Here is a 230,093-nt window from a genome sequence, read left to right on the forward strand (position 1 = left end):
CGGCATCGAAGCCATTACGACGTTGCTCTCGCCGCGCGTGAATCGCGTGCGGCGCTGGTTCGTCGACCTCCTGACGTTCGCGTTCTGCACATTCTTCGCGTGGAAATCGTGGACGCTCTTCTGGGAAGCCTTTGTCGACGGCCAGACGAGCAGTTCGACGTGGGGCCCGCCGCTGTCGATTCCGTACGGGCTGATGGCGTTCGGCATGACCTTGCTGACGGTGCAGTTGTTGCTGCAAGTGGCGATCGGGGCTTGCGAGATGCGGGCGGGCGCGGGGGGCAACGCGGGACAGGGCACGTCACAGACATCGAATCGCACGGGAGGGCACGCATGAGCGAGCTCGGTATCGGATTGCTGTATGGCGGCGCAACGCTCGTCGTCATGTTCTCGGGCATGCCCATCGCGTTCGCCCTCGGGAGCGTGGCGGTGGTGTTTATGTTCGGCTTCATGCCGGCGTCGTCGCTCGACACGGTGACGCAGAACGTCTACGAGGAGATGGCCAGCATCACGCTGCTGTCGATCCCGCTATTCATTCTGAAGGGCGCGGCCATCGGCAAGTCGCGCGCGGGGCAGGATCTCTATCTGGCGCTGCACGCCTGGATGCGACGGATTCCGGGCGGGCTGGGCATCGCCAACGTCTTCGCCTGCGGCTTGTTCGCGGCCATGGCGGGGTCGAGCCCGGCCACCTGTTCCGCCATCGGCAGCGCGGGGATTCCGGAGATGCGTCAGCGCGGCTACTCGCCGGGGTTTGCCGCCGGGATCATTGCGGCAGGCGGCACACTGGGCATTCTGCTGCCGCCCTCGATCACGATGATTCTCTATGCTGTGGCGGCCGAGCAGTCGCTGGGACGTCTGTTCCTCGCAGGGATCGTGCCTGCACTGCTGCTCGTGGCGCTGTTCTCGTGCTACGCCGCGTGGCGCTACCGCAAGGAGTACGGACGCGCACAAGCGGCGCTCGCGCGCGACGGCACACCATCACCGTTCCCGAGCGAGCCGCCGGCAACGATGCGCGAGAAGCTGGCGCTGCTGCCGCGCGTGCTGCCATTCGTCACGCTGCTCATCGGGGTGATGGCGGCGCTCTATGGCGGGTACGCCACGCCCTCGGAGACGGCCGGGCTGGGCGGCCTGCTCGCGCTGGGTCTCATCGCGGTGATCTACCGGATGTGGCGTCCGCGCCAGTTGGCGCCGATTCTCACGGGCACGTTGCGCGAGTCGACGATGTTGATGTTCATCATCGGCATGTCGCTGCTCTATTCGTACGTGATGAGTTATCTGCATATCAGCCAGTCGGCCGCGCAATGGATCGTGGGGCTGGCGTTGTCGCGCTGGGTGCTGCTCACGGCCATTCTGTTGATGGTCGTCGTGCTGGGCTTCTTTCTGCCGCCCGTGAGCATCATTCTGATGACCGCGCCGATCATTCTGCCGCCGCTGCGCGCCGCGGGCTTCGATCTGGTGTGGTTCGGCGTGGTGATGACGATTGTCATGGAACTGGGGTTGATTCACCCGCCCGTGGGACTCAATATCTTCGTCATCAAGAACACCGCGCCCGATATCGCATTGCGCGACATCGTGTGGGGCGTGATGCCGTTTGTCGTGCTGATGGTGCTCGCTGTCGTGCTCATCTGTCTGTTGCCCGGTTTGTCGCTGTGGCTGCCGGATCAACTGATGGGGTGAGGGCGGCAGGGGCGAGTGCATTGAGAGGAAGCCATGAAGGATGAGCCGATCATGTCTGCAATGTCAGGACCGGTATCGCTGAGTTCGTCGGCCTCGTCGACCTCGTCGATAAGCGCAACGGCTGGATCGGGCGGGGCGGTTGCGTCATCGTCGCCATCGTTACCCCCGCCCGGACGCGGTGCGCCGGACAGCGTGATGGAGGTGAGCGCACCGGTGCCGTCGCCCAAGCCGTCGCTTGGGGTGCGTCTGGGGCAGTGGTTCGGGCGCGGCGCAGGCAAGCCGGGCGGGCACGGCGGTGGGCCGAAAGACGGCAAGGATGGGAAGGACACCAAGGGCGATGGCAAGGTCGTTGCCGCGAAGCTCTCGGCACGCGCGGAGAATGCATTGCGCCGGCAGCTGGAGCAGTGCTTGTCGGCGCGCCTGACGGACTCTGCGGCGAATGACGCGGCGCGCGAGTTCATGACGCGATACCGTGACGCGTCGGCTCAGGAGCAATTGGCGTTGCTCACGGTCGTTGCCGACATTTGTGCGAGCGACGGCGACCCGGCGACCGAGGCCAAGGACAGCAAGCGCGCCGCCAGCGGATTGGCAGGAGCGCTGGGCAGCGCGCGCGTGCGATTTCTCAAGCGCTTCAACGCGCTGCCCGACGGCCTGCCGTTCCTCGTGCGCTGGCGCTCGGACATGCTGCATCACCGCGCCGCACTCCCGGGCCTCGCCGCGCTCGAAGAAGACCTCGGCAGCCTCTTTTCGACGTGGTTCGACGTCGGCTTGCTCGAACTGCATCCGATCACGTGGGATTCGCCCGCGTCGCTGCTCGAAAAGCTCATGCGCTACGAAGCGGTGCACGAGATTTCGTCGTGGGCCGATTTGCGCAACCGGCTCGATTCCGACCGGCGTTGCTACGCCTTTTTCCATCCGCGTATGCCGCGCGAGCCGTTGATTTTCGTCGAAGTGGCGTTCGTCCCCGATATGGCGACGGACGTGCACTCGCTGCTCGACGAGAAGGCGCCGCTCGAAGATCTGCGCCGCGTGCGCTGGGCCATCTTCTATTCGATCTCGAACACGCAGCCGGGGCTGCGCGGCGTGAGCTTCGGCAACTTCCTGCTCAAGCGCGTGATCGACGAGCTACAGGCCGATTTCCCGAAGCTGCGTAACTTCGCGACGCTGTCTCCCATTCCGGGCTTTAACGACTGGCTCAGGCAACTGTCGCCGCCCGCGCTAGCCGAGGTGCTGGGGCCGAAGCGCGGGACGCTGCTGGCGCAGGAGGCGTCGCTCGCGACGCAGGCGTCCGGGGCGCAGATGATGGCGTGGTTGCAGACCGCGCCCGAGCGCAAAAGCGTGCAAGCGCTGCAGCGCGCGCTGGGCGAGGCGCTGGCCGCCCACTATCTCGCGCGCGAAAGCGCGCGCGGCCTGCCGCGCGATCCCGTCGCGCGTTTTCACCTCGGCAACGGGGCGCGCGTGGAGCGCATCAACTGGCATGCCGATCTTTCGAAGAAGGGCGCGAAGCAGTCGTGCGGCATGATGGTCAACTATCTTTACGAACCCGACGAACTCGACGCGAATCTGCAGCGCCTCATCGACGGCGAGCCCGCGCTGGGACGCGCGGTCGCGCGCTTGTTGTGACCGGGGGGGGGAACATCATGGAGACACGTGTGAGCGAAGTGCTGCGCGACGACAGTTTGCTTGACGAGGGTTTGGTGACGCTCACGCTCTCGAACCCCGGCAAGCTCAATGCCATCTCGGTCGAGATGTGGCGTGCGCTGCGCATCCATTTGCAAACGCTCGACGCCGAGACGCGCGTGCGGGCCATCGTCATTCGCGGGGCGCAAGGCAACTTCGCCGCCGGGGCCGATATCGAGGAGTTTCCGACGGAGCGCGGCAGCTACGACACGCTGCGTCGCTATCACGGCGAAGTCATCGGCCCGACGCTCGACGCGCTGGCGCGTTGCCGGCATCCGAGCGTGGCGCTGATCGAGGGCGTGTGTGTGGGCGGTGGGTTGGAGATCGCCGCGCATTGCGATTTGCGCATCGCCGGAGAGGGCGCGCGATTCGGCGTGCCCATCAACAAGCTGGGGTTCCCGATGGCGCCTGGCGAGTTGCGCGGCGTGCTGGCGCTGACCGGACGCGCCACAACGCTCGAAATCCTGCTCGAAGGCCGTGTATTCGGTGCGGCGGAGGCCAAAGAGAAAGGGCTGCTCACCCGCGTGGTCGACGACGAAGCGATCGAAGAAGCAGGCTACACTTGCGCCCGGCGCGTGGCTGCCGGTGCACCGCTCGCCGCCCAATTGAACAAGTGGTTGATCGCGCGGCTGGCCCCGAGCGTGCCGCCGTTGTCCGAGGCCGAGTGGCAGATGGCTTTCTCGTACTGGGACTCGCACGATCACCGCGAAGGCGTGGCCGCGTTTCTCGAGAAGCGCCCGCCCGATTTCCGGGGACGCTGAGTTTCGCGCGCCCCAATCGCGTTCGATCTTGCTTGCAAGGCGACGCATCCACTCGCATCCATCGTTTTGAATCCGGTTCCGTTTATGACGCAAGACGCCAACCTCTATCGACTCTTTGCCGAACGTTTTCCCGCCGATAAATCGGCGTGCGCCATCGAGACGCCCGAAGGGCTCTACTACAGTTGGGACGACATCGAGCACGCCAGTGCGCGGATCGCGAATCTGCTCGCGAGCCTCGATCTGACGCCCGGCGCGCGTGTCGCCGTACAGGTCGAGAAGTCGCCCGAAGCGCTGCTGCTGTATCTTGCGACGCTGCGCGCGGGGCTTGTCTATCTGCCGCTCAACACGGCGTATCGCGAGGCCGAGATCGCTTACTTCGTTGAGAACGCCGAGCCGGACGTCGTTGTGTGCAGTCCGTCGAATTTCGGCTGGATCTCGAAGATCGCCTTCACGAACGGCGCGAAGCACGTCTATACGCTGGGCGACGACCGTACCGGTTCGCTGCTGGAACGCGCGGCGCGGTTCGGCGACACGTTCGACACTGTGCCGCGTGCGCCGGACGATCTCGCCGCCATCCTCTATACCTCGGGCACCACGGGGCGCAGCAAGGGCGCGATGCTCTCGCACGGCAACCTCGCAAGCAACACACGCGTGCTGCACGCGTTCTGGGGCTGGGGCGAGCGTGGCGAACACGAGGGCCGCGACGTCCTGCTGCATGCGCTGCCGATCTTCCACGTGCATGGCTTGTTCGTCGCCAGTCACGCGGCGTTGTACTCGGGCAGCAAGATGATCTGGCTGTCGAAGTTCGACGCGCGCGAGGTGCTCCATCAGCTCCCGCGTGCCACGGTATTCATGGGCGTGCCGACGTATTACGTGCGCCTGCTCGCGCAAGCCGGCCTCAACCGCGAGGTGTGCCGCAATGTGCGCCTGTTCATCTCCGGCTCGGCGCCGCTGCTGCGCGAGACATTCGACGCCTTCCGCGAGCGCACGGGGCACACGATCCTGGAGCGCTATGGCATGTCGGAGACGGTGATGCTTGTCTCGAACCCGTATCACGGCGACGCAGCGAGTGTGCGCCGGGCGGGCACGGTCGGGGTGCCGCTGCCGGAAGTGACGGTGCGTGTGGTCGGCGACGACGGACAACCGACCTCGCAGGGCGAGATCGGCCATATTCAGGTCAAGGGGCCGAACGTCTTCGCGGGGTACTGGCGCATGCCGGAGAAGACCGCCGAGGAGTTCACCGGCGACGGCTTCTTCAAGACGGGCGACGTGGGCAAGTTCGATGAAGACGGTTATGTGCACATCGTCGGCCGCTCGAAGGATCTCATCATCTCTGGCGGTTACAACGTCTACCCGAAGGAAATCGAAGGCTTCATCGACGAGATGGACGGCGTGGCCGAGTCGGCGGTGATCGGCGTGCCGCACCCGGACTTCGGGGAAGCGGTGGTCGCGGTGGTTGTGCCGCGCCCCGGTGCTCAGGCGCCCGATGAGCGAACGGTCATCGACGCACTCAAGCACCGCATCGCCAACTTCAAGGTGCCCAAGCGTGTGCATATCGTCACCGAGTTGCCGCGCAATACGATGGGCAAGGTGCAGAAGAATCTGCTGCGTGAACAGTTCAAATGAGTGGGCCGGAGGCGTCGCTTGCGACACGTTGTCGCAGTGGTGTGAGGTTCGCTTGATGTCGACGTGATGTCGCGCCGGACGTAAAAAATGCCGCCCTGATGGGGCGGCATTTTCGTGACTTCGCGTACGCTGCACGGCGTGACTTACTTCATCTGCACGGTGCCCGAGACCGTCACGGTGACTTGCGTCTTGCCGCCTTCGAGTTGCATCGGCGGCGCGGCGTCGGCGCTCGGGCTCATGGCCATCGCCTTCATGGCGTAGGGACGCGGCATCATCGGGGCGTTCGCGCCGACCTGCACCTGACGAATCGAGTAGCCGCTGTAGCCGAAGGCCTTCGCGTTGTTCTGCGCCTGGTTGCGGAACGCCTGAATGGCCTGATTCGTCAGCTCGGCCTGCGTCTTCTCCTGCGCTTCACGCGAGAGCGAGAACGACACGCCGTCCATTTGCATCTGATCCGAAATCTGGCTCGCGAGACGCGACGCTGCGCCGAAATCCTTCGACGTCATTTGCAACTCGGTGCGACCGCGCCACGCGGTGATCTTGCCGTCGCGATTGGTCGTCGGATAGAGCGACACGTTACCGGTCTGCACCTCGACCGTGCTCTGGCCCTTGGCGACGGTCATCGCCTTGTTGGCCTTCTGCGTGAGGTTGCGCGACACGGTAGCGGCATCGGGGCCTTGTTCCTGCGCCGACATGGTGATGTGCACGGTGTCCTGCTCGACTTCCTTCGTCGCGCTTGCTTCGAGACCCAACACGCCCGAGACTTGACGAGTCGACTCGTCACCCGACTGCGCGTAGGCCGCGTTGGCAGCAGTGGCAATCAGAAGAGCAGCAGCGAGAGATTTGCGCATAGTTTTGTCCTTTTCGAATGTGAGTTCGCATCTTGACGGCGAACGTTTGACCGGTTGCCGGCACCGCCTTCGCGATGAAACGACCACGAGAACGCGTTGGCAAGTGGGTACACACTATGCATGTGTCGGCAACGTTATACAGACGCTATCGCGACAATTTTGGTTCCCTGGGAACCCTTGCCGTGGATCAGACGCTAAGTAAGTGCTTGCTGATGAACTTCCAGTGCTCGGGGGATACCGGGGTGATCGAGAGGCGGTTGCCGCGTGCGAGGACCAGCATGCCGTCGAGTTCCGGCGTCTGGCGCATCTCGGTGAGCGGTATGAGACGGGTCTTGCGATCGAGCTTAACGTCGACAAGCAGCCAACGCGGCGACTCGGGTTGCGACTTGGGATCAAAGTAGGGGCTTTTCGGGTCGAACTGCGTAGGATCCGGATAGGGTGTCGATGCGACCTTGGCGAGTCCGGCGATGCCGGGGACCGCGCAACTCGAATGATAGAAGAGCACACCGTCGCCCACGCTCATGTCGTCACGCATGAAGTTGCGCGCCTGGTAGTTTCGCACACCGGTCCAGGGAAGGGTCTGGTGCCTGGCGTTGGCGAGGTCGTCGATACTCGCTTCTTCGGGTTCGGACTTCATTAACCAGTAGCGTTGCGTCATGGCGTTTCAGTGGTCTCGTTGGCGCAACGTCGACAAACCTCTCGCAAAGGGGCCCGAAGGCAACACATTTGTAATCGATTGTTTGCCGCACTGCGATATTGGGCTAATTCCTATACTATGCTTTTGTGATCTTTGCGTGACGTTTCATGTGCATGTTCAACCGCCTATGCCAATAGGAGAGTGAGTCATGGCAGCAGAGCCGTCTGTTCGAACCAACGCTTTTATCTTCTATTCTCTTGCCACGGTGTCGTTTATCGAGACCAGTGTCCCCGAGTTCGTCTCCACGCTCAATCAGATGTACAGCGACGATGAGGAGATGAGGACGTGGCTGCAGGATACCTGGCTGCCCGAGGAGGTCGAGCACGGGCGTCTTGCCAAGGACTATATCGCGCGCGTCTGGCCGGAGTTCGCATGGGCCGAAGCGTACGACGCTTTTCTCGCGCGCTACAAGCCCCGCTGCGATGTGCAATACATGCGGCCGTCACTGGCGCTGGAGGCGTTGTCGCGGTGCGTCACCGAGACGCAAACCGCCATGGTCTACCGTTGTCTCGAGTCGTATATGCCGGTCGAGGAGCTCAAGCAGATGATGCACAAGCTGAGCAACGAGGAGGTTGGCCACTATCGCTATTTCCGCAAGACGTTCGACCGCTATAACGCGGTCGAAAAGCATGGCGTCATCAGCCGGTTGCGCACCATGGTGGCACGTAGCGAGCTGGTGCGCGACGAGGACATCGCGTTCGCGTTCGAGCCGCTCAATCGCTTCTGGCGCAAGCCGCCGCCATTCGAGACGATGCGCTGGGAGGCCTTCCTGGCGATGTCGGGCGATGTCATGAAGCAGTACATGCCGGTGGAGGCCGCCACGCGCATGATGTTCAAGCCGCTGGAGACCGGGTCGTGGTGGCGCGACCGTCCGGTCAAGGCGCTGATGTCCTTCATGGTGAAGCGCCAGTATCCGCAGTTGGGTAGCGAAGCCTGATATCGCAGGCCTGCCCGGGCGTCCTGCCGAACCCTGGCGGTGACGGGCGAAAAAAAACCCCGCCGAGGCGGGGTTTTTTCGTTGTCGGTGAACCGTATTACTTGTTCGTGCCGACGACTTCGACTTCCACGCGACGATCCGGAGCCAGGCACTTGATCAGCTGGCCGCGGTTCTTCTGGTTGCAACCAGTCGTAACCGGGTTACGCTTGCCCTTGCCTTCGGTGTACACGCGGTTGGCTTCGACGCCCTTGCTGACCAGGTAAGCCTTAACAGCTTGTGCGCGGCGCAGCGACAGACGGTCGTTGTACTTGTCCGAACCGATACGGTCGGTGTGGCCCGTGGCAACCACGACTTCCAGGTTCAGTGCTTGGACCTTGCTAGCCAGATCGTCCAGCTTGGCCTTGCCTTCCGGCTTCAGGATAGCCTTGTCGAAATCGAACAGGGCGTCAGCCTGGTACGTGACCTTCTGCGAAACCGGAGGAGCCGGAGTGACCGGGGCCGGTGCCGGCGGCGGCACTTCGGCGATGATCGAGCCATCGCACTTGGCATTGGCCGTGGCCGGGCTCCAGAAAGCATTGCGCCAGCAAAGTTCGTCCGAGCCGTTCTTCCAAACCCACTCGCCGCTGCCGTTCACCCAGTTGTCGTTGACGGCTTGCTTCGAGGCCGCGATCGGGCCCGGAGCGGTCTGGACGTAGTTTTGGGCCATAGCCGAAGCAGCCATCACTGCGGTAGCTGCAACGATCGCGAGCTTAGCGAATTTATTCATATTTCTCCTCTCGAAATGAGATTACCGCAGGTTTACTGCGAGCCTAGACGACGGAACCAAAGTCTTACATCGCTCGAAGTATAACATCGGCAATTGCGTGAAAGCATGACCCATGCACTTCGAATAATGTCTAACTTATGCCACGGCATTTTGCCATAGCGGTTCAGCCGCTCGCGAGAAAAACCCCAGCTTTGCCGCGCGTCGTGGCGCAGTTGTGGTTTGAGCGCAACACCTTTTGAGGCCCCTCGCCAACCGTTTCATTTCTCGCCATTACCTGACGTTTTGGCATGGCAGACATCTCTTGTGCATCGCATCACGCTCGTTTCGGACGCCTATGGCGGGCATGTTAGAATCGCACGATCACATCGCCGGCAGCCGCCTATCGCGATTAGGGCTTGATAGACACGAATAATGGATCAGTTCGCCAAAGAAACTCTCCCGATTTCGCTCGAAGAAGAAATGCGGCGGTCGTACCTCGATTACGCCATGAGCGTGATCGTCGGCCGCGCTTTGCCGGATGTACGCGACGGCCTGAAGCCAGTTCACCGCCGCGCGCTGTTCGCCATGCACGAGCTGAACAACGACTGGAACCGGGCGTACAAGAAATCGGCACGTATCGTCGGTGACGTCATCGGTAAGTACCACCCGCACGGCGACGCCTCTGTATACGACACGATCGTTCGTATGGCGCAGCCGTTCTCGCTGCGCTATATGCTGGTCGACGGCCAGGGTAACTTCGGTTCGGTCGACGGCGACAACGCCGCCGCCATGCGATACACCGAAGTTCGTATGGCCAAGATCGGCCACGAACTGCTCGCCGACATCGACAAGGAAACCGTCGACTTCGGTCCGAACTACGACGGCAGCGAAAAAGAGCCGCTGATCCTGCCCGCCCGCATCCCGAACCTGCTGCTAAATGGTTCATCCGGGATCGCGGTCGGCATGGCAACGAATATCCCGCCGCATAACCTCAACGAAGTCGTCGAGGGCTGTCTGCACGTGCTCAAGCACCCGGAAGCGACCGTCGACGAACTTATCGAGATCATTCCGGCGCCGGATTTCCCGACGGCCGGCATCATCTACGGCATCTCCGGCGTACGCGAAGGCTATCGCACGGGCCGCGGCCGCGTGGTGATGCGAGCGAAGACTCACTTCGAAGATATCGATCGTGGCCAGCGGGTGGCGATCATCGTCGACGAATTGCCGTATCAGGTTAACAAGCGCTCACTGCTCGAGCGGATCGCGGAACTCGTCAACGAGAAGCGTCTGGAGGGTATTTCCGACATCCGCGACGAATCCGACAAGAGCGGCATGCGCGTGGTGATCGAGCTCAAGCGCGGCGAAGTGCCCGAGGTTGTGCTGAACAATCTCTATAAGCACACGCAACTGCAAGACACGTTCGGCATGAACATGGTGGCGCTGGTCGACGGCCAGCCCAAGCTGCTGAACCTGCGCGAAATGCTGGTTCACTTCCTGGCGCATCGCCGCGAAGTGATCACTCGCCGCACGGTCTACGAACTGCGTCGCGCTCGCGAGCGTGGCCATGTGCTCGAAGGTCTGGCGGTAGCGCTCGCTAACATCGACGACTTCATCGCGATCATCAAGGCGGCCCCGACGCCGCCGATCGCGAAGGCCGCGTTGATGGAAAAGTCGTGGGATTCGTCCGTCGTTCGCGAGATGCTCGCGCGTGCCGAGACCGAAACGCAGGGTGGCCTCGCGGCTTACCGTCCGGAAGGGCTTGACGCCGCAGTCGGTGTGCAACCCGACGGTCTGTACCGTCTGTCGGAGACCCAGGCGCAGGAAATTCTGCAGATGCGTCTGCAACGCCTGACCGGTCTGGAGCAGGACAAGATCGTCTCCGAGTACAAGGAAGTGATGGCCCAGATCGCCGACCTGCTCGACATTCTGGCGCGTCCGGAGCGTGTCACGGCGATCATCAGCGAAGAACTGACGGCGGTGCGTGCCGAGTTCGGCGACGCGCGTCGCTCGACCATCGAACACAACGCCACCGAGCTCGACACGGAAGATCTGATCACCCCGCAGGACATGGTGGTCACGCTGTCGCACTCCGGCTACATCAAGTCGATGCCGTTGTCCGAGTATCGCGCGCAGAAGCGCGGCGGTCGTGGCAAGCAGGCAGCGGCGACGAAGGACGACGACTGGATCGACACGCTGTTTATCGCGAATACGCACGATACGATCCTGTGCTTCTCGAACCGCGGTCGCGTGTACTGGATCAAGGTTTATGAAGTGCCGCAGGGCTCGCGGAACTCGCGTGGCCGTCCGATCGTCAATATGTTCCCGTTGCAGGACGGCGAGAAGATCAACGTGGTGCTGCCGGTCAAGGAGTACACGGAAGATCGCTTCGTGTTCATGGCAACGAGCTTGGGCACGGTCAAGAAGACGCCGCTGGCGGCCTTCAGCCGTCCGCTCAAGAAGGGCATCATCGCCGTGAATCTCGACGACGGTGACGTGCTGATCGGGGCCGCCATCACCGACGGCGCCCACGACGTCATGCTGTTCTCCGATGCCGGCAAGGCGGTGCGCTTCGACGAGAATGACGTCCGTCCGATGGGGCGCGAGGCGCGCGGCGTTCGTGGTATGCAGCTCGAAGATGGTCAGACCGTCATCGCGCTGTTGGTGGCGGAAAACGAGCAGCAATCAGTGCTCACCGCGACCGAAAACGGCTATGGCAAGCGCACGTCGATCACGGAATATACCCGCCACGGCCGTGGCACTAAGGGTATGATTGCGATCCAGACGAGCGAGCGTAACGGCCGGGTGGTCGCGGCGACGCTGGTCGAGCCGGATGATGAGATCATGCTGATCACGACCGGCGGGGTGCTGATCCGTACACGCGTATCCGAAATTCGCGAAATGGGCAGGGCCACGCAGGGGGTGACGCTGATCAGCCTGGACGAAGGTACGACGCTCTCAGGCCTGCAACGCATCGTTGAGTCCGATGCGGAAGTTGCCGAAAATGGCGACGCGCAGGACGACGATGAGACGCCGCACGCGGATGTCACTGAGTAATACCGGCGTAACTCGATGTAATCTAGGGGTACATTCCCCCGAAAAGTCAGTAGAATCTGGCCCGATGCAGTGAAGTGCCCAGGCGAGGTGCATCTATTTATCGCCAGCGGAAGCTGGCGAACTTTGGAGTGACTATTACTATGCAACACAACGTCAAGAAGTGGATGTGGCTGCTGCTCGCAGCACCGGCAATGGCAATGGCTCAACAGAGCGCTCCGCTCGACGCGGACAAGAAGGCAGCGATCAAGGAGCTGCTGGATGCCATCGACTCGAACAAGCTCGTGTCCGCTATAGGTGAAGGTGCACAGCAACAAGCCAAGCTACTGGTCCCGCAAGTGCTGGAGCGCCAACTGGACGAAAACAAGACGTTGAGCGATGCACAGAAGCGGGCCCTTGTGCCGGTTCTGCAACCGCCGCGGGATTCGCCGGATGCGGAGAAGCCGAACGCTGTGAGCCGACTGGTTGAGCGTGCTGGTGCGGTCTTCGCGGGCGACGCGTTCAAGAACGACGCGGTGCAAGCGCAGTACAATGCTTACGGCAAGTTCTACACGACCGACGAAATCAAGGGTCTGACGGCGTTCTACAAGAGCGCAGTTGGCCAGAAGTACATCAAGGTGCAGGATCAGGTTGGCCAGGAAGTCGTTGGCGGCCTGATGCAGAAGTACATGCCGCAATCGATCGACGCGACCAGCAAGCAAGCTGACGCCGAAATCGCCGCGGCAGCCAAGTCGGCACTGAAGGCTCCGGCCAAGAAGTAAGTTCGGCCGGTCCCCTCGGGGATCGATCGATAATGGCCGTTTGCGAGCGATCGCAAACGGCCATTTTGCATTGATGGGGGCGAACGACGGATTGCCGGCAGGTTCTGCTCGGAATATTCCATAAATCAGTCATCCTGGGCCCGAATTGCGGCTCCCACCCGCACGTGACGGCCAACTGGCGGTATAGTTGGTGCCTGCCGCCGCCGCTTAACCGGGAGGGACATCGCGATCCCCGCAAGATGTGAAACGCAAGCCGCACGGGTCAACCTCCGACGGCTTGCGTTTCACTTTTACTGCTGCAAAACCAATATGACGCGCGCTTTCAATTTTTCCGCCGGTCCGGCGGCGTTGCCGGCCGAGGTGCTCAGCCAGGCAGCCGAGGAAATGCTCGACTGGCACGGTGCCGGCATGGGCGTGATGGAGATGAGCCATCGCGGCCGTGAGTTCATGAGCATTCTGGCGAAGGCGCAGGCCGATCTGCGCGAACTGCTCGCCGTGCCCGAGAACTACCGGATTCTGTTCATGCAGGGCGGGGCACTTGCCGAGAATGCGCTTATCCCGATGAACCTGCTCGGCGGTGCCCGTGCGGGCGAGCGTCGTACGGCGGACTACGTCGTGACCGGTTCCTGGTCGGTGAAATCGCAGAAAGAAGCGCGCAAGTATTGCGACGTCAACATCGCTGCAAGCACCGAGGACGAGAAGTTCACCCGTCTGCCGAAGATGGGCGAATGGAAGCTGTCGCAGGATCCGGCTTACGTGCACATTTGCACGAACGAAACCATTCATGGTGTCGAGTATTTCTGGACGCCCGATCTGGCTGCCGCAGGCCTGCCGGATGTGCCGGATGTGCCGCTGGTGGCCGATGTCTCCTCGCACATTCTTTCGCGTCCGATGGACGTGTCGAAGTTCGGCGTGATGTACGGCGGTGCACAAAAGAACATCGGCCCGTCGGGGCTCACGGTGGTCATCGTGCGTGACGATCTGCTGGGCCGCTCGCTGCCGTTTACGCCGAGCGCGTTCGACTGGAAGATCGTGGCGGAAAACGATTCGATGTACAACACGCCGCCGACCTATGCCATCTATATCGCCGGTCTGGTGTTCCAGTGGCTCAAGGACCAGGGTGGCCTGGCTATCATGGAAGCCAGGAACAAGGCCAAGGCCGAGTTGTTGTACGGCTGTCTGGATAGCCGCGATTTCTACCGCACATCGGTCGCGACGGATTGCCGTTCGCGCATGAATGTGCCGTTTTTCCTGCACGACGACGCATTGAACGAAACCTTCCTGGCCGGCGCTCGAGAGCGCGGCCTGCTGCAACTCAAGGGCCACAAGTCCGTGGGGGGCATGCGCGCCTCGATTTACAACGCGATGCCGCTTGCCGGCGTCGAGGCACTGGTCGACTATCTGCGCGAATTCGAGCGCAGCCACGGCTGACGAGGGCGAATGACCGGCGCGACAGGAATGTCCTGCGTCCCACGGGACAACGCGCCGGGAGACGCCTGACCATGTCACATCGCAAGAAGACAATAAGCTCCATGGAAGACGATCTGAACGCATCGCTGCGCCCATTGCGCGAGAAAATCGATGCCATCGACGCGCAGTTGCTCAAGCTGCTCAATCAACGTGCGGCCGTCGCCCTGGAAGTGGGCGAGGTCAAGAAGCGCTTCGGTGCGCCGGTGTTCCGGCCCGAGCGCGAGTTGCAGGTGATTTCACGTCTGCAACAAGCCAACGACGGACCGTTGTATGGCGACAATCTGGCGTCGATCTGGCGCGAAATCATGTCGGCCAGCCGCGCGTTGGAGAAGGTGATGACCGTCGCCTATCTCGGCCCGGCCGGTACCTATAGCGAACAGGCGGCGCTGGCTTACTTCGGCCAGAGCGTGAAGGGCCTGCCGTGCCCCTCGCTCGACGAGGTGTTCCGCGCCGTAGAGGCGGGGAGTGCGGATTTCGGCGTGGTGCCGGTTGAAAACTCGACCGAGGGTGTCGTGTCGCGCACGCTGGATTTGCTGCTGCAAAGCCCGCTGACCATCGGTGGGGAAGTGGCGCTGCCGATCCACCACAATCTGATGTCGCGCTCGGGCACGCTCGACGGCGTGACGCGCATCTGCTCGCACGCGCAGTCGCTCGCGCAATGCCAGCACTGGCTGACGGCGCACTTTCCGCAGCTCGAACGCCAGGCGGTGTCGAGTAATGCCGAAGCTGCGCGCATGGCGGCAGCAGATCCGACCATTGCCGCCATTGCCGGCGACGCCGCGGCGACCCAGTACGCACTGCAGATCGCGTTCTCCCACGTGCAGGACGATCCGCACAATCGCACGCGTTTCGTGGTGGTCGGCACGCAAGACCCGGCGCCGAGCGGTCGCGATCAGACATCGTTGATTCTCTCCGTGCCGAATCGTGCGGGGGCCGTGGTCGCGTTGCTCGAACCGCTCGCCAACAATGGCGTGTCGATGACCCGTTTCGAATCGCGCCCGGCCAAGAGCGGTGCGTGGGAGTATTACTTCTACGTCGACTTCGAAGGTCATCGCGACGATGAGAATGTCGCCAAGGCGCTTGAGGCGCTTCGTCAGAACGCCGCCTATTGCAAGGTGCTCGGGTCTTACCCGCGTTCCGCGTGACGGCGACAGGCGAGACATCATGAGTCTGAACAAACTCGTTATCTGCGGCGTCGGCCTGATCGGCGGTTCCCTGGCTCGTGCGCTCAAATCGGCGGGAGCGGTGACGGAAGTCGTCGGCGTGGGGCGAACCGAGGCATCGCTCGCGCGAGCTTGCGAGCTTGGCGTGATCGATCGCGCTGCCACATCGATGGCCGATGCGGTTGCCGGGGCCGACATTGTGTTGCTGGCCGCACCGGTGGCGCAGACGCCAGCGTTGTTCGCGGCCATTCGCCCGCATCTGGGTGGACAGACCATCGTGACCGATGCAGGAAGCACGAAAACGGACGCCGTGGCCGCTGCGAAGACCGAACTGGGCGACGAGGTCTGGCGCTTCGTGCCAGGCCACCCGATTGCCGGGGCCGAACTGTCTGGCGTCGATGCCGCGAAGGCGGATCTCTATCGCGACCGGCGCGTTGTGCTGTGCCCGCAGGCGGGCAATCGTCGCGACGACGTTGCACGGGTGCGGGCAATGTGGGAGGCGACGGGCGCGCGCGTCTCGGAGATGACCGAAACGCAGCACGACCGCGTTTTCGCGTCGGTGAGCCATTTGCCGCACGTGCTGTCCTATGCGCTTATTGCGCAGATTCTCGACGCCCCCGACGCCGCATTGAAGTTCGGATTCGCGGGCGGCGGTTTTCGCGATTTCACGCGTATCGCAGCGTCGAACCCCGAAATGTGGCGCGATATCTGCGTGGCAAATCGCGATGCGTTGCTCGCCGAGCTCGATGGCTATCTCGCCACGCTCGGCTCGCTGCGTCAATTGATCGATGCTGGCGATGGTGCCGGTCTCGAGGCCGTGTTCGCTCGCACCAGTCAGGCGCGAACGGACTGGGCCAAGCAACAGGAAAAGTAATGGAAACGCTGGATCTTGGCCCGTACGGCCACGCCGAAGGCACGCTGCGTCTGCCCGGCTCGAAAAGTATCTCGAACCGCGTGTTGCTGCTCGCTGCACTCTCGCGCGGGACCACCCGCGTGCGCGAATTGCTGGCATCGGACGACACGCAAGTCATGCTCGACGCCTTGGCGGTGCTTGGCGTCAAATGCACCCAGGTCGGCGATTCGCGCGATTTCATCGTCGAGGGTTGTGGTGGTGTGTTTCCCGTGAAAGCGGCCAAGCTGTTCATGGGCAACGCGGGCACGGCGATTCGTCCACTGACGGCTGCGCTGTCGCTGAGTCACGGCGACTACGAAGTTCGCGGCGTGGCGCGCATGCACGAGCGTCCGATCGGCGATCTGGTCGATGGCTTGCGACAGCTCGGGGCGCAGATCGACTACCTCGGCAACGCTGGTTATCCGCCGTTGCATATCAAGCCGGCCGTCGTGGCGGCGCCCGTCGCACCGATCCGCGTGCGCGGCGACGTGTCGAGTCAATTTCTTACGGCGCTGTTGCTTACACTGCCGCTGCTGCCGTCTGCGACGGGGGAGATCGTCGTCGAGGTCGAGGGCGAACTGATTTCGAAGCCGTACATCGATATTACGCTCAGGTTACTGCGTCGCTTTGGTATCGACGTGCGTCAGGATGGTTGGTCGCGATTCACGTTGCCGGCCGCTGGCGCCGATGGTGCGAAGTACCGCAGTCCGGGCGAGATCCGTGTCGAGGGGGATGCGTCGTCGGCGTCATATTTCCTCGCGGCAGGTGCGATCGGTGGTGGCCCGCTGCGCGTGGAAGGGGTGGGCCGCGACAGCATTCAGGGCGACGTGCGTTTTGTCGACGCGCTGGCGGCGATGGGCGCACGTGTGACGTTGTATGAAGACGCGATCGAAGTGCACGGCATCGACACGCCGACCGGCAAGTTGCGCGCGCTGGACATGGACTTCAACCACATTCCCGATGCGGCAATGACGATTGCCGTCGCCGCCCTCTTTGCCGACGGCACGACTACGTTACGCAACGTGGCGAGCTGGCGTGTCAAGGAGACGGATCGACTGGCTGCAATGGCGATCGAGTTGCGCAAGGTCGGCGCCACGGTGGAAGAGGGCGCGGACTATCTGCGCGTGACGCCGCCGGCAGCACTTACGCCGGATGCTGCCATCGACACCTACGACGATCACCGCATGGCGATGTGCTTCTCGCTTGTGAGTCTGGGCGGCGTGCCGGTGACAATCAATGATCCGAAGTGCGTCGCCAAGACGTTCCCGACGTATTTCGCCGAGTTTGCGCGGATGGCGTCGTAACGTTTCCCGACGTTCGTCGACGTGAATTCAGTGTTTGGCCTCCGCTATGGGGGGGCCGGGCACTGGGACTTTCCCACGGCATTGGGCAGGGTCGCCGGCATGCCATCGATGTCGGCTTCGCGCGGTGACGGATGCCGTCATCCTTGCCCGGTTACCGTCTGCCAAAGCAATACGCCGTTGAGCGTGACGATAGCGCCGGCAATGAGCCATGCCGAGGCAAGCAGCACGCCGCGCACCCGCCATTGGCCCATGAGCGTCGCGTCCCCCGCAAACCGTACGAGAGGAATGACGGCGAACGGTAATTGCAGGCTGAGTATCACCTGACTGAAGATCAGCAGGTTCGTTGTCTGGGCTTCGCCGCCATGGCCGACGATCAGCAAGGCTGGAATCAGCGCCAGCGAGCGTGTGATGAGCGCGCGTTGCCATGGTTTCATGCGCAGGTTCAGAAAGCCTTCCATTGTGACCTGCCCTGCGAGAGTGGCGGTCACCGTCGAGTTCAGGCCACAGGCGAGCAGCGCCACCGCGAACATCACGCCCGCCCATTGATTGCCGAGCAGCGGGGCCAGGAGCTTGTGCGCATCACCGAGCGATTCCACCGACGTATTGCCGCTGGCGTGAAACACGGCAGCGGCCAGAATCAGCAGTGCCGCGTTGATCAGGAACGCAAAACCGAGCGACAGCGTGGTATCCCATTGGGTCGTACGAAGCGCGCGATCCATGGCGGTCGGCGTACGCTCCGGCATGGCCTCGCCTCGCATGCGCAGAAGGGCCGAGTGCAGATAGAGGTTATGCGGCATGACCGTAGCGCCGAGAATGCCGGTCGCGAGCCAGAGCATGCCTGCCTGGGCGACGATTTCGCTGCGCGGGCGCAGACCCGCAGCGGCAGCACCCCAGTCGGGGTTGGCCAGCGCGAGTTGTGCGGCGAAGCAACCCGCCGTGAGCAGAATCAGCGCGGCAACGGCACCTTCGAGGCGGTGTTGCCCAAAGCCTTGCAGACCGAGCATGGCAAAGGCGAGGGCACCGGCGAGCACCACGCCTACCGGCAGCGACAAGCCGAACAGCAATTGCAGGGCTACTGCGCTGCCAATGATCTCGGCGAGATCGCAGGCAATGATGGCAATCTCGCAAAGCCCCCATAACGCCAACGAAGTGCGACGGCTATACTGGGTGCGTGAGAGTTGCGCGAGATCGCGTCCGGTCACCAGGCCGACGCGCGCAGCCAGCCATTGAAGCAACAGCGCCATCACGCTCGAGAGCAGTACTACGCTCAGCAGCGTGTAACCGTAACGTGCACCTCCGGCGATCGCCGTGGCCCAGTTGCCCGGATCCATATAGCCCACGGCGATGAGCGTGCCCGCTCCGGCAAACCCCATCCACCGCTGCGCACGGCGCGGCGTGTTGTTTTGTGGATCGGGTGGCGGCCCCCATTCGGGACCGGCTAAGGGATAATCGCGGCTTTGCATGGCTGTCACATCTTCCGGCGGCGCGCAGGGCGTCCATATCTAAATGATAATCATTATTATTTGTATGGGGCGTTTTATTTTTTAATGTGTTGGATAGACAGAGACGAAGGGATGCCTGATTTGACGATGGTGGACGACTCGATTCCGGTGATTACGGTGGATGGCCCGACGGCATCCGGCAAGGGCACGGTGGCGCACCGTGTGGCCGACGAGCTGGGCTTTCATTACCTCGACAGCGGGGCGCTTTACCGGCTGACTGCGCTGGCGAGTGCTCGTCACGGGATCGATCCGGACGACGTCAGTGCGTTGACAGTCCTTGCCGAGACGCTCGACGTGCGTTTTCGGGATCAGCGTATCTGGCTGGCCGGCGAAGACGTCACCGACGCGATCCGGGCCGAGGCCATCGGTAACCGGGCATCGAGCATTGCGGTGCACAAGGCGGTGCGTCAGGCGCTCACCGCGCTCCAGCGCGGCTTCAAGATCGCACCCGGGCTGGTCGCAGACGGTCGCGACATGGGCACGGTGATCTTCCCGGAGGCCGAACTGAAGGTGTTTTTGACCGCCACGCCGCAGGCTCGTGCCGAGAGGCGGTATAAGCAATTGATAGAAAAAGGATTTTCTGCTAACATAGACAGTCTCATGCTGGATCTTGAGGCGCGCGATGCGCGGGATCGTACCCGGGCCGAGGCGCCGCTAAGGGCAGCAGAGGGTGCGCGGGTACTCGACACATCGGGGCTCAACGTCGATCAGGCGGTGGCTCAGGTGCTCGAATGGTTCGCGCAAGTGCAGTACCCGCAAGGCGCCTGACCGGGTGTTTCATGCAGTCACCCAGTCTGGCTTTGTCTAACCTTTAACCCAACCGTTGTGCGTGATCGTCAGCCCCCCTTAGGCAGGCGCGCGTCAGCGGCGTAATCCACTTTTATGTCCGACCTGCAAACCTCGACCAACGAATCTTTCGCGGCGCTTTTCGAAGAGTCGCTCTCCCGTCAAGACATGCGTGCTGGTGAAGTCATCAGCGCAGAAGTCGTTCGGGTTGACCACAACTTCGTGGTCGTCAACGCCGGCCTCAAGTCCGAAGCGTACATCCCCATCGAAGAATTCCTGAATGATCAGGGCGAGGTCGAAGTTCAGGCCGGCGATTTTGTTTCCGTGGCGATCGACGCCCTGGAAAACGGCTACGGCGACACCGTGCTGTCGCGCGACAAGGCCAAGCGTCTGGCCTCGTGGCTGCAACTGGAAAAGGCCCTCGAGTCGGGCGACCTCGTGACCGGTACGATCACCGGCAAGGTCAAGGGCGGCCTGACCGTGATGGTCAACGGCATCCGTGCATTCCTGCCGGGTTCGCTGGTTGACACGCGTCCGGTCAAGGACACGACCCCGTACGAAGGCAAGACCCTCGAATTCAAGGTTATCAAGCTCGACCGCAAGCGCAACAACGTTGTGCTGTCGCGCCGTGCCGTGATCGAAGCTACCCAGGGTGAAGAGCGCGCCAAGCTGCTCGAAACGCTCAAGGAAGGCGCGATCGTCAAGGGCGTGGTCAAGAACATCACCGACTACGGCGCGTTCGTCGACCTGGGCGGCATCGATGGCCTGCTGCACATCACCGACATCGCATGGCGTCGCGTGCGTCACCCGAGCGAAGTTCTCTCGGTTGGCCAGGAAGTCACCGCCAAGATCCTCAAGTTCGATCAAGAGAAGGGCCGTGTCTCGCTGGGCGTCAAGCAACTCGGCGAAGATCCGTGGGAAGGCATTGCTCGCCGTTACCCGCAAGGCACCCGCCTGTTCGGTAAGGTCACCAACATCACCGACTACGGCGCGTTCGTCGAAGTCGAATCGGGCATCGAAGGCCTGGTTCACGTGTCGGAAATGGATTGGACCAACAAGAACGTTGCTCCGACCAAGGTTGTCCAGTTGGGCGACGAAGTCGAAGTCATGGTCCTCGAGATCGACGAAGACCGTCGTCGTATCAGTCTCGGCATGAAGCAGTGCAAGCCGAACCCGTGGGACGATTTCTCGCGCAACTTCAAGAAGGGCGACAAGATCAAGGGCGCAATCAAGTCGATCACCGACTTCGGCGTGTTCATTGGTCTGCCGGGCGGCATCGACGGCCTGGTCCACCTGTCGGACCTGTCGTGGAGCGAAACTGGCGAAGAAGCCGTGCGCAAGTACAAGAAGGGCGACGAAGTCGAAGCCGTGGTTCTGGGCATCGATGTCGAGAAGGAACGCATCTCGCTGGGTATCAAGCAGCTCGAAGGCGATCCGTTCAACACCTTCGTGGCGATTCACGACAAGGGCTCGATCGTTGACGGCGTCATCAAGGCCGTCGATCCGAAGGGTGCTGTTGTGTCGCTGGGCGATGACGTCGAAGGCTACCTGCGCGCTTCGGAAATCTCGCACGACCGTGTGGAAGATGCCCGCAACGTGCTGAAGGAAGGCGAAGCCGTCAACGCCATGATCGTCAACATCGATCGCAAGTCGCGCAACATCAACCTGTCGATCAAGGCCAAGGATTCGGCTGAGCAACAGGAAGCGATGAGCAAGATGTCGTCGGATAGCTCGGCAGCGAGCGGCACCACGAACCTCGGTGCCCTGCTCAAGGCCAAGCTGGACAGCCAGAATCAGTAAGGTCCAAGGCCTATGACCAAGTCTGAATTGGTCAACCAGTTGGCGGCGCGGTTTCCCCAGTTGGTGCTCAAAGATGCCGATTTCGCGGTGAAGACGATTCTCGACGCGATGGCCGATGCGCTTGCGCGCGGTCATCGAATCGAAATCCGCGGTTTCGGCAGCTTCGGGCTCAACCGTCGGCCTCCGCGCGTCGGCCGCAACCCCAAGTCGGGCGAGAAAGTGATGGTGCCGGAGAAATTCGTGCCGCACTTCAAGCCTGGCAAGGAGTTGCGAGAGCGGGTTGATCACAAGGCGTCGGACCAATAAGGCCCTTTGGGATCTACTACGCAAGAAAAGCGCCTTCGGGCGCTTTTTTTGCGTCTGGCGTCCGTCAACGAAAGGTAGGTGCGGACAAACGCCGGAAATGTGAAGCCCTTTGCAGGAACGACGCCTCGCAGAGCACATCCGGTACAATACGCCCACGCGCCAGCCCGGTGCGTCGGTGCTGCCGACGCCGTTTGCGGGCGGCCCAAGTCGCAAAACATACGGCAAGCCTGCCGCAGGAGCCTTTCGGCATGAAGCTGATTGTTTGGATCGTTCGTCTGATCGTATTCGTGGTGTTGCTGTGTCTCGCGCTCGCGAACACCGGCGAGGTCACGTTGAACCTGTTCCTAGGGCATACGTGGACCGCACCGCTCATCATGATCGGCCTGGCATTTTTCGTGGTCGGTGGCGTCATCGGCGTGCTCGCCACATTGCCGAGCCTGATGCGACAACGCCTCGACCTGCGCCGTACGCGGCGTGATCTGGCCCGTGCTCAGCGGGACCCCGAGGCGAGCGATCAGCCGCCGATGCTGCCGCCGGTATAAGGTGGCGCGGCACCCGATTCTCGCCATCCTCATCGACTGTTTCAACGACAACACGCATTCATGGAATTCGAGGTCTGGTGGCTACTTGCCATCCCCGTGATCTTCGGCTGCGGCTGGGTAGCTGCGCGACTGGATCTGCGCAGCCTGCTCTCGGAGAGCCGCGTTCTGCCGGCATCCTATTTCCGCGGCCTGAATTTCCTGCTGAACGAGCAGCCGGACAAGGCGATCGACGCCTTCATCGAGGTCGCCAAGCTCGATCCCGAGACGACCGAACTGCACTTCGCCCTGGGGAGTCTGTTCCGCCGTCGCGGCGAGACGGAACGTGCCATTCGCGTGCATCAGAACCTGCTCTCGCGCGACGATCTGCCGCAAGCCGATCAGGAGCACGCGCTCTACGAACTCGGTCACGACTTCCTCAAGGCAGGCCTGCTCGATCGCGCAGAGGAGGCTTTCAGCCGCTTGCATACGGGGGCGTACGCCAAGGCGGCGCAGCACGCCAAGCTCACGATCTATCAGATCGAGAAAGAGTGGCGCAAGGCGCTCGCGGAAGCCGAGACGTTGAGCGAGCTCGATCCGGCGGTGTCCTACCGCAAGGAGATCGCGCAGTTCCATTGCGAACTGGCGCAGGAAGCCTTGCAGCGCAAGGACACCGAGACGGCCGGCCTTGAGTTGGCGGCTGCGCTGGAGGTCAATCCGGCGAACGTGCGCGCACCGCTGCTGCGGGGCGACATGCTGCTGGGGGCCGGCGATGCCGAAGGGGCGTTGCGTGTGTTGAGCACCATCGAGCAACAGAATCCGATGTATCTTGGTCTGGCGGCCAAGCGCGTGATGAAAGCGTACGAGGCGTTGGGCCGGGCATCGGAAGGGCTGGCCATGTTGCGCGAGGCGTTGCGCAAGAATCCGTCGGATGATCTGCTGGAGATCGTCTACGAGAAGACGCAGGCGCTCGAAGGCCCCGAAGCGGCCCTCAAGCTCATGCGCGAACAAATGCACCGTGCGCCGAGCGCGCCGGGGATGGCGCGACTGCTGGAGGCTCATGCCGCCACGGCGCATGGCGATACGCAGTCCGATCTGCAACTCATGGGCAAGCTCATTACGCAGCGCACCAAGTCGTTGCCACGTTACGTTTGCGATCAATGCGGTTTCCGCGCGCGACTTTTCTATTGGCAATGCCCCGGCTGTAACGGCTGGGAGACCTACACGCCGCGCCGTGCCGACGTGCCGGCAGCATCTTAATTTTTATAGAATCGCAAAATCATGAAGATCACCATCATCGGTTCCGGTTACGTCGGCCTTGTTACGGGCGCTTGTCTGGCAGATGTCGGCAATGACGTGTTCTGCCTGGACGTGGATCCCCGCAAGATCGAAATCCTGAACAGCGGCGGCGTGCCGATTCACGAGCCGGGCCTGAAGGAAGTCATCGCCCGTAACCGCGAAGCCGGTCGTCTGCAATTCTCGACGGATGTCGAAGCGTCGGTAGCCCATGGCGATGTTCAGTTCATCGCCGTTGGCACGCCCCCCGATGAAGACGGTTCCGCCGATCTGCAATATGTGGTGGCCGCGGCTCGTAATATCGGCCGTTATGCCAAAGGCTTCAAGGTGATCGTCGACAAATCGACGGTGCCCGTCGGCACGGCAGACAAGGTGAGCGCCGCAGTGGCAGAAGAACTGGCCAAGCGTGGCGAGGACGTGTCGTTCTCGGTCGTCTCGAACCCGGAGTTCCTGAAGGAAGGTGCGGCGGTGGACGATTTCATGCGTCCGGATCGCATTGTGATCGGTGTGGACGACGATGCCGACGGCCAGCAGGCGCGCGCAATGATGAAGCGTCTGTATTCGCCGTTCAACCGTAACCACGAGCGTACGCTGTACATGGATGTGCGCTCGGCCGAATTCACCAAGTACGCCGCCAACGCCATGCTGGCCACACGTATCTCGTTCATGAACGAGCTGGCCAATCTCGCTGACCGTGTCGGCGTGGATATCGAAGACGTGCGTCAGGGCATCGGCTCGGACCCGCGCATCGGCTACCACTTCCTGTACGCCGGCTGCGGCTACGGCGGCTCTTGCTTCCCGAAGGACGTGCAGGCGCTCGTGCGCACCGCCGAGGACAACGGTCTGCCGCTGCGGATTCTGAACGCCGTGGAAGCCGTGAACGAGACGCAGAAGGCGGTGCTGATCGACAAGATCGTGGCGCGTCTGGGCGACGATCTGAAGGACAAGACGTTCGCGCTGTGGGGCCTGGCATTCAAGCCGAACACCGACGACATGCGCGAAGCGCCCAGCCGTCGTGTGATTGCGGAGTTGGTGCGTCGCGGCGCGCGTGTGCGCGCGTACGATCCGGTGGCGCTCGAAGAGGCGCGCCGCGTGATCGAGCTGGACTTCGCAGATGACGCCGAGGCGCATGCCCGTATCGAATTCTGCGCCACGCAGAACGACACGCTGACCGGCGCCGACGCGCTCGTCATCGTCACGGAATGGAAGGCGTTCCGCAGCCCGGACTTCGCAAAGGTCAAGACGGCCTTGTCGCTGCCGTTGATTTTCGACGGTCGTAACCTGTACGAGCCGGAAGCGATGAAGGAACTCGGCATCGAGTACCACGCCATTGGCCGCGGCCAGTTCGCGGCAGTCTGAATTTCGAGGAACGACGGATGACTTCGACGGCGATTTCGCTGACCCGTACGGTCCAGGCCCCCGGCGTGCCCAACGTGCCTCGCGAGGCATTCAGCCGCGCACGCGTGCTGATCGTCGGCGACGTGATGCTCGATCGCTATTGGTTCGGCGACGTCAATCGTATTTCGCCGGAAGCCCCGGTGCCGGTAGTGCACGTCAAGCGCAACGAAGAGCGCTTGGGCGGCGCGGCGAACGTGGCGCTCAACGCTACGTCGCTCGGCGCGCAGGCCGGTTTGCTGTGCGTACTTGGCGAGGACGAACCGGGCGAGCGCGTGGTCGACATGCTGGATGCGAGCGGCGTGACGGCGTTCGTCACGCGTGACGCCGATCTGGCCACGACCATCAAGCTGCGCATCGTGTCGCGCCAGCAGCAACTCTTGCGCATCGACTTCGAGAATCAGCCGGCACGCGAAGTGCTGCTGGCGGTGCTCGACCAGTATCGTCAACTGCTGGCAAGCTACGACGTCGTGCTGCTCTCGGACTACGCCAAAGGCGGTCTCACGCATGTGCAGCCGATGATCGAAGCGGCACGCGCGGCGGGCAAGGCGGTTCTCGTCGACCCGAAGGGCAGCGATTACGAGCGTTATCGCGGCGCGACCATCCTGACCCCGAATCGCTCGGAGTTGCAACAGGTGGTAGGCGAATGGCGCTCGGAAGACGACCTGACGGTTCGTGCGCAGAATCTGCGCGAGTCGCTCAGTCTCGAAGCGCTGCTGCTCACGCGTTCGGAAGAAGGCATGACGCTCTTTACCGACGGCGGCGCACTGCATGTGCCGGCGCAGGCGCGTGAAGTGTATGACGTCTCGGGCGCCGGCGACACCGTGATCGCCACACTCGCCGCATCGCTTTCCGCCGGGCTGCCGCTTGCGCAGGCAGTCGTGCTCGCGAATCGTGCGGGCAGCATCGTCGTGGGCAAGCTGGGCACGGCGACTGTGGACTACACCGAACTCTTTTCCGAGCTGACATGACCATCATCGTGACGGGCGCCGCGGGCTTCATCGGCGCCAACCTCGTCAAAGCCCTCAATGAGCGTGGAGAGACCGACATCGTCGCGGTCGATAACCTCACCCGCGCCGATAAATTCCGAAATCTGGTCGATTGCGAGATCAGCGACTACCTTGACAAGACCGACTTCGTCGCGCGTTTTCAGCGTCGCGAGTTCGGTCGCGTGCGCGCGATTTTCCACGAAGGGGCGTGCTCCGACACGATGGAGACGGATGGCCGCTACATGATGGAGAACAACTTCCGCTACACGCGTGCGTTGTTCGAAGCCTGTCAGGCGCAGACCGTGCCGTTCCTGTATGCGTCGTCTGCGGCGACGTATGGAGCCTCGGAAACGTTCGTGGAAACGCGCGAGTACGAAAAGCCGCTGAACGTCTACGGTTACTCGAAATTCCTGTTCGACCAGATCGTGCGCCGTGCGATGCGCGACGCTGGCGGCAAGCTGCCGAGTCAGGTCGCCGGTTTCCGCTACTTCAACGTGTACGGGCCGCGTGAAGCGCACAAGGGGCGTATGGCCTCGGTGGCGTTCCACAATTTCAACGAATTCCGCGCCAATGGCCGCGTGAAGCTCTTCGGTGAGTACAACGGCTACGCGGCCGGTACGCAAAGCCGTGACTTCGTGTCGGTCGAAGACGTGGTGAAGGTGAATCTGCACTTCTTCGATCATCCGGAGCGCAGCGGCATCTTCAACCTCGGCACGGGCCGTGCGCAGCCGTTCAACGACATCGCCATCGCCGTGATCAACACGTTGCGTGAGGAAGCGGGCGAAGCGCCGCTCTCGCTCGAGGAGATGGTCAAGCAGGGGGTTGTCGAGTACATTCCGTTCCCGGACGCCCTGCGCGGCAAGTATCAGTGCTTCACGCAGGCGAGCATCGAGCATCTGCGTCAGACCGGCGGCTATCAACAGCCGTTTTACACGGTTGGCGAGGGCGTTGCACGTTACGTGCGCTGGCTGCTCGCGCAGTAAGTTCCAAGCGAATGCCCGGGCTTGTCCGGGCGCGTTGCCGGACAGACGGGGAGCCAGACGGCTCCCCGTTTTGTCAGGGGCCCCGGGTGTATCGGGGGCATCGGGTTCCCCCGAGGTTCCCCGCCTGTCATCCGGGGAAGGTTTGGGGCGTTAAGGAAGTATCGGGGGTGTCCGATGGAGCGGCGTAGGGAGGATATCGACCCGAGTGACCTCACAAGGAACAGATCATGCTTCGCAAACTTTTGCTGGCGGTTGTTACCTTTTTCACCCTCTGCGGCATGGCGATGGCCGCTGTCGACATCAACACCGCCGATCAGACCCAGCTCGAAACGCTCAAGGGCATCGGGCCGGTCAAGTCCAAGGCCATCATCGATGAACGTAACGCCCACGGCCCGTACAAGGATGCGGCCGATGTCGCCAAGCGCGTCAAAGGGCTAGGCGCCAAATCCGTCACCTCGCTTCAGTCTGAAGGCATGACGATCAATGGACAGGGCGGTGCTGCGGCGCCTGCGGCCCAGAGCGCTCCGGCAAAGACGCCGCCGGCCGCTGCTGCGCCAGCCAAGCCGGCACCGTCTGCTGCCCAGACACCTGCGCCCGCACCCGCGCCCGCACCCGCCACGTCGGCGAAGCCTGCTACGGCGGCCAAGCCCTCCGCACCGGCGGCACCGTCTGCCACGGTGCCGGCAACGTCCACGCAGAAGACGCCCACGCCCGCCGCAGGCACGACCATGATGCCGGCATCGCCGGGGGGGAGCGCTATGGCGGCCAAGCCGGGCAATCCGGTGCCGGGGGCAGCGTCGGCCGCCGGTGCGCAGGATACGAAGGCTGCCAGGCCGAAGAAGTCGAAGGATGCCAAGAGCGACAAGGATGCCAAGGCCACCAAGGGCGCCAAGAGCGGTGCGACGGCGTCCGCCGCACCGTCGTCGGCATCTGCGCCGGCGGCGGCCGCTGACGGTGGCTCGACCAAGTCGTCCCGATCGAAGAAGGCCAAGGCCCCGGCGGCGGCCAGCGCACCGACGCTCTGATTTTCCGACCTTTTGCCCTTCTGACACCCCAACCGGCCGGGCTCGCCCCCACGCGACACCCGGCCGCGAGACCTTACCCTGAGCGCGGTCATGGCCGGTGGATTAGAATGTTTCGATTCCCGACCGAAAAAGCTTAGCGCAATGGCCTATAAGACTATCGAAGACACCATCGGCAATACGCCGCTGGTGCAACTGGTGCGTTTGCCCGACGACGAAATCCGCCGCCGCAACAACGTGATTCTCGGCAAGCTCGAGGGCAACAACCCGGCGGGCTCGGTGAAGGATCGTCCGGCGCTGTCGATGATCAAGCACGCCGAATTGCGCGGCCGCATCAAACCGGGCGATACGCTGATCGAAGCGACCTCCGGCAACACCGGTATCGCGCTGGCGATGGCCGCCGCCATTCGCGGCTACAAGATGGTCCTGATCATGCCGGAAGACCTCTCCATCGAGCGTCGCCAGAGCATGGGGGCCTATGGCGCCGAAATCATCCTGACGCCGGTCAAGGGCGGCATGGAGTACGCGCGCGACCTCGCAGAGCAGATGCAACGCGACGGACGCGGCATCATCCTCGATCAGTTCGCCAATCCGGACAACCCGCTCGCGCACTACGAAGGCACCGGTCCGGAGATCTGGCGCGACACCGAAGGACGCATTACGCACTTCGTCTCCGCGATGGGCACGACGGGCACCATCATGGGCGTCTCGCAATATCTGAAGGAACAGAGCGAGGCCGTGCAAATCATCGGTGCAGAACCGGCCGAGGGTTCGCGTATTCCGGGCATTCGCAAGTGGCCGGAAGCCTATCTGCCGAAGATTTTCGACCGCGCACGCGTGGACCGCACCATCTCGGTGACGCAGGCCGACTCGGAAATCATGGCGCGCCGTCTCGCAGCGGAAGAGGGCATTTTCTGCGGTATCTCGGCCGCCGGCGCGTGCCAGATCGCGCTGAATCTGGCGCATGAAGTCGAGAACGCGACGATCGTGTTCATCGTTTGCGACCGCGGCGATCGCTATCTGTCGACCGGCGTGTTCCCCGCATGACGTGTGCGGCATGACGCCACAAGCCGCTTGCGGTGCGACAAACGAAAACGGGACCCGAGGGTCCCGTTTTTCATGGTGACGCTGACCGGTGTCAGGCGTTCGAGGCGTTAGACGTCAGGGCTCAAGCATCACGGCGCCCGTGCCGCCTTGATCGCGTCGGCCAGGTCGTACACCGACATCGCGTAGAAGAAGCTGCGGTTGTAGCGCGTGAGCACATAGAAGTTGGTGAGGCCCATGCGGTACTGCGTTGCTTGACCCGGCGTCGGCAGATCGACGATGAGCACCGGCGTGTCGAGCGCGGAACCGACATCGAGTCGCGGCTCGTTCATCAGCATGCCTGCCTTGATGAAGTCGCTGAGCTTCCAGTGCGGCTCGGGCTGTCCGTCGGCGCCTGCTTCTGCGAGCCCCTGACTGCCGCGATCGGCCGCAATGTTCCACACCACCGGTTGTCCCGGCTGCCATCCGTGCTGCTTGAGGAAGTTGGCAACGCTGCCGATGGCATCAGCCACGTCGGTCGTCAGATTGATCTTGCCATCGCCACTGAAGTCGACCGCGTAGTTACGAATCGACGACGGCATGAACTGCGGAATGCCGATAGCGCCCGCATACGAGCCGTAGATGCTGAACGGATCGACGCCGCGCTCGCGTGCGTACAGCAACAGGTTCTCCAGCTCCTTGCGGAACAGCGCCATGCGCTCCGAACGGTTGCGTGCGGGCGGATAGTCGAACGCGAGCGTTGTGAGCGCGTCGATGGTGCGGAAGTTGCCCATGTTGCGCCCGTAGATCGTCTCGACACCGATGATGGCGACGATGATCTCCTCGGGCACGCCATACGCCTTCGCGGCGCGCGCAAGCGCTGCGGCGTTCTGATTCCAGAAGCGCACGCCACCGTTGATGCGGGTATTGTCGAGGAAGTTCTTCTCGTACTTCGTCCAGTTCTTCTGGCCCGGCGTGGCAGGCGGTGCGGCGAGACGCGCCGCCGTCTGCGAGAACACGACGCGCGAGAAGACCTTCTGCAACTCGCTGCGATCGAAGCCGTCGCGCGCGACGATGTCGTTGATGAACGCATCGACGTCGGGGTTCGCCGCGTAGCGCTGCGGCACGACTTCTTCCTCGAACTCCGTTTGCGAGCTCTGCTGGGCGGTCTGCCTGGCGCGAGTCTGCGCCTGCGTGCCGACGCTCGTCAGTGCCATGGCACCGATGCACAGCGCGACACCGAATGCACGGACGGTGCCGAGCGCGCGGGCGGAACGCGGGCGCTGCCAACGCTGTTGCGGGGTGGGGTTGCCGAGAGCGGCCACCGCGTGATGGCGGCCAGTGTCCGGTCGATGGGGGAGGCGCGTGCGCGCCAGCGAAAGAGAGTCGTACATCCGTACCGGTGATGTCATGCTGTCTGTCAGGCCTGTATGAAGTCCGAGTGCGACGCAACCCGTCGGGCCGCCATCGCGTGAGTCGTGTTGAGGCTCTCGTCGTTGCGCGTCGACGTCGTCGGTCGGCGTTGCCGATGCATACGTCGCGACGCGTGTTGCTGGCTGGAGCATCAACCATTCATGCCAGTTCCCGCCGTCCCGAATTTCGGGAGAACGGCGCTTGCCGGCTGACACGGGTCTGCTGTGAGACTGCTTGGCAGTATAACCGAGTGCACCTGTGATACCTTAAGGCCTGTGCACTGTCCGTGACAGTGTTCATGGGGGATGCCGGCCATCGGCACACGTGTGCCAGTGATGTGCGGCACCGTGCGCCAGGCTCTACGCCCGGCCGCTACCGGACGTGGAGACCACGGCGCGGCGGGCATCCCCCGCCCGTCCCAATATAACGATTCGAAGCGATAGGCGACACAACGAATGGCTACCGGGTTTTATACGCACCCCGATTGCATCCGTCACGAGATGGGAGAGTGGCATCCGGAATGCCCCGAGCGGCTGCGCGCGATCGAAGACCAACTGATCGCCGGACGCATCGACGGCCTGCTCGAACGCCGCGAAGCCCCGGCGGCAGACGAGGCCAGCCTGCGGCTCGTGCACACGCAGGAGCACATCGATTTTATTCGCGACAACATCCCCGAATCAGGCTATTTCCCAATCGATCCCGATACGCTGCTCAATCCGTACTCGTGGCGCGCGGCAACGCGTGCGGCGGGCGCGGCAATTGCAGCGACCGATGCCGTCATGGGCGGTGAACTCGACAACGCGTTTTGCAGCGTGCGCCCGCCGGGTCACCACGCCACGCCCACACGTGCGATGGGCTTCTGTCTGTTCAACAACGTGGCGATTGCGGCGGCTCACGCACTCGAAGTGCATGGGCTCTCGCGCGTGGCGATCGTCGATTTCGACGTGCACCACGGCAACGGCACGGAAGCGGCTTTCGGCAACGACGAGCGCGTGCTGATGTGCGGCATTTTCCAGCACCCGTTCTATCCGTTCTCCGGCGCCAACGATCCCGCGCCGAACATGCTCAATATTCCCCTGGAAGCCCGCACGTCCGGCATGGCCGCACGTGAGGCGATCGAGTACGGCTGGCTGGGGCGGCTCAACGCCTTCCGTCCCGAGATGATCTTCTTCTCGGCGGGCTTCGACGCGCACCGCGAAGACGACCTCGGCGGCCTGGGGCTGACCGAGGCGGATTTTGCGTGGATCACGAAGGAAGTGAAGGCCATTGCGGATCGTCACGCCAAGGGGCGCATCGTGAGCTGCCTCGAAGGCGGCTACAACCTCTCGGCGCTCGGACGCAGTGTCGTGGCGCACCTGAAGGTGCTCGCCGACGTCTGATGGACGGCGTTCGACGCGTGTGTGATGACGCGAAGCGCCACGCGTACTATGGGCGCGATACAGCACACATCGGCATATATCGCCTCGCGGCGTGACGCAGACGGCACAGCGCCATGCCGCTCAGGAGACAAACATGATGACGTCATCTGAAACGACCGCGGCCGCCGCACCGCTGCTTCTCGTCAGCCCTGGTGAAGGCGAGTTGGCCGGCGTGGTCACACTCACGCTGAATCGTCCACGTCATTTCAACGCCCTGTCCGAAGCGATGCTCGACGCGCTGCAACGCGCGCTCGACGACATCTCCCGCGATGAGCGCGCACGCGTCGTTGTGCTCGCCGCTGCGGGGCCTGCGTTTTGCGCGGGCCACGATCTCAAGGAGATGCGCGCCGAGCCGTCGCTCGACTACTACCGCACGCTGTTCAATCGATGTACGCGCGTCATGCTGACGATGCAGCGCATGCCGCAGCCGGTCATCGCGCGTGTGCACGGCATCGCGACGGCAGCGGGCTGTCAGTTGGTCGCGATGTGCGATCTGGCGGTCGCGACGTCGGTGGCGCGTTTCGCGGTCTCCGGCATCAACGTCGGTTTGTTCTGTGCAACGCCGGGCGTTGCGCTCTCGCGCAATCTCACGCGCAAGCAGGCCATGGAGATGCTGCTGACCGGCGACTTCATCGATGCGCAGACGGCCCGCGAGCGCGGTCTCGTCAACCGGGTGGTGCCGATGGAGCGACTCGACGCGGAAGTGGCGGCGCTGTGCCGCTCGATTCTTGCCAAACCTGCGGCGGCCGTGGCGGCGGGCAAAGGGTTGTTCTACCGGCAAGCCGAGACGGGTATCGAGGCGGCGTATCAGATGGCCGGGCAGACGATGGCCTGCAACATGATGGACGCGTGTGCGCTCGAAGGCGTGCAGGCGTTCATCGAGAAGCGCCCGCCCGACTGGGCGAAGCCGGCGGACTGACGCCGCACAGGCCGGGCGTGCGCCTCGGTCCGCATCAGTCCGCACCTCCTATCACTGCTTTTCGAGCACGAGCGGCCCGGGCGTTGCCGTGCGGCTCACCGCATAGCCATTGCCGGTGAACCAGGCGCGCAGTTCCTTGATCATGTCCGGATTGCCGCACACCATAATGCGCGACGTGGCCGGATCGAGCGTTGCGCCCATCGCCTTTTCCAGTTCTCCCGAAGCCAGTAGCGACGTGATGCGTCCGTACAGCGCGCCGGGCGTTTGCTCGCGCGTTACGCTTACCGCGAAGTGAAGTTTCCCCAGCAGTGACGGATCGACGTCCGGATGAGAGAAGTGTTTGAGCGCTTCGTAGTAAGCCAGATCGCGCTCCCATCGCACGCTGTGCACGACGAAGATGCGTTCGAAGCGCTGCCACACGGCCGGATCGCGCAGAATCGACACGAAGGGCGCGAGGCCGGTGCCTGTGGCGAGCAGCCAAAGGTCGTTGCCGCCGGTGAAGCGATCGAGCGTGAGGAAGCCGTAGGCGGTGTGGTCGACGAATAGTGCGTCGCCAACCTTGAGTTGCGACAGACGCGGTGTGAGTTGCCCTTCCGGAATCGTAATTACGTAGAACTCCAACGTATCTTCGGCGGGCGAATTCACGAAGGAAAAGGCTCGCCAGATCAATTCGCCGTCGTCACCCGGCAATCCGATTCGCACGAACTGCCCGGCCGTGAATTGCAGGCCGGGCGGGCGCGTGGTCTTGATGCTGAAGATCGTCGGCGTCCAGAAATGCATGCCGGTGACCGTTTGCGGTGAGTATTTCGTCTGCGCTTGCATGCCGGAGGCTCCTCGCGATTCCACACGGCTTCAGTGTAACGTGCAGGGCGGTATTGCGTGCCGAGACCCTGCTTGCGTGCGGGGTTCCGCGCGCTCGTCGCCTCTCGTGACACCGTGTCGACTGAGCCGAGGCTCAGGCGCTGTCGTGTGCACCCAATGCTGGCTGATGCGGCCGGGCCGACGATGCCGCAGGGGTATCGGGCAAGTGTCGCAGCAGCCACCGTGTCAGCTCGTTGATGACCTTCTCGCGGTCGAGGTCGTTGAGCGTTTCGTGAAAGTGGCCGTGATAGAGGCGCAGCGTCTTGTCCTGCGAGCCGGCGTTGCCGTGGAATTGTTCGCTCGCCCACGGCGCGGTGAGTCGGTCGGCCGTGCCGTGAAAGATGTAGAGCGGCAAATGCAGCGCGTTGGCATTGGCGTGAATCCGTGTCATCGCGTCGAGCAACTCGGCGGCGGTGCGTGCCGGCGTGCCGCGATAGGCGTTGAGCGGATCCTTTTTCGCTGCCGCCACCACCGCCTCGTCACGCGCAATCATGGCCGGATCGATCTTGAAGACGGGGATTTTCGGCAGCCAGCGCGACACCCAGCGTCCCACCGTCACCAGCCAGGGAGCAACGGGTTCGCCGGGCGCAAACGCCGGGCTGCTCAGCATCAGGCCGTGCACATTCGCGGGCGCTCGCGTGATGACGAACAGCGCCGCGATGGCGCCGCCCATGCTGTGACCGAGCAGGAATAGCGGTGTCGGGCCGAAGGTGGTGCGTACGTGCGTGAGGAAGATTTCCGTGTCGTCGAGATATTCGTCGAAATGCTTGACGAAGACGCGGGCACCGCCGGAGCGTCCGTGCCCGCGCAGATCGTAGGAGACGGTGGCAATGCCATGGGCCGCGAAGTGCTCAGCCAGCCGCGCGTAACGTCCGCCGTGTTCCCCCATGCCGTGAACGATGGCGACGACCGCCCGCAGCGGCTCGCCGCCGGTATCCGGCTGCCATCGATGGGCGTGCAGTGAGAGGCCGTCGCTGGCTTGCAGACGCGATTCCGAATAGGTGGTCATGTCTCCTCCTGGCGCGTTGGCCGGGTGGCCGTCATGCGTGCGACGGCATTGCGATTATCGGGTGCGCCATTCGATCATAGCCGTCCGTACGACGGGGCGATTTCTCTAGAGGAAACGCACCACAAGGAAACTGGCTGTGCGCCGCGATTTGCATAAAAATAGCACGATCGTTCGGGGCGGGGTGACGTTGGGCAAGCGCGTCCGGTCTGGCTCCGGCGCCACTTTTCGTAGGGATCGTGCATTCGTGGCCAATCGAAAGAACTGCAGGAATCTTCGCCACAAAATGCATCAAATATGCAATTAATGCGTCATTGGCCGTGTGGTTATAATGGCAGCGGATTGACGTAAACGTAACTTTGGAGCGAGTTCATGAAGATCCTGGTACCGGTCAAACGGGTAGTGGATTACAACGTAAAGGTTCGCGTGAAGAGCGACGGGAGTGGCGTCGACATAGCGAATGTGAAGATGTCGATGAATCCGTTCGACGAAATCGCGGTGGAAGAGGCGGTGCGCCTGAAAGAAGCGGGCGTGGCGACGGAAGTGATCGCGGTGTCGGCGGGGGTTGCGCAGTCGCAGGAGACGCTGCGCACGGCGCTGGCGATCGGTGCGGATCGCGCGATCCTGATCGAGTCGGACGAAGCGCTGCAGCCGCTGGCGGTGGCCAAGCTGCTCAAGGCGATCGTCGACAAGGAGCAGCCGCAACTGGTGATCCTGGGCAAGCAGGCGATCGACGACGATTCCAATCAAACTGGTCAGATGCTCGCGGCGCTGGCGAAGCTGCCGCAGGCAACGTTTGCCTCGAAGGTGACGGTGGCGGACAACCGCGCGCAGGTCACGCGCGAAGTTGACGGCGGTCTGGAGACCGTGTCGCTGTCGCTGCCGGCGGTGATCACGACGGACTTGCGCCTGAACGAGCCGCGTTACGTGACGCTGCCCAACATTATGAAGGCGAAGAAGAAGCCGCTGGAGAGCGTCAAGCCGGCGGATCTGGGCGTGGACGTGAGCCCGCGCCTGAAGACGCTGAAGGTGGCCGAGCCGCCCAAGCGCAGCGCGGGGGTGAAGGTGGCGGACGTGGCAACGCTCGTCGAGAAGCTGAAGACCGAAGCCAAGGTCATTTAAGGAGACGACGAGATGAGCATTCTGGTCATTGCAGAACATGACAACCAATCGATCAAGGCGGCTACGCTCAACACGGTGACGGCAGGGCTGCAATGCGGCGACGACGTGCACGTGCTGGTTGCGGGCAGCAACGCTCGCGCGGCCGCCGACGCTGCCGCGCAAATTGCCGGCGTGAAGAAGGTGCTGCTGGCGGATGCGCCGTACTTTGGCGACGGGCTGGCGGAGAACATCGCCGACGAGGTGGTGTCGATCGCGGGCAACTATTCGCACATCCTGGCCACGGCCACGGCGTACGGCAAGAACATCGCGCCGCGCGTGGCCGCGCTGCTCGATGTCGCGCAGATTTCGGATATCACGAAGGTCGACAGCGCCGATACGTTCGAGCGCCCGATCTACGCGGGTAACGCGATTGCGACGGTGCAAAGCGCAGACAAGGTGAAGGTCATTACGGTGCGCTCGACGGGCTTCGACCCGGCGGCGGCCACCGGTGGCAGTGCGGCGGTGGAAACCGTAGCTGCGACGCCGGACGCGGGTGTGTCGAAGTTCGTGGGCCGCGAGGTGACGAAGCTGGACCGTCCGGAGCTCACGAGCGCGAAGATCATTGTCTCGGGCGGCCGGGGTCTGGGCAGCGGCGAGAACTACACGAAGGTGTTGGAGCCGTTGGCGGACAAGCTGGGTGCGGCGCTGGGCGCCTCGCGCGCGGCGGTCGATGCCGGTTATGTGCCGAACGACTATCAGGTCGGCCAGACGGGCAAGATCGTGGCACCGCAGTTGTACGTGGCGGTGGGCATCTCGGGGGCGATTCAGCACCTGGCGGGGATGAAGGATTCGAAGGTGATCGTGGCGATCAACAAGGATCCGGAAGCACCGATCTTCTCGGTGGCGGATTACGGTCTGGTGGGCGATCTGTTCACGGTGGTGCCGGAGCTGACGGCTGCGCTGTAAGCGGCTGAGCTTGCCAGGCACGTAAGAGACGTGAGGCTGCGGGCGCCGATCCCGCAGCCGATTCGCATGAGGAGGCGAAGCCAGCCATGGCGGGGCGTCTTCATGCGAATCGGTCGAACAAAAAACAGAACAATAAGAATCCCGGCATTCGCCACCATCCGAAGGCAATCGGAATCCCTTGGAGGAACGACATGAGTTATCAGGCCCCGATCAAGGACATGCAGTTCGTGATGAACGAACTGGCGGACCTGCCGAGCATCTCTGCGCTGCCGGGCTATGAGGACGCCTCGCCCGATACGGCGCAAGCTGTGCTCGAAGAAGCGGCTCGCTTCAATCAGGAAGTGCTTGCACCGCTGAACGTCATCGGCGATCAACAGCCGAGCACGTGGAAGGATGGCGTCGTCACGACCACGCCGGGTTTCAAGGAAGCGTTCCGTCAGTTTTCCGAGGCCGGGTGGCAGGGGGTACTGCATCCGCAGGCGTTCGGCGGTCAGGGGCTGCCCAAGCTCGTCGCCACGCCCTGCACGGAAATGCTCAATGCAGCGAACCTGTCGTTCGCGCTGTGCCCGCTGCTCACCGACGGTGCGGTCGAGGCGCTGCTCACCGCCGGTACCGCCGAGCAACGCGCCCTCTACGTCCCGAAGCTGCTCTCGGGCGAGTGGACCGGCACGATGAACCTGACCGAGCCGCAAGCGGGCTCAGATCTCGCCATGGTGCGTACGCGCGCCGAGCGCGAGGCCGACGGCACCTACCGCATTTTCGGCACGAAGATTTTCATCACGTTTGGCGAACACGACATGGCCGAGAACATCGTCCACCTCGTGCTCGCCCGTACGCCGGATGCGCCGGCCGGTGTGAAGGGCATTTCGCTGTTCATCGTGCCGAAGTTCAACGTCGACGCGCAGGGCAAGCTCGGTGCGCGTAACGACGTGCATTGCGTGTCCATCGAGCACAAGCTCGGCATCAAGGCGAGTCCTACGGCCGTGCTGCAATTCGGCGACAACGGTGGCGCGACGGGATATCTCGTCGGCGAGGAAAATCGCGGCCTCGAATACATGTTCATCATGATGAACGCCGCGCGTTTCGCGGTCGGCATGCAAGGCGTGGCCGTCGCCGAGCGTGCGTATCAGCATGCGGTGGCGTATGCGCGCGATCGTCTGCAAAGCCGTCCGGTGGACGGCTCCTCGCGCGAGGCCGTGACGATCATTCATCACCCCGACGTCAAGCGCATGCTCATGACGATGCGCGCGCTGACCGAAGGCGCGCGCACACTCGCTTACGTTGCGGCCGCGCAGGCCGATATCGGTCACCACGCGGCTGACGACGAAACGCGCAAGCGTGCGCAGGCCGTCTACGAATTCCTCGTGCCGATCGTGAAGGGCTGGGGCACGGAGATGTCGCTGGAGGTGGCGAGCCTCGGCGTGCAGGTGCATGGCGGCATGGGCTTCATCGAGGAGACGGGGGCGGCGCAGTACTACCGCGACGCGCGCATTCTTCCCATCTACGAAGGGACGACGGCGATTCAGGCAAACGACCTGATCGGCCGCAAGACGCTGCGTGACGGTGGCAAGGTGGCGCGTGAACTGTGCGAGCAGATCGAGGCAACGGAGAACGAATTGCGTGCCGCGGGGGGCGTTGCGCAAGCCGTGGCGGAACGTCTGGCGAAGGGCCGCGCCGCGTTGACGATCGTCGTCGACTATGTGCTCTCGAACACGCAGGACAATGCCAATGCCGTGTTCGCCGGCAGCGTGCCGTATCTGAAGCTCGCGGGCATTGTGCTGGGGGGCTGGCAGATGGGACGTGCGCTGCTCGCGGCGCAGAAGCTGCGAGATCAGGATCCGTCGTTCTACGATGCCAAGATCGGCACCGCCCGATTCTTCGCGGATCACATCCTCACGCAGGCACCGGGCATCGCACAGGCAATCACCGAGGGCGCCGACTCGGCACTGTCGCTGAACGAAGCACAGTTCTGATGGCTGAGCGCGTCTCGCGAAACAGCAAAGGCGACCTGCGGGTCGCCTTTGCTTTTGTGTGACGCGGGAGGAATGGGGACGCTGCCGACCGACGAAAAAAAACGGCACTGCGCGAACGCAGTGCCGTGTATTGGGTCCCCGCCTCAGCCGCTAAGCCGGCATCCTGAACCGAAGGTTCAAGGTGGTCGCGGTTAGTAGCGCTTTGGGTTCATCAGACTAAGTGACGCTCACGCCAGCACTACAAACTTCCGCAACCTGCAACAGATCATTGGTTCAAGGAATCTATGACTTTCGCGAACCAGGCAGGGAAAACTAACTTTTTGAATCGGACGGCTGTCGGTGCCTTTCAGTTTTGATACTGATCGATCACAGCGCTCAGTCGTTCGTCCATGCCTTGAATTCTACGCTGAATTTCTTCGGCAGGGAATGCTTGTCCTGCAGCAATGCTTTTTTCCAACGCTAGCAATTCGGATGCCAGGCTCAACGCTGCCATGACGGCAATCCGATCGGTGCCACGCACGCTGCTCTGTGCACGAACCTTGCTCATCTCGGCATCGACGCGCGACACGGACGCGAGCAGGTCGGCTTCGTGTTCCGGCGGGCAGGCGAGCCGGTAGGACTGTTCGAGAATATGAACTTCGAGCTGCTTGATCGTCATGCGTTTTCTCCACCGGGGGTACCGAGCAGATCCATCTGACCCTCAGCGGGGTTTTGCGTCGGAAGCTTTTCCAGGATGGCGTTCAGGCGAACCTGTGCCTCGTCGATCTTGGCGGCCAGCTGGTCGCGTTGCAGACGCAAGGCGTCGCGCTCGGTGCGCAATTGCTCGATGGCAGCGCGGGTTTCGTCGCATTCGGCGCGCGCGCGGTCGAGTTCCGCGAGCAACGCTTGATTATGTTGGTGAAAACGTTGGCTGATGACAACCAACTGTTCCATTTTGTCTGTGAGATTGTCGAGATCGGTGAGCATCGGGCTGCGTCCTCTTGATTGCCCTACATTCTAACGGAATCGGCGGCCAATGCCCGACGAACGAGCATTGACGCTCGTCCGAATGGCCCCTACACTTGCGGCACTTTGGTGCTCGCGCACGCCCTCCCGGCATGCGCAGTTAAACGGGAAACAGGGAGCCGCGTCCCCACACGGGCTGGCCAACCTGTGCTGCCCCCGCAACGGTAAGTCATTCTTTCGGCCCGAAAGGTTTCCGAAAACGCACTTCGCCTCCATCGCCACTGTGTGCCATGCGCATGCGGGAAGGCCGGTCAGGTGCGACGATGACCAGCCCGGATACCGGCCAAGTGAGTGGGGATCAAAGCCACGCCGCCCGGCGCAAGCCGCAGGTGGTGTGTCGTCGTTTTCATGTGTCGATGCATCGCATCCGTGACGTGTCACCGGCGCTCCCCGTGCGCCAGCGGCCCGCGGGGGATCGGGTCCAGGCAATAAGAAAACTACGGAAGTCACACCAGATCATGCGCTCCCACGTTCGCGCGATGGCGCTGCACGCGCCTGCTTTTGCACGTCTCGCTTCGGCACCCGCCGCCTTTGTTCCCGCCCCACGCCATCTGGCCATGGCTGCCGCCATGTTTGCCGCAAGCGTTGGCGCACACGCGCAGTCGGCGCAAGCTGCCGATGCACCGGCGGCTGCGGCCGCTGCGGCGGTTGCCGCCACCCATGTCGCGAATGCCACCGGCAATCCCACGGCTGCTCAGCTCAAGACGACCGTCGTGACGGCGTCGCGCACGGAGCAGAAACTGGCCGACACGCTGCCCGCCACCTCGCTCATCACCCGTGAGGACATCGAACAAAGCCAGGCGCAGGATCTGCCGACGCTGCTGCGCGGTCAGGCCGGCGTGGAAATCGTACAGAACGGTGGTTTCGGCACGTCGGCCAGCATTTTCATGCGAGGGGCGAATTCCAATGCCTCGCTGGTGCTTATCGACGGTGTGCCGGTGAGCTCTGCGACGTCGGGTACGACCAACATCGCACAGATTCCGGTGTCGCAGATCGACCACATCGAAATCGTGCGCGGCAACGTGTCGGCGCTTTACGGCTCGCAGGCCGTGGGCGGTGTGATTCAGATCTTCACGCGCAAGGGCGACGGCGGCCCGCCGCGTGCCTATGCGGAAGTCGGCTACGGCACGAACAACACGACCCAGGCCAACGCCGGTATCGCCGGTTCGTTCGATGACGGCAAGACGCGTTTCTCGCTGGATGTCTCGCGCTTTCACACCAACGGCATCTCGGCCGTCGACCCACGTTTCTACCCGAAAGCGAACCCCAACCGCAACGGCGACGACAACACGAGTGTCACCGCGACGCTCTCGCGAAAACTCGGCGATACGTGGGAAGCCGGCGTGCGTCTGTTCCAGAGCGATGGCAGCTATAGCTACGACAACCCCAGTGGCAAGCGTCCAACCGATCTGAACGACAGCGATACGCGCGTGCGCCAGATTTCGGGGTACGTGAAAGGTAACGTCACTGACAAGTGGAGCACGCGCTTCACCGTCACGCAGGGCGACGACTACAGCTACAACTATCTGAACGGCAATGGTAACGGCAATTTCCACACGTCCAGCAATCAGATCGATTGGGCGAACGAATATGCGTTCATGCCCGATCAGAAACTCATTGCCGGATACACGCGTCTTGAACAGACCGTCGACACCAACAGTCCCCTCGGCCACAACAATCGCCACGTCGATTCGGGTTACCTGGGCTATGAAGGCACGTTCGGCAAGCATCAGTTCCAGGTGAACGTGCGTCGTGACGCGTATTCGGACTTTGGCGGTGCGAACAGCTACTGGCTGGGTTACGGCTACCACCTGACAACGCAGTGGAAGCTGCTGGCCAATGCGTCCGATGGTTTCCGCGCGCCGACGTTCAACGATCTGTTTTACCCGAACTACGGGAACCCGAACCTGCAGCCCGAGCGTTCGATTTCGAAGGAGCTCGGCGTGCAGTTCAATGGTGGCGAACGTCTGGGGCTGGTCCGACTTACCGGGTTCCAGACCAATTACACGAACCTGATTCAGTCCGCCACCATCGCCCCCGGTGTGTCGCAGGCGTCCAATGTGGCCAACGCTCGGGTGCAGGGCCTTGAGCTGACGTACACCGGCCGCCCGCTCTTCGGCGTCGACGTGCGTGCCTCGCTCACGCGCCAGAACCCGACCGACCTCGATGCCAACAAGACGCTCTCGCGCCGCGCCAGGCAGTACGGTTCGGTCGGCTTGTCGAAGGCGTTCGACAAGTTCACGGTCGGCGGCGATGTCTTCTACAGCGGCGAGCGTTACGATACGGCGGGTCAACACCTTGGGGCCTACACGCTTGTGAACCTGCAGGCACGCTACGATATCGACAAATCCTGGTACGTTTCGACGCACCTGGACAACGTCTTCAACAAGAACTATCAGACGGCCTATGGCTACAATACCCTCGGGCGCGCAATATACGTCTCGCTCGGCTGGAAGCAGTTCTGACGACGTCCCGGCGGGACGTGACGTGGCATGACGCTGCGCCGCGCTCTCGCCATCTGGACGGGATTGGCCGGCGTTGCGCTGGCCGTTCTCGTGGCGTCGCTTATGCTGGGGAGCGTGCCGGTCTCACTGCGTGAGATCGGTGCGCTCGCGCTCGGCCACGACGCCGGTCTCGCGGGCGATGTGGTCTGGCGCCTGCGCCTGCCGCGTGCGCTCGCGGCGTTCGCCTGCGGCGGCCTGCTCGCCGTGGCGGGCACCCTCATGCAGACCCTGCTGCGCAACCCGCTGGCCGACCCGTACGTGCTGGGCATCTCCGGCGGTGCGGGCGTGGCAGCGCTGGCCTCGCTGGCGCTCATGCTGCCCTTTTTCTGGGTGCAGACGAGTGCCTTCGCCGGCGCACTCGCCGCGATTGCCATTGTGATGGGGCTCTCGCACCGTAGCTTCCTGCGTCCCGGCGATCAGGACAGCAGTACCAAACTGCTGCTGACCGGCGTGATGATGGCCGCGGGCTTCGGCGCCCTTTCCACCCTGATTCTCACGCTTGCGCCCGACGCGAGCCTGCGCGGCATGCTGTTCTGGCTCACGGGCGATCTGAACGGTGTCGACCGTGCGTCGTTGCCGCTGATCGCGCTTGGCGTGACGCTGCTCATCGTGTGCCCCGTCGCGCACCGATTGAACGTGCTGCTGCGCGGCGAAGCCGTCGCACAGGCCGTGGGCGTTGCCGTCGGACCATTGCGCGCGCGCATCTATCTGGCGGCGTCGCTCGCCACTGCCATCGCCGTTACCACGGCGGGCAGCATCGGTTTCGTCGGCCTCGTCGTGCCTCACATCCTGCGTCTGCGTTTCGGTAACGATCAGCGCATGCTGCTGCCCGCCGCGGCGCTCGCGGGGGGGGCGCTGCTGATGCTGGCCGATCTGGTCGCGCGCACCGTCATCGCGCCGACCCAGTTGCCCGTCGGTGTCATCACAGCGTTGATCGGCGTGCCGGTCTTCCTGTGGCTTCTCTCACGCAGGGTGATCCGATGAGCGCGCCGCTGCTGCAAACGCATGCCCTGACGCTGCGTGCGGGCGAGCGTGTGCTCGTCGACTGGCTGGATCTCGCCATCGCGCCGGGCGAATACTGGTGTCTGGCCGGCCCCAACGGCGCGGGCAAGACGACGTTGCTCGGCACGCTCGCCGGACTGCGTCCCATCGACGAAAAATCGCAGCGCGACGCGACTATCACCGCCAGCGGCCGCGTGGAGATAGGCGGCAAGGCGCTCACGCAGTGGCGTCCCGCGCCACTGGCCCGGATACGCGCGCTGATGCCGCAGCAAACGCGCGACGCGTTCGGCGCCACCGCGCTCGAAGTCGTGCTGGCCGGACGCCATCCATACCTCGCGCAAGGCCGCTGGGGCGCGTGGGAGTCGGACGACGACATCGCCGCCGCGAGCGCGGCGCTCGCGCAGGTCGGTCTCGAAGCCTTCGCCTCGCGCGACGTCACCACGCTCTCGGGCGGCGAGCGTCAGCGCGTGTCGCTCGCGGCGGTGATCGCGCAAGCCGCGCCGTTACTGCTGCTCGACGAACCGGTGTCGCATCTCGATCTGCATCACCAGATCGACGCCCTCGAATTGCTCGCGCGTCACGCTGAACGCACGGGTTGCGCAGTCATCTTCTCGTGCCACGATCTGAATCTCGCGCGACGCTTCGCCACGCATGCCTTGTTGCTCGACGGCCGTGGCGGCTGGCGCGCGGGCCCGGTGCGGGACGTGCTCTCGGCCGAGCATTGCAGCGGCGCCTTCGGTTATCCGCTGCGTTTGATTCGCGATGGCGACGACGAGGCGCTCGTGCCCGTCCGGCGCGTCTGACGCAGGATGAAACGCCATGAAGTGAAACGAAGCGCAGGCGTACACTCCCATCCGCGTGCCGGTCGTTTCCGGCATGTTTGACTTGGCTTTATCGATTCAGGACGTTCCCGCATGACCGCTTTCAGCCCTTTGCTGGCAGAACTCTTCAACATCGCCGCCCCGTCGACGGCGATGGACGCATCGCTGCGACACGCCATCGACATCAAGACGAAGCCGCCCGGCAGCCTCGGGGCGCTGGAAGACGTGGCGCATCGGATCGGCCGGATTCAGCAGAGCGCGACACCGGAACTCGCGCGCGCCGCGATGCTCGTGTTCGCGGGCGATCACGGGGTCGTGGCGGCCGGCGTGAGCCCTTATCCGCAGGCCGTGACGGCGCAGATGGTGCTCAACTTCCTGCGCGGCGGCGCGGCCATCAACGTGTTCTGCCGCGCGAACGGCATCGAGATGGAAGTCATCAACGCCGGTGTTGCGGCCGACTTCCCGTCGCATGCATCGCTCGTCGACATTCCCGTGGCGCGGGGCACGCAGAACTTCCTCGACGCGCCTGCCATGACCCGCGAGCAGCTCGAGACGGCACTCACCGCAGGCGCCGCACGCGTGGTGACGCACGCGCAGCGCGGCACGCGCATGATCGGCTTCGGCGAGATGGGGATCGGTAACACGTCGGCTGCGGCGTGTCTGATGCAGCGTCTGACGGGGTTGCCGCTCGCGGCCTGTGTCGGACGCGGCACAGGGATCGATGACGCCGGGCTCGCCCGCAAGGCGGCCGTGCTGGAGCGGGCACTGGCCGCGCATCCGGTGACGGGCGACGCCGATCCGCTGGATACGCTGGCGACCTTCGGCGGCTTCGAGATCGCCATGATGACGGGCGCCTACCTCGCCGCCGCGAAGCTCGGCCTCGTCATCGTGGTCGACGGTTTCATCAGCACGTCGGCCCTGCTGGTGGCCGCACGCGTATCGCCGGCGGTGCTCGATTACTGCGTCTTCGCCCACGCGTCGGACGAAACGGGCCATCGCGCCATGCTCGACGCGCTCGGCGCAAAGCCCCTGCTGCAACTGGGCCTGCGGCTTGGCGAAGGCACGGGTGCCGCGCTGGCCATGCCGTTGATTCAGGCCGCCGCCGCGTTCCTGCGCGAGATGGCGACTTTCGAAGGGGCGGGCGTGAGCGATCGCGAGGCCGTGAGCGAATGACGACGCCGTCCCCCGATCCTTCGTACGACGGTGAGCCGCACGCTGCACCGGGCACGCACGATCTTGCTGCGCAGGATCAGGAGCGTCCGGCGCAAACGTTCGGAGGATTCCGGGGGCAGTGGCGGCTATTCCTGAGCGCGCTCGGATTTTTCACCCGCGTGCCGATTCCGCAGTGGGTCGGCTACTCCCCGGCGCAACTGAACGCTGCGACGCGCTACTTCCCGCTCGTCGGTGTGTTTGTCGGTGCGCTGGTGGCCGTGTTGACGGTGGCGATGGGCCATCTCTGGTCGCCGCCGCTCGCCATTGCGCTGGGGCTCGGCGTGAGCGTGCTGCTCACGGGCGCTTTTCACGAAGACGGGCTGGCCGATGCCGTCGACGCGTTCGGTGGCGCGTTCACGCGCGAGCGCGTGCTGGAAATCATGCACGACTCGCGCATCGGCACTTATGGGGCGGTGGCATTGTGGCTGGCGCTCGCCGTCAAATGGCAGGCGCTCATCGACATTCAGGCATCGATCGGGTGGGGCGGATTCGCCGTGGTGCTGGTCGGCGCGCACGCGGCCAGCCGCAGCATGGCAATCAGCTTGCTGCGCACGCTCGATTACGTCCGCCCGGAAGGCAAGGCCAAGCCGGTGGCGCAGCGGCTGAGCGTCGCCGGGCTGATGTTCGGCGTGGCGTGCAGCGTGCCGTGGTGGCTGTGGCCGGACTGGCGCGCGGGCGTAACGGGGGCGATGGTGCTGATCGTGCTTCGCGCGGGCCTCATCCGGTATCTGCGCCGGCGCCTTGGCGGCTACACCGGCGACACGCTCGGCTTCGCGCAGCAACTCGGTGAACTCGCGTTGTACCTCACGGTGTGCGCATGGATCTGATCCTGATGCGTCACCCGCCGCCGGAGGTGGCGACGAACGTCTGCTATGGCCGCACCGATATTGCGCCGCTGGCCGCTGGCTTCGACGTCGCCCTCGCTGCGATGCACGCGCGTCTGGGCCGCGTGCTGGGCGAGCGCAAACCCACGGTGATTCACAGCAGTCCCTTGCGCCGCGCGCGAGTCGCCGCGACCGTCATGGCAGACAGGTTCGGCGTGCCGCTACAGGTGGACGAGCGTCTTGCCGAGATGAATTTCGGCGATTGGGAACTGCGCGCTTGGGATGACATCGACCGAAGCGCGCTCGACGCGTGGGCGCAGGATGTCGCAGGATTTTCGCCGCCCGGTGGCGAGTCGGCGCGCGACGTCGCCTTGCGGATGGAGGCGTGGGCGCAAGCGTTGCGCGCTCAGGCGTCGCGAAGCGATGACGTGCATGTCGTTGTGGCCCACGCCGGTCCGATCCGTTTGCGTACGGCAACGGCATTGGGCCTGCCGACGACGGCATGCCTGTCGTGGGCACTCGACTTCGGTGGCCTCTGTCATCTCCATATCGCCGACGACGGCCAGACGCGTCTGATTCGCTGGAACGCCTAGACCGTCTCCCCGACGACTTGCGGTGCTTACTGTGCCGCTGCCGTACGCCGCGAGCGCGCGATGTCGAGGTCTTCGCACATTGCGCGCGCGCCATCGAGAATGCGCGGACCGGGACGGTTGATGAGATCGCCGTCGATACCGAACAGATTGTTGTGAGCCACCGCCGGAATTTGCGGCCACTTGCGCCAGCTATCGAGCGTGGCGAGCGGTTTGTCGGACTTCGTCGCGCCCGGCGTTGCCGTGAACATCGCCTCCGGACGCCTGGCCAGCACCGCTTCGACCGACACACGCGGCACGAGCGCCGGTTCGTCGGCGAAGACGTTCACACCGCCGCACAGCCGGATGACGTCGCTCACCAAATGCGTGCCGTTGAGCGTCATGAGCGGTTGCGTCCACACCTGATAGAACACCGAGACCGGCGTGCGCGACGCGTATTGCTTGCGAAGCGCTTCGTATCGCGCGCGGAACGCCTCGGCAGACGCCTGCGCCTTCGCAGGCGTTCCCATCAGCGTACCGAGCGTTTCGATGGCCGCCGGCAGATCGGTCAGATGCTTCGGCTCCGAATAGAACACCGGCAGCTTCAGTTGACGCAGCGCTTCGACCTGACGCTGCGAGTTGCCGTGCATCCACACGACGAGCAGGTCGGGCTTGAGCGCGAGGATACGTTCGAGATCGAGCGCGCTGTTATCGCCCACGCGCGGCAGACGTTGCGCGGCTTCGGGATAGTCGGCGTACTTCACCACGCCCACGACCTTGTCGCCTGCCCCCGCGGCGAACAGCAGTTCCGTCGCGTGCGGCGAGAGGCTCACCACGCGCTGCGCCGGGGCCGGCAGGGTGACGGTCGCGCCGCTGTCGTCGTTGACCGAGACGGCGGCGTGGGCGCTCAGGGCGCCGAGCGAGGTGAGACCCGCGACGCAGCAGAGGATGAGGGCAAGCGCGCGGCGCCGGGAACGGTGGCGCTGGGCCGGGAGATTGGGCAACATCGACATCGGGACGAGCGCGGCGGGGCGGTGAGGGGGGGAAGGATCGGCGGAGATCGGAAACATCGAAAAGTGGGATCATTCCCGCCACGGACTCGCCATTTTCGGCGGGATGCGACCGCGCGACAAGGGTTTGCGCCGCGAGGCGGCTGAATTGCTGGCTGAACCGATGTCACGCAATAGCAGTCGAACGATGCGTGACATGGTATCGGATCGTAGACTGGAAATACACCCGGCCAGCGAGCGCGGGATTTGAGGAGTGGAAGTCGTGAAGCGAAATTTCGGAATGATCTGCGCGCTGGCGCTGGTGGCAATGCTTGGCGCGTGTGCCGGACCGGGCGGTTTGGGGGCGTCGTCGAGTGCATCCGGCGTGTCCGGCTCGAGTAAAGTCGAGGCATATGGCGTCATCGACGGCGGCGTGACGCTGGTGAAGTAAGTCACACCCGCGGGCGAGCTGCCCGCAGCGCCGGGATTGCCGGGATCACCCTGTATACGACCGCGCCCCCTGACTCCGGAGAGTTCAGGGGGCGCGGTTTTTTTTCGTAGTGCCAGACGTTACTGGCGCGTGACTAAGGCACGTGGGTGGTCAGCGCATTGTTGAGCGGACCGGAATCCGCGACAGTGTCTGGCCCACCGATCTGCTGCGTTAGTTGGACGCCGGCGCCGGTGCTTCTGCACCTGCGTCCGATGCCGGAGCACTCATGGCAGCGCCTGCATCGCTGGCCGGCGTCGAATTATCTGCCGGGGCAACCGCCGGGGCCGATGCCGACGTGTCGGCGGCCGGGGCAGCCGATTGATCTTCCTTCTTCGTGCAACCCACTGTCACGATGGTGGCGGTCAGGAGGGTAGCGAGCAACAGAGGCAGTTTTTTCATTTGGTCGTCCTTTTAATTGGGGAAAGCCCTTGCGAAAGAACCTTCAGTCTAGCGGCGCCCTTCGGCGATGACTGTGTGCATTTGTTGCAGAAATGCTTCAATTTGTAACGAAAATGGCAACAACGCTGGGCTTTTTAATACGGCGTAAGCGTCAGACCTCGGCGCGTGCTGCCATTCGGAAGCATAACGGGGAAATTGGATGGCCTTCGCCCCTCGCAGTTCCCAAAAAGTTTGTTCGGATCTCTGTACGTCGTATGCGTATATTCGGCGATCGACCTATTCGACGTCCACGCCTGTGCGGGATGGCGCAATGGCTGCCGAAGCGGGCAAGGGGGGCAAGGTCGCCAGGGCGGCTTGCAAGCGCTGCCATTCTGCTTCGTTCGACGGCAGGCCCAGGCGCAGGCTGGGCAGCGTGGTCGTCAGTCCCGTCAGCGTGACGGGGCGAGCGTCGAACAAACGCGTCCAGACGCCCTGCGCGGCCAGTGCCTCGTGCCACTGCGCAGCACGGGCATGCGGTGTCCAGGCGAAGAGCGGCGTGCCAAGGGCGGGCCAGCCATGCGAGCGCAACAGCGCCAATAATCGTTCACCCTCGCGCAACAAACGTTCCCGAGCCGCGCTTTGCCACGCGGTATCGCATAACGCTGCTCGCACGGCGAACCTTGCCGGGCCGCTGACCGTCCACGACCCCAGCCGCGCGTCCAGACGCTCGGCAAGCCCCTGCGGGCACAGCGCGAACCCGGCACGGATGCCGGCCAGCCCGAAGAACTTGCCGACCGAGCGCAGTACGACGAGGCCGTCTTCGCCCACCTGAGGCGTCATCGATTCGTGGGGGGAGACGTCGGCAAAGGCTTCGTCGACGATCAGCATGCCGTCACGCCTGGCCAGCACACCTTGCCATCGTGAGAGCGTCTCGCGCGAGACACAGCGCGTCGTCGGATTATCGGGATTCACCCAGACGAGATAGTCGACGTCGGGCACGTCCGCCTCCGGGCCGGGCCACGGCACGAGCGTATGCCCGGCCTGCACGAAGGCCGGCGCGTACTCGCTATAGGTGAGCGACGCGACAGCAACGCGTCCCGGGCGCAGTAACGCAGGCAGCGCACGAATGACGGCCTGCGACCCGGCGCACGGCACCACGGACCCGACGGGCACGTCGTAGTAACGCGCGGCAACGTCGCGCAGACCGTCGAAGGCGTCGGGCAGGTCGCGCCATGCGCTCGCGGGCGGCATTGGCACCGGATAGCCGTTCGGATTGATGCCGGTGGAAAGATCGAGCCAGTCTTCGCGTGCTCGTCGATATCGGAGGATGGCTTCGCCGAGATTCCCGCCGTGACGGGGGACGATGGCTGACATTGACATGAGGGTTACAGCAGGGTGATGGGCATGGCGTCGGCTTGCGAGGCGGCGAACAGCGCCAGCGCGCCGCTGACGATCAGCCACATCCACATGGACCGGGAGATGAGGCGCCAGGCGGCGCGAATGTGCTTGGCGGACGGCTCCATGCCGCAGCCCAGCGGCGGGCGGGTTTCCCATTCGCCGTGATAGCGCGCCGGGCCGCCCAACTGGACGCCGAGACTCCCGGCGCCTGCGGCCATGACCGGCCCCGCATTGGGACTCGACCATGCGCTGGCCTGCTTGCGCCAGCACTCGATGGCGCGGGCGACGTCGCCGAAAATCGCGTAGCTCGCGGCGGTCAGACGCGCGGGAATCCAGTTGAGAACGTCGTCGATGCGCGCCGCCGGGCGGCCGAAATACAGAAACTTGTCGGTGCGATAGCCCCACATCGCGTCGAGCGTGTTGGCGAGCCGGAACAGCACGACGCCGGGGGCGCCCGCGACGGCGAACCAGAAGAGCGCGCCGAAGATGGCGTCGTTGCCGTTCTCCAGCGTCGATTCGACGGCCGCCCGCGCGAGGTCGGACGCACTCGCGTCCTCGGTGTCGCGCGAGACGATGCGGGCGGTCAGCGCGCGCGCCTGCGGCAGATCGCCGTCACGCAGCGCGCGGGCGATGGGCATCACGTGCTCGCGCAGGCTGCGGGCGCCCAGCGCGGCGTACAACGCGAGCGCTTGCCAGACGATGCCGCCCCAGCCGGGCAGGAACGTGAGCGCCCAGGCGATCAGCACGGGGATCACCAGCATGATTGACCAGGCCCAGGTGCCGCGCGTCATGGCGCTGAACGGCTTGTCGCGCACCGCGGGGTCGTTGAGCCATGCTTCGACTCCATTGGCAACGTATCCGAAGCCGACCAGCGGGTGCCAGCGGCGCGGCTCGCCGAGCCAGGCGTCGAGCAGCACGCCGATCAATGCGGCGAGCCAGAGCGATTCGGGGGCGAGTCCGGTGAGCATCGGCGATTATCCTTTGACGGCCATCGGCAGGCCTGCGACGACAAAACGCACTTGCGGCGCCAGCGCTGCGACCCGCTGGTTGAGGCGTCCGAGTTCGTCGACATAGCGGCGCGTGATCGAACCCATCGGGATCACGCCGAGCCCGATTTCATTGCTGACGACGACGAGCTTGCCGGGCAGCGAGACGAGCGTTGCCGCGAGCGTGTCGACGACGTTCTGCCACTGTTCGTCGTTCGCCGGGCCTTCCGGGTGATCGTCCGGCGGACACAGCCAGCCGGCGAGCCACAGCGGCAGGCAGTCCACCAGCACGCAACGGCCGTCGCGAGCGACATCGCGCAAGGCGCCCGCCAGATCGCGGCCGACTTCGAGCGTCTCCCAATGCGCGGGGCGGCTGTCGCGATGATGCGCGATACGCGCGCGCATTTCGGGCTCGTCGCTCACGGCGGCCGTCGCGACATAGGTGACAGGCAGGCGGCTCTGTGCGGCGAGACGTTCGGCAAATGCACTTTTGCCGGAGCGTGCGCCACCGAGCACGAAAGTCAGGTCGGGAATCGTTGGATCGAGGTCACTCATGGGCGATATTGTACGAGCGCCCGATGCGATAATCCGCGTCATGAGTGAAATCCCTGTCAATTTCGAAGCGCACGCTCGCCGCGGCACCCTGATGATTCAGGGCACGTCCTCCGACGCGGGCAAGAGCACGGTGGTCGCGGGCCTTTGCCGTCTGCTGTATCGCGACGGCGTGCGCGTCGCCCCCTTCAAGCCGCAGAACATGGCGCTCAACAGCGCCGTGACCGCCGACGGCGGCGAAATCGGACGCGCCCAGGCGCTCCAAGCGCAAGCGGCTGGCGTGACCGCGCATACCGACTTCAATCCCGTGTTGCTCAAACCGAGCAGCGACCGGGGCGCGCAGGTCATCATCGGCGGCAAGGTGGTGGCCGATCTCGATGCGCGCGCCTATCAGGCGTACAAGCCTCGCGCGATGGCTGCGGTGCTGGCGGCGTACGAGCGCTTGCGCGCGGGCTATGACGCGGTGCTCGTCGAGGGCGCGGGCAGCCCGGCCGAGGTGAATCTGCGTGCGCGCGACATCGCCAACATGGGCTTCGCCGAAGCCGTCGATGCCCCGGTGTTGCTCGTCGCGGATATCGACCGGGGTGGCGTGTTCGCGCAATTGCTCGGCACCCTCGCGTGCCTGTCGGATAGCGAACGCGCACGCATCAAGGGCTTCATCATCAACCGGTTTCGCGGCGATCCGTCGTTGCTCACGAGCGGTCTGGCGTGGGTGGAGACGAAGACGGGCATTCCGGTGCTGGGCGTGCTGCCGTACCTGCACGGCCTGCATCTGGATGGCGAGGACATGCTGCCCGGCGAGCGTCACAAGGCGGCCAGCGGCGAGACGCGTTTGCGTGTGGCCGTGCCGGCGCTGCCTCGCATCAGCAATCACACCGATTTCGACGCCTTGCGCGCGCATCCCCAGGTCGATTTCCGTTACGTGGGCGCGGGCGAAGCGTGGCCCGCTGCCGATCTGGTGATCCTGCCCGGCAGCAAGCACGTGCGCGCCGATCTGGCGTGGCTGCGCGCGCAAGGCTGGGCGCCGGCGATCGCACGGCATCTGCGCTACGGCGGCAAGGTGCTGGGGATCTGCGGCGGCTTGCAGATGCTGGGTACGGCGATTCACGACCCGCTCGGCCTGGAAGGCGACGCGGGCACGACGGCGGGCCTTGGATGGCTGGAGATCGAGACCACGATGGAAACGCAAAAGCAGTTGCGAGTCGTGGCGGGACGTCTCACGGCGGGCGATGCGCCAGTGAACGGCTACGAGATTCACATGGGGGTGACGCGCGGGGCGGCGCTTGCACGTCCCGCCGTATGGCTGGACGGCGACGTGGCCGATGGCGCCCGCTCGGCCGACGATCAGGTCATGGGCACGTATCTGCATGGCTTGTTCGATACGCCGCAAGCGTTGCAGGCGCTGCTGAGTTGGGCCGGGGCACGCGATCTGGAGATGCAGGACTACAACGCGCTGCGCGAGGCGTCTCTGGACCGGCTGGCCGATTCGTTCGCGGCGCATCTGGATTTGCCGCGCGTGTGGGCGTGCCTGCGCTAGTGCCGAATCCGTCCCGTCATCCAGCCGTTGTAAGATGAGCGGCAAATCGACCTCGGGGAGTCTGCAATGCCGGTGATTGTGGTGGCGAATCCAAAGGGTGGCGTGGGCAAGAGCACGCTGGCGACGAATCTGGCGGGCTATCTGGCCGCCAAAGGCCATGCTGTCATGCTGGGCGACACGGATCGTCAGCAGTCGTCACGGGCCTGGCTGGGGCTGCGCCCGCCGGCGGTGCGTCCGATTGCGACCTGGGAAGTCGATCACAACGAGGTGGCCCGTCCGCCCAAGGGCACGACGCACGCGGTACTCGACACGCCGGCAGGCCTGCACGGCAAGCGTCTCGACTCGATTCTCAAGCTGGCCGATCACGTGCTGGTACCGTTGCAGCCATCCATCTTCGACATTCTCGCGACGCGCGACTTCCTCCAGAAGCTGGGGGAAGAGAAGGCCGTGCGGCAGGCAGAGGTGCGCATCGGTGTCGTGGGCATGCGGGTCGACGCCCGCACGCGCGCGGCCGATCAGCTCTCGCGCTACTGCGAGGAGGCGGGGCTGCCGGTGCTCGGCATGCTGCGCAACACGCAGAACTATGTGCAACTCGCCGCACACGGGCTCACGCTGTGGGATGTGGCGCCAGGCCGCGTGGAGCGCGACTTGCCACAGTGGACGGGGATTACGGCGTTCGTGGCGAGATGAGTGCCTGAGCCGACCGCGCGGATGACGACGCCAACGTCACCCATGATGCACAAAAGAATAGGGGCCCGCCGGGGCCCCTATTGCTTTGACGTCGCCAGCGCGTTCAGCGCTGGAGGTCCTGCTTGACTTGGCTGTCTTACTTAGCTGCCTGAGCGGCCTCAAAGGCGCGGGTCTCTTCCCAGGCTTGCAGCGGCACGTGATCGCGCTCGCCCTTTTGCGCGTTCTTCTCGTCGACGAACACCAGCTTGGGCTTGAAGCCGGCCAGCACTTCCTTTTCCTCGACCTGTGCGTAGGACACGATGATGACGATGTCGCCCAGTTGCGCGCGACGTGCCGCCGCGCCGTTGAGCGAGATCATGCCGCTCCCGCGCTCGCCGCGAATCGCGTAGGTGGTGAACCGTTCGCCGTTGTTGACGTTGAAGATGTCGATCTGCTCATTTTCGACAAGGCCCGAGGCTTCGAGCAGGTTTTCGTCGATCGCGCACGAGCCTTCGTAATGCAGTTCGCAATGCGTTACGGTGGCGCGGTGGATCTTCGACTTGAGCATGGTGCGGTACATGGCGTGCCTCTTGTGTTGCGGTGTCGCGCACTTGGTGCGACAAAAGATGAGCGCGGCGTCGGCATGGGGCCGACACACGCGCGGCTTGCGCCTGGCGCACGTCGCACCGGTCGCCTGACCGTGCGCGGCGTGCCCGGCACTCAGATTTCGAGATTGTCGATCAGACGCGTTGCGCCCAGCCTGGCCGCCGCGAGCACCACCAGACTTTCCTTCGGTGCCGCGCCCGGCGCCGGTGCGCGCAGATTGGCGCGCTGGCGAATCGCCACGTAGTCCGGCTTCCAGCCGCGCTCGGTCAACGTCTTCATGGCCGCCGCTTCGAGCGCCGCGTAGTCCGTTTTGCCACCGTTGATCTCGTCACGAATTTCGCCGAGCAGACGATACAACTGCGGGGCCTCGGCACGCTCGGCGTCCGACAGATAGCGGTTACGCGAGGACAGCGCCAGACCGTCTTCGGCGCGCACCGTTTCGGCGGCAATGATCTCGATGGGCAGCGCGAACTGACGGCACATGCTGCGCACGATCATCAGTTGCTGGTAATCCTTCTTGCCGAACACGGCCACGCGCGGCTGCACACACGAGAACAGCTTGGTGACGACCGTGCACACACCCTTGAAGAAGCCCGGGCGGAATTCGCCCTCGAGAATGTCGCCCAGATCGTGCGGCGGCTCGACGCGGTATTCCTGCGGCTCCGGGTACATCTCCTTCTCGTCCGGGGCGAACAGCACGTAGACATTCTCGCGCGTGAGCTTCTCGATGTCGTCGAGCATCGTGCGCGGGTACTTGTCGAAGTCTTCGTTGGGCCCGAATTGCAGACGGTTCACGAAGATGCTGGCCACGACCGGGTCGCCGTGCTGGCGCGCGAGTCGCATGAGCGACAGGTGGCCTTCATGCAGGTTGCCCATCGTGGGCACGAAGGCGACGCGATTCTGTCCGCGCAGTTGGTCGCGCAGTTCGTGAATCGAGGGGATGACTTTCATTGGGCGCTCAGTTTGGGGTGTAAGTCAGACGGACGTAGATCGGCGCAAACGGCTCGGCCTGCGTGATCTCCAGCAGCGACTCGCGCGTGAGTTCGAGCATGGCGATGAAGTTGACCACGACGACCGGCACGCCGCGCGTGACGTCGAAGAGCTCGGTGAACTCCATGAAGCGCGCGCCTTGCAGGCGTCGCAGAATCTGGCTCATGTGCTCACGCACGGACAGCTCTTCGCGCGAGATCTTGTGATGCTGCACGAGTTTGGCGCGACGCAGCACTTCCGCCCACGCCGCACGCAGGTCTTCGGCGTCGACTTCGGGGAAGCGCGGCTGGAGGCTCTGCTCGATGTAGACCTGCGAGCGCAGGAAGTCGCGGCCGAGCACCGGCAGCGTGTCGAGCTTCTGCGCGGCGAGTTTCATCTGCTCGTACTCCAGCAGACGACGCACGAGTTCGGCGCGTGGATCTTCGGCTTCTTCGCCGGTATCCGCTTTCTTCACCGGCAGCAGCATGCGCGACTTGATCTCGATGAGCATCGCGGCCATGAGCAGATACTCGGAGGCCAGTTCGAGATTGGTCCGGCGGATCTGCTCCACGTACAGCAGATATTGCTTCGTGACCTGCGCCATCGGAATGTCGAGGACGTTGAAGTTCTGCTTGCGGATCAGGTACAGCAGCAAGTCGAGCGGGCCTTCGAAGGCTTCGAGGAAGATCTCCAGCGCATCCGGCGGGATGTAGAGGTCGGTCGGCAGTGCGAACAGCGGCTCACCGTAAAGGCGCGCACGCGCGACGCCGTCGACCGTGTCCGGCGTCGAATCCTGCCCGTTCTGCGGCGCGGGCAGCTCAGGTCCCGCCACGCCTGCACCCGCCGGGCGCGATGCGGCTGACAAGGTCGGTGAGGCCTGCGCCGACGCCGCATCCGCCGCCACCTCCGACGTCACGAGCGGCGCGACTGTCGGTGTCTCGCCCGATGCGTCGCTCGGACCTTCGCCCGGCGTTTCATCCGCCATTGCACCGACGTGCTCGGGCGCCGGCGCGATCTCGGGGATCGGGTCGGGCGTGAGCGACGGATCGTCGGGCGTACTCGGATTCAATGCAGGACTCGGCCGGAAACCGGCAAATTACTCGCTTTGGTAGACGTACGGCTGCTGAGCCACACGCGACTGCTGGGCGCGGCTACGCTCGTCCATATCGATGGGCGACTTGTCCCACAGCAGGGAACGGCCCTTGCGTTGCTCCGCTTCCAGCGTCGGCTTCTCGGACTTGAGTTGCTTGATGAATTGGGTAATGTCGGACTCGTACATGGTCAATTGCTTGAAAAATAGGCAAAAGCGGCACCGTCAGGACGGCGTCAATCGACGCAGATTCTACCGCAAACCCGTCCCTATTCGATGGTTTGGACGTTTTGGGCGATTTTCCCGTTTTTGGCGGGCGCGAGTGAACCGGTCCTGTGGATATGTTCAAATACGGCTGATATACGCATCTAACGTTGTTATGTTGTGCGATGCTTGCAGGCATCGTGTGTTTGAGCACCATCTACAGCACGCCGGACCACCGGCGGCGATATTTCCAAGGAAGGTTTTGACCGTCTCGCAGATCAATTCCGGACACGACGCTGGCCGTCGTTTTGGTGTGCGCCCTTTCCCTTTGCGCAACCTCCCAGCCAAGCTGGTCGCCATGACCGCACTGGCATGTAGCCTATGGCTGCCCGGTGTCGCGCGCGCGGACTACCGGGTCCGTGTCGAGGCCCCCAAAGACATCGCCAAGCTCCTGAAGGACAACCTCGACGTGGTGCGTTACGCCGAGCGCGACGATATCGGCGAGGCGCAGTTCGAGCACCTCATTGCAACAGTCGGCGAGCAGATACAGGAACTCACGTCCACCGAGGGCTACTTCTCGCCGGTCACGCACGTGGATGTCGCCACCATCAACGGCAAGCGCGACGTGACGATTCAGGTCGATGCCGGCCCGCGCACGCATATCAAAGACATCGATCTGAAGTTCACCGGTCCGGTGGTCGAGCAGAATCCGCAGCGCGTGCAGGCGTTGCGCAACGCCTGGGAACTGCCGGTGGACGCACCGTTTCGTCAGTCCGATTGGGATAAGGCGAAGAACGACACGCTGTTCGAGCTGGGACAGAAGCGTTATCACGCCGCAAAAATGACCTTCTCGCGCGCCGTAGTCGACGCCGATAACAACGCCGCCTCGCTCGCCGCGACCTACGAGAGCGGCCCGCCATTCACGCTCGGCCCCCTCGTGATCTCCGGCACGCGGCGCTATCCCGAACAGATCATCCGCAACGTCAACCCGCTGTCCGTCGGCGAGCCGTTCGACGCCGACCGTCTGCAGGAGCTGCAGCGCCAGATCCAGGCCACGCCGTACTTTTCGAACGTCATCATCTCCGTGACGGAAGACCCGTCGCAGGCCGAGAACGCGCCCATCGAGGTGAAAGTGCGCGAATTCCCCGAGCAGCGCGTGCAAAGCGGTGTCGGTTACACGACCGATACGGGCGCGAGCGTCAATGGCCGCTATTCGTACTACAACCTGTTCGGCAAAGCGTGGACGTTCGACACGCAGGCGCGTCTGGAGCAGTACCGGCAGGGCGGTTACGCCGAGATCGGCATGCCGCCCGATTCGACCGGTTACACCAACAGCATGCGTGGGTCGTTCGATCGCACGTATCTGAACGGTCTCGACCAGCGCTCGACGCAGGTCGGCATCAAGCGTGCGCGCTCGCGCGAGCGGTATGACTGGGCCTATACGCTGGACTTTTATCGCACGGACGAGCGACCGGACGGCGGCGAGCGCTTCATCAACAAGGCGCTCGTGCCCGCGTTCTCGTGGAACCGCCGCGACGTGGACGATCTGATTTTTCCGCGTCAGGGCAACCTCATCAATACGCAGATCGGTTTCGCGGCCAAACCGCTGCTCACCGATCAGAGCTTCGCACGGCTTTATGGCCGTATCCGTCAATATTTCCCTGTGGGGCAACGCGATATCGTGATTGCGCGTCTGGAGCTTGGCGCCGTGCTCACGAACGGCAATAGCAACCGGATTCCGTCGTCGCTGCTGTTCTTTGCGGGCGGCACGTCGTCGATTCGCGGTTATACGTATCAGAGCATCGGCCGTCAGCAGAACGGCACGACCTTCCCGACAAAATACCTCGGCACCGCGAGCCTCGAATATCAGCGCTGGTTCACGCACGACTGGGGCGGGGCGGTGTTCTGGGATGTGGGCACGGCTACCGACGATTACCGGCATCCCACCCCGCTGTATCACGGCGTGGGCTTCGGTGTGCGCTGGCGCAGCCCCGTCGGCCCGGTGAACCTCGACCTCGGCTACGGCGTGCACGACCGGCAGTTCCGTCCGGCAATTTCGCTGGGGGTGGCGTTCTGATGACGACGATGCCCCTCGATACCTTCATGCCGGGCGCCGCCATGGCGAGCGATGCCGGGAATCGCCGCGACGGCGCACACGAACCCACGATGACCCCGGCCGGCGCCCAGGGTTCGTCCGACGGCGGATCGAATCCTCCGCCGGGCGGCGCGACACCGCCGCCTCCCCCTGCGCCCCATTCGCCCGCGCGCGGCTGGCGATGGGGCCGCACGCTGGCGGGCGTTGGGCTGACGCTCGTGCTCATCGTCGTGCTGGTGCTCGGTGCGCTGGTCTGGGCGATGTCGAACGAGCGCGGTAGCCGATGGCTGTGGCAAACGGCGGTGTCGACGCTCGGCGGCAAGCTGTCCGGCGACTGGCGCAGCGGCAGCCTCCTGCATGGCTTCACGGTCAACGACGTGCGCTACGTCGACGGTGCAACGCGTATCACCGTCAGCCGTCTCGATAGCCGCTGGGAGCTGCGCTGGCGCCCGTTGCATTTCACCGTCGATAAATTGCATGCGGGCGAGGTGGAACTGGCGTTTGCGCCGTCGCCCCCGTCGACCAAGCCGACGACGATGCCGGCCAGCCTGCGTCTGCCGTTGGGGTTGACGCTGAACGACGTTCGTGTGGCGAAGCTCACGCTGCATTCGCCGGCGCTGGTGCTGGAGGACATTCGCGTGGCCGGGCGCAGCGACGGCACGCAGCACGCGATTCAAATCGAGCATCTCGGCACGCCCTACGGCGAAGCGCAGGCAAATCTGGAACTCAACGGCCAGCGTCCGTTTGCACTGAGCGGCAACGTCGGTTTGCAGGCGAAGGCCGGCGAGGTGCCGGTCGCGTTGCAGGCCGATCTGTCCGGCTCCCTCGACGCCCTGCTCGTCGAGCTGACGGCTAGCGGCGAGACGTTGAACGGGACGGCGCACATCGCCGCGTCGCCGTTCGGTGCCGTGCCGCTCTCACGGGCGCAGATTTCGCTCGAGCACCTCAACCCGCGCGATTTCGCCCCCGGCGCGCCGCAAGCCGATCTCGCGGTGCAGGCCGATTTGCGGCCCGAGCCCGGTGCGACGACGTTCCGTGTGCTGGGGCCCGTATCGGTGACGAATGCCAAACCGGGCGCTATCGACGCCGGTTGGTTGCCCGTGGAGAGCCTGCGTACGCAGGTGTTGCTCGACGCGACGCGTCAGGCCTTGACCGGCATCGAACTGAAACTTGCAGGACGCGCCGTGCTGACCGGCAGTGGTGAGCTGCGCCGGGAGTCGCTTGCCGCGATGTCGGGGGAGGCCGCGACGCCGTCCGCACCGGTGGCATCGGCCACGAGCGACGTGAGTGCTGCCAGCGCCACCAGCGCTGCAGGTGCAGCGCGCGCGCCGGAACAGACGACGGCCAATGCCGAGGCCACCGTCGGCGGTTTCGCGCTCACGATGCGCGACCTCGATCTGCACGCGTTGTACGGCAAGTTGCCCGCGACGAAGCTCGGCGGCCCGCTCGACATCAAGCTCGACGCCGCCGGGCAGCGCATTGTGCTCGACTGGCGCGACGCCGCCCGCCGCATTCTCGCCGATGTCGGTCTCGACGCGAAGGGCACCACGATTCACGCGCTCTCGCTGGAGGCCGGCAACGGCAAAGTGGCGGCAACGGGCGTGCTGGAGAACGGCGACACCGGCGCGTATCAGGCGCAGATCAAGCTCTCGCGCTTCGATCCGGCCGCATGGTACGACCTCTACGGCCCGCAAAAGCGCGGTGCCAGGACCCCGACGGCCAGCGTGACGGGACAATTCGACGCGCAGGGCACACTGCGTCCCGAGTTCGGTCTGGCGCTCAAGTTCGCGTTGCAGGACAGCGTCTACGCCGATCTGCCGATGAGCGGCGCGGGCACCGTGAAACTCGCGGGCACGCGTTTGCTGCCGAGCGAGGCGAACCTGCTCGTCGCGGGTAACAAGGTGGTGTTGCGCGGCAACTTCGGCGCACCGGGCGACAAGATGGCGGTCAATGTCGACGCGCCGTCGCTCGACAAGCTCGGCTTCGGTCTGGCGGGCCGCTTGCAGCTCGACGCACAGGTGTCGGGCACGATGGAACATCCGGCGGTCGCGGCCACACTGGGCGCCGAAAAACTCGTGTTCGGCGCGCAGAAGCTCGACCATCTGACGGGCAAGGTGGACGTGAGTGGTGCCTTCCCCGGGGCCGCAGGCGACCGTCTGAACGTGACGCTCGATGGCCAGGGGTTCACCAGCGACATTGCGCGACTCGACAAGCTCTCGCTGGCATTGGAAGGCACGCGCGGCGCGCACAGCTTGCATCTCAAGGCCGTAGGCAAGCTGCGCGAAGCCGCGCTCGACATGAATATCGACGCCGCCGGTGCGGTGACCAATACACGGGGCAAACCGGGTTGGAAGGGCACGATTCAGGCGCTCGAAAACCGCGGTGTCCCGAAGCTCAACCTTGCGTCGCCGTGGCAGGTCGAGGCGAGTGCGGAGCGCGTGCATCTCGGGGCGGCCAGGCTCGTCACGGGCGTGGGGGCGTTGTCGCTCGCGAACTTCGATTATGGCGACGGGCAACTCAAGACGGCCGGCACCATCGACACGCTCGATATCGCGCAGGTGTTGCGCGTGGTGCAGTCGTTGACCGGCGAGCCGTCGCCGATGGCAAGCGACCTCGTGCTCGACGGCAAATGGGATGTCCGCACGGGACAGCGCGCCGATGGCTTCGTCGAAATCGTGCGACGCAGTGGCGACGTGACGCTGCGTCGCGGCGGTGTGAACGAGAGCGTCAAGGTAACGGTCACGGGTATTCCGGGCCTGAGCGCAGAGAAGGGCGGTGTCGGCGCGCGCGTGCCGCTGGGCATCTCGGCGCTGCGCGCACGTGTCGACCTGGCGGGCCAGACGGCGCACGCGACGGTGAAGGGTGTCTCGTCGCTCGTGGGCACGGTCGACGCCGACGTGCAGGCCGGTCTGCGCGTGCAGGGCGGCATTCCCAATGTGCCCGACGACGCGCCGCTCACCGGCCGCATCGCCGTTGCCATTCCGGATCTCTCGAAGTTCGAATCGCTTGCTGGCGCGCAGTTCGCGTTCAAGGGCCGCGCGAATCTGCAAGTAACGCTTGCGGGCACGGTGGCGAAGCCGCGTCCGACCGGCGAACTGACGGCCGACGATCTTTCGATGCAAATGTTCGATACGGGCGTGAGCGTCAAGGACGGCAAGGTTCGTATCGCGCTGACGCCGACCGAGATCGTGCTGCGCGACGTGATCGTGACGGGCGGCGGCGGCGGTACGGCGCGCGCGACGGGCAACATCCGCCTCGATACGCCGGAACCGACGCTCGGCATCACGCTTGCCGCCGACAAGTTGCAGTTGTTCGCGGCCCCCGACCGGCAGCTTTCGCTCAGCGGCGAGGCCAAGGCGACGGGCAGTGGCGAGGCGATGGCGGTGAGCGGCAGTTTCACCGTCGACCGGGCGCGTTTCGCGCTGCCGCCGACGAGCGCGCCGAAGTTGGGCGACGACGTCGTGGTCGTGCGCGGCGGCGCTCAGGCACGCGCCAAACCGCTCGATCCCAAGGACGAGGCCGCGCGGGTGAGCGCGCAGCCGGCCAGCCGCTTCTCGCCGCACATCAACGTGGACGTGAATCTGGGCCGCGACTTCCGCTTTGTCGGCGCGGGCGCCGATCTGCTGCTGCGAGGCAGCATGCGCCTGCAAAGCGAACCGCTCACGCCCATGCGCGCGACCGGCACGATCACCGTGGCCGAGGGCACGTACGAAGCGTTCGACCGCAAGCTCGCCATCGAGCGCGGTCAGATCAACTTCGTCGGCCCGCTCGACAACCCGGACATCTACATTCAGGCGATGCGCCGCAATCAGGAAGTCGCCGCCGGGGTGCTGGTCACGGGCACGGTGCGTCAGCCACGCGTGTCGCTCGTCTCCGAGCCGAGCGTGTCTGACGAGGAAAAGCTTTCATGGCTGATGTTCGGGCACGGCCCGGACGGCGCGGGTCTCGGCCAGCGTCAGGCGATGGCGGGCGCGGCCACGGCGTTGCTCGGTGCGACGGGCGGCAAGCGCATCATCAAGGATCTGGGGATCGACGAGTTCAGCATCGGCACCAGCGATTCGGGCCTCTCGGACGACGAGCAGGTGGTGAAGGTGGGCAAGGCGATCTCGGACAACTTCGCTTTGGGATACGAGCAGAGTCTGACCAGCGCCGCGAGTATCGTGAAAGTCACGTGGCAGGTGTCGCGACGCTGGCAGCTCGTGCTGCGTACGGGCTCGTTGTCGGGCTTCGATGTGCTGTTCAACCGTCGCTTCGATTGATGCGCGGGCTGGCAAACATGAAGAGGAGAGGGGAACGATGAAAACGTCGCTCGATTTCGCTCATCGCGCGCAGGGCATGCGCCGGGGCCTTCGTTGGGGAGTCGCCATGGGATTGTTCGCGAGTCTGTTGGGACTGTTCGGCTGCGACCAGCAGCAGATGGACAAGGTGCGGGAGAAGGCGCGCGATACGTTCAACGCCGTCAAGCCGGACGACATGCTGTTGCGCGACCTCAAACCCGGCGTGACGACCGAGGCGCAGGTGCGCGACCAGATGGGCAAACCGGAAATCGTGTGGGAGAACGACGATGGCTCGCGCCGTCTGGAATATCCGCGCGCGCCGGGGGGCCTGCGCACCTACATGGTCGATATCGGGGCGGACGGGAAGTTGCGCGCGCTCACGCAGGCGCTGTCAGCCGAGAATTTCCAGCAGGTGCAGCCGGGCATGACGCAGGACGAGGTGCGTCGTCTGCTCGGCAAGCCGACGACGGTCGCGGAATATCGTCTGAAGAAAGAAACGGTATGGAGTTGGCGCTGGCTCGAAGACGGCGTGAATACGCCAGGCATGTTCAATGCCCACTTCGGTGCGGATGGCCGCGTGACGGTGACGTCCCGCTCGCCCGATCCGGCGTCGGAACGTCCCTGAACGTCTGCGAACGTCCCGGATCGGGGGCATTGATGTGGGTGGTTTGGTGACGCCTGGTGATGCCGATCCCGCCCGTTGCGTTGCGGCTTACTGAGGCTTACTGAGGCTTACCGCGGCGTTACCTGCGTCGCTTGCGTCTGTCGGGCGGCATGCCGGTGGCGGTTCGTCACCATGCGCTCATGCAGACGCACGATGATCCGGCTCCCCGTCTTCTCGAACATGAATGGCAGCACCGCGTGCACGAGACACGCCAGGAAAGCGCCCAGCAATGGCCACGCGAAGGAAAGCGCGGAGCCCATGTGCTGGAGATAGTTTTCACCGACAGAGGTCGGATGTTGAGTGAAAATTTTCATGATGACCTCCGTTTCAGGAATATTGCTGAAGTCTACCCGCCGATGTGGGGTAAAGGCTTTCAAAATATCCTCGAAATCGGGTAGGATTTGGAAAAATTTTCCTCCTGGTGGTCATCGTGGACAAAACCGATCTCGCGATTCTCGAAAATCTGCAAGCCGATGCCTCGCGCTCGTTGAGTGAACTGGCCGAAGCGGTGCACCTCTCCTCGACCCCCTGTTGGCGGCGCGTACAGAGTCTGCAAAAAAATGGGGTCATCACCGCACAGGTAACGCTGTGCGATCCGCAGAAGCTCGATCTGCGAGTCACGGCATTCGTGTTCGTCAAGGCCGCGACGCATAGCGAGGACTGGATGGTCCGCTTTGTAGCGGGCGCGCGGGAGCTGCCCGAAATCGTCGAAATTCACCGCATGGCAGGCGACATCGATTATCTGCTCAAGGTCTATTTGCCGGACATCGCTGCTTACGACCGTTTCTACAAAAAGCTCATTCGCGTGGCCGACTTGCAAGACATCAGCGCGAGCTTCTCGATGGAGACGGTGAAGTTCACCACGGCGTTACCGGTGGATCATCTGCGCTAATCGGGCGCGATGGCGTACGCATGGCGGCCGGACGATTTGCCGCCCGCCGCCCGCCGCCCTTGTGCCCGACGGCCCACACACACTCGGACGAGGCGCATGGCACAAAACATCTACGACCCTCCCGATTGCTTCGCGGGCTACCGCCAGTTGCCCCGGCAGGTTCACGGCCTGGCGGGCGCGCCGGAATGGCCCGCGATTCGCGCCATGCTGCCCGATCTGCGCGGCAAGCGCGTGGTCGATCTCGGCTGCGGTTTCGGCTGGGCGTCGCGCTGGATGCGCGAGCAGGGCGCGGCGTCTCGATAACGCGAAGCCACGAAACCCAGTCAAGCCAAAACAAAACACCCCGAGACCGGATGACCGGCGCTCGGGGTGTTGGGTTGGCGACTCGCGGGAATTACTTCACGCGCATGCCGGGCTTCGCGCCGCTGTGCGGCTCAAGGATGTAGAGGCCAGGTTCTGCCTTCTCGTCGGTGGCGGAGGCGGCAAGCACCATGCCTTCTGACAGACCGAACTTCATCTTGCGCGGCGCGAGGTTGGCGACCATCACCGTGAGCTTGCCCACCAGCGCCTCGGGGTTCGGATAAGCCGACTTGATGCCCGAGAAGACGTTGCGCGTTTGCGCTTCGCCCACGTCCAGCGTCAATTGCAGCAGCTTGTCCGAGCCGTCGACCGCCTTGCAATCGACGATGCGGGCAATGCGCAGATCGATCTTGGCGAAGTCGTCGATGGAGATGATGCCGTCGTCCGCCGGCGTCTGCGCTTTTTCCGTGGCCTTGGCGGCCTTGTCCTTGCTCTTGCCCTTGGCCGCCGCGGCCTCGGCCACCGGCGCCGTCGCTTGCAGCGAGTCGCGGTTGGCGGCGAGCAGGGCTTCGACCTGCTTGCCTTCGACACGCGTCATCAGGTGCTTGTAAGCGGTGATGGCCGTGTCGGCGGTGAGCGGACGGCTCACGTCCTGCCAGGTTTGCGGCGCGATGCTCAGGAACTGCTCTACGGCTTGTGCCGTCGTTGGCAGCACCGGCTTGAGGTACAGCGTGAGCAGACGGAAAGCCTCCAGACACACGGAGCACGCTTCATGCAGCGCGGCGGCCTGTGCCGGGTCCTTCGCCAGATCCCACGGCTTGACCGTGTCGACGTAACCGTTGATCGCGTCGGCCTGTTCCATCACCAGACGCAACGCCTTGCCGAACTCGCGCGCTTCGTAATGCGCTGCGATCTGCGGCGCTGCGGCGCGAACCTGCGTCAGCAGCGGGGCCTGCATCGCGTCTGCCGACACGCGGCCGTCGAAGCGCTTGATGAGAAAGCCTGCGGCGCGGCTGGCGATGTTCACGTACTTGCCCACCAGATCGCTGTTCACGCGCGCGATGAAGTCATCGAGGTTCAGGTCGAGATCTTCCATCGTGTTGCCGAGCTTGGCGCCGATGTAGTAGCGCAGCCATTCCGGATTGAGACCCGTGTCGATGAAGCTCTGCGCCGTGATGAACGTGCCGCGCGACTTCGACATCTTCTGGCCGTCCACGGTCAGGAAGCCGTGGGCGAACACGTTGGTCGGCGTGCGATGGCCCGAGAACTCGAGCATTGCCGGCCAGAACAGCGTGTGGAAGTACAGAATGTCCTTCCCGATGAAGTGATACTGCTCGGTCGTCGAGCCCGGCTTGACCCATTCGTCGAAGTTCAGACCGCGCTGGGTGCACAGGTTCTTGAAGCTGGCGTAGTAGCCGACCGGCGCGTCGAGCCACACGTAGAAATACTTGCCCGGTGCGCCCGGAATCTCGAAGCCGAAGTACGGGGCATCACGGGAGATATCCCAGTCCGCCAGCGTGGATTCGCCGTCTTCACCGAGCCATTCCTTCATTTTGTTGGCGGCTTCGGGCTGTGCGAGGCCGGCTACCCACTTGCGCAGGAACTGCTCGCAACGCTTGTCCGAGAGCTTGAAGAAGTAGTGCGTGGACGTCTTGCGCACGGGCGTGGCGCCCGAGACGACCGAGTACGGGTTGAGCAGGTCGGTCGGCGCGTAGGTCGAGCCGCAGACTTCGCACGAATCGCCGTACTGGTCCTTCGCGCCGCACTTCGGGCATTCGCCCTTGATGAAGCGGTCCGGCAGGAACATCTCCTTGACCGGGTCATACGCCTGTTCGATATCGCGGGCTTCGATCAGGCCCTGGTCCTTGAGGGCGAGATAGACGCTTTCGGACAATTCGCGATTCTCTTCGGAGTCCGTCGAATAGTAGTTGTCGAACGAGATGCCGAAGCTGTCGAAGTCGCGCTTGTGCTCGGTCCAGACGCGCTCGATCAATTGCCGGGGCGTCAGGCCCTCCTTCTCGGCGCGCAACATGACGGGCGTGCCGTGCGTATCGTCCGCCCCGACGTAATACACCTCATGGCCCTGCATTCGCATGAACCGTACCCAGATGTCGGTCTGGATGTATTCGACCAGGTGACCGATGTGAATCTGGCCATTGGCGTACGGCAGTGCGGATGTGACGAGAATGCGGCGGGACATGTGGATTGACTGTGAGGGTTGAGGAATGCGGGAAAGGACGATTCTAGCAGGCGGGCCGGGTTGACGCCCAAACGGGTGTCCCGGCCGACGAATCGGGGCGGGGGCGCGACGTCACGAAAGCGAGCGGCCAAAAAAAAGCCGGAACGAGGTTCCGGCATAACTAGGCACACGTAACGTCAATAACAAAGAGGAGATGGAAGCGCCCACGGTAGGCACTTCCGAAGGGTCTGAGCCAGAGCGCATGGGATTAGTTCAACCGATGTGCCGACTTTCGATGCTGCGATGCAGCATGTGCGAGGCGACAAAGCGGGAGGTGAGACGAAGAAAAACGAGAGGGAGTGCGAGGCGCGGCCTGTCGGCAGCATGCCCGGCGGACCGGGCATGCGTTCGAACGGTGGGTTCGACCCAGGACCGAGGATCGCGGGATCCCCGGAGTGTCCGTAGACGATCAGCCGCGCGGGGCTTGCTGCTGCGGCGCTTGCAACAGGATTTCGACGCGACGGTTCTGGGCGCGGCCCTCGGCGGTGGCGTCCGAAGCAATCGGCTGGCTCGAGCCGACGCCCATGCCTTGCAGGCGGTTGGCGGCCACACCGCGGCTGGTCAGATACTGAATGACGCTGTTCGCACGGTTCTGCGAGAGCGGGATGTTGATACGGTCGCCACCGGTGCTGTCGGTGTGGCCGATCACGCGCGCGGTGATGCCCGGATTCTGGTTGAGCGAGTTGGCGAGGTCGGTGAGCACGGCGGCAAAGCTGGGTTTGATCGCGTACTGGTTGGTATCGAACGTCACGTCGCTCGGCACGTTGACCTTGAGCGAGCCGTCCGGCTGCTCCGAGATCGTGGTGCCGGTGCCCGCGGTATGGCCGCCCAGCGTATTCTTGATGGATTGCCAGTTGTAGCCAGTGGCGCCGCCGGCGGCCGCGCCGACTGCTGCGCCGATCAGCGTCCCCGTGGTGTTGCCACCGATGAGGTTGCCCAGACCCGCCCCGACCGCCGCACCGACACCGGTGCCGACCGCCGTGTTGGTGCCCTGCGGCGTCTGGCACCCGGCCAGCATGGCGGTGGCAGCCATTACGAGCGCGCAAGCGCGCAGAGTGTTCTTATTCATTTGAGGCTCCTTATCGATTAGCTTGCAGTCATGAAACACGCGTAAGCACTTCGTCGAAGCACGCGCACGCTGCAGGGGTTTTGAACCCGCAGGCGCGACGTCTTTTACAATAGCGCTGAGCTTCAACCGCAGGCAAGGACATCTTGCCGCGGCGGCTGGTTCCCCATAACACGCGCGCCTCGAATGCTAGTCGAGAGCGTGCGCCACGGTTGTTACAAGTTGTTAGCGCTGCACCGGCCCGCCGGGCAAGCCTCGACACAGCGAGAGACCTACATGGAAGTCGCACAAATCAATGAAGTACTGCGTGGCATCGTCGACCCGGACACGGGCCTCGATCTGATCTCCGGAAAGTACGTGAAGCAGGTCGCGGCCGAGCACGGCCACGTCGGCATTCAGATCGAGTTCGGCTATCCCGCGAAAAGTCAGTTCGACGCCATGCGCGCCCGAATTACCGAAGCCGTCGGCAAACTGCCCGGTGTGGAACGTGTGGCTGTGGAAATCGGCCAAAAAATCGTAGCGCACGCCGTTCAACGCGGGGTGAAGCTTCTTCCCAATGTCAAGAATATCGTGGCCGTGGCCTCGGGCAAGGGCGGTGTGGGCAAGAGCACCACGGCCGTGAACCTGGCGCTCGCGCTCGCGGCTGAAGGCGCCAATGTCGGTATTCTGGATGCAGACATCTATGGCCCGTCCCTGCCCACGCTGCTGGGCATTCACGGCAAGCCGGAATCGAAGGACGGCAAGACGCTCGAGCCGATGATCGGCCACGGCCTGCAAGCGAGTTCCATCGGTTTTCTGATCGAGCCGGACAATCCCATGGTGTGGCGCGGCCCGATGGTCACGCAAGCGCTCGAACAACTGCTCAACCAGACGAACTGGCATGACCTCGACTATCTGATCGTCGACATGCCCCCGGGCACGGGCGACATTCAGCTCACGCTGGCGCAGAAGGTGCCGGTCACGGGCGCGGTCATCGTCACCACGCCGCAGGATCTGGCCCTGCTCGACGCCCGTAAGGGCCTGAAGATGTTCGAAAAGGTCGGCGTGCCGATTCTGGGTCTCATCGAGAACATGAGCCTGCATATCTGCTCCAACTGCGGTCACGAAGAGCCGATCTTCGGCGTTGGCGGCGGAGAGCGCATGAGCCACGATTTCGACGTCGACCTGCTGGGCAAGCTGCCGCTGGAGATGAGCATCCGCGTGCACGCGGACGCCGGCATGCCGAGCGTGGTGGGCGATCCGGACGGCCGTGTGGCCGAGCTGTACAAGGCGATTGCCCGCAAGGTCGCGGTGAAGATTGCGTCCAAGCAGAAGGATATGACGAGCAAGTTCCCGTCGATCGTCGTTCAGAACACGTAAGACGATGAATTGACGGCCCGGCTCCCACGGCCCGGATAGAGGCCGTGGATGCCCCGGAAAGGCCTCGGGAAGGCCCGCGCGGCGCGGCGCGAGTGAAAACCTCACCGCACCGCAACAATCGCGTAAAATACGCCCACTTTTTACGTACTACGCCAATTCAGGCCCACACATGAGCATCAAGTCCGACAAATGGATCCGGCGTATGGCCGAAGAGCACGGCATGATCGAGCCCTTCGAGCCGTCGCAGATCCGGTATTCCCAGGACGGGCAAAAGATCGTCAGCTACGGCACGTCGAGCTACGGCTACGACATCCGCTGTGCGCCTGAATTCAAGGTCTTCACGAACATCAACTCGACGATCGTCGATCCGAAGAACTTCGATGAGAAGTCCTTCGTTGACGTTCAGAGCGATGTCTGCATCATCCCGCCGAACTCATTTGCGCTCGCGCGCACCGTCGAGTACTTCCGCATTCCGCGCAGCGTGCTCACCGTGTGTCTGGGCAAGTCGACGTATGCCCGCTGCGGCATCATCGTGAACGTAACGCCGTTCGAACCCGAGTGGGAGGGCTACGTGACCCTGGAATTCTCGAACACCACGCCGCTGCCGGCCAAGATTTACGCCAACGAAGGCGTGGCCCAGGTGCTGTTCTTCGAATCCGACGAAGTCTGCGAGACGTCGTACAAGGATCGCGGCGGCAAGTATCAGGGGCAGCGTGGTGTCACGCTGCCGAAAACCTAGCCTGATACGCTAGAGACTCGCCGCCGGTGAGCACCCCACATATCGCAATGCCCAAGAGCCACGGTCATGTCGGACCGTGGCTCGTTCTTTTGTCGAAGGAACGCCAATGAAATTCCGTTTTCCGATCGTCATCATTGACGAGGACTTCCGCTCAGAAAACATTTCCGGATCCGGAATTCGGTCTTTGGCGGAGGCGATTGAAGCCGAGGGCATGGAAGTCAACGGGCTTACCAGCTACGGCGATCTGACCTCGTTTGCGCAGCAGGCGAGTCGCGCATCGAGCTTCATTCTGTCGATCGACGACGACGAGTTCGGCACGTTCTCGAGCGAATCGGGCGGCGAAGGCGAGGGCGAGCTGGCGCTGGCCATCATCAACCTGCGTGCCTTCGTGCAGGAAGTGCGCCGTCGCAATCCGGATATTCCGATCTTCCTGTACGGCGAGACGCGCACGTCGCGCCACATCCCGAACGATATCCTGCGCGAGCTGCACGGCTTCATTCACATGTTCGAAGACACGCCCGAGTTCGTGGCGCGTCACATCATTCGTGAAGCCAAGTCGTATCTCGACTCGCTCCCGCCGCCGTTCTTCCGCTCGCTCACGCACTACGCCGCCGACGGTTCGTACTCATGGCACTGCCCGGGACACTCGGGCGGCGTGGCGTTTCTGAAGAGCCCGGTCGGTCAGATGTTCCACCAGTTCTTCGGCGAGAACATGTTGCGCGCGGACGTTTGCAACGCCGTGGAAGAGCTCGGCCAGTTGCTCGATCACAACGGCCCGGTGGGCGCGTCGGAGCGCAATGCGGCGCGCATTTTCAATGCCGATCACCTCTTCTTCGTGACGAACGGCACCTCGACGTCGAACAAGATCGTCTGGCACGCCACGGTGGCGCCGGGCGACATCGTGGTCGTCGACCGTAACTGCCACAAGTCGATCCTGCACGCGATCACCATGACGGGCGCGGTGCCGGTGTTCCTGACGCCGACGCGTAACCATCTCGGCATCATCGGCCCGATTCCGAAGTCGGAATTCGAGCCCGATGTCATTCGCGCCAAGATCGAAGCGAATCCGTTTGCCAGCGAGGTGCTCAAGCGCGATCCGAATGCCAAGCCGCGCATTCTGACGATCACGCAGAGCACGTATGACGGTGTGATCTACAACGTCGAAATGATCAAGGACGTGCTGGGCAACAACATCGACACGCTGCACTTCGATGAAGCCTGGCTGCCGCACGCCGCGTTCCACGAGTTCTACCGCGACATGCACGCGATCGGCGAGGGCCGTCCGCGCTCGTCCGAGGCGACCATCTACGCCACGCACTCCACGCACAAACTGCTCGCAGGCATTTCGCAGGCGTCGCAGATCGTGGTGCAGGACTCGGATGCACGCACGTTCGACACGCATCGCTTCAACGAGGCGTATCTGATGCACACGTCGACGTCGCCGCAGTACGCCATCATCGCGTCGTGCGACGTGGCCGCCGCCATGATGGAGCCGCCGGGCGGCACGGCGCTGGTGGAAGAGTCGATCGTTGAGGCGCTCGATTTCCGCCGCGCCATGCGTAAGGTGGAAAAGGAATACGCCGATTCGTGGTGGTTCTCGGTCTGGGGGCCGGAGAATCTGGGCGACGAAGGCTCGATTCATCGCGAAGACTGGGTGCTGCGCGCGAACGATCGCTGGCACGGCTTTGGCGACCTGGCCGATGGTTTCAACATGCTCGACCCGATCAAGGCGACGATTATTACGCCGGGGCTGGATGTGGACGGCGAGTTCGGCGAGAGCGGCATTCCGGCGGCCATCGTTACCAAGTATCTGGCCGAGCACGGCATCATCGTCGAGAAGACGGGCCTGTACTCGTTCTTCATCATGTTCACCATCGGCATTACGAAGGGCCGCTGGAACTCGATGGTGACCGAGCTGCAACAGTTCAAGGACGACTACGATCACAATCGGCCGCTGTGGCGCGTGCTGCCGGAGTTCGTGGGGCAGTTCCCGCTTTATGAGCGCATCGGCCTGCGCGATCTGTGCGATCAGATCCATAGCGTGTATAAGGCGAAGGACGTGGCACGTGTGACGACCGAGATGTACCTCTCGGACATGCAGCCGGCCATGAAGCCGACCGACGCCTTCTCGAAGCTCGCGCACCGCCAGATCGACCGTGTGCCCATCGACAAACTGAAAGACCGTGTCACGAGCGTGCTGCTCACGCCGTATCCGCCGGGCATTCCGCTGCTGATCCCGGGCGAGCGCTTCAACGCTGCGATCATCGAGTACCTGCATTTCGCGCGCGAATTCAACAAGCTTTTCCCGGGCTTCCACACCGATATTCACGGTCTGGTGGTTGAGGAAGTGGACGGTCGTCCCGAGTACTTCGTGGACTGCGTGCGTCAGTAAGCCTCAGCCCTTGGGCGCGAGCGATTCGCGCCTGGCTTGCCTCAAATGCGGCCCCACGCGTCAAGCGTGGGGCTTTTTTTTGTCCGCGCGTCATGTCGGCTTCATGTCGCGTTTTGTGCTGCGTTATGGGAAACCGCTCATACGCCGATTTCCGATGACGCGAGTTGACGCATAAGATGTCGTCGTATGGAGTGCAAACGTTGCGCATCGATAACAGGACCAAAGTCTCGATCAAGTTCCCCCAATTGCCGGTATTTTCTCGTTTTGTGAGAAAAAACAAGCGATTTGTGGTTTCGCTTGAAGTTGAGTTTTTTGGGCCTTTTCCCATCAATTTGCGTATGCCTGATTGCTAAACTCCTCGCAATTTTTCGATTTTGAGCAGGAGAGTTCATGGACGTCACCCGCGAATTACTGGAGTTCAGCAACTACGGCACGTTGGTGTGCGCCACGCTTGTCTTGTTACTGGGGCGCAAGCTGGTTGGGTGGATCGGACCGCTGCGTACGTACAGCATTCCTGAGCCGGTGGCCGCAGGCTTGCTGGTGGCGCTGGGGACGCTCGCGCTGCGCCAGCTCGGCAATGTCGAACTCAAATTCGACACCTCGCTGCAAAGCCCGTTGATGCTTTCGTTTTTTGCGACGATCGGGCTCTCGGCCAATCTCGCCAGCCTGCGCGCGGGTGGCTCGCGACTGGTGCTCTTTCTGGGCGTCGTAGCGGGCATGCTGGTCGTGCAGAACACCATCGGTGTGGGACTGGCGATGGCCATGGGACTCTCGCCGGGCGTCGGTCTGCTGGGGGGATCGATCACGCTGGCCGGCGGGCACGGCACCGGTGCCGCCTGGGGCCAGACGTTGACGACGCGTTACGGCGTGCAGTCGGCGCTGGAGATCGCCATGGCCTGCGCCACGTTTGGGCTGGTGCTCGGCGGTCTGTTGGGGGGGCCGGTGGCGCGCTATCTGGTGGGGCGTCTGGGCGGCAATGTCCCCGGTGCCGACGCTTCGAAGCAAGCCACGCCGGAGGGCTTCGAGCAACCGCATACGGTGCGTCTGATCACCGCGCAGTCATTGATCGAGACGGTGGCGATGATCGCCATCTGCCTGTTGGGCGGCGAGGTGCTGGCGCATTGGCTGTCGGGAACGGCACTCGAATTGCCGACCTTCGTGTGTGTGCTCTTTACGGGCGTGGTCGTGCGCAATCTGCTGTCGCTGGTGGGTTACGAAGTGTTCGAGCGTTCGCTCTCCGTGTTGGGGAACGTGAGCCTGTCGCTGTTCCTCGCGATGGCGCTGATGGCGCTCAGACTGTGGGATCTCTCGACGCTGGCGCTGCCGATGATCGTGATTCTGGTGGTGCAGGCCGTGTCGATGGCCGCCTACGCGATCTTCGTGACTTTCCGCGTCATGGGACGTAACTACGATGCCGCTGTGCTGGCAGCCGGGCACTGCGGTTTCGGTCTGGGCGCGACGCCCACGGCGATTGCCAACATGCAGGCGGTGACGGAGCGCTTTGGGCCGTCGCACATCGCGTTCCTGATCGTGCCGATGGTGGGGGCGTTCTTCATCGACATCCTCAACGCACTCGTCATCAAGGGCTTCCTCTCGTTGCCGCTGTTCTGATGCCGCTGGCGTCTCGCCAATAAAGCTGAAGAAAACCAACAAAAAAATGCCACCCGAGGGTGGCATTTTCGTTTGCGCCGGCGAGACGAGCGGGCTTACTTCGTCAGCTTCGCGCGTGCGGCTGCAATGGCACGTTGCACCTGTGCCGGTGCGGTGCCGCCGATATGGTTACGGCTGGCGACCGAGCCTTCGAGCGTGAGGTATTCGAAGACGTCTTCGCCCACGAGCGGCGAGAACTTCTGCAACTCGGCCAGCGACAGATCGGCCAGATCGATATCCTGATCCGAGCAGATTTTCACGGCGTGCGCCACGATTTCGTGGGCGTCGCGGAACGGCAGCCCCTTCTTCACGAGGTAGTCGGCCAGATCGGTCGCCGTCGAGAAGCCTTGCAGGGCGGCGTTACGCATATTGGCTTCGCGCACCTTGATGCCCGGCACCATGTCGGCGAAGATCCGCAGCGTGTCGATGACGGTGTCGACCGTATCGAACAGCGGCTCCTTGTCTTCCTGATTGTCCTTGTTGTACGCGAGCGGCTGGCCTTTCATCAGCGTGAGCAGCGCGATCAGATGGCCGTTGACGCGGCCGGTCTTGCCGCGCGCCAGTTCGGGCACGTCCGGATTTTTCTTCTGCGGCATGATCGAGCTGCCGGTGCAGAAACGGTCGGCCAGATCGATGAAGCCGACACGCGGGCTCATCCACAGCACCAGTTCTTCCGAGAAGCGCGAGATGTGCGTCATCACGAGCGCGGCGGCGGCGGTGAATTCGATGGCGAAGTCACGATCCGACACGGCGTCCAGCGAGTTCGTGCAGACCTCTTCGAAGCCGAGGGTGGCGGCCACGCGCTCGCGATCGATCGGGTAGCTCGTGCCGGCCAGCGCGGCGGCGCCCAGCGGCAGACGGTTCACGCGGCGGCGCACGTCGAGCATGCGTTCGGCGTCGCGGCTGAACATCTCGAAGTAGGCCATCAGGTGATGACCGAACGTCACCGGCTGCGCGACTTGCAGGTGGGTAAAGCCGGGCAGGATCGTGGCGCTGTGCTGCTCGGCCAGATCCAGCAGCGCACGGCGCAGATCGCCGAGGTGCGTGCCGATGCGGTCGATTTCGCTGCGCAGCCACAGGCGGATATCGGTCGCAACCTGGTCGTTACGCGAGCGGCCAGTGTGCAGACGCTTGCCTGCATCGCCAATGAGGGCCGTCAGGCGTGCTTCGATATTGAGGTGGACGTCTTCGAGATCCAGTTGCCACTCGAACTGACCGCCCTCGATCTCGCCTCGAATCTGCGCCATGCCGCGCTGAATGTCGGCCAGATCCTGCGCGCTGATGATGCCTTGCGCGGCGAGCATGTCGGCGTGGGCGAGCGAGCCGTCGATATCGAACAGCGCGAGACGCTTGTCGAAGAAGACCGACGCGGTATAGCGCTTGACGAGTTCGGAGACGGGTTCGGAAAAGCGGGCCGACCAGGCTTCGCCTTTCTTGTGGAGTTGGGAGGTCATTGTCGTAGCGTGGCTAATCGTGGCGGATGTGGCCCACCCAGGTCATCGAGGCCGGTTCAGGCGCCTCGAGGGCTGTTGGAGCCTCATTGAAGCAGACCGTGGCAAAGCACGGCAAACCGCGATTATACAACCCCGGCGGCCAAGCTACGACTGCCTCGCGCCGGGGTTCGTCGCCGCTCGGTTCGCCGTCGACAACGTCCACACGCGCGGTGGTGCCGACAGGCACAGGCCGGAGGTCGCCTCATCGAACGCCGCACGTTGCAGCGCCTCGAGTTTCGCCGCCTTCGCGACGCGCTCCCGGGCCTGATGGATGCGCGCCATGCGCGTGGGATCGTCGGGGAGGGCGCAGAGGCGTCCGAGATCCTGCATCAGCGACGTGCCCAGCTTGTCGAGCGCCGGACGCAACCGGCTGCTCAGATCGACCGGCTCGCCCGGCGCACTGCCGTCGCGTGCCCAGCGTGCCAGCAAGGCCGTCTGCACGAGCTTGCCCGCCTCGATCTGCAAACGGAAGAAGGTGCGCGCCTGCGCAGGCGTCAGACCGAACTGGCTGGCGCGTTCGCCCATATTGTCGAGCAGCGCTTGTTCGCGCGCCGTGTCCTGCACCGGCTTGCCCGACGAGTACTTGTTGCGCGCCACCGCCTCGCTGATGGCCAGGCGCTTGAGAATGCCGTTCATCAGCGGATCGAGCACGGGATCGACGATCGGACGCGCTTTGGCAGGTTGGGCGGATGAAGCCGCCGAGTTCACGAGCGTTTGCGAAATCAGACGCACCGCGAAGCCGCGTACGCCGTGCGGTGCGGTGGCAAGCGCGGGTGAAGGCGTTGCCGTGGTCTCGGCGCCGCGATCGGAGAGCGGCATGTCTACCTGGGCTGCCGGCGCTGCATGAGCGCTTGCGCAGAATAGCGCAAGGAGCGAAGTGCAGACGAGCGAAGTTGCCCGTCGTGTGAAGGTTTCGTGCGTAGATCGTGCGTTCGGAACGGAATGCATGATGGATTGGCCCCCCGGCAGCCATCTGATCGAATTCGTCGAAATATACCGTCCTATCTGTCGACTGTCGCTGGGGGGATTCCCAAGGTTCAAGCCCCCCGAGTTGTGCAAGCCCTGCACCGGCCTCCGCTTTCTGCGGAAGCGGCGGTGCAGGTTTTCGTTGTCGTACGAATTGTCGGTCGGTATCAGCCAGTATTGCGCAGGCCCGCCGCAATCCCGTTGATCGACAGATGGATGCCGCGCCGCGCCCGCTCGTCCGATTCCCCGGCACGATGCCGGCGCAGCAGTTCGACCTGCAAGTGATTGAGCGGATCGAGATAGGGGAAGCGGTTCTTGATCGAGCGGGCGAGCAGCGGGTTGTCCGCGAGCCGCTCGTCGTGCCCGGTGATCAGCGCGAGCGCCTGCGACGTGCTTTGCCATTCGTCGACAATGCGATTGAACACACGCTTGCGCAGCTTCTCGTCGGGCACGAGTTCGGCGTAACGCGATGCCACGGCCAGATCCGTCTTGGCGAGCACCATGTCCATGTTCGACAACAGGTTCGCAAAGAACGGCCAGCGCTTGACCATCTGGCGCAGCGTGTCGAGTCGCTTGTCCTGAGGTGCCGTGTCGGCCGCCAGATAAGCGCTCACCGCACTGCCGAAGCCATACCAGCCCGTGATGAGCAGACGGCATTGCCCCCACGAGAAGCCCCACGGAATCGCGCGCAGGTCTTCGATGCGACGGTTTTTCGGATCGGAGAATTTGCGTGACGCCGGACGCGAGCCGATGTTGAGCTCGGCGATTTCCGCAATCGGCGTGGCCGAGAAGAAGTACTCCGTGAAGCCGGGCGTTTCGTAGACGAGATCGCGATACGCGGCGAACGCCGTGTCGGAGAGCGTCTGCATGACCTTCTCGTACGCGGCCAGACGCGGCGGCTGATTGCGGCTCGGCAGCAGCGTCGCTTCGAGCGTTGCGGCGACGATGGTCTCCAGATTGCGCCGCCCGATCTCCGGGTTGGCGAACTTGCTCGCGATGATTTCGCCTTGCTCCGTGAGACGGATCTGCCCTTTCACCGTGCCCGGCGGCTGCGACAGAATGGCCTGATAGGTCGGGCCGCCGCCACGGCCCACCGTGCCGCCACGGCCGTGGAACAGCCGCAGACGAATGCCTTTCTCCTCGAACAGATGCACCAGCGCGAGCTCGGCCTTGTAAAGTTCCCAGTTCGACGTGAGGAAGCCGCCGTCCTTGTTGCTGTCGGAGTAGCCGAGCATGACTTCCTGCTCGCCGCCCTGTTGCGTTACGACACCGGACATGCCGGGAATGTCGAAGAACTCGCGCATGATGACGGGCGCGTTGCGCAAGTCGGCGATCGTCTCGAACAGCGGGATGACCATCGCGCCGACCTTCGGCTCGACCGCCTTCGCGCCGCTGCCGAGCGCGCCCTGGAAGAGCCCCGTCTCCTTTTGCAGCAACATGACCTCCACCAGATCGCTCACGGTTTCCGTATGCGAAATGATGTAGTTGCGCACGGCGCGCGGCCCGAAGCGGGCGCGAATCTCGCGCGCAGCGGCAAACACGGCCAGTTCGTCGCGGGTGCGCGGCGAGTAGTCGAGGTAGGGCGAGAAGAGCGGGCGCGCTTCGCGCAACTCCCGCAGCAGCAGGGCGAGCTTGTCGTTCTCGTCGAGCTTCGCGTAATTCGCTTCGACGCCGGCCTTCGCGAACAACTCTGCAATGACGGCCTCGTGAATATCCGAGCTTTGACGCAGGTCGATGCTGGCCAGGTGGAAGCCGAACACTTCGGCGGCACGCACCAGCGGCCCCAGGCGCTGCGAGATCAGCGCGCTGCCGTGATGCGCCATGAGCGAGGCCACGACCGTATTCAGGTCCGAGATGAATTCGCTGGCGTCGAGGTACGGGCTGGCGGTGCCGACCGCACCGCGGTGCGGCACGTGGCCGACCCACTCGCGCGCCGTGGCGGCCAGTCGCGCGTACACGCCGATGAGCGCGCGGCGGTAGGGTTCGTCGGTGCGGTGCGGGGAGTCGTCAGGCGAGCGGCGCGCGAGCGTGAGCAGGGCGTCGCTCGCCCCGGCGAGCAGTTGCGAGACGGACAGTTCCGCGCCCAGCAAGTGCACTTGTTCGAGGTAATGCGCGAAGATTTCGGTGGCCTGACGCGTGATCGCCAGTTGCAGCGTCTGGGCGGTGACGTTGGGATTGCCGTCGCGATCGCCGCCGATCCAACTGCCCATTTGCAGGAAGCGTCCAAGGCCTTCCGCGCGCACGCCGGGCACCGCGTCGTGCAGCTCGGCGCTCACGTCGTCGTACAGCGCGGGAATTTCGGTGAGGAACGTGCTGCGGTAATACGACAGCGCATTCTCGATTTCATCGGCCACCGTCAGACGCGAGCTACGCAGCATGCGTGTCTGCCAAAGCGTGGTGACGTACGCCCGCATCGATTCCGTATTGCGTGACGACTCGCGCGTCGTGAGGGCATCGTCGCGATGTTCGAGCAGGCGCGCGATTTCGCGCTCGGCATCGAGAATGCTCTTGCGCTGGACCTCGGTCGGGTGCGCTGTGAGCACCGGCACGATAAGGGCGCTGGCGAAGAAGGCTTGCAGCGTGGCGGGGTCGTCGCGACCGGCGTCTTTCAGGCTTTGCAGCGCGGCGCTCAGGCTGCCCGGCTGGGCGCGGCTGCCTGCGAGCGCGTGAACGCGGCGGCGACGGTTGTGGTGACGATCCTCGGCGATATTGGCCAGATGCGAGAAGTAGCTGAACGCCCGCACCACCTCAATGGCCTGCTCGTTGGTCAGGCCGTTGAGCAGTGTGTCGAGCGCGCGGGCGGCGCTGCGGTCGCCTTCGCGGTGAAAGCGCACGGCGTTCTGGCGAATGGTTTCGACCAGATCGAAGGCGTCGCTGCCTTGCTGCTCGCGCAGGACGTCCCCGAGCAGGCGGCCGAGAAAGCGGATGTCCTCGCGCAGCGGCGCGTCTTTGTCCTCGCGCGAGCGGCGAGTCTTCTGCGCCGTGGCGGCGGTGGACTTACCCGGCCCATCCGACGCCGGGCGGGAAGTGGATGGGACCGCGGCGACTGCCTTCGCGGGGGATGTCTTGCCGACCGACGTGGCCAGGCCCTCTTGCGGGGCTTTTGCCTTTGCGCTGCTCTTCATGTCGCTCCTCTCGCGACCAGCCGTTCGGGCCGGTCAAGCGTGTTACCATTTTTTCTTTTGGTCTTCACGCGGTTGCTGAATGAACTTCGCTTCTCCTGAAACCCTGGTGATCGCTTCACGCGAGAGCCGTCTTGCCATGTGGCAAGCCGAGCACGTGCGTGACGCGCTGCACAAATTATATCCGCAGTGTCACGTGAGTATTCTCGGGATGACCACTCGTGGTGACCAGATTCTCGACCGATCGCTCGCGAAGGTCGGCGGCAAGGGGCTGTTCGTCAAGGAGCTCGAACTCGCGCTCGCCGACGGACGAGCCGACCTCGCCGTCCACTCCCTCAAGGACGTGCCGATGCAATTGCCGGACGGCTTCACGCTGGCCGCCGTGCTCGAGCGCGAAGACCCGTGCGACGCCTTCGTGAGCAACGATTACGACAGCCTGGACGCCTTGCCCGCCGGGGCCGTCGTCGGCACGTCGAGCCTGCGCCGCGAAGTGAGTCTGCGCACGCAATATCCCCATCTGAAGGTAGCGCCCTTGCGCGGCAATCTCGACACCCGTCTGGGCAAGCTGGACCGGGGCGACTTCGCGGCGATCATTCTCGCGGCGGCCGGCCTCAAGCGTCTGGGGCTGGGCGCGCGTATTCGCGCCATCATTCCCACCGACGCGAGCCTGCCGGCGGCCGGTCAGGGCGCCCTTGGTATCGAAGTGCGTGCCGGACGTCCCGAAATCGTGCAATGGCTGGCACCGTTGCACGATGCCAACACAACGCTGGCGGTGAGCGCCGAGCGCGCTGTCTCGCGAGCGCTGGGCGGGTCGTGCCAGGTGCCGTTGGGCGCCTATGCCGAATTCACGGCGCAAGGCGAACTGGCGTTGCGCGCGTTCGTTGCGTCGACGGATGGCGCGACGGTACTTCGCGCGCAGGGCGCGGCCAGTGTTGCGCAAGGCGATGTGGCCGGTGCCGAAGCGCTGGGACAGCGAGTGGCGCAGCAACTGATCGACGCGGGCGGGCTGGCGCTGGTGCCGCCGTCTGAGCCGAAGGACCCTGCCGCTTGACGCCGCGCGAGCCGGTCTCGCCCCGCGCCGCCGATGTCGGGCCGGACAGTGCGCCCGTGAGGGCAGTGGCCGCGCCTGTCGCGCCGTGCGCCATCCTCACGCGTCCGGACGGACAGGCCCACACGCTCGCCAGGGCGCTGAACGCTGCGGGCATCGACACGCTCGCGTTCCCGTTACTGCACATTGCGGCGCAAACCGACCCCGCTACGCTGGCGGCGCTGGACAACGCCTTGCGTTCGTTGCCGTCGTACGCGCTGAGTGTGTTCGTCTCCCCGAATGCCGTGACGCACGCGCTCGCCCGGCTGGTGCAACTGCATGCGCCCGACAATGAGGCGGATGCCAGCGACGCAGGCCGTCTATGGCCGGAAGCGCTGCCGGTGGCCGTCGTCGGCCCGGGAAGTGCGCAAGCGCTGGCCGACGCGGGCATTGCCCCGCCGAGGCGCCGGGTGATCGTGCCGCCGGGCGGCCCCGAGGCGCGCTTCGACTCGGAAGCGCTGTTGGAGCAACTCGACCTTTCGGCACTCGCCGGACGCCGCGTATTGCTGGTGCGGGGCGATGGCGGGCGCGAACTGCTCGCCGACACGCTGCGCGCGAACGGCGTGCACGTCGATATCGTGAGTGCGTACACGCGGCGTGCCCCTGCGCCGGACACGGCCGCATGGGCGGCGCTCGAAGCCCGGCTCGCCGTGCCCGAGCGCTGCGCCTGGGTGCTGACCAGCTCCGAGGCGGTGCGTCATCTGGCCACGCTGTTTGCTGCGCGCTACGGCACGCGCGACGGCGTCCACACGCCGGGCACCCCGCAAGTGCTCGCGCAAATCCTCGCCGCACCCTGCTTTACGTCCCACACACGTATCGCAGATGCCGCGCGCTCGGCGGGGTTTGATAGGATTACGCAGTGCGCGCCCGGCGACGACAACTTGCTGGCGGCACTCAAAACATGGGCGGATCCCATTCAAGTCAAGCATGACGACAGATAATCGCGTTCCAGAGTCTTCCCAGAACCCGTCGGCGTCGACCGGCCCGACGGCGTCGAATTCCACCGCTACCGCGGGGACCCCATACGGCACTGCGGGCAGCCCGCCCGCGTGGCAACCGCCTGAGCCGCCGCACAAGCGTCGCGGCTCGGGGGCTGCGCTGCCGTGGCTGCTCTTCGTGCTCGTGTCGGCGGGGGCCGGCATCGGCGGCTGGTCGCTCAACCAGAAGCTCGATCGCGTGCAGCAGGAAATGGCGCGCCGTCAGCAATCGGGCGACGCGCAGGTCATGCAGGCGCAGGTACGTACCGCGCAGGCACTCGACAATCAGCGCGATCTGCAAAACCGGCTCACGGCGCTCGAAGGCCGGGTGTCCGATTCGCGCAGCCAGCAGGCCGCGCTCGAACAGCTCTATCAGGAACTCGCGCACAACCGCGACGAGTGGGTGCTTGCCGAGACCGAGCAGATCGTCACGAGTGCAAACCAGCAATTGCAGCTCACCGGCAACGTGCGTGGCGCGCTGATTGCGCTCGAGGGGGCCGATGCTCGTTTGGCCCGCACGGGAGCGCCGCAGCTCGCCGGCGTGCGAGACGCGCTGAAGAAGGACATCGACCGCCTCAAGGCCGTGCCTGCCGCCGATTTGCCGCAACTCACGGGCAAGCTCGATCAGGCCATCGCCATGATCGATACGCTGCCGTTGCAGGCCGAAGAGCAGCGCGTCGCACCGAAGTCGGACGCCAGCGGCCCGAGCGGTGCCGGGGAGACGGGCTGGAGCGCGACGTGGCATCGTCTGTCGGCCGAGATGGTCGGCAGCCTCAAGCAACTGGTGCAAGTGCGCCGCCTGGACGATCCGGACGTGATGCTCGTGGCGCCGGAGCAGGGCGCTTTCCTGCGCGCGAACCTCAAACTGCGATTGCTCAATGCGCGTTTGGCGCTGCTCGCGCGCAACGCGTCGGCGGTGCATAGCGATGTGCAAGTGGCCGAAGCTGCGCTCGACAAGTATTTCGACGCCAAGTCGCGTCGCATCGCCGCCGTCAAAACGTTGCTCGATCAGGTTGACTCTGGCTCGCGCACCATCGAACTGCCGACCCTTGACGCCAGCCTGACCGCCATCGGTCAGGTCAAGGACGTCAAGGAAAAGCCGTAAGGAGCCGCGCATGCGAGGACTGATCTGGTTGACGCTCCTGTTCGCGGTGGCGGCCGGCTTTGCCGTGCTGGCCACGTTCAATCACGGGCAGGTGGTGATGCTGGTGCCGCCGTACCGGGTGGACGTGTCGCTGAACCTGTTTGTGCTGGCGCTGCTGGCCTTGTTCTTTGCGCTGTACGTGATCATTCGTATTCTGCGCAACGTCTACAAGATGCCGGAGCGCGTGGCCGCTTACCGAAATCGCCAACGCAGCCGCCGCGCGAACATTGCGTTGCGCGACGCCGTGGCGAACCTCTTCGCGGGACGCTATACGCGCGCCGAGAAGGCGGCACGCGAAGCGGCCGAGCAGGATGACAACCGCGGTGTGGCGGCGATCATCGGCGCGCGCGCGGCGCATCGCATGCGCGAGTTTGCGCGTCGCGACGCGTGGCTGGCCGAGGCACAGGGAGCGAATCTGGAAGAAGCCCGTCTGTTGCAGACGGCCGAATTGCGCGTCGACACCCGCGACGCGGAAGGCGCGCTCGAAGCGCTGACCGAAATGCGGGCGCAAGGCGCGCGCCGTATGCAAGCCCAGCTTGTCGCCTTGCGCGCGCATCAGCATCTGAAGCATTGGCCGGAAGTGCTGAACCTGCTCAAGGTGCTGGAAAAGCGCGAGGCGCTGCATCCGGCATTGGGTGCGAAGCTCAAGCAGACGGCCAGCGAAGGCATTCTGCGCGATCATCGCCACGATGCCGACGCGCTGCTCAAGTGCTGGCACGAGTTGCCGGCCGACGCGCGCACGTCGGCGCGTATTGCGGATGTCGCCGCCGAGTTGCTGATCTCGCTCGACCGTCCGCGTGAAGCGCGCGACATCGTCGAAGCAGCGTTGGCCGAGCATTGGGATGGACGTCTGTTGCGCCGCTACGCCGAGTGCGCCGGCGGTGACGCGCTGCCGCTCATCCAGAAGGCCGAAGCGTGGCAGCAGCGCCACCCGAACGATCCCGACCTGCTCTTCGCGCTGGGCAAGCTGTGCCAGCATCAGCGTCTGTGGGGCAAGGCGCAGACCTTCCTGGAAGGCGCGTTGCGTCACACCGACGACCGTCATTTGCAGCAGCGTTTGCATCTGGCGCTGGCGCAACTCTTCGAAGGACTCGGCCAGATGGATCAGGCCAACCGTCACTATCGCGCCTGCGCCACGGCGTAAGTCTCGACGCGTCGAAAGGCGCTACGGTTTCAACGACAACACCCGCATCAGGCGGGTGTTGTCGTTTCAGGAGACGGCGCGGAACACGCTGCGAATGCCGTGTCGTCATACCCCTGTCACGCCTCACTGCATCAGTGTCGCCTTGTATTCGTCGCAGACTTCTTCGAGCGTGCCGTGCACTTCCCCGGCGAGATCGTTCAAACCGGCGCGGCGGCACATCCAGCGCAAATCGTCGAGCATATGGGCACATTGATCGGGCGAGAAGCTCAGATGGTCAAAGGCACCGCGCATCACGACGATCTCTACAAGACGCCTGACCAACGGAACCGCGTCGCTCCGGGGAATCCGCGTGAGCCGATCGGAAATGACGTCGACCACCGCTTTCATGCTCTCGCTGCGCAAGCGTCGGCCGGGGTCGACGATCGCGCGTGCCACCGCGGCTATGCCGGAGGGCGGCACGGCGTCGAGCAGCTTTTGCGCGACTGGCTCCCAGCCGCCGGGCGGCTGCAAATCGCCGCAGGCCGTGACGAGCGCCAACGCGGCGGGGACCTGCTCCGCTTGCGGAAGTTGCCGGATGAACTGGGCGAGCGATGTCATGCGCTCCGCGTTGGCGCACGCATTCACGCGTTTGGCGCTGCCCAGCAAGTCGGACCACGCGGTGGCACGCGTCTCCTCGGGCATATCGGCAATGGCGTGGAGCCGATGCGCGACCAGGCGATCGATACTCGCATTCGTCGAGGCTTGAGCGAGTGCTTGAGCGCTCGCGCCGGAGGTCGCATCGTGGGTCAGGAGCAATGACCGCGCGACGTCTTCGATACGGGATTCGAACCGCTGAGTTCGTGCGACGACATGCTCGAAGACCGTGGTCCACTGCGTGAGCGCCTGCTCGGTCTCGAGTTGCCGGATCAATCCCTGGAGCAGATGCCGGGCATCGGCGTAGGGGCCGCTATCGAGGGCGGTTTCGATCGTACGCGACGCCAGCGAGCGAAGCGGGTCCGATGTCCGGGCGTCCGAATTCCCAAAATCGAGCAACACTTTGCGCAGCACGTGAGCGGGGATCGAGGTGCGTGCGGGGGGCATTGCGTCCGAGGTCGATGGCGTCGGTTCCAGTGCCGGAATCTCTCGCAAAGCCGCATGACGTTTCCACTGCGCGGCGCTTTCGGCAAGGACGGCGTTGCCGAATGCGCAACTGAAGTCTCGTTTGGCGGCGCAGGCGGGCCGGCTGCCGGACGTCCCGGCGGCCAGCATGGGAAGCGCAGGAAGCGCCTCGTGCGGCGTCATCGACATCTGCAGAACCCCGGTGAATTCAACCTGCCAGTCGTCGGCCCACGGGGGCGTGGTGGCGAGGGGGGTGGAGGGGACGCCGAGCGACGTGGTGATGCTCGCTGCGTCGATAGCCGGTGGGGCCAGTAGGCACGAGGGGCTCACCGGTGCTTGCAATGCCTGCCAGAAGTCGGTGGAAAACGCAGCCTGCGGGGTCGAGCCGGTTGAGGTGCTCGTTGATGTGGCCGTTGAGATGGCCGTTGAAGTGGTGGTTGAAGTGGCCGAAGCAACGGACGTGGCCGTTGACGCGACCGTTGAAGCGGTCGTGAACGTTACTGCCGACGTGGTAGCGGTAGGAAGCGAGGAAGGGAACACCGAGGACTCCTTGTGGCAGGAAAAGGAGTCCGCACTCTGACGCGATGTTCGTCACGGCACTTTGTGGCGCGTGCCGGGACTTTGCATAACGCGTCAGTCAGACGAGATATTCGATATGGCTGACTCGATGGCCGTCGCCTCGTTGCCGGAACTCTGACGCAGCGGCAGTTCCGGCAGACGGCCGAGTGCGACGATGGCCAGGGCGGCAATGAGCGCGCTGCCACCGAAGAATGCACCGAAGGCGAGCCGCAGATGATCTTCCATCCCGGCGGGGGCACCGCCCGGTCGCAGGAAGTCGGTAAGCTCGTGAGGCCCGCTCCCGCCATCGCCCGACACCAGCAAGCCCACGATCAGCGCCCCGAACATGGCCACACCGATCATGCCGCCGAGCGCGCGGAAGAACGCGTGTGCAGCGGTGGCAATGCCGATGTCACGCGGCTCGACCGCGTTTTGCGTCGCCACCGTCATGACTGGCATGGCCGAGCCGAAGCCGATTCCCACGAGTGCGAGGCACAGCCCGATGGCCAGGAGCGGCAACGATTGCACGCCGAGGGTGATGATCGCCAACCCCGCGAACGCCACCGGCAGACCGATCTGCGGCGGACGCTTGTAATGTCCTGTCTTGCGCATGTAATGCCCGGCGCTAAGCGCGCCGGCCACGATGCCCAGCAGCGGCAGGATCAGCATCAGCCCGGAGCGGCTGGCCGACTCGCCGCGCTGCAACTGCAAGTAAAGCGGCACATAGATGCCGATGCTGATGTTGACCATCATCACCAGCACGGCCATCACCGAAGTCATCCGGAACACCGGATTGGCGAGCAGCGTGACCGGCAGCAGCGGTTCGCGCACGGTGCGCTGATGCCGCAGGAACACCGCCCCGATGACGATCGCGGCCACCACCAGTGCGCCGATTTCCGCCGATAGCCACGCGTAGCGATGTCCGCCCCACGTGAGCGCCAGCAGCAGGCAGACGGTCGCCACGATCAGCAGCAGCGAGCCGAGATAATCGATGCTCGGCTTGCCCGCGCGACGCGGCAGACGTCGCAGCGCCCGGTCGCTCAGATAGATCGCGAGCAAGCCCAGCGGAATGTTGATCCAGAAGATGAGCGTCCAGTTCAGATATTGGGCGAACACGCCGCCCGTCACCGGCCCGGCTACGCCGGAGACCGCGAACATCCCCGAGATGTAGCCCTGATACCGGCCACGCTCGCGCGGCGAGACGATATCGGCAATTACCGTATTGGACAGCGCGATCAGCCCGCCGCCGCCCAGGCCCTGCACGCCGCGCGCGAGAATCAGCGCGAGCATGCTCGGGGCGAGTGCGCACAGCACCGAGCCCACGAGGAACACGGTGACGCTCACTGCGATGACGACACGCCGTCCGAACAGATCGGAGAGCTTGCCGACGATGGGCGTGATGGCGGTCGAGGAGAGCAGGTAGGCGGTGACGACCCACGAAACGGCGTCGAAGCTGCCGAGATCCCGCGCGATGGTCGGCAGTGCGGGCGCGACGATGGTCTGATCGAGCGAGCCCAGAAACATGATGAGCAGCAGACCGGTGAGGATCGACTTGACCTCGGCGGGCGTGAGCGAGACGCCGGACGGCGTCGTCGGTGAGTCGTTGGCGGGCATGCGGACGGATAGAAACGGACGCTGAGGGGCAAAAAACAAGCCGTCCCGGCGGGGACGGCCTGATTCGTGTGAAGCATGTTACTCCCGCGGGGGCCGCCAGGCCAACCGGCCAACGGCCCCGCGGATCAGTTATTCACGAGCCGCGCGGGCACCGCCAGCGTCAGCAAGCCACCGAGGATCATGAAGACCGTGAGCAGGAACATGCCGCTGTTGGTGCTCTGGGTGGCGTCCTTGAGAAAGCCGATCAGATACGGGCCGACGAAGCCCGCCAGATTGCCCAGCGAGTTGATCATCGCAATACCGGCGGCGGCCGCCGTGCCGCCCAGAAACGCCGTGGGCAAGCTCCAGAACAACGGCAGCACGATCATGATGCCCATCGTGGCAAGCGTGAGCGCGACCATGGCGAGCTGCGTGTTGTGGCTCCACACCGTCGAGAGGAACAGGCCGATGGCGCCGAGGAACGCGGGAATGGCGATGTGCCAGCGTCGCTCGCCGCGCAGATCGGAGCGGCGTCCGACCAGCACCATCGCGATCACCGCGAAGAAGTACGGAATCGCGGTGAGCAGGCCGATATGCAGCGGATCGGTCACGCCCGTGCTCTTGATGATCGTCGGCAGCCAGAAGCCCACGCCGTAAAGCCCGATGACGAACGAGAAGTAGATGAGGCTCATCATCCACACGCGCGGGCTGGAGAACACCCGACGCAGCGGCAGATCCTCCTTGCTGAGCACGTCGCTCGCGATGTTGCGCTCGAGCATCGACTTCTCGGCTTCGCTCAGCCACTTGGCGTCGCGAATGCGGTCGTCGAGCACGAACAGCACGGCAATGCCGATCACCACTGACGGAATCGCTTCGAGCAGGAACATCCACTGCCAGCCCGCGAGACCGTTCACGCCGCTCATGTCCTTGAGAATCCAGCCCGAGAGCGGTCCGCCGATCAGGCCTGAGAGCGCCACGGCCGTCATGAACCATGCCGTCATGCGCCCGCGCCGCGAGGCCGGATACCAGTACGTGATGTACAGGATGATGCCGGGGAAGAAACCGGCTTCGGCCACGCCGAGCAGGAATCGCATGACGTAGAACATCGACGGCGTGCTCACGAACATCGTCGCGCCCGAAATGATGCCCCACGAAATCATGATGCGAGCGATCCACACACGGGCGCCCACGCGGTGCAGGATCACATTGCTTGGCACTTCGAAGATGAAATAGCCGATGAAGAAGATGCCCGCACCGAGACCGAACACCGTCTCGGAGAATTGCAGGTCGCCGACCATCTGCAACTTGGCGAAGCCCACGTTCACGCGGTCGAGATACGCGACCACATAGCACAGCAGCAGGAACGGAATCAGTCGCCAGCCGACCTTGCGGTAGGTGGCCGTTTCGAAGTCCGCCGATGACGCGTCGGTCATGGGCGAGGGGGGCGTCGGAACGCTGTTCATACGGATCTCCTCCGGATTGACGTTGTGTGTTGTCTAGTTATGTTGTGAGTGCGACAACTACGGGTGCTACCGACTGCTAATCAATGATGACCGATGCCGTGAGTCCTCAGATACAGCGCCCTCCATCGACTTCAAGGCACACGCCGGTGATGAATGCGGCGTCGTCGCTGGCGAGATAAAGACAGGCGTTGGCAATGTCCTGCGGGGTGGAGAAGCGCCCGAGCGGAATGCCTGCGAGAAACTTGGCGCGGTTCTCGGGGGTGTTGGGCACGCCCATGAATTCGGCCGTGAGGCCCGTGTCGCCAATCACCGGATTCACGCAGTTCACGCGAATGTTCTGCGGGCCGAATTCGGCGGCCATCGCCTTGCTCGCGGTAATCACGGCGCCTTTGCTGCCGTTGTACCAGACGAGCCCCGGGCGCGGTCGCACACCCGCCGTCGACGCAATGTTGATCATCACGCCGCCGCCGCGCTGCTGGAAATAGGGGATGACGGCGCGCGCGCTCCAGAAGAGGCTCTTGACGTTGACCGCATAGACGCGATCGAACTCCGCCTCCGTGACTTCGAGCAGCGGCTTGTTGCGGTGTGTGGTGCCCGCGTTGTTGACCACGATGTCGAGTTGCCCGAAGCCTGTGACGGCTTCGCCGAGCAGCGTGACGTGATCGTCCTCGCGAGAGACGTCGCCGTACACGAACGTGGCGCGCCCACCGGCGTCGGTAATGTCTGCGGCCACGCGCTCACCGGCTTCGCGATTCAGATCGTTGACGATGACGGCCGCGCCTTCACGCGCGAACGTTTTGGCAATGCCTTCGCCAAAGCCCGAACCGGCGCCCGTGACGATGGCCACTTTTCCTTGCAAACGCATGCCTGGTCTCCCCGTGAGAATCAACCGTGCCGGATGGCAACCGTCTTGAGTGTTGTGAATCCGTAAAGCGCTTCGAAACCCTTTTCGCGGCCGTGGCCGGAATGCTTCACGCCACCGAACGGCAGCTCCACACCGCCGCCCGCGCCGTAGTTATTGATGAAGACCTGTCCCGCGCGAATGTGGCGCGCCATGCGCATCTGCCGTGAGCCATCGCGTGTCCACACGCCGGCGGCCAGACCGTACGGGGTGCTGTTGGCCAGCCGGACGGCGTCGGCTTCGTCGCGAAACGGCATGGCGGCGAGCACCGGACCGAACACCTCTTCGCGTGCGAGACGGTGGTTATCGGGCACGTCGCGCAGCAGCGTCGGCGCCTGATAGAACCCGGCCTGCGGCGCGCTGCCTACGACTTCGCCCTGCGACATCACGGCAATGCCGTCGTGCTGCGCTTCGGAGAGGAAGTCCCACACGCGCTGTTGCTGACGCGCATTGATGAGCGGGCCGAGATCGAGGTCGTCGAACGACGGCCCCACGCGCAACTGTGCGAAAGCCTCGGCCAGATGCGCGAGCACCATCTCGTACGCGTCGTGCTGCACGAGCAGACGGCTGCCTGCCGAACACGTTTGCCCCGCGTTCTGCACGATGGCATTGACGACGACGGGCAGCACCGCGTCCATATCCGCGTCGGCGAACACGATCTGCGGCGACTTGCCACCGAGCTCAAGCGTGACCGGCGTGTGGTTTTCGGCGGCCATCTGCGAAATCAGCGTGCCGGTTGCGGGCGAGCCGGTAAACGAGATGTGATCGATGCCCGGATGCCGCGCGAGCGCCGCACCGGCCTCTGCGCCGTAGCCCGTCACGATATTGAGCGCGCCCGGCGGCAGCCCCGCTTCCAGCGACAGCTCGGCCACGCGCAGCAGCGACAGGCAAGCGTCTTCCGCGGGTTTGACGACGCAGGCATTGCCGGTCGCCAGCGCCGCAGCCACGCTGCGCCCGAAAATCTGCAACGGGTAGTTCCAGGGAATGATGTGACCGGTCACGCCATGCGGCTCGCGCACGGTAAACACGGTGAAGCCCTGCTGATAGGGGATCGTCTCGCCATGCAGCTTGTCGGCGGCGCCCGCATAGAACTCGAAGTAGCGAGCGATGGCCGCAGCGTCGGCGCGGGCCTGCTTGAGCGGCTTGCCGGTGTCGCGCGCTTCGAGTTGCGCCAGTTCCTCGTGATGCTTCGCGAGGCGGTTGGCGAGCGCGTAGAGCCTCCGGCCGCGCTCGGCGGCAGCCATGTGTCCCCAGTCGCCTTCGAACGCTGCGCGCGCCGCGTTGACCGCACGGTCGATGTCTTCGGCGTCGCCTCGGGCGATTTCGGTAAAGGGCTGTCCGTCGGAGGGATCGATGACGGGAATGACGGCACTGGCGGACGTGGCGGAAACACCGGCGCGCTTGGCGGGGGCGACCCACTGATTGCCGATGAAGTGTGTAGCTTCGGGCATGTCGACTGCACCTCGCTTAACGAGTGAACTCGGGGCTGACCTTGGGTATCGCCTCATTATCACTTAACTCATGAGGGCGTTGACCGTCGTATGGGGCACATCCGCATAAACACCTAAAACGATCGCATTGCAATTAAAGATATTTTATTGCAATTTTTTCTCGCCTATCCTTGATCACAACGAATCGCCAGACGGACGTCTGGTATGGCACTACCGCTCGCCGCGTACGGTCTCAGATGACGACGGAAACGCGAGGCGAGCCAGTCGAACCGAAGCATTCAGGAGCAGGCAGGCAATGAACGACGCAGTGACGCACGAGACGCTGTTGACCCGGTTGCAGGATGTGCTTGGCATGGACGCCGTGCTCACCGGCGAGCCCGATACCGCCGGTTACACGGAAGACTGGCGCGGACGCTACCGCGGCGAGGCCTTGTGCGTCGTGCTGCCGTCGTCCACCGCGCAGGTGAGCGACATTGTGAAGCTGTGTGCGGCTGCCGGTGTGCCCATCCTCCCGCAGGGCGGGAACACCAGCCTGTGCGGCGGAGCGGTACCGCCGACGCTCGGCCCGGCCCCCGTCATTCTGAATCTGGCGCGCATGCGCCATATCCGCCAGGTCGATGCCGCCAACGGTTCGATGATCGTCGAGGCCGGGTGCATTCTGAAAACCGTGCAGGATACGGCGGCCGACGTCGCACGCCTGTATCCCGTGAGCCTCGGCGCCGAAGGCTCCTGCCAGATTGGCGGCACGCTCTCGACCAATGCGGGCGGCACCAGTGTGCTGCGCTACGGCAATACCCGAGAGAACGTGCTGGGTCTGGAGGTCGTGCTGGCCGACGGCACCGTCTGGGACGGCCTGCGCGCGCTGCGCAAGGACAACACGGGCATCGATCTCAAGCATCTGTTCATCGGCGCGGAAGGCACGCTGGGCATCATCACGGCGGCAGCGCTCAAGCTGCACCCGCTACCCACGCATCACGCCCTCGCCTGGTTCGCCCCGCGTGACCCGGCCGCCGCGCAGCAGATTCTCGGCATGTTCCAGAACGCCTGCGGCTCGCGTCTGTCGGCCTTCGAAATCATGAATCGTCACCAGCTCGACCTGGTGCTGGCCAACGTGCCGAACCGCCGCAATCCGCTCTCGGGCGCGCATGCGTGGCACGTGCTCGTGGAGTTGGGCGACACGCGCGACGCCGAAGGGCTCGAAGCGGTGCTCACCGAAACGCTGGGCGACGCCATCGAGCAGGGCCTGGTCGAAGACGCCGTCATTGCCGCGAACGAAACGCAGCGTGCCGATCTCTGGGAAGTGCGTCACAGCGTGAGCGAGGCGAACAAGAAGGCCGCCATCGGTCTGACGACGGACTGCGCCGTGCCGGTCTCGAGCGTGCCCGAATTCATCGAAGCCTCCACGCGCGCGGTGCATGCCATCGTGCCGGGGCTGGACATCGCCATCGTCGGCCATATGGGAGACGGCAATGTGCACTTTATCCCGATGTTCTCGTTCGCCGCGTGGGCGGCGCTCGCCGATAGCGCGGCGATGGGCGACGCCATGCGCGCCTGTGTCAACGACGTCGCGGCGCGCCTGTCGGGCACGTTCAGCGCAGAGCACGGTGTCGGCCAGACGGGCCTGCCGCTCATGCAGCGCTACAAGGCGCCTGCCGAACTTGCGCTGATGCGCACGGTGAAGGCCGCGCTCGATCCGCACCAGTTGCTCAATCCGGGACGTCTCGTTCCCTGAACCGTTTCACGCACTTCACCCGATTCACGTTTTGCTGTTTGTTTTGCCATAACTGCGCGCGCGGCGGCTGTGCCGAAGTTGCGGTCCGTCGCCGCGCCCACCCTCCCAGTCAAGACCGGAGACCATGATGAAACGCAAGACCTCTGCAAGCCCGCTCGATACCTCCGATAACAACGCAGCGACGCTCGCACAACCGGGCCGTCGCACGGCCATGAAGACGGCCATCGTCGGGGCGGCTGCCGTCGCGTTCCCGTTCGTGTGGACGCCCTCGCGCGCCGCGACCAAGCGCATTGTTGTGCGCGACGACGGCGGCATCTACACGAAAGCGTACGACGCCGTGTACTACAAGCCGTTCGCCAAGGCGACGGGCATCGAGGTCGTCGGCGTGCAGGCCAACGCAGAGCCGACCGCGCAGATCAAGAGCATGGTGGAAGCCGGCAGCTACACGTGGGATATGGCGAAGATCAGCCAACCCGCGATCCTGTTGCTGACCTCGGGGGGCAAGGAGTATCTGGAGCGTCACGGTCTGGAAGCCGACCCGACCATCGCCAAGATTCCGAAGCAGTACATGTCGCCGTTCGGCGTGGGCACCAACGTCTACTCGACCGTGCTCGCCTATCGCACCGAAGCCTTCAAGGGCCGCAAGGCGCCGTCGTCGTGGGCCGATCTGTGGAACGTGAAGGACTTCCCGGGCCGCCGCTCGATCCGCAAGTATCCGTTCGACACCATCGAAGAAGCGCTGCTGGCTGACGGCGTTGCCGCGGGCGCCGTCTATCCGTGCGACTTCGACCGCGCGTTCAAGAGCCTGGACAAGATCGCCAAGCAAGTCGCCGTGTGGTGGACCACCGGCGCGCAGGTCGAGCAGATGCTCGGCTCGGGCGAAGTGGATCTGGTCGCCACGTGGGCCTCGCGTGCGCAGTCGGCACAGGCCAACGGCGTGCCCGTCGAGATCGTGTGGAACCAGAACATCTGGGGTTGCGACAACTGGTCGATCCTCAAGGGCACGCCGAACGCTGCGGCTTGTCGCGAGTTCATCAAGTTCGCGAGCGATCCGAAGCGTCAGGCAGAACTGGTCAAGTACTTCCCGGCCGGCATGACGCAGCCCGAAGCGTTCAACTATGTGAAGCCGGAAATTGCGAAGAACTGCCCGACGTTCCCCGAGAACATGAAGAGCGGCGTGCACATCAACGCGCAGTTCTGGCAGCAGAACCAGAGCGTCGCGCTCGAACGTTTCAACCGCTGGATCCTGACCTGATCCTCACCTGCCGTTCCGTTTCACGTTTTTTGGGGTGCTGATCTCATGACCGTTGCTAATCTTCAAGTCTCGGGCCTGTCCAAGCGTTACGGCGATTTCGTCGCGCTGGCGCCGACCAATCTCGATGTCGCCCAGGGCGAATTCCTGACCTTGCTCGGCCCCAGCGGCTCGGGCAAGACCACGTTGCTCTCGCTCATCGCCGGTCTGTCGCAGCCCGATGCGGGCGCTATCCGCATCAATGGGGCCGATGTCACGTACGGTGCGCCGTACGAGCGCGACATCGGCATGGTGTTCCAGAACTACGCGCTGTTCCCCCACATGACCGTGGCGGAGAACATCGCGTTCCCGTTGCAGATGCGTCGCACCGACGCACAGGCCGCTCGCAAGATGGTCATGAACGCGCTGGAAATGGTGCATCTGCCGCATGTGGCGGAGCGCTATCCGCGCGAACTCTCGGGGGGGCAGCAGCAGCGCATCGCACTCGCGCGCTGCATGGTCTACCGTCCGTCGATCATTCTGATGGACGAGCCGCTGGGCGCGCTCGACAAAAAGCTGCGCGATCATATGCAGCTCGAAATCAAGCGCATTCACCGCGAGCTCGGCACCACCATTGTGTACGTGACGCACGATCAGGAAGAAGCGATGACGATGTCCGATCGCATTTGCCTGATGAACGCCGGGGAGATCGCGCAACTGGGCACGCCGGACGATCTGTACTTCCGTCCGAAGAGCGTGTTCGTGGCCGACTTCCTCGGTGAGTCCAACCTGCTCGACGCCACCGTGCTGGAGCGCGCCGGCGATCAGGTGCGCGTGGCGATGCCGGGTGTGCAGGCCCCCGACGGCGCAGGCGCCATGGTCTATGATCCGCAGGTCGAGCGCGGCCGTACGGTCAAGCTGATGCTGCGTCCGCAGAACCTGCATATCCATGACGCGCAGACCACGCCCGAGGGCGTGGCGACGATCTCGGCGAAGCTCACCGACATCATGGTCACCGGCGGCATGACGAAGCTGTATCTGCAATCGGCAGTGGCCGGCGGGGATACGGGCAAGTCGCTCGTGGCGGCGTTCCCGACGCATCGTCAGGGCAACCGCTTCGAAATCGGTCAGACGCTGGGCCTCGCCTGGCGCGCCGACGACGCCGTGGCGATCGCGGGGTAAGCCATGAGTGCATCTGCCATGGTTCGTCCTTCGTCCCCCCATCCCTCCCAGCCGTCTCAACCTGTCCCGCCGGCGCCGCGCCGCTCACGCTGGCGTGCGCGCGTGCGTCCGCTGCTCATGGCCGCGCCCATCGTCATTCTGCTGGCGGTGATGCTGATTTATCCGGTCGGCCAGTTGCTGCTGCTGAGCATTCGCGGCGAGAACGGTTTTACGCTTGCCGAATATCAGCGTTTGTTCGCCTCGTCGGTGTATGTCGAGGTGTTGCTCATCACGCTCAAGGTCTCGCTTTACACGACCCTCTTCGCGGTGCTCACGGGCTATCCGATTGCCTATCGGCTATCCACGCTCACCGGCGCGCGCAAGCAGCGTCTGCTCTTCTGGCTGCTGCTCTCGTTCTGGACGAGCTTTCTCGTGCGCACGTTCGCGTGGGTGGTGATACTCGGCCGTAACGGCGTGATCAACCGCACCCTGCTCGATCTCGGTCTGATCGACCAGCCGCTCTCGCTGCTCTACAGCTTCCCCGCCGTGGTGCTCGGGATGGTGCATGCGCTCATGCCGCTCGCCGTGCTCACGATGCTCTCCGTCATGGAGAACATCGACCGTCGTCTGCCGAGCGCGGCCTCGACGCTGGGGGCGCGGCCCGGCACCATGTTCTGGCGGGTGTATTTCCCGCTGTCGCTGCCGGGGGTGGCGGCCGGTGCGCTGATGGTGTTCGTCACGTCCATCGGCTTCTTCATCACGCCGACGCTGCTGGGCGGGCGTCATGACACCATGATCACGCAGCTCATCATCGATCAGGTGATGCAGGCGCTGAACTGGGGCTTTGCCGGGGCGATTTCGGTGCTGCTGCTCGCGGTGGTGCTGGTGGTGTTCTTCATCTACGACCGCATGGTCGGCCTGTCGACGATGGCCGGCGGCGCGGGCGACGTGAAGGCGGGCAAGCGCCGTGGCGGCTGGACCCGCTCGCTCGGCGAGAAGGTGCTCGCCGCGTTGGGCGGCGCCACCGATCTGCTGCTGCGTGCGATGCCGCGTCACAAGGGCGAGCAGGGCGACGGGCTCGTGCTGCGCGTGATTGTCTTCTTGCTGGTCGTGTTCCTCGCTGCACCTGCGTTGCTGATGATTCCGATGTCGTTCGACTCGGCCTCGGGGCTCGCATGGCCGCCGAAGGGCTTCTCGCTCCAGTGGTATCAGCAGATCTGGGATTCGCCGCTGTGGATGCAGGCCGTCACGCGCTCGATGCTCGTGGGGATCGGTGCCGGCCTGCTGTCGATGCTGATCGGCACGCCCGCGGCCTTCCTGCTGGTGCGCGGCGGCATGCGCGGCAAGTCGGCCATGCTCGCCTTCGTGCTCGCTCCCATCGTGGTGCCGCGCATGATCCTGGCCGTCGGCGTGTTCTATTTCTTCGCCAAGGTCGGTCTGGTCGGCTCCAGCGTGGGGCTGACGATTGCGCACACGGTCGTGGCCGTGCCGTACGTCGTCATCACGATGATGGCGGTGCTGCGCAACTACGACACGCGTCTCGATCTGGCGGCCTACAGCCTCGGCGCACGCCCCTGGGCGACGCTGCGTCGCGTGACGTTCCCGATTCTCGGCGCGGGGCTGCTGTCGTCGTTCCTGTTCGCGTTCGCCACCTCGTTCGACGAACTCACGATTGCGCTGTTCACGTCGGGCGGCTTGTCGACCACTTTGCCCAAGCAGTTCTGGGACGAAATCACGATGCAGATTTCGCCGGTGATCGCCGCCGTCTCCACGTGTCTGTTCCTTTTCATCGCCGCACTGATCTGGGTGGCCGAGCGTCTGCGCCGTCGCAGCCTCGCCACCTGATGCGGTATCCGATTCCAACGAACTCACGATTCACGGACGTTTAACTCATGCTTCGTTCCGCACAACTCAAGGGCATTCTCCCGGCGATTCCCACGCCGGTGAACGCCGACGACACGATTCATACCGACGCCGCACGTGCGCTGATGCGCTACTTGCTGGGGCAAGGCATTGACGGCGTGGTGCCGCTGGGCGGCACCGGCGAGTACGGTGCGCTCTCGCGCGCCGAGCGCGTGCACATGGCCGAACTCACGGCGCAGGAAGTGCGGGCGCACGGCCGCGACGTGCCGGTGATCGCCGGTGTGCTCGACCCGGGCTATCACGACGCCATCGAAGCCGGGCGCGACTTCGCCGCCGCCGGTGCCGACGGTCTGCTCGTGCTCACGCCGTACTACACGAACCCGACGCAAGCCGGTATTCGCGACTACTTCCTGCGCTACGCCGACGAGTCGCCGCTGCCGATCCTGATCTACGAGATTCCGTATCGCACGCGTATCGCGATCGCGCCGGAGGTGCTGCACGAGCTGTCGCGCCACGAGAACATCATCGGCATGAAGGCGTGCAACACGGATATGTGGCATTTCCTTCGCACCATCGCCGGTGTGGACGAGTCGTTTGCCGTGCTGAGCGGCGAAGACACGCTGTTCCCGCTGCATGTCGCCGCAGGCGCGCGCGGCGGCATTGTGGTGACGGCGTCGCTGCTGCCCACGGCCTGGCAACGCATCTTCGCGCTGGCCTCGCAAGGCAAGACCGCCGAAGCGCTGGAACTGCATCGCTCGCTGATTCCGCTGATGAATCTGGCGTTCGCCGAGACGAACCCCGGCCCGATGAAGTCGGTGATGGATCTGATCGGTGTGAAGGCCCCGGCCATGCTCGCGCCGCTCGTGCCGCCCGCAGCTGGCCTGTCGGCGGAGTTGCGCGAGGAACTGACCCGTCAACTGGCGATTTTTGAAGGACGCTGAGTCCGCCGAGAACGTGAGGCGCGCTGAAGTGACGGGCGGCGACGCTCGTCACTGCCCGCCACCGCCCGCCGCCGTGCGGCGGGTAACGCCGGAGGGCTTAGCGGCGGAACGTCGACAGTCGCGACTTCGAGATCGAGGTCGCAGCGACCTGAATGTGCGGGGCGAGTTCGGCTTCTGCGCGCTCACGTGTCCAGCGCGAGGTCGGTACCGAGATGTTGATGGCCGCCACGGCGTGACCGTCGTGGTCGGTAATCGGGGCGGCGACCGAAATGTCGCCCATCACGGTTTCGTTCTCGACGATGGCATAGCCGCGACGTGCCGTCGTCTGAATACGTTCGACGAGCTTCTTTTCGTCGATCAGCGTGTACGGCGTCATCGGTTCGAGCGCGGTGCTCGCGAGAATCTCGCGCACGCGGGGGTCCGGCAGACGGGACAGGATCGCGATGCCCGAGGCCGTGAACATCGCGGGCAGACGCGCGCCCACCACGATGTCGATATTCACCAGATGCTGTCCGGGAAAGCGCGCGACGAACACGATCTCGTGACCGTCCAGTTCCTGCAGATTGGTCGTCTCGCCGACGCGCCGGCTGATGTCGAGCAGATACGGCGAGGCTTTGTCGACCAGCTCGTTCGCGCGAATGTAGTTGTACGAGAACTGCAAGACCTTGGTCGTGAGCCCGTAAGTGCGGGTGTCGGGCACGCGATAGAGATAGCCGAGCGCTTCGAGCGTGTGCACCAGCCGTTGGGTGGCGCTGCGATCGAGACCCGCCGCCTTGGCGATGTCGCTCAGCGCCATGTACCGCGCGGGGCCATCGAAAGCGTGTAGTACCTGAAACGTCTTCTCCGTCGAGCCGACGAAGAGCGAGGAGCGCGGCGCAGCGGTGGCCGACGAGTCGGTGTCGCTGGCGGATTGGGCGGAGGCGTCTTGGACAGAGCGCGACGACCCGGCAGGTGAGCGCGGCATGGGGTGTGCGAGTGTGTTCGGATTGTAATGATTGTGATTGTAATGCAATTGTTTGTGCCCAAGTAGCGAACTTTGCCTGACGGCAGGGCCGGTGGCACCGATCGAGACCGCGTGGCGAACACGATCGCCGCGCGGAGACATGAGGACAGGGGGAGCAATGCACGCATTTTCCTGCGTGGAGGATTACCGCCGGGCTGCCCGGCGGCGTCTGACGAAGCTGGCGTTCGATTATCTGGAGGGCGGCGCGGAAGATGGCGACGCGCTGCGCCGCAACCGCGATGCGTTCGGTCAGTGGGGCTTTGCGCCGCGCGTGCTGAGCGATACGTCGCAAACGTCGAGCGCGACGACGTTCTGGGGACGCGAAGCCGCCGCGCCGATGGCCGTCGGACCGACCGGGCTCAACGGCTTGTTCTGGCCGCGCGCCGACGAGTTGCTCGCGCGTGCTGCGGCCGATGCCGGACTGCCGTTCGTGCTGTCGACGGCGTCGACGTCGCTGCTCGAAGACGTGCGCGCCGCCGTCCCGGACGGCGAATTGTGGCTGCAACTCTACGTGCAGCAGGATCGTCGCATTGCCGAGAGCATGATGCGGCGGGCGCGCGAGGCGGGCTTTCGCACCCTCATGCTGACCGTCGACACGCCGGTGCACGGCAAGCGCGATCACGACACGCGCAACGGCTTCAGGCTGCCGCTGCGGTTGACTCCGCGGCTCGTGGCGGACTGCATGCGGCATCCGCACTGGAGCTGGCAGATGTTGACGGGCGGCGCGCCGCAGTTGCGTAACATCGCGCAGAGCGTGGGCGAGCGGGCCGATCTGGCGAGGCACGCCGCGATGCTGAGCCGTCAGATGGACTTGTCGCTGAGTTGGGACGATCTGTCGTGGGTGCGGCGTCACTGGCCGGGGGAAGTACTCGTCAAGGGCATTCTGACGGTGGACGACGCCCGGCAGGCGCAAGCCCATGGCGCTGACGGCATCGTCGTCTCCAATCATGGCGGACGGCAATTGGGCAGCACGCTCGCGCCGGTCGAGGTGTTGCCGACGATCGTCGACGCGTTGAGCGCCAGCGCGCCGGCCATGTCTGTTTTCCTCGACGGCGGCGTGCGGCGGGGGGCTGACGTGGCCAAGGCCGTCGCGCTGGGGGCCAAGGGCGTGTTGCTCGGGCGTGCGCCGTTGTACGGTGTGGCCGCACGCGGCGGGCAGGGCGTGGCCGGGGTGCTGGCGCTATTGCTCGGCGAATTGCGCACGACCATGCAACTGCTCGGGTGCGCCAGTGTGGACGCGCTCACGCCGCAGCGGCTGGCCAGGCTGCCGTCTCTGCAGACGAACGAAGCGGGCCGGGCAAATCAGGCAAACCCGCTATAATGTTTCGCGCCCGATTGCCGTCGGGCGGCGTGGCATCCGGCAGGTTGGCGGGCGTGCACGCCGTGCGGCGGCATGCCCTTTTTCATACACAGGAATGCCATCATGAGCTTCAACCACGTGCCTGCCGGTAAGGACATCCCCACCGATTTCAACGTCATCATCGAGATCCCGGCGCAAAGCGACCCGGTGAAGTACGAAGCCGACAAGGATCTGGGCCTGCTGGTCGTTGACCGCTTCATCGGCACGGGCATGCGTTACCCGGCCAACTACGGCTTCATTCCGCAAACGCTGGCGGGCGACGGCGACCCCGTCGACGCGCTGGTTGTGACCCCGTTCCCGCTGCTGGCCGGCTCGGTGGTTCGCTGCCGCGCACTGGGCATGCTCAACATGACCGACGAGTCGGGCGTGGACGCCAAGCTGGTGGTCGTGCCGGTCGACAAGATCTGCCCGATGACGGCACACATGAAGTCGATCGACGACGTGCCGGGCTACCTGAAGGACCAGATCAAGCATTTCTTCGAGCAATACAAGGCGCTGGAGAAGGGCAAGTGGGTCAAGGTCGAAGGCTGGGAAGGCATTGAAGCCGCCCACAAGGAAATCGTCGAGGGCGTGGCTAACGCCAAGAAGTAAGCGACGTTCCGCCATCGTTGCGATGGTGGTTCGTGGCGCCGCGTGTCGACGCCAGCAAAACCCGGCCGTGTGCCGGGTTTTTTGTTGGCCGCCTGAAAGCCGCGCCAAGTTCGGCGACAATGGCTGCCAGTTCGGGAATTTCAGATCCATGGCCAGACGTCTTTGCGTCGCGGCCAGCAGGATCGCAGACGAGGTGAGCGGTGAGCAGCGACGTAGTCATCCGTGTAGTGCAATCGATTGAAGACGTGCCGGCCGACGCGTGGAACGCGCTCGCGGGCGACAACCCCTTCGTGCAGCACGCTTTCCTGCATGCCATGCATACGACGGGATGCGCGTCGAAGCGCACCGGCTGGCAGCCGGCCTATCTGCTCATGCATGCCGGCGACGTGCTGGCGGGCGCCATGCCGCTTTACGTCAAATCGCATTCGCGTGGCGAGTACGTCTTCGATCACGCCTGGGCCGACGCCTTCGCGCGCCACGGTCTCGAGTACTACCCGAAGCTGCTGTGCGCGGTGCCGTTCTCGCCGGTGACAGGCCCGCGTCTGCTCGCGCGCACGCACGCCGACCGTGTGGCGTTGGCGCGTGGCGCGATTGCCTTCGCGAAACAACTGGCGTTGTCGTCCATCCACGTGCTGTTCACGCACGACGACGATCTGGCGGCGCTCACCGAAGCGGGCTATCTGCTGCGCGAAGGCGTGCAGTTCCATTGGGAGAATCCGGGCTTCGCCACGTTCGACGACTTCCTCGCGCAAATGAACCAGGAAAAGCGCAAGAAGATGAAGCAGGACCGTCGGCGCGTGCGCGAGGCAGGCGTCACGTATCGGTGGCTGCGCGGCGCGCAGATCGACGCCGCAGCGCTCGACTTTTTCTATCGGTGCTACGACAACACCTACCGCGAGCACTGGAATGCGCCGTATCTGAGCCGCGAGTTCTTCGGGCAGGTGCACGCAACGATGCCCGACACGCTGCTGCTCGTGGTGGCCGAGCGCGACGGCGAGCCCCTGGCGTGCGCGCTCAATGTGGTGAGCGGCAACACGATGTACGGCCGCTATTGGGGCACAACGGATTTCGTCTCCGGCATGCACTTCGAGACGTGCTACGCGCAGGGCATCGAATACTGCATCGCCCACGGACTGCGCAGCTTCGAGGGCGGGGCGCAGGGCGTGCACAAGATGTCGCGCGGGCTGTTGCCGACGCCCACATGGTCCGCTCACTGGATCGCCGACGCGCGCTTTGCCGAAGCCATCGAAGATTTTCTCGACCGGGAGACGTCGGCGATGGACGAGCATATCGGCGAGCTCGAAGCGCATACGCCGTTCAAACGTCCGGCGCCCTGACGGGCTGCGCATGCGGTATCGCGTGGAGTGTCGTATGAGGCGAGCCCCGGCAAGGCGGGGCCTCGCGTAATATACTGGCGATTCCCACGCCCCGCCCTTGCGCCGGGCGGGCGCGCCAGCCCACGGTTGCCACGCCTGCCGACGTCGCGGCACACGGGCGATGCATGGTAGCCGCCGACATGACCAACCGATTTCTCAATCTCTACAATCACGATTTCGCGCGTGTGGCCGTCGGAGTGCCGCAATGCCGCGTCGCCGATCCCGCTTTCAACGCTGCGCAGACCATCGCCCTCGCGAAGCAGGCCGATGCCGAAGGCGCGGTGCTCGTCGCCTTCCCCGAGCTTGGCATTCCGGCCTATAGCTGCGAAGACCTGTTCCAGCAGCGCGCCCTGCTCGACGCCTGCAACGCTGCGCTCGCCGATATCGTGGCCGCGAGCCGCGAACTGGGCGCGGCGCTGATCGTCGGCATGCCGGTGCGCGTGCAGCAGCGGCTGTTCAACTGCGCAGTGGTCGTGGCGCGCGGGCGCATTCACGGCGTCGTTCCCAAAACCTACCTGCCGAACTACAGCGAGTTCTACGAAGCGCGTCAGTTCAACGCCGCGGACGACGCGGGCGTCGACACGGTGATGCTGCTGGGCGAGGACGTGCCGTTCGGCTCGCTCATTTTCGAAGCCGCCGATCAGCCGCTGCTGCGTTTTCATTGCGAAATTTGCGAGGACGTCTGGGTGCCGGTGCCCCCGTCGTCGTTCGCCGCGCTGGCCGGCGCCACGGTGCTCGTCAACCTGTCGGCCTCGAACGTCGTCGTCGGCAAGTCGGCCTATCGCCATCAACTCGTCGCGCAACAGTCGGCACGCTGCCTCGCGGCATATCTGTACACGTCGGCCGGGCAGGGCGAGTCGACGACCGATCTTGCCTGGGACGGCCAGGCGCTCATCTATGAAAACGGCGACCTGCTGGCAGAGTCCGAGCGCTTCGCCAGCGCGTCGCATCTGATTTTTGCGGACGTCGATCTCGAACGCCTCGCGCGCGAGCGCATGCATCAGACGACGTTCGGCGTGTCGGTGCGTCGCCATGCCGACGAAGTCGCGCGCTTTCGCACGATCAAGGTCGACGTCACGCTGCCGCGCGAGGCCGAACTGCCGCTCGCGCGCGCCATCGGACGCTTCCCCTATGTACCGGCTGATGCGCAACGTCGCGACGAGCGCTGCCACGAGGTCTACAACATTCAGGTGCAGGCGCTGATGCAGCGTCTCGCCTCGTCGAAGATTCAGAAGGTCGTGATCGGCGTGTCCGGCGGGCTGGACTCCACGCATGCGCTGCTCGTCTGCGCGAAGGTCATGGACCGGCTCGGCCTGCCGCGCGCGAATATTCTGGCGTACACGATGCCGGGCTTCGCCACGAGCGAGCGCACGCTGCGTCAGGCGCGCGAACTGATGGAAGCCGTCGGATGCACGGCGCGCGAGATCGATATCCGTCCGAGCTGCATGCAGATGCTTAAGGACCTCGATCACCCGTTCGCGAAGGGCGAGGAAGTCTATGACGTCACCTTCGAGAACGTGCAGGCGGGCGAGCGCACCAATCACCTGTTCCGTCTGGCCAATCATCTGGGCGCCATCGTCATCGGCACGGGCGATCTGAGCGAACTGGCGCTGGGCTGGTGCACGTACGGTGTCGGCGATCATATGTCGCACTACAACGTGAACGCCAGCGTACCCAAGACACTCATCATGCACCTCGTGCGCTGGGTGGCCGAGACCGGGCAACTGGGCGGTGCGGCGTCGGCGAAGTCCGCGAAAGGCGCCAGGGACAGCAAGGACGCCGGAGCGCGCCGCAACGTCCTCATCGATATTCTCGAGACGGAAATCAGTCCGGAACTCGTGCCGGGCAAGGCCAACGGCGCGCCTGAACAACGCACCGAGCACTTCATCGGTCCGTACGAGTTGCAGGACTTCAACCTCTACTACACGCTGCGCTTCGGCTACGCGCCGCGCAAGGTGGCGTTCCTGTCGTGGAGCGCGTGGCACGACGCCTCGACGGGGCGCTGGCCGGACGAAGGGCATCTGTCGCGCAACGCTTACGATCTGGTTGCGATCAAGCGCAACCTGCGCATTTTCCTGGACCGGTTCTTCCGCACCAGCCAATTCAAGCGCTCGTGCATTCCGAACGCACCGAAGGTCGGCACGGGCGGCTCGCTCTCGCCACGCGGCGACTGGCGCGCGCCGAGCGACTCGGAATCGGTGGTGTGGCTCGCGGATCTGGAGACGGTGCCCGACGATCCGCACGCCTGAGCCTGCTGAGGGCGCAGACGCTGTCATCGGCGTGCCGTGCCCGGCCCGGTACAATAGCCCGGCGAATTTTCAGAACATCCAACCAAGATATCGAGGCGACAATGAAACGCGTAACTGCCATCATCAAACCCTTCAAGCTCGACGAAGTCCGTGAAGCGCTGGCCGAAGTCGGCGTGACCGGTCTGACCGTCACGGAAGTGAAGGGCTTTGGCCGTCAGAAGGGCCATACCGAGCTGTACCGCGGTGCCGAGTATGTGGTCGACTTCCTGCCGAAAATCAAGATCGAAGTCGTGGTGGGCACCGCTCAGGCCGAGCAGGTTATCGACGCCGTGCTGGGCGCCGCGCGCACCGGCAAGATCGGCGACGGCAAGATTTTCGTGACCGATGTCGAGCGCGTGATCCGTATCCGCACGGGCGAAGAAGGCGAACAGGCGGTCTGATACCGGCGGTCCGGGTATCACAGAGTGCCGGGGTGCCGTGGCGGCGTGCTGGGCAAGACAACGAAGGGCGACGGCTGCGAGAGCGGTGTCGCCCTTTGGCGTTTGGAGGGGCGGGGCTTTCCGTTCGCGGGTAGCGTTACGACTTGAGCCGGACGTCGAACGCGACGGTAATGAGGCGCACGAAAATCACGGAAAACGCGCTGATCGATAGCGTGTAGACGGGATCGAGGTCGACATACGTCAGCGCGATATAGATCCATCCGCCGATGAACGCGCACACGGCATAGGGACGCGTGTCGCGCAGCACCAGCGGCACCTCGTTGCAGAGGATGTCTCGGATCACACCGCCGCCCACGCCGGTGATCACGCCCATCATCACCGACATGAAGGCCGACATATCGGTCTGCAGCGCCAGCGAGGTGCCCGAGGCGCTGAAGAACCCCAGGCCGATCGCATCCGTAATGAGCAACACGCGCTCGGTGGCCACGCGCGAGACGAGCTTGAGCACGGCGGACGTGAAAAGCGAGAGCACGAGGATGATGACCGAGTACCACTGATGCTGGACCCAGTAGAAGGGACGGTGGTCGAGCAGCACGTCGCGCAACGTGCCGCCGCCGAAGGCGGTTGCGAAGGCCAGCACGAAAGCGCCGACCGGATCCAGATGCTGCTTGCGCGCTTCGGCGAAGCCGGAGATGGCGCACGACAATACGGCGATGGCCTCCATGATGGCCAGAATCGTATGCAGTTGAGCGCTCATCTCATGAATCATCGGCGAATCCTGTTAGGGCCGGGAGCGGCCCCTCGTCAAACGTCGTGATCTGCGGCGGAATGCGATGGAATTTGCGGTCAGTCGCTCGCGCGTGGCGCTCTGGACTGCGAAGCCTGGAGCAATACTACCAGCGCTCCTCCCCCGCCGTCGCGTCCTTGCGCTTGCGCCCATGCCAGCACTTCGTTCTTCTGGGCGAGCCAACTGCGCACCTTGTCCTTGAGGACCGGTTCGCGGTTCACGGAGCCGAGGCCCTTGCCGTGAATCACGCGTACGCAGCGCAGGCCGCGCTTGACGGCGTCCTGAAGGAAGCCGGAGAGCGCTTCGCGGGCTTCGTCGCGACGCATGCCGTGCAGGTCGATCTGCGCCTGCACCACCCAATCGCCGCGTTGCAGCTTGAGCAGGGCGTCCTGGCTGATGCCGGGACGGCGGTAGGACAGCCGATCATCCGTATCGAGCAGGGCTTCGGGGTCGAATTCGTCCGATAACGACTCGTGCAGCACGGCCGCTTCGTCTTCGCGGGTCTGACGCGCGACCGGCTCAGGCGGAAAACGCGGATGCTCCACGCGATTGGCCGCGCCCTTGCCGGTGAGCGGGGCGATGTCGCCGATGCTGTCGCGAAACACATTGGCGTCGCGCTTGGCCTGGGCGGCGCGTTTGGCGGCGGCGATGCGCTCGGCTTCGCGTGCGGCCGTCTCCTTGGCGAGCGTTTCGCGCAGGTGGGCGAGGTCGCTGATACTGAGTTTCGGTGGCTTCTTGCTCATGGTCGTGCGAACAAGGACGGTAAAGAGACAAAGGGGGCAGAGCAAATGATAACGGCGCCCCGGCCGTATGAAAGATCACACAGCGGGGGCGCCGCAGCACGACGCTCGGGCGATTACTGGTCGAGGTTTTCGAGGTAACGCTGGGCGTCGAGCGCGGCCATGCAACCCGTGCCGGCGCTGGTAATGGCCTGACGGTAGACGTGATCCTGCACGTCGCCCGCTGCGAACACGCCCGGCACGCTGGTGGCCGTGGCGTTGCCGTTCAGGCCGCTGTGCGTGACGATGTAGCCGTTCTTCATCTCCAGTTGGCCGTCGAAGATATCGGTGTTCGGCTTGTGGCCGATGGCGATGAACACGCCAAGCAGCGCGATGTCTTCATGGGCGTCGGTCTTGACGTTCTTGATGCGAATGCCGGTCACGCCGGTGTCGTCGCCGGTCACTTCGTCGAGCACGCTGTCGTACTTGAGTTCGACCACGCCCTGCTTGGCCTTTTCCAGCAGACGGTCGATCAGGATCGGCTCGGCGCGGAACTTGTCGCGGCGGTGAATCACCGTCACCTTGCTGGCGATGTTCGAGAGGTAGAGCGCTTCTTCCACGGCCGTGTTACCGCCGCCGACCACGCAGACTTCCTTGCCGCGGTAGAAGAAGCCGTCGCACGTGGCGCAGGCCGAAACGCCACGGCCCGAGAAGGCTTCTTCGGACGGCAGGCCGAGGTACTGCGCCGAGGCGCCGGTCGCGATGATCAGGGCGTCGGCCGTGTACTCGCCGGAGTCGCCGATCAGACGCAGCGGACGCTCGTTCAAATGCACCGTATGAATGTGATCGAAAATCATCTCGGTGTTGAAGTGCTCGGCGTGCGCCTGCATACGGGCCATCAGCTCGGGGCCTTGCACGCCGGTCGGGTCGCCGGGCCAGTTCTCGACGTCCGTGGTGGTCATCAACTGACCGCCCTGGGCGATACCCGTGATCAGCACGGGGTTGAGGTTGGCGCGCGCGGCATACACGGCGGCGCTATAACCGGCGGGGCCGGAACCGAGAATCAGGACTTTGGCGTGCTTGGCAGCAGACATGGACGAACTCACCGCAAAAGGGAATGGGAGCTGGCGCCGGACCTCGTACCCCGCCCCGACGTGGCGGCAGGGGCGACAGAGGATATGGCGCAAAGCAGCATTATAAGGGGCCGCCGTCGTTTCGTTGATCGAGCCTCGCAATCGGCGTGATAGCCTGCGGGCGGCCGATACCGACCCGGCCCTCGCGTTACGGCTTGTCACCTTTTCATTCCTTAACGAATGTAATAGTTGTTTACAATGGAGCATTGCCGCGCGGCAGGCCGCCTGTCTGCCCGCCCAACCGCATGGCTTGATGACGACGAAATCTTCCTACTCTGCTGGTGCCGGATCGTCGTTACCCAATCGGGTGACGCACCTTTTCCATGAAATCCGCTGGATGGCGCAGGTCGCGCTGATGGTGTTCCTGTTGATGGCGCTGTTCTCCTACAGCCGTCTGGACCCCAGCTGGACGCATGCGGCACACGTGGAGCGTATCGCCAACTGGGCGGGACGCGTCGGCGCCTGGGTGGCCGATATGCTGCTGCTCATGCTCGGCCTGTCCGCCTACTGGCTGGTCGTGTTCATCGCCCGGCGCGTGGTCTCTGGCTACCGCCGGATTTCTGCCAGGCGCGAAGCGCCTCCGCTGCGCGAGCGCCTCGCGAGTGGCGGATGGGTGGAGATCGTCTCCTCCCTGATGGTGCTGCTCGCCAGCGCCGGCATCGAATCCCTGCGTCTGTATCGTCTCAAGGCCCAATTGCCGCGCGCCTCGGGCGGTGTGATCGGCGAGACCGTCGGCGGCTTCTTTCAGCACGCCCTCGGCTTTACCGGCGGCACGCTGGCGCTGCTGCTGATCTTTGCCTTCGGCCTGTCGCTGCTGTTCCATTTCTCCTGGCTGTCCGCGGCCGAAAAGCTCGGCGCGCTGATTCTCGATACCGGCACCGTGATCCGCCGCCGCCGTGAGGCGCGTCAGGACCGTCGTCTGGGCGAGGAAGCGGCCATCGCGCGTGAGGGCGCGATCGTGCAGAACCGTGTGCGGGCGGAAGTCCATGAACCGGTGCAGATCGTCCCGCCGGTCAAGGTCGTGCCCAAGAGCGAACGCGTAGAGAAGGAAAAGCAGGCGCCGCTGTTCGCCGATCTGCCCGATTCCATCCTGCCGCCGCTCGCGTTGCTTGACCCGGCACCGGCGGCGCAGGAAACCGTGTCGGGCGAGACGCTCGAATTCACGTCGCGCCTGATTGAGAAGAAGCTCAAGGATTTCGGCGTGGAAGTGAGTGTTGTGGCCGCGTATCCGGGCCCTGTCATCACGCGTTACGAAATCGAACCGGCGACGGGGGTGAAGGGCAGCCAGATCGTGAATCTGGCGAAGGATCTGGCGCGTTCGCTCTCGCTCGTGTCGATCCGCGTGGTCGAGACCATCCCCGGCAAGAATTTCATGGGTCTGGAGTTGCCGAATCCGCGGCGTCAGACGGTGCGTCTGACCGAGATTCTGGGCTCCGAGATCTACAACGACTCGTCGTCGCTGCTGACGCTCGCACTGGGCAAGGACATCGGCGGCAAGCCGGTCGTGGCCGATCTGGCGAAGATGCCTCACCTGCTCGTCGCCGGTACCACGGGTTCGGGCAAGTCGGTGGGGATCAACGCGATGATCCTGTCGCTGCTGTACAAGGCGACGGCCGAGCAGGTCCGGCTGATTCTGATCGATCCGAAGATGCTCGAAATGAGCATGTACGAAGGCATCCAGCATCTGCTGTGCCCGGTGGTGACGGACATGCGTCAGGCGGGCCATGCGCTGAACTGGGTGGTGGCCGAGATGGAGCGCCGCTATAAGTTGATGAGCAAGCTCGGCGTGCGCAATCTGGCCGGCTACAACAACAAGATCGACGACGCCGCGAAGCGCGAAGAGCACATTCCGAATCCGTTCTCGCTCACGCCCGACGAGCCCGAGCCGTTGCAACGTCTGCCGTACATCGTGGTCGTGATCGACGAGTTGGCCGACCTCATGATGGTCGTGGGCAAGAAGGTCGAAGAGTTGATCGCGCGTATTGCGCAGAAGGCGCGTGCGGCGGGCATCCACCTGATCCTCGCCACGCAGCGTCCGTCGGTCGACGTCATTACCGGTCTGATCAAGGCGAACGTGCCCACGCGCGTGGCGTTCCAGGTGTCGTCGAAGATCGACTCGCGCACGATTCTCGACCAGCAGGGCGCAGAGACGCTGCTGGGCATGGGCGACATGCTTTACATGCCGCCGGGCACCGGGCTGCCGTTGCGCGTGCACGGCGCGTTCGTGGCCGATGACGAAGTGCATCGCGTGGTCGAGCGGCTCAGGGAGCAGGGCGAGGCGAATTACGTCGAAGGCATTCTGGACGGCGCGGCCGAAGGTGAAGACGGCGGTGTCGATGGCGCAGTGGGCGGAACTGGCGAGGGCGGCGGCGAGTCCGACCCCTTGTACGATCAGGCCGTTGCCGTGGTGCTCAAGCAGCGTCGCGCGTCGATCTCGCTGGTGCAGCGCCATTTGCGCATCGGCTACAACCGGGCGGCGCGCCTGCTCGAACAGATGGAACAGTCCGGCGTGGTGTCGGCAATGGCGAGCAACGGCAACCGGGAAATTCTGGTGCCGAATCGCGAGGGAGAATAAGGAACATGCTGGGATTCAAGCGCGGCTTGCCGCTCATGGTAGGGGCTGTTGGCGTGACGCTGGCAGCGCTGGTCGCGCCCGCTTATGCAAGCGGCACGGCACAGCTCAAGGCTTTTGCGGCGCAGGTGAAAACGGCGCGAGGCGAGTTCGAGCAGAAGCAGGTCAAGGGCCAGCAGGATGGCGCGGTGAAGGTGACGAACAATGCGTCGGGCACGTTCGAGTTTGCGCGTCCGGGCCGCTTCGTCTGGCATTACACCAAGCCATACGATCAGTTGTTGCAGGCCGATGGCGAGACGCTTTACGTCTACGATAAAGACCTGAATCAGGTGACCGAGCGCAAGCTCGGGGCGTCGCTCGGCGCGAGTCCGGCTGCGATCCTGTTCGGCAGCAACGACATCGAGAAGAGCTTCACGCTCAAGGATGCCGGGGTGAAGAACGGCATCGACTGGGTGGAGCTCAAGCCGAAGGCGCAGGACACGCAGTTTCAGCGCGTGGGCATCGGTTTTCGCGACGGCAATCTGGCGGCGATGGAGTTGTACGACGCGTTCGGCAACGTCACCCTGCTCACGTTCAGCAATATGCAGAAGAATCCGCCGCTGCCGGCGGACAACTTCAAGTTCACGGTGCCCAAGGGGGCCGACGTGATCAAGGGCTGAGCCCCGAGTGCGCTGAGACCCCTGGCGGACGAGCCGGCCTTCGGGCTGGCATAATGGGGTCATCCGATTGACGAATGCGGCCGGGGATTCCCCGGCCGCGCTGCTTGAGAACATGCCAAACGACGCCCCTCTGTCGGCTTCGGTGCCTTTGGCCGAGCGCCTTCGCCCCCATACCATCGACGATGTGATTGGCCAGCGTCACCTGCTGGGCAAGGGGAAGCCTTTGCGCGTGGCGTTCGAAGCGGGCCGTCCGCACTCGATGATCCTGTGGGGCCCGCCCGGCGTGGGCAAGACCACGCTCGCGCGTCTGATGGCCGATGCCTTCAAGGCGTACTTCATCGCGCTTTCGGCCGTGCTCTCCGGCGTGAAGGACATTCGCGACGCCGTCGAGGCCGCACAAATCCAGCGCGCGCAGGGCAAACAGACGGTCGTGTTCGTCGACGAGGTGCATCGCTTCAACAAGGCGCAGCAGGACGCATTTCTGCCGCACGTCGAATCCGGCCTTTTCATTTTCGTGGGCGCGACGACCGAGAACCCATCGTTCGAAGTGAACGGCGCATTGCTCTCGCGTGCCGCGGTCTACGTGCTCAGGAGCCTGAACGACGAAGAACTCGGCGAGATGGTCACGCGCGCGGCGCATGAGCTTGGCGATATCGGGTTTACCGACGAGGCGCGTCAGGGCCTGATCGATTCGGCCGACGGCGACGGCCGCAAGTTGTTGAACAACGTCGAGATCGTGGCGCAGGCGGCGACGTCGCAGGACATGGAGACGATCGACGAAGCGCTGCTCGCCAGCGTGCTCGCCGAGAATCTGCGTCGCTTCGACAAGGGCGGCGATGCGTTTTACGACCAGATCAGCGCGTTGCACAAGTCGGTGCGCGGCAGCTCGCCCGACGGCGCGCTTTACTGGTTTTGCCGCATGCTCGACGGCGGTGCCGACCCGCGTTATCTCGCGCGCCGGATTGTCCGGATGGCATGGGAGGACATCGGTCTGGCCGACCCGCGCGCGGCGCGTATCGCGCTGGACGCCGCGGAGACGTACGAGCGTCTCGGCACGCCCGAAGGCGAACTGGCGCTCGCGCAGGCGATTCTGTATCTCGCATCGGCGCCGAAGTCGAATGCCGGATACAACGCCTATAACCAGGCGCGGGCGTTCGTCGGCAAGGACAAATCGCGGGCAGTGCCGATTCATCTGCGCAATGCGCCGACCAAGCTGATGAAAGAGCTCGGCTACGGACACGAATATCGCTACGCGCACGACGAGCCCGATGCCTATGCGGCGGGCGAGACATATTTCCCGGACGACTTGCGGGCTCAGAACTGGTATCGCCCGGTGCCGCGGGGGCTGGAAGGCAAGATCGGGGAAAAGCTCAACTGGCTGAAGTCGCTCGATGCCGAATGGCGTCGTGCGAATGCCAAGGGACGCAAATCCGACGCGCCGGTGAAGGCGTCGGGAGCCGGTGGGGCGTCTTCTGAAAAAACGCCGCCTGCTCATTCGGGTGACGACGAATCCGCGTGAGCCGTCCAGTGAGTCATCCATTTGGCCGAATCGTGCACGTCGCGCAGTCTCTGCGGTAGTCGTCCGCCAGCCGCGCAGACCGGACGGACATGAGGCTGGACGTGCCAAATCACGTCATCGCGCCGCGCGTTTGGTAAAATCCCGCAAATATTGTTGGATGCAACAAAAAATCGCGCTGGCGATGGCCAACACCCAATTCATGGCTCACTGACGTGGGCCGCTCACAAAAGATTTCCCACCATGCTCGACATTCAACTTCTTCGTAAGGATCTCGACGGCGTTGCAGCGCGACTCAAGACGCGTGGCTACGCGCTGGACGTGACGGCGCTTGCCGCGCTCGAGGCGGAGCGCAAGCAGATCCAGACGCAAACCGAGGAGCTTCAGGCGCGTCGCAATGCGCTCTCGAAGCAGGTCGGCATGAAGAAGGGCAAGGGCGAAGACGCCTCGGCCGAGATCGCCGAAGTCGCCGGCATTGCGGATACGCTCAAGGCGTCGACGGTGCGTCTGGAAGAGATTCAGGCGCGTCTGTCGGATCTGCTGCTGGGCGTGCCGAATCTGCCGCACGAGAGCGTGCCGGTGGGGTCGGACGAGACGCAGAACGTGGAAGTGCGCCGCTGGGGGACGCCGCGTGCGTTCGACTTCACGCCGCGCGATCACGTGGATCTCGGCGCAGCACTGGGTCTGGATTTCGAGGCGGCGGCGAAACTGACCGGCGCACGTTTCTCGGTGATGAAGGGTGGCATTGCGCGCTTGCATCGCGCGTTGGCGCAGTTCATGCTCGACACGCACACGGGTGAGCACGGTTACACGGAAACGTATGTGCCGTACATCGTGAATGCCGATTCTATGCGTGGCACGGGGCAATTGCCGAAATTCGAGGACGACCTGTTCAAGGTGCCGCGCAAAGTCGGTAGTGAGGATGGCGAGCGCATCGAGAACTTCTATCTGATTCCGACGGCCGAAGTGTCGCTGACGAATCTGGTGCGTGACGAGGTGTTGCCGGGCGATGCGTTGCCGATGCAGATGGTGGCGCATACGCCGTGCTTCCGCTCGGAGGCGGGCAGCCATGGCAAGGACACGCGGGGCATGATTCGTCAGCATCAGTTCGACAAGGTCGAGTTGGTGCATGTGGTGCGTCCGGAAGCGTCGTACGACGCGCTTGAGACGCTGGTAGACCATGCGGAAGCGATTTTGCAGAAGCTTGGGCTGCCGTACCGCACGTTGGTGCTGTGCACGGGCGACATGGGTTTCGGCAGCGCGAAGACATACGATCTGGAAGTCTGGATTCCGGCGCAGGAAACGTATCGCGAGATTTCGTCGTGCTCGAACATGGAGAACTTCCAGGCACGCCGGATGCAGGCACGTTTTCGCAACGCGCAGGGCAAGCCGGAGCTGGTGCACACGCTGAACGGCTCGGGTCTGGCCGTGGGACGCGCGTTGGTGGCAGTGCTGGAAAACTATCAGAACGCCGACGGTTCGGTGACGGTGCCCGATGTGCTGCGCCCGTACATGGGTGGTATCGAGCGTCTGGAACCGGCAGCGTAACGAGCAACGCAAAAACTTGGAAAAAAGGGTTGTCAGCAGAAGAAATTCGGCTATAATCTCTTTCTCGCTGCTTGAGGCCACTCAGGCAGCGAACCAAAGCAGAAAGAACGCTTGGAGAGGTGGCAGAGTGGTCGAATGCGCCGGACTCGAAATCCGGTATACGGTTATACCGTATCGTGGGTTCGAATCCCACCCTCTCCGCCAAGCATGCGATTAAGCCCTTGATTTTTCAAGGGCTTTTTTGTTTTTCGCGTCGCAACCCACGTTTCTACCCAGGTCGAAATTGCTCGATGGCGTTGGTTCATCAGCTGTAGTTTTCCCAACGTGAATTGTTCGGCGGCGGGGCATCCGTCGTGACGCGTCACGAGGCCGCGTTTCGCTTCATCGCCGCGGCCGAAGTACGTCCCCAATCGTCCACCTTAATCCGGTACTGAGCGCTCCACGGCATCCAATGCCAAAAATACATCGGAGTCCATGCGACCGGATAGAATTTATATTTTCCTGAAATATCACCTGATAAGGCCTGTGCACCAAGAATAGCCTTGAGGTCATTAAAAGCGAACACGCCAATCAAACTGCCTGCCGGCCCACGTCAGCGGAACGATGGCGAGGTCAATTTCTGCACGTTGCAACTTGGCGGTCAGTGCGGTGCTCAGATCGATCTCAGGCTCGATTGAGACGAGCGGGTGTCGCTCTCGCATTTCCTGCACGAATTTCGGCAGCCAGGTCAGCCCGATCAGCGCAGTCACCCCGATTCGATATCGGCGGACAACGTCGACGGGCTTGCCCATTCGTTCGAGCAGGCGATCCCGCAATTGCAGAATCTCTTCGCCTATCTCCAGGACTTCGCGTCCTTTCGATGTGAGTTGCATCGTTCTGCCCGTGCGATCAAACATCGCCGCGCCGAGAAACTCCTCGATCTCGGTAATACGTTTCGATACGGCAGACTGCGTCGTGTGAAGGCGCTCGGATGCTGCGGTGTGGGTGCCGAGTTTGTTCGCCCAGTACAGGGCTTCGATCTGCGTGAACGTGATCATGAGTCTTCGTCGTTGAAGGCATCTACGTCGGGCTCTGGGGGGAGCATCAACTCGAGGGCAGGGCGGTGCGGTCTCGAATCCATGGCGCGCGAGCGAACCGATTTCGGTGGGTAGCCCGTCACTCGTTTGAATGCATGGCTGAAGGCACTCTCACTCGAGTAGCCAAGCGATTCCGCCAGCTTCGCGATCGAGATGCCGCCCTTGCGCAGTTCCTGTTCGGCCAGCCGCATTCGCCATTGCGCAAGATAACCAACGGGACCGACGCCCGCAACCGTCCTGAAGTGAAGGGCGAACGTCGCACGCGACATACCGGACGCGTTCGCCAGCTCTGACAAGCGCCAGTCTTTTCCGGGTTGAGAATGCACGAGCGCGAGCATTGACGCGAAACGTCGATCACTGGCAAGACGCAGCCAACCCGGGGCGACGTCGCCATCCTGCTTCAGATGGGCGCGAAGAATGTAGATGAACATCAATTGCACCAGTTGCGCCGACGCGGCGCCCGCGCCGGGCAGTCGATCGGCGCGCTCCTGCATCAGTTGATCGAGAATCCAGCGCAGGGGTCCGGCCTGGTCGGCGTTGCCGTTCACGTGGATAAACGCGGGCAACGCATCGAACAGTAGTGAGCGAGCGCGTGCGTCCAGTGTCACCGTTCCGCCGATCAGTACGAAGTCATCACCTTCGCCGATCCGGCAAATGCCGTCCGCCGCCCGCGATAACAACTGATCAACGCTAACGGGAGTGGCGTTCCAATCGGTCGTCAAGGTCATGGAAGTGGGTTGCAGGATCAGCAACACGTCACCGGCTTGAAGGGGGAGTGTTGTGCCGTCGACCATGCTGACGTGGCAGTTACCCTCGACGATGCCCCAAAACTTGATTGTCGGCTGGGGCGCAAAGTCGACCGACCAGGCGCCACTCGCGCAAAGCATTCCTGTCAGGACGGACTGCGGTCCCAACAGCCTTAGCATTTCCGAAAGTGGTTCAGTCGTCATGGGCGAGACTATTGCGCATGTAATGGAGATTTACAAGCATTCATCGTCTGAGTGAGCTTCGCTATTCTTGATTCGTGCTCTCGCCACTCAAGCGCGACAGCAGGACGGATCATTAAATCGGAGTATCGAATGCGTGCGATGCGATTTCACGAGTTTGGCGGGCCGGAGCGACTTCGGGAGGACGTCATTGATCGTCCGAATCCTGGCGTAAACGAGGTCCTTATTGAATTGTCGGCCACGGCAGTGAATCCTGCCGATTGGTTGCGCGTCGTGAGCCCTGAAGTCGGTCTAGGGGTTCAGATGCCCTACACACCCGGCATGGACTTTGCCGGTGTTGTTCGAGAAGTGGGTTCTGACACAGTGGGCTTGCAGGTTGGCGATCACGTGTACGGCGCCGAGTTCATCGGTCGCTGCGGAACCTATGCGGAGTATGCCGCAGTACCCGCGGACATCGTGGCGAGCGCGCCGAAAAGCATCGCATTGCATGAAGCGGCGGCGGTCCCGCTCGCTGCGATGACAGCTTGGGAGGTCCTCGGGCGCAATCATGCCGACATCCGTGCCGGTCAACGTGTGCTCATTCAGGGTGGGGCCGGCGGCACCGGAAGTTTCGCCGTTCAGTTCGCAAAGCGTCACGGTGCCCATGTGATTGCCACAAGTTCGGCCCGAAATCACGACTTGCTGCGCTCGCTCGGGGCAGACGAGGTCGTCGACTATCAGTCCGCACGATGGAAGGACGCGGTCCGTGCCGTCGATGCTGTCGTTGATCTAGTGGGGGGCGAAGCACCGCTTTCTTCCATCTCGCTCATTCGTGAGGGAGGTGTATTGGCGTCCATCGTGCCAATGCCGCAGACCGTTGCTGCGTGCAAGGCGGCTGTCGCGAATCAAAACATCCGCCTTTCGTTCGTCGACATGAGCGTCAATCGCGATACGGCCGTGCTCGAAATGATTGCCCGGCTGATTGATCTCGGTGAGCTGAAAGCCGTTGTCAGTGGGACGTATCCGCTCGCGCAAGCTGCACAAGCACTCGAACGGAGTCGCGCCGGCCACGTCAGCGGAAAACTTGTGCTGACGATTGCAGCCTTAAAGTCATCCGGAAGTCGGACGTAAGTGCCCGACGTCTCACGAGCAATATCGCAGTCACTAAGGAAATTTTCATGACGAATGCATTCGAAGCAACGTCCACCACAGGTGACGTTTTGATGAACCGAGATCTTTCGGGAATTCGCGTACTTGTCACCGGTGTGTCCTCTGGCCTCGGTTGGGAAACGGCGCGTGCGTTGGTGTCTCGCGGCGCACACGTAGTCGGAGCGGTACGCGATCTTGTCAAAGCCCGGCGAGCGGGCGCAGAAATTCGGACGCACGCCGCGAACGGAGGTGAGTTATCGTTGGTGGCATTGGATCTGGCTTCTCTCGAGGGCGTACGTGCCTGTTCGGACGCATTGATGCGTGACGGAAGGTCGTTCGATGTGGTGATCGCAAACGCGGGCGTTATGCGCACGCCGTACGGACATACGGTCGATGGATTCGAAACTCAGTTTGGCACCAATCATCTGGGGCATTTTGCATTCGTAAATCGTATCGAGCCACTCATCGCGACCGGGGGACGCTTGGTTGTCCTTTCGTCTACCGGGCATCGCACGGCAGACGTCGATCTGATCGATCCCAATTTCGAGCATATGCCGTACGACGCCGGCGTCGCCTATGGTCGCTCCAAGACGGCGAACATCCTGTTCTCCGTCGCATTCGATCGCAGACATAGGACGCGGGGTATCCGCGCGACTGCCGTACATCCTGGTGTCATCAAGACGGCGCTTGATCGGAGCATGACGCCTGAGGAGGTGAATTTGATGCTCGCTCGAATCAACGCGGCACTGGCAACTGAGGGGCGCTCACCTTTCCAGTACAAGTCATTGGCGCAGGGCGCTGCCACATCAGTCTGGGCGGCAGTCGTAGCGAATGCCGAGGAGATCGGCGGTCGCTACTGCGAAGACTGCGGCGTGTCGCCCGTCGTCGATCAACCTGACGGCCCTTTGGGCAAGGGAGTAATGGCATACGCCGTAGATGCGGAGCGCGCCGAAGCGCTCTGGTCCTTGAGTGAAAGGATGATCGGTGAGCGGTTCTGATTGCGGCCTAACGAAAGAAACTGCTGCATTCGGGCGTCAATGCTCGCCCCGTCTCCCGACGACGGGGCGGCTTGCAAGGAACCTCATGCGCGCGCCAGAGACTGTTTGCTTCGCTCAATCATCTCGTGCATCGACGTCCATGTCACGTGCGACCATCTTGATTGCTTCGACGAACTGCTTGCCCGACGGAGTCAGTTCCTTTCCTCGATGATGAATCACGCATACCTGTAGAGTTGGCAGCGGCTTCACTAGATTGATTTGTCGAATGCCGTGGCGCCGAAATAGAAAATTATCCTTTCGGAAAACGAAGAGTCCGACCATATCTGTCTGGCTGACGAGTTCGGTGGCGATAACAGGCGAGTCGCACCACATCACACGTTGTGGAACGTGCAAACCTTGCGATCTGAACAGTCCCGAATCAAATCGCTCGCCCGCTTCGTCGCCGGGAAGAATCCATTCTGCATCGATCAGGGCCGCGAGGTTGCGGTGTCGCCTCAGGGGGTGCTGGTTTCTCAGCCCGACAACCAGTTGAACCGAGAACAGCGGGATGGCTTCAACGTCACCGGTGATTTCTTGCGGGTCAACGTGCGAGACGACGAAGTCGACTTGAGCTTTCTCAAGCATGGCTAACATGCGTGAGAGCGTAGCTTCCCGTAGGCGCAAATTGATCGAGGGCCGCTTTGCCCGAAAAGCGCAAAAGGCGGGCGCTGCCACTGTCTCAGCCAGATGCCTGCTGACGGCCACTCGTAGATTTCCCGTTTGTCCGTCACGCAATTGAGCTATCTCGTCTCTGGCACGTTGCATGTCGTCCAGCAATAGCCTGGCACGTGCGAGGAACGCCTGCCCGAACAACGTCAGTTCCACGCCAGCGACACTGCGATCAAGCAGAGGTGCATCCAATTCCCTTTCCAGCTCTCGCATCGTTTTCGTTATCGCTGGTGGCGATACGCCAAGCGCTCGCGCTGCGCCACGAATGCTCATGCAGTTTGCAACTGCGACAAACGCCTGCAATTGTTGAGGCTTCATTTTCGCGCCTTGTGGGTGTTTCCTAAAAGTTAACGTAACAAACAAAATTTTGTCTTTTTTGTTAATTTTGATTGTTCTAATTTCCCTCTGTCAAATCAACAAAGAGTGCTGACTTATGTCATCGAACAGAGGGAAATCACTGAGTAGAACCGGCGTTATTACAGCCATCACGATCGGCAACGCACTGGAGTTCTTCGACTTTACTGTCTACGGATTTTTGGCAATCACCATCGGACGGCTGTTTTTTCCGATGGAGGATTCATACAGCCAACTATTGCTTGCTGTCGGAAGTTTTGGCGTTGGGTTCATCATGCGCCCGATCGGCGCCGTGGTCATCGGCGTTTTCGCGGATCGCGCCGGTCGAAAGCGAGCCATGACGCTGACGGTCTTTCTCATGGCGTTGGGTTGTCTCGTGATTGCCATTGCACCTACTTATGCGCAGGTTGGCATCGGAGGGGCGCTCATGATCGTTGCCGGGCGATTGATTCAGGGTTTCTCCGCGGGCGGTGAATTCGGTGCATCGACGACTTTGCTTGCAGAACATTCAACACCGGCCAACCGCGGCTATATGGCGAGCTGGCAATTGGCGAGTCAGGGGCTTGGAATTCTGACGGGGGCGTTGATTGTTGGTCTGTTGACTTATTCGCTCGACTCGAAATCGATGTCCAGTTGGGGGTGGCGCATTCCCTTCATCGTGGGGCTCTTGATTGCTCCGATCGGCATGTATATCCGACGCCGGCTGAATGAGTCACTGCACGTGTCGCAACTCTCCCGTTCGGACGAAACACGCCAGAAGCGAAAAGGAAGTCTTCATCTGTTGCTTCGCGATCATTGGAGTACCGTCGTATTCGCCATCTTCAACGTTATCGGAACGACGACGGCCGCGTATGTCACGACCTTCTATTTGCCGACTTACGCCATCAAGGAGTTGCACATTGCGCCGACGGTGGCATTGACCGGCGCTGCGTTGACCGGACTGGTGACGTTTGTGCTGTCCCCAATCGTCGGTCGCTGGTCCGATAAGGTCGGACGAAAGCGCCTGATCCTGGTGTCGCGTCTTTTACTGATCGTTCTGGTGTTTCCCGCGTTCCTCTGGCTGACGGAGTGGCGTACGCCGATGGCACTACTGAGCGTGCTGGTGATTCTGAGCGCTCTTCTGGTGATTCAGGGCGTGCCCGGCATCGTCATGCTGCCGGAAATGTTCCCGATGCACGTGAGGGCGACGGGGATTTCCGTGACGTACAGCGTCGGGGTGGCCGTGTTCGGCGGATTCGCACCGCTTGCCAACGCATGGCTCGTCTCAGCGCTCAATACAACGCTGGCGCCGGCCTGGTACCTCGGCGTCATGACCCTCATTTCCCTATACGGCCTCCATTACCTGAAGGACCACACCGGGACTGATATCGACAAAGGGAACGAAGGCGCCTTCAATCGCACCACGGCTCAACAGGAAAGAGAATGGAACATCTCGCGGTAACCCCATACTTCTCCGGAAGTTACGCCGAGGCGCGCAACAAGTTTCTGAACGTAGCCAATGCTCAGGGCGCGCAGGTCGAGTCTTATCCGCTGGCAGGCTATATCGGCTTGCTCGGCGAGGAACTGGCCATCGACGTGGCTTATCTCGGACGGCGCGACGCGAAGCATCTCCTGATCGTCTCGTCGGGAACCCACGGTCCCGAGGGGTTTGCCGGCTCGGGTTGTCAGGTCGCGATGTTGCAGGATCAAGCTTTGATTCAGAAGCTCGAAACGTCGGACATCGGAGTCTTGCTGATCCACGCGTTGAATCCCTACGGATTCTCGTACTTGCAACGTCATAACCAGGACAACGTCGACCTGAATCGCAATCACATCGATTTCAACGATCCGTTGCCAGTGAACGCAGATTACTCCAAGGTTCACAAGCTCGTCATTCCGGATACCTGGCCGCCTAGCGATGCTGTGGAAGCGGAAGTGAGGTTGTACATCGAGAACCATGGCGAACTGGCGTTCCGACGCGCCGTGACCTCGGGGCAGTATTCCGTCCCCGGGGGGATGTTCTACGGAGGTACCGAACCAACTTGGAATAACGTGCAGTTGCGCGCCATTCTTCGCCAATACGCGGCACGGTCGCAGCGTGTCGGGTGGATCGATATTCACACCGGACTGGGCCCCTTCGGTCATGGCGAAAAGATCTATGCGGGACGTGAGAATCCGGTCGACGTAGAACGCGCACGCCGCTGGTGGGGGGCTGACGTGTTCGCACCGTTCGAGGGTGACTCTATATCGCCGCAAGTATCGGGTTCGGTGGTCTCGACCATTTACGACGAATGCTCGAACGCCGAGGCAGTGCTGATGGGGCTCGAATTCGGTACACGGCCCATGTCGGAAACAATGTATCAACTCAGGGCTTCGCAGTGGTTCCTCGAGCGGCCCGAGCTATCTCAAGCCGAAGCGTTGTTCGACGTCCGGCAGAAAATCCGGGACTCGTTCTACTGCGACAGCGATCTATGGAAGGGCATGGTCTGGGGGCAGACCAGGACCATCGTGCTTCAGACACTGACCTCGCTGGCAGACGCATAACGTCTGACCCATTAGCCGGGTGGTGCGCGGCGATTTATGGTTGCCGTATTTTTTAGAGAAAAATACAAATATTAATTAGAAATACTAATAAATTGGAGGCTTGAGAATGAAGAAAATGGCTTGTGCGGGATTGTTGCTGTCTGCGCTCAGCGCGGGCGCGCATGCCCAAAGTGGGGTCACGCTTTACGGTCTCATCTCGTCGGGCGTGTCGTACATCAGTAATACAAACGGTTCGAGTGCCGTCAAGCTCGACAGTGGCGTCAACCAGGTGAACCGCTTCGGGTTAAGGGGCACGGAAGATCTCGGTGGCGGTCTTCGCGCGGTATTCAATCTGGAAAGTGGCTTCGATCTGGGCAGCGGGAAGCTCAACAACGGCGGCGCGTTGTTCGGCCGTCGGGCCAACGTGGGGTTGTCGAGCGACACCTACGGTACGTTGACATTGGGTCGTGATTACGACTTCATCTACGACTACGTTTCGTTTTATACGAACGTGGCTCAGTTCGCGCCGTCCTACTCATTCCACCTGTCGTACGACATCGATCGATACGCAGGGGAGCCGATGAGCAATACGATCAAGTACCAATCGCCGAAGATCGGCGGCGTGTCGGTCGGCCTCATGTACGGCTTCAGTAACGTGCCTGGGCAGTTTGCTGGTGCGCCGGGCAATCCACGTTTTTATAGTGCCGGCTTCTCTTACGATCCGGGGCGCGGTGCCCCGTTCACCTTCGCCGGCGCGTTCACCAAGACGGATGGGCTCGGTGGAACGCTCGCGCAGATTGTCTTGAATGCGCCGACGATCGAAACGGCGGCCTTCGGTGCACGGGCGGTATTCGGCGCAGCTTCAGTCAATGCCAACTACTCATACACGAATGCTACGACCGTGACCGGGGCCGCAATTATTACGCGGATATACGAAGCCGGCTTCCTCTATCAGTTCACCCCGGCCTTCAGTACCGGTGTGGGCTACACCTTCATCGACCAGAACATCGGCAAGTACCACATGGTGAGCGCCGGCGCGGATTACCGCTTTACCAAGCGGACCGACGTCTATCTGATGGGGACTTGGCAACATGCGTTCGCAGGAGCGAAGCAGGCCGGCAACTTCGTTGTCGTGACGCCGGGCACGACCAACGGGTACTCGTCCACGCCGAACCAGTTGGCAGTGCAGCTCGGGATCCGTCACCTGTTTTGAGCGTCGACTGCAAGCTCACGCGCCGCCTGTTCGAGACAACGTATGAACAGCCCGTCGCCCTCGGCAGGCGGGCGCCCCCTGAGCCAGATATATCCCACTGGGCGCACCAGTCGTGGTAGCCGGACGGGTAGCACCGTGACGGTCTGCGTCGCAGCGTATATCGCGGCAAGCGAGGCCGGAAGGGTAGCGACGGCGAAACTGTTCTGGACGTAGTTCAGCGTAACGTTCAGCGACAGGCTCTCGATGAAATTCGTCGGCGGATCGACGCCGTACGCGGCGAACGCCACGAGCAGCGGCTGTCGTAGGAGTGAATCGTGAGGTGGCAGCACCCACGGGTATTGGGCCAATTCGGCCCAATCCGGCGGCTTCTTTTGCACCGCCAAAGGATGTTCCGAGCGAGTGACCAGCACAGTCGCGTCGTCAAAGAGCGGGGCCTCCGCGAGGTCGATCCCCATTTGCTTGGTGGGCAGTGTGCCGACGATCAGATCGAGATGGCCCAGACGTAACTCATTGAGCAGTACATCCATTGTCGACTCCCGTACCGAGATAGACGATTTGGGAGAGGTCGTCTTGAAGAGCGTCAGCGCCTTCGGGACAAGCCACGACGCGCTCGCGGGCAACGCCCCGACACGAAGCTTGCGTGAGGTGCCGGTCGCCAGTGCGTGCAATTCTTCACCAGCCTCGGAAAGGTCCTGAAGGATCTTGCGCGCATGTCGAATGAGTCCCTCGCCGTAAGCCGTGGGGCGCAAACCTCTTCCCGTGCGCTCGAAGATCTGATGCCCCAGTCCATTCTGCAATTCGGCCATGGCCTTGGAGAGTGCTGGCTGCGTGACGTTCATGTAGGCGGCCACCTTTCCCTGATTCCGCAAGTCATCAAGCGCCACGAGCATTTGCAGATGACGAAGTTTCAGTCCAGCTCTGATGTACCAATCAAGCTTTGCCACGGAGCCTCAGTGATATATGAATTTAGGAGTTTCAATGACGAAAAGTAGCCATGAATATCCAGATATTTAGGGGATTTTCCCTACCTGATTTAACTAAATAATCATATCAGACAAACGAATACTCAATGGTAATTCTGTGGGGGCGGCGTACGATTCCCCTTCAACAGGACGTGCGTTTTCGAATGGAGTCAGTACATGAAAGTCATCATCGTTGGGGGTGGGATCGGGGGGCTGTCTGCCGCGTTGAGTCTGCACGCCGCCGGCATTGAAGCCGAAGTTTTCGAGGCAGCGCCGAACATCACGGCGCTGGGGTTAGGCATCCATCTTCAACCTAACGCCGTGCGGGAACTGACCGAGCTAGGACTCGGCGAAGCGCTGGACCGTCAGGCTGTGCCGATCGAAGAGCTCGCCTTTTATAGCAAGCGCGGCCAGCGCATCTGGAGCGAGCCGCGCGGCCGTTTGGCCGGGTACCGCTGGCCGCAATACGCGATCAACCGCGGCACGCTCCAGATGATTCTGCTCGAAGCCACGCAGTCCCGGCTAGGGGGCGACGCCGTTCACCCCGGACACAAACTGGCCGCCTTCGAGCAGGATGAGGCCGGCGTCATCGCTCACTTCGTCGATAGCCAGACCGGTGTACCGCTAGCGTCGGTGCGCGGGGATGTCCTCATTGGCGCCGACGGCATTCACTCAGTCGTTCGCAAACACTTCTACCCCGACCAGACCCTGCGCTTCGGTGGCCAGTTGATGTGGCGCTGTGCTGTGCCGGCCAACCCATTCCTCACTGGCAGGACCATGATCATCGCCGGGCATCGCAACCAGAAGCTGGTGTGTTACCCGATGCTGCCGCTCCCGGATGGGCGCGTGATGCTCAACTGGATTACCGAGCTGGGCCAGAGCGGCGACGGTCCGCCGCGTGAGGAGTGGAACCGCAAGGTCGATCCGGCCAACTTTGCGCACGCGTTCGAATCGTGGCATTTCGATTGGCTCGACGTGCCGTCCTTGATTGCTGCGGGCGTCGAAGTCTTCGAATTCCCAAAGGTCGACCGGGACCCGGTCGATCGCTGGACGTTCGGGCGGATTTCGCTGCTGGGCGACGCCGCCCACCCGATGCACCCGGTCGGTTCGCAGGCTGGATCTCAGGCTGTGGTGGACGCTCGCTCGCTGGCGTTCCATCTCGCCGCTTGCCGCGACGATCCGCAAGAAGGCCTGTGCCGCTATGAAGCGGAGCGACTGCCCCCGATGCGTGAAATCGCCCTCCAGAACCGAACGCTCGGTCCGGAGATGGTCATGGAGATCGTCGAGGAACGGGCGCCACAGGGTTTTTCGAACATTCACGACGTGCTGAGCGCTGAGGAGTTGCAGGAGCGGGCCGACGCTTTTAAGCGCATGGCCGGTTTCGCCGTCGAGGCCCTGAACCGCCGTCAATCGTACACGGTGAACCCGGCCACCATTGGCTGACGCCGCCGCAATCACATACTAGAAAGGAGACATCATGTTTGGAAATTCGGCGTTCTCTCGCCAATGCTCCGGTCCCGTGCGCTGGGTCGTCGCTCTGACATTTACCATGACCGCGATGCACGGTGCATGGGCACAGGTCGTAACGAAGATCGGTTTCGAAGCCGGCCTGACCGGCCCGGCTGCGGCCGACGGAAATTCGGCACTGGCTGCTGCCAAGCTCGCCATCGAGCAGACGAACGCCGCAGGCGGCGTGAATGGAAAGAAGCTCGAACTGGTCGTGATGGACGACCAGGGCAAGCCGGAGCAGGCTGTCCCGGGCGCTAACCGACTTGTGGGCGATGGTGTTCGCGCTGTCGTCTCTGCTGGCTTCTCGGGGCCGTCCCGTGCTGCTGCGCCGGTCTTCCAGAAGGCACAGATTCCGTATCTCGCTTCCGTGGCATTCGCCCCGGAAATCACGCGAACGGGCGAATACATCTTCCGTGTCACGAGCGTAGGTGAGGTGCAGGGCCGGGCGGCCGCCAAAGTGATCGGCAGCGCCTTGCACAAGAAGCGCGTAGTGCTGCTCACGATCAAGACCGATTTCGGCAAGACGCTTGCTGCGGGCTTCAAGCAGGCTGCGCCGAAGTTCGGCATCGATCTCGTGAAGGAATACGAATACGCGCCGAGCGATCGTCAGTTCGGCCCGCTGATCGCTTCGATCAAGGCGGACAACCCGGAAGTCATCTACGTCACCGGTTTCTACTTCACGGCAGGCCCGTTTGTCGCGCAACTGCGCAGCGCCGGTGTGAAGGCCGATATCGTGGGCGCGGAGTCGCTCAGCTCGCAGCAGTACATCGACATTGCGGGCAAGGCCGCCGAGGGCACGGTCATCACTAACGTCATCGACTGGGGTTCGCACCAGCCTGAGATCGTCGATTTCCTGAAGGCCTACGAAGCGAAGACCAACAGTAAGGCCGAAGCCGTGTCAGCGTCCACGCATGCCGCCGTGATGATGCTGGTGGCCGCGATGCGAAAGGCCCAGTCGGACGACCCCGCGAAGATCCGCACCGCTCTGGAAAACACCGAGGCGATGACCGCGATCGGGAGCATCAGCTTCAACAAGCTGCATGAGGTGAAAAAGGGCTTTCCTCTGAGCATCGTTCGTGACGGCAAGTGGCAAAGTTTCGGCGGCGTGTACGACCCTGTGCTGTTGGCACCGCCTGAGCAATAACGCGAGAACGAATTGGGAGTCGATATGAGTTTGATACTCAATTTGACCGCGCAAGGCCTGATCAACGGTGCCATCTACGCCCTGATTGCCATCGGCCTAGCGATGGTGTTCGGATTGCTGCGGGTATTGCACATTGCACACGCCGGTCTCTTTGCGCTGGGCGGTTATCTTGGCCTGGTCATTACCAATTTCACCGGCAACTTTGCGCTCGGGCTTATCGGTTCGATGATCGTGGTGGCGGCTTGCGGCATGGTGATGTACCGGATGTGCTACGAGCCGATCCTCGACCGGCCGCCGTACGTGCCGCTGATCGCCTCGGTAGGCATGTTCCTCGCCATCGAGGAGGTCCTGCGCCTCGTGTTCGGCGACTATGGTCTGTCGTACCACGTGCCGCCGCTTAGTGGCGTCATCAATGTGGCGGGCATGCAGATCAAATATGCCGAACTGGCGGTGCTCGTCATGGCGGTCGTGCTGCTGGGCGCACTCGGGCTGTTCGCCACCCGGACCCGTATGGGCATGGCGTGGCGTGCAACGGTGAGCGAGCCGCATATGGCGGCATCGTGCGGTATCAGCCTGCGTCAGGTGCGTTATCTGAACTTCGCGATCGGTTCCGCATTTGCCGCAGCCGCCGGCGTCATGGTCGGTGTGCTCAACAATCTCGTGGAGCCGTCAATGGGCGCGGTGCCCAGCTACAAGGCACTGGCGATCATCGTTGTCGGCGGGCTGGGAAGCACGGGCGGCACGCTCGCCGCGTCGCTCCTGCTCGGATTGGTCGAAGCGTTCGGGGCGACCTATCTCTCCAATGTGCTCGACCGCGACAGCATCGCGTTTGCGGCCATGCTTTGCGTCCTCCTGGTCAAGCCGGACGGACTGTTTTCCAGCACCAACCGCCGGCGCTCGCTGTTGGCGCTACTGCAACTGAAGGGAGCTGCGCAATGGGCGCTTACGAAACGACCCTCGTAACGTTGATCGCGATCAACGTCATCCTCGCCCTGAGTTTGAATCTGATTTCGGGGCTGTGCGGGCAAGTCAGTCTGGGGCATGCAGCGTTCTTTGGCGTCGGTGCTTACACGACAGCACTCATGGCCAAGGCCGGTATCAGTCTGACGCTGACGCTGCCCAGCTCGGCAATCACGGCCGGCATCGTGGGATTGGTAGTAGGGCTGTGCAGTCTGCGAGTGCGCGATGACTTTCTCGCCATCGCCACGATGGCCGCGGGCTTCCTCTTTCTAGGCATCGTACGAACGAGCGATACGCTTGGCGGAGAAATCGGCATCTCGCAGATTCCGGACGCCGGACTGGGCACCGTTTTCCCGTACTTCGTCATCGGCTGTGCCGTGCTGATTGCCATCCTGTGCGGTGTGGTCAAACGAAGTTGGCTCGGTTATGCCTTCGAAGCGGTCAGCGCCGACGAAATCGCCGCCCGCAGCATCGGCATCGACACGCCGAAGTACAAACTTGCCGCCTTTATGCTCGGCACAGGGCTGGCCGGCATCGCAGGCAGTTTGTATGCCTACTATCTCGGGGCGATCGGCACCGAAGCATTCGGCTTCCCCGTATCGGTCATGATTCTCGCGATGGTGGTCATCGGCGGCATGGGCTCCCTCTGGGGCAGCATTCTGGCGGCGGCACTCCTGACATTGCTCCCGGAATGGTTCCGCGCCATCAACGACTACAAGCTGCTGGTGTTCGGTCTGCTGCTGTTCGTGATGATGCGTTTTGTCCCCGGCGGTCTGCTGCCCTGGTTCATCGCACGCGCCCAAGGGCTGCGTGGGGAGGTGAACGCATGAGCGCCACCGACTTGCTTCACATCCGGGAGATCGGGGTTCGCTTTGGCGGTCTGGTCGCGGTCGACGGTGTTTCCTTCGATGTGCGATCCGGTGAACTCGTCGGTCTGCTCGGCCCGAACGGTGCCGGCAAGACAACTCTGCTTCGGCTGATTTCCGGCGTCGTCGCTCCGACAACCGGCGAGATCCATTTCCGTCAAGAGCGTCTCAATCGCCTCAATTCCGCGGCGCGCGCTCGGCGCGGCATTGCGATGTCGCACCAGATCGTCAGGCCGTTCCGGAACATGACGATCCTCGAGAACGTGATTCTGGCCGCCGGTTCGGACATCACGCGCTCGCCGTGGCGCGCCATGGCAAGGCTCGACCGCAAGCGTCTGCGCGAGACGGCGACGAACTGCCTGCGCATGGTGGGCATCGCCGAGCTAGCAGACAAAATGCCGTCGACGCAGCCCTTGGGCGTGCTCAAGCGGCTTGAAGTCGCCCGCGCACTGGCCACGCGCCCGCAGATGCTGTTGCTCGACGAACCACTCGCGGGCCTCGGGCACGCGGAAGCTGTGCTGCTGGCGGATCTGATTCGCGATCTGAACCGATCGGGTGTCACGATCATGCTGATCGAGCACAACATTGCCGAGGTTATGCGTATCTGCGAGCGCATCGTCGTACTGGATAACGGACACAAGATTGCCGACGGGCCGTCGGCGCAGGTCATGAGCGATCCGGTCGTGGTGGACGCCTATCTCGGGGAGGGCGCGGCAGATGCTTGAAATCGATCGCCTTAGCTGCGGTTACGGCGCCGCTGTAGTAGTGCACGAACTGTCGATGACAGTCAATCCGGGCGAGGTCGTGGCACTGATCGGACCTAATGGCGCGGGCAAGACATCGACGTTGCAATGTATCGCAGGTCACGTCCGGGCGAAGACTGGACGCGTGAGCTTCGATGGCAAAGATGTCACCACGCTGACGCCACAGGCGCGCGTGCGAGAAGGCATCGCGCTGTCGCCCGAAGGCCGGAAGCTGTTCGGCGACATGACAGTTCGCGAGAACCTGATCGTGGGCGGGTACAGCCGACCACGCGAGGTGTCGCAGAGGAACATGCGGCGCGTGCTCGATCTCTTCCCTCGCCTGGAAGAGCGATTCGAATCGCTGGGGCGTACGTTGTCCGGCGGTGAGCAACAGATGGTCGCCATCGGTCGCGCCCTCATGGCGGAGCCGCGCTTGCTCATCATCGATGAATTGTCGTTGGGTTTGATGCCGAAGAATGTGGATATCTGTTACGCCGCGCTGCATCGACTGAAACAGGAGGGGATGGCGGTGCTACTCGTCGAACAGAACTTGTCCAAGGCGCTCGACGCCTCGGATCGGGTGTACGTACTGGACTCGGGAAATCTGGCCTGGTCAGGAACGTCGGTTCAGGCGCAGGCAAACCCGGGACTGGTGGCGGCGATTCTCGGTCACGCGCCCGCGGAGCCGGCCCATAGCACACCGGAGGTGGCGTGATGGTACGGGTAACTGACGTTCTCTATGTCCGCTATCAGGTCACCGACCTGATACGCATGGAAAGCTTCCTGCGCGACTTCGGCATGTACCCCGCGGTGCCTTGCGACGGTCAGCGGCTTCTGATGCGAGGCTCCGGCGACGCCCCCTATGTCTACGAAGCCGTGCTTGGCGAAACCTGCCGGTTCCTGGGCGCGGGCCTGCAGGTGGCGTCGCGCGACGATCTCGTGCGCCTCGCGGCGCTCGATGGGTCAGGTTCGATCGAGGCGATGTCGGAGATCTCGACCGGCGGCGAGCGTGTGCGCATGCGCATGCCCGACGGTTTCGAGATCGACGCCGTTCTCTGCGCCGGCGTGCCCGGTGCGGTGCGCACGCCTCTGGACCCCGATTTCAACAGCGCGCATTCCAAGCCGCGCAAGAACGAATCGGTACGCGTCTCCCGCACGCCTTGGCCGGTCAAGCGTCTGGGCCATTTCGTGCTGCACGTCAGCGATCACGATGCGTCAGTGAACTGGTTGCGCGAACGCCTGGGATTGTTGGCGTCGGACCATCTCGGCGTGCCGGGAGAACCCGTGCGGGTGATCGGCAGTTTCCTGCGGGTGGACGGCGGCAAACATTGGGTCGACCACCATTGCATGCTCATCGTGCAGAGTCCGGAGCCCGGCGTACATCACTGCTCGTTCGAAATGGACGGACTCGATGCCGTGATGGCGGCACACGACTTTCTGCTCGAGAAGGGCTACACGCTGGATTGCGGCGTGGGGCGTCACCTGCTGGGCAGTCAGATCTTCGACTACTGGCGGGACCCGTTCGGATTCCGCATCGAGCATTACACCGATGGCGATGTCGTCAATGACGAGCATCGCGCAACGGTCTTCACAGGTACGGCGGACGAGACCACCCAATGGGGGGCCAAACCGCCAAAAGATTTCTTCGAGTGAAATCCAATCCCGAATCATCCCCTTTTAGAGCGGAATGGCACGCATGACAATTCAACGCATTACCAGCGCAGAGGTCACGGAACCCGCCCCCGGCACCTGGTCGAACTGCCTCAAGACCGGCGACACGGTCTACGTGGCGGGCCTGACGGCGCGCGACAAGCAATTGAAACCGACCGGCGGTGAGGAGTACGAGCAGGCCAGACTGATCTTCGATCGCATCCGGCACCTGGTGACGGCCGCAGGCGGCACCATGCGCGATGTCGTGAAGATCAACATCTACATGACGCGTATCGAGCACCGCGAGGAAGTCTGGCGCGCGCGCCGCGAGTTCTTCGACGGCGCATTCCCGGTGGCGACGCTGGTGGAAGTTAGCTCGCTGGCGCAGCCGGAAATCCTGGTGGAGATCGAGGCCGTTGCAGCGCTCGGTCACGGAGGTCGTCCGGTATGAGTACGAACCAGCCATCGACGCCCGTGGCCGCTTCGGCGCAACCCGCGGCGCTCGACGATTCCACACGCCACAAGCTGACGAAGGTCGGCACGGCGAACGTGGCCAACGCACTGCTCAAGCGTGGGTTCCGGAACGTCTATCTGCTGGGGCTGAGCCCTGTGTCGGAAGGGCAGGAGCGTATGGTCGGCCCGGCCTATACGCTGCGGTTCATGCCGTCGCGCGAAGACATCGATACGATGGCCAACTACGGCCGCAGCGACAACCTGCATCGGCGCGCGGTCGAAGAGTGCCCGCCAGGACACGTGCTCGTGATCGACACGGGCGGCTGCGTGCGCTCCGCGGCGGCTGGCGACCTCATGGCGCTGCGCATGCGCCAGCGGCAGGTTGCGGGCGTAGTGACCGACGGCGGCTTTCGCGACACGCCGGCCGTGCGCGATACCGGACTGCCAGCCTATCAGCGCCAGTCCGCACCGCCGGCGACGCCGATCGCCATGCATCCCGTGGAACTTAATGGCCCGGTCGGTTGTGCCGGCGTCGCCATCTATCCGGGTGACGTGCTCGTCGGGGACGCCGAAGGTGTCGTCGTGATTCCCCGTAATCTCGTCGAAGAGATCGCCGACGAGGCCGTGGACGCAGTGGAGTACGAAGAATTCGCCGCGCAGAACATCGCCATGGGCCGATCGATCTTCGGGCTCTTTCCCGCAACGCCGGAGAGCCGGCAGGAATACGACCGCTGGGTGTTGGCCGGGCGTCCATCTTTGGAGGTGTCGCAATGAATACGTCAGGTGATATGTCGCTGAAGTCGCTCGAAGTTCTGCTGCATTCGCAGGACCTCGATCCGCAGAAGTGGATCGATTTCCCAGAGTACGGATTCCGTCAGTACTTTCTCTGGAAGAACGAACAGACGGGCGCGAGCATTGCGTTGCTGGAGTACCAGAAGGGCGGCCGCATTCCCGTGAAGCACTCCCACGCTTCGAATCAGTTCATGTATTGCCTCGAAGGGGAGTACGAATACACGGATTCGAAGCTGCGTCTGGTGCCGGGGTCTTTCTACATGAATCCGAAGGATCACCCGCACGGCCCGACGATCGCACATGAATTCAGCCGTCTCATTGAGATTTACGACGGCCCGCATTACTACGAGAAGCCGGTGTTTCACACCGACGAGACTATCGGCGACATGTTGGCCAAGAAGGCCTGAGGAGTTTCACGCAATGTTCGACATTCGCGAAGTACTAACCGGGCTGGGCCTGAGCGCCCGTCATCCGGGTTCCCATAGCAGCGCCACGGGCTGGCTCGGTGCCGACGCCACGGTGCATATCGATGCCATCAACCCAAGCACCGGCGAGACGACGGCGCAACTCGGCGGCGCTACGGAGCAGGACTACGAGCGCATCGCCGCTGCGGCGCTCGAGGCGCATCGTACCTGGCGTATGGTGCCGCCGCCGCGTCGCGGCGAGCTGATGACGCGCATCGGCGAGCTGTGTGCGCAGCACCACGACCTGCTCGGGCGCATTGTCGCCATCGACACCGGCAAGTCGGTGGCCGAGGGTAAGGGCGAGGTCAAGGAAGTGATCGACATGGCGCGTCTCGCCGCGGGCCAGTCGCGCATGCTTTACGGCTTCACGCAGCAGTCGCAGCGCGCCCGCCACCGGATGTACGACCAATGGCTGCCGCTGGGCGTCGTCGGCATTATCTCGGCCTACAACTTTCCTGCCGCGGTCTGGGCGCAGAACGGTTTCCTCGCGGCCATCGGCGGCAACACCGTCATCTGGAAGCCGAGCCCCAAGGTGCCGCTCACGGCACTGGCCCTGCAACGGATCGCCGAACAGGCGATGCAGGAGCTCGACATGCCCGGCGTGTTTTCGCTGTACCTGCCGGAAAGCGACAAGGCTGCGGGGCGTCTGGTCGAAGATCCGCGCATCTCGATGATCTCGTTCACGGGCTCGACGCGCGTGGGCAAGTGGGTGGCCGAGACCGTGGGTCAGACGCTGGGCCGTCGCTACATGCTGGAGTGCTCTGGGAATAACGGCTGCATCGTCGACGAGACGGCCGATCTGAACCTCGCTGCCCGATCGATCACGTTCGGCGTGGTGGGAACGACCGGCCAGCGTTGCACTAGCACGCGCCGCGTCATCGTGCATCGCAGCGTCGCCAAGGCGTTCACCGAGAAGCTGGCGCAGTGCTTTGCGCAGATCAAGGTGGGCGATCCGCGCGAAGAGGGCGCACTCGTCGGTCCGCTGATCGACAAGGCGGCCGTGGGCCATTTCGAGCAGGCCGTCGCGCAGGCGCAGCAACTCGGGGCGAAGGTCGTGTTCGGCGGCAAGCGCATCGATCGTCCGGGCTGGTATGTCGAGCCGACCATCATTGCAAACGCACGCAATGAATGGCCTTGCCTCCAGCACGAGACGTTCGCACCGATCGTGTACGTCGTCGAATACGACACGTTCGACGAGGCGCTGGACATGCATAACGGTGTGGCCCAAGGGCTGGCGTCCGGCATTCACAGCACGCACCTCCACAACATCGAGCGTTTCCTCTCTGCGGAAGGCAGTGACTGTGGCATCGCCAAGGTCAACATGGGGACGACCGGTGCCGACGTCGGTGCGTCCTTCGGCGGCGAGAAGGAAACCGGTGGCGGCCGCACGGCCGGCTCCGACGCCTGGAAGGGGTATATGCGCCGCCAGAGTGTCTGCATCAACTGGAGCGGGGAATCGCCCTGGGACAAGTTGCTGAAGCTGGAGGGTTGAGAGATGCGTCTGTCGACTGTCATTCAGGACGGCCGTTCCCATGTGGGCGTCGTCGAAGGCGATCGCTGGTTCAGCCTGGGCACGAGCCTGCGCAACGCGCTCGAGCGGGGTATGGATGTTCAGGTACTTGCGTCGGCGGCGCTGCAGGACGGTCAGGGTGTGCCGCTGAGTCGCCTCGTCATTGCGCCGGTGGTGCCGGACCCGGTCAGCATCGTCTGTCTGGGGCTGAACTATCGCGATCACGCGAAAGAGGGCGGCCGGGACGAGCCGGACTATCCCTGGTTGTTCTTGCGCAGCGCGCGTTCGCTGGTGGCGCACGGTCAACCGGTCCGGGTTCCGCGAGTCTCGACCCATCTCGACTTCGAGGCAGAACTGGCCGTCGTCATCGGTCGGACCGTGCCGCGTGACGTGCGCATGGAAGATGCGCTCTCGTACGTGTTCGGCTACAGCCTGTTCAACGATGTTTCTGTGCGCGATTACCAGCGTCGCACACCGCAATGGACTATCGGCAAGAACTTCGACGACACCGGTGCTTTCGGCCCGGTGCTGGTGACGGCGGATGAACTCCCGCCGGGGGCGACCGGTTTGCGCATTCAGGGACGTCTTAACGGCGAAGTGGTGCAGGACGCGAACACCGACGACATGATCTTCCCCGTCGATCGCACCATCGCCCTGCTGGCCGAGTGCATGACCCTCGGTCCGGGAGATGTCCTCGTCATGGGCACCCCAAGCGGGGTCGGCCAGTCGCGCAAGCCGCCCGTGTGGCTGAAGGCGGGGGATCGCTTTGAGGTCGAGGTGGAGCGCATCGGCACGTTGACCAACGACTTACTGGCGCAGCAGCAGTAGTCGCACGAAAGCCAATTCGGCGGGCGGGAGCGGTCAACGGACCGCTCCCGCATTCCCGGAATTTCGCACAGGACTGAACGGTCTGGAGGCCCTCTTGGGGCGGGCCTGGTCGGCGCACATCGGTGCGTTGCGGATTCGTTCGTCCCTCATGTACGTGAAAACGCGGTTTGGCACCGGGCGTCGACCGTGAAAACAGGCGTGAAGACTCTTTAGGCAGGCGTGGGCGTAGCAGTTCTTAACGAAGCAATGGAAGTGATTTACCCAAGGATGGAGGAGACATCTGACATGAGTAATAAGGGGAAGTGGGTTGCGGGGGCGGCGATGTTGGCCGCGATGGGGGCAGCGGTCTTGCCGGGGTCGGCTTACGCGCAGTCGTCGGTCACGCTGTACGGCATCATCGACACCGGTGTCGAGTTCGTCAATCACATCGGCACAGCGAATTCCACCGTGATGCGTGTGCCGAGCATCACGGGCAGCATGCCGTCGCGCTGGGGATTCCGTGGTACCGAAGACATGGGCGGCGGGCTGAAGACGGTCTTCGTGCTGGAGTCGGGTTTTGCCCCTAACTCGGGAACGGCCGGGCAGGGTGGCCGGATATTCGGCCGTCAGGCGTTCGTCGGGCTGGCCAATCAATGGGGGCAGCTTTCGATCGGCCGTCAGTGGAACATGTTGTTCTGGGGGACGTTGGACTCCGACATTCTGGGACCTAACGTCTACGGGGCAGGATCGCTTGACAACTACCTGCCGAACGCTCGCGACGACAACTCGATCGCTTACAAGGGAAGCTTCAACGGCCTGAGCGTCGGTATGACGTACAGCTTCGGTCGAGATGCCGTGAACGCCGGCCCGAGCCCTTCGGGCACGAACTGTCCGGGGCAAAATCCGGCGGATTCGCGTGCGTGCCGCGAATGGTCCGCCATGCTGCAATACTCCACCGGTCAATGGGGTGTGGCCGCCGTGTACGATTCGCAGCGCGGCGGTCCCGGCGCGTTTGCGGGGCTGACCAACAGCAGCCTCACCGACAATCGGTTGTCCCTGTCGGGCTACGCCGTGTTCGGCAATGCGAAGGTCGGTCTCGGCCTTATTCACCGTAACAACGACGGCAGCACCACGCCCCGCAGCAATCTCTGGTACGGCGGGTTGTCCTACAATCTGACGCCGGCGATCACGTTGGCCGGGCAGGTGTACTACATCAACTTCAGCAACAGCCCGAACAACGCCATCATGTATGCCGTGCGTGGCTCCTACGCGTTCTCCAAGCGCACGTCGACTTACATCACCGCCGGCTACATCCAGAACCGGGGCACACTCGCGTACTCCGTGAGTGGCGGCGATACCGGCAGTTCGCCGATCCCCGGTGGCAGCCAGCTCGGTACCATGATCGGTATGAAGCACACGTTCTGAGGGCGGAAGTTCTCGGTTGATGCAAAACCCTCGGGTGGGAAGCCGCCCGAGGGTTTTTTACAGCGTGCAACGATTCCGTAATGTCATGCAGATCCGTACTGATCTGCGGTGCCGATTTCGCGATCGTACCCCTTCCATCTATATAGCAACGCAGAGCAGATCCAGGCGATCGCGAAGATCCCGACGATGGCGTAGCCGAGCAGCCCGAAATTATTGTTGAGCAGATCGATGTACCGCCAGAACGCGCCGGAGAACTGCATCGTCTGTTCGATCAGGCCGATGACCTCGATTCCGCCGATCAGGAGCGCGACGACGGTCGAGAGCAGAGTGATCGTGAGGTTGTAGTAGAGCTTGCGCAAAGGTTTTACGAACGCCCACCCGTAGGCGCTGATCATGATGATGCCGTCGGTCGTATCGATGGTCAGCATGCCGAAACCCCAGAACGGCGCCAGCGACGCGACACGTCCTGCGCTTGGGGCTGGCAGTGCCCGCCACAGGCGGTTGTCCTGCATCATGCGTTGCGCCGCAGCAGGCAGCGGCTCGAAGTAGAGCAGCCCGGCGTCGGGGACCGTGCACAACGCGTCGAGACCGCCCACGCCGATGCCCCAGGAATCGGTCGCGCCTTGCCACGCATTCGGCACGCCCAGCGTTGTCATCACGTCGGCAAAAAGGCTGCGCGCGCCATACAGGCCGAGATGGCGTGCGTCGAAGAACTGCGTGACGTACATGGCGCGAGCGACGCGACGCGGCGATGCGTGTGCGCAAACGCTTGGAGTCGCGCTCTGCAATCGGCCAACGTTGTGCCTATACGCGCGATCAGCGCCTCGGCGGCTTGCGGTTGCCCGCACAAATCGCCGAGCGCACGTGTGACCTCCCCGGCGCGATGATCCGAGTGTCTCCTGTCCTTCGTCAGCTCGGAGAGTCACGTCCTGACCAGCGCTACTGGCTCGGACGCCCGCTCGCGAGGTGATCGCTGAGTGTTTCAATGGGGACCGGGCGCAAATAGTAGTAGCCCTGAGCCAGAGGAACGCCGATGCGTTGGAGGGTTGCTGCTTGCGACGCCGTTTCCACGCCTTCGGCGACCACGGTCACGCCCAGGTCTCGGGCAAGCGAGAGAATTGCCTGGACGAACGGCATGCCGTCGCGATCGACATGTTCGACGAACTGGCGGTCTATCTTCAGAAAATCGAACTTGAATCGGCTCAGTAAATCCATGTTGCTGCTTTCCGAGCCAAAGTCGTCTGCGGCCAGCAGCATCCCGGCGTTTCTGATGCATTCCAGTGCGCGGTGCACGGGAACGCTGCTCCTCAGCAATTGCCGCTCGGTGATCTCGATCACGACGTCGTAGGTTTGCGCGTGTGCCGCGACAATCGCGACGAGTTCATCGACGGCGCCTTTGGTTGCGAGGTGCGATGGCGCCACATTGATGGTCAGGCGCCAGCGCGGGGGAAGATCGCATTGCGCGAGCTCGGCGAGCGCCCGACGAAGGACGAAGAGCGTCAGTGGGCCGATCAGATCGCTCGATTCCACTTCGTTCATGTAGGCGCCCGGACTCACGGTGCCGTAGCGGGGATGACGCCAGCGAATGAGCGCCTCGACACCCACCCAGCGCCCTGTGCCAAGGTCGGTAATCGGTTGATACACCAGATGAAACTGGTTCTTGCGTAATCCCGCCCGCACATCTTTCAATAGCCGTTGTCGAGACGAAAACGTGGTTCGCAGCATGACGAGACCCATGGCCGCCAGCGTTGCACATGCGGCGGCCGAGACAGCCAGGTAGCGCAGATATGTCGCGAGGAAGACGGTCGGGTCCGGCGTAACGGAAATGTCGAGCGGCCACTGCGCCGATGCATGCGAGATGCGTGACAGGCGTGGAATGTGCGAGCTGCGCTCAGGCACGACATCCGGCGGCAATGGCGCGAAACGTCCCTGATCGGTCAGCGACCCCGAGCCCTGAATGATCAACCGTGCACCGGCAGCCCCCATTCGTGTGGCAGTTCGCAGCACATCGGAAAAATAGACGCCTTCGAGAATGTAAAGCACGCCGCCGCCCTGCTGCGGAACGAAGAGCGTCACGACGGGAGTGTCGGCCTTGTTTCGTGTCGCCACCAGCAGATCGATCGCGGGCGCTCCCGTCGAGAGGTGGGGCGGGGTGGCGATGAGAAAGCCTGCGTCCCCGAGGGCGGAGGAGCAGGGTTCTCCGTGCGTCGGCAAAAGCGCGACCTCGCGGACATACGGAACCAGAGAGGTCTGCGAGGTGAGCGCTCTCTGGACCGAAGCGCAGGGTTTTTCCAGCATGGGCGCGAAGATACTGCTGCTGGCAATGACCGTGTCCAGAATCGAGTTCACCGTGAGCGTAAGGTCTATGGCAACGGCGTGTTCTGCATGTTCGACGGTATAAGACGCGCCCAGAAACGCGCAACCGAGCCATACGATCAAGACGGTGACAACGGAGATAACGCGTGTGCTCATTGGGCGCTCATCGATTCGTCGTCCATGGCTACGTTTTTGCCAGGGACGTAACGGGCATCCCATGCCTTGCGTCGGGGTGCGCCTGCAGCTTGAACATCGACACGGCCGATTCGAGCCGTGCGGCGTAGCCCGTGAGCGATTGCGATGCGGCTGCCGCCTGTTCGACCAGCGCGGCATTTTGCTGCGTGACGGAATCCATCTGGGTCACGGCCACCGAGATCTGCCCGATGCCCTGGCTCTGCTCGTCCGAGGCGGCTGAAATCTCGTGCATGATGCCGCTCACGCGCGACACCGCGGCGACGATCTCTCGCATCGTCTGGCCTGCCTCGTTGACGAGCGCTGCGCCTGCCGAAATGCGTGCGGCGGAGGTATCGATGAGGCGGCGAATTTCCTTCGCGGCGTCCGACGAGCGCTGCGCCAGCGAGCGCACTTCGGCCGCGACGACCGCGAAGCCCCGCCCTTGCTCGCCGGCACGCGCCGCTTCGACTGCCGCATTCAGGGCCAGGATATTGGTTTGGAAGGCGATGCCGTTGATGAGACCGATGATCTCGACGATTTTGGCCGAACTTGCCGTGATTTCGTCCATCGTGTCGACGACACGCGCCACCGTTGCGTCGCCCCGTTGGGCGATGCAGGACGCCTCTGCCGCCAACGCGTTCGCCGCTCGCGCGTTCTGTGCGTTATGACCGACCGTACTCGAGAGCTCTTCCATGCTCGATGCGGTTTGCTGCAACGACGCCGCTTGCTGCTCGGTGCGTGACGAAAGATCCAGATTGCCCGCCGAGATTTCCCGGGTCGCCGAGACCACGGCTTCACTGCCGAAGCGCACCTCCTGCACGGTTCCGTGCAGGCTGTCGTTCATGCGCTGCAACCCGGCAAGCAGTTGGGCGACTTCATCGCGACCGCAGACGTCGATGCGCGCCGACAGGTCGCCCGAGGCGATCGTGTCGACGAAGCCGACCGCTTGCGCGAGGGGTTTCGTAATCGATCGGATCAGGGCCCCGCAGGCCAGGGCGACGACCGTCAACACCGACACGGTGCCCACGATCCCCAGCCATACGGTTTGCCCGTAGGTGGATTGCGCTTGCGCATAGGTCTGTGCCGCCAGATCGACCTGCACCTGGGTGAGGGCCACGATCATCGGCGCCAGAGGATCCAGCGCTGCGCCCATCTCATTGGCGACGAAGGCTCGCAACCCATTGGTATCGTTGGCATCGAGCAGGGCCAGCAACCGGGCAGTCGCCGCATCGGCACGACGCAGCACCGGTGTCATGCGCTGGATCAAATCGACTTCACGATCGGCATGGTCGGCATCGCGAAAGTCGTGCCATTCCTTTGCGATATCCGCCTGCGCCTCCCGGATGCGTCTGATCGCTTCGCCGGGATTGATCTGCCCGTCCTGCACTTTGTGCGCGGTACCGCCAATGCGTGCCCCGTAGGCGTCTTTCACGATTCGGAGTTGGCCCAGCCGAACGACCCGATTGCTGTACATGGACTCCATCAACGCGTTGGCTGCGCGCAGATGCCATATGCCGACACCGGACACGAACGCCAGGAGCATGAGCAATCCGGCGACCAGCAGGATCAGGCGGGTTTTGATTGAAAGTCGGTTCATTGCGCGCTCTGGCGAGGTGGCGAAACGTGGCGGATGCGACCGGCAATAACGGCGGTGCAGCGATAGCGGGCCTTGCCGTTGGGCCGCATCGGCGGCGAACGGCAGGTCTCGCTACACCAGACCAACGAGCGCGTCAGTTCGAGGGCGGTTTCGCGGGTGCCGATGCGCCGACGACGTGGCACGACATCAGCTCGATGGCCTTGACGAGAGCGGAGTGATCGAGCGATTCGTCACCTTGGGCGCTCAGCAGATTGAACAACTGCGCGCAGGACGCCGTGTTCGGCAGGGCGACCCCGAGTGCGCGCGCACTGCCCAGCGCCAGTCCCAGATCCTTCTGGTGAAGCTCGACCCGGAAGCCCGGTGCGAAGGTTCGGTCGATCATGCGCTGGCCATGGACTTCAAGCACCCGCGACGACGCGAAGCCGCCCATGAGCGCCTGCCGAACGCGCGCGGGATCCGCCCCGGCTTTGGCGGCGAAAACGAGCGCTTCGCCGACGGCCTCGATGGTGAGCGCCACGATGATCTGGTTGGCTACCTTGCAGGTTTGTCCTGCGCCCACATCGCCCACGTGCGTGACGTTCTTGCCCATGGCGTCGAAGAGCGGCTTCACCCGCGCAAACGCGGCCTCACTGCCACCGACCATGATCGTCAGGGTCGCGGCCTTGGCGCCGACCTCGCCTCCCGACACGGGCGCGTCGAGATAGTCACAGCCCTGCGCGGCGATGCGTGCAGCGAAGTCCTTGGTGCGCAAGGGATCGATGGAACTCATGTCGATCACCGTTTTCCCTGCCACGAGACCGTGCGCCACACCGTCATCCCCAAAGAGGACGGATTCGACGTCCGGGGTGTCCGGCAGCATGGTGATGATCACTTCCGAGCGTTCGGCGACTTCGCGCGGCGAAGCGCATGACTCGACGTTATCGCCCGCCAGTGCCTCGGGCAGCACGCCATTGCGCTTGTAGACGAACAGCATGTGGCCTTGCGCGCGCAGATGCGCTGCCATGGGCGCGCCCATGATGCCCACGCCGATGAATCCGATCTTGCTCATGAACCTGTCTCCTGGATTGTTCTGATGAATGGGCCGATCAGTAGCGCGGCTTGACGCGTTGCCAGTCCGGCCGGAACTTGCGCATTTGCGCGACGTCGTTGCGCTCGCGGATGCCGCAGCTCAGATAACGTTCGTGCAGCGTCGCGAGCGCGTCGCGATCGAGTTCGACGCCAAGTCCCGGGGCATCGCCCACGCTCACACAGCCATCGCGGATGGCGATCTTGCCGCCCTTGACGACCTCGTCGTCCTGCCACGGGTAGTGCGTGTCGCACGCGTAGGTCAGGTTGGGGACGACGGCGGCGAGATGCGACATCGCCATGAGGCTGATGCCCAGGTGCGAGTTTGAGTGCATGGACAGGCCGAGCCCGAATGTGTCGCACATTTGCGCGAGCACCTGCGTCGCGCGCAGCCCGCCCCAGTAATGGTGATCGGACAGGACGATCTGTACGCCGTTCAGGCCGATATTGCGGCGGAATTCCTCGAAATCCGTCACGACCATGTTGGTCGCGAGAGGCAAGCCGGTCGCCGCGTGAAGTCTTGCCATGTCCTCAAGGCCCGGCGTGGGGTCTTCGTAATACTCAAGATCGCCGGCAAGCAATTCGGCCATGCGGATGCTCGTCTCCAGCGACCAGTTGGCGTTCGGATCGATGCGCAGCGGGTGGTTGGGAAATGCGCGTTTGAGCGCCTTCAGGCAGGCAACTTCATGCTCCGGGTCGAGCGCGCCGGCTTTGAGCTTGATGCTGCCGAAGCCGTACTGCTCGATCATCGTGCGTGCTTCGCCGACGAGTTGTGCTTCGCTCAGCACCTCGCCCCACGGGTCGGGCGCGTAGGAGGGATCGACGTCGTGCGCGAACTTGAAGAAGAGATAGGCAGAGAACGGAATCTGCCGGCGCACCGCGCCACCCAGCAGTTCGTGCAGCGGAACCCCGATCAATCGCGCCTGCAGGTCGAGCATTGCCACTTCGAAAGCGGAGAAGACCTTGGCGTCCGGCTTGTCGGCGTAAGCGGGCGCGTGGGTCGACGGGCTTGCGGTGCCGCCGGCTGCGCAACGCCGCAAGCCGTTCAAATCGAACGGCGACAGTCCGACGAGCGCGTCCTTCACGCGCAGCAGCGCTTCGAGGACCGGGCGATCGCCGTACGTCTCGCCCAGGCCGACGGTGCCGTCGTCGGCTTCGATCTCGATAATGGCGCGCAGTGAATACGGCTCGTGTACGCCACTGGCATTGAGCAGCGGCGGATCCTGGATGGCAATCGGGGTAACGCGTACGGCGGCGATCTTCATCGTTTTGATTTTCCTGAGAGGGGCGCGCAAGCCGTCTTTTGCGTCGTCGCGCCCCGAAGGTGGGGTGCTATGTCCTGCGTATCGTGGAGTCGCGCAGCACCAATTGCGGCTCCAGCATCGAATAGCCGTTTTCGGCGGCGCCGCTCAGGGCGTCGAGCATCTTGAGCATGGCCAACTCGCCCATCTTCTCGCTCTGCATGTCGACCGTGGTGAGGGCCGGCGAGATGTACTCACCGAACGAGACGTTATCCATGCCGGTCACGGAAATGTCCTGAGGCAGCTTGAAGCCGAGCGCCTGGGCTTCCTTCATGAAGCCCATGGCGATCAGGTCGTTGTAGCAAATGAGGGCGTCGGGGCGCTGCGGCGCGAGCATGATCGACGAGCACGCGCGCTCACCCGAGGCCGCCGATGGCATGGCCGCGTCGAAGACCGTGAGCGGGAGTTGATGCACCTCCAGGCACTCGCGTGCGCCGCGAATGCGCTCCTCGTTCCAGCGCGAGCCGGCGAAGCCGAGGTAGCCAATGCGCTTGTGGCCGAACCTGACCAGGTGCTCCGCGAGCATATAGGCGGCGCGGTAGCCATCGGTGCCGACGCTGGGCATCTCGGTGTGCGACAAACGCCCGAAGAACACCACAGGTTTGTCCAGCTTCATCATCCACTGGATCGATTCTTCGGGCATGCGCGAACTGACGATCATGCCGTCCACGCGCCTCGCGAGCGCCTCGAGTAATTGACGCTCGCGCTCCTGACTTTCTTCGGTGTCGACGAACAGCAGCGTGTAGTCGTGCTGCAACGCGATCCGGTTCGCGCCTTTGACGATGCTCGTGAAATGCGGATTGCGAATGTCGAGAATCGCCACGCCGATGGTGCGCGTCTGGCCCGTGATCATGTAGCGGGCCAGCGGATTCGACTGATAGCCGAGCCGCTCGATCGCCTCGCGCAACTTCGCCTCAACCGGCGCAGAAAAACGCTGGGAGCCATTGATGTACTTCGACACCGTCGCCGTGGAAACTCCGGCGGCAGCGGCGACATCGCGAATCGTGATCGTGCTTTTTTTCATGGCGGAAAGGAAAACGTTTAACTATGGTAGAGGAGTTTCGAATTTGCGTAAAGTCGACGAAAGTAAAACGTAAAACCTGCACCGGGAAATCTGAAGTTGCGTGCCTGCAACTCTGGTGTTTACCACGACTGCATTGGCATTTTTGGTATGTATTGCGCTGAAATTTCAAGGGTTTTCACGTAGATTCAGTGCACCTTAGAGGGCGCGCGATGCTTGTGTCAATGCTCGGATTCTCCCAGTCTTGCGTCAGTTCAGGAAAACGTTTGACATGCTGTTTTGGTGGCGGCTATAGTTTGGAAAACGTTTTCCAAGATTTGCATCGAGATACGTGAACCAACACATGGCAGACATGAAGACAGGATTCGACTTCGGGGGGAGGGTGGTCATCGTGACCGGGGCCAGCGGGGCGATTGGTCAGGCCACGGCGCGGGCGTTCCACGAGGCGGGGGCCCACGTCGTCGCGACAGGCCGCAATGAAGCTGCACTCGGAAAGCTGGCGCATGAGCTGGGCGACGGGCGCTTCGAAGTCGTGATCGGCGATATGGCCGACGCAGCGCATCGCGAGCACGTCGTCAGGACGGCGGATGCCCTGGGCGGTGCCCACATCCTCGTGAATAACGCCGGGGTGACCAAGAGCCGCAAGCCGACCGCCGATACAACGCTCGATGATTTCGACGACATCGTCGGCGTCAATTTGCGCGCGGCGTACGACCTGAGCCTCGCTGTCGTGCGGGGCTGGCTCGATCGCGGACGTGACGGCGTCATCGTCAGCGTGTCTTCTCCGGGCGCGCAACGCGCGCACAGAAACAACGCGATCTATGACATCAGCAAGGGTGGGCTGGACGCGATGACGCGCTGCCTTGCGGTGGATTTCGGGCGGTTCGGCATTCGTGCGAACGCCATTGCCCCCGGTCAGATTCCTCACTCGCACACCGAGGTGGTCGATCCGGCAGCGGCGAGCGGGTTGCCGATGGCGCGCCACGCCGATCCGCGTGAAGCCGCCATGCCGATCTTGTTTCTGGCGTCGGACAGTGCGTCGTTCATCACCGGACAGATCCTGCATGTCGATGGCGGTCTGAGCGCGCAATTGCGCACCCCGATCGGTTGAAGCCGCGGGTGGCGTTGTGAACTGAAGGGATTGATGCCCGACGCGAGGCGTTGACAAAGCCGGCGGGGGCGGGTGAGGAGGAGACATGATGCAAACCAATCGTTTCAAGGCGCGTCTGGCCGCGGCGCAACAACAGATCGGCGTCTGGAGCATGTTGGCCGACAGCAATGCCGTCGAGGTACTGACGCAATCCGACTACGACTGGATCCTGCTCGACACGGAGCATGCCGCCAATGAGCTGCCGATGGTTCAGGCACAGCTTCGCACCGTCGCGCAGGGCGGGGTATCGGCCGTGGTGCGGCTCGCGGCGAATGATGCCGTGCTGTTCAAGCGGGTGCTCGACGTCGGCGCACAGACCTTGCTTGTGCCGATGGTCGACGATGTCGCCGCCGCCGAGCGCGCGGTAGCCGCTGTACGTTATCCGCCCGCCGGCATGCGTGGCGTTTCGGTGGCAACGCGCGCGAATCGCTACGGTCGCGATGCCGACTATCTTCAGCGCGCCAATGACGAGATCTGCCTGCTGCTGCAAATCGAATCGCTCGCCGGACTGCGCAATCTCGAGGCGATCGCGCAAGTGCCGGGGGTGGACGGGCTGTTCGTCGGCCCGTCCGACCTGGCGGCGGCGCTTGGCCACCTCGGTAATCCGAAACATGAAGAGGTACAACGCGCCATTTTCGAGGCGCTGGAGCGCTGTCATGAAGTGGGCAAGCCGATCGGCATTCTGATGACGGATCCCACGCTCGCTGCGCGCTACTTGCAAGCCGGCTTCGACTACGTCGCGATTGCCACCGACATCGGGATTCTGCGCAGCGGTGCGGAATTCCATCTGGCACAGGCCCGGTCGGCGACGGCCGGATCGCAGCACGGTTGAACTCAAGTGTGATTGTGATGGGAGGTGAATTTCAATGAAGTCGACGGAAGATCTCGATCGTCCTGGCCGCCGCCGCTTTCTCGGTACCTGCGCGGCGGGTGCACTGACGTGGCACTTCGGTACGGGGGTGGCCGCAGCGCAGACGGCCGACGCAAGTTTCGCGCTGATCTCGGAGACGCAAGCCGACGCCTTGCGCGCGCGTGTCCCCGAGAAGGTCGCCGCATCGGTGGTGCGAAAAGCGCGCGAATCCCTGGGGCGCGCCTCCCATGTCATGCCAGTCGTCCATACGCAGGGCATGCTGCCGCACCAGGGCAATCGCGACGACAGTGTGCTCGCGCAGGGGGATTGGCGCGATACGGTGATTCAGGCGTTGGCCTGGCGCCTGTCGGGCGACGAAGCGCACCTGGAGCGGGCTGTTGCCTACGTGCGCGACTGGCTTGCCGTCTACCACCCGTCGTTCGATCCCATCGACGAAACGGAAGTCGCCACCTGGATCTTCGGCTTCGATCTGGTACGAGCGCGGCTCGCTCCCGAGACCGTTGCCGCCATGCGCGAATTCGGCCGGGCGCTCGCCGACGGCTACAGCGCGGTGCCGCACCGCGTGGGCGACCATTCCACCGGGCTGAACAACTGGCAAAGCCACCGCATCAAGCTGGCCACCGCGGGCGCGTTCGTCAGCGGCGACGCCGCTCGCGTGGCGGCTGCGCGCGAGCGCTTCTTCGCTCATGTCGATAGCAACATTCGCGACGACGGCAGCACCTACGACTTCGTGCAACGCGATGCCCTGCACTACGTGGTCTACACGCTCGAGCCGATGCTGAGCGCAGCGACCCTGGCGGCCGCGCATGGCGAAGACTGGTACGGCGCTGAGCGCACCGGCAGAAAGCTCGCAAAGGCGCTGGCCTGGTTGCAACCGTACGCGCTTGGCGAGAAGCAGCACGAGGAGTTCGTCAACAGCTCGGTGCCGTTCGATCAGCGCCGCGCCGCGGCTGGCGTGAAGGGATTTTCCGGGCTCTGGCAGCCGCAGTCCTCTACCACGCTCTATCACATCGCCGCACAACTCGACGCCGCTTTCGTTCCGGTGAGTGCGGCATTACCCCCCGCGCCGCCGCCGGTACGGGCCTTGTATTCACGCCGTTTTGCCAGACCGGCCTGAGCGGCCGCACGCACACAGATAAGTAGACGGTGGGCCAACGATGCTCGCCGCATACACGCCGAAGCGCGTGTGACATCGAGGAGACAAAATGAAACGACGCATTTTTGCGACGGCGGGCCTTGTTTGCGCCTGTATCGCGAGCATGGCACCTGCGCGAGCGCAGGAGAGTGGGGCCGCCCCCACCTTTGCAGACTCCGAAGCCGCCGATTTCAATCCCCTGACCGGCATCGTCGGGGGCGACGGCTTCAACGTGCCGGGCAACGTGCTGCAGATCTATGGCCTGCTCAATCCCGGCATTTCCTACATTCGCGCCACCGGTGCGCGCAACGGGCAGAGCGGGGAGCCAGCCAACGCAGCCTTCGCGAGTAACGGCTCCTACTGGGGCATTCGCGGCGCCGAGGATCTGGGCGCGGGCTGGCAGGTTCTGTTCCAGTTGGAGAACACCATCAACGTCGGTACCGGCACCAACACCGACGGCAGTGGAAACTTTTCGGGCCGCGATACGTTCCTCGGCGTGCAGAACAACACGTTCGGCGTGATGAAGCTGGGCCTGCTGACCTCGCCACTTTATAACTCCGTCGGCATCTACAAGTTCATCGGCAACCAACTGCCGATCGCAAGCCCGACGACGCTGATGACCACCATCAACGGCACGTCGCTGCAATTCAACAATCGCGTCGCCAACTCGGTGCTGTACTCGACATCGAAGGATTCCTCGGGTCTCGTCGGGCACTTTCTGTACAGCAACAGCCAGAGCGGCAACGCCAATACGGGCAATCGCGACAGCGTCTACAGCTTGTCGGGAAGCTATGGCGAGGGCCCACTCTATCTCCAGTACATCTACGAATCGCGCAGCAATCAGGGCAAGCTGGCCAAGGGCGAAAGCAACGACTGGTCGCATCGCATCGTTGGACGCTACGCGCTGACCGACACCTTCAAGCTCGCATTCGGCCTCGACTACTCCGGCTCGGACGGCACCTACGGCAAGAACGCTACCGCCGGTCAGGGACGTATCTCGCGTCAGGCCGCGACGATCAGTCTGGGCAAGTCGTTCGGCCGTCACGAGATTCTCGGCACCTACGCCATCGCGCGTGGCGTGCGGTGCACGGGCGCGGCCATCGGCTCGAGCGCGAGCTGCATGCCGGGGGTTTCGAGCAGCACCGGGGCGCAACAGGCCTCGCTTGTCTACGAGTACGTGTTCAGCAAGCGCACGCTCGTATCCACTTTCGTGAGCCACATCTGGAACCGAAGTGCCGGTCTTTACGACTTCGATTCCGTGCCGGTCGTACAAAGCGTGAATGCGCGAACCGCGGGCGTGAATCCCACCGGCTTCGGCTTCGCGATCATGCACATCTTCTGAGAATGCAGCCGCAGTAATGCGCGAGGGGTCGCCGCGAGTCTGGGGCGACGAAGGCAGGAGACAGCTGCACGGCAACGTACCGCGCGGCATGACAACGGATCATCATGAAGACGAACTCCAGAAGCACGGCTACGGGCGGTGCACACAACGTCTTGAGATTGAATGCGCTCTCGACGTGCATGGCGCTGGTGCTGCCGGTGCTTGCCGCTCCGGCATGGGCGTTGTGTGACAACCAGGTTTTGCCGCCGAATGCGAACTGCGCCGCGAACGTGAGCACGGGTGTCACCGTCACCGGCACGACGATCAACGCGACAGGCGCGCAAACCGTGAGTGCCGGCGGCGCTACCGTCTCGACCATCATCAACTCGGGCGGCAAGCAAACGATTCAGGCGGGCGGCACGGACACCCAGGCCGTGGTCAATAGCGGCGGGACACAGACGGTATCGGGTTCCGCGTCGTGGGCGACGGTGAACGTGGGGGGCAAGCAGATCGTCTCGTCCGGCGGGGCAACGGCCAACACCACGATCAACTCGGGGGGCTCGCAGACGATCATGTCGGGAGCGTCGGACAACCTCGCCATGATCGTCGGAGGCGGCACGCAAATCGTGTCCGGCACGGCGTCGGCGACCACGATCGCGGGCAAGCAGACGGTGTCGTCCGGCGGCGCTGCGATCGGTGCGACGATCGCGTCGGCAGGCACCCAGTCGATCGCGGCCGGCGGGCGGGCCAGCGGCACGGTGGTCAATAACGGCGGCCTGCAAACCGTGGCTGGCGGCGTTGCGAGCGGCACCGTGATCAACTCCGGCGGCAGCGCCGCGGTCACCAGCGGTGGCACGGCGATCGGCACGGTCGTGAGCGCATTTGCGCGTCAGACGGTGACGAGCGGCACGGCGATCAACACGATACTTGTCGGCGCGGTGTCCTCGGGAGGGACGCAGTACGTTTCGGCCGGCGGTAACGCGATCAACACCAGCGTGGGCCAAAAGGCCCGGCAGACGGTCTACTCGGGGGGCTCGGCGAGTGGTACGCAGGTCTTGTCGGCAGGCACGCAATCCGTCTCCAGCGGCGGTCAGGCCACCGGCACGGTGGTCTTCGCTGGCGGCGTGCAGCAGGTCGCGGGCGGTGGTGTCGCCATGAGTAGTGTGATCAACAGCGGCGGCACGGCGAGCCTGTTCGTGGGGGGAACCTCGGCGGGCGGGACGGTGCCGTCACCGATATTCACTTCCGGCAGCGTCGCGGGGACCCTGCAAATCACAACGACCTCGTCGGTGGCGATTACCGGCAACGCGCTCGCCACGGCCAATTCCCTCACGCTTGCTGGCGGCTCGGTCGTTTTCACGCCGCCGGACGCCGCAGGCTACAAGACGCTCGCCATCAACGGCCTGTCGGGATCGGGCCTGTTCAGTCTGAACAGCAATGTCGCCGCCGGACTGTCGGATCAACTCATCGTCAACGGTGCCCAGGGCACTTATGTTCTCGCGTTGTCCGACACCAGCACGACAACCCCGGCGGCCGGCACACGTCTGCAACTGATCAGCGGCACGACCAACAACGCCACGTTCGCGCTGACCAATGGCGGCGTCGATGTGGGGTCGGAAAGATACGGATTGGCGTCGGGCGGTGGCGGGTATTACCTTTACGACACCGGACGTCTGGGCGACGCGGCGTCGATCGTTCAGGCGCTGCCGTCGGTTGCCAACATGATCTGGTACCAGCAGATGGAACAGACCTATGCGCGCCTTGAGCAGTTGCGCAGTGGTGTGAGCGATCAGGGGCTGTGGGTGCGCGTTTTTGCCGAGAAATTCACTGTCGAATCGTCCGGCGTTTCGTCGAGTGTCGACGCCGGCGGCATCCAGTTCGGCCGCGACCTGCGCTTCGGACTGCCCTACGGCAATGCCTTTGTCGGGATTGCGGGGGGCGTGGCGCAAGCGAAGTCGACGGTTGGTTCGAGCGGGACGGCGAACAGCTATCCATGGAACCTGGGCATTTACGGTGGCCTGGCCGGCATGAACGGCTGGTACAGCGAAGGTGCGCTGCGGTTCCTAAGCGGCTCGCACGACTTTGCGACGACCGGCAACGCGAACTCGGGGAACTACCACAGTGGCGGTTTCATGGGCTCGCTCGCGGCCGGCCGGCGATTGTCGCTGCCCGGGGACTGGACGCTCGAGCCACGCATGTCGCTCACGTATCTGCATGCGAACTCCGGCAGCTACACGCTTGATTCAGGCATGCCGGTGTCGCTCGGCGGCCAGAATTCGACGCTGGCGAGCGCTGGCGTCACCGTGAGCAAACCGTTCTCCGTGTTGGGCATGAGCGTCAGGCCGTTCGCGAGCCTTAATGGCGTGCATATGTTCTCCAACACGCAGACCGTAACGGTTGCCGGCACGGACATTACTGCGCAGACACCGGGCAACTGGTTCACGGCGACCGCGGGCCTGACGTTGCTGCTCGAGCGTGGCATGCGGTTCTCGGCGGACGTGAGTTATGCGAAGGGGCAGGGGTATTCGCGACCGCTCGCGGTCAACGTCGGTCTCACGTACCAGAAATAGTGGGCGTGCGGCCAACGACGGCCGCACGCGAATTTGGCAAGAGTGGGTTGGAACGAAAGGGAAATCATGACGATTCGTTTGGGATGGCTGGCCGGGGCGGGGCTCTGCCTGTTGCAATGGATGATCGTGCCGGCGGGGCATGCCGAGACGCTGCCGGCGCCCACCGTCTACACGCTGGACCCGCAGGCGCTCGCGCAGGCGAAGAATGCACTCGCGCATGACGCGCCGGTGCTGCTTCCCGCGTATCGCAAGCTGGTCAGCGACGCCGGACGTGCCATGACCGTGGCGCCGCTCTCGGTCACCGCCAAGGGCATCATGCCGCCGAGCGGCGACAAGCACGACTACCTGAGCATGGCGCCTTACTGGTGGCCCGACGCAACCAGGCCGAATGGCTTGCCGTACATGCGCCGCGACGGCCGTATCAATCCGTCGACGAAGAACAACGACACCGACTCGCGCCGTATCGAGACATTCTCGGATACCGTCGGCACACTGGGCATGGCCTACTATTTCACGGGCGAGCGGCGTTACGCCGAGCGCGCGGCGCTGCTGCTGCGCACGTGGTTCCTCGATCCGGCCACGCGCATGAACCCGAACCTGGAGTATGCGCAGGCGGTCATGGGGGTGAACAATGGTCGCGGCACCGGCATTATCGACACGCGTCACTTCTGGCAGGTCATCGACACCATCGGGATCATTACGCCCGCAGGTGTCCTGTCTGACGACGAGCAGGCCGGACTCAAGCGATGGTTCACCGACTATACGCACTGGATGATGAGCAGCAAAGGCGGCCGTGACGAAGCCGCGGCGACCAACAACCACGGTTCGTATTTCGATGAGCAGCTCGTGAATCAGGCTCGCTATATCGGTGACGATGCGCTGGCGCGCAGCGTACTGAGCGAGGCGCAGCGCAAGCGCTACGACGTGCAGATCCGCTCGGATGGCCGCCAGCCGCTCGAGCTCGTGCGCACGCGAGCCTTCCACTACAGCGTTTTCAATCTGCAGGCGCTGACGCGTATGGCCCATTACGGCCAGGCCACCGGCGTCGACCTGTGGGCCTATCCGCAAGCGTCGAAAGCCGCATTGCAAACTGCGGTCGATTATCTCGCGCCCTACGTCCTCAATCCGTCGACGTGGCCGTACACCGATATTCAGGGCGTCGCCTACGCCGATTTCCTGCCTGTCTATCTGCAAGCGCGACGCGCTTACGGTCCGCCGGCCGACGACGCGGCAATCGTCAAAACACTGTTCGAGCGCGTACCTGCCGCGCGCGAATGGCTCTACTGGCCGGTGACCGGCGCGTCGCACGCCGACGCACAGACCGCGCAAATCCATCCCGTTCAATAGTCTTGTCATGACCGACACCGCACTCGCCCCAACCAGCCCCAACCCTGCCGTCAGCACGCCGGACCTGCCCGGAGCGCCCTTCGTCGATGTCGGACCGCCGGCATGCGAGGGGCCGCACGGCATTCGCTACGACTTCAATTACGGATGCCGGGTCAAGGTCGAGGGCGAGGGCTGGCGTGTGCGGCTGCTGGACCGGGAGGCCGATGTCGTGCTGTTCGACGAGGCGGTGAGCAGTGCGACGGTGACGAGTACCCGCAAGTACTTCGTCGACTTTCGCATCGAGGTCTACCGTCACGGCGAGCTCGTGTTCGAGCACGATTACGACGCGCGCGGCAAACGTGTCTATGCGCGCCTGCCGGTCGGCACGCTCGGCGACATCATCGCGTGGTTCCCCTACGTCGAGGAATTCCGCAAGCGCCACGGCTGCGAGATGGTGCTGTCGATGGGCGAGGCCATCTGGAGCCTGTTCCGTGAGGCCTATCCGGCACTGCATTACATTCGCCCGGAAGACGAGGAGGCGCATCGCGAAACCTTCTACGCGAGTTACTACCTGGGCATTTATTTCCCCTGCGAGGACCGCACGCATCAGCCGACGGACTTTCGCGTCAGCGGTCTGCAGAAGACCATCGCTTATCTGCTCGGCCTGCCGGCGCACGAATGCCGCCCGCGCATCGTCGTTGCCGATACCACGCGCCAGATCGCGCAGCCGTATGTGTGCATTGCGGCGCAGTCTTCGTCGCAGTGCAAGTACTGGAACAACCCGATCGGCTGGATGGAGACGGTCAAGTTTCTCAAGCGTGCGGGCTATCGTGTGCTGTGCATCGATCGCGAAGCGGTGAACGGGCAAGGCCTGCATTGGAATCACATTCCATACGGCGCGGAGGATTTCACCGGCGATCTGCCGTTGCAGGCGAGAGCGAGCCTGCTGATGCACGCCGACTTTTTCGTCGGACTGTCGAGCGGGTTGTCGTGGCTGGCCTGGGCCGTCGGCACACCGGTCGTGATGATCAGTGGCTTCACCCATCCCCTCAACGAATTCGAGACGCCGTACCGCGTCATCAATTTCCATACCTGCAACAGTTGCTGGAACGACACCACAGTCGCGTTCGAGCACAACGATTTCCTCTGGTGCCCTCGTTATGCCGGCACCGATCGTCAGTTCGAGTGCTCCCGGCTGATCACGCCGGGCCATGTGCAAAGCGTGATTCGCCGCCTGATGCAGGATCGTAAGCTCGGCCACGACAGGCCGGTTGAACAATAAAAGAGTATTCCGAGAACGTTATGGCAATCCATGTCAAAGGTCTGCGCTGGTGGATGATCGGCTTGTTGACGATCGGCACGATTACGAATTACCTGGCGCGCAGTTCGCTCGGCATTGCCGCCCCTACCGTGCTCACGGAGTTGGGCATCAGCACGCATGAGTACGGCTGGATCACCGGCGCGTTCCTGGTGATGTACCCGATCGGTGCGCCGCTGACGGGATATCTGATGGACCGGGCCGGCCTGCGCGTCGGTTTCATGATCTGCGGGGTGGCATGGTCGCTGATCTGCATGATGCACGGCTTCGTGTCCGGCTGGGTCGGACTGTTCGTGCTGCGCGGCTTGCTGGGGCTTGCCGAGGCGGCCTTCATTCCTGCGGGCATGCGCGCCGTGGCGTATTGGTTTCCGTCGCACGAGCGAGGGCTGGCGGCTGGCGGGTTCAATCTCGGTACCTCGTTCGGCGCGATTCTGGCGCCGCCGCTCATCGGCTGGTCGATCCTGCACTACGACTGGCGTGTCGCTTTCGTGATCGCAGGCGCGTTGGGCCTCGTGTGGGCCGGCTTCTGGTTCGTTCTGTACCGGCATCCCAGCGAGCACAAGGCGCTGTCGCCGAAGGAGGCCGAGTACATTGGCGTGAGTCCCGAGCCGGAGACGGCGAAGCGCGACGCCAATGCGGCGAACAACCCGGGCAAACCGTCGTTCCGTACGATTCTGCGTACGCGCAACTTCTGGGGGATTGCGCTGCCACGCTTCTTTGCCGATCCCGTATGGGGAACGCTGGTCTACTGGGTGCCGCTGTACCTCTACCAGGCGCGCGGATTCGATCTCAAGACGATTGCACTCACGGCCTGGTTGCCGTTTGTCGCGGCCGATATCGGCAGCGTCACCGGCGGGGCGTTGTCGATGTTCCTGCACAAGCGTTTCAGTACGCCCGTCATTGACGGCAAACGCTGGGCGTTCACGCTCGGCGCGGTGCTGATGATCGGCATGGCGGGCGTCGGGCTCGTCGTGAATCCGATGACGGCGGTATTGCTGCTGTGCCTCGGCGGCTTTGCGCACCAGACATTGTCGGTGACCGTCATCTCGATGTCGGCCGATCTGTTCCCGAAACGGGAGGTTGCGACCGTCACGGGGCTGGTCAGTTTTGTCGCGGGGCTGGGCAACCTCGGTTTCACGCTGGTGATCGGCTTGCTCGTGAGCCGTGTGGGTTTCACGCCGTTCTTTATCGTGCTGGGCTTTCTCGACCTGATCGGGGCAACGGTCTTGTGGACCGTCGTCAAGCCTAAGCCCGTCAGCGATGAGGTCGCCTCGTTTGCGCGACACCATGAGGGAAGTGCGGTGCCTGTGGCCGCATCGTGCGCCGGGGGAGAGCGATGATCCGGTTGACCGAAAAGGCAGAGGGGATGAAGTCCGCCGTCGAATATCTCGACGCCGTCAAAGCGCGGCTCAACCTGCGGTCGGACGACGCTGCGTCGAGAGTGCTTGGCGTGACGCCTTCCGCCGTGAGCAAGTATCGCGTCGGCCGGGCGCACTTCGATGACGATATTTGTGTGAGGGTCGCGGACATTCTCGGCATTGACGCGTTGCAGGTCATCGCCGCCGCCAACTACGAACGCGCGCGCACCGACGTTGGCCGCGCTATTTGGGCCGGCCTGGCACAGCGGCTGGCGAGCCATGCCTTGGGAGCGACGCTTGCCGCGCAACCGGCGCGTGCTTCGTCATCGCCTCTCGATGCACCGTCGTCGAACGACATGCGTTGACGCGGTGAAAACGCGCACGCCTTCCGGGCGGGGGGCATCCATGCTGGCGCGTGCGCAACGCGAGGCAAAGCGCTTCGCGTATTGGTTGGGCCGGACGGTCGTCATGACATCGTTGGCAATCCTGCTATTTTTGGCGCCGCGTTCGGTCGTTTGGGCGCACGAGACGTTACTCGCCGTCGATTTCGACCGTCTCCCGATTGGCGCCTACTCGGCCGACGCTTTCCTGGCGGATTGGCATGTCGAGCCACACGCGTCGGCCGGTGTCGCCGACGATCGACTGGCTATCGTCGCGGACCCATTGGGCGCGACGCATCACGTGCTGCGCGTGACTTATCGGGCTGGCAGGATTGGCGGGGGCTCCGCCATGACGTTCAACGCGCCGCTGGGCGATCGTCAAAGCGACGTCTGGCTGGAATATCGGGTGATGTTTCCCAGCGACTTCACATGGGTGCGAGGCGGGAAGCTGCCGGGGCTGGGTGGCGGCGATACGCCGACCGGATGCGTGGCCGACGGGCGCTTCGACGGCTTCACGACGCGCCTGATGTGGCGAGAAGCCGGTCAGGCATTCGGTTATCTGTACTTCCCCGGAAAGGAGTCTCGTTGCGGCGATTACGTCTCGCTGCAAGTGCGTTTTCAAAAGGGGCGCTGGCATACGGTGACACAACATGTGCAGCTCAACGATCCGGGGCAGGCGAATGGTACATTCGAGCAGTTTGTCGACGGCAGGAAGGTGCTGGACCTCACGGGAAAGGTCTGGCGACAACGGGATCGGGTCTCGGTCGACGCGATCAAGATGGACACATTTTTCGGCGGATCGACATTGGACTGGTCGCCGAGGACAGACCAGTTTGTCTATTTCGACGCGTTTCGGGTCTGGTCCGGGCGAACGTACGCGATAGGGGCATCGGTGCGTTGACACACGGTTCGCCTCTCTCGTTCTTCTGACATACATACGCGAGCGTTATGCTCGCTTCCATCCAAAAAGGGGGAATATACGGTGCGTCTCTCGAACCTGAAAGTCGGCAGTCGCTTGGGGGGCGGTATCGCAGTCATTCTGGTAATCATGGCCCTCATGACGGGCGTAAGCCTCTGGAGCCTGGAAAAAAACAGCGATGCCACGAATGAACTGAAAAGCCGTCTGGATCGCGCTGCGCTGATACAGGAATGGGCGGCTACCGTCGATGCGAACGCGGAAATCTCGTCCGCTTATATGCTCACCAGTGACAAAGGCGAACAACAGCGCATCGAAGCCAAGTCGAGCGAGCAAACGAAGCGTGACAAGGATATTCACGACCAATTGAGCGCTACCGCTTCGGATACGGGCAAGCGTCTGCTGACCGAAATCGAAGGGGCGGCAGCCTCCTATCGCGATGCCCGGCTCGAAGCGATGCAACTCAAATCGCAAAATAGCGACGACCTCGCCACCAGGCTCGACGAGGTTGTCCGCACGAAGCTGCTCCCCAGCGCCAAAGCCTATTCCGATGCCATCCTGAAATACCGGGCGCGGATCGAGGTGCAGGCACGAGAGGCCCGGGAGCAGGCTCAGGAGACCCTTGAGCTTGCCCGCTGGATCCTGGTCGCCTGCGCCGTGGGTGCGCTGGTGCTGGGGGCGCTCATCGGCCTGACGATCACGCGCAGCATCGTGACGCCGGTGCGAAGCATGGTGGCGATTGCCAGACAATTGGCCGCAGGAGATCTCAGCGGCAAGGCGGTGTCCGGTATCGGCCGGGATGAGTTGGGCGATTTGACCCGCGAACTGCTGGCCATGAAGGAAAGCTGGGAAAAGATCGTACTGTCCATTCGATGCGGTGCGGACACGATTTCGACGGCGTCCGCGCAGATTGCCGCCGGCAACACCGATCTGTCGGCCCGCACCGAAGAGCAGGCCGCTTCCCTGGAGGAGACGGCGGCATCTACGGAGCAGTTGGCATCCACCGTGAAGCAGAACGCCGATAATGCGCGTCAGGCCAATCAGTTGGCCGTCGGCGCCTCGGAAGTTGCACGCAGAGGGGGCGAGGCCGTTGCGGACGTCGTCAACACCATGAACGAGATTTCCGAGAGCGCGAACCAGATTTCCGAGATCGTGTCGGTGATCGACGGTATCGCCTTCCAGACGAACATCCTGGCACTGAATGCAGCCGTGGAAGCCGCCCGCGCCGGCGAGCAGGGCAAGGGCTTCGCGGTCGTTGCGGGTGAAGTTCGCGCGCTCGCCCAGCGAAGCGCCACGGCTGCCCGGGAGATCAAGGTGTTGATCGAGGCGTCGGTGGCCAAGGTCGGCGCGGGGGCGGGGCAGGTCTCGCGTGCCGGGGTCACCATGCAGGAGATTGTCGGCTCGGTCAAACGGGTCACCGACATCATCGCAGAGATCAGCGCGGCATCGACCGAACAGTCCAACGGCATCGATCAGATCAGTCACGCGGTGTCGCAAATGGACGAGGTGACCCAACAGAACGCCGCGCTGGTCGAGGAGGCGGCGGCAGCGGCCAATTCCCTGCAGGATCAGGCGCGCGAACTCGTGCAGGCGGTGAGCGTGTTCAAGGTCGACGAGACGCCCGTCGTCGGAATGCCCCCATCTGCCAGATTTGACCGCAACGTTTCCCGATCCTTGCGCGTCGTCTAGAAGCCAAACCCGCGAGAACAGTCGCTGAGTCTGGTGCGCGCCGCCAGAAAAGACGACATCGCAGAAGTGCCCTGCAATCGCCCCGCTTAGCCGGGGCGATTGCATTTGTGCGCTCACGATGAATGCCGACGATCCGGATCAGATCGGCTACGCGTTGCAGATGCTGCTGAGCTATCGCATCGCGGGCGTGATCATGACCTCCGGCGCGCCGCCGCCGACACGGCCCCCGACGGCGTGTTCTGCGCCACCGACATGCTCGCACTCGGTTTCATGGACGAAGCCCGCCGCGCCTTCGGCCGCCGCATTCCGGACGACCTTCGCATCGTCGGTTTCGACGACATCCAGCACGCCGCGCTCGACAGCTATCGCCTCTCCACGATTGCCCAGAACACCGACACGCTCGCTCACAGTGTCGTCGACATGCTCTCGCAACGCATCGCCGATTTCTCGCGTCCCGCAGACGTGCGCATCGCCCCCGTCGCCTTCGTGCGCCGCGCCACTGCCGGCTGAGCCGGCGCTCCTTTCCCCGGAATTCGCATGTCCATGACACACGCCACTCCCGAACAAGCGCCCCTTTTTGCAAACGAGTGCAAAACCGATGCCAGCCGTGTCTTGCCTCGCTCGCCCGGCTCACCCCGCTCACGTCCGGCCGTATCGCTGCGTGCGCTGCTGACTCGGGCTCGACGCACGTTTGACCCGCGACCTCACCGTCACCTTCGACACGATCTGGCAGGATCGCCGCATCTCGGGCGGCGTCGATGTCATCACGAGCACGCTCGTTCTGCTCTCGAACAAGTCGGTCAACACGCCGAAGGTCGTGGTCGGATCGGGCAACCTCTACTCGCCGACGCTCAACTCGGCCGATAACATCAACTTCAGCGGCGGCACCTTCGGCGACGACAAGCTCACGCAGCGCGCCATCTTCGCGAGCGATCGCATTTCTTACGGTCCGTGGTCGCTGCTCGCCGGCGTCCGTTACCAATCGTACGAGGAAGTGGCGCACGCGTCGGCGACTGCTGCGGCGACAAACTATCACGCCTCGCCGGTCACGCCGACCGTGGCGCTGATGTTCTCGCCGCGCAGCGATCTGACGTTCTACACCAGCTACGTCGAGGCGCTGGAACAGGGCGGTACCGCCAACAGCTCCACGCTGAACGCCAATCAGCAGATGGCGCCGATCAAGAGCCGTCAGTATGAGGCGGGCGTGAAGACCGAGCTCAGTCAGGTGGCGATGGCTGTCGAGGCACGCAAGGGCGGGCAGGGCGGTCCGCCGCCTGCGCGCCTGACGGTGTTCGTCGCGCATGACACCAACATCTCTCAACTGCGCGCGATGCTCGGTTTCGACTGGAAGCTCGGCATCTATCGCGAGAACGATGCGGTGCCTGGCGGCACGTTGCTATTCGAGCGTTTCGTGAGCGATCGCGATGGCAAGCGCGTGGTGCGCGTGTCGTATCTGGCGCAGAGCCTTGACCAGACGCGTCATCTGACACCGCTCGAACATGGCGAGATCCCGTTGCGCGCGCTCTACCGCCCCACGCGAGGCGGTCCGGCCTGGATGACGATGGACCGGTTCCGCGCGCGAGTCGATGCCGCCATCGATCCCACCGCGACGGCACCGCAGTCGTACGTGACGGCGCAGTGAGACGCGGGTCAGGTGCTCAGGTATTTGTAGCGTGCCTCGGCTCGCGGGGCCCTCATGCGCTGGGCGAGAATGTACGTCTTCGTGCCGTAGGCAATGCGGACGTAGTAGCCCTTCTTCGCGCCCGATTTCATGGACATGTTGGCAGCACTCATGACGGTTTTCCCCCGGACATCCCCCATTACCATGCCTGCGCCCGCTGATGCGCTCCCACCGAAAACCACGTAATCGGATTTTCAGCTTTTATTGCTTTCATATCGATGCCCGGGAGGCCTGGACGCACGGCCGCAAACCCTGAGAGTCACCGACTCAGGCGGATTTGCCGTCGCATATGCACGCTTTTCCAGAAATGCGTGATCGTAAGGGATGCGACGCGTTGCGCGCTCGACCTGCTGCCGTCGATGGAGGGCATGGTTAGGTCGATCAAAGGGGGGCGCTGCCTGCCCTCGTTACATAGCGTTAACGCTTAATATCGCGGATGGCCGAGAGAGTGGTGGATAAAATTAATTCCAGAAAAAATAAAGAATTATGTAAATAATCAGGGTTTTCCCTTTGTCTTTCTGGAATTTATTTGTAGTGTGTACGCTTTTTTGTTTGTGCTATACATGCAACTTAACAGGCAACATGCGCTGCGCATCATGACGCGAGCGTTGCTTGTGCCATCGTTATCCAGTCGCTCATGCCACGGAAAGTTGCCATGTCCTACACCGCCATACCTGATTCGGTCGCGCAACGTGCCTCACAAAGCAACAATGCCGATGCGGTTTACCGAAAGGTCACCATTCGTCTGATCACTTTTCTTTGTCTGTGTTATTTCGCGGCTTACCTGGATCGAATCAATGTCGGTCTGGCCAAGCTGCAAATGCTCAATGCATTGCAATTCAGCGATACCGTTTATGGTCTTGGCGCTGGACTTTTCTTCGCGGGTTACATCCTGTTCGAGGTGCCTAGCAATCTGATTCTTCAGAAGGTCGGGGCCAAGTTCTGGATCGCACGGATCATGGTCACGTGGGGGCTCCTCTCCGGGGCGACCGCCTTCGTCACGACGCCCACACAGTTCTATGTGCTTCGATTCCTGCTGGGGGTTGCGGAAGCCGGCTTCCTGCCGGGCGTGCTGCTCTACCTCACGCAGTGGTATCCCGACGAACGCCGCGCCCGGATCATCGCGCTGTTCATGGTCGGCCTGCCGCTCTCCAGCATGGTGGGCAGCCCGATCTCGGGCTGGATCATGTCCATGTTCGACGGCGCGCACGGCTTCGGCGGCTGGCAGTGGCTTTTCGTCATCGAGGCGCTGCCGTCCATCGTTCTGGGCGTCGCGATCTTCATGTATCTGCCCAATAACATCGCGTCGGCGCGCTGGTTGAGCGCCGAGGAAAAGGCGCTGCTTAGCGCAAACCTCGACAAGGACGCCCACGCGCACAAGAGCCACAATCTGTCGGCGGCCTTTACCGATTTGAAGGTTTGGGCGCTTGGGCTGATCGATCTTTGCGTGTTGTTGGGGCTGTATGGCGTGAGCTTCTGGCTGCCGACGATCCTGAAAGACACCGGCGTGCGCGACCCGTACACGATCGGCTGGCTGATGGCGATTCCCAATGCGCTGGCCGTCGTCGGCGTGCTCGTGTGGGGCGCCAGTTCGGACAAGATGCGCGAGCGCCGCTGGCACATCGTGTTGCCGTTCATGCTCTCGGCGGCGGCGATGTTCATTTTCGCAACGGGGCAGCATGGCACCGTAATGACGGTCGTGCTGTTCTCGCTCATCAACCTGGGCGCGGCGGCGGCAATGCCGGTGGTGTGGGCGTTGCCTTCGACGTTCCTGAAAGGCTCCGCCGCGGCCGCAGGTATTGCGTTTGCCTGCTCGCTTGCCAATCTGGGCGGCTTCGGTAGCACCTACTTCATCGGTTGGCTGCGCGATACGTTTCACACACAGTCCGCGGGTATCTACGGCTTCGGTGTGTGTATGCTCATCGGCTGTCTGCTGGCGCTGTCGTATCCCAAGTCATTGGTGAATCGCTGAGGGAAGGCGCCGGGGAGAATCCGGCGCCTGGCTTCGCCGTGAATGAATGAAGAAGGCCGACGTTGCGTCGGCCTTTTTTTGCGGGTGGCGGGCATGCGGGAGATGCTGATGAAGTCCGCAGGCGAGTGCAGTGCTGCCTTTGTATCGGGTGCGATGTGGCGTGGGTTCAGCTCACGAGCGTCTTGCCGGCTTCGACATCGATGAGCGACATGACGGGCAGGCCATGCCTGCGAGCCGTCATCTCGGCCATGATCGACAGGGCGATTTCGGGTGGCGTGCGTCCGCCCAGATGAAGCCCCACGGGACCGCGCAAACGCTCGACCGCCGCATCGGAGACGCCAAGCAGCTTCAATCGCTCCCGGCGCTTTTCATTGTTTCGTCGGGAGCCGATGGCGCCTACGTAGAACGCACGAGAGCCGAGCGCTTCGAGCAGCGCGAGGTCGTCGAGCTTGGGGTCGTGCGTTAGTGCGACGACGGCCATGCGCTCGTCCGGCCGCATGCCGATGACGGTGTCGTCGGGCATCGTGCGCACGAGTGCGACGTTTTGCATGCGCCATGCGTCGCGATATTCGTCGCGTGGATCGCAAACGGTGACGGCATAGTCGAGCGTGAGCGCAATGCTTGCCACGTACTGCGTCAGTTGTCCCGCGCCGATGAGCAGCAAACGCCAGCCGGGTCCATGTGTCGTAACAAGCCGCGCACCGTCGAACGTGCAGACGTCCGCCTCGGCCGGTGTTGCCACCTGTGTCGTCGCGACATGCCCGGTGTGCAGGTCGACCGTGCGGCGCATGGTTTGCCCGTTGCACATGGCTTCGAGAAGATCGGCAATACCACTGGCTGCCGAGAGTGGCTCGCGAATCAGGACGATGGTGCCGCCGCATGGTAACCCGAAGCGGTGCGCCTCGTCAGCCGACACGCCGTAACGAACGACCTCGGGCAGCGCATCTGCCGGAGGCTCATGTTGCAGCCGATAGACCAGATCGTCCTCGATGCAGCCGCCGGAGACGGAGCCGACGAGTTGGCCGTCCTCGCGAATGGCGAGCATTGCGCCGGGCGGGCGAGGGGAGGATCCCCATGTCGTAGCCACTGTGTAGAGCTGCACGCGTCGACCCTCGGACATCCAGCGCAAAGCGGTTTCCAGGACTTCGCGATCGACGCTGTGCATACCTCACCTCAAGTTGGATTCAATGCGGATGCGCGTCGCGCGCCCCTGCTGCGGAGGCTTCCAGGCCCTGCCACGCGGGCTGGTCCGGGGCGTATCGTGCGCGGATGAAGGCGGCGAGCTCCGCCATCTGACGATCGTCGAACGAATCGCGGAAGCCGGGCATATAGCCCAACGCCTCGGTGGCGGGCCGATCGATGCCGTTCATCAGGACATGCATCAGATTGTCGGGTTTTGCCTGGCTGACGCTGGTGTTCAAGCCCATGAGCGGACGAACCCCGAAATGCCCGACGCCCCCGCTGTCCGTATGACAGACAGCGCAGGCCGCTTCGAAGGTGCGCCTGCCGTTTTCGAGGCCGAGCGTCGTGGCGATGTCCGCGCCTTTTGCGCGCTGACGAGCGAGATCGGCGACTTGTGCCGCGTCCGGTTTTGGCGAGAGCGAGACCAGATAGTGCGCAATGGCGCGCACGTCGGTCTCGGGCAACGCGGCGAGTCCGGCGACCACAGGCGCCATCGGTCCGGCTGCGACGCCATGTTCCGGAGAAAAGCCCGTGCGCAGGTAGTCGAACAGGGCCGACTCGGTCCATGGCACGGGGGAATCTTTGGAGGCCACGAGGGGCGGCGCGCGCCATCCTTCGGCTTCGCCGCCCTTCAGATATTGCTTCGTTTGCTCTGCGCCAAGCATGTTGCGCGGCGTGTGGCATGCGCCGCAGTGCCCCGCGCCATCGACGAGATACCGACCGCGATTCCAGAGGGTGGATTGCGACGGATCGGGACGATACTCGGTGACGTCGTGATACAGCCAATTCCAGCCCGCCACGAGCCGCCGCTGATTCAGCGGGAACGGCAGTGCCGTTTTCGGTGGCGCGTTCGCCACCGGTGGTTGCGACATCAGATAGCCGTAAAGCGCGAGCATGTCGGGCTCGCTCATTTTCGCGAACGCGGTGTAGGGGAAGGCGGGGTAGAGATGTGCGCCGTCCCGGGAGATTCCCTCGCGCATGGCGCGCGCAAAGGCGGCGTAAGACCAGCGTCCGATGCCGGTCTCCGGGTCGGGCGTGATGTTGGTGGAATAGACGGTGCCGAATGGCGTTTCCAGCGCCAGGCCGCCAGCGTTGACGGCGCCTTTCGGCGCGGTGTGGCATACGGCGCAGTCGCCGGCGAGGGCGATCTGACGTCCGCGTTCGAGCGTCGCCGTCGACCACAGCGTATTGTCTGCGGCGGAAATGGGGGCAATCTCGCCGGGGCCGAAGAGCATCACGCCCGCGAGTCCGATCAGTCCGCCAATGCCGCCGCTCGCCAGCCATCGGCGCCAGCGTGTTGTGCGGCGCGCGTCTCTTGACGGCGCGCTCGATGCCATTGCGCCGGTCGAATCGCGTAACGCATGGCGAAGGCTTTCCGGATCGAATGGCGGCCGGCGCAAGCGCACGCCGGTCGCATTGAAGACGGCGTTGGCGATCGCTGCGGCGGCCGGCGCTGCGGAGCCGATCAGGCGATCCGTGTCTTCCGACGTCGGCGATGTGGCAAGCGCACCGTTTGCTGGTGACGAGGCTGCATGCGCGACGACCGAGTGCGCTTGTATGGCGTCGATCTCGTCATGATCCGTATCCATGCGCCAGGTCGTGCCGAGGGCTTGCCGCAGGGCATCGGCAATTTGTCCGGCGGGCAGGCCGTCGACGCTTAACGCTTCGCCGGGGTGGCCCGATGCCTGTCCGGCCACAACGCGCCGGATGGCGATCTCGCCCGATTGCGGATTGACGTCGAGGTCGATGATCCAGGCCGACCACGTGTCAGCGTCGGCGTTGCCGTCGGTGCTGGCGCGAGCGGATTGGCCGTCGAAGGCGAAGCCTCGCCCGCGTTGCCAGCCTTGCGGTGCGATGTCTGCGCCCGGCGACGGTGGCGCACCCCACGCAGCGCGCTGCGCGACCATGCGAATCACTTCGCGTGCGCCGTCGTCGCTGCCGGGCGCCAGATGACGCAGGCGATACTCCACAGGATCCTGAGATTCCTGGGCCGCGACTTCGTCGATAAAAGACTCACGCGCGAATGCGTGTGCCTGTGCCGGAATGCGATGCCCCGGATCGATCACGTGAGCCGCGCTGGTTTCGTGGCGGTAGAGCGGGGGCGGGATGACGGCGCGCCCGGCGGTTTGCGACGTCGATGCGCCGTCCGCCAGCACGTTCACACCTTCGACATCCGCGTGGTAATGCCAGGTCCGCAGCGTGCCGTCGTCGCGCCTCTGCGCGCTTGCCTCCATCTGTGCGGTAGCCTCGCCGTGCCATATCGGCCATGCGTAGGCGGCGTGCGGGCCATCCTCGTCGTGCGCGGGGGCGTTGCCCGCTGCTGTGACGTGCGCGGCGCGAGTCGCGATGCCCGGTGAAGGCGTGCCGTCGCGCCTGCCGCCGGCGAGCTCATCATCGGGTCTTGTCATCTTGCAGGTATTGCGCCGCACGATGCACGGCTTTGACGATTTCGTAGTGCGTGCCGCATCGGCACAGGTTGAAGCGTAGCGCGTCGTGAATGGCGTCGCCGTCGGGCTGCGGGTTGCGATCGAGCAATGCCTTGGTGCTCATGATCATGCCGTTCAGGCAATAGCCGCATTGCGCCGCCTGCTCTTCGATGAACGCGCGCTGGATCGGATGCAGTGCTGCCGCACTGCCCAGCCCTTCCAGCGTCGTGACTTCCCGCTCGCGCGCCACGCTGACCGGGACCACGCACGAGCGCGTGGGTTGCCCGTCGACCAGTACGGTGCAGGCGCCGCATTGGCCCAGGCCGCACCCGTACTTCGGCCCGTTCAACTGGAGGTCGTTGCGCAGCACATAAAGCAGCGGCGTGTCCGGCGTCGCATCGGTAACCGTATGCGTTGCGCCGTTCACACGCAAAGTGGTGGGGCCCGCAACGGGGCTGGGTAGGGCCATCAACTGACTCGCAAAGGAGGAGCGAGGATGGCGAAGGTGTCATCCTCATTGAGCTTATGCCAGTCTCGTACCCGCGATTCAGGCGGCGGCCGTGAGCGGCGGCGCCACCGTGCGCGACGATGCGGGGACGAGCGGGGTCGTGAATACATCGTAGCCGAATACCCATGCCGGGTCTTCATTCGTGCGCAGCCACGTGTTGTTGTGCGAGACCCGCTGCACTTCCGAGGCGCGCGCGGCGCGATTGGCTTCATAAAGCCCGAACGCATCCGCATAGTCGCTCACGCCGACTTCGTCGAGGCAACGGGTGAGCATGGCCGCATCCTCGATGGCCATGGCCGCGCCTTGCGCCATGTGGGGCTTCATCGGGTGGCATGCGTCACCGAGCAGTACCAGACGGCCACGGCTCCAGACCGGCAGCGGATCGCGCTCGAGCAACGGCCACTTCGTGATCGTCGGCGAGACTTCGATCAGATGCTGCACATCCGCGTGATAGCCGTCGAACGCCTCGAGCATTTCCTCGCGGCTGCTCGGCAGCATGGATACGCCCTCGGGCCATTCGTTCTGGGGCACCCCGGTGACGTAGTAATACTCGTCTTTTTTCTCGGTGACGTAGTAGACCATCATGTGACGATCCTCCGACCACCACTTCACACACATGTCGTACGGCTTGTTGTCGAGCAGCGATGCCGGGAATACGGCGCGGTGGGCCACATAGCCGGTGTAGCGGGGCGGCTCCGCCCCCAGCAGGTGCTCGCGGATCTTCGAATTCACGCCGTCGGCGCCGATCAGGATGTCGGCCGTCTCGACGCTGCCGTCGGTAAACGTCATGCGGACTTCGCGGCCGGTGTCTTCCACCGATTGCAGGCACTTGCCGAATCGGATGGTGCCCGGCGTGACGGCGCGCGTCATCAGTTCATGGAAGTCGCCGCGGTGCACGGTCAGGTACGTGGCGCCGTAAGTCTTCAGCGCGTAATCACCCAACGGAATTTGTGAAATTGCCTCGGCCGTCTTCCAGTCGCGGCTGAACCAGTAATCCGGATGCGAACCCATGACATTGAGTGCGTCTTCAATCTCCAGGCGACGCATGATCTTCATCACGTTCGGCCCCAGGTGAATCCCGGCGCCCAGTCGCGAAAACGCGGGGGCCTGCTCGTAGAGCGCAACGTCGTATCCGCTGCGCTGCAAAAGGCCTGCTGCGGCCGTACCGCCCAGACCTGCGCCAATGATGGCGATGCGTGGTTTGCTCATGGAGGCTCCTGATCGTGTGGCCGGCCGACCTGAATCGAGGCCGCTGCCTTGGGTGGTTGCGATGAATGATTTGTAGCGTACACATCACAAAATATCGATGCAACAACAAATCTATTGGTTTAGGGTTTGCACCTATAAAACGATGCTTATGACGAATTAAAGTCGATAAATTAAGACGTTAATTCGCCGAAATTCATTTTTCTCGTATTGCTTGAATATGGTGTATGCACTAGACTTTGTGCAAGCCTCACCTGATCCACCCCTTCGGGAGAATGTCTTCATGAGCAAGCGTTACCGCATCGGCCAGATCGTGCCGAGTTCGAACACCACGATGGAAACCGAGATCCCCGCCATGCTTCGCTTGCGGGAGGCGATCCGCCCCGAGCGCTTCACCTTCCATTCGAGCCGCATGCGCATGAAGAAGGTCGTCAAGGAGGAACTGGCCGCGATGGATGCCGAGTCGGATCGTTGCGCCGTCGAGCTGAGCGACGCACGTGTGGATGTGCTCGGCTACGCCTGTCTCGTGGCGATCATGGCGATGGGGCATGGCTATCACCGCGTTTCGCAGAAGCGCCTGACCGAGCAGACGATTGCCAACGGTGGGCAGGCGCCGGTGCTCACGAGCGCGGGCGCGCTGGTCGATGCGCTGCGCGTGATCGGCGCCAAGCGCATTGTGGTCGTCGCGCCGTATATGAAGCCGTTGACCGAGCTGGTGGTGGACTACATTCGCAACGAAGGCTACGACGTCATCGCCTACCGGGCGCTCGAAATCCCCGACAACCTCGACGTGGGCCGTCATGATCCGATGCGGCTGCCGGACATCGTCAGGACGCTGCCCTATCAGGAGGCGGATGCGATTGTGTTGTCGGCATGCGTGCAGATGCCGTCGCTGCCGGCGGTGGCGCAGGTGGAGGCGATGACCAGCAAGCCCGTCATCACCGCGGCGATCGCAACGACTTACGCCATGCTGCGCACGCTGGATCTGGAGCCTGTCGTGCCGGGCGCGGGCGCGTTGCTCTCCGGCGCTTACTGAACTCGGGCGGACGGCCAATATGACTTCGACATTTCAGTACGGCGCGAATGTTCACGCCAACGGCATTCGCCAGCACTTTCTTCGGTATGGGGGCACGCACGGCGAACGGGCATCGCGTCCGGCCGTGATCGTCATTCCCGGCATTACCAGCCCCGCTGTGACGTGGGGCTTCGTGGGCGAAGTGTTCGGCCGCGAGTTCGATACCTATGTACTCGACGTGCGCGGTCGCGGATTGTCGAGCGCCTCTTGCGAGCTTGATTACAGTCTCGACGCGCAAGCGGACGACGTTGTCGCACTGGCGGCGGCGCTCGATCTGGCGCGATTCGTCCTCGTCGGACATTCGATGGGCGCCCGTATCGCGGCACGCGCCGCGACGCGCGAGCCGCGTGGACTGGTCTCGGTCGTGCTCGTCGATCCGCCGGTGTCCGGCCCCGGCCGCCGTGCCTATCCGGGCAAGTTGCCGTGGTACGTCGATTCGATGGCGCAAGCCCGCGCGGGTATCGATGCGCGAGGCATGCGGGCTTTCTGTCCGACGTGGACCGACGAACAGCTTGCCCTGCGCGCCGAATGGCTTCATACGTGCGATGAGCGCGCGATATTGGCCTCGTACGACGGATTCCACAACGACGATTTCCACGCCGACGCGGCCCAACTGCACGTACCGTCGCTGCTGATGACCGCGCAGAACGGCGATGTCGTGCGCGACGAAGACGTGGCAGAACTTCAGCGAGCCACGCCCGCGATGCAACACGTGCGTGTGCCGAACGCCGGTCACATGATTCCGTGGGACAACCCGGACGGTTTCTATGCCGCATTCGGCGACTTCCTTGGCGCCCCGCTTGGCCGCACGACGTCGGCCTGAATCCCACAGCACAGGAGACTGCAATGGCCATCAGTGATTACCAGTTGATCGAAGCCTGGCGAGAAGTTCTGACGCTGTCCAAGCTCGCGCGGGGACAGAACGTCACCATCCTCACGAGCGCCTCGACGCATCCGCAAACCCTGCGCTGCGCGCTGATTGCCACGCAGTCGATGGGCGCCATCGCGAATCAACTCGATTTGCAGCCCGTGAACGGCGAAAAAGCGTTCAGTCGCGACTCGCTGTCGTATCTGGGCACCACGCCGCTCACCGGCAACCGCGCCGCGATTGCCGCGCTCAAGGCGAGCGATCTGGTGCTCGATCTGATGACGCTGCTTTTCTCGCCCGAGCAACACGAAATTCTCAAGGGCGGGACGAAGATCCTGCTCGCGGTCGAGCCCCCCGAAGTGCTGGCGCGCATGGTGCCGACGCGCGGCGACAAGACCCGGGTGCTCGCGGCTGCTGCAAAACTCGGCGCGGCCCGGGAAATGCGCGTGACGTCGCCCGCCGGCACGTCGCTGGTTTGCCCGATGGGAGCGTTCGGGCCGACGGCCGAGTACGGATTCGTCGATGAACCGGGGCGCTGGGATCACTGGCCGAGCGGATTCGCGTTGTCCTACCCGAACGACCATACGGCGCACGGCACTATCGTGATCGACCGTGGCGACATTCTGCTGCCGCAAAAGCGCTACGTGTCGGAGCCCATCGTGCTGACAGTCGAGAAGGGCTACGCCACGCGCATCGAGGGAGGTGTCGATGCCGAGTTGCTGCGCGACTACATGGACACGTTCCAGGACCCCGAGGGTTACGCGATTTCGCATATCGGATGGGGGTTGCAGCCGCGCGCGCGCTGGTCGACGCTCGGGCTGTACGACCGGGAGGCGACGATCGGCATGGACGCCCGTGCGTTCGAGGGAAATTTCTTGTTCTCGCTCGGACCGAACAACGAAGGCGGCGGCAGCCGTACTACGACCTGCCATATCGACATTCCGCTGCGCAATTGCACCGTCATGCTCGACGACGAAGTCATGGTGCGCGACGGGCGCGTTGCCTACGCGTGAGTTGCCGGATTCGCTGGATTTGCCGCACCGACCTCCCATTCTTGCTTGCCAAAGACATACGCCATGAGTGATATCTCGCAACACGCCGAAGCCGGCGTCTATCAACGCCAGGGCTTCGGCACCTCGCTGACGCCGCAGGGCAATGTGGCCCTGCTCATCGTTGATCTGGTCGTCGGATTTGCCGACCCGCAGGTGTTCGGCGGTGGCAATATTCCGGGGGCCATAGCACGCACTGTCGATGCGCTTGCTGTGGCGCGTCTGAAGGGATGGCCGGTGGCGCATAGCCGCATCGTCTATGCCGACGACGGTAGCGACGACAACATCTTTTCCATCAAGGTGCCGGGAATGGCGACGCTCACGGAAGACAATCCGCAAAGCGCCATCGTCCCGGAGCTCGCGCCGCTGCCGGGGGAACTGGTGGTGCGCAAGGTCGTGCCCTCGGCGTTCTTCGGCACGCAACTCGCTCCGTGGCTCGCACAACGCGGCATTCAGACACTGCTCGTTGCGGGGGCCGTGACCAGTGGCTGCGTGCGCGCGAGTGTGGTGGACGCCATGTCGTACGGCTTCCGTCCGCTGGTGCTCTCGGATTGCGTGGGCGACCGGGCGGTGGGGCCGCATGACGCGAGCCTGTTCGATCTGCAGCAGAAGTATGCCGCCGTGATGCCGCTGGCCGACGCGCTCAAGGCCATCGAGCAACACTGCCGTTAGTCTTCGTCACTGACTGACAGGGCCGCCTCGCGCTTGCGGTGGTGGGGCGTGCATCGATTGACGCGTCAAAATTGTCCTCCTATCGTGACGTTGGGCCCGCTGCATGCGACACGGGCCGAACTATGGGAATCCTTGTCCTTGAATCGTTCCGAACTGCTCGCGCGCGAAGGGTGTCTGGTGGTGGTCCGACAGCCTGTCGCGCCCGTCAAACCTGCGCCCGGTCAACCGGGTAGTCATTCGACCTTCGTGCCCGAGGTCGCCGAGGTATTTGTGGCGATTCTGGACGATGGCCGTATTCTGGCTTTCAACGGCCATGTCGATCTGGGCACCGGGATTCGGACCTCGCTCGCGCAAATCGTCGCGGAAGAACTCGACGTTGCCGCCAGCGACGTCGCCATGCAACTCGGACACACCGCAGCGACGCCCAATCAGGGGCCGACCATCGCGAGCGCCACGATACAGATTTCCGCCATTGCGCTGCGGTGCGCCGCGGCGCAGGCAAGGCACGCGCTTGTGGCGCTGGCCGCCAAACGATTCGGCATCGACGCGAGCCAGTTGCGTTGCGACGCCGGGGAAGTCTCGGGCACCACGACGCAGGGCGAAACGCGCAAGTCGACTTTTGCCGAGTTGGTGGCTGGCGAGCGCATCACGCTCGTGCTGAACCTCGATACCCCTGTCAAGGACCCGTCGACCTACCGCGTGGTGGGCAAGTCGTCGCGTCGCGTCGATTTACCCGCGAAAGCCACGGGCGAACTGACGTTCGTGCACGACATGCGGGTGCCCGGCATGTTGCACGCGAGAGTGGTGCGTCCCCCATACAGCGGTGTGGATGCCGGCGAATTCGTCGGCAATTTGCTTGAATCCGTGGATACGGCGTCCGTCGCGCATATCCCGGGTGTTCGGGCGGTTGTCACGATTGGCGATTTCGTCGGTGTCGTGGCGCAACGCGAAGAGCAGGCCATACGCGCGGCGCACGCGTTGCGCGTGAAGTGGAAGCCACTCCCCCCCTTGCCACCGATGGACGACACCACACTGGCGATTGCGGCAGCACCCGCCACGCGACGCCCTCTGCTTGACGAGGGCGATGTCGATGCCGTGTTCGCGCGCGACGACGTTCTCACGCTCTCGCGGACTTACGCGTGGCCGTATCAGATGCATGGGTCGATCGGGCCGTCGTGTGCCGTGGCCGACTATCGCGCCCGGGGCGAGGGACGGATTACCGTCTGGTCGGGGACACAGAATCCCGTGTCGCTGCGTTACGACCTCGCCCAGTTGATCGCTCGAGACGAGGCCGACATCGACATCGTGCGTATGGAGGCGTCGGGGTGTTACGGGCGCAACTGTGCCGACGATGTCTGTGGCGACGCGTTGCTGCTCTCACGGGCTGTAGGTGCCCCCGTGCGGGTGCAGCTCTCGCGCTCGGACGAGCATCTCTGGGAGCCCAAGGGCACCGGGCAGGTCATGACGGTGCGAGGTGCTGCAACGCGTGGCGGCGAACTGCTCGCGTACGACTTCGCGACGCGCTATCCGTCCAACGACGCGCCGATACTTGCCTCGCTACTGATCGGCGTTGTCTCGCCGCAGCCGCGGATCTTCGAGATGGGAGATCGCACGGCGGTGTCCCCGTACAAGAGCGAGCATCGGCGATTCGTCTGTGACGACATGGCGCCTTTGGTGCGCGCCTCATGGTTCCGGGGTGTTTCGGCGCTGCCGAATTCGTTTGCTCACGACGCGTTTGCCGATGAAATCGCCTTTGCCACCGGCGTCGATCCGTTGCAGTTCAAGCTGCGACATCTCGACGACGCGCGTGCGGTGGCGCTGCTCGAAGCCGTGGCCGCTCGCGCCGCCTGGACGCCACGCTCTCGCGACGTCTCCCGTTGGGATACGGACGAGCGCTTTGTGCGCGGGCGAGGCGTTTCCTACGCGCGCTATGTCCATAGCCGCTTCCCCGGATTCGGGGCGGCGTGGTCCGCTTGGATTGTCGATCTGATGGTGGACCGGGTGACAGGCGAGGTGCGCGTAGAGCGCGTCACCGTGGGGCAGGACACCGGCACGATGGTCAATCCCGACGGCGTGCGTCATCAACTGCATGGCAACGTCGTTCAGGTGCTGAGCCGATCGCTCAAGGAGCGTGTGCGATTCGTGGACGGGCGGCCTGCAAGCCGCGAGTGGGGCGGCTATCCGATTCTGACGTTCGCCGAACTGCCGAAGCTGGATGTCGTGTTGATGCCGAGGCAGGGGGAGCCACCGATGGGGGCGGGCGAGTCGGCGTCCGTGCCGGGGCCGGCGGCGCTGGCCAATGCCATTTTCGATGCGACTGGTGTGCGGATCTACGCGCCGCCATTTACGCCGGAAACCGTACGTGCGGCATTGCGCCGTGAGGGACGCTTGCTCGTCCCGTCAACGCAACCCGCCTGACGAGCGCTAACGATCACCGCGGTGCGTCGGTGCATGCGCCACAACTAGCCGACAACTACCGGTTGTGGCGCTCCCGCTCATTCGACCGAATCGACGTCCATCATTTTTCGCATCAGGAACATGAGCGCGACGCGCTCTGCCGGATTGAGCGCACCGTACGTACGCTCGGTCACTTCCTCCGCAAACGGCACGGTCTGCTCGATCAGTGTCAGCCCTGCCTGCGTGGCGCGCACCAGCAGCTTTCTGCCGTCCGTCGGGTCGGGTTCGACCTCGATCAGGTTCCTCGCCTTTAGGCGTTCGACCACGCCGCGAATCGTGGCCTGATCGATAGCGGTCGTCTTGACGATGTCGTTGAGCGAGCAAGATCCCTTTTCCTTGACAGTGCAAAGTGCGACGAATTGCGCGGCGGTCAGGTCGGAATCGGGGATGGCGGCTTGAAAGATCGAGACATGACGCTGATAGGCGCGGCGGAGCAGGTGGCCGATCTGGTCGTGGAAGTCGTAGGCAATTTTGCTGGGCATGGGCTACGCGAAAGCGTTGGAGGGATATGCCCCGAGCATAGCATCGGAACCCGCTGAATTGCCTGACGTATCCTCGTCTTTCCCGCGTGAACTCAAGGTTCGTGCCGGATGGCCCGGCGCAGGATCATTCGGCCCTCGGTGCCGCCGTACTGCCGCGAACGATCAGACTCACGGGCACTTCGATCGAGCTGATGGTCGGACGTCCCGCGAGGCTGTCGATTTTGTTACCGCAGAAACGATATGTGACCGAGCCCATTGTGCTGACGCTCGAGAATGGATCCGTTACCCGCATCGAGGGCGGCGTCGACGCTGCGTTGCTGCGCGACTACGGGGAAACGTTTCGCGATCCGCAGGGGCATGCCGTCTCTCATGTCGTTTCTCGCGTCGGTTGGGGATTGTAACCTCGGGCGCGCTGGTCGACGCTCGGTTTATACAACCGGGAGTCCTCCATCGGCATGGACGCGCGCGCTTTCGAAGGCAACTTCCTGTTCTCGCTCGGCTCGCGCCATGAAGGTGGCGCAGGCGCGGCGACAGCCCGTCACATCGACATTCCTTTACGTCATTGCACCGTCTGGCTTGACGATGGCGTCATGGTGCGCGACGGCATATTCGTGAGCCGGTGAGCATCGCCATGGTCATTGCGCTGCACGGCAAGCGGCGCCCCGCATGAGCGGGGTGCCGAAGTCTACCGTCGGAGGAGGGCGAGGCCTGTCATGCGCCGCGGTTTGCCGAGAGCGGCGAGATCTGGCCCGGTGCTTCGTAGGCGGCCTCGAGTAGCTCAAGCGTGTACGCGTGGTTCGGCCTGTCGAAGATGTCCGCCACCGAGCCTTGCTCGACGATCCTTCCCTGATGCATCACGACGATTCGATCTGCGATCTCCGAGACCGCCGCAAGATTGTGCGACACGAAGAAGCATGCGAACCCGTGCTGCGATTGCAGGCGCTTGAAGAGCGCTAGCACTTGCTTCTGGATCGTCATGTCCAGTGCGGAAACGGGCTCGTCGGCGACCACCAGCGCGGGCCGGCGAATGAGTGCGCGGGCAATCGCCACTCGTTGACGCTGGCCGCCCGAGAGCGCATGCGGATACCGGTCGCCCAGGGCGTCGAGCCCCACTTCCGTGAGCATCTCGTGAACCAGACGATCTCGCTCTGCCTGCTTCATGGGCTTGCAATGATTGAGCGGTTCGCTAACGATGTCCCGGATTTTCTGGCGCGGGTCCAACGACGAATAGGGGTCCTGGAACACCATCTGGCAAGAGAGACGGAAATCGCGTCTGGCCTTGCGTCCTCCCGCCGAAATGGATTGCCCGCGAAACGACACGTCGCCGCCGGCCAATGGCAGAAGGCCGATCATGGCGCGGCCGAGCGTCGTTTTTCCTGAGCCGGACCCGCCGACCACGGCGACGACCTCGCCTGGCCGAATGGACAGGGATACGCCTTCGACAATGGGTTTGCCTTGCGATCGGGAAAACCAGCTCGCTTTGCCGCTATAGCTGATCGTGACATTGTTGGCCTGTATCAGCGGCGCGGCGTCGCGAACCGGGCTGCGGCTCTTGTCGTGCTTGGGCAGCGCATCGATCAGTGTCCGCGTGTAGGTGCTGGACGGGTTGCGCAAGACCTCCTTTGCCGGGCCGGATTCAATCTGGTATGAGACTCTTCGGCCCGGCAGACCTTGCCGGCGCTGGGCGCAGCAGCGCAAGGCTTTCCCTAGCGCTGCTGCGCTTGCAACATCCCCTCCAGCCCCGATACGACGAATTCGAGCGACGAGGCAGCGAATCCCTCCCGAATCTGACGATTGACTTCGCTGTCATCGCGCGTCAGTCGGGCGTAGATGCCGAGAAGATTGATGATCGAGATGCTGGCGATGTACCACTGCCGGACTACCGCGGCGGACGAGGCTTGCGGATAGCAGCGTTGTAGCGCCTGGTTGAACTTCAGCGTGATCGGGCCGAATAGTTCGGTCAGCACAGGATCGCCCGCGACCCCCAGGCGGCTGAGAATCTGTTCCCAATAGCCACCGCCGACCGGTTCATTCTCGACCAGTTGCGCGTGCGGGTCGAAGGCTGCACTGACGATATCGCGCACCGTCGGCGCCTCGCGTTGCGCGAGAAGTGCGTCGATCCGGGACTCGGCGGTGGCGAGCACCGCCGCACCGCGGCGCAATAACACCGAGCGCAGCAAGTGTGCCTTGGTGCCAAAGTGATAGTGAACGGATGCCGCGCCATATCCCGCTTCGTCGTTGATCGAGCGAATGGATGTGCTCGCAATGCCGTTAAGCGCGAACAGCTGTTCCGCTGTGTCCAGAAGCATCGTTCTGGTCGCTTCGCCTTCAGGGGTGCCTTCCTCTATGCCGGATTTGGGTCGTCTCGCCATGCGCTATGGACAATGTTGTCGTGGTGATTCTGGCGATTCTAAGTGATTTCCCGTAATTTTCCGAATCAATTGATTGAATCAGTTGATCCAATTAAATTGCCTTCCATCGCGGCACCGTTCGCCAGCCTTTCGGCTCGGGCTGGGTAGCAGCGAGCGCCAGAGGGATTTCCCACGGGCCGAAATGGGAGGGGACAGATGGGACGCGACGTAGCAACGAATGAGGCGGCTTTACCGCCCGAGCTGTTGGTGACGATGTATGCACGAATGGCCATGGCGCGTTATTTCGACACGATCATGGGGCGGCACGCCAAGGAAAATCGGATCGACGGCTGGTGGCATCCGGGCGAGGGGCAGGAGGCGGCGGCCATTGGCGCCACAGCAGCGCTGCATGCGCACGATTACGTTTTCTATCAGGGCCGGGGCACGGCCTGGGCGATTGGCAAGGGCATGGCGCCCGCCGCCATCTTTGGCGATCTGCTTGGCCGGGTGAATGGCTCGACCGGCGGCAAGGGCGGTGGCGTGCCTCACTGGTGCGACCCGGAGATCGGGGTCATGGGCGAAGGCGCCACGCTCGGAAGCGTTTATCCGTTAGCAGCCGGGGCAGCGCTTGCCGCGCAGTTGCGTGGCACAGGCCAAACCGCAGTGGCGAACTTTGGCGATGGCACGGCGGCTCGGGGCACCTTTCACGAAACCATGGTTCAGGCGGCCACCTGGAAGTTGCCCCTGATCTACTTTTGCGAGAACAACGGCCTGATCGTCTCGATGCGTCTATCGGACGTGAGTCCCACCGAGAACATTGCCGATTACGCGGCAGGCTACGGCATCCCCGGAGTGATCGTCGATGGGCAGGACGCCGTTGCCGTCCACTTCGCGATGTCCGAAGCCGTTGCGCGGGCGCGTGATGGCGAGGGGCCGACGCTCATCGAAGCCAAGGTCGTGCGCCGACGCGGCCACTGGGAGGGCGATCCCCAGCAGTACCGAAAAGAGACGGATCCGGATGCGTTGAACTACCGCGATCCACTGGACGTTCTTGGCGCCCGCCTGGATGCGGACACCGCACAGGCGCTGCGCGAGAGCGCCGAGCAAGCGGTTCAACGCGCCTACGAAGACGCCAGGGCGGCGCCTGCGGCGCACGCCTCGATCATCTGGAAGGACGTCTACGCATGAGCTCCACCGGTGAAATGCTCACCCTGACCTATCGCGCGGCCATCGACCACGCCATTGCCGAAGAAATGCGAAGAGACCCCGAGGTCTTCCTGATGGGGCAAATGGCGACGGGCGGCGGGCACTTTGCGGCTGAACGCGGGTTGTCCGACGAATTCGGTACGCAACGCGTTCGCAACACGACGATCAACGAAGCCTTCATGGCGGGCTGCGCTGTCGGTGCCGCAGTTGCCGGCATGAAGCCCATCGTGAACATGGGGTTCGGCGATTTCGGCCTGATCGCCGGCGACGAGATTTACCAGAAACTGGCGAAGTGGCGCTACATGCATGGTGGCAAGTTCATCGTGTCCGCCGTGGTCATCCTGCCTTGCGGCTCGCTCGGCGGTGCCGGCCCGGAACACTCCAGCAGCCTCGAAGTATTTGGCATGCACAGCCCGGGTCTGAAGGTCGTCATGCCGTCGACGCCGGCCGATGCGAAGGGTCTGATGAAGATGGCAATTCGCGACCCGAATCCCGTGCTGTTCCATAGCGTCAACATGCTTTCGTCCGTGCTTGGGCCCGTCTCTGACGATCCTGAGTTGCTCGTACCGTTCGGCAAGGCGGCGCGCCGTCGCACCGGCAATTCCATATCGGTGATTACCTACGGCTCGATGGTACCGCTATGCCTTGACGCCGCCACGCGCCTGGCGCTTGACGGCATCGAGCTGGAGGTCATCGATCTGCGCACGCTGGTGCCCCTCGACTGGGAAACGATTTTCGAGTCGGTTTCCCGCACGCACCGTGCCATGGTGGTTCACGAGGCTGTGCGCACTGCAGGTGTGGGGGCGGAAATTGCCGCGCGTATCCAGGAGGAAGCTTTCTTCGACCTGGCGTGTCCGGTTGCACGTGTTGCCGGCAAGGACACCATTCGCCCGCAGACGGCACGCCTGGAGGCTTACTGCATTCCGTGCGTGGACGAGATCGAACAGGCGGCACGCCGATTGATGTCGATCCAGCGAGAACGAGCGCGGACTGCGCTGTTGGGAGACAGCGGTGGAGGAGCGCATGCCTGACAGTCCGAAAGCCCGTCGCCTTATTGACGCCCCGACGCCGTGCTTGCGCGCGCCCTTGGCCGGATTATCGATGTGCGCCGTTGTTGCTGTTGCGGCAACGATTGCGTTTTTACACCGGCCCGCCCCCGTTTTCCCGGCAACGGCGATGAGCGTCGAGCGCATGCTCGTCAACGGTGTGGCGGCGCCGGCGGGCCGGATTGTTGCTGCGGGCGAGCTGGGTCACATTGCGACGAGCGAGGACGGCGGCGCTACCTGGCGCGCGGCGCGCGTGATGCCGCAACGCGGAGTAACGCTAACGCAAATGAGTTTCGTCGACGACAAGAACGGTTTTGCCGTGGGGCACGATCGCTGGGTGTTGAAGACGGCGGACGGCGGCGAGCGCTGGAGGGAAGTTCACTACGACCCGAAGCGCTCCGAGCCGTTCCTTGGCGTGTGGGCAAGGAGTGCCGCCTCGGTATATGCGGTCGGCGCTTTCGGTACGCTGCGCATCTCCGATGACGGCGGCCGGACATGGACAGTGCCCGAGACGACGCTCGGCGACAACCACATCTACGCCATCGCCGGGGGGCAGGATTCGCGCATGCTGTGTGTGGGTGAGCAGGGGCTGGTGGCACGCTCGGAGGACGCCGGCAAGACCTGGACCCTTCTCCCGAAGTTCTACAAGGGGTCGCTGTTCGGCTTGCTACGCATTTCCACCGACGAGTGGATCGCATACGGCATGCGCGGCAGCATTTACGTGACCCGGGACGGTGGCTGGACCTGGACAGCGCGGCGCAGCGATACGGTGTCATCTCTGTTCGGCGGCAGTCGACTTGCCGACGGTCGCATCGTCCTTGTGGGTCAAGGTGGAACGGTATTGATCTCGAAAGATCGCGGTGAGCGCTTTACGCTCACCGAGCCGGCTGGCGGGCGCAGCCTGGCCGCTGTCGTTGCCGGTCGCGACGGCGCACTCATCTTCGGCGGCGAGGGCGGTGTGACGATCCCGAAGCCGGCGGTACCCGGGCAGCTTCGCTAATTTCGCGGGAATGTTCGCCATGCCATCCCCCAAAGACCGCTGGGTCGACTGGTACGCCAACACGCTGATCGCAAAGCGTCGCTGGCTGATCCTGTTCTTTGCCGCCTTGACGTTGGCCCTTGCCGGCGCGGCGAGCCGCACCCGGCTGGATGCGGGCTTCTTCAAGATGATCCCCTTGAAGCACGAGCACATGCAGGCGTTCTCGGAATATCTGACGGTCTTCCCGGGAGCCAATCGTATTCTCGTCAACCTGCGCTGGCAGGGCGATGGCGATATCTACAACAAGGCCTTCCTGGACACACTGCGCAAAGCGACCGATGACGTGGCGTTCATCCCCGGGGTCGATCGCACCCGGGTGTCTTCGCTGTTTACGCCCGACGTCCGATTTATCGAGGTGACTGAGCGCGGTTTCTATGGCGACGTGATTGTGCCGCCGAGATTCAGCGGCGAGCCGGACGAGCTCGCAACCGTTCGCCGCAATGTCGCGAAATCGGGCGTGATCGGCCTGCTGGTGCAGAGCAACCTGAAAGGCGCAATGGTGCGTGCCGACTTGCAGGAGATCCATCCGCAGACCGGGGACAAGGTCGATGACGTCGACGTGGCGCACCGGCTTGATGAAATCCGCAAGGCGTACGCCAGCGAGAACATCGACGTCAACATCATCGGATTCCCGGTGTTGATGGGGGAGCTCGTCAAGGGGCTTACCGGCGTCTGCCTGTTCTTCGGCATCGCGTTCGTGATTACGGCCGCGCTGCTGTACGCCCACACGAGGTCGCTCAAGCTGACGATGGTGGCGCTGGTGGTGGCGTTGCTGCCGACGGTGTGGCTGCTGGGCATTCTTGCGCTCGCCGGCTACGGCATCGACCCGTTTTCGATCCTGGTGCTTTTCCTGACTTTCTCGATCGGGGTATCGCACGCCGTGCAGATGACAAACGCCTGGGCGCAGGAGGTCATCGCGGGGGCGGACGCGCCGAGCGCCGCGCATAGCGCGGTACGCAAGTTATTTGTCCCAGGGGCAGTGGCGCTGCTCACGAATGCGCTGGGTTTTGCCGTCATCATGCGCATCGAGATCGAGAGCGTTCGGGAACTGGGCATGACGGCCTGCATCGGGGTACTGCTGATGATCCCGACCAACAAAGTGCTGCTGCCGGCGTTGCTGTCGCATATACGGCTCGAACGCGGCGCAATGACAAAAGCCAGGGGCGCCGCGGCCAAGCGCGGAGGACTCTGGTGGACGCTTTCCGGTAGTGCCGCGCGCCGGCCGGCGGCATTCGTCCTGCTTGTCTGCTGTGTCCTGTTGGCCGTGGGAACCGCCGGGGCGCGGTATCTGACGATCGGTGATATCGGCGATGGCGCTCCCGAGTTGCGGGCGAGCTCGCAGTACAACCGCGACTACGCGAGCATCGTCGGCAACTACGTTGTCGGGGTCGACGTGCTCGCCGTCGTTGTCGAGGCGAAGGGTTACGAAGACGACGCCTGCCTGCACTATCCCGTGATGCATGCCGTGGATCGGTTTGAAATCTTCATGCGCGGTGTGCATGGCGTTCAGTCGGTGGTGGGTGTGCCGGACATGGCCAAGGTGGGGATTGCCGCCAACAACGAGGGCAATCCGCGTTGGCAAGCCTTGCCGCGAAGTCGCCGGGCGCTGCAACAGGGGGCAGGCGCTTACAACCCGGACCTGGGCATGAACACCGATGGATGCACGGCAATGCAGGTCCTCATTTATACGAAGGACCATCAGGGCGCAACGCTCGCACATATTGTCGAGGAAGTGAAGCGCTTCAAACGCGAGAACGCAATCCCCGGCGAGTCGCCCCGGATCGACCTGTCTTTTCGGCTGGCGGGCGGCAATGCCGGAATCATGGCGGCGACCAACGAAGAAGTGGCACGCGCTGAAGTCACGATGCTGCTGTCGATTTTTGGCGCGATCGCACTGATTTGCCTGATCACGTTCCGGACGTGGCGGGCGGTGCTCTGCATCGTCGTGCCGTTGGCGATCGCGTCGATCCTCTGCAACGCGCTGATGGCCGCGTTAGGCATCGGCCTGAAGGTTGCCACGCTACCCGTGATCGCGCTCGGCGTGGGGGTCGGGGTGGACTACGGCATCTACCTCTACGAGCGCATCGAGCACGAAATGGCAGGCGGTGCGATGGATTTTCGAACTGCCTTCTACGAAGCCATTCGACAGCGAGGCACGCCCGCGGTATTTACCGCACTGACGATGGCGATTGGCGTCGGCGCCTGGGCATTCTCGCCGCTCAAGTTCCAGGCCGATATGGGGATTCTGCTGGCTTTCATGTTTCTGGTGAACGTGCTCGGCGCGATTTTCCTGCTACCCGCGCTCGCGGCGTGGCTGCTGCCGCGTTGCCAGCGGCGTTGTTCCGGCGCTCAAACGCAGGCCGACCTGAGGAGGGTAACGCCTTGAGAGGCAAACGATGCGACGCCTCGGCACGCATCGGGGGAGGCATTCACGAAAAACACAAAAGTGGACGACGGGGTATGGCACGTAGGGCACACATGGCAGGTATGGCACGCATGGAAAGAACAGGGACGTCGTGTAAGACCGGCAATACGGGAGCGCAGTGGGTGAGGGGACTCGCGGCATGTTCGTTTGCGACGGCATCGGCGTCCACCGGGGCGGGCACCGTCACGATGGGGGAAGACGTCCGCGTGGACTATCTTCTGACGACCAACTATTCGTTGGGCGTTCGCGTAGGCAGACCGTCTCAAGCGCTCATGAACGACGCCAATGCGGACGATTCCGAGCGCAGCTTCAAGCGGGGCAGCCTGGTGAACAATCGGATGAGCGTGACCGGCCAGGCCGACATCAAATGGCGTAACTACGGCATTTTTGTCGGGGGAAGCGCGTTCTACGACGATGTCTACAACCGGGGAAACGACAACGACTCGCAAGCCACGCTGAACCGTTCCGGCAACAGCAATTCGTTCAGTTCGGCCACGCGCGACTACGACGGGCGGCGTGCTCGTCTCCTGGACGCGTTTGCCTACGGAAGCTGGGATCTTGGTGACGGCAGGAAACTCAGCGTCAACGCGGGTCATCACGTCGTCGCCTGGGGAGAGAGCCTATTCTTCCCGGGCATCTCCGGCGGACAAGGCCGCGCGGACGCCACCAAATCCAATATCGCCGGCGTCGAAACCAAGGATGTTCTGCTGCCGACCGGCCAAATCTCCGGGCAGTACCCGGTGACGAGGGACATCAGCTTGCTGGCCTACTACCAATACCGGTTCCGACCGACAGAGCTCCAGCCAACGGGCGATTACCTCTTCATGACCGACGTGCTCGGCCCCGGTGCGCAGAAGATGTTTCTGGCCCCCGGTTTCGCCATCGACCGCACGCCGGACGCGATGCCGAAGCCCAGTGGGCAATGGGGTATCGGTACCCGGTTCCGGCTGTCGCCTGCGTTCGAGATGGGGGCTTACCACATCAACTATTCCACCAAGACGCCCATGGTGGAGTTCGATACCCGCGGTGCAATGCCGACCTATCGCGTTCGTTATTTCGAGAATGTCAGGGCGACGGCGTTGAGCTTCACCACACGCCTGGGGAATGCCAGCGTTGCAGGGGAGATGGCTTATCACGATGGGCTTCCGGTTCAAATCGATACGCCGGGTTTCCCGGCCATTGTTCGAGGCAAGGCCATACAGGCGCAGCTCAACGTGTTCGACGCTTTCGGCCCGAACGCAATCTCGGATCGATCGCTGGTGCTTGGCGAAGTGGTTGGGCAGTACTTGCTGGGTGTCGACGGCAATCCCTTTGACGCGGGAGCACGGAACAGCGATCTGGTGAGCGCCACCCGAAGTGCATTGGGATATCAGATTTCCTACATCCCGAGCTGGAACAACGTATTCCCCGGCTGGGATCTGTCGGTCCCCATCTCCTGGAATCACACGCTGTACGGCATTGGTGTCGTGTCTCAAACCGGGATGTTGCACGGCGGCGACATGCGCGCAAGTCTCGGCGCGACTTTCACCTATCTGGGCAATCTCGAAATTGCCCTGAAGTACAACGCGTTTCTCGGCAAGCCTGCATTGGATGGGTATGGGCGGCAGCGTCGGCCCCTCGCAGACCGGGACTTCATCACGCTTAACGTGAAGTACAGCTTCTGACTTAGAGAACGGAGGAGCAAAACATGAGTGCGACTCGACGTCGTGGATCGTCCATCTCGCTGATGGCCGGATGCGTCCTGGCTATCGGCGCGCAGGGGGCGCTAGCGAAAGTGAGTGCGGACGAGGCCAGAAGGCTCGGACAGGATCTGACCTGCTTTGGCGCGGAGAAGGCTGGCAACAAAGATGGGTCCATCCCCGCGTACACGGGCAAACAGCGTGGGGCGCCGCCTAACGTCAAGTACGGTGGGCCGGGCCATTTCTGGCCGGACCCGTATGCCGACGAGAAGCCGCTCTTTGTCATCACCGCGCAGAACGTGGCGCAGTATGCCGATCGCATGACCGATGGGCAGAAGGCGCTGTTCAAGAAATATCCGGATACGTTTCAGATGTCTGTCTACCCGAGCCATCGGGACTGGGGTTTCCCGCAGTGGGCTTGTGATCTTTCGAAGAAGAATGCGGTAGAGGCGGAAGTCGTCGATGGGGGCGCCGGTGTGCGTGCAACCAGTGGCGTATCGCCGTTTCCGATCCCCAAGACGGGATACGAGCTCCAGTGGAACGTCGTCTTGCCGCTGGCGCCGGCCCGTGAAGTCGGCACCTTCGATTCGGCGGTGGTGTATCCCAACGGGACCATTGCATGGGCACGTGAGTTTCACAAGGTCGTGGTGTCCAAAGCCGACACCAGGAAGCATGTCAGCACAGAGGTCGGCGCAAACTCCTACAGCTTTTCCGAAAAGCTGATCCCTGAGCGTGACAAGGGGACGCTGACCTACGCACGCGTACCCTTCAATTACAAGAAAGACTTTCTGGATGTCTGGCAATACAGTCCGGGCACCCGTCGCGTGCGCCAGTTGCCGAATTTCGGTTTCGATCAGCCGAATGGCCCGGGCGGTTTCCTGACGGTTGACGACGAGCTCATCTTCAACGGCTCGAACGAACGCTACGACTGGAGGATCGTCGGCAAGCAAGAGATTTACATCCCCTACAACACCTACCGATTGCACAGCCCGACGCTCAGGTATGGCGAGATGCTGAAGACCAAGGGGCATATCAACCCGGACTTCATCCGCTATGAGTTGCACCGCGTATGGGTGCTGGAGGCGACCCTGAAAGCAGGCTACCGCCATCTCTATGGCAAACGCCGGATCTACATCGACGAGGATAGCTGGGTTGCCGTTCTGGGTGACAACTACGATGGCCGCCACCAGCTCTGGCGTACGGCGATGTGCAACACGCTCTACCTGTACGAAGCGCAATCGATCAGCCCTCTTACCTGTGTGTACCACGATCTGAATTCGAGTGCGTATGCGGCGCTTCGTCTGATCAACGAGCAAAAGGCACCGATGACTGTGGATGACGGATCGCTCAAAGAAAGCCAGTTCACGCCAGACATGTTGCGTGCGGCCGGCAGGTGATTTGGCATGAACACGCAATTTCGAGAAGGGAGGTGCCCATGAAAGCGGCCGTGTTCCACGGACCTGGCGACATCGAGGCATTGAGCGATGTCGCTTGTCCCGGCGTTGGCGAGGGCGAGGTTCTGATTCAGGTTGAAGCATGCGGGATCTGCGGCAGCGATCTTCACATGTATCGCACAAACGCTCACCGTGCCGATCTCGTCAGGGTGAGCGTTTGTGGCCGGGAGATTCCGGGTCATGAGTTTGCCGGAACGGTTGTCGCGGTTGGGGAGGGCGTCGAGGATTTCACCTCTGGAGACCGCGTAGTCGGGGTCGGCATGGGGGGCATGGCCGAGTTCGTTCCGATACCGGTGAATCCCTTTCAGATCACGCATATGCCGCAGACGGTGTCCTTTGAGGACGCCGCAACGACCGAACCGTTGGCTGACGGGCTACAGATGGTGCGGCTCGCAGAGATCGGGCCGGGTGAGAACGTCGTCATCTTCGGCGTTGGCATGATTGGCCTGGGAGTGATCCAGGTGCTGCGCGCACTCGACATCGATGTTGGTCATATCGTGGCCATCGATGTCTCGGCGCAGCGGTTGCACACGGCGAAGGCGCTTGGCGCAACACACGCGATCAACGCGCTCACCCAGAAGCCGGTGGAGCAGGTGGGGCATATCTGCGGCGTCCTGCCGATGTATTCGGCGCCGTTCGTCGCGCCGAACGTAAGCGTCGTGTTCGATTGCGCCGGCTACCTGAAACACGTGAAGGGTCCGCCGCCGTTGCAGTCCGCCATGGAGATGGTGGGCCCGCGTGGCGGCCGAATCATCTGCTTTGGCGCCTTCGAGGGTGAGGTGACGCTCGATCCGATGCCCATTATCCACAAGCAGATTGTGATTCGCGGATCGAACGGTTATGCCGCAGATGAGCTCAAGCAGGCGCTGGATTTGATGGCGTCCGGAAAGATCGATCGCCGCATGCTGATCTCACATCAATTTCCCATTGCTGAAATCAAGCGGGCGTTTGCCGTGCAGGCGAGCGGCCAGGCGATCAAGGTGCTGATCAAGCCGGGCCTCTGAATTCAAGTCGGGGAGCGCCTGTCAGGGCCCGGCACGGCGCCGCATCGCAAAAAGAAAGACATAGGCAGATAGAGTCGATCATGAAGTCAGTTGAGGTAAGTAAGGTAAGCGAGATGAGCAAGGTGAGCGCCGCGATGGCGTTGAACGGCAAGGCGAGGACGCGCTTCCTCCTTCTGCTGGTTCTGGCGTCAAGCAGTCCGTGTATGGCCTTGATGTTTACTGCGGTAGGGCCGGTGTTGCCGGGGCTCGCTCAACATTTCGCCAGGGGCGGGGACGGGGCATTTGCCGCGCAACTGATCATGACCATGCCGGGCATCGGTATCGCGCTTGGCGGCCTGGTGACGGGTTGGGCAGTCGAGCGGCTGGGGGCGCGTGCGCTCCTGCTTGGGTCGCTGCTGACATATGCACTGGCCGGGTTCGCCGGGTTTTATGTCGATGCGCTGTCCGTGCTTCTGTTCACTCGTCTGCTGACGGGGCTGGCCGCCGCGGGGTGCGCCACATCGACGCTGGCGATCATTGCGCAGCGATTCGAGCCGGAGCAACGCGCATGCATACTCGGTTACCAAAGCGCTGCGGGCTCTGCGGTGGGGCTCGTCTCGCTGCTGGTCGCGGGCGGCGTTGGCGAGGCATACGGATGGCGCGCGCCATTTTTTCTGTATCTCCTGGCGCTTCCTGTTTTGCTCGTCGCAACCGCGGTCGTGCCGGCCGTACGGTCACAAGCCAATGCGCAGCGCCCACCGAGGCAAACCGGACACAACGACCGTCATCCGTTGCTCGCACTGTTGCCGGTATACCTCCTGATCGTGCTGGTATTCGCGGCGGTGTTCATGAACGCCGTGCAACTGTCGTTCCTGCTGGCGCAGAGCGGGATCACGAGCCCTGGTGTGCAGTCGTGGGTGATGGCGACAAGCGCGCTGGCCTGCATGGTCGGTGCGGCGTCTTATGGCCGGGTGCGATCATGGGTCGGAGATCGCTGGATCTTCTGCATCTGCCTTGCCCTGATGGGGGGCGGATACGTTCTCATGGGGTCAAGTCACCTGATGATGCCGATGATCGTGGGCTGCGGTATTGCGGCGATCGGAGGGGGATGCGTTGGCCCGTATCTTGCTGTAGTACTGCTGGATCGCGCGGCGCCCTCCGTGCGTGGCCGAGCCTCCGGGTTCATGTTTACGGCGCTCTATCTGGGGGATTTCGTCAATCCTCTGGTAGTGAACCCTCTGCGCGCGAGTTTCGGTATTCATCAAGCCTTTGTGCTTGTCGGCGCGATCCTGTCGTTTTTCGCTCTGGTCGTCTTGTTTCGAAGCGCGATGCTGCACAGGACTTCGGTTTGACGAATTCCCCTCCCTCGTTCTTCCGGACACGCAGGCCAGGATAACGACACGTTTGGCCGGTGAACTATTGGCGAGATCGTCCTGACGAGGGGCGGATCGAATCATCCGTTTCAACACGCACAACACCCCTCCAAACCCCTGAAACCCCGCTATTTCAGGCCCTCGCGAGCACCTCAGCAAAACCGACATCGATCAGCTAGAGTGTATTTAAGCGTGACGTTCATGCGCTTCGATCGAATGAGAAAAAAGAGGAGACGTGCTGACATGCGGTTACTGCTATTGCTGCCGTTTATCGGTTTGTTGTGGATTCCTTTCTACAACCGTGAGTTGCCATCACTCTGGGGTTTTCCCTTCTTTTACTGGTACCAGTTCGCCTGGGTGCCGCTGACCTCGCTGCTCATCTGGATTGTGTTTCGCGACGGTCTGAAGAAAGGGGAAGAGTAAATGGACACCGCGGGTATCAACTGGACCGCATTAGCGGTCTTCGTATTCTTCTTTATCCTCGTGACGGTCATGGGTTTCTGGGCGTCGCGCTGGATGCGGGGTCCCTCGAACAAAGGCGCCCATCTGGACGAGTGGGGCCTTGGCGGCCGTAATTTCGGCGCCTGGATCACCTGGTTCCTCGTCGGCGGTGACTTCTACACCGCTTACACCGTGATCGCTGTCCCGGCCCTGGTCTACGCCGTCGGCGCCTATGGCTTCTTCGCGCTGCCCTATACGATTCTCGTGTACCCGATCGTCTTCCTGATCATGCCGAAGCTGTGGCATGCGGCGCACAAGGCCGGGCACGTGACGGCGGCCGACGTCGTTTTCGGCCGTTACCAGTCGCGTCCGCTGGAGTTCGCGATTGCGCTCACGGGCGTGGTCGCGACGATGCCGTACATCGCGCTGCAACTGATCGGGATGGAAGTCGTCATCAAGGCGCTGGGGCTCACGGGCGAACTGCCCCTGCTGGCCGCGTTCGTCATTCTTGCGCTGTACACCTATGCGGCGGGCCTGCGGGCGCCGGCGCTGATCGCGTTCGTCAAGGATCTGATGATTTACATCGTCGTCCTGGTGGCCGTGGTGGTGGTACCTGCCAAGCTGGGCGGCTACGGTGCGGTGTTCGACACGGCGCGCGATGTCTTCGCCAAGAAGGGCGGTGCGACGGGCCTCACGCTCCAACCCGCGCAGTTCCTGCCGTTTGCCACGCTGGCGCTGGGCTCGGCCATGGCGGCGTTCATGTATCCGCACACGTTGACGGGCATTTTCGCAGCCAGGGACGCCAACACGATTCGCAAGAATGCCGTGTTCCTGCCGGCGTACACGGTGCTGCTCGGCCTGATCGCATTGCTTGGCTTCATGGCCTACGCCGCCGGCGTGAAGGTGCAGACGAACAACGATGTCGTGCCGGCCTTGTTCAACGGCCTGTTCCCGAGCTGGTTCGCGGGCTTTGCGTTCGCCGCGATTGCCATCGGTGCGCTGGTGCCCGCGGCGGTGATGTCCATCGGGGCGTCCAATCTGTTCACGCGCAACTTCTGGAAGCCCTACGTCAATCCGAACATCTCGAATGAGGGCGAGGCGAAGGTGGCCAAGATCGTGTCGCTGGTCGTGAAGTTGGGCGCGCTGGTGTTCATCCTGTTCCTGCCGACGCAGTTCGCACTCGATCTCCAGTTGCTCGGCGGTGTCTGGATCCTGCAGACGTTCCCGGCATTGGTGTTCGGCCTGTTCGTGAGCTGGTTCGGTGCGCGCGCGCTGCTGTGCGGATGGGCCTTCGGTATCGTGTACGGAAGCTGGCTGGCGTTCGCCGACGGTATCAAGCCGGTGCACACGTTCACGCTCGGCGGCGACAAGATTTCGCTCTACACCGGGTTGATCGCGTTGGCGGTGAACGTTGTTGTTGCCGTGATTGCCAATCTGGTGCTCGGCAAAGGGTCGCGTCCTGCGCTGCGCAGTGCCTGAAGGACTTGCGTTCGCTAGAAGCGGTGCAGCTCGCCGAACCCGGCGGGCTGCGCCGCGTACATGAACGCCATCTTCTGGAATAAACCCGAATCCTCGAGTGTTTTGTAGGCAGTCGCCGCGAGTGCGATCTCGCTTGGCTGTGCCGAAATACTGATCGGGGGTAAGAAAAATGACTATCGTACGGCGTCTTGTCGTCACGCTTGGGGTGGCGTTGTTCGCATTGGCGTTCGTTGGCGGGTACGGCCTGCGGCAACTGGGGCGGTCGTTCAACCGCATTGAAGGGCTGGAGACGCAGACGGTTCCCGGGCTGCAATCGATCTCCATGGCGCTCGACGACGTGGCCGACATGCGGCTGAACGTCTACCGCTATGCCGTCGACGGTGTGGACGACGACAGCCGCAAAGCGATGGAGCAGATCATCGCGGACGCCGACCGTCGTTACGATCAACGTATTGATGAATATCGCTCTCACGGGGTCATCGACGACACCGATCAACGGATGCTGGCCGCCGACGTCGCGAACATTGCCGCCTATCGGAAGGCACGTCAGACATTCTTCGCCCGCATGCGCGCGGGGGATCGCGACGCCGCCCTCGGCATGCTGCACGACGGCGGCGAAGTGCACACCGCCGCCGATAATCTGAATCAGGGCTTGCATCGCCACCTCGCCTACAACGTGGACCACGGCCAGACCGTTCGCGCCGAGAACGCGCAGGCGTATCGTACGGCGACCGGCGTCATGGCAGCGATCATTGTGGCCGCGATGTTGCTCACCGGCGCCCTTGGCGCTCGCCTGTACCGGCTGATCCGGGGTGGGTTGCAGCATCTTCAGCACACCTTGCAGCACATGAGCGAATCCCTCGATCTTTCGCAACCGGCGGCGGTGCAGGGCTCGGACGAAATCGGTCTCACGGCGGTCGCCCTCAACCGTTTGCTAGCGCGCATTTCGGTGGTCATTACGGAGGTTCGGACGTCGAGCGACGCGGTCAGCGTCGCGTCGCAACAGATCGCGGCCGGCAACATCGATCTGTCATCGCGTACGGAGCAGCAGGCGGCGTCGCTGCAACACACGGCGGCCAGTCTGGGCGAGATCACCGAGACCGCGCGGCGCAATGCGGATAACGCCAATCAGGCCAACGCGCTCGCCATCGACACCACCCGGATTTCCGATGAGGGACATACCGTCGTCGGGCGCATGGTCGAGACGATGGCCGACATCTCGTCGAGCGCAGCGCGGATCGCGGAGATCACGAATCTGATCGAAGGCATTGCCTTCCAGACCAACATTCTGGCGCTCAACGCCGCGGTCGAAGCCGCCCGGGCCGGCGAGCAGGGGCGTGGCTTCGCGGTGGTGGCGTCGGAAGTGCGCAACCTCGCGCAGCGCTCGTCGAGTGCTGCCAAGGAGATCAAGGGACTGATCGAGCAGTCGGTGCTCACGGTGCAGGCCGGCTCGGCGCAGGCGGAAGAAGTGGGACGGGTGACAGCGTCGGTAGAAGAGGCCGTGAAGCGGGTGGTGGGGATCGTTGGGGAAATTGCTTCGGCGTCGGACGACCAGGGGCAGCGCATCCAGCAGATCCATCAGGCGATCGGCCAGATCGACGAAGTCACTCAGCAGAACGCCGCGCTGGTGGAGGAGGCCGCCGCCGCGTCGCAGTCGCTCGACGAGCAGGCGACACGGATGCGAGGCACGGTTTCGATGTTCACCGTGGCCGCCGCCGCATGAGCTATCGGACGCGTAGCCCCCACAAGGCGTCGAGCACATGCTGCGTGGAGCGCTCAAGCGCCCCCGTGTGATGCGCGATGCCCAACTCACGCCACAGCGCCGGGCGTAGCCCCCGCATGGCGATTCGCTCGTCGGTGTGGGGTGTCGTCGCCTCATGCGGCAGAAGGGCCGCACCGTAGCCCGCCGCCACGAGACTCTTGATTGCGTCGTTGTAATTGAGCTCGATTCGGGGCGTCGGGTGATGGCCGGCGGCGGCGAACCACTCCGCTGTCTGCCGCGACAGACGCGTGGTGCTGTCGTTCAGGATTAGGGGCTGCGCGCTGAGCCAGTCCGGCGTCACGTGTTTGGGGCAGGACCAATGGGCGGGCAGGAACGCCATCACCGGGTCGCGCCGCCATTGCCGGATGCTCAGGCCCTTGACCTGTGACTGCGGTAACGCCACCAGTCCCAGATCGAGCGCGCCACGATGCAAGCGGCTCAGCGTTTCTTGCGATGTCAGGATGGCCACCTGGACGTCGATATCCGGATGATCCAGACGCAGCGCTTCGAGCGCCTGCGGCAGGATGTGCGCGATAGCGCCCGTCGACGCGCCGATCCGGACGCGTCCTGCCAACCCCTGCGCATGACGTTCGATGTCCTCCAGCGTGCGCTCGGCGTCGGCGAGCAAGCGCCGTGCGCGCTCGACCAGCGCCTCGCCGACCGACGTCGGCCGCACATGCCCGCGTTTGCGCGACAACAGCAAAGCGCCGACCCGCGCTTCCAGATCCGCGATATGCAAGCTGACGGTCGGCGGCGAGAGGTGCAACGCCTGTGCGGCGTCGGCAAACGAGCCGCTGTCTGCCACGGCAACAAGCGTCTTCAAGCGGTCGAGGCTGATCTCTCTCATGTCGTCACCGTAATTCAGAAGAATGGAATTTCAGATTCATGAAATTCAACTTTTTTAATTTTAACCGTAGCGCGAAGATATCACCTCGACGAAGGTTCACAACCGATTGATGGGGTATTCGCCAATGTCTTCTCCGCTTATTTTTATCGACGGTGACCAGGGCACCACGGGATTGCAGATCCACGAGCAACTGCGTGGGCGCACCGATATTGCGCTGATCACCTTGCCCGACGCGCAGCGCAAGGACCCGCAGCGCCGCGCCGAAGCCATCAACAGTTGCGATATCGCGATCCTCTGCCTGCCCGACGCCGCGGCGCGCGAGGCGGCCGAGTCCGTCGTCAATCCCCGCGTCAGGGTGATCGATGCGAGTTCCGCGCATCGCACACGGGCGGACTGGGTGTACGGCTTTCCCGAGATGGTGAGAGGTCAGGCACAACGCGTGGCGAGCGCCAGCCGTGTCTCCAATCCCGGGTGCTATCCGACCGGCGCTATCGGTCTGCTGCGGCCGTTGCTCGATGCGGGACTCATCCCGCGCGACTATCCGGTCAGCATCAATGCCGTGTCGGGTTACACCGGCCGAGGGCGCGCCGGTGTCGACGAACATGAGGGGCCGAACGCGTCGCACCGGTCGTTGCATCGGGTGTACGGGCTGGAGCTGTCGCACAAGCACACGCCCGAGATCGAGCGTTATTCGGGCCTCGCGAGCCGCCCCCTGTTCGTGCCGTCGTACGGCGCGTACCGTCAGGGGATCGTGCTGACGATTCCTGTCGAGGCACGGCTGCTGAAGCCGGGTGTCGATGGCGCGACGCTGCACAACTGCCTCACGACTCACTATGCCGATGAAAAATATGTCCGGGTCATGCCGATGGAGGCGCCAGGCGTTGGGAAACAACTCAATCCGGAGGCGCTCAACGGCACGAACGTCATGGCGCTGAGCGTCTTCGCCAATCGGGAACACGGGCAAATCCTGCTCGCTGCGGTGCTCGACAATCTGGGGAAGGGCGCGTCGGGTGCCGCGATCCAGAATCTCGAACTGATGCTCGCGCAGTGACAGGCGATTGAGACCTATCCGAAACCCCTCGAATGCGTGAGATGGACTGAGCGGACACTGTTGTTTCGCCGCTCGCTCCCCCTCCGCAATTTGATGGGGTGTTGTATCGTCGGTGCTCCCGTAATTTCGCTTATAGAAGCACGCCGATGATTCCGCTTTATTCCGATCCCGCGTTTTATCAACTTCTGTCGCATAGCCACGCTCGGCTGCTCGGTCGTCCGCTCGTGCCGAACGACATCCCCGTCGCAAACGCCGCCGAATGGCTCTATGAAAGCGCCCCGTTCGCCGTGCTTGCACACAACACGGCGCCCGATCCGGTGTTCATTTACGGCAACAAGGCGGCGCAGCGCCGATTCGGCTACGACTGGGACGAAATCACCCGGTTGCCGTCGAGGCTCTCTGCCGAAGCCCCGAATCGCGAGGAGCGCCGGCGTTTCCTCGAACGAGTGCAGCGGCTCGGCTACGAATCCGGTTACCGAGGGGTGCGCATCACCAAGTCGGGCGAGCGATTCATGATCGAGGAAGCGACACTGTGGCAATTGCTCGACGAGGACGGCAAGCTGCATGGACAGGCTGTCGTCATCCCTCGCACGAGCGACATCATCGGCGCGTGACGCAGTCCGGTGGCGGCGTGAGTAATGCCAGACACGCCGCCATCATCCGCTCGCGCAACACGGCACCGCCTGCGGCGTTCGGATGCAATCGGGACGCATCGAGCAACGGCCGTGTGCCGTGATGGCCATAGTCCGCCACATCGCCGAAAACGGGCTGCAAATCCACCATCGCCAAACCGTGGCGGGCTGCGACTGCGGCCGCCGCTTCCTGATAGGCAAGCATGGGGCGCGTGCGCCGCTGCGGCGCGTCGTCGCTGTTCTCGGGCGAGCAGGCGAGCGTCAGGCGCAGCGAGGGCAACTGAACCCGCATCCGGTCGACGATCTCGCCGAGATTGGCGCGATATTGCGCCGCGTCGAGATCGCGTTGGTCGTTCGTTCCCAGTAACAGCACCGCAGAATCGATAGCCAGCGCATGCAGCCCGGCGAACCACGCGCCCGAGCGCGCCGCCGCCAGCCAGTCCGCCGTCGAACTGCCGCCCGCCCCAAGGTTGTGGATGCGAATGCCCGGCGCGTCGGCGCGATGCTCGATGCCCGCGAGCGTCACGGTCCCTTGTGCGACGGCAATATCCAGTTCCCAGGCGCCTTCCACCGGGAAGTCCAGCAGCGCATAACGCGATTGACCGGGCATGCCGCCCAGCGTCAGGCCGTGCCAGGGGCCGCCATTCCACCGGTAGTTGATCGCGCCGCCCGCGAACGCGTGCAATACGACGCACGACGTGGCGTCGCCGCGCCACGTCACGCGAATCAGATCGCCGGGGGTGTCGCTGGTGCTGGTGCAGAGGTCGGGCGTTGGCTGATGGCGAACGTGGGTGCGCCAACTGCCTGTCCCCGTCTGGCTGAACCGGTCGGGCTCCGCGGCGCCGCCGCGCCGCTCGGATGATGTTGTGTACGACAAGCCGCACCATCCCCCACCCGCATCGCCAAAGCGCTCACGCAGTGCACGGGCCAGTTCGGGGACGAAATACGTTGGCGCGCGGCCGGTCGCCGCGAAAGGCAAACCGGAGCCGCGCACCCAGCTATCGCCCAGCAGTGCGAGGGTCTGCGAAGCAGGGGGCAAGCGTTGCCCACCTGTGGGCAAAGGGTCGATAGCGGAAAGCGTCATCAGCTTCAGAACACGTGACGAATGCCCACGGTCGCGCCGACCTGCGAACTGGTGGAGGACGCCGACAGGTTGGCCACGGCTGCGACCGCCGCCTTGCCCGTCGAATCCACCCCCGACGCACGCTGGTAGACCATCACGGCGTATAGATCGGTGCGCTTGGACAGCGAATAGTCTGCGCCGAGGTTCCACTGACCGTAGTTGGCGCCCGACACGCTGCCGACCGAGCTGCCCTGCGTGAGCGCGTACGACAGGGCGAGTTGCACCACCGGAATCGGACGCCACGCCACGTTCAGCTCATACGTATTGAACACGGCAGTGCCTGCCAGCTTCAGCGGGTTCAGGCCATTGCCCGGCGTGCCGCCCAGATGCTGGAACTCGACGTTGGTGTAGATGCCGCCAATGCGCACGGTGCCGATCTGATACGCCGCACCGGCCGCGACCACCTGCATCGTCTTGGCGGACGCAAAGCCGCTGTAGATCGGGCTGTTCATGTTGAGCGAACTGGTCGACGTGGCCGTGTTGGCGCTGGGATTCACGCCCCAGTTGGCATAGTTCGGGTTGCGCACGTTCTGATACGCGACGCCGGCGTCGAGCGGACCGTTGCGATACGCGCCCGCAAAGCTGAAGCTCTGGCTGCTGGTGATGTCGCCGGCCTTGTTGCCGAGGCTGTAGGCGACTTCGCCGGACAGGCCGTTGAAGCTGGCACTCGAGAACTTGATGACGTTGTTGGTGCGGTTCGAGCCGCCGAGGTTATCGAGGTCGCCCGGGTGCGCGCCATAGACGCCCGCCCACGATTTCACGACGTCCCCGCGTGCCGAGCCTGTGGCCGAGTAGCCCGCCATGTAGTCGGTGAGCGCATCGTACTGACGCCCCAGCGAGAACGTGCCGTAGCGGTTTGCCAGCCCGATCGTCGCGCGCCGTCCGAACAGCGACCCGCCCTGGCCCAGTGCACCGCTGTCGATGCTGTAGCCGCCTTCCAGACGGAACACGGCAGACAATCCGCCGCCGAGATCTTCCGTACCCGCAATACCCCAGCGGCTACCCTGCAAATTGCCCGACGCCAACTGGTATTGCGACGCGCCTTTCGCGTTGTTGTTGTACACGAATCCGTTGTCGATCAAGCCGTACAAACGGACGTTGCTGCTCTGTGCAAAAGCGCTGCCGCAAACCAGACAACTGGCAACGGCAATGGCCGGCATTCCATACTTCATTCTGAGATCTCCATGGGACTTGAACCCCGTGAAATCACAGCGTTGCGAGGCGGCTGTGCTTCCCGGCGTTGTTATAAGAGTGATTCGCAAGTCGAGCGTGCGCCGCTGGGTCGGCAGGCAGCGCGTCACACCGCAGCGGGTCGCCGGGTGTTGACGAGGGCAGAGTTTTCAAGAAAAAGAAATGTCGCGGAAGCCAAGTTCTACGGTTCACGATCGATTTTTCCGATAGGGGCTGGACCTTCGGGAAAACCCTTATCGATGCCCTTTTGGAGGGGCGATTCATCTGCGACGCAGGTGGGTCGCCGCACGGCGGGGCGCAGTGTGGATGAACGGTTTTTGGCGGCATGTGCGGTACCGTGATCGGCAAAAGCGATACCGATCGCCGAGTCCGTTCTTCCCGGACGAGATTTGGCCTCTTACGATGAATGCGTGATGACTAGATGGGACAGAACTACGATGAATGCCAATGAAGCCTTTGTGCTGGTAGATGTGAGCGGCAGCCCCTTCGAGCGCGGCCTGGCGCATGGCCGCCAGGTGCCCGAGCGCGTTGCGCGCAGCCTGGCCTTGTACCGCTCGCAGCTCGACAAGCGCGGCGTGTCGCATGAGCGCCAGCGCGCCCTGTCGGCCCGCATGATCCCCATCATCGAGGCGTTCGATGCGACCTATCTCGAGGAAATGCGCGGCATTGCACAGGGCGCGGGGCTGACGATCGAGGACATCGTACTGATCAACTGCCGCACCGAAATGATGTACGGCCATGACGAGATCGGCGAAGCCCGCAAAGCGCTCGACGACGGTTGTACCGGCCTGATCGTGATGCCGCAGGCGAGCGCTACCGGCCGTCTGATGCACGCCCACAACTGGGATTGGCGCGCAGAATGCGCCGACACCGGCATCGTGCTGCGCATGCGGCGCGAGGACGGCCCGGATCTGCTCGTGTTCACCGAGGCGGGCACGCTCGGGCGTCATGGCATCAACAGCGCGGGACTCTCGCTCTCGGGCAACTTCCTCACCTCCGATCGCGATTACCGCAACGCCAGCCAGGCCGACACGCCGCTCGCCCTGATTCGCCGTCGCATGCTCGACTCGACCAGCATGGCCGATGCCATGAAGGCTCTGTGGAGCACGCGCCGCTATGCGTCGAACAACCTGATGCTGGCCGACGCAAAGGGCGAAGCCGTCGACCTCGAATGCGCGCCGGACGAGATCTTCTGGCTCACGCCGGAAGACGACGTGCTGGTGCACGCCAACCACTGGATGTGCCCGGTCGCGCGTACCAAGTTGCGCGACCTCGGTCTGGCCAAGAGCCCCGACTCGATCTACCGCCAGCGTCGTGTGACGCAGGCGCTGCAAGATGCGCGCCGCACCCAGGGCAAGATCGACTGGACGGTCATCAAGGCGGCGCTGGCCGACGACTTCGGCGCACCGGTCGGTGTCCTGCGCGTGCCGCGCAAGGTCAGCTTCGACAGCATTGCCGCGACGGTGTCGACCACGTTGATGGACGCGGCCGAAGGCGTCCTGTGGATCGCGCGCAAGCCGTACGAGTCCCGCGAATTTGTGGAATACCGGCTGCGCTGAAGTTTCGCTCCGCCAGCTTCGGCGGTTCGGGCTCGCCGGGTAACGTCAACAGGAGACGACGTCCCGGCGAAGGCTCCCCTTATTCAGACGATTCTTGATGTTCCCCAAAACAATGACGACAATGGCGCGGCGCAGCGCACGGGCGTGTCTGGCCGGCGCGGTGCTCGCGTCGGCCGCTGCGCTTGCGGGCACGGCGGCAGCGCAGACGCCGCAGACGCCAGACAAGCCAGCCCAGACGCCCGTGCCGCATCACGAGATCCGTTTCGCGATCAGCACGGATACGCCCACTTCGATGCCGGGCAGCATCCTGCGCAACACCGCGACCGATACGGTCCTCGCGCACGTGGTCGAATCGCTGGTCGCGCTGCGTGACGACATGAGCATCGGCCCGATGCTCGCCGACTCGTGGGATATCTCGCCGGACGGCAAGACCTATACGTTCCACTTGCGTCACGGCGTGCACTTTCACAACGGCAAGCTCATGACGGCGGCCGACGTGAAGTGGAGCTACGAGTACTTCATGAATCCGCACACCGGGTTCTATTGCCGCCGCGCCTACGATGGACACGCGGGTGCGAAGGTGCTGAACGTGAGTGCGCCGGACCGCAGCACCGTGGTGTTCTCGCTCGACAAGCCCTCGGCGCTGTTCCTCAATCACCTGACCGATCCGCGCTGCCCGATGGCGGTGCTCAGTCCCGATAGCGTCGACGCGCAGGGCAAGTGGGTCCAGCCCATCGGCACCGGGCCGTATCTGTTCAGCGACTGGCAGCCGGGGCAGTACGTGCTGCTCAAGCCGTTCGACGGCTACCGTCCGCGCAAGGAACCCGAGAGCGGTCTCGCAGGCAGCAAGATCGCGCATGCCGACGTGCGCTTCGTCGTGATTCCCGACGAAACTTCGCAGCTCTCTGCGCTGATGGCCGGGCAGATCGATGCGATGAACATGTCCGAGCAGATCGTGCCGCCGAAGGACCCGCGCTGGCATATTCTGGCCGGCCCCGGTGCCGACCCGGCGGTGATGCTCATCCAGAACCGCGATCCGTTGCTCTCCGACGTGCGCATTCGACGCGCCATTGCATTGGCGGCCGACTTGCCGGGCATTGCCGGTGCCGTGACGGAAGGCCGCACCGGCTACAACCCGTCGCTCGTGCCAAACGCCAGCGCGCTCGCCAGCGACATCACGAAGCGCGGCTACGTGCAGTCGCTACCCGAGGTCAAACGTCTGCTCAAGGAAGCGGGCTATCACGGTCAGCCGATCACGCTGGAGACCAATCGCCGCTACTCGCACATGTTCACGATGGCGGTGTATCTGCAATCGCTGCTCTCGCGTGCGGGGATCAACATCAAGCTGCAAGTGGTGGAGTGGGGCAAGCAACTCGCCGATTACCGCGCAGGACGTTTCCAGTTGATGGCCTTCGGTTACACGGCACGCACCGATCCGGCGCTGATCTTTGCCGACGTGCTGGGCGACAAGGACCGCAACCCGCTGGTGCAGTGGGAAAACCCCGAAGCGCTGGCCCTGCTGCGCAGCATCGCCGGGGAAACCAACGACGCCGTGCGCGCCAAGGTGCTTGCAGAACTGCACCAGCGCATGCTGGCCGACGCGCCGATGCTCGTACTCTACGACTCGCCCGACCTGATACTGGTCAGCTCGCGCCTGCATGGCGTGATGACCTGGCCGCTGCGTCTGAAGCGCTTCTATAACGTCACGAAGGACTGAGGCCATGCCGACGTATCTGTTCAAACGCCTCGCCATGGCGTTCCCCACGGTCGTGATCGTGGCGGTGCTCGTCTTCGCCATGATCCGCGCCATTCCGGGCGATCCGGCCACGCTGATGCTGGGAGACATTCACGATCCCGCATTGCTCGCGCACCTGCGTCATTCGTTCGGTCTCGACGAGTCGCTGCCCATGCAGTTCCTGCACTGGGTCGAGCATCTGCTGCGCGGCGATCTCGGCATGTCGATTGCCCGTCACCGTCCGGTCTCCACGCTTATCGCCGAAGCCTTTCCGGTGACGGCGCAGATCGTGCTGAGCGCCACGGTCATCGCCTGTCTCGTGGCGATTCCGGCGGGGCTGTTCGCTGCGTGGCGTCAGAATCGCCGCAGCGATCTGGCCGTGGTCATGACGACGATTCTGCTCGTCTCGATCCCGAGTTTCTGGTCCGGCATTCTGCTGATCTGGGTCTTCGGCGTGAAGCTGCACTGGCTGCCGACTTTCGGTTATCAGACGTTCGCCGAGGCCGGCTGGGGTTCGGTTCGTTACCTCGTGTTGCCGGTCATCGCGGTGAGCCTTGGGGAAATCGCCGTCGTCACGCGCATGATCCGGGCGAGCAGCATCGATGTGCTGCGACTCGAATACATCGCCCACGCGCGCGCCAAGGGCCTTGGCGAAGCACGCGTGCTCGCACGTCACACGCTGCCGAACGCGTTCGGCCCGGCGCTGACCGTCATCGGTCTGGTCGTGGGGCACTTGCTCGCGGGCGGCGCTGTGATCGAAACCGTCTTCACGCTGCCGGGGATGGGGCGCTTGCTGGTCGAGAGCATCTATGCACGCGATTACCCCGTCGTGCAAGGGTGCCTGCTGGTGATCGCGCTGATCTACGTCGTCATCAATCTGGTGGTGGATCTGCTCTATCCGCTGTTTGACCCCCGACTCAAACACTGAACGCCATGAAATCTTTACATCGCGCCAACCTCTGGATTGGCGGCTTTCTGGTCGGGCTGCTGGTGTTGATCGCCGCCGTCGACCTCGTGTACACGCCCTACAACCCGACCGACGTGGATCTCTATGCGCGTTACGCCGCGCCGAGCATGCAGCACTGGTTCGGCACCGACGCATTCGGTCGCGACGTGCTCTCGCGTCTCATGGCCGGAGCCGGGGTGAGCATCACGGTGAGTCTGGCTTCGGTGCTGCTGGCACTCGCCGGCGGCACGCTGATCGGCGCCATTTGCGGCTACGTCGGCGGTTGGCTCGACCGTATCGCCGGCATGTTCGTCGACGCGCTGATGGCGTTCCCGGGCCTGCTGCTGGCGCTGGGCATCATGACCGTGCTCGGCCCCTCGAAGTGGGGCGTGGTGCTCGCGCTCGGGCTTGCTTACACGCCGTCCGTGAGCCGCATTGCACGCGGCGCCGTGCTTTCGCTGCGCACGCGTGATTACGTGGTCGCCTCGCGCACGATGGGCAATTCCGAAGTCTGGACCTTCATTCGTCACGTGCTGCCGCATTGCGTGCAACCGCTGCTGATCTTCTCGACGTCGCTGTTCGGCTCGGCCCTCCTCGCAGAGAGTGCGCTGAGCTTCCTGGGCCTGGGCGTTCCCGCACCGGAGCCCACGTGGGGCGGCATGCTGGCGGACGGACGCGCCTCCATCGAGCAGGCGTTCTGGCTCGTGCTGTTCCCCGGCACGGCGATCTCGCTGGCGCTGTTCGGCATCAACTTGCTGGGAGACGCCGTGCGCGATCTGCTGGACCCTCGCATGAAGGAGGCGAAATGACCTCGACGTCTGAAAGATTGCAAAGTCCCCCGGCCACGCAGGCGGCCGCGTTGCTCACCATCGAAGGCTTGCGCATCGCTTTCCCGGACGGGCAGGGCGGTCAGCGCGATGTTGTGCGCGACATCGATCTGCACCTGCATCCCGGCGAGTCGCTCGCGATTGTCGGCGAGTCCGGCAGCGGCAAGACGCTGATCGGCAAGGCGCTGCTGGGGCTGTTGCCGGAGTCGGCTACCGTGCGCGCCAAGTCGATGCAGTTCGACGGCCGCTCGCTGCTCGATCTGTCGCCGCAGGCATGGCGAGAATTGCGCGGCACCGATATCGGGATGGTGTTCCAGGAGCCGATGGTGTCGCTCAACCCGGCGATTCGCATCGGCGAGCAGATGGTCGAAGCGCTGGTGCGCCGTCGTGGCGTGCCCGAAGCGCAGGCGCGCGAGCGAGCCATCGCCATGCTGGGGCGCGTGCGGGTGCGTGACCCGAAGGGCTGCATGAGCCGATACCCGCACGAGTTCTCGGGCGGTATGCGTCAGCGGATTCTGCTGGCGGCTGTCATGTTGCTCAAGCCGCGCCTGCTGATTGCCGACGAGCCGACGACCGCGCTTGACTGCGTCGTGCAGAAGGAAGTGCTCGACGTGATGATCGGCCTCACGCGCGAAGAGGGTACGGCGCTGATTTTCGTCAGCCACGATCTCTCGCTGGTCGCAGCTTATACGGAGCGCGTGATGGTCGTGCGTCGTGGCGATCTGGTCGAAACCGGGCCGGTCAAGCGCGTGCTGGCGCATCCGTCGAACGAGTACACGCAGCGCCTGCTCGAATCGTTGCCGCGTCGCGATGCCCGCGACACCTCGCAGCAAGCGGCGACGCCTGCGGGGGAGCGTGTGCTGGAAGTGGATAACGTCGCCATCGACTATCTGGTGCCGACACGTCTGTGGGGGCAAAAGCGCGTGCCGACGGTGTTCCCTTGCTCGTTCTCGCTGCGCGCCGGGCAGACGCTGGCGATTGTCGGCGAGTCGGGCAGCGGCAAGACCACGATGGCCAAGGCGATCATGGGCTTGCTGCCGCTCGCGGGCGGGCAGGTGAAGGTGCTGGGCAAACCGTTCCCAGGCGTTGGCTCGCGCAGCGAGTTGCGCGAGGCGCGTCGCTCGATCCAGATGGTGTTTCAGGATCCGTACTCCTCGCTGGACCCGCGCATGCGTGTCGAGGCGCTGGTGCACGAGGCGCTTCGTCTGGACACGTCGCTCACGGCCGCGCAGCGGCGCGAGCGCGTGACCGAGGTGCTGGAGGACGTGGGCCTGGGCGGCTTCGGGCCGCGCTTCGTCCATCAACTCTCGGGCGGACAGCGTCAGCGTGTGGCGATTGCGCGGGCGCTGGCGAGTCATCCCGCGATCATCGTGGCGGACGAGCCGGTGTCGGCGCTGGACGTCACCGTCCAGAAGCAGGTGCTGGAGATGCTCGTTTCCTTGCAGGCGCGCTACCGCTTCGCCTGTTTGCTGATTTCGCACGATCTGGGCGTGGTTGAGCAGTTGTCCGATCACGTCATCGTGATGTTCCGTGGGCATGTGGTGGAAGCGGGCACGCGCGACGCGATCTTCGATATGCCCGCACACCCGTACACACGGCGTCTGCTTCAGGCGGTGCCCGAACTGCGCGGCAATCGTGACGAGGGCTTTGCGGTGCATACCCGCTCGCTCGGGCCGCACGACACCTCGCTGGCGTACTTCGATCCCGAACGTTCGCCGCAGGCCACACCGCAACTGGCCGCGGTGGCGGGCAGCGTCGATGGGGCGCACCGTGTGGCGGTGCTTGGCACGGTGTGATTCGGTTGAATTCCAGCTTGGTTTCGGCGGGATTTCAGGCCGAAGCCGTTGGGTGTTTTACCCCGGCGATCCGTTTGCCGATCGTCCGGGTGATTGGCAAACGTGATCCTGATCGGTGCGACCGCATTCCTGCGCGACGAATGACTGCCTACACTGGCTCATAAGACATTGCGACGCTTGCGCGCCCCCTTAGTACGACCTTGAGTACGACCCCTGGTACCTGGTAAGACCTGATTCGATTTCATTCATGCAAAGCGTAATTCACACCCTCCCGTTCGTTTGCACCGGTACGGCGCAATCCGTTGTGGCGCAGCACTTCGGTGAGGCGAACTGCGGACGCAAGGTCTACATACAGGCCGCGCTGCACGCCGACGAAATCCCGGCGATGCTCGTCGCCACGCGTCTTCGCGAGAAGTTGCTCGTGCTCGAAGCGCAGGGGCGTCTGCGCGCGGAAGTCGTGCTGCTGAGCGTGGCCAACCCGCTCGGTCTGAATCAATGGCTGATGGGCGCGCCGCAGGGCCGCTTCGAACTGGCCAGCGGACGCAATTACAACCGCGGCTTCCCGATGCTGTTCGACGCCATCGTCGAAAAGCTCGAAGGCAAGCTCACGGACGACGTCGCCCGCAATCGCGACCGTGTGCGCACCGCATGGCGCGAAGCCTTGCTCGCTCGCCCCGTTACCGATGCCTTCGGCGGCCTGCAATCCCTGCTGATGCTTCAGGCGCACGACGCCGACATCGTGCTCGATCTGCACTGCTCGCGCGAGGCGACGATGCACCTCTACACCGGCGACGAATGCTGGCCGGCCGCCGAGCCGCTGGCGCGCTATCTGGGATCGAAGGCGACCCTGCTGGCGCTGGACTCGGGCGCGAACTCCTTCGACGAGGCGCAGAGCTTCACGTGGTACCGGGTGCGCCAGCATTTCGGCACCACGTATCCGATGCCTTCCGGCCCGGTGTCCGTGACGGTGGAGCATCGCGGTCAGCGCGACGTGTCATACGAGCAGGCCGAAGCCGACGCCAGCGCCATCATGCAATACCTGACCTACACCGGCGACGTGGACGGACAAGTCTCGCCGCTGCCGGACCTGCCGCATCCGGCGACGCCCCTGGCGGGCAGCGAGCAATTCCGCGCGCCGTGCCCGGGAGTGCTGGTGCACCGCGCGACGCTCGGCACCCTCATTGAAGTGGGCCAACCGGTATTCGACATCGTGGATCCGCTCACCGGCAACGTCACCACGCTCGTGAGCCGCACTGAAGGTGTGATGTACATGCGACGCGATGTGCGCTTCGTCAATGCGGGCGATCCGCTTGGCCGCGTCACGGGGCATCGCGCTCAACGTACCGGCATGTTGCTCGGTGCCTGATTCATCGTTTCGCGAGACCTCCTTACGCCAATGTAGGCCGAACCCAATTCTGACAACGAGACCCTTTATGACTCGCTATATCGATATTCACGACGTTCAACGATTGTTACGAAAAACCGGTGTCGCACCGTTCATCGAGACACTGGCCACCTATATTCGCGACGACTACCTGCGCTGGTCCGAGTTCGACAAATCGGCGCGCGTGGCGAATCACTCCAGGGACGGCGTCATCGAGTTGATGCCCGTCTCCGACAGCGACCTGTACGGCTTTAAATACGTCAACGGTCACCCGATCAATACGCGTCGCAATCTGCTCACGGTGATGGCGTTCTCGGTGCTGGCCGACGTGCATACCGGCGCGCCGCTGCTGCTCTCCGAGTTCACGCTGATGACCGCGCTGCGCACGGCGGCCACGTCGGCACTGGCCGCGAAGATGCAGGCGCGCGCCGACAGCCGCGTGATGGCGCTGATCGGCAACGGTGCGCAAAGCGAATTCCAGGCGCTCGCGTTTCACGCCATGCTGGGCATTCAGGAGATCCGTCTGTTCGACGTCGATCCCGCTGCCACGGCCAAGCTCGTGCGCAACCTCGCGAATGTGCCCGACCTGCGCGTCGTCTGCGCCAGCTCGGCGCGCGAAGCCGTGCGCGGCGCCGATATCGTGACGACCGTCACCGCGGACAAGGCGAACGCCACGATTCTCACGCCGGACATGATCGAGCCGGGCATGCACCTGAACGCGGTGGGCGGCGACTGCCCGGGCAAGACCGAGTTGCATACGGACATCGTGACCAACGCCCGTGTGATGGTCGAGTTCGAACCGCAAACGCGCATCGAAGGCGAGATTCAACATCTGCCGGCCAATTCGCCGGTGATTCATTTCTGGCAGGTACTGGCGGGCCAGGTGGCTGGCCGCGAGACGGCAGATCAGGTGACCGTGTTCGATTCGGTCGGCTTCGCGCTCGAAGACTTCTCCACGCTGCGCTATCTGCATGATCTGGCGCGCAACTCGGGTGTTGGCCGCGTGATCGACCTGATCCCGGAGCTCGAGAACTGCAAGGATCTGTATCAACTCGTTGCGCCGCTCGCGTCGGCTGCCCCCGTGGCGGTGCACGCCGCATAAGCGCTGAGGTACGATGACGCGTTACCGGCGCAAGCCATGCGGCGAGCGTGTCATTGTGATGCCCGACGCGCCGGCCGATCAACACGATGAGAGGTCCAATGACATTAGTCCAGCTTCGCGTGTTCTGCGCCGTGGTCGAGCAGGGTAGCTTTCGCGCTGCAGCCCGCACGCTCGACATTGCGCAAAGCACGCTCACGCAGGCGATTCAGGGGTTGGAAGGCGAGTTGGGCGTGACGTTGCTCAACCGCTCGCATCAGGGCATCAGTCTCACGGCTGTCGGCGAGCGCTTTCTGGTGCGGGCGAACGCGATCCTGCGCGACTGTGAGCTCGCGTCGCAGGACGTCATGCAATCGCGTGGCGAGGATGAGGGCAATATCACGCTCGGCGTGACCTCCGAGCCGCTGGCGGAATTGCTGCTGCCGGTCGTCAAGCGCTTCGTCGAGCGTTTCCCGCGCGTGCAGGTGCATGTCACGAGCGGCTACACGAAGATGCTGATCGAGCGGATTCGCGACGGACGGCTCGACTTTGCGCTGGCGCCGCTCGCCCCGCAGGTGAGCGACGTCGACTTGTCCATCGAGCGCTTGTACCGGTCGATGCCCAGCGTGATTGCGCGCAAGGGGCACCCCAAGGCGCATGTCACATCGATTCGCGATCTGGTGGACTGCGAGTGGGTGAGTATTCGTCCGGCGGGGATTGTCGGCGGTGCCGAGAACCGGCTGGTCAGTCTGTTCAATACCGAGAATCTCGGCGCGCCCAAGGTCGTGCTGACAGCGGAGTCGCTGCTTGAGACACTACACATCGTCTGCGAATCCGACTATCTGACCATCGAGCCTCGCGTGCTCTCGGAACTGACGTTGTTTTCCGGAGCGCTCACGAGTATTCCGATTCGCGAGGCGTTCGATCCGCGCGATGTCTGTCTCGTGGCGCGTCGCTCTGCGCCGTTCACGCTGGCCACGCAGGAGCTGGTGTCGATGCTCGTGTCTTATTCGCGCCTCGTTCACGGGCCTGCTGTGAGAAGCACGGCGGGCTGAGGCGCGAGCGAGACGCATTCCGTCTCGCCCGGGCCGGAGTCAGCGCTGAGGGGGCCCTCGGACGCTCAGGCGATCATCTGACGATTACGCAACCACGCTTCGTAAAAGGCCGGCCATTCGGCCGTCGGCGTGCCCGGTTTGCCCATCCCGAAACCGTGCCCCCCGCTCGCGAGCGGATGAAACTCGACCGGCACGCCGGCCTGCTCGCACGCGCGCTTCATGATGCGTGTGTTCTCGGGGTTCGAGATGGGATCGTCGTCGGCCTGCGTGAGGAACACCGGCGGGCAGCCGCCGTTCACGTGCGTTTCGACAGACCATGCCTCGCTTTCCCGCTTATCCGGATGATCGCCGACGAGAACGCGTCGCGCGTTCGTCGTTGCTACGCGGTGCGGCGCGCAGCGAACCCGCCATCAACGTCATGGTGGCTGCCAGGAGCAGGGTGCGTCGGTTCAGGGTCATCGGGGTCTCGCTTCGTCTTCGTCAAAACGCGCGCGCAGCGCAATAGGAGGCATTCTGCGCGGGAAAAAAAGGGGGCGTCGAAGGAACGTGGGCGCGCCGCGAATTGACGTCGCGTTGAGTCCCCTGCATGTCTCCGATGATTACATCGCAGTGGCGCTCGCCCTCAGCGCACCGACTCGATGGCAATTTCCGAACGCTTGCGGAATTCTGCGAGGACGTCGTCGTCGGGGAGCGCATCGGTCACGAGTGTCCAGGCGCGCTCCAGGGGTGTCCAGTGCTGCTGGCTCGCGCGGTCGAGCTTGTTGGCCGTGACCAGCACATACACGCTCGCAGACTGTCGGATGATGCACTCCTTGAGCCACGCCTGTTCGGCAGACGCTTCGCAAAGTCCGCGTCCGGCCACGACGCCATCGGCGCCCAAAAAGGCCTTGTCTACGGACACGCGCGAGAGCGCCAGTTGCGCCAACGGCCCGAGCACGCTCATGCTCGACGGGCGTACGTCGCCACCGATCAACGTCACCGGCACTTTGTTAGCGGCCAGCGCGCCGACCGCGAGCAGGTTGTTCGTCACGACCTGCACGTTCTCGCGTCCCGCGAGAAAGCGGGCCATGGCTTCGGTCGTCGTGCCGCCATCGAGAAAGATCGTGTCGCCGTCGTCGACATGGGCGACCGCGGCGCGGGCGATGGCGTCCTTCTGCTCGCGAAAGCTCTCGCGACGCAACTCCAGCGATTCCTCGGGTTCGTGCATGCGCACCGGCGCGGCAGCACCGCCGTAAGTGCGCACGATGCGACGCTCGTCGGCCAGCGCGCGCAGGTCGCGTCGCACGGTGGCCTCCGACATGCCGAAATGCGCACACAGCGCAGCAACGTCGGTCATACCCGAGAGAACGGCTTTGAAAATCGCCTCGCGGCGGTTAGCAACTTTCATGGATGGATCAGTCAGCGGTACGAATCGTGGATTCGCGCGGACGAACAGTGCGGCATGCCAATGGCATGCACGGCCCGCGGGACTGACGCTCGCCGTCAGCAGGACATTTGGATTTCGCCCCGGCCAACGTGCCGGGCCCCCCCCAACGAAACGGATATGAACGCAAACGCCATGAATCAATACCTCCCTGTCATTGGCATCACCATGGGTGACGCGGCTGGCGTCGGCCCGGAAATCATCGTCAAGAGCCTGGCGCACGAGAGCGTCTATCAGCAATGCCGCCCGGTGGTGATCGGCGACGCGCGACGTCTCGAGCAAGCCATCGCCATCGTGCAGAAGCCGCTGAGCGTGCGCCGCATCAAGACGGTTGCCGAAGCGACCTTCGCGCGCGGCGTGATCGAGTGCATCGATCTGGACCTGATTCCGGAAGATCTGCCGTTCGGCCAACTGTCGGCCATCGCTGGCGACGCGGCATACCAATACATCGCGCACGCCGCGAAGCTCGCCGAAGCCGGTGAGATCGACGCCATCTGCACGGCCCCGCTGAACAAGGAAGCGCTGCATGCCGGCGGTCACAAGTTCCCGGGCCATACTGAGATGCTCGCGCATCTGACCGGTGTGGAGGAAGTGTCGATGATGCTGGTGGCGCCGCAACTGCGCGTGATTCACGTGACGACGCATATCGGCATCATCGACGCGATTCGCAAGATCGAGCCGGGACTGGTGCAGCGCACGATCGAGCGCGGTCACGCCACGCTGGTCAAGGCCGGCATCGCAAATCCGCGTATCGCCGTGTGCGGCATCAACCCGCATGCTGGCGAGAACGGTCTGTTCGGCTACGGCGAAGAGGAAGAGAAGATCGTGCCGGCGGTGCAGTTGCTGCGTGAGCGCGGATGGGATATCGAAGGCCCGCTGCCGGCTGACACGCTGTTCTTCCGCGCCGGACGCGGCGACTTCGATCTGGTCGTCGCCATGTATCACGACCAGGGGCACGGCCCGGTCAAGGTGCTGGGTCTCGAAGCCGGTGTGAACGTGACCGTCGGTCTGCAAGTGGTGCGCACGTCGGTCGATCACGGCACGGCGTTCGACATCGCAGGCAAGGGCATTGCGGACGAAGGCAGTCTGCTCGAAGCCTTGCGTCAAGGCGCCGAACTGGCCACGCGCCGCGCGTAAGCGTTGCAGACGGCGACTTATCGCAAGTCGCCGTCAGTCCCACCGTCTTCTCTCCTTCTTCTCCCCGTCTCCTCGGGCCTTTTCCCAATTTCGCGCCGCGCTTCCCGCATGCCAACGCCTTGCGTTGAATTCGGACTCCAACATTAAATTTGAAAAACGCTAGACTCTGCCGACGTTCGGCCGGGATGCGTCGATTTCATGTTTTCACGCGAGGCCGGCCGGTATTTCATCGGGGTAATCGCATGCTCTCAATAAGAAGAGGTTGGCGGAGTGGCGTTCGGAGAAGTAGGTCTGGGAATGGCAAGACACGGTTTGACGGCCATGGTGCTGGCGGCATTGGCGGTCTGGGGGAGTCCTGGACGGGCTTACGAAGCGCAACGCATAGTCGATTCGAATGGCACGCCAATTTTCGAGGTGCGGTTCTTTGCGCCGGCTGACGGTATTTACGACTATCTCGAGGACGTTTCGCCGTGGGCGCTGAGCGAGGGGCACAAGCGACAGATTCTGGCTGGCGTCCAATATTGGGCGGATGTCATCAAGGTCGTGCCGGGGCAATCGCATGCCAAATTGAATGTCGGCACGATTTCGCTGACCGATAACGCCTTCGCGCTGAGCCCGATCACCGGAGACACGCCTGTCTCGCCGACACAAGCCGCTGCAGTCCTTCAGAATCGGCCGCCCGGTGAATTGTTTCATGACACTCACGGCGTCCTGGGGGTAGGTGTCGTGGATCAATCGACGCTACCGTTCATTCCCTCGCAGATTCCGCTCGATCCGCGCTGGGATTTGCCGGGCACCGTCATACACGAAGTCGCCCATGTGCTGGGGGTCCTGGGGATCGCGGAGGACCTCGGCGCGGACACCGGCAAGGCGGTCATCCCCGTATTCCGCGAGATCATCAGCGAGTACGAGTCGCATTTGCGCGACGACAACGGCAATCCCGCGCACCCGAATCAGTACATCGCGTGCGCCGGATGTGCGCCGCCGCCGACTTCCGACGTGTTCGATGTGAGACAGGATAGGGGGTACTTCGCCGGCGATCACGTAAGCGCAGTGCTTGCCGGTGCGATGCCCGGCGTGCCCGTGCGCATACTCGACGGCAAGGGGAAAATCGACCATAACTTCCTGTCGCACCTCGAGCTGAAAAGCAGCATGATGAGCCACCAGCAATACGGGAACTTTGCGTCCTTCATGGAGGCGGAGCTGGCGGTGCTTCAGGATCTGGGCTACCGCATCGACCGTCGCAACTTCTTCGGCCATTCGGTGTACGGCAGCGGTCTTACGCTCGCCAACGACAATCCCTACTTCGGTCGCAATGCGCTCGGTACGGCGTACCTGCCCGGCACCTACAACACGGCGATGGTGGGGCTCGGTCTGCACGTCTATGGCAGTGACAACACGATTTCGCAGCGCGCCGACCTGCTCACGCTCGGCGCGGGCGGTGCCGGCATTCGTGTCGACGGCACGAACAATGCCATCACGATCGCGCCGGGCACACGCGTGCATGCCGGCGGCAGTTACGGCCGGGCGGTGATGTTCACCTACGGCAAGGATCACACGTTCGTGCAACGCGGGGACGTGGAGGCGCTGGGGCTGCGGGGCATTGCGGCCAGCTTCGACTTCGGCCACAACCCCATGGGCGACGCAATGGAGTATCGGGGCTCGTATATCCGCACAATCGCGAATCAGCGCGTGCCGTTGCTGGCCGAGCTCGCGGGCCCGCTCGTGGGCACCTTCGATCTGACGGGGCGGCTGGCGGGTCATCATGCGGCCATCTACCTGTCTGAGTCCGGCTATGTCGATCGGGTCAATGTGATGCGCGGAGCATCGCTTCACGGCGATATTCTGTCCGCATACTCGGAGGTCGATGATAGCGGCGCACCGCGTCTCACGACGCTCACTTTCGGTCTGCTGCCCGACGCCGATGGCCGTAGCACCGGGCGGCCGGATGCCGCCTTCGCGATGCAGTACGACGGCAACATCGCCGGTATCGACAATCTATCGCTGCAACTGGCGGGCGGCACATTACGCGCGCCCGGCCAGCACGCGTTGTACAACGTCAACATCGCGCAGGGCGCCACGCTCGCGGGCATCGGGCGTTACACGCTCAACGCGGCAGGCAGCTTCGTCAACCATGGGACCGTGGCACCGACGCTCGCGAGCGCGGATGGCCCGGCGAGCGAAATCACGGTAGAAGGCAATTTCACGCAGTCGCCCACGGGCCGTCTGCTGACGATGGCGAATGGCGCGAAGGCGTTCAGTCGGCTTGTCGTGAACGGCACCGCCGCGCTTGACGGCATGCTCGCCATCGCACCGCAACGCGATTGGTATCCGGACGGATTCCGTCTGACGTCGGACGCCTGGGTGAGTGCGCCGAGCGTGACGGGTGGGTTTGCCCGTGTGACAGCACCGCTCGAATCGCCGACGCTCGCTGCCAGCGCGTTTGCACTGGGCAGTGGGCACTACACGCTGGCGGTCTCGCGAGTGGCAAAGGCCTATTCCCGCTACGGTGCCGACAGTAACGGCCGTCGTGTGGGCACCGTGCTCGAAAGGATTGCGAGTGTGGCAAGCCCCGACGTACGGCCGCTGTTCGCGGCACTCGACTTTTCATCGCCGGACGGCATCGACGTGACGAGCGCACTGCGTCAACTCTCCCCGGCCGGGTACAGCGCGATGTTCGCGGGCGCGCTCATGCGAGAGCGTCAGATCACCGATATCGTCGCGGGTGCCGTTGCGGGTGACGTCATCGGGCCAACCGGTGCGGGCGCTGTCGACGCGAGCGGTCATGCCTTAAAGCGTTCGAGCAGCAACTGGCGCGCGTTCGCGGTGCCGTTCGGCAGCGGCTACCGGCGCGGCGCCCGCGGCAGCATGGCTGGCGCGAGCGGTAAGGTCTATGGCGTTGTTCTCGGCGCAGAGAAGTTCGCGGGCGATACGCGGGACTGGACGTTCGGGGCGCATGGCGTCATCAGCGGCCAGTCGACGCGTCTGAACGCCGAGACGCCGGGCAGCGGCCCCACGACCGCGTTCGATATAGGCGTGCATGCCCGCTACGCTCCCGCTCCGGCGGCCGGGCCTCACGCGTTTGCGCTCGCGCGAGTCGGCATAGAGGACGCCCGCATGGTTCGGAAAGTTTCGGTGAACGGCTATACGTCGCGCTCGCGAGGCACGTGGACCGGCGCTGTGGCGACGGCGAGCGTGGGGGCGGGCTGGCGGTGGGCGCTTGGCAGCGCGTCGAGTGTGGGGCCGGTCGTCGCGCTCGACTACTCGACGCTATACCGCCCGAGTGTGACGGAAAGCGGCGGCGGGGCGAGCTTGCATCTGAGGGGCCAGGCCTTCACGTCGTTACGCACGCGCCTAGGCGGCGAGATTCGCTTCGATCTGCCTGCGTCGGCTAGCAACGCGTTGAGCGCCAACCTGCAAGCGACGTGGAATCGCGAACTGAAAGACGGCGCGCTCACCCAGCGCGCGGCGCTCGCCGCTCATCCGTCAGCCGGATTCAGCACACGCAGCGATGTCGTGGGACGCGACAGTGTCGGCCTGCAAGCCGGCCTGTCGTATCGACTCGGTGAACGCATGGTGCTCGGAGCCTCGGCGTCGAGCAATCTCTATTGGACTGGCGACACCGACTTCGCAGGCTCGTTGAAGGCGACGTGGCGATTGTGAGCTCGCTCGCAAGCGGATGAAAAACGCCTCCCGGGCATCTCGGGAGGCGTTTTTCTTGGGGACGACGCGCTGCCGATGTTGGCGTGCCCCCCGCGCACTGGCGTGCGCGGGCGCGTCAGGCCGATCCGTCGCCGCGCAGGGCCGCCACCTGACGCTTCCAGAGGGTCCAGGGACGCTCCATCACGCCGAGATTGGTGAGCGTCGAGCGCTTGCCTTCTTCTTCGTCGAGATACGTCACGTCGCCGCCGAGTGCGATGGCCTTGGACTGCATGCCCGCGTTCAGTTCGGTGTAGATGGCGCGGTAAACCGCAGCAGGCAGCGACGGCGCCGTCGCCACGAACCCGTGCCCGCGCATGAGCGCGACATCCGACGCGCCAAGCGACTCGGCGAGCGCTTTGCCTTGCTCGCCGTTGCGCACCAGCATGTCGGTGCACCCGAAGCAGTGCCGGATATCGAACACGGGCGCACCGCTGCCGAGAAAGCCCGCCATGTGATACACCGGGCGCAGCCGCACCGACGACGCCGCAAACGGAATCACCGACGGCGAGTGACTGTGCACAATGGCCTTGACGTCCGGGCGCGCACGGTAGATTTCGCTGTGAATCCACGTCTCCAGATAGCGCTTGCGCGTGTCGCCGTCTACGGGCTGGCAGTCGAGATCGAGCGTCAGGATGTCGCCCGGCGTGACCAGTTCGGGGGCCATCGATTGCGCGATGAGAAAGTGCACCGGATTGCGCGGGTCGCGCACGCTCACGTGGCCGAAGCCGTCGAGCACTTCGTGATGCGCGAGGATGTGGTTGGCGGCGGCGAGGTCTTCCAGCAATTGCGCCATTGCGCTGGGATCGTGTTCGGTGGCCGCCGGGAGGTAGGGGGAAGTGGCTTGCGTCATGGTCGTGGCAAATGAGGATCGAAACAAAGATCGATGTGAAGACGGCCGCCGGAGGTCACACCCGGATTGCGGCGGCGACTTCGGGCGGAAACAGGTCGTCGGCCTGCATCTTGCGATGACAGACCCCCTGCTCGAAGGCGAAGCGCAGAAAGGCGTCGAGCGTGACGCGATTGGGGGCGACCCCGTACGGCCACGGATCGCCACCGAACATCTCGCGGGCTTGCGCGGCGCGCTGGCTCATCCAGGGCAGTGGAAAGTGCGAGCAGGTGATGTCGTCGAGACGCGCAATGCTGGCGTTCTTCGCCTGCGTGAAGGCGTTCAGCAAGTTGCTCGCGATCCAGCGATTCGCGGCGAACACCTCACGCCGCATGACGATGAGATGCATGATCGGAAAGACGCGGGTGCGCTCGAAATATGCGCGCTCGGCCGTCTCGAAGTCGGGCAGCAGACGCACGACTGCCAGTTCCCGCCCCACCGGCGGCGCGGGCGGACGCGCACTGAGAATGGCGTCGATTTCGCCGTCGAGCAGCATGGCGGTGAGTGACTTCTCGGGCGACGGGCGATAGCGCACGCCATCGGGCAGCCGCACCGCCACTTTCTCGCGCCGTCCGGCCTGATTCACGCCGCCTTGCACCCACTCGACATCGGCGAGCGCCACGCCCTGATCGTGGACGAGCCAGCCGCGCGAGTACACCGATGCGGTCTGCGCCCACTCGGGTACGCCGATCCGTTTGCCGCGCAAGTCCGCCGGTGACGACACGCTGCCGTCGCCGCGCACATAGAGCGACGACAAGCGAAACACGCGCGACGGGAAGACGGGCAGGCCGATCAGACGGTCGTCGCCCTGTGAGCGCAGCGACGCATACTTGGCGAGCGACATCTCCGAGAGATCCCACTCCTGAAAGTGCGTCGTGCGATAGAAAATTTCCTCGACCGGCAGCACGGAAGGCACGAGGTCGATGCCTTCGGCGCCGATACGGCCAGTGAGCAGGTCGCGCACGTGATCGTAGTCGTTCACGGCGAGGGAAAGGGAGAGTCTGGGCATGGCGTGGGAGGGCCCTCAGTGACCGAAGGCCGGCGCCTTGGGCAGGTTTTCGGGACGTGCCACGAGAAACACCAGCACGGCGGCCGTCACGAGCGCCGCGCCGAGCACGAAGAACATCGCGCCTGCGCTGCCCGTCGCCTGTTGCAGCACGCCCGCAATCGCCGGTCCGCACATCGCACCGACGCGGGCGATGCCCAGGTAGAGGCCGACGCCTGTGCTGCGAATCTCGGTCGGGTAGCTCACGGCCACGAGGTTGTTTAGCACGGTTTGCGTACCGATCACGAACATGCCCGCGACCACGATGCCCACGAACGTCACCGAGCCGCTGGTCACGCAGGCGAGCACGGCGATGGCCGCCGCCCCGCACAGCCACGCCAGCGACATCGCCAGACGGCGATTGCCGATGCGGTCGGCCACCACGCCGGTCAGCAGGCTGCCAAAGGCCGAAGCGAAGACGAGCAGCGATCCATAGGCAAAACTCGTCGACAGGTTCTCGCCGCGTTTGAGCATGATCGTCGGCAGCCAGCCCGATAGTCCATAAGACGAGAAGAGCGACAACGCGCCCATCGCCCACAGGCAGATCGTCTGACGGCGGAATTGACCTGAGAGCAAGGCTGCGACCGACCCCGCCTTCACGCCTGCGTCGGGAGAGGTGAACGTCGCGTTCGCAAACTCGCCCGCGCGTGCCGGCCAAAGCCGCGTGAGTTGCGCCCGGACTTCCTCCTGACGGCCCCGGCTGGCGAGGAACGACACCGACTCGGGCAGCACGAATTGCAACGCCAGCGCGAGCACGACCGACAACGCGCCGACGTAGTACATGCTCTGCCAGCCATATTGCGGAATCAGCCACGCCGCGATGAAACCGGACACCGTTGCGCCGCCAATCCAGCCACACGAGAAGAACACGATGGTGAAGACGTTCGCGCTGCGCTTCGGCGCAATCTCGTTGATGTATGTGACGGCCACCGGCATGAGCAGGCCCAGCGAGATGCCCATCACGAAACGCAGTGCGATGAATGTGCGCAGATCGTGGGCGAACAGTGCGATGGCGAGGCTCATCACCCCCGAGAGCCAGATGCCCGCGAGCAGCACGCGACGCCGCCCGATGCGATCGCTGAACGGTCCCGAGACGGCGGAGCCAGCGGCGAATCCCGCCAGCCCGCAAGACAGCAGCACGCCGATCTGGCTCGGGGACAGATGCCAGAGCGCGGTGACGTCGTGAACGATGTAGGCGGCGTTGTAGAGATCGAAGCCGTCGAAAAGCAGGATCAGCGCCAGCAATGTTGCCAGCCGGTAATGGAACGCCCCGAGCGGGGCGGATTGCAGCGCGTCGCGAACGTCGATGCGTTCCGATTGCCGCGACGGGAGGTCTTGGGCCATGCGTTGTCTCCGAATGGGGCGACCTGTCGAAGCCCGGGCGAGACCCGGTCGGCAGTGTCTTTGTTGTGCTTACGGAGACGACTTTACTGATCGATTTTTTGTTTATCAATATTGATTTTTAAAGTCAATATGAATGTGGCATCATGGGCCGCAACGCCGTCGCGAAGGGGGCGGCGACCGATTCCACCGATCCCACCGAGGGAGACAATGACGCAGCAGACCGATCTGATGACGCGCGAGGAAGTGCTGGCGATGCTCGACATCAAACCCGCCACGCTTTACGCCTACGTGAGCCGGGGGTTGATCCGTGCGCGTCCGCACGAGGACGGTCGCAAGAGCCTCTATCTGCGTCGCGACGTCGAACGTCTCGCCACGCGCAAGCGCGGACGCGCGCCGACCGGTGCGGTGGCAGAATCGACAATGCGCCTCGGCGATCCGGTACTGCACTCTTCGATCACGCAGATCACGCCGCACGGCCCGCGCTACCGCAACCGTCTGGCCATCGATCTGGCCAGCGGCGGCGCGTCGTTCGAGTCGGTGGTGCATCTGTTGATGACGGGCATCTGGCAGGACAGCATCGCCGAATGGCCGATGCAGGCGCCGCCGCCCGACGTGCTGCGATTCCTGTCGACCTACGAGGGCGAAGTGGCGAGCGCGGACATCGGCAATCTGTTGGGCATGGTGCCGTTCGCCCTGGCGATGCATGGACGTGGCGCGCGCGAGCTTGCCGACGGGACTGCCGTGCAGGCGGCGCGGGCGATGCTGCATTGCATGGCCGGTTGCGTGGGCTTTCTCGGCCCGCAGCGGTGCTTCATCGCACGTGCGCCGGGGGAGAACGTCGCCGGGCATATCCTGCGCGCGGCGGGCAGCGCGGTGACGCCTGCGAGACTGCGGGCGATGAATGCGGCGCTAGTCGTGCTGGCCGACAACGAACTGGCCCCGGCCACTTTTTCGGCGCGGGTGGCGGCGTCCACCAATGCGGATCTGTTCGGATGTGTGGCGGCGGCGATTGGCTCGCACATCGGTTTCACCACGGGCACCAGCACCGAAAAGATCGAGACGCTGTTGTTGTGCGAACCGTTCGACGCCCTCGACACGCGTGTGGGGCGGGTGCGCGAATATGGCGCGAGCCTGCTCGGGTTCAATCACCCGCTGTATCCGGGCGGCGACGCGCGTGCCGATCTGATGATGCAGATCGCGGGCGAACTCATGGCCGAGACGGACGACGTCACGATCGACGACACGCTGCGGGAGAACACCCGTTTGACGCTCGCTTTTCTGGAGCGCATGCGCAGCGAACTCAATGCGCACGCGGGGCTGGCGACGGGCCTGGTCGCGCTCTCGCGAGCGCTGGGGCTGCCCGACGGCACCTCGACCGCGATGTGGATCGTTGGCCGTTCGGCCGGCTGGGTGGCGCACGTCATGGAGCAACGCACGCAGGCCTTCATGCTGCGTCCTCGTGCGAAGTACGAGTTGAGCGCGTAATCCACAGGCCGCATGCCCTGACGCGGTGGCCTGTGCCGTCAGTGCATCGGCTCGGAGGGTGTTTCGTTCTCGAACGTACGGAAGCGCCAGCCGAACCAGACGGCGAGCATTCGGATTACGAAGCCCGCAACGAAGCCGACGCTCGTCGCCACACCGTTCGGCACCTTGAAATACACCATGGCGACGTACATCGCGCCCGCAATACACGCCACGCTGGCGTACATCTCGCGACGCAGCACCAGCGGCACTTGCCCGCAAAGCAGGTCGCGCAGCATGCCGCCGCCAATCCCCGTGAGCACGCCTGCGAGCACCACGATGACCGGACTCGTGCTCACGGTCATGCCGATATCGCATCCCAGAATCGTGAAGGCGGCGAGGCCGATGGCGTCGACCGTAATGAATGTCATGCGCAGCCGGTGAATGTGGCGCGCGACGATGGACGCGAGTGTGGCCGCCCCCAGCGTGAGCAGCAGGTACTCCGGATGGGCGATCCAGACCAGCGGATGACGGCCGAACAGCACGTCGCGAATCGTGCCGCCACCGAGCGCCGTCACCATGCCGACGAAGGCGAGCCCGAAGCGGTCCATGCCGCGCTGCATCCCCATGATGGCCCCCGACATCGCTTCCGTGACGATCGCGATCAGGTAAAGGGCGTAGAAGATTTCTGTTTTCATGTTGTCCCTCGCAATGCCGGAGGAATATATCACTTCGGGTGCTATCCCCTTTTTTCCCCTTGTTTAACGGTGCCGATGAAGCCGTCCACTGTGATTTGTACAAGTTTTCAAGGGGCCGGGCCGATGCGACACTGCCTTCAACGAAACGACAGACACGGACATGCGTTCCCGGATGTCGCACAAACCCCTTAAACTCTCAACCTTTTGTGCTCCGAATCTTGCGCAACGGTGCCCCGTGGGGGTGATGGTCCGGCCGGTGTGCCCGGCTGGCAGGCCAGGCAATCGGCTATCCGGTGACGACGGGCTTGACGCAGATTCGGCCAGCCCTTTTCGACGTGTCTTTTTGATCGCCTACTTCGTTCCATGATCCAGTTCATTCGCCGCCGGCCCTATCTGGTCACCAGCCTTGCCGTGGTCGTTGTTCTCGTGGTGCTCGGTTGGCTCGGGCTCGCAGCGCCCAAGCCGCCGCAGTACCTCAGCGCCAGGGTCGAGCGCAGTGATCTCGAAAATACCGTGCTCGCCACAGGTACGCTTCAAGCGTTCCAGCAGGTCGACGTCGGTGCGCAGGTCAGCGGGCAGTTGAAGTCGCTCAAGGTCAAGCTCGGCGACAAGGTGACGAAGGGGCAGTGGCTCGCGCAGATCGATCCGGTGCTGGCGCAGAACAGCCTGCGTCAGGCCGAGGCCGACGAACAGAATCTCCAGGCGCAAAAACGCTCCACGGCGGCACAGTTGAAGCAGGCCGAACTGGCGTTCGCGCGTCAGCGTCAGATGCTGCCCGACGATGCGACTTCGCGTCAGGACTTCGAGTCTGCGCAGGCCGCGCTCGACACACAGCGCGCCACGCTCGCGGGCCTCGACGCCCAGATTCGCAAGGCCGGCGTCGCCATCGAGTCCGCGAGAGCCAACGTCGGTTACACGCGTATCGTCGCGCCGATCGACGGCGAAGTGGTGGCCATCGTCACGCAGGAAGGCCAGACCGTGATCGCGCAGCAGCAGGCGCCGGTGATTCTGAAGCTGGCGGATCTGGACACCATCACCGTGAAGGCGCAGGTCTCGGAGGCAGATGTGATTCGCATCTCCGCCGGTCAGACGGCCTACTTCACGATCCTGGGCGATCCCGACAAGCGCTACTACGGCAAACTGCGCGCCATCGAGCCCGCGCCGCAGAACTTCCTGGATACGCAGAGCTCGCTTGGCGGCGCGTCCACACGCAATAACACCGCCGTGTTCTACAACGCGCTGTTCGACGTGCCGAACGCCGACCATCGTCTGCGCATCTCGATGACCGCTCAGGTAAACGTGCTGCTTGGCACTGCCAGGCAGGCGCTGAGCGTGCCGGTCGCGGCGCTTGGCAAGAAGATCGCGGCCGATCGCTACGAAGTGCGCGTGCTGGGCAATGACGGCAAGGCGGTGACGCGTCAGATCGTCACCGGCCTGAACAACAACGTGCGGGTCGAGGTGCGTGAGGGGCTTGCGGCCGACGAACGGGTCGTGATCGGTGAGTCGGGCGATGCCGCCCCGGCGTCCGATGCGTCGGCCAACGCAGGACAATAGAGGGAGTCGAGGATGTCGAGCGTCATGACTCAATCCACCGAGACGTCTCAGGTCACGTCCGGCACGCCGGGGGTGAGCCCCCACCCGATGCTGGAGCTCACGGGCATTACCCGGCGCTTTCCTGCGGGGGATCGCGATGTTGTCGTGCTGCGCGACGTGCATCTCACCATCGAAGAAGGCGAGATCGTGGCGATCATGGGTGCGTCGGGGTCGGGCAAGTCGACGCTGATGAACATTCTCGGCTGTCTCGATCACCCGAGCGAGGGCAGCTACCGTGTGGCCGGACGCGAGACCCGCGATCTCGACGCCGATGCGCTGGCCCAACTGCGCCGTGAGCACTTCGGCTTCATCTTCCAGCGCTACCACTTATTGCCGCACCTCGACGCCGCGTCGAACGTCGAAATGCCGTCCGTCTACACCGGTGCACCGCAGGCGGCGCGTCGTGCGCGCTCGGTCATGCTGCTCGAACGCCTCGGGCTGGCGGATCGCACCGAGCACCGGCCGAGCCAGCTGTCGGGTGGTCAGCAGCAGCGCGTGAGTATCGCGCGTGCGCTGATGAACGGCGGCGAAGTGATTCTGGCCGACGAGCCGACCGGGGCGCTCGACACGCGCAGCGGCAAGGAAGTCATTCGGATTCTGAAGGAGCTCAACGCGCTCGGTCACACGGTCATCATCGTGACCCACGACGAGAAAGTGGCCGCGCACGCCCGCCGCATCATCGAGATTCGCGATGGGGAGATCGTGGCCGATCGCGAGAACGCGTCGGTGGACGTGGCGCCGGATGCTGCGCCGCCCGACGAGACCCCCGAGGAAGTGGCGGAAGCCGCCGCCGCGTCGGCCGTCGATCCTGCGTCGGTGAACGCCAGCCATGGCGGCGCGTTGCCGCCGCGCCGCTGGGCGGGGAGCTTCGGCCGCTTCGCCGAGGCGTTTCGCATGGCGTGGGTTGCGCTGATTTCGCACCGTCTGCGCACGTTCCTGACGATGCTCGGGATCATCATCGGTATTACGTCCGTCGTCTCCATCGTGGCCATCGGTGAAGGGGCGAAGCGTTACATGCTGGCCGAGATCGGCAGCATCGGCACCAACACGATCAACATCTACCCGGGCAAAGACTGGGGCGACAATCGCGCAACGGCCATCCAGACGCTCGTGCCTGAGGACGTGCAGGCGCTCTCCGAGCAGATCTATGTCGACAGCGCGACGCCGGAGACGGCGCGCAGCCTGCTGCTGCGCTATCGCAATGTCGATGCGAGCGCGATGGTCACGGGCGTGGGCGAGCACTTCTTCCAGGTGCGTGGGTTGAAGATCGCGCAGGGCATCGCCTTCGGGGCGGACGAGGTGCGGCGTCAGGCGCAGGTCGCCGTCATCGACCAGAACACACGTCGCAAGCTGTTCAATACGAATCCGAACCCGCTGGGCGAAGTGATCTTCGTGGGCAATCTGCCGTGCGTGGTAATCGGTGTGACGGCCGAAAAGAAGAGCGCTTTCGGCGACACCAAGAGCCTGAACATCTGGGTGCCCTACACCACGGCGGCGGGCCGTTTGTTCGGTCAGCGCAACGTCGACAGCATTACCGTGCGGGTGCGTGACGGCCAGCCGAGCAAGGCCGCCGAAAAGAGCCTCGAGACACTCATGACCCAGCGTCACGGCCGCAAGGACTTCTTCACCTACAACATGGACAGCGTGGTGAAGACGGTCGAGAAGACGAGCCAGTCGCTGACGCTGCTGCTCTCGCTGATTGCCGTGATTTCGCTCGTCGTTGGGGGCATCGGCGTGATGAACATCATGATCGTGTCGGTCACCGAGCGCACGCGGGAAATCGGCATTCGCATGGCGGTCGGGGCGCGGCAGAGCGACATCATGCAGCAGTTCCTGGTGGAAGCGGTAATGGTGTGTCTGATGGGCGGGGCGATCGGGATTGCGCTGTCCTTCGGGGCGAGTTTCCTGTTCTCGCTGTTCGTCGAGAAATGGAAGATGGTGTTTTCGATGGGTTCCGTCGTCACGGCATTCCTGTGTTCGACACTCATCGGCGTGGTGTTCGGTTTCATGCCTGCGCGCAATGCGGCGCGGCTGGACCCGGTCGAAGCGCTTGCACGCGATTGAGGTATTGCCAGATGACCAGAATGAATCCTCCGACTCGCAGTTTTCGCGTTTTCTCCTTGCGCCGCACGGCGCTCGCCCTCGCGAGCGCGGCCGCTTTGCTGACGGGCTGCGCCGGCGTGCGCAACCATCCGCTGCCGACAGTGCCGGTGCCAGCCCAATGGACTGGCGCGCCGGAGGCGACCGCAGCACCCGCAGCCACCGCGGCGGCGATTGCCCCCGATTTTTGGCGCGCCTTTGGCGATCCGGTGCTCGACCGGTTGATCGCCGATGCGCTGGCTGTCAACAACGATCTGGCGGCGGCGGGCATTCGTGTTTATCGCGCGCAGTTGCAAGCCGGATTGGCCGATACGAACCTCACGCCGAAGGTCGAGGTCAAGGGCAACGGGGGTGTGCAGCGCACGCTCGACACGCATGTGGTGTCGCGCTCCAGCACCTTGTCGGCGACGGCGTCTTACGAACTGGATTTGTGGGGCAGGCTCGCGGCGCAACGCGATGCCGCGCGCTGGGAGTACGAGGCGACCGATGCCGACCGCGAGGCGGCGCGTCTGTCGCTGATCGGCACGACCGCACAGCTTTACTGGACCATCGGCTTCCTGAATCAGCAGATCGCCAACACCGAAAGCAACATCGCGTATGGCGAGCGCATTCTGGCGCTAGTGCGTTCGCGTTACGCGGCGGGCGCCGTTTCCGGGCTGGACGTCGCACAGGCGGAGCAGAACCTGTCCGATCAGCGTGCGGCGCTGACCCAACGGGTGCAGCAGCGCACCGAAAACCGCAACGCCCTGGCGATCCTGTTCGACCGTCCGCCGGAGCAGACAGCTGCCGAGCCGTCGATGCTGCCCACGCAGGCGCTGCCTGTCGTGCCGGCCGGATTGCCCGCGGAACTGCTGGGCCGCCGACCGGATTTACGCGCGTCCGAATTGCGACTGCGCAAGGCGCTGGCCAACGTCGACGCGACGCGCACCAGCTTCTACCCGACGTTCACCCTGACCGGTCAACTCGGCACGAGCAGCTCGACGCTGGAGCGCGTATTGCAGAACCCCATCGGCTCGTTGGGACTGGGGCTGGCGTTGCCATTCATCCAATGGAACACCATGCAGTTGCAGATCGGGGTCTCGCAATCCGAGTACGAAGAAGCTGTCGTGAAATTCCGTCAGAGCCTCTTCACCGCGCTGAGCGAAGTCGAGAACGCCTTGTCTGCGCGGGAGCAACTGACCAAAGAGGGCGAACAGCGGGCGCTGTCGCTCGCGCAGGCGCAGCGTGCGGAAACGCTGTTGCGTTCGCGCTATCAGGCGGGCGCCATCGGCGTGCAACCGTGGCTGGAGCAGTTGCGCTTGCTGCGGGACGCCCAGACGGCCGACGCGCAGGTGCGGCTGAACCGTCTGAACAACCGCATGGCGCTTTACAAAGCGCTTGGCGGGGCGGGCAACGCGTCGGACGTCAATCCGCCGGCGTAGCCGCTTCCACGACGGGCGCTTTCGGCAGCGTGATCGTAAACGTCGTGCCCACACCGACCTGGCTTGCGACGTCGATCGTTCCCTTGTGGAATTCGATGGCGGCGTACACCACGGCGAGGCCTACGCCGGAGCCGTCTTCCAGCACGGCGTTGCTGCGTGAGCGGAACGACATCTGGAAGATCTCCTTGAGCTCCTCCTCCGGGATGCCCGTGCCGTTGTCGCGCAAGACCACCTGAAACGCCTCGCCTGCGTCCGACACGCTCATCTCGATGACCGGCTGCGCCATCGTGTACTTCGTGGCGTTGCTCACCAGATTGATGAACGCGTGGAACAGCACATTCGTGTCGCCGATCATGCGGCTGTCCAGATCCTGCGCCGCTTGCACCGTAATCGTCGCATTCGGGAACATGTCCGAGCCGACGCCGCGCACATCGTCGAGCAGCGCGACGAGCGACAACTCCGCGCGCTTGCCGAACTTCGGATCGTCGAGCGAGGCGCTTTGTGCGGCGTCCAGCCAGTTCTGGATCAGATGGTTCAGCTTGGCGACGGCTTCGCGAATCTTCGTATAACGCGGGCTCGAATCGGCTTCCTCGTTGCGTGGACTGAGCAGACGTTGTGCGTGGCCGTCGATCACATTGAGCAGCGTACGGAACTCGTGCGTGGCCATCGAGCGGAACGTCTTCTGGAAATGATTGAGGCGTTCCTCATTCGCCAGCGCGCGTTGCAGAATCGTGTTCTTCGCCGTCGCGAGCTTCTGATTGCGGACCAGTGACGCCGTACTCTCCTGAATCTTCGAGAGTGTGCGGGAGAGCGTGCCGATTTCGTCGCCGCGGGACAGCCACGGCAGGCGCAGCTTGTCCTTGCCCGACGCCGCGTTGCCGGCGATGCGGATCAGGCGCGTGAGCGGCTTCAGAATCGCCGTATCCACGTAAATCAGGCATAGGAGCGTGACCACGATCATCGCGGCGATCAGGGCGTCGATCTGCAGCAGATGCTTGCGGGCGGCCGTGTTCTTCGCCTCCACCTCCTTGATCAGCGACTCCGTGCTGCGAAACACCAGCGCGCCGAACGTGCTGTTCGCTTGCGTGTACTTATTGTTCGACTCGCCTCGGTAGAGCTTCGCGGCGTCATTCAGCTTGCCGTTCTGGGCGAGTTGAAATACCTGATTCGACGCGCGGCGGTACTGAGCCCACTGCGACTGAAACTTCGAAAACGCCAGCCGGAACTCGTCGTGCACCAGCACCTTTTGATAGCGCTCCGACGCGGCTTTCATCTTGTCGTCGAATTCCGAGGCGGCGGCGCGAATATCCGCGAGCGCCTTCGGTGACATTGGCGTGAGGGCTTCCGATTCCACCGTCCGGAAATCCGAAATGTAATCGTTCAGTTCCTCGAGGACGCTCAGATTCTCGATCTGCGTGCGCTCCGCGGCGATCGCCCGTTGCTGAGACGTATCGACCTCGTAATGCACCGCGATGCCCACCGCGACCATCGCGACGAGACACAGGGCGAGCAGGAGATACATGCGCCCGCGGATCGGGAGCTGCCTGGCGGGGAGAGAAGATGCTTTCGACATGCGGGAGGGGCCTGGCGCGAGGGCGCGCTCAGAGCTGAATAATATTGAGCAGGGCGGCGCGAACCACGGCTTCCGTGCGCGTGGCGACGTTCAGCTTCTCGCGGGCGTTATCGATATGAAAATCGACCGTGCGTTTGCCCAGATCCAGAATGATCGCAATCTCGGCCGACGTCTTGCCCTTCGCCGACCATTGCAACACTTCCACCTCACGCTTCGAGAGACCGAATGGCAGCGGCGTGTTGTCCGGGGCTTCCTCGTGTTCCGTGTACTTGCGGATCACCGTATCGAGCACATCGAAATCCACCGGCTTGAGCATGTACTCGTCGGCACCGGTACTGTGCCCGCGCATGATCGATTCCTTGTCGGCGTTGCCCGTGAGGAAAATAAAAGGAATCTTGCGCTCGCCCTGAATAATGCTGCGGGCGCTTTCCAGAAACTCGAAACCCGTCATGCCTGGCACATTCACGTCGCAGACAATGATGTCCGGCATGAAAGCGGCCAGGGTCGCCAGCGCGGCCGAAAAATCATGCGCCACCTTCACGACATAACCCCGATCTGTCAGATCCTCGCGAAGCAGATCCGCAGAATCGAGATCGTCCTCAATACAGAAAACTTTAGTGGGAGATGACATCCCGCTGGCCCCGGTTTTTTATGGAATGTCGAAATCCTACTAAAAAAACCCCCAGCGACGAAATTTCCCTCCGTGGCTGGCCGCCGATCAGGCGACGCGGGCACGACGACTTCGCCGCACCACATAAAGAAAAAGGACCGCGCACGGCGATCCTCTTGATGACGCAGGCGGCGATTCAGAGTTGGAACGGCAGCAGGTGGCCGAGCTTGTCATACATTTCCGAGGCGAGCATAAGAAGGGCGCGGACCATGATGGACTCCTGTCAGTTATCGGTAGTTTGGTAGCTCAGTAGCCGAAGACGTGGCCGACTGTGATGGCGCATTGCAAGCCGGTTTCGACGCAGGTGTCGTTGTAGAGCAGGTTGTCGACGAGGTTGAGGAGGAGGTTCATGGTCGTGTTCTCCGTTCGGAACGGGGGGGGATTAGCCGAAGATCGGGGCGATGGTGCCGATTAGGCCGAGGATCGAGGCGAAGCCGTAGGTGATGAGTGCGGGCATGGTGTTTCTCCTTGAGTTGGTGGGTGGTTCGTTTGGCGGCGGTCGCTGGGTTGCTGTGTTGCGTTAGCCGTTGAGTGAAGTATCGTCATCGCCCCGGAGCGGCGAAACTGAGATAAATACAAGTAGAGAAAAAAGCGAGGGTAAGAACGGGAGCGAATCCCCCGCAAATCCCTTGCGGGACAAGGTGTTAAGAGAGGGGTGGTATGAGTCCCCGCATAAATCACAGTGAGCAAAGCGGGGGGGGGAATCGGACATAACAGGCCGGTCCCGGGGGCCCCTTCTGCAGCGAGTTGGGTTTATGTCTGAGAGGCGGAAGGGGCTCCCGGGGCCGGTGCCACTGAGGGGGGGAAGGACTGAGGGGCGAGAGGGAGGAGCGGTTTGGGGCGAGGGAAAGGCCAAAGCCTATGTAAGTACTGAATGGGTGCAAACTCGTGGTTTTCCTGTATGGAACATAGAACCGGAGAAAACCGCAGAAAAAACGACAAAGGCTGACAAGACACAGTTCACCCCTGCGTCATTATGTCGCGATGTATGGAATATGCGTATGCGTAGCATTCGTCACGCAAATTGTGTATCCATACATAGAGGATAAAGATGTCCATGCATAACGTCTCGCCCACCCGCAGTGGCAGGGAAGACACCACACCCCGCGCGCATTGGCGCACGGGGTGCGCACGCGTTGCTGCGGCTATGGCGATGGTGCCCATGAGCGGTTGCACGCTCGAGCTGCTAGACCCCAAAGGCAGCGTCGGGGAACAGGAAAAGCACCTCATCCTGATCGCTCTGGGCGTCATGCTGCTCGTCGTCGTCCCCGTCATCGTGCTCACGCTCGTGTTCTTCTGGCGCTACCGCGAGACCAACACCGCCGCCACCTACTCCCCCAAGTGGTCACACTCCACCAAAATCGAAGTCGTTGTGTGGACCATTCCCGTCATCATCGTCGTCGCGCTCGCCGTCATGATCTGGGAGACCACACACAAACTCGATCCCTATCGTCCCATCGAGCCCATTGCCACCGACAAGCCGCCCGTGCGCGTCGAAGTCGTCGCGCTTAACTGGAAATGGCTCTTCATCTACCCCGACTACCACGTCGCCACCGTCAACAAACTCGTGGTGCCCGTCGATACGCCCGTTGAATTCAAGATCACGGCCGAATCGTTGATGAACGCCTTCTTCATTCCGCAGCTCGGCAGCATGGTCTACGCCATGGCAGGCATGGAGACCAAGCTCCACCTGATCGCGAACCACACCGGCACCTACGCCGGTATGTCCTCCGCCTACAGCGGCGCGGGCTTCTCCGACATGCACTTCAAGGCCCACGTCACCTCGCAAGGCGACTTCGACAAATGGGTCAAAGAAGCGCAGGCCGTGCCCGACACCCTCGACGCGCCTACCTACGTCAAGCTCGAACAGCCGGGAACCGGTGCGCCTGTGGGCATCTACGCCAACGTCATGCCTGGCCTGTTCGACGCCATCGTCGGCAAATACATGGGGCCCATGGACGGCAGCGCCCAAGGCATGCGCGTCTCCGGCAACAGCGCCATCGACGACATCATTGCCGCCGCCAATTGCCGCGTGGACGGCCAACTGGACAGCCGCGCGTTGCTCGCGCAGCGTCCCGAGCGCGAAGCCGGTGCACAACCCGTTGCCCAGCGCGCGCTTACGGAGTAAGTCATGTTCGGAAAACTCGATCTCGACGCCATTCCATGGCACGAACCCATCATCATGGGCACGCTCGCCGTCGTGCTCATGGGGGGCGCGGCGCTGCTCGGCGCCATCACCTACTACCGGAAGTGGGGCTACCTCTGGAAAGAGTGGATCACCTCCGTGGACCACAAGCGCATCGGTGTCATGTACATCGTGCTCGCCCTCATCATGATGCTGCGCGGCTTTGCCGACGCCATCATGATGCGCACCCAGCAAGCCATCGCCGCCGGCGGTGAAGCCGGCTACCTGCCTCCGCACCACTACGACCAGATCTTCACGGCGCACGGCGTCATCATGATCTTCTTCGTGGCCACGCCGCTCGTGCTGGGGCTCATGAACGTCATCGTGCCGCTGCAGATCGGCGCGCGCGACGTCGCCTTCCCGTTCGTCAACTCGCTCTCGTTCTGGCTCTCCGCCATGGGCGCCGTGCTGGTCATGATGTCCATGTTCGTCGGCGACTTCGCCGCCACCGGCTGGGTCGCCTATCCGCCGCTCTCCGAGCTTGGATACAGCCCAACCGTGGGGGTCGACTACTACATCTGGTCATTGCAGATATCCGGGCTGGGCACCACGCTCACCGGCATCAACTTCATCGTCACCATCCTGCGCATGCGTGCGCCGGGGATGAACCTTATGAAGATGCCCGTGTTCACGTGGACCGCGCTGATCACCAACATCCTGATCGTTGCCGTGTTCCCGGTGCTCACCGCCACGCTCGCGCTGCTCACCGCCGACCGCTACCTCGGCATGCACTTCTTCACGAACGAGCTCGGCGGCAACGCCATGATGTACGTGAACCTGATCTGGATCTGGGGCCACCCCGAGGTGTACATCCTGATCCTGCCGGCGTTCGGTGCGTTCTCGGAAATCATCGCCGCCTTCTCGCGCAAGCCGCTGTTCGGCTACAAGTCGATGGTCTACGCGACCTCGTCGATCGGTATCCTGTCGTTCTTCGTGTGGCTGCACCACTTCTTCACCATGGGTTCCGGGGCCAACGTCAACGCCTTCTTCGGCATCATGACGACGATCATCTCGATTCCGACCGGCGTGAAGCTGTTCAACTGGCTGTTCACGATGTATCAGGGCCGTATCCGTTATCACTCGGCTACGCTCTGGACCATCGGTTTCATGGTCACGTTCGCCATCGGCGGCATGACCGGCGTGCTGCTCGCCGTGCCGGGCGCCGACTTCGTGCTGCACAACTCGCTGTTCCTCGTGGCGCACTTCCACAACGTCATCATCGGCGGCGTGGTGTTCGGCTGTCTCGCAGGCATCACCTTCTGGTTCCCGAAAGTGTTCGGCTTCACGCTCAACGAGCGCTGGGGCAAGATTTCCTTCGCCTGCTGGCTGATCGGCTTCTACCTCGCCTTCATGCCGCTGTATGTGCTCGGCTTCAAGGGCATGACGCGCCGTATGAACCACTACGTGCAGCCCGACTGGCAGCCGTATCTGGTCGTGGCGATGGTCGGTGCCGCGCTGATCGGTCTGGGCATTCTGGCCTTCGGCGTGCAGCTCTTCGTGAGTATTCGCGACCGTAACGCCAATCGCGACCTGACGGGCGATCCGTGGGATGCGCGCAGCCTGGAATGGGCGACGTCCTCGCCCGCGCCGTTCTACAACTTCGCGCACGTGCCGCACATCGACTCGCTCGAACAGCACTGGGACGATAAGGAGCGGGGTCTCGCCTACGTCGAGCCGAAGCAGTACGAAGACATCCACATGCCGCGCAACACCGGCACCGGCTTCATCGTCTCGGCGTTCAGCTTCGTCATGTGTTTCGCACTCATCTGGCACATCTGGTGGCTGGCCGGTGCGAGCCTGATCGCGACTATTGCCACGTTCCTGTGGCGCACCTACGACCGCGACGTCGATTACTACGTGCCGGCGGCGGAAGTGGAGCGTATCGAAAACGCCCGCTTTGCCGACCTGCGTGCAGCGCTTCCTGCGCGTCAATCCCTGCAAAAGGCCGCCTGATGTCCTCGGCATCCCTTCATCCCAATCACGGCCACGGTGCTGCGGCACCGGCCGACGCCCACGCTCACGGGCATCACGACGCCGGCGCCACCACGACGCTCGGCTTCTGGATCTACCTGATGAGCGACTGTCTCATCTTCTGTGTGCTGTTCGCCACGTTCGGCGTGCTCGCGGCGAACACGGCCGGCGGGCCGACCGGCCGCGAGCTGTTCGAGCTGCCGTTCGTGCTCGGCGAGACCATGCTGCTGCTGCTCTCGAGCTTCACGTTCGGGCTGGCGTCGCTGTCCATGCGTCCGGGCAACGAGGCCATCGTCCAGCGCTGGCTGTGGGTGACGTTTGCGCTCGGCGCGGCGTTCGTCTCCATGGAAATCTATGAGTTCTCGGCACTGCTGCACGAGGGCGCAGGCCCGGGCCGCAGCGCGTTCCTGTCGGCGTTCTTCACGCTGGTGGGCACGCACGGTCTGCACGTCACGTGCGGCTTGCTGTGGCTCGTGGTGATGATTCACCAGATCGGCCGCTTCGGCTTCGACCCGGTGGTGCGTCGCCGTCTGCAATGTCTGAGCCTGTTCTGGCACTTTCTGGATCTCGTCTGGATCTGTGTCTTCACCTTCGTCTATCTGCGGGAGTTCGTATGACGAGCGCTCAAGTCCACGACCACGGCGCCTACGCCTCGCAGAGTCATCTGCGCGATTACGTCATCGGGTTCTTCCTGTCGCTGGTGCTCACGTTCGCGTCGTTCGGCGCGGTCATGCTCAAGCTGGTGCCCGCCGCATGGGGCCTGGCGACCATCGTCGTGCTGTGCGTGGCGCAACTGGTCGTGCAACTCGTGTACTTCCTGCACATCGGTGCGAAGCGCAGCCAGCGCCAGAACTCGGCCATCTTCCTGTGTACGGCCGGG

At 63.5% G+C, this 230,093-nt stretch carries 193 protein-coding genes, 1 tRNA gene, 1 other RNA gene, 2 pseudogenes and 1 riboswitch (2 of these 198 cut by a window edge); of the genes and pseudogenes, 134 read left to right on the forward strand and 63 right to left on the reverse strand.

Going from position 1 to position 230,093, the window contains the following annotated elements; translation table 11 throughout:
• The 5 genes from ACIPHM_RS08770 to ACIPHM_RS08790 form a co-directional block, all read left to right on the forward strand.
• On the forward strand, nt 1–334 hold the 3' portion of the coding sequence (locus ACIPHM_RS08770) for a TRAP transporter small permease (protein WP_400326981.1). The gene continues 269 nt to the left of window position 1, outside the view; the window shows 334 of its 603 coding nt (coding positions 270–603); its start codon lies beyond the left edge, outside the window; its stop codon occupies nt 332–334.
• Nucleotides 331–1,674 carry a TRAP transporter large permease gene (locus tag ACIPHM_RS08775; RefSeq protein ID WP_400326983.1) on the forward strand — a complete coding sequence of 448 codons (1,344 nt, stop codon included), beginning with the start codon at nt 331–333 and terminating at the stop codon, nt 1,672–1,674. Before ACIPHM_RS08770 ends, ACIPHM_RS08775 begins: the two co-directional genes overlap by 4 nt.
• 195 nt (nt 1,675–1,869) lie before the next feature.
• A complete protein-coding gene (locus ACIPHM_RS08780) occupies nt 1,870–3,297 on the forward strand; it encodes a malonyl-CoA decarboxylase domain-containing protein (RefSeq protein ID WP_400327483.1) in 1,428 nt (475 codons plus the stop codon).
• 17 nt (nt 3,298–3,314) lie between these two features.
• The gene (locus tag ACIPHM_RS08785) at nt 3,315–4,115 is read left to right on the forward strand and encodes an enoyl-CoA hydratase/isomerase family protein (protein WP_400326986.1); all 801 of its coding nucleotides are present in this window, start codon (nt 3,315–3,317) and stop codon (nt 4,113–4,115) included.
• A gap of 84 nt (nt 4,116–4,199) precedes the next feature.
• Nucleotides 4,200–5,741, forward strand: a complete 1,542-nt coding sequence (locus tag ACIPHM_RS08790; RefSeq protein ID WP_400326989.1) for a malonyl-CoA synthase — start codon at nt 4,200–4,202, stop codon at nt 5,739–5,741.
• 143 nt (nt 5,742–5,884) lie between these two features.
• Here ACIPHM_RS08790 and ACIPHM_RS08795 read toward each other — a convergent pair whose 3' ends face one another.
• Together ACIPHM_RS08795 and ACIPHM_RS08800 are read right to left on the reverse strand one after the other, a co-directional pair.
• Nucleotides 5,885–6,592, reverse strand: a complete 708-nt coding sequence (locus ACIPHM_RS08795; RefSeq protein WP_400326992.1) for an SIMPL domain-containing protein — start codon at nt 6,590–6,592, stop codon at nt 5,885–5,887.
• 187 nt (nt 6,593–6,779) lie between these two features.
• Nucleotides 6,780–7,250: an EVE domain-containing protein gene (locus tag ACIPHM_RS08800; protein WP_400326995.1), complete on the reverse strand. Its 471-nt coding sequence runs from the start codon at nt 7,248–7,250 to the stop codon at nt 6,780–6,782.
• A 187-nt stretch (nt 7,251–7,437) separates the two neighbouring features.
• Here ACIPHM_RS08800 and ACIPHM_RS08805 point away from each other — a divergent pair, with 187 nt between their 5' ends.
• A complete protein-coding gene (locus ACIPHM_RS08805) occupies nt 7,438–8,226 on the forward strand; it encodes a hypothetical protein (RefSeq protein WP_400326998.1) in 789 nt (262 codons plus the stop codon).
• Between the two features lie 97 nt (nt 8,227–8,323).
• Here ACIPHM_RS08805 and ompA read toward each other — a convergent pair whose 3' ends face one another.
• Complete coding sequence (ompA, locus tag ACIPHM_RS08810) at nt 8,324–8,992, reverse strand: outer membrane protein OmpA (protein ID WP_400327001.1); 669 nt, start codon at nt 8,990–8,992, stop codon at nt 8,324–8,326.
• A gap of 411 nt (nt 8,993–9,403) precedes the next feature.
• Between ompA and gyrA the strand changes: the two genes are divergently transcribed.
• From gyrA to aroA, 6 genes are all read left to right on the forward strand, one after another.
• Nucleotides 9,404–12,025, forward strand: coding sequence for a DNA gyrase subunit A (gyrA, locus tag ACIPHM_RS08815; protein ID WP_400327004.1), 2,622 nt, complete (start codon nt 9,404–9,406; stop codon nt 12,023–12,025).
• 140 nt (nt 12,026–12,165) lie between these two features.
• Nucleotides 12,166–12,783, forward strand: coding sequence for a DUF2059 domain-containing protein (locus ACIPHM_RS08820; protein ID WP_400327007.1), 618 nt, complete (start codon nt 12,166–12,168; stop codon nt 12,781–12,783).
• 309 nt (nt 12,784–13,092) lie between these two features.
• Nucleotides 13,093–14,214: a 3-phosphoserine/phosphohydroxythreonine transaminase gene (gene serC, locus ACIPHM_RS08825; protein WP_400327009.1), complete on the forward strand. Its 1,122-nt coding sequence runs from the start codon at nt 13,093–13,095 to the stop codon at nt 14,212–14,214.
• 101 nt (nt 14,215–14,315) lie between these two features.
• Complete coding sequence (gene pheA, locus ACIPHM_RS08830; protein ID WP_400327012.1) at nt 14,316–15,398, forward strand: prephenate dehydratase; 1,083 nt, start codon at nt 14,316–14,318, stop codon at nt 15,396–15,398.
• A gap of 19 nt (nt 15,399–15,417) precedes the next feature.
• Nucleotides 15,418–16,290, forward strand: a complete 873-nt coding sequence (locus ACIPHM_RS08835; protein ID WP_400327015.1) for a prephenate dehydrogenase — start codon at nt 15,418–15,420, stop codon at nt 16,288–16,290.
• Nucleotides 16,290–17,612: a 3-phosphoshikimate 1-carboxyvinyltransferase gene (aroA, locus tag ACIPHM_RS08840; RefSeq protein ID WP_400327018.1), complete on the forward strand. Its 1,323-nt coding sequence runs from the start codon at nt 16,290–16,292 to the stop codon at nt 17,610–17,612. The genes ACIPHM_RS08835 and aroA overlap by 1 nt, the downstream gene beginning before the upstream one ends.
• A gap of 137 nt (nt 17,613–17,749) precedes the next feature.
• On the opposite strand, the gene ACIPHM_RS08845 is transcribed toward aroA, so the two are convergent.
• Complete coding sequence (locus tag ACIPHM_RS08845; RefSeq protein ID WP_400327021.1) at nt 17,750–19,075, reverse strand: Nramp family divalent metal transporter; 1,326 nt, start codon at nt 19,073–19,075, stop codon at nt 17,750–17,752.
• A gap of 111 nt (nt 19,076–19,186) precedes the next feature.
• On the opposite strand from ACIPHM_RS08845, the gene cmk reads away from it, so the two are divergent.
• From cmk to cysM, 10 genes are all read left to right on the forward strand, one after another.
• Nucleotides 19,187–19,882: a (d)CMP kinase gene (gene cmk, locus ACIPHM_RS08850; protein ID WP_400327024.1), complete on the forward strand. Its 696-nt coding sequence runs from the start codon at nt 19,187–19,189 to the stop codon at nt 19,880–19,882.
• Between the two features lie 114 nt (nt 19,883–19,996).
• On the forward strand, nt 19,997–21,700 hold the full coding sequence (gene rpsA, locus ACIPHM_RS08855; RefSeq protein ID WP_400327027.1) for a 30S ribosomal protein S1: 1,704 nt from the start codon (nt 19,997–19,999) through the stop codon (nt 21,698–21,700).
• Nucleotides 21,701–21,712: 12 nt separating this feature from the next.
• Nucleotides 21,713–22,006, forward strand: coding sequence for an integration host factor subunit beta (locus ACIPHM_RS08860; RefSeq protein WP_017232087.1), 294 nt, complete (start codon nt 21,713–21,715; stop codon nt 22,004–22,006).
• A 248-nt stretch (nt 22,007–22,254) separates the two neighbouring features.
• Nucleotides 22,255–22,548 (forward strand): lipopolysaccharide assembly LapA domain-containing protein, encoded by a 294-nt coding sequence (locus ACIPHM_RS08865; RefSeq protein ID WP_400327030.1) that lies wholly within the window; start codon nt 22,255–22,257, stop codon nt 22,546–22,548.
• A gap of 60 nt (nt 22,549–22,608) precedes the next feature.
• Nucleotides 22,609–23,784, forward strand: coding sequence for a lipopolysaccharide assembly protein LapB (gene lapB, locus ACIPHM_RS08870; RefSeq protein WP_400327033.1), 1,176 nt, complete (start codon nt 22,609–22,611; stop codon nt 23,782–23,784).
• A gap of 21 nt (nt 23,785–23,805) precedes the next feature.
• On the forward strand, nt 23,806–25,179 hold the full coding sequence (locus ACIPHM_RS08875) for a UDP-glucose dehydrogenase family protein (protein WP_400327036.1): 1,374 nt from the start codon (nt 23,806–23,808) through the stop codon (nt 25,177–25,179).
• A gap of 17 nt (nt 25,180–25,196) precedes the next feature.
• Nucleotides 25,197–26,186 (forward strand): D-glycero-beta-D-manno-heptose-7-phosphate kinase, encoded by a 990-nt coding sequence (gene rfaE1 / locus ACIPHM_RS08880; protein WP_400327039.1) that lies wholly within the window; start codon nt 25,197–25,199, stop codon nt 26,184–26,186.
• Nucleotides 26,183–27,187: an ADP-glyceromanno-heptose 6-epimerase gene (rfaD, locus tag ACIPHM_RS08885; RefSeq protein WP_400327041.1), complete on the forward strand. Its 1,005-nt coding sequence runs from the start codon at nt 26,183–26,185 to the stop codon at nt 27,185–27,187. Before rfaE1 ends, rfaD begins: the two co-directional genes overlap by 4 nt.
• A 227-nt stretch (nt 27,188–27,414) precedes the next feature.
• Nucleotides 27,415–28,212: a ComEA family DNA-binding protein gene (locus tag ACIPHM_RS08890; RefSeq protein ID WP_400327044.1), complete on the forward strand. Its 798-nt coding sequence runs from the start codon at nt 27,415–27,417 to the stop codon at nt 28,210–28,212.
• Between the two features lie 141 nt (nt 28,213–28,353).
• Nucleotides 28,354–29,256, forward strand: a complete 903-nt coding sequence (gene cysM / locus ACIPHM_RS08895; RefSeq protein WP_400327046.1) for a cysteine synthase CysM — start codon at nt 28,354–28,356, stop codon at nt 29,254–29,256.
• Nucleotides 29,257–29,384: 128 nt separating this feature from the next.
• On the opposite strand, the gene mltB is transcribed toward cysM, so the two are convergent.
• Complete coding sequence (gene mltB / locus ACIPHM_RS08900; RefSeq protein ID WP_400327047.1) at nt 29,385–30,644, reverse strand: lytic murein transglycosylase B; 1,260 nt, start codon at nt 30,642–30,644, stop codon at nt 29,385–29,387.
• A gap of 456 nt (nt 30,645–31,100) precedes the next feature.
• Between mltB and ACIPHM_RS08905 the strand changes: the two genes are divergently transcribed.
• Both ACIPHM_RS08905 and ACIPHM_RS08910 read left to right on the forward strand, forming a co-directional pair.
• A complete protein-coding gene (locus tag ACIPHM_RS08905) occupies nt 31,101–32,024 on the forward strand; it encodes a histone deacetylase family protein (protein WP_400327049.1) in 924 nt (307 codons plus the stop codon).
• Nucleotides 32,025–32,160: 136 nt separating this feature from the next.
• Nucleotides 32,161–32,982, forward strand: a complete 822-nt coding sequence (locus ACIPHM_RS08910) for an enoyl-CoA hydratase (RefSeq protein WP_400327485.1) — start codon at nt 32,161–32,163, stop codon at nt 32,980–32,982.
• A 51-nt stretch (nt 32,983–33,033) separates the two neighbouring features.
• Here the strand turns inward: ACIPHM_RS08910 and ACIPHM_RS08915 are convergent, their stop codons facing one another.
• A complete protein-coding gene (locus ACIPHM_RS08915) occupies nt 33,034–33,804 on the reverse strand; it encodes a ferredoxin--NADP reductase (protein WP_400327051.1) in 771 nt (256 codons plus the stop codon).
• 133 nt (nt 33,805–33,937) lie between these two features.
• Nucleotides 33,938–34,852 carry a lysophospholipase gene (locus tag ACIPHM_RS08920; RefSeq protein ID WP_400327052.1) on the reverse strand — a complete coding sequence of 305 codons (915 nt, stop codon included), beginning with the start codon at nt 34,850–34,852 and terminating at the stop codon, nt 33,938–33,940.
• Nucleotides 34,853–35,221: 369 nt separating this feature from the next.
• Between ACIPHM_RS08920 and ACIPHM_RS08925 the strand changes: the two genes are divergently transcribed.
• The 3 genes from ACIPHM_RS08925 (at nt 35,222) to ACIPHM_RS08935 (ending at nt 38,889) form a co-directional block, all read left to right on the forward strand.
• A complete protein-coding gene (locus ACIPHM_RS08925) occupies nt 35,222–35,971 on the forward strand; it encodes an electron transfer flavoprotein subunit beta/FixA family protein (protein ID WP_400327054.1) in 750 nt (249 codons plus the stop codon).
• 12 nt (nt 35,972–35,983) lie between these two features.
• Nucleotides 35,984–36,916 (forward strand): electron transfer flavoprotein subunit alpha/FixB family protein, encoded by a 933-nt coding sequence (locus tag ACIPHM_RS08930; protein WP_400327056.1) that lies wholly within the window; start codon nt 35,984–35,986, stop codon nt 36,914–36,916.
• A 191-nt stretch (nt 36,917–37,107) separates the two neighbouring features.
• Nucleotides 37,108–38,889 carry an acyl-CoA dehydrogenase gene (locus ACIPHM_RS08935; RefSeq protein ID WP_400327057.1) on the forward strand — a complete coding sequence of 594 codons (1,782 nt, stop codon included), beginning with the start codon at nt 37,108–37,110 and terminating at the stop codon, nt 38,887–38,889.
• Nucleotides 38,890–39,020: 131 nt separating this feature from the next.
• On the opposite strand, the gene ssrS is transcribed toward ACIPHM_RS08935, so the two are convergent.
• From ssrS to ACIPHM_RS08950, 3 genes are all read right to left on the reverse strand, one after another.
• Nucleotides 39,021–39,201, reverse strand: a non-coding RNA gene (gene ssrS / locus ACIPHM_RS08940) — 6S RNA.
• A 34-nt stretch (nt 39,202–39,235) separates the two neighbouring features.
• Complete coding sequence (locus ACIPHM_RS08945; protein WP_400327058.1) at nt 39,236–39,547, reverse strand: cell division protein ZapA; 312 nt, start codon at nt 39,545–39,547, stop codon at nt 39,236–39,238.
• The gene (locus tag ACIPHM_RS08950; RefSeq protein ID WP_044454750.1) at nt 39,544–39,855 is read right to left on the reverse strand and encodes a hypothetical protein; all 312 of its coding nucleotides are present in this window, start codon (nt 39,853–39,855) and stop codon (nt 39,544–39,546) included. The genes ACIPHM_RS08945 and ACIPHM_RS08950 overlap by 4 nt, the downstream gene beginning before the upstream one ends.
• 89 nt (nt 39,856–39,944) lie before the next feature.
• A riboswitch (cobalamin riboswitch) is annotated at nt 39,945–40,197 on the forward strand.
• A gap of 155 nt (nt 40,198–40,352) precedes the next feature.
• Between ACIPHM_RS08950 and ACIPHM_RS08955 the strand changes: the two genes are divergently transcribed.
• The 6 genes from ACIPHM_RS08955 (at nt 40,353) to cobC (ending at nt 46,850) form a co-directional block, all read left to right on the forward strand.
• A complete protein-coding gene (locus tag ACIPHM_RS08955; RefSeq protein ID WP_400327060.1) occupies nt 40,353–42,359 on the forward strand; it encodes a TonB-dependent receptor plug domain-containing protein in 2,007 nt (668 codons plus the stop codon).
• Nucleotides 42,360–42,386: 27 nt separating this feature from the next.
• A complete protein-coding gene (locus ACIPHM_RS08960) occupies nt 42,387–43,382 on the forward strand; it encodes a FecCD family ABC transporter permease (RefSeq protein WP_400327062.1) in 996 nt (331 codons plus the stop codon).
• On the forward strand, nt 43,379–44,203 hold the full coding sequence (locus ACIPHM_RS08965) for an ABC transporter ATP-binding protein (RefSeq protein WP_400327064.1): 825 nt from the start codon (nt 43,379–43,381) through the stop codon (nt 44,201–44,203). The genes ACIPHM_RS08960 and ACIPHM_RS08965 overlap by 4 nt, the downstream gene beginning before the upstream one ends.
• 111 nt (nt 44,204–44,314) lie before the next feature.
• Nucleotides 44,315–45,394 (forward strand): nicotinate-nucleotide--dimethylbenzimidazole phosphoribosyltransferase, encoded by a 1,080-nt coding sequence (gene cobT, locus ACIPHM_RS08970; RefSeq protein WP_400327066.1) that lies wholly within the window; start codon nt 44,315–44,317, stop codon nt 45,392–45,394.
• Nucleotides 45,391–46,260: an adenosylcobinamide-GDP ribazoletransferase gene (locus ACIPHM_RS08975; RefSeq protein WP_400327068.1), complete on the forward strand. Its 870-nt coding sequence runs from the start codon at nt 45,391–45,393 to the stop codon at nt 46,258–46,260. The genes cobT and ACIPHM_RS08975 overlap by 4 nt, the downstream gene beginning before the upstream one ends.
• Nucleotides 46,251–46,850, forward strand: coding sequence for an alpha-ribazole phosphatase family protein (cobC, locus tag ACIPHM_RS08980; protein ID WP_400327070.1), 600 nt, complete (start codon nt 46,251–46,253; stop codon nt 46,848–46,850). The genes ACIPHM_RS08975 and cobC overlap by 10 nt, the downstream gene beginning before the upstream one ends.
• A gap of 26 nt (nt 46,851–46,876) precedes the next feature.
• On the opposite strand, the gene ACIPHM_RS08985 is transcribed toward cobC, so the two are convergent.
• Nucleotides 46,877–47,833 (reverse strand): cobalamin-binding protein, encoded by a 957-nt coding sequence (locus ACIPHM_RS08985; protein ID WP_400327486.1) that lies wholly within the window; start codon nt 47,831–47,833, stop codon nt 46,877–46,879.
• Nucleotides 47,834–48,098: 265 nt separating this feature from the next.
• On the opposite strand from ACIPHM_RS08985, the gene ACIPHM_RS08990 reads away from it, so the two are divergent.
• Nucleotides 48,099–48,266 carry a hypothetical protein gene (locus ACIPHM_RS08990; RefSeq protein ID WP_400327072.1) on the forward strand — a complete coding sequence of 56 codons (168 nt, stop codon included), beginning with the start codon at nt 48,099–48,101 and terminating at the stop codon, nt 48,264–48,266.
• Nucleotides 48,267–48,476: 210 nt separating this feature from the next.
• Here the strand turns inward: ACIPHM_RS08990 and ACIPHM_RS08995 are convergent, their stop codons facing one another.
• From ACIPHM_RS08995 to cobU, 4 genes are all read right to left on the reverse strand, one after another.
• A complete protein-coding gene (locus ACIPHM_RS08995; RefSeq protein ID WP_400327074.1) occupies nt 48,477–48,704 on the reverse strand; it encodes a hypothetical protein in 228 nt (75 codons plus the stop codon).
• Between the two features lie 276 nt (nt 48,705–48,980).
• The gene (gene cobD, locus ACIPHM_RS09000; protein ID WP_400327076.1) at nt 48,981–50,063 is read right to left on the reverse strand and encodes a threonine-phosphate decarboxylase CobD; all 1,083 of its coding nucleotides are present in this window, start codon (nt 50,061–50,063) and stop codon (nt 48,981–48,983) included.
• Between the two features lie 5 nt (nt 50,064–50,068).
• Entirely contained in the window at nt 50,069–51,049 is a 981-nt protein-coding gene (gene cbiB / locus ACIPHM_RS09005; protein ID WP_400327077.1) for an adenosylcobinamide-phosphate synthase CbiB, read from the reverse strand.
• Nucleotides 51,050–51,055: 6 nt separating this feature from the next.
• The gene (cobU, locus tag ACIPHM_RS09010; protein ID WP_400327079.1) at nt 51,056–51,622 is read right to left on the reverse strand and encodes a bifunctional adenosylcobinamide kinase/adenosylcobinamide-phosphate guanylyltransferase; all 567 of its coding nucleotides are present in this window, start codon (nt 51,620–51,622) and stop codon (nt 51,056–51,058) included.
• Nucleotides 51,623–51,662: 40 nt separating this feature from the next.
• On the opposite strand from cobU, the gene ACIPHM_RS09015 reads away from it, so the two are divergent.
• Nucleotides 51,663–53,156 (forward strand): cobyric acid synthase, encoded by a 1,494-nt coding sequence (locus ACIPHM_RS09015; protein ID WP_400327081.1) that lies wholly within the window; start codon nt 51,663–51,665, stop codon nt 53,154–53,156.
• A 66-nt stretch (nt 53,157–53,222) separates the two neighbouring features.
• Complete coding sequence (locus tag ACIPHM_RS09020) at nt 53,223–53,846, forward strand: AAA family ATPase (protein WP_400327083.1); 624 nt, start codon at nt 53,223–53,225, stop codon at nt 53,844–53,846.
• Between the two features lie 136 nt (nt 53,847–53,982).
• On the opposite strand, the gene panD is transcribed toward ACIPHM_RS09020, so the two are convergent.
• The 4 genes from panD to ACIPHM_RS09040 all read right to left on the reverse strand — a co-directional run bounded on the left by panD (nt 53,983) and on the right by ACIPHM_RS09040 (nt 56,685).
• On the reverse strand, nt 53,983–54,405 hold the full coding sequence (gene panD / locus ACIPHM_RS09025; RefSeq protein ID WP_400327084.1) for an aspartate 1-decarboxylase: 423 nt from the start codon (nt 54,403–54,405) through the stop codon (nt 53,983–53,985).
• Nucleotides 54,406–54,545: 140 nt separating this feature from the next.
• On the reverse strand, nt 54,546–55,382 hold the full coding sequence (panC, locus tag ACIPHM_RS09030) for a pantoate--beta-alanine ligase (RefSeq protein WP_400327085.1): 837 nt from the start codon (nt 55,380–55,382) through the stop codon (nt 54,546–54,548).
• Between the two features lie 7 nt (nt 55,383–55,389).
• On the reverse strand, nt 55,390–56,469 hold the full coding sequence (locus ACIPHM_RS09035; RefSeq protein ID WP_400327086.1) for a segregation and condensation protein A: 1,080 nt from the start codon (nt 56,467–56,469) through the stop codon (nt 55,390–55,392).
• A gap of 27 nt (nt 56,470–56,496) precedes the next feature.
• Nucleotides 56,497–56,685 carry a DUF3460 family protein gene (locus tag ACIPHM_RS09040; protein WP_400327088.1) on the reverse strand — a complete coding sequence of 63 codons (189 nt, stop codon included), beginning with the start codon at nt 56,683–56,685 and terminating at the stop codon, nt 56,497–56,499.
• Nucleotides 56,686–57,052: 367 nt separating this feature from the next.
• Between ACIPHM_RS09040 and ACIPHM_RS09045 the strand changes: the two genes are divergently transcribed.
• The 3 genes from ACIPHM_RS09045 to bamE all read left to right on the forward strand — a co-directional run bounded on the left by ACIPHM_RS09045 (nt 57,053) and on the right by bamE (nt 63,691).
• Nucleotides 57,053–58,771: an autotransporter assembly complex family protein gene (locus tag ACIPHM_RS09045; protein ID WP_400327089.1), complete on the forward strand. Its 1,719-nt coding sequence runs from the start codon at nt 57,053–57,055 to the stop codon at nt 58,769–58,771.
• Entirely contained in the window at nt 58,771–63,048 is a 4,278-nt protein-coding gene (locus ACIPHM_RS09050) for a translocation/assembly module TamB domain-containing protein (RefSeq protein WP_400327091.1), read from the forward strand. Before ACIPHM_RS09045 ends, ACIPHM_RS09050 begins: the two co-directional genes overlap by 1 nt.
• 106 nt (nt 63,049–63,154) lie before the next feature.
• A complete protein-coding gene (gene bamE, locus ACIPHM_RS09055) occupies nt 63,155–63,691 on the forward strand; it encodes an outer membrane protein assembly factor BamE (protein WP_400327488.1) in 537 nt (178 codons plus the stop codon).
• 107 nt (nt 63,692–63,798) lie between these two features.
• Here the strand turns inward: bamE and ACIPHM_RS09060 are convergent, their stop codons facing one another.
• Nucleotides 63,799–64,044, reverse strand: coding sequence for a DUF6356 family protein (locus tag ACIPHM_RS09060; protein ID WP_400327093.1), 246 nt, complete (start codon nt 64,042–64,044; stop codon nt 63,799–63,801).
• A 116-nt stretch (nt 64,045–64,160) separates the two neighbouring features.
• Here ACIPHM_RS09060 and ACIPHM_RS09065 point away from each other — a divergent pair, with 116 nt between their 5' ends.
• Nucleotides 64,161–64,622, forward strand: a complete 462-nt coding sequence (locus ACIPHM_RS09065) for an Lrp/AsnC family transcriptional regulator (protein ID WP_400327094.1) — start codon at nt 64,161–64,163, stop codon at nt 64,620–64,622.
• Nucleotides 64,623–64,718: 96 nt separating this feature from the next.
• A pseudogene (locus tag ACIPHM_RS09070) lies at nt 64,719–64,916 on the forward strand (SAM-dependent methyltransferase); the annotation flags it as partial.
• A 100-nt stretch (nt 64,917–65,016) separates the two neighbouring features.
• Here the strand turns inward: ACIPHM_RS09070 and metG are convergent.
• Both metG and ACIPHM_RS09080 read right to left on the reverse strand, forming a co-directional pair.
• Nucleotides 65,017–67,122 carry a methionine--tRNA ligase gene (gene metG, locus ACIPHM_RS09075; RefSeq protein ID WP_400327096.1) on the reverse strand — a complete coding sequence of 702 codons (2,106 nt, stop codon included), beginning with the start codon at nt 67,120–67,122 and terminating at the stop codon, nt 65,017–65,019.
• 448 nt (nt 67,123–67,570) lie between these two features.
• On the reverse strand, nt 67,571–68,230 hold the full coding sequence (locus ACIPHM_RS09080; RefSeq protein ID WP_400327098.1) for an OmpA family protein: 660 nt from the start codon (nt 68,228–68,230) through the stop codon (nt 67,571–67,573).
• A 183-nt stretch (nt 68,231–68,413) separates the two neighbouring features.
• Here ACIPHM_RS09080 and apbC point away from each other — a divergent pair, with 183 nt between their 5' ends.
• From apbC to gltS, 4 genes are all read left to right on the forward strand, one after another.
• On the forward strand, nt 68,414–69,586 hold the full coding sequence (gene apbC / locus ACIPHM_RS09085) for an iron-sulfur cluster carrier protein ApbC (RefSeq protein ID WP_400327100.1): 1,173 nt from the start codon (nt 68,414–68,416) through the stop codon (nt 69,584–69,586).
• A gap of 169 nt (nt 69,587–69,755) precedes the next feature.
• On the forward strand, nt 69,756–70,325 hold the full coding sequence (gene dcd / locus ACIPHM_RS09090) for a dCTP deaminase (protein WP_400327102.1): 570 nt from the start codon (nt 69,756–69,758) through the stop codon (nt 70,323–70,325).
• 106 nt (nt 70,326–70,431) lie between these two features.
• Nucleotides 70,432–72,717: an Orn/Lys/Arg decarboxylase N-terminal domain-containing protein gene (locus tag ACIPHM_RS09095; RefSeq protein ID WP_400327104.1), complete on the forward strand. Its 2,286-nt coding sequence runs from the start codon at nt 70,432–70,434 to the stop codon at nt 72,715–72,717.
• A gap of 390 nt (nt 72,718–73,107) precedes the next feature.
• Nucleotides 73,108–74,328: a sodium/glutamate symporter gene (gene gltS, locus ACIPHM_RS09100; protein WP_400327105.1), complete on the forward strand. Its 1,221-nt coding sequence runs from the start codon at nt 73,108–73,110 to the stop codon at nt 74,326–74,328.
• 95 nt (nt 74,329–74,423) lie between these two features.
• On the opposite strand, the gene argH is transcribed toward gltS, so the two are convergent.
• From argH to ppc, 3 genes are all read right to left on the reverse strand, one after another.
• Nucleotides 74,424–75,821: an argininosuccinate lyase gene (gene argH / locus ACIPHM_RS09105; protein WP_400327107.1), complete on the reverse strand. Its 1,398-nt coding sequence runs from the start codon at nt 75,819–75,821 to the stop codon at nt 74,424–74,426.
• Between the two features lie 144 nt (nt 75,822–75,965).
• Nucleotides 75,966–76,679, reverse strand: a complete 714-nt coding sequence (aroQ, locus tag ACIPHM_RS09110; protein ID WP_400327109.1) for a gamma subclass chorismate mutase AroQ — start codon at nt 76,677–76,679, stop codon at nt 75,966–75,968.
• 314 nt (nt 76,680–76,993) lie between these two features.
• Complete coding sequence (gene ppc / locus ACIPHM_RS09115; RefSeq protein WP_400327111.1) at nt 76,994–79,951, reverse strand: phosphoenolpyruvate carboxylase; 2,958 nt, start codon at nt 79,949–79,951, stop codon at nt 76,994–76,996.
• Nucleotides 79,952–80,030: 79 nt separating this feature from the next.
• Here ppc and hemC point away from each other — a divergent pair, with 79 nt between their 5' ends.
• The 4 genes from hemC to ACIPHM_RS09135 are packed head-to-tail and all read left to right on the forward strand — an operon-like array spanning nt 80,031 to nt 84,300.
• A complete protein-coding gene (gene hemC / locus ACIPHM_RS09120; protein WP_400327113.1) occupies nt 80,031–80,999 on the forward strand; it encodes a hydroxymethylbilane synthase in 969 nt (322 codons plus the stop codon).
• Entirely contained in the window at nt 80,996–81,976 is a 981-nt protein-coding gene (locus ACIPHM_RS09125) for a uroporphyrinogen-III synthase (RefSeq protein ID WP_400327114.1), read from the forward strand. The genes hemC and ACIPHM_RS09125 overlap by 4 nt, the downstream gene beginning before the upstream one ends.
• On the forward strand, nt 81,963–83,117 hold the full coding sequence (locus ACIPHM_RS09130) for a uroporphyrinogen-III C-methyltransferase (RefSeq protein WP_400327116.1): 1,155 nt from the start codon (nt 81,963–81,965) through the stop codon (nt 83,115–83,117). Before ACIPHM_RS09125 ends, ACIPHM_RS09130 begins: the two co-directional genes overlap by 14 nt.
• 10 nt (nt 83,118–83,127) lie before the next feature.
• A complete protein-coding gene (locus tag ACIPHM_RS09135) occupies nt 83,128–84,300 on the forward strand; it encodes a heme biosynthesis HemY N-terminal domain-containing protein (RefSeq protein WP_400327118.1) in 1,173 nt (390 codons plus the stop codon).
• A gap of 123 nt (nt 84,301–84,423) precedes the next feature.
• Here the strand turns inward: ACIPHM_RS09135 and ACIPHM_RS09140 are convergent, their stop codons facing one another.
• A complete protein-coding gene (locus tag ACIPHM_RS09140; protein ID WP_400327119.1) occupies nt 84,424–85,728 on the reverse strand; it encodes a hypothetical protein in 1,305 nt (434 codons plus the stop codon).
• Nucleotides 85,729–85,756: 28 nt separating this feature from the next.
• Here ACIPHM_RS09140 and ACIPHM_RS09145 point away from each other — a divergent pair, with 28 nt between their 5' ends.
• Nucleotides 85,757–85,978 (forward strand): hypothetical protein, encoded by a 222-nt coding sequence (locus tag ACIPHM_RS09145; RefSeq protein ID WP_400327120.1) that lies wholly within the window; start codon nt 85,757–85,759, stop codon nt 85,976–85,978.
• Between the two features lie 53 nt (nt 85,979–86,031).
• Here the strand turns inward: ACIPHM_RS09145 and ACIPHM_RS09150 are convergent, their stop codons facing one another.
• From ACIPHM_RS09150 to ACIPHM_RS09165, 4 genes are all read right to left on the reverse strand, one after another.
• Nucleotides 86,032–87,570, reverse strand: a complete 1,539-nt coding sequence (locus ACIPHM_RS09150; protein ID WP_400327122.1) for an MDR family MFS transporter — start codon at nt 87,568–87,570, stop codon at nt 86,032–86,034.
• Between the two features lie 125 nt (nt 87,571–87,695).
• Nucleotides 87,696–89,012 (reverse strand): MFS transporter, encoded by a 1,317-nt coding sequence (locus tag ACIPHM_RS09155; protein WP_400327123.1) that lies wholly within the window; start codon nt 89,010–89,012, stop codon nt 87,696–87,698.
• 106 nt (nt 89,013–89,118) lie between these two features.
• Complete coding sequence (locus ACIPHM_RS09160; RefSeq protein WP_400327125.1) at nt 89,119–89,877, reverse strand: SDR family oxidoreductase; 759 nt, start codon at nt 89,875–89,877, stop codon at nt 89,119–89,121.
• 20 nt (nt 89,878–89,897) lie between these two features.
• Nucleotides 89,898–91,364 carry an aldehyde dehydrogenase family protein gene (locus ACIPHM_RS09165; RefSeq protein ID WP_400327126.1) on the reverse strand — a complete coding sequence of 489 codons (1,467 nt, stop codon included), beginning with the start codon at nt 91,362–91,364 and terminating at the stop codon, nt 89,898–89,900.
• Nucleotides 91,365–91,659: 295 nt separating this feature from the next.
• Here ACIPHM_RS09165 and ACIPHM_RS09170 point away from each other — a divergent pair, with 295 nt between their 5' ends.
• From ACIPHM_RS09170 to ACIPHM_RS09190, 5 genes are all read left to right on the forward strand, one after another.
• A complete protein-coding gene (locus tag ACIPHM_RS09170; RefSeq protein WP_400327127.1) occupies nt 91,660–93,096 on the forward strand; it encodes an FAD-binding oxidoreductase in 1,437 nt (478 codons plus the stop codon).
• A gap of 211 nt (nt 93,097–93,307) precedes the next feature.
• Nucleotides 93,308–94,351, forward strand: coding sequence for an ABC transporter substrate-binding protein (locus ACIPHM_RS09175; RefSeq protein WP_400327490.1), 1,044 nt, complete (start codon nt 93,308–93,310; stop codon nt 94,349–94,351).
• A 45-nt stretch (nt 94,352–94,396) separates the two neighbouring features.
• Entirely contained in the window at nt 94,397–95,509 is a 1,113-nt protein-coding gene (locus tag ACIPHM_RS09180) for an ABC transporter ATP-binding protein (protein ID WP_400327129.1), read from the forward strand.
• 117 nt (nt 95,510–95,626) lie between these two features.
• Entirely contained in the window at nt 95,627–97,333 is a 1,707-nt protein-coding gene (locus tag ACIPHM_RS09185; RefSeq protein ID WP_400327491.1) for an ABC transporter permease subunit, read from the forward strand.
• Between the two features lie 47 nt (nt 97,334–97,380).
• The gene (locus tag ACIPHM_RS09190) at nt 97,381–98,292 is read left to right on the forward strand and encodes a dihydrodipicolinate synthase family protein (protein WP_400327131.1); all 912 of its coding nucleotides are present in this window, start codon (nt 97,381–97,383) and stop codon (nt 98,290–98,292) included.
• 97 nt (nt 98,293–98,389) lie between these two features.
• Here the strand turns inward: ACIPHM_RS09190 and ACIPHM_RS09195 are convergent, their stop codons facing one another.
• Nucleotides 98,390–99,256, reverse strand: a complete 867-nt coding sequence (locus ACIPHM_RS09195) for an IclR family transcriptional regulator (protein WP_400327133.1) — start codon at nt 99,254–99,256, stop codon at nt 98,390–98,392.
• A gap of 157 nt (nt 99,257–99,413) precedes the next feature.
• Here ACIPHM_RS09195 and ACIPHM_RS09200 point away from each other — a divergent pair, with 157 nt between their 5' ends.
• The 5 genes from ACIPHM_RS09200 to ACIPHM_RS09220 all read left to right on the forward strand — a co-directional run bounded on the left by ACIPHM_RS09200 (nt 99,414) and on the right by ACIPHM_RS09220 (nt 105,311).
• Entirely contained in the window at nt 99,414–100,616 is a 1,203-nt protein-coding gene (locus ACIPHM_RS09200; protein ID WP_400327135.1) for an alpha-hydroxy acid oxidase, read from the forward strand.
• A 102-nt stretch (nt 100,617–100,718) separates the two neighbouring features.
• Nucleotides 100,719–101,246, forward strand: coding sequence for an inorganic diphosphatase (gene ppa, locus ACIPHM_RS09205; protein WP_400327137.1), 528 nt, complete (start codon nt 100,719–100,721; stop codon nt 101,244–101,246).
• Between the two features lie 200 nt (nt 101,247–101,446).
• Nucleotides 101,447–102,583 (forward strand): GNAT family N-acetyltransferase, encoded by a 1,137-nt coding sequence (locus ACIPHM_RS09210; RefSeq protein WP_400327139.1) that lies wholly within the window; start codon nt 101,447–101,449, stop codon nt 102,581–102,583.
• 179 nt (nt 102,584–102,762) lie between these two features.
• Nucleotides 102,763–104,871 carry an NAD(+) synthase gene (locus ACIPHM_RS09215; RefSeq protein WP_400327140.1) on the forward strand — a complete coding sequence of 703 codons (2,109 nt, stop codon included), beginning with the start codon at nt 102,763–102,765 and terminating at the stop codon, nt 104,869–104,871.
• Nucleotides 104,872–104,972: 101 nt separating this feature from the next.
• Complete coding sequence (locus tag ACIPHM_RS09220) at nt 104,973–105,311, forward strand: P-II family nitrogen regulator (protein ID WP_400327142.1); 339 nt, start codon at nt 104,973–104,975, stop codon at nt 105,309–105,311.
• Nucleotides 105,312–105,447: 136 nt separating this feature from the next.
• Here the strand turns inward: ACIPHM_RS09220 and ACIPHM_RS09225 are convergent, their stop codons facing one another.
• The 3 genes from ACIPHM_RS09225 to trxB form a co-directional block, all read right to left on the reverse strand.
• Nucleotides 105,448–106,068 carry a trimeric intracellular cation channel family protein gene (locus ACIPHM_RS09225; RefSeq protein WP_400327144.1) on the reverse strand — a complete coding sequence of 207 codons (621 nt, stop codon included), beginning with the start codon at nt 106,066–106,068 and terminating at the stop codon, nt 105,448–105,450.
• An 89-nt stretch (nt 106,069–106,157) separates the two neighbouring features.
• Nucleotides 106,158–106,841: a Smr/MutS family protein gene (locus ACIPHM_RS09230; protein WP_400327146.1), complete on the reverse strand. Its 684-nt coding sequence runs from the start codon at nt 106,839–106,841 to the stop codon at nt 106,158–106,160.
• Between the two features lie 113 nt (nt 106,842–106,954).
• A complete protein-coding gene (trxB, locus tag ACIPHM_RS09235; protein WP_400327148.1) occupies nt 106,955–107,911 on the reverse strand; it encodes a thioredoxin-disulfide reductase in 957 nt (318 codons plus the stop codon).
• 292 nt (nt 107,912–108,203) lie between these two features.
• Between trxB and ACIPHM_RS09240 the strand changes: the two genes are divergently transcribed.
• From ACIPHM_RS09240 to ACIPHM_RS09260, 5 genes are all read left to right on the forward strand, one after another.
• Nucleotides 108,204–110,525 (forward strand): DNA translocase FtsK, encoded by a 2,322-nt coding sequence (locus ACIPHM_RS09240; RefSeq protein WP_400327150.1) that lies wholly within the window; start codon nt 108,204–108,206, stop codon nt 110,523–110,525.
• 5 nt (nt 110,526–110,530) lie between these two features.
• Nucleotides 110,531–111,181, forward strand: coding sequence for an outer membrane lipoprotein chaperone LolA (lolA, locus tag ACIPHM_RS09245; protein WP_400327152.1), 651 nt, complete (start codon nt 110,531–110,533; stop codon nt 111,179–111,181).
• 112 nt (nt 111,182–111,293) lie between these two features.
• Nucleotides 111,294–112,700, forward strand: coding sequence for a replication-associated recombination protein A (locus ACIPHM_RS09250; RefSeq protein ID WP_400327153.1), 1,407 nt, complete (start codon nt 111,294–111,296; stop codon nt 112,698–112,700).
• 240 nt (nt 112,701–112,940) lie between these two features.
• A complete protein-coding gene (gene serS, locus ACIPHM_RS09255) occupies nt 112,941–114,245 on the forward strand; it encodes a serine--tRNA ligase (RefSeq protein ID WP_400327155.1) in 1,305 nt (434 codons plus the stop codon).
• 113 nt (nt 114,246–114,358) lie between these two features.
• A tRNA-Ser gene (locus ACIPHM_RS09260) sits at nt 114,359–114,449 on the forward strand.
• A gap of 347 nt (nt 114,450–114,796) precedes the next feature.
• On the opposite strand, the gene ACIPHM_RS09265 is transcribed toward ACIPHM_RS09260, so the two are convergent.
• Both ACIPHM_RS09265 and ACIPHM_RS09270 read right to left on the reverse strand, forming a co-directional pair.
• Nucleotides 114,797–115,282: a LysR family transcriptional regulator gene (locus ACIPHM_RS09265; RefSeq protein ID WP_400327156.1), complete on the reverse strand. Its 486-nt coding sequence runs from the start codon at nt 115,280–115,282 to the stop codon at nt 114,797–114,799.
• On the reverse strand, nt 115,279–116,271 hold the full coding sequence (locus ACIPHM_RS09270) for an AraC family transcriptional regulator (RefSeq protein WP_400327158.1): 993 nt from the start codon (nt 116,269–116,271) through the stop codon (nt 115,279–115,281). The genes ACIPHM_RS09265 and ACIPHM_RS09270 overlap by 4 nt, the downstream gene beginning before the upstream one ends.
• A gap of 129 nt (nt 116,272–116,400) precedes the next feature.
• Between ACIPHM_RS09270 and ACIPHM_RS09275 the strand changes: the two genes are divergently transcribed.
• Entirely contained in the window at nt 116,401–117,378 is a 978-nt protein-coding gene (locus ACIPHM_RS09275) for an NADP-dependent oxidoreductase (protein ID WP_400327160.1), read from the forward strand.
• A gap of 47 nt (nt 117,379–117,425) precedes the next feature.
• Nucleotides 117,426–118,394, forward strand: a complete 969-nt coding sequence (locus ACIPHM_RS09280) for an SDR family NAD(P)-dependent oxidoreductase (protein ID WP_400327162.1) — start codon at nt 117,426–117,428, stop codon at nt 118,392–118,394.
• A gap of 114 nt (nt 118,395–118,508) precedes the next feature.
• Here ACIPHM_RS09280 and ACIPHM_RS09285 read toward each other — a convergent pair whose 3' ends face one another.
• Complete coding sequence (locus ACIPHM_RS09285; protein WP_400327164.1) at nt 118,509–119,420, reverse strand: LysR family transcriptional regulator; 912 nt, start codon at nt 119,418–119,420, stop codon at nt 118,509–118,511.
• A gap of 115 nt (nt 119,421–119,535) precedes the next feature.
• Here ACIPHM_RS09285 and ACIPHM_RS09290 point away from each other — a divergent pair, with 115 nt between their 5' ends.
• The 3 genes from ACIPHM_RS09290 to ACIPHM_RS09300 all read left to right on the forward strand — a co-directional run bounded on the left by ACIPHM_RS09290 (nt 119,536) and on the right by ACIPHM_RS09300 (nt 123,171).
• Nucleotides 119,536–120,897 (forward strand): MFS transporter, encoded by a 1,362-nt coding sequence (locus ACIPHM_RS09290; RefSeq protein ID WP_400327165.1) that lies wholly within the window; start codon nt 119,536–119,538, stop codon nt 120,895–120,897.
• The gene (locus tag ACIPHM_RS09295) at nt 120,879–121,979 is read left to right on the forward strand and encodes a M14 family metallopeptidase (RefSeq protein WP_400327167.1); all 1,101 of its coding nucleotides are present in this window, start codon (nt 120,879–120,881) and stop codon (nt 121,977–121,979) included. Before ACIPHM_RS09290 ends, ACIPHM_RS09295 begins: the two co-directional genes overlap by 19 nt.
• Nucleotides 121,980–122,085: 106 nt before the next feature.
• Nucleotides 122,086–123,171 carry a porin gene (locus tag ACIPHM_RS09300; RefSeq protein ID WP_400327169.1) on the forward strand — a complete coding sequence of 362 codons (1,086 nt, stop codon included), beginning with the start codon at nt 122,086–122,088 and terminating at the stop codon, nt 123,169–123,171.
• Here ACIPHM_RS09300 and ACIPHM_RS09305 read toward each other — a convergent pair.
• Nucleotides 123,159–124,115 carry a LysR substrate-binding domain-containing protein gene (locus tag ACIPHM_RS09305; protein ID WP_400327171.1) on the reverse strand — a complete coding sequence of 319 codons (957 nt, stop codon included), beginning with the start codon at nt 124,113–124,115 and terminating at the stop codon, nt 123,159–123,161. The two genes, ACIPHM_RS09300 and ACIPHM_RS09305, sit on opposite strands and share 13 nt — an antisense overlap.
• Nucleotides 124,116–124,310: 195 nt before the next feature.
• Here ACIPHM_RS09305 and ACIPHM_RS09310 point away from each other — a divergent pair, with 195 nt between their 5' ends.
• The 13 genes from ACIPHM_RS09310 to ACIPHM_RS09370 all read left to right on the forward strand — a co-directional run bounded on the left by ACIPHM_RS09310 (nt 124,311) and on the right by ACIPHM_RS09370 (nt 136,456).
• Nucleotides 124,311–125,576, forward strand: coding sequence for a flavin-dependent oxidoreductase (locus ACIPHM_RS09310; RefSeq protein ID WP_400327173.1), 1,266 nt, complete (start codon nt 124,311–124,313; stop codon nt 125,574–125,576).
• Nucleotides 125,577–125,682: 106 nt separating this feature from the next.
• Complete coding sequence (locus ACIPHM_RS09315) at nt 125,683–126,786, forward strand: ABC transporter substrate-binding protein (protein WP_400327175.1); 1,104 nt, start codon at nt 125,683–125,685, stop codon at nt 126,784–126,786.
• A gap of 24 nt (nt 126,787–126,810) precedes the next feature.
• A complete protein-coding gene (locus tag ACIPHM_RS09320) occupies nt 126,811–127,749 on the forward strand; it encodes a branched-chain amino acid ABC transporter permease (protein ID WP_400327177.1) in 939 nt (312 codons plus the stop codon).
• Entirely contained in the window at nt 127,722–128,576 is an 855-nt protein-coding gene (locus ACIPHM_RS09325) for a branched-chain amino acid ABC transporter permease (RefSeq protein ID WP_400327178.1), read from the forward strand. Before ACIPHM_RS09320 ends, ACIPHM_RS09325 begins: the two co-directional genes overlap by 28 nt.
• On the forward strand, nt 128,573–129,337 hold the full coding sequence (locus tag ACIPHM_RS09330) for an ABC transporter ATP-binding protein (RefSeq protein WP_400327180.1): 765 nt from the start codon (nt 128,573–128,575) through the stop codon (nt 129,335–129,337). The genes ACIPHM_RS09325 and ACIPHM_RS09330 overlap by 4 nt, the downstream gene beginning before the upstream one ends.
• Nucleotides 129,330–130,070 (forward strand): ABC transporter ATP-binding protein, encoded by a 741-nt coding sequence (locus tag ACIPHM_RS09335; RefSeq protein WP_400327182.1) that lies wholly within the window; start codon nt 129,330–129,332, stop codon nt 130,068–130,070. Before ACIPHM_RS09330 ends, ACIPHM_RS09335 begins: the two co-directional genes overlap by 8 nt.
• Nucleotides 130,070–131,008 (forward strand): VOC family protein, encoded by a 939-nt coding sequence (locus tag ACIPHM_RS09340; protein ID WP_400327183.1) that lies wholly within the window; start codon nt 130,070–130,072, stop codon nt 131,006–131,008. Before ACIPHM_RS09335 ends, ACIPHM_RS09340 begins: the two co-directional genes overlap by 1 nt.
• Nucleotides 131,009–131,051: 43 nt before the next feature.
• The gene (locus ACIPHM_RS09345; protein ID WP_400327184.1) at nt 131,052–131,456 is read left to right on the forward strand and encodes a RidA family protein; all 405 of its coding nucleotides are present in this window, start codon (nt 131,052–131,054) and stop codon (nt 131,454–131,456) included.
• On the forward strand, nt 131,453–132,232 hold the full coding sequence (locus ACIPHM_RS09350) for a ribonuclease activity regulator RraA (protein WP_400327185.1): 780 nt from the start codon (nt 131,453–131,455) through the stop codon (nt 132,230–132,232). The genes ACIPHM_RS09345 and ACIPHM_RS09350 overlap by 4 nt, the downstream gene beginning before the upstream one ends.
• Nucleotides 132,229–132,657: a cupin domain-containing protein gene (locus tag ACIPHM_RS09355; protein WP_400327186.1), complete on the forward strand. Its 429-nt coding sequence runs from the start codon at nt 132,229–132,231 to the stop codon at nt 132,655–132,657. Before ACIPHM_RS09350 ends, ACIPHM_RS09355 begins: the two co-directional genes overlap by 4 nt.
• 13 nt (nt 132,658–132,670) lie before the next feature.
• Nucleotides 132,671–134,206, forward strand: a complete 1,536-nt coding sequence (locus ACIPHM_RS09360; RefSeq protein ID WP_400327188.1) for an aldehyde dehydrogenase family protein — start codon at nt 132,671–132,673, stop codon at nt 134,204–134,206.
• 3 nt (nt 134,207–134,209) lie between these two features.
• Nucleotides 134,210–135,052, forward strand: a complete 843-nt coding sequence (locus tag ACIPHM_RS09365; RefSeq protein WP_400327190.1) for a fumarylacetoacetate hydrolase family protein — start codon at nt 134,210–134,212, stop codon at nt 135,050–135,052.
• A gap of 321 nt (nt 135,053–135,373) precedes the next feature.
• Nucleotides 135,374–136,456 carry a porin gene (locus tag ACIPHM_RS09370; RefSeq protein WP_400327492.1) on the forward strand — a complete coding sequence of 361 codons (1,083 nt, stop codon included), beginning with the start codon at nt 135,374–135,376 and terminating at the stop codon, nt 136,454–136,456.
• A gap of 83 nt (nt 136,457–136,539) precedes the next feature.
• On the opposite strand, the gene ACIPHM_RS09375 is transcribed toward ACIPHM_RS09370, so the two are convergent.
• The 6 genes from ACIPHM_RS09375 to ACIPHM_RS09400 form a co-directional block, all read right to left on the reverse strand.
• On the reverse strand, nt 136,540–137,184 hold the full coding sequence (locus tag ACIPHM_RS09375) for a hypothetical protein (RefSeq protein WP_400327192.1): 645 nt from the start codon (nt 137,182–137,184) through the stop codon (nt 136,540–136,542).
• Nucleotides 137,185–137,395: 211 nt separating this feature from the next.
• The gene (locus ACIPHM_RS09380; protein ID WP_400327193.1) at nt 137,396–138,895 is read right to left on the reverse strand and encodes an EAL domain-containing protein; all 1,500 of its coding nucleotides are present in this window, start codon (nt 138,893–138,895) and stop codon (nt 137,396–137,398) included.
• 61 nt (nt 138,896–138,956) lie between these two features.
• Complete coding sequence (locus ACIPHM_RS09385) at nt 138,957–140,543, reverse strand: methyl-accepting chemotaxis protein (protein ID WP_400327195.1); 1,587 nt, start codon at nt 140,541–140,543, stop codon at nt 138,957–138,959.
• 133 nt (nt 140,544–140,676) lie between these two features.
• Nucleotides 140,677–141,591, reverse strand: a complete 915-nt coding sequence (locus ACIPHM_RS09390; RefSeq protein WP_400327197.1) for a 2-hydroxy-3-oxopropionate reductase — start codon at nt 141,589–141,591, stop codon at nt 140,677–140,679.
• A gap of 37 nt (nt 141,592–141,628) precedes the next feature.
• Nucleotides 141,629–142,873: a glucarate dehydratase family protein gene (locus ACIPHM_RS09395; RefSeq protein WP_400327198.1), complete on the reverse strand. Its 1,245-nt coding sequence runs from the start codon at nt 142,871–142,873 to the stop codon at nt 141,629–141,631.
• 67 nt (nt 142,874–142,940) lie between these two features.
• A complete protein-coding gene (locus tag ACIPHM_RS09400) occupies nt 142,941–143,933 on the reverse strand; it encodes a LacI family DNA-binding transcriptional regulator (protein WP_400327200.1) in 993 nt (330 codons plus the stop codon).
• A 340-nt stretch (nt 143,934–144,273) separates the two neighbouring features.
• On the opposite strand from ACIPHM_RS09400, the gene ACIPHM_RS09405 reads away from it, so the two are divergent.
• The 13 genes from ACIPHM_RS09405 (at nt 144,274) to ACIPHM_RS09465 (ending at nt 159,606) form a co-directional block, all read left to right on the forward strand.
• Nucleotides 144,274–145,041: an SDR family NAD(P)-dependent oxidoreductase gene (locus ACIPHM_RS09405; RefSeq protein ID WP_400327202.1), complete on the forward strand. Its 768-nt coding sequence runs from the start codon at nt 144,274–144,276 to the stop codon at nt 145,039–145,041.
• 85 nt (nt 145,042–145,126) lie between these two features.
• A complete protein-coding gene (locus ACIPHM_RS09410) occupies nt 145,127–145,912 on the forward strand; it encodes an HpcH/HpaI aldolase/citrate lyase family protein (protein WP_400327204.1) in 786 nt (261 codons plus the stop codon).
• Nucleotides 145,913–145,946: 34 nt separating this feature from the next.
• Entirely contained in the window at nt 145,947–147,068 is a 1,122-nt protein-coding gene (locus ACIPHM_RS09415) for an alginate lyase family protein (RefSeq protein ID WP_400327206.1), read from the forward strand.
• A gap of 88 nt (nt 147,069–147,156) precedes the next feature.
• The gene (locus ACIPHM_RS09420; protein WP_400327207.1) at nt 147,157–148,428 is read left to right on the forward strand and encodes a porin; all 1,272 of its coding nucleotides are present in this window, start codon (nt 147,157–147,159) and stop codon (nt 148,426–148,428) included.
• A 104-nt stretch (nt 148,429–148,532) separates the two neighbouring features.
• Nucleotides 148,533–150,977: an autotransporter outer membrane beta-barrel domain-containing protein gene (locus tag ACIPHM_RS09425; RefSeq protein WP_400327209.1), complete on the forward strand. Its 2,445-nt coding sequence runs from the start codon at nt 148,533–148,535 to the stop codon at nt 150,975–150,977.
• A 66-nt stretch (nt 150,978–151,043) separates the two neighbouring features.
• A complete protein-coding gene (locus ACIPHM_RS09430; RefSeq protein ID WP_400327210.1) occupies nt 151,044–152,324 on the forward strand; it encodes an alginate lyase family protein in 1,281 nt (426 codons plus the stop codon).
• A 7-nt stretch (nt 152,325–152,331) separates the two neighbouring features.
• Complete coding sequence (locus ACIPHM_RS09435) at nt 152,332–153,585, forward strand: autotransporter strand-loop-strand O-heptosyltransferase (protein WP_400327211.1); 1,254 nt, start codon at nt 152,332–152,334, stop codon at nt 153,583–153,585.
• Between the two features lie 20 nt (nt 153,586–153,605).
• Nucleotides 153,606–154,961, forward strand: a complete 1,356-nt coding sequence (locus tag ACIPHM_RS09440) for an MFS transporter (RefSeq protein WP_400327213.1) — start codon at nt 153,606–153,608, stop codon at nt 154,959–154,961.
• Nucleotides 154,958–155,344, forward strand: a complete 387-nt coding sequence (locus ACIPHM_RS09445) for a DUF3693 domain-containing protein (RefSeq protein ID WP_400327214.1) — start codon at nt 154,958–154,960, stop codon at nt 155,342–155,344. The genes ACIPHM_RS09440 and ACIPHM_RS09445 overlap by 4 nt, the downstream gene beginning before the upstream one ends.
• A gap of 103 nt (nt 155,345–155,447) precedes the next feature.
• Entirely contained in the window at nt 155,448–156,260 is an 813-nt protein-coding gene (locus tag ACIPHM_RS09450; RefSeq protein ID WP_400327216.1) for a polysaccharide lyase, read from the forward strand.
• An 81-nt stretch (nt 156,261–156,341) separates the two neighbouring features.
• On the forward strand, nt 156,342–157,964 hold the full coding sequence (locus tag ACIPHM_RS09455) for a methyl-accepting chemotaxis protein (protein ID WP_400327218.1): 1,623 nt from the start codon (nt 156,342–156,344) through the stop codon (nt 157,962–157,964).
• Nucleotides 157,965–158,069: 105 nt separating this feature from the next.
• Entirely contained in the window at nt 158,070–158,474 is a 405-nt protein-coding gene (locus ACIPHM_RS09460; protein ID WP_400327220.1) for a substrate-binding domain-containing protein, read from the forward strand.
• 181 nt (nt 158,475–158,655) lie between these two features.
• On the forward strand, nt 158,656–159,606 hold the full coding sequence (locus tag ACIPHM_RS09465; protein WP_400327221.1) for a TonB-dependent receptor domain-containing protein: 951 nt from the start codon (nt 158,656–158,658) through the stop codon (nt 159,604–159,606).
• 8 nt (nt 159,607–159,614) lie between these two features.
• On the opposite strand, the gene ACIPHM_RS09470 is transcribed toward ACIPHM_RS09465, so the two are convergent.
• Nucleotides 159,615–159,758 (reverse strand): hypothetical protein, encoded by a 144-nt coding sequence (locus tag ACIPHM_RS09470; protein ID WP_400327223.1) that lies wholly within the window; start codon nt 159,756–159,758, stop codon nt 159,615–159,617.
• Between the two features lie 542 nt (nt 159,759–160,300).
• On the opposite strand from ACIPHM_RS09470, the gene ACIPHM_RS09475 reads away from it, so the two are divergent.
• Nucleotides 160,301–161,617: an MFS transporter gene (locus ACIPHM_RS09475; protein WP_400327225.1), complete on the forward strand. Its 1,317-nt coding sequence runs from the start codon at nt 160,301–160,303 to the stop codon at nt 161,615–161,617.
• Nucleotides 161,618–161,783: 166 nt separating this feature from the next.
• Here ACIPHM_RS09475 and ACIPHM_RS09480 read toward each other — a convergent pair whose 3' ends face one another.
• From ACIPHM_RS09480 to ACIPHM_RS09495, 4 genes are all read right to left on the reverse strand, one after another.
• The gene (locus ACIPHM_RS09480) at nt 161,784–162,782 is read right to left on the reverse strand and encodes an XdhC family protein (protein ID WP_400327227.1); all 999 of its coding nucleotides are present in this window, start codon (nt 162,780–162,782) and stop codon (nt 161,784–161,786) included.
• A gap of 19 nt (nt 162,783–162,801) precedes the next feature.
• On the reverse strand, nt 162,802–165,207 hold the full coding sequence (locus ACIPHM_RS09485; protein WP_400327229.1) for a c-type cytochrome: 2,406 nt from the start codon (nt 165,205–165,207) through the stop codon (nt 162,802–162,804).
• Nucleotides 165,191–165,694: a (2Fe-2S)-binding protein gene (locus ACIPHM_RS09490; protein ID WP_400327230.1), complete on the reverse strand. Its 504-nt coding sequence runs from the start codon at nt 165,692–165,694 to the stop codon at nt 165,191–165,193. Before ACIPHM_RS09490 ends, ACIPHM_RS09485 begins: the two co-directional genes overlap by 17 nt.
• A 78-nt stretch (nt 165,695–165,772) precedes the next feature.
• Nucleotides 165,773–166,942 carry an FAD-dependent monooxygenase gene (locus ACIPHM_RS09495; RefSeq protein WP_400327232.1) on the reverse strand — a complete coding sequence of 390 codons (1,170 nt, stop codon included), beginning with the start codon at nt 166,940–166,942 and terminating at the stop codon, nt 165,773–165,775.
• A 280-nt stretch (nt 166,943–167,222) separates the two neighbouring features.
• Here ACIPHM_RS09495 and ACIPHM_RS09500 point away from each other — a divergent pair, with 280 nt between their 5' ends.
• The 5 genes from ACIPHM_RS09500 (at nt 167,223) to ACIPHM_RS09520 (ending at nt 173,021) form a co-directional block, all read left to right on the forward strand.
• Nucleotides 167,223–167,975 (forward strand): Asp/Glu racemase, encoded by a 753-nt coding sequence (locus ACIPHM_RS09500; protein ID WP_400327234.1) that lies wholly within the window; start codon nt 167,223–167,225, stop codon nt 167,973–167,975.
• Between the two features lie 19 nt (nt 167,976–167,994).
• The gene (locus tag ACIPHM_RS09505; RefSeq protein WP_400327236.1) at nt 167,995–168,837 is read left to right on the forward strand and encodes an alpha/beta fold hydrolase; all 843 of its coding nucleotides are present in this window, start codon (nt 167,995–167,997) and stop codon (nt 168,835–168,837) included.
• 23 nt (nt 168,838–168,860) lie between these two features.
• Nucleotides 168,861–169,895 carry a 2,5-dihydroxypyridine 5,6-dioxygenase gene (locus tag ACIPHM_RS09510; protein ID WP_400327238.1) on the forward strand — a complete coding sequence of 345 codons (1,035 nt, stop codon included), beginning with the start codon at nt 168,861–168,863 and terminating at the stop codon, nt 169,893–169,895.
• A 63-nt stretch (nt 169,896–169,958) separates the two neighbouring features.
• Nucleotides 169,959–170,603 carry an isochorismatase family protein gene (locus tag ACIPHM_RS09515; RefSeq protein WP_400327239.1) on the forward strand — a complete coding sequence of 215 codons (645 nt, stop codon included), beginning with the start codon at nt 169,959–169,961 and terminating at the stop codon, nt 170,601–170,603.
• Nucleotides 170,604–170,741: 138 nt separating this feature from the next.
• Nucleotides 170,742–173,021 carry a molybdopterin cofactor-binding domain-containing protein gene (locus tag ACIPHM_RS09520; RefSeq protein ID WP_400327241.1) on the forward strand — a complete coding sequence of 760 codons (2,280 nt, stop codon included), beginning with the start codon at nt 170,742–170,744 and terminating at the stop codon, nt 173,019–173,021.
• A 77-nt stretch (nt 173,022–173,098) separates the two neighbouring features.
• Here ACIPHM_RS09520 and ACIPHM_RS09525 read toward each other — a convergent pair whose 3' ends face one another.
• On the reverse strand, nt 173,099–173,542 hold the full coding sequence (locus tag ACIPHM_RS09525) for a MarR family winged helix-turn-helix transcriptional regulator (RefSeq protein ID WP_400327243.1): 444 nt from the start codon (nt 173,540–173,542) through the stop codon (nt 173,099–173,101).
• 209 nt (nt 173,543–173,751) lie between these two features.
• Here ACIPHM_RS09525 and ACIPHM_RS09530 point away from each other — a divergent pair.
• Nucleotides 173,752–174,165: pseudogene (locus ACIPHM_RS09530) on the forward strand (2,5-dihydroxypyridine 5,6-dioxygenase); the annotation flags it as partial.
• Between the two features lie 88 nt (nt 174,166–174,253).
• Here the strand turns inward: ACIPHM_RS09530 and ACIPHM_RS09535 are convergent.
• Together ACIPHM_RS09535 and ACIPHM_RS09540 are read right to left on the reverse strand one after the other, a co-directional pair.
• Nucleotides 174,254–175,240 (reverse strand): ATP-binding cassette domain-containing protein, encoded by a 987-nt coding sequence (locus tag ACIPHM_RS09535; RefSeq protein WP_400327244.1) that lies wholly within the window; start codon nt 175,238–175,240, stop codon nt 174,254–174,256.
• Between the two features lie 8 nt (nt 175,241–175,248).
• Entirely contained in the window at nt 175,249–175,914 is a 666-nt protein-coding gene (locus ACIPHM_RS09540; protein WP_400327246.1) for a TetR/AcrR family transcriptional regulator, read from the reverse strand.
• A 195-nt stretch (nt 175,915–176,109) separates the two neighbouring features.
• Here ACIPHM_RS09540 and ACIPHM_RS09545 point away from each other — a divergent pair, with 195 nt between their 5' ends.
• From ACIPHM_RS09545 to ACIPHM_RS09595, 11 genes are all read left to right on the forward strand, one after another.
• Complete coding sequence (locus ACIPHM_RS09545) at nt 176,110–177,081, forward strand: thiamine pyrophosphate-dependent dehydrogenase E1 component subunit alpha (protein WP_400327248.1); 972 nt, start codon at nt 176,110–176,112, stop codon at nt 177,079–177,081.
• Complete coding sequence (locus ACIPHM_RS09550; protein ID WP_400327250.1) at nt 177,078–178,130, forward strand: alpha-ketoacid dehydrogenase subunit beta; 1,053 nt, start codon at nt 177,078–177,080, stop codon at nt 178,128–178,130. Before ACIPHM_RS09545 ends, ACIPHM_RS09550 begins: the two co-directional genes overlap by 4 nt.
• A gap of 145 nt (nt 178,131–178,275) precedes the next feature.
• On the forward strand, nt 178,276–179,145 hold the full coding sequence (locus ACIPHM_RS09555; protein ID WP_400327251.1) for a WD40/YVTN/BNR-like repeat-containing protein: 870 nt from the start codon (nt 178,276–178,278) through the stop codon (nt 179,143–179,145).
• Nucleotides 179,146–179,164: 19 nt separating this feature from the next.
• Nucleotides 179,165–181,570: an RND family transporter gene (locus ACIPHM_RS09560; protein ID WP_400327252.1), complete on the forward strand. Its 2,406-nt coding sequence runs from the start codon at nt 179,165–179,167 to the stop codon at nt 181,568–181,570.
• A gap of 110 nt (nt 181,571–181,680) precedes the next feature.
• The gene (locus tag ACIPHM_RS09565; RefSeq protein ID WP_400327494.1) at nt 181,681–183,273 is read left to right on the forward strand and encodes a DUF1302 domain-containing protein; all 1,593 of its coding nucleotides are present in this window, start codon (nt 181,681–181,683) and stop codon (nt 183,271–183,273) included.
• 23 nt (nt 183,274–183,296) lie between these two features.
• A complete protein-coding gene (locus tag ACIPHM_RS09570) occupies nt 183,297–184,685 on the forward strand; it encodes a DUF1329 domain-containing protein (protein WP_400327253.1) in 1,389 nt (462 codons plus the stop codon).
• A gap of 38 nt (nt 184,686–184,723) precedes the next feature.
• Nucleotides 184,724–185,746 carry a zinc-binding dehydrogenase gene (locus tag ACIPHM_RS09575; RefSeq protein ID WP_400327255.1) on the forward strand — a complete coding sequence of 341 codons (1,023 nt, stop codon included), beginning with the start codon at nt 184,724–184,726 and terminating at the stop codon, nt 185,744–185,746.
• 80 nt (nt 185,747–185,826) lie between these two features.
• Nucleotides 185,827–187,077, forward strand: coding sequence for an MFS transporter (locus ACIPHM_RS09580; RefSeq protein ID WP_400327256.1), 1,251 nt, complete (start codon nt 185,827–185,829; stop codon nt 187,075–187,077).
• Between the two features lie 264 nt (nt 187,078–187,341).
• The gene (locus tag ACIPHM_RS09585; protein WP_150560432.1) at nt 187,342–187,521 is read left to right on the forward strand and encodes a DUF3311 domain-containing protein; all 180 of its coding nucleotides are present in this window, start codon (nt 187,342–187,344) and stop codon (nt 187,519–187,521) included.
• On the forward strand, nt 187,522–189,018 hold the full coding sequence (mctP, locus tag ACIPHM_RS09590; protein WP_400327258.1) for a monocarboxylate uptake permease MctP: 1,497 nt from the start codon (nt 187,522–187,524) through the stop codon (nt 189,016–189,018).
• A 169-nt stretch (nt 189,019–189,187) separates the two neighbouring features.
• Nucleotides 189,188–190,741 (forward strand): methyl-accepting chemotaxis protein, encoded by a 1,554-nt coding sequence (locus ACIPHM_RS09595; protein WP_400327260.1) that lies wholly within the window; start codon nt 189,188–189,190, stop codon nt 190,739–190,741.
• 1 nt (nt 190,742) lies between these two features.
• Here the strand turns inward: ACIPHM_RS09595 and ACIPHM_RS09600 are convergent, their stop codons facing one another.
• Nucleotides 190,743–191,627, reverse strand: coding sequence for a LysR family transcriptional regulator (locus ACIPHM_RS09600; RefSeq protein ID WP_400327261.1), 885 nt, complete (start codon nt 191,625–191,627; stop codon nt 190,743–190,745).
• Between the two features lie 124 nt (nt 191,628–191,751).
• On the opposite strand from ACIPHM_RS09600, the gene argC reads away from it, so the two are divergent.
• Nucleotides 191,752–192,678 carry an N-acetyl-gamma-glutamyl-phosphate reductase gene (gene argC, locus ACIPHM_RS09605; protein WP_400327263.1) on the forward strand — a complete coding sequence of 309 codons (927 nt, stop codon included), beginning with the start codon at nt 191,752–191,754 and terminating at the stop codon, nt 192,676–192,678.
• A 146-nt stretch (nt 192,679–192,824) separates the two neighbouring features.
• Nucleotides 192,825–193,292 (forward strand): MEKHLA domain-containing protein, encoded by a 468-nt coding sequence (locus ACIPHM_RS09610; RefSeq protein WP_400327264.1) that lies wholly within the window; start codon nt 192,825–192,827, stop codon nt 193,290–193,292.
• Here the strand turns inward: ACIPHM_RS09610 and ACIPHM_RS09615 are convergent.
• Together ACIPHM_RS09615 and ACIPHM_RS09620 are read right to left on the reverse strand one after the other, a co-directional pair.
• A complete protein-coding gene (locus ACIPHM_RS09615) occupies nt 193,279–194,349 on the reverse strand; it encodes an SGNH/GDSL hydrolase family protein (RefSeq protein WP_400327265.1) in 1,071 nt (356 codons plus the stop codon). The two genes, ACIPHM_RS09610 and ACIPHM_RS09615, sit on opposite strands and share 14 nt — an antisense overlap.
• A 50-nt stretch (nt 194,350–194,399) precedes the next feature.
• Nucleotides 194,400–195,605, reverse strand: a complete 1,206-nt coding sequence (locus tag ACIPHM_RS09620) for a porin (protein ID WP_400327266.1) — start codon at nt 195,603–195,605, stop codon at nt 194,400–194,402.
• A gap of 456 nt (nt 195,606–196,061) precedes the next feature.
• On the opposite strand from ACIPHM_RS09620, the gene ACIPHM_RS09625 reads away from it, so the two are divergent.
• The 8 genes from ACIPHM_RS09625 (at nt 196,062) to ACIPHM_RS09660 (ending at nt 206,004) form a co-directional block, all read left to right on the forward strand.
• Nucleotides 196,062–197,183, forward strand: coding sequence for a C45 family autoproteolytic acyltransferase/hydolase (locus ACIPHM_RS09625; RefSeq protein WP_400327267.1), 1,122 nt, complete (start codon nt 196,062–196,064; stop codon nt 197,181–197,183).
• 97 nt (nt 197,184–197,280) lie between these two features.
• Complete coding sequence (locus ACIPHM_RS09630) at nt 197,281–198,900, forward strand: ABC transporter substrate-binding protein (RefSeq protein WP_400327268.1); 1,620 nt, start codon at nt 197,281–197,283, stop codon at nt 198,898–198,900.
• 4 nt (nt 198,901–198,904) lie between these two features.
• Nucleotides 198,905–199,846, forward strand: coding sequence for an ABC transporter permease (locus ACIPHM_RS09635; protein WP_400327269.1), 942 nt, complete (start codon nt 198,905–198,907; stop codon nt 199,844–199,846).
• 5 nt (nt 199,847–199,851) lie between these two features.
• On the forward strand, nt 199,852–200,673 hold the full coding sequence (locus ACIPHM_RS09640; RefSeq protein WP_400327271.1) for an ABC transporter permease: 822 nt from the start codon (nt 199,852–199,854) through the stop codon (nt 200,671–200,673).
• Nucleotides 200,670–202,487, forward strand: coding sequence for a dipeptide ABC transporter ATP-binding protein (locus tag ACIPHM_RS09645; RefSeq protein WP_400327273.1), 1,818 nt, complete (start codon nt 200,670–200,672; stop codon nt 202,485–202,487). The genes ACIPHM_RS09640 and ACIPHM_RS09645 overlap by 4 nt, the downstream gene beginning before the upstream one ends.
• 247 nt (nt 202,488–202,734) lie before the next feature.
• Complete coding sequence (locus tag ACIPHM_RS09650) at nt 202,735–203,853, forward strand: succinylglutamate desuccinylase/aspartoacylase family protein (protein WP_400327275.1); 1,119 nt, start codon at nt 202,735–202,737, stop codon at nt 203,851–203,853.
• A 67-nt stretch (nt 203,854–203,920) separates the two neighbouring features.
• A complete protein-coding gene (locus ACIPHM_RS09655; protein ID WP_400327277.1) occupies nt 203,921–204,973 on the forward strand; it encodes an ornithine cyclodeaminase in 1,053 nt (350 codons plus the stop codon).
• Between the two features lie 98 nt (nt 204,974–205,071).
• Entirely contained in the window at nt 205,072–206,004 is a 933-nt protein-coding gene (locus ACIPHM_RS09660; protein WP_400327278.1) for a LysR substrate-binding domain-containing protein, read from the forward strand.
• Between the two features lie 65 nt (nt 206,005–206,069).
• On the opposite strand, the gene ACIPHM_RS09665 is transcribed toward ACIPHM_RS09660, so the two are convergent.
• Entirely contained in the window at nt 206,070–206,303 is a 234-nt protein-coding gene (locus ACIPHM_RS09665) for an alpha/beta hydrolase (RefSeq protein WP_400327280.1), read from the reverse strand.
• A gap of 323 nt (nt 206,304–206,626) precedes the next feature.
• Nucleotides 206,627–207,391, reverse strand: a complete 765-nt coding sequence (locus tag ACIPHM_RS09670; protein ID WP_400327281.1) for a DeoR/GlpR family DNA-binding transcription regulator — start codon at nt 207,389–207,391, stop codon at nt 206,627–206,629.
• 171 nt (nt 207,392–207,562) lie between these two features.
• On the opposite strand from ACIPHM_RS09670, the gene pdxA reads away from it, so the two are divergent.
• Complete coding sequence (gene pdxA / locus ACIPHM_RS09675) at nt 207,563–208,564, forward strand: 4-hydroxythreonine-4-phosphate dehydrogenase PdxA (protein ID WP_400327495.1); 1,002 nt, start codon at nt 207,563–207,565, stop codon at nt 208,562–208,564.
• Between the two features lie 297 nt (nt 208,565–208,861).
• Complete coding sequence (locus tag ACIPHM_RS09680) at nt 208,862–212,227, forward strand: autotransporter domain-containing protein (protein WP_400327282.1); 3,366 nt, start codon at nt 208,862–208,864, stop codon at nt 212,225–212,227.
• A gap of 115 nt (nt 212,228–212,342) precedes the next feature.
• Here ACIPHM_RS09680 and ACIPHM_RS09685 read toward each other — a convergent pair whose 3' ends face one another.
• From ACIPHM_RS09685 to ACIPHM_RS09695, 3 genes are read right to left on the reverse strand one after another with little or no spacing between them, the layout of a single operon-like run.
• Nucleotides 212,343–213,116, reverse strand: a complete 774-nt coding sequence (locus tag ACIPHM_RS09685) for a class II aldolase/adducin family protein (protein ID WP_400327284.1) — start codon at nt 213,114–213,116, stop codon at nt 212,343–212,345.
• Nucleotides 213,117–213,171: 55 nt separating this feature from the next.
• Nucleotides 213,172–214,161 (reverse strand): 4,5-dihydroxyphthalate decarboxylase, encoded by a 990-nt coding sequence (locus ACIPHM_RS09690; protein ID WP_400327285.1) that lies wholly within the window; start codon nt 214,159–214,161, stop codon nt 213,172–213,174.
• 15 nt (nt 214,162–214,176) lie between these two features.
• The gene (locus ACIPHM_RS09695; RefSeq protein WP_400327287.1) at nt 214,177–215,541 is read right to left on the reverse strand and encodes an MFS transporter; all 1,365 of its coding nucleotides are present in this window, start codon (nt 215,539–215,541) and stop codon (nt 214,177–214,179) included.
• A 207-nt stretch (nt 215,542–215,748) separates the two neighbouring features.
• Here ACIPHM_RS09695 and ACIPHM_RS09700 point away from each other — a divergent pair, with 207 nt between their 5' ends.
• The gene (locus tag ACIPHM_RS09700) at nt 215,749–217,026 is read left to right on the forward strand and encodes a citrate synthase (RefSeq protein ID WP_400327288.1); all 1,278 of its coding nucleotides are present in this window, start codon (nt 215,749–215,751) and stop codon (nt 217,024–217,026) included.
• A 38-nt stretch (nt 217,027–217,064) separates the two neighbouring features.
• Here ACIPHM_RS09700 and ACIPHM_RS09705 read toward each other — a convergent pair whose 3' ends face one another.
• Nucleotides 217,065–217,700: a trimeric intracellular cation channel family protein gene (locus tag ACIPHM_RS09705; RefSeq protein ID WP_400327290.1), complete on the reverse strand. Its 636-nt coding sequence runs from the start codon at nt 217,698–217,700 to the stop codon at nt 217,065–217,067.
• 363 nt (nt 217,701–218,063) lie between these two features.
• Here ACIPHM_RS09705 and macA point away from each other — a divergent pair, with 363 nt between their 5' ends.
• From macA to ACIPHM_RS09720, 3 genes are all read left to right on the forward strand, one after another.
• Nucleotides 218,064–219,254, forward strand: coding sequence for a macrolide transporter subunit MacA (gene macA, locus ACIPHM_RS09710; protein WP_400327292.1), 1,191 nt, complete (start codon nt 218,064–218,066; stop codon nt 219,252–219,254).
• A gap of 87 nt (nt 219,255–219,341) precedes the next feature.
• The gene (locus tag ACIPHM_RS09715) at nt 219,342–221,357 is read left to right on the forward strand and encodes a MacB family efflux pump subunit (RefSeq protein ID WP_400327497.1); all 2,016 of its coding nucleotides are present in this window, start codon (nt 219,342–219,344) and stop codon (nt 221,355–221,357) included.
• A 20-nt stretch (nt 221,358–221,377) separates the two neighbouring features.
• The gene (locus ACIPHM_RS09720) at nt 221,378–222,814 is read left to right on the forward strand and encodes an efflux transporter outer membrane subunit (RefSeq protein WP_400327294.1); all 1,437 of its coding nucleotides are present in this window, start codon (nt 221,378–221,380) and stop codon (nt 222,812–222,814) included.
• On the opposite strand, the gene ACIPHM_RS09725 is transcribed toward ACIPHM_RS09720, so the two are convergent.
• Together ACIPHM_RS09725 and ACIPHM_RS09730 are read right to left on the reverse strand one after the other, a co-directional pair.
• The gene (locus tag ACIPHM_RS09725) at nt 222,798–224,387 is read right to left on the reverse strand and encodes an ATP-binding protein (RefSeq protein WP_400327296.1); all 1,590 of its coding nucleotides are present in this window, start codon (nt 224,385–224,387) and stop codon (nt 222,798–222,800) included. The genes ACIPHM_RS09720 and ACIPHM_RS09725 overlap by 17 nt on opposite strands.
• Before the next feature lie 28 nt (nt 224,388–224,415).
• Nucleotides 224,416–225,018, reverse strand: coding sequence for a response regulator (locus ACIPHM_RS09730; protein ID WP_400327298.1), 603 nt, complete (start codon nt 225,016–225,018; stop codon nt 224,416–224,418).
• A 1,186-nt stretch (nt 225,019–226,204) separates the two neighbouring features.
• Between ACIPHM_RS09730 and cyoA the strand changes: the two genes are divergently transcribed.
• The 4 genes in view from cyoA to cyoD are tightly spaced (at most 3 nt apart) and all read left to right on the forward strand, a layout consistent with a single transcriptional unit that may run on beyond the window.
• Nucleotides 226,205–227,185 (forward strand): ubiquinol oxidase subunit II, encoded by a 981-nt coding sequence (gene cyoA, locus ACIPHM_RS09735; protein WP_400327499.1) that lies wholly within the window; start codon nt 226,205–226,207, stop codon nt 227,183–227,185.
• A 3-nt stretch (nt 227,186–227,188) separates the two neighbouring features.
• Complete coding sequence (gene cyoB / locus ACIPHM_RS09740) at nt 227,189–229,195, forward strand: cytochrome o ubiquinol oxidase subunit I (RefSeq protein WP_400327300.1); 2,007 nt, start codon at nt 227,189–227,191, stop codon at nt 229,193–229,195.
• Nucleotides 229,195–229,830 (forward strand): cytochrome o ubiquinol oxidase subunit III, encoded by a 636-nt coding sequence (gene cyoC, locus ACIPHM_RS09745; RefSeq protein WP_400327301.1) that lies wholly within the window; start codon nt 229,195–229,197, stop codon nt 229,828–229,830. The genes cyoB and cyoC overlap by 1 nt, the downstream gene beginning before the upstream one ends.
• Nucleotides 229,827–230,093 carry the 5' portion of a cytochrome o ubiquinol oxidase subunit IV gene (gene cyoD / locus ACIPHM_RS09750; protein ID WP_400327302.1) on the forward strand. 105 nt of this gene lie beyond the right edge of the window, so 267 of the gene's 372 nt are visible here — the first part of the coding sequence; the start codon lies at nt 229,827–229,829; its stop codon lies off the right edge, out of view. The genes cyoC and cyoD overlap by 4 nt, the downstream gene beginning before the upstream one ends.

Source organism: Pandoraea sp. NPDC087047, from assembly GCF_044745225.1.
In the GTDB taxonomy this organism is placed as follows: domain Bacteria; phylum Pseudomonadota; class Gammaproteobacteria; order Burkholderiales; family Burkholderiaceae; genus Pandoraea.

Excerpts from the sequence above, each read along its gene's own strand:
- ACIPHM_RS08775 (WP_400326983.1), top strand. The coding sequence starts at position 331 with ATGAGCGAGCTCGGTATCGGATTGCTGTATGGCGGCGCAACGCTCGTC.
- ACIPHM_RS08780 (WP_400327483.1), top strand. The coding sequence starts at position 1,870 with ATGGAGGTGAGCGCACCGGTGCCGTCGCCCAAGCCGTCGCTTGGGGTG.
- ACIPHM_RS08785 (WP_400326986.1), top strand. The coding sequence starts at position 3,315 with ATGGAGACACGTGTGAGCGAAGTGCTGCGCGACGACAGTTTGCTTGAC.
- ACIPHM_RS08790 (WP_400326989.1), top strand. The coding sequence starts at position 4,200 with ATGACGCAAGACGCCAACCTCTATCGACTCTTTGCCGAACGTTTTCCC.
- ACIPHM_RS08795 (WP_400326992.1), bottom strand. The coding sequence starts at position 6,592 with ATGCGCAAATCTCTCGCTGCTGCTCTTCTGATTGCCACTGCTGCCAAC.
- ACIPHM_RS08800 (WP_400326995.1), bottom strand. The coding sequence starts at position 7,250 with ATGACGCAACGCTACTGGTTAATGAAGTCCGAACCCGAAGAAGCGAGT.
- ACIPHM_RS08805 (WP_400326998.1), top strand. The coding sequence starts at position 7,438 with ATGGCAGCAGAGCCGTCTGTTCGAACCAACGCTTTTATCTTCTATTCT.
- ompA (WP_400327001.1), bottom strand. The coding sequence starts at position 8,992 with ATGAATAAATTCGCTAAGCTCGCGATCGTTGCAGCTACCGCAGTGATG.
- gyrA (WP_400327004.1), top strand. The coding sequence starts at position 9,404 with ATGGATCAGTTCGCCAAAGAAACTCTCCCGATTTCGCTCGAAGAAGAA.
- ACIPHM_RS08820 (WP_400327007.1), top strand. The coding sequence starts at position 12,166 with ATGCAACACAACGTCAAGAAGTGGATGTGGCTGCTGCTCGCAGCACCG.
- serC (WP_400327009.1), top strand. The coding sequence starts at position 13,093 with ATGACGCGCGCTTTCAATTTTTCCGCCGGTCCGGCGGCGTTGCCGGCC.
- pheA (WP_400327012.1), top strand. The coding sequence starts at position 14,316 with ATGGAAGACGATCTGAACGCATCGCTGCGCCCATTGCGCGAGAAAATC.
- ACIPHM_RS08835 (WP_400327015.1), top strand. The coding sequence starts at position 15,418 with ATGAGTCTGAACAAACTCGTTATCTGCGGCGTCGGCCTGATCGGCGGT.
- aroA (WP_400327018.1), top strand. The coding sequence starts at position 16,290 with ATGGAAACGCTGGATCTTGGCCCGTACGGCCACGCCGAAGGCACGCTG.
- ACIPHM_RS08845 (WP_400327021.1), bottom strand. The coding sequence starts at position 19,075 with ATGCAAAGCCGCGATTATCCCTTAGCCGGTCCCGAATGGGGGCCGCCA.
- cmk (WP_400327024.1), top strand. The coding sequence starts at position 19,187 with ATGCCTGATTTGACGATGGTGGACGACTCGATTCCGGTGATTACGGTG.
- rpsA (WP_400327027.1), top strand. The coding sequence starts at position 19,997 with ATGTCCGACCTGCAAACCTCGACCAACGAATCTTTCGCGGCGCTTTTC.
- ACIPHM_RS08860 (WP_017232087.1), top strand. The coding sequence starts at position 21,713 with ATGACCAAGTCTGAATTGGTCAACCAGTTGGCGGCGCGGTTTCCCCAG.
- ACIPHM_RS08865 (WP_400327030.1), top strand. The coding sequence starts at position 22,255 with ATGAAGCTGATTGTTTGGATCGTTCGTCTGATCGTATTCGTGGTGTTG.
- lapB (WP_400327033.1), top strand. The coding sequence starts at position 22,609 with ATGGAATTCGAGGTCTGGTGGCTACTTGCCATCCCCGTGATCTTCGGC.
- ACIPHM_RS08875 (WP_400327036.1), top strand. The coding sequence starts at position 23,806 with ATGAAGATCACCATCATCGGTTCCGGTTACGTCGGCCTTGTTACGGGC.
- rfaE1 (WP_400327039.1), top strand. The coding sequence starts at position 25,197 with ATGACTTCGACGGCGATTTCGCTGACCCGTACGGTCCAGGCCCCCGGC.
- rfaD (WP_400327041.1), top strand. The coding sequence starts at position 26,183 with ATGACCATCATCGTGACGGGCGCCGCGGGCTTCATCGGCGCCAACCTC.
- ACIPHM_RS08890 (WP_400327044.1), top strand. The coding sequence starts at position 27,415 with ATGCTTCGCAAACTTTTGCTGGCGGTTGTTACCTTTTTCACCCTCTGC.
- cysM (WP_400327046.1), top strand. The coding sequence starts at position 28,354 with ATGGCCTATAAGACTATCGAAGACACCATCGGCAATACGCCGCTGGTG.
- mltB (WP_400327047.1), bottom strand. The coding sequence starts at position 30,644 with ATGACATCACCGGTACGGATGTACGACTCTCTTTCGCTGGCGCGCACG.
- ACIPHM_RS08905 (WP_400327049.1), top strand. The coding sequence starts at position 31,101 with ATGGCTACCGGGTTTTATACGCACCCCGATTGCATCCGTCACGAGATG.
- ACIPHM_RS08910 (WP_400327485.1), top strand. The coding sequence starts at position 32,161 with ATGACGTCATCTGAAACGACCGCGGCCGCCGCACCGCTGCTTCTCGTC.
- ACIPHM_RS08915 (WP_400327051.1), bottom strand. The coding sequence starts at position 33,804 with ATGCAAGCGCAGACGAAATACTCACCGCAAACGGTCACCGGCATGCAT.
- ACIPHM_RS08920 (WP_400327052.1), bottom strand. The coding sequence starts at position 34,852 with ATGACCACCTATTCGGAATCGCGTCTGCAAGCCAGCGACGGCCTCTCA.
- ACIPHM_RS08925 (WP_400327054.1), top strand. The coding sequence starts at position 35,222 with ATGAAGATCCTGGTACCGGTCAAACGGGTAGTGGATTACAACGTAAAG.
- ACIPHM_RS08930 (WP_400327056.1), top strand. The coding sequence starts at position 35,984 with ATGAGCATTCTGGTCATTGCAGAACATGACAACCAATCGATCAAGGCG.
- ACIPHM_RS08935 (WP_400327057.1), top strand. The coding sequence starts at position 37,108 with ATGAGTTATCAGGCCCCGATCAAGGACATGCAGTTCGTGATGAACGAA.
- ACIPHM_RS08945 (WP_400327058.1), bottom strand. The coding sequence starts at position 39,547 with ATGACGATCAAGCAGCTCGAAGTTCATATTCTCGAACAGTCCTACCGG.
- ACIPHM_RS08950 (WP_044454750.1), bottom strand. The coding sequence starts at position 39,855 with ATGCTCACCGATCTCGACAATCTCACAGACAAAATGGAACAGTTGGTT.
- ACIPHM_RS08955 (WP_400327060.1), top strand. The coding sequence starts at position 40,353 with ATGCGCTCCCACGTTCGCGCGATGGCGCTGCACGCGCCTGCTTTTGCA.
- ACIPHM_RS08960 (WP_400327062.1), top strand. The coding sequence starts at position 42,387 with ATGACGCTGCGCCGCGCTCTCGCCATCTGGACGGGATTGGCCGGCGTT.
- ACIPHM_RS08965 (WP_400327064.1), top strand. The coding sequence starts at position 43,379 with ATGAGCGCGCCGCTGCTGCAAACGCATGCCCTGACGCTGCGTGCGGGC.
- cobT (WP_400327066.1), top strand. The coding sequence starts at position 44,315 with ATGACCGCTTTCAGCCCTTTGCTGGCAGAACTCTTCAACATCGCCGCC.
- ACIPHM_RS08975 (WP_400327068.1), top strand. The coding sequence starts at position 45,391 with ATGACGACGCCGTCCCCCGATCCTTCGTACGACGGTGAGCCGCACGCT.
- cobC (WP_400327070.1), top strand. The coding sequence starts at position 46,251 with ATGGATCTGATCCTGATGCGTCACCCGCCGCCGGAGGTGGCGACGAAC.
- ACIPHM_RS08985 (WP_400327486.1), bottom strand. The coding sequence starts at position 47,833 with ATGTTGCCCAATCTCCCGGCCCAGCGCCACCGTTCCCGGCGCCGCGCG.
- ACIPHM_RS08995 (WP_400327074.1), bottom strand. The coding sequence starts at position 48,704 with ATGAAAAAACTGCCTCTGTTGCTCGCTACCCTCCTGACCGCCACCATC.
- cobD (WP_400327076.1), bottom strand. The coding sequence starts at position 50,063 with ATGTCAATGTCAGCCATCGTCCCCCGTCACGGCGGGAATCTCGGCGAA.
- cbiB (WP_400327077.1), bottom strand. The coding sequence starts at position 51,049 with ATGCTCACCGGACTCGCCCCCGAATCGCTCTGGCTCGCCGCATTGATC.
- cobU (WP_400327079.1), bottom strand. The coding sequence starts at position 51,622 with ATGAGTGACCTCGATCCAACGATTCCCGACCTGACTTTCGTGCTCGGT.
- ACIPHM_RS09015 (WP_400327081.1), top strand. The coding sequence starts at position 51,663 with ATGAGTGAAATCCCTGTCAATTTCGAAGCGCACGCTCGCCGCGGCACC.
- ACIPHM_RS09020 (WP_400327083.1), top strand. The coding sequence starts at position 53,223 with ATGCCGGTGATTGTGGTGGCGAATCCAAAGGGTGGCGTGGGCAAGAGC.
- panD (WP_400327084.1), bottom strand. The coding sequence starts at position 54,405 with ATGTACCGCACCATGCTCAAGTCGAAGATCCACCGCGCCACCGTAACG.
- panC (WP_400327085.1), bottom strand. The coding sequence starts at position 55,382 with ATGAAAGTCATCCCCTCGATTCACGAACTGCGCGACCAACTGCGCGGA.
- ACIPHM_RS09045 (WP_400327089.1), top strand. The coding sequence starts at position 57,053 with ATGACCGCACTGGCATGTAGCCTATGGCTGCCCGGTGTCGCGCGCGCG.
- ACIPHM_RS09050 (WP_400327091.1), top strand. The coding sequence starts at position 58,771 with ATGACGACGATGCCCCTCGATACCTTCATGCCGGGCGCCGCCATGGCG.
- bamE (WP_400327488.1), top strand. The coding sequence starts at position 63,155 with ATGGGATTGTTCGCGAGTCTGTTGGGACTGTTCGGCTGCGACCAGCAG.
- ACIPHM_RS09060 (WP_400327093.1), bottom strand. The coding sequence starts at position 64,044 with ATGAAAATTTTCACTCAACATCCGACCTCTGTCGGTGAAAACTATCTC.
- metG (WP_400327096.1), bottom strand. The coding sequence starts at position 67,122 with ATGTCCCGCCGCATTCTCGTCACATCCGCACTGCCGTACGCCAATGGC.
- ACIPHM_RS09080 (WP_400327098.1), bottom strand. The coding sequence starts at position 68,230 with ATGAATAAGAACACTCTGCGCGCTTGCGCGCTCGTAATGGCTGCCACC.
- apbC (WP_400327100.1), top strand. The coding sequence starts at position 68,414 with ATGCTAGTCGAGAGCGTGCGCCACGGTTGTTACAAGTTGTTAGCGCTG.
- dcd (WP_400327102.1), top strand. The coding sequence starts at position 69,756 with ATGAGCATCAAGTCCGACAAATGGATCCGGCGTATGGCCGAAGAGCAC.
- ACIPHM_RS09095 (WP_400327104.1), top strand. The coding sequence starts at position 70,432 with ATGAAATTCCGTTTTCCGATCGTCATCATTGACGAGGACTTCCGCTCA.
- gltS (WP_400327105.1), top strand. The coding sequence starts at position 73,108 with ATGGACGTCACCCGCGAATTACTGGAGTTCAGCAACTACGGCACGTTG.
- argH (WP_400327107.1), bottom strand. The coding sequence starts at position 75,821 with ATGACCTCCCAACTCCACAAGAAAGGCGAAGCCTGGTCGGCCCGCTTT.
- aroQ (WP_400327109.1), bottom strand. The coding sequence starts at position 76,679 with ATGCCGCTCTCCGATCGCGGCGCCGAGACCACGGCAACGCCTTCACCC.
- ppc (WP_400327111.1), bottom strand. The coding sequence starts at position 79,951 with ATGAAGAGCAGCGCAAAGGCAAAAGCCCCGCAAGAGGGCCTGGCCACG.
- hemC (WP_400327113.1), top strand. The coding sequence starts at position 80,031 with ATGAACTTCGCTTCTCCTGAAACCCTGGTGATCGCTTCACGCGAGAGC.
- ACIPHM_RS09130 (WP_400327116.1), top strand. The coding sequence starts at position 81,963 with ATGACGACAGATAATCGCGTTCCAGAGTCTTCCCAGAACCCGTCGGCG.
- ACIPHM_RS09135 (WP_400327118.1), top strand. The coding sequence starts at position 83,128 with ATGCGAGGACTGATCTGGTTGACGCTCCTGTTCGCGGTGGCGGCCGGC.
- ACIPHM_RS09150 (WP_400327122.1), bottom strand. The coding sequence starts at position 87,570 with ATGCCCGCCAACGACTCACCGACGACGCCGTCCGGCGTCTCGCTCACG.
- ACIPHM_RS09155 (WP_400327123.1), bottom strand. The coding sequence starts at position 89,012 with ATGAACAGCGTTCCGACGCCCCCCTCGCCCATGACCGACGCGTCATCG.
- ACIPHM_RS09160 (WP_400327125.1), bottom strand. The coding sequence starts at position 89,877 with ATGCGTTTGCAAGGAAAAGTGGCCATCGTCACGGGCGCCGGTTCGGGC.
- ACIPHM_RS09165 (WP_400327126.1), bottom strand. The coding sequence starts at position 91,364 with ATGCCCGAAGCTACACACTTCATCGGCAATCAGTGGGTCGCCCCCGCC.
- ACIPHM_RS09170 (WP_400327127.1), top strand. The coding sequence starts at position 91,660 with ATGAACGACGCAGTGACGCACGAGACGCTGTTGACCCGGTTGCAGGAT.
- ACIPHM_RS09175 (WP_400327490.1), top strand. The coding sequence starts at position 93,308 with ATGAAGACGGCCATCGTCGGGGCGGCTGCCGTCGCGTTCCCGTTCGTG.
- ACIPHM_RS09180 (WP_400327129.1), top strand. The coding sequence starts at position 94,397 with ATGACCGTTGCTAATCTTCAAGTCTCGGGCCTGTCCAAGCGTTACGGC.
- ACIPHM_RS09185 (WP_400327491.1), top strand. The coding sequence starts at position 95,627 with ATGGCCGCGCCCATCGTCATTCTGCTGGCGGTGATGCTGATTTATCCG.
- ACIPHM_RS09190 (WP_400327131.1), top strand. The coding sequence starts at position 97,381 with ATGCTTCGTTCCGCACAACTCAAGGGCATTCTCCCGGCGATTCCCACG.
- ACIPHM_RS09195 (WP_400327133.1), bottom strand. The coding sequence starts at position 99,256 with ATGCCGCGCTCACCTGCCGGGTCGTCGCGCTCTGTCCAAGACGCCTCC.
- ACIPHM_RS09200 (WP_400327135.1), top strand. The coding sequence starts at position 99,414 with ATGCACGCATTTTCCTGCGTGGAGGATTACCGCCGGGCTGCCCGGCGG.
- ppa (WP_400327137.1), top strand. The coding sequence starts at position 100,719 with ATGAGCTTCAACCACGTGCCTGCCGGTAAGGACATCCCCACCGATTTC.
- ACIPHM_RS09215 (WP_400327140.1), top strand. The coding sequence starts at position 102,763 with ATGACCAACCGATTTCTCAATCTCTACAATCACGATTTCGCGCGTGTG.
- ACIPHM_RS09220 (WP_400327142.1), top strand. The coding sequence starts at position 104,973 with ATGAAACGCGTAACTGCCATCATCAAACCCTTCAAGCTCGACGAAGTC.
- ACIPHM_RS09225 (WP_400327144.1), bottom strand. The coding sequence starts at position 106,068 with ATGAGCGCTCAACTGCATACGATTCTGGCCATCATGGAGGCCATCGCC.
- ACIPHM_RS09230 (WP_400327146.1), bottom strand. The coding sequence starts at position 106,841 with ATGAGCAAGAAGCCACCGAAACTCAGTATCAGCGACCTCGCCCACCTG.
- trxB (WP_400327148.1), bottom strand. The coding sequence starts at position 107,911 with ATGTCTGCTGCCAAGCACGCCAAAGTCCTGATTCTCGGTTCCGGCCCC.
- ACIPHM_RS09240 (WP_400327150.1), top strand. The coding sequence starts at position 108,204 with ATGACGACGAAATCTTCCTACTCTGCTGGTGCCGGATCGTCGTTACCC.
- lolA (WP_400327152.1), top strand. The coding sequence starts at position 110,531 with ATGCTGGGATTCAAGCGCGGCTTGCCGCTCATGGTAGGGGCTGTTGGC.
- ACIPHM_RS09250 (WP_400327153.1), top strand. The coding sequence starts at position 111,294 with ATGCCAAACGACGCCCCTCTGTCGGCTTCGGTGCCTTTGGCCGAGCGC.
- serS (WP_400327155.1), top strand. The coding sequence starts at position 112,941 with ATGCTCGACATTCAACTTCTTCGTAAGGATCTCGACGGCGTTGCAGCG.
- ACIPHM_RS09265 (WP_400327156.1), bottom strand. The coding sequence starts at position 115,282 with ATGATCACGTTCACGCAGATCGAAGCCCTGTACTGGGCGAACAAACTC.
- ACIPHM_RS09270 (WP_400327158.1), bottom strand. The coding sequence starts at position 116,271 with ATGACGACTGAACCACTTTCGGAAATGCTAAGGCTGTTGGGACCGCAG.
- ACIPHM_RS09275 (WP_400327160.1), top strand. The coding sequence starts at position 116,401 with ATGCGTGCGATGCGATTTCACGAGTTTGGCGGGCCGGAGCGACTTCGG.
- ACIPHM_RS09280 (WP_400327162.1), top strand. The coding sequence starts at position 117,426 with ATGACGAATGCATTCGAAGCAACGTCCACCACAGGTGACGTTTTGATG.
- ACIPHM_RS09285 (WP_400327164.1), bottom strand. The coding sequence starts at position 119,420 with ATGAAGCCTCAACAATTGCAGGCGTTTGTCGCAGTTGCAAACTGCATG.
- ACIPHM_RS09290 (WP_400327165.1), top strand. The coding sequence starts at position 119,536 with ATGTCATCGAACAGAGGGAAATCACTGAGTAGAACCGGCGTTATTACA.
- ACIPHM_RS09295 (WP_400327167.1), top strand. The coding sequence starts at position 120,879 with ATGGAACATCTCGCGGTAACCCCATACTTCTCCGGAAGTTACGCCGAG.
- ACIPHM_RS09300 (WP_400327169.1), top strand. The coding sequence starts at position 122,086 with ATGAAGAAAATGGCTTGTGCGGGATTGTTGCTGTCTGCGCTCAGCGCG.
- ACIPHM_RS09310 (WP_400327173.1), top strand. The coding sequence starts at position 124,311 with ATGAAAGTCATCATCGTTGGGGGTGGGATCGGGGGGCTGTCTGCCGCG.
- ACIPHM_RS09315 (WP_400327175.1), top strand. The coding sequence starts at position 125,683 with ATGACCGCGATGCACGGTGCATGGGCACAGGTCGTAACGAAGATCGGT.
- ACIPHM_RS09320 (WP_400327177.1), top strand. The coding sequence starts at position 126,811 with ATGAGTTTGATACTCAATTTGACCGCGCAAGGCCTGATCAACGGTGCC.
- ACIPHM_RS09325 (WP_400327178.1), top strand. The coding sequence starts at position 127,722 with ATGGGCGCTTACGAAACGACCCTCGTAACGTTGATCGCGATCAACGTC.
- ACIPHM_RS09330 (WP_400327180.1), top strand. The coding sequence starts at position 128,573 with ATGAGCGCCACCGACTTGCTTCACATCCGGGAGATCGGGGTTCGCTTT.
- ACIPHM_RS09335 (WP_400327182.1), top strand. The coding sequence starts at position 129,330 with ATGCTTGAAATCGATCGCCTTAGCTGCGGTTACGGCGCCGCTGTAGTA.
- ACIPHM_RS09340 (WP_400327183.1), top strand. The coding sequence starts at position 130,070 with ATGGTACGGGTAACTGACGTTCTCTATGTCCGCTATCAGGTCACCGAC.
- ACIPHM_RS09345 (WP_400327184.1), top strand. The coding sequence starts at position 131,052 with ATGACAATTCAACGCATTACCAGCGCAGAGGTCACGGAACCCGCCCCC.
- ACIPHM_RS09350 (WP_400327185.1), top strand. The coding sequence starts at position 131,453 with ATGAGTACGAACCAGCCATCGACGCCCGTGGCCGCTTCGGCGCAACCC.
- ACIPHM_RS09355 (WP_400327186.1), top strand. The coding sequence starts at position 132,229 with ATGAATACGTCAGGTGATATGTCGCTGAAGTCGCTCGAAGTTCTGCTG.
- ACIPHM_RS09360 (WP_400327188.1), top strand. The coding sequence starts at position 132,671 with ATGTTCGACATTCGCGAAGTACTAACCGGGCTGGGCCTGAGCGCCCGT.
- ACIPHM_RS09365 (WP_400327190.1), top strand. The coding sequence starts at position 134,210 with ATGCGTCTGTCGACTGTCATTCAGGACGGCCGTTCCCATGTGGGCGTC.
- ACIPHM_RS09370 (WP_400327492.1), top strand. The coding sequence starts at position 135,374 with ATGTTGGCCGCGATGGGGGCAGCGGTCTTGCCGGGGTCGGCTTACGCG.
- ACIPHM_RS09375 (WP_400327192.1), bottom strand. The coding sequence starts at position 137,184 with ATGTACGTCACGCAGTTCTTCGACGCACGCCATCTCGGCCTGTATGGC.
- ACIPHM_RS09385 (WP_400327195.1), bottom strand. The coding sequence starts at position 140,543 with ATGAACCGACTTTCAATCAAAACCCGCCTGATCCTGCTGGTCGCCGGA.
- ACIPHM_RS09390 (WP_400327197.1), bottom strand. The coding sequence starts at position 141,591 with ATGAGCAAGATCGGATTCATCGGCGTGGGCATCATGGGCGCGCCCATG.
- ACIPHM_RS09395 (WP_400327198.1), bottom strand. The coding sequence starts at position 142,873 with ATGAAGATCGCCGCCGTACGCGTTACCCCGATTGCCATCCAGGATCCG.
- ACIPHM_RS09400 (WP_400327200.1), bottom strand. The coding sequence starts at position 143,933 with ATGAAAAAAAGCACGATCACGATTCGCGATGTCGCCGCTGCCGCCGGA.
- ACIPHM_RS09405 (WP_400327202.1), top strand. The coding sequence starts at position 144,274 with ATGGCAGACATGAAGACAGGATTCGACTTCGGGGGGAGGGTGGTCATC.
- ACIPHM_RS09410 (WP_400327204.1), top strand. The coding sequence starts at position 145,127 with ATGATGCAAACCAATCGTTTCAAGGCGCGTCTGGCCGCGGCGCAACAA.
- ACIPHM_RS09415 (WP_400327206.1), top strand. The coding sequence starts at position 145,947 with ATGAAGTCGACGGAAGATCTCGATCGTCCTGGCCGCCGCCGCTTTCTC.
- ACIPHM_RS09420 (WP_400327207.1), top strand. The coding sequence starts at position 147,157 with ATGAAACGACGCATTTTTGCGACGGCGGGCCTTGTTTGCGCCTGTATC.
- ACIPHM_RS09425 (WP_400327209.1), top strand. The coding sequence starts at position 148,533 with ATGAAGACGAACTCCAGAAGCACGGCTACGGGCGGTGCACACAACGTC.
- ACIPHM_RS09430 (WP_400327210.1), top strand. The coding sequence starts at position 151,044 with ATGACGATTCGTTTGGGATGGCTGGCCGGGGCGGGGCTCTGCCTGTTG.
- ACIPHM_RS09435 (WP_400327211.1), top strand. The coding sequence starts at position 152,332 with ATGACCGACACCGCACTCGCCCCAACCAGCCCCAACCCTGCCGTCAGC.
- ACIPHM_RS09440 (WP_400327213.1), top strand. The coding sequence starts at position 153,606 with ATGGCAATCCATGTCAAAGGTCTGCGCTGGTGGATGATCGGCTTGTTG.
- ACIPHM_RS09445 (WP_400327214.1), top strand. The coding sequence starts at position 154,958 with ATGATCCGGTTGACCGAAAAGGCAGAGGGGATGAAGTCCGCCGTCGAA.
- ACIPHM_RS09450 (WP_400327216.1), top strand. The coding sequence starts at position 155,448 with ATGACATCGTTGGCAATCCTGCTATTTTTGGCGCCGCGTTCGGTCGTT.
- ACIPHM_RS09470 (WP_400327223.1), bottom strand. The coding sequence starts at position 159,758 with ATGAGTGCTGCCAACATGTCCATGAAATCGGGCGCGAAGAAGGGCTAC.
- ACIPHM_RS09475 (WP_400327225.1), top strand. The coding sequence starts at position 160,301 with ATGTCCTACACCGCCATACCTGATTCGGTCGCGCAACGTGCCTCACAA.
- ACIPHM_RS09480 (WP_400327227.1), bottom strand. The coding sequence starts at position 162,782 with ATGCACAGCGTCGATCGCGAAGTCCTGGAAACCGCTTTGCGCTGGATG.
- ACIPHM_RS09485 (WP_400327229.1), bottom strand. The coding sequence starts at position 165,207 with ATGACAAGACCCGATGATGAGCTCGCCGGCGGCAGGCGCGACGGCACG.
- ACIPHM_RS09490 (WP_400327230.1), bottom strand. The coding sequence starts at position 165,694 with ATGGCCCTACCCAGCCCCGTTGCGGGCCCCACCACTTTGCGTGTGAAC.
- ACIPHM_RS09495 (WP_400327232.1), bottom strand. The coding sequence starts at position 166,942 with ATGAGCAAACCACGCATCGCCATCATTGGCGCAGGTCTGGGCGGTACG.
- ACIPHM_RS09500 (WP_400327234.1), top strand. The coding sequence starts at position 167,223 with ATGAGCAAGCGTTACCGCATCGGCCAGATCGTGCCGAGTTCGAACACC.
- ACIPHM_RS09505 (WP_400327236.1), top strand. The coding sequence starts at position 167,995 with ATGACTTCGACATTTCAGTACGGCGCGAATGTTCACGCCAACGGCATT.
- ACIPHM_RS09510 (WP_400327238.1), top strand. The coding sequence starts at position 168,861 with ATGGCCATCAGTGATTACCAGTTGATCGAAGCCTGGCGAGAAGTTCTG.
- ACIPHM_RS09515 (WP_400327239.1), top strand. The coding sequence starts at position 169,959 with ATGAGTGATATCTCGCAACACGCCGAAGCCGGCGTCTATCAACGCCAG.
- ACIPHM_RS09525 (WP_400327243.1), bottom strand. The coding sequence starts at position 173,542 with ATGCCCAGCAAAATTGCCTACGACTTCCACGACCAGATCGGCCACCTG.
- ACIPHM_RS09540 (WP_400327246.1), bottom strand. The coding sequence starts at position 175,914 with ATGGCGAGACGACCCAAATCCGGCATAGAGGAAGGCACCCCTGAAGGC.
- ACIPHM_RS09545 (WP_400327248.1), top strand. The coding sequence starts at position 176,110 with ATGGGACGCGACGTAGCAACGAATGAGGCGGCTTTACCGCCCGAGCTG.
- ACIPHM_RS09550 (WP_400327250.1), top strand. The coding sequence starts at position 177,078 with ATGAGCTCCACCGGTGAAATGCTCACCCTGACCTATCGCGCGGCCATC.
- ACIPHM_RS09555 (WP_400327251.1), top strand. The coding sequence starts at position 178,276 with ATGAGCGTCGAGCGCATGCTCGTCAACGGTGTGGCGGCGCCGGCGGGC.
- ACIPHM_RS09560 (WP_400327252.1), top strand. The coding sequence starts at position 179,165 with ATGCCATCCCCCAAAGACCGCTGGGTCGACTGGTACGCCAACACGCTG.
- ACIPHM_RS09565 (WP_400327494.1), top strand. The coding sequence starts at position 181,681 with ATGGAAAGAACAGGGACGTCGTGTAAGACCGGCAATACGGGAGCGCAG.
- ACIPHM_RS09570 (WP_400327253.1), top strand. The coding sequence starts at position 183,297 with ATGAGTGCGACTCGACGTCGTGGATCGTCCATCTCGCTGATGGCCGGA.
- ACIPHM_RS09575 (WP_400327255.1), top strand. The coding sequence starts at position 184,724 with ATGAAAGCGGCCGTGTTCCACGGACCTGGCGACATCGAGGCATTGAGC.
- ACIPHM_RS09580 (WP_400327256.1), top strand. The coding sequence starts at position 185,827 with ATGAAGTCAGTTGAGGTAAGTAAGGTAAGCGAGATGAGCAAGGTGAGC.
- ACIPHM_RS09585 (WP_150560432.1), top strand. The coding sequence starts at position 187,342 with ATGCGGTTACTGCTATTGCTGCCGTTTATCGGTTTGTTGTGGATTCCT.
- mctP (WP_400327258.1), top strand. The coding sequence starts at position 187,522 with ATGGACACCGCGGGTATCAACTGGACCGCATTAGCGGTCTTCGTATTC.
- ACIPHM_RS09595 (WP_400327260.1), top strand. The coding sequence starts at position 189,188 with ATGACTATCGTACGGCGTCTTGTCGTCACGCTTGGGGTGGCGTTGTTC.
- ACIPHM_RS09600 (WP_400327261.1), bottom strand. The coding sequence starts at position 191,627 with ATGAGAGAGATCAGCCTCGACCGCTTGAAGACGCTTGTTGCCGTGGCA.
- argC (WP_400327263.1), top strand. The coding sequence starts at position 191,752 with ATGTCTTCTCCGCTTATTTTTATCGACGGTGACCAGGGCACCACGGGA.
- ACIPHM_RS09610 (WP_400327264.1), top strand. The coding sequence starts at position 192,825 with ATGATTCCGCTTTATTCCGATCCCGCGTTTTATCAACTTCTGTCGCAT.
- ACIPHM_RS09620 (WP_400327266.1), bottom strand. The coding sequence starts at position 195,605 with ATGAAGTATGGAATGCCGGCCATTGCCGTTGCCAGTTGTCTGGTTTGC.
- ACIPHM_RS09625 (WP_400327267.1), top strand. The coding sequence starts at position 196,062 with ATGAATGCCAATGAAGCCTTTGTGCTGGTAGATGTGAGCGGCAGCCCC.
- ACIPHM_RS09630 (WP_400327268.1), top strand. The coding sequence starts at position 197,281 with ATGTTCCCCAAAACAATGACGACAATGGCGCGGCGCAGCGCACGGGCG.
- ACIPHM_RS09635 (WP_400327269.1), top strand. The coding sequence starts at position 198,905 with ATGCCGACGTATCTGTTCAAACGCCTCGCCATGGCGTTCCCCACGGTC.
- ACIPHM_RS09640 (WP_400327271.1), top strand. The coding sequence starts at position 199,852 with ATGAAATCTTTACATCGCGCCAACCTCTGGATTGGCGGCTTTCTGGTC.
- ACIPHM_RS09645 (WP_400327273.1), top strand. The coding sequence starts at position 200,670 with ATGACCTCGACGTCTGAAAGATTGCAAAGTCCCCCGGCCACGCAGGCG.
- ACIPHM_RS09650 (WP_400327275.1), top strand. The coding sequence starts at position 202,735 with ATGCAAAGCGTAATTCACACCCTCCCGTTCGTTTGCACCGGTACGGCG.
- ACIPHM_RS09655 (WP_400327277.1), top strand. The coding sequence starts at position 203,921 with ATGACTCGCTATATCGATATTCACGACGTTCAACGATTGTTACGAAAA.
- ACIPHM_RS09660 (WP_400327278.1), top strand. The coding sequence starts at position 205,072 with ATGACATTAGTCCAGCTTCGCGTGTTCTGCGCCGTGGTCGAGCAGGGT.
- ACIPHM_RS09670 (WP_400327281.1), bottom strand. The coding sequence starts at position 207,391 with ATGAAAGTTGCTAACCGCCGCGAGGCGATTTTCAAAGCCGTTCTCTCG.
- pdxA (WP_400327495.1), top strand. The coding sequence starts at position 207,563 with ATGAATCAATACCTCCCTGTCATTGGCATCACCATGGGTGACGCGGCT.
- ACIPHM_RS09680 (WP_400327282.1), top strand. The coding sequence starts at position 208,862 with ATGGCAAGACACGGTTTGACGGCCATGGTGCTGGCGGCATTGGCGGTC.
- ACIPHM_RS09685 (WP_400327284.1), bottom strand. The coding sequence starts at position 213,116 with ATGACGCAAGCCACTTCCCCCTACCTCCCGGCGGCCACCGAACACGAT.
- ACIPHM_RS09690 (WP_400327285.1), bottom strand. The coding sequence starts at position 214,161 with ATGCCCAGACTCTCCCTTTCCCTCGCCGTGAACGACTACGATCACGTG.
- ACIPHM_RS09695 (WP_400327287.1), bottom strand. The coding sequence starts at position 215,541 with ATGGCCCAAGACCTCCCGTCGCGGCAATCGGAACGCATCGACGTTCGC.
- ACIPHM_RS09700 (WP_400327288.1), top strand. The coding sequence starts at position 215,749 with ATGACGCAGCAGACCGATCTGATGACGCGCGAGGAAGTGCTGGCGATG.
- ACIPHM_RS09705 (WP_400327290.1), bottom strand. The coding sequence starts at position 217,700 with ATGAAAACAGAAATCTTCTACGCCCTTTACCTGATCGCGATCGTCACG.
- macA (WP_400327292.1), top strand. The coding sequence starts at position 218,064 with ATGATCCAGTTCATTCGCCGCCGGCCCTATCTGGTCACCAGCCTTGCC.
- ACIPHM_RS09715 (WP_400327497.1), top strand. The coding sequence starts at position 219,342 with ATGCTGGAGCTCACGGGCATTACCCGGCGCTTTCCTGCGGGGGATCGC.
- ACIPHM_RS09720 (WP_400327294.1), top strand. The coding sequence starts at position 221,378 with ATGAATCCTCCGACTCGCAGTTTTCGCGTTTTCTCCTTGCGCCGCACG.
- ACIPHM_RS09725 (WP_400327296.1), bottom strand. The coding sequence starts at position 224,387 with ATGTCGAAAGCATCTTCTCTCCCCGCCAGGCAGCTCCCGATCCGCGGG.
- ACIPHM_RS09730 (WP_400327298.1), bottom strand. The coding sequence starts at position 225,018 with ATGTCATCTCCCACTAAAGTTTTCTGTATTGAGGACGATCTCGATTCT.
- cyoA (WP_400327499.1), top strand. The coding sequence starts at position 226,205 with ATGGCGATGGTGCCCATGAGCGGTTGCACGCTCGAGCTGCTAGACCCC.
- cyoB (WP_400327300.1), top strand. The coding sequence starts at position 227,189 with ATGTTCGGAAAACTCGATCTCGACGCCATTCCATGGCACGAACCCATC.
- cyoC (WP_400327301.1), top strand. The coding sequence starts at position 229,195 with ATGTCCTCGGCATCCCTTCATCCCAATCACGGCCACGGTGCTGCGGCA.